196 protein-coding genes, 10 tRNA genes, 6 rRNA genes and 1 riboswitch (2 of these 213 only partly in view) are annotated in these 230,686 nt (G+C 54.7%); of the genes, 63 read left to right on the top strand and 149 right to left on the bottom strand.

Annotated features, from left to right (window positions below; all coding sequences use genetic code 11):
* Positions 1-694: the 5' portion of a 1,4-alpha-glucan branching enzyme gene (glgB, locus tag N1249_RS20905; protein WP_259833017.1), read on the bottom strand. Its footprint begins 1,493 nt before the window's first position; 694 of the gene's 2,187 nt are visible here — the first part of the coding sequence; its start codon is at positions 692-694; the stop codon falls past the left edge of the window.
* Positions 695-928: 234 nt separating this feature from the next.
* On the bottom strand, positions 929-2,032 hold the full coding sequence (gene asd, locus N1249_RS20910; protein WP_259833031.1) for an aspartate-semialdehyde dehydrogenase: 1,104 nt from the start codon (positions 2,030-2,032) through the stop codon (positions 929-931).
* 177 nt (positions 2,033-2,209) lie between these two features.
* On the opposite strand from asd, the gene yhgN reads away from it, so the two are divergent.
* From yhgN to N1249_RS20925, 3 genes are all read left to right on the top strand, one after another.
* Entirely contained in the window at positions 2,210-2,803 is a 594-nt protein-coding gene (gene yhgN / locus N1249_RS20915) for an NAAT family transporter YhgN (protein WP_003861574.1), read from the top strand.
* A 389-nt stretch (positions 2,804-3,192) separates the two neighbouring features.
* Positions 3,193-3,333 carry an ash family protein gene (locus N1249_RS20920; RefSeq protein WP_259833034.1) on the top strand — a complete coding sequence of 47 codons (141 nt, stop codon included), beginning with the start codon at positions 3,193-3,195 and terminating at the stop codon, positions 3,331-3,333.
* Positions 3,330-3,776, top strand: coding sequence for a hypothetical protein (locus tag N1249_RS20925; RefSeq protein WP_259833035.1), 447 nt, complete (start codon positions 3,330-3,332; stop codon positions 3,774-3,776). The genes N1249_RS20920 and N1249_RS20925 overlap by 4 nt, the downstream gene beginning before the upstream one ends.
* 87 nt (positions 3,777-3,863) lie before the next feature.
* On the opposite strand, the gene gntU is transcribed toward N1249_RS20925, so the two are convergent.
* The 5 genes from gntU to N1249_RS20950 form a co-directional block, all read right to left on the bottom strand.
* The gene (gene gntU, locus N1249_RS20930; protein ID WP_259833038.1) at positions 3,864-5,204 is read right to left on the bottom strand and encodes a gluconate transporter; all 1,341 of its coding nucleotides are present in this window, start codon (positions 5,202-5,204) and stop codon (positions 3,864-3,866) included.
* Positions 5,205-5,207: 3 nt separating this feature from the next.
* Positions 5,208-5,735 (bottom strand): gluconokinase, encoded by a 528-nt coding sequence (gene gntK / locus N1249_RS20935; RefSeq protein ID WP_014072145.1) that lies wholly within the window; start codon positions 5,733-5,735, stop codon positions 5,208-5,210.
* 126 nt (positions 5,736-5,861) lie between these two features.
* On the bottom strand, positions 5,862-6,857 hold the full coding sequence (gntR, locus tag N1249_RS20940) for a gluconate operon transcriptional repressor GntR (protein ID WP_152082572.1): 996 nt from the start codon (positions 6,855-6,857) through the stop codon (positions 5,862-5,864).
* Positions 6,858-6,957: 100 nt separating this feature from the next.
* Positions 6,958-7,653: a pirin family protein gene (locus tag N1249_RS20945; protein WP_259833043.1), complete on the bottom strand. Its 696-nt coding sequence runs from the start codon at positions 7,651-7,653 to the stop codon at positions 6,958-6,960.
* Between the two features lie 123 nt (positions 7,654-7,776).
* A complete protein-coding gene (locus N1249_RS20950) occupies positions 7,777-8,814 on the bottom strand; it encodes an oxidoreductase (protein ID WP_259833045.1) in 1,038 nt (345 codons plus the stop codon).
* 255 nt (positions 8,815-9,069) lie between these two features.
* On the opposite strand from N1249_RS20950, the gene yhhY reads away from it, so the two are divergent.
* Entirely contained in the window at positions 9,070-9,558 is a 489-nt protein-coding gene (gene yhhY / locus N1249_RS20955; RefSeq protein WP_259833047.1) for an N-acetyltransferase, read from the top strand.
* A gap of 86 nt (positions 9,559-9,644) precedes the next feature.
* Here the strand turns inward: yhhY and ggt are convergent, their stop codons facing one another.
* The gene (gene ggt / locus N1249_RS20960; protein WP_259833048.1) at positions 9,645-11,387 is read right to left on the bottom strand and encodes a gamma-glutamyltransferase; all 1,743 of its coding nucleotides are present in this window, start codon (positions 11,385-11,387) and stop codon (positions 9,645-9,647) included.
* 126 nt (positions 11,388-11,513) lie between these two features.
* Between ggt and N1249_RS20965 the strand changes: the two genes are divergently transcribed.
* Positions 11,514-11,894 (top strand): DUF2756 family protein, encoded by a 381-nt coding sequence (locus tag N1249_RS20965; protein ID WP_014072151.1) that lies wholly within the window; start codon positions 11,514-11,516, stop codon positions 11,892-11,894.
* On the opposite strand, the gene ugpQ is transcribed toward N1249_RS20965, so the two are convergent.
* The 10 genes from ugpQ to livK all read right to left on the bottom strand — a co-directional run bounded on the left by ugpQ (position 11,875) and on the right by livK (position 21,925).
* Positions 11,875-12,624, bottom strand: coding sequence for a glycerophosphodiester phosphodiesterase (gene ugpQ, locus N1249_RS20970; protein ID WP_259833050.1), 750 nt, complete (start codon positions 12,622-12,624; stop codon positions 11,875-11,877). The two genes, N1249_RS20965 and ugpQ, sit on opposite strands and share 20 nt — an antisense overlap.
* Positions 12,621-13,691: a sn-glycerol-3-phosphate import ATP-binding protein UgpC gene (locus tag N1249_RS20975; RefSeq protein WP_259833052.1), complete on the bottom strand. Its 1,071-nt coding sequence runs from the start codon at positions 13,689-13,691 to the stop codon at positions 12,621-12,623. Before N1249_RS20975 ends, ugpQ begins: the two co-directional genes overlap by 4 nt.
* 1 nt (position 13,692) lies before the next feature.
* Complete coding sequence (gene ugpE / locus N1249_RS20980; RefSeq protein ID WP_259833054.1) at positions 13,693-14,538, bottom strand: sn-glycerol-3-phosphate ABC transporter permease UgpE; 846 nt, start codon at positions 14,536-14,538, stop codon at positions 13,693-13,695.
* Positions 14,535-15,422, bottom strand: coding sequence for a sn-glycerol-3-phosphate ABC transporter permease UgpA (ugpA, locus tag N1249_RS20985; RefSeq protein WP_259833056.1), 888 nt, complete (start codon positions 15,420-15,422; stop codon positions 14,535-14,537). Before ugpA ends, ugpE begins: the two co-directional genes overlap by 4 nt.
* Before the next feature lie 106 nt (positions 15,423-15,528).
* Positions 15,529-16,845, bottom strand: coding sequence for a sn-glycerol-3-phosphate ABC transporter substrate-binding protein UgpB (gene ugpB / locus N1249_RS20990; protein ID WP_014072156.1), 1,317 nt, complete (start codon positions 16,843-16,845; stop codon positions 15,529-15,531).
* Between the two features lie 244 nt (positions 16,846-17,089).
* Positions 17,090-17,803, bottom strand: a complete 714-nt coding sequence (gene livF / locus N1249_RS20995) for a high-affinity branched-chain amino acid ABC transporter ATP-binding protein LivF (protein WP_259833058.1) — start codon at positions 17,801-17,803, stop codon at positions 17,090-17,092.
* Between the two features lies 1 nt (position 17,804).
* Positions 17,805-18,572, bottom strand: coding sequence for a high-affinity branched-chain amino acid ABC transporter ATP-binding protein LivG (livG, locus tag N1249_RS21000; protein WP_259833070.1), 768 nt, complete (start codon positions 18,570-18,572; stop codon positions 17,805-17,807).
* Positions 18,569-19,846, bottom strand: a complete 1,278-nt coding sequence (livM, locus tag N1249_RS21005) for a branched chain amino acid ABC transporter permease LivM (protein ID WP_014072159.1) — start codon at positions 19,844-19,846, stop codon at positions 18,569-18,571. Before livM ends, livG begins: the two co-directional genes overlap by 4 nt.
* Positions 19,843-20,769, bottom strand: a complete 927-nt coding sequence (livH, locus tag N1249_RS21010) for a high-affinity branched-chain amino acid ABC transporter permease LivH (protein WP_014072160.1) — start codon at positions 20,767-20,769, stop codon at positions 19,843-19,845. Before livH ends, livM begins: the two co-directional genes overlap by 4 nt.
* A 46-nt stretch (positions 20,770-20,815) precedes the next feature.
* Entirely contained in the window at positions 20,816-21,925 is a 1,110-nt protein-coding gene (gene livK, locus N1249_RS21015) for a high-affinity branched-chain amino acid ABC transporter substrate-binding protein LivK (RefSeq protein ID WP_014072161.1), read from the bottom strand.
* A gap of 423 nt (positions 21,926-22,348) precedes the next feature.
* Here livK and panM point away from each other — a divergent pair, with 423 nt between their 5' ends.
* Entirely contained in the window at positions 22,349-22,732 is a 384-nt protein-coding gene (gene panM / locus N1249_RS21020) for an aspartate 1-decarboxylase autocleavage activator PanM (RefSeq protein ID WP_259833079.1), read from the top strand.
* Positions 22,733-22,828: 96 nt separating this feature from the next.
* Here panM and livJ read toward each other — a convergent pair whose 3' ends face one another.
* The 6 genes from livJ to ftsY all read right to left on the bottom strand — a co-directional run bounded on the left by livJ (position 22,829) and on the right by ftsY (position 29,889).
* The gene (livJ, locus tag N1249_RS21025; protein ID WP_259833082.1) at positions 22,829-23,929 is read right to left on the bottom strand and encodes a branched chain amino acid ABC transporter substrate-binding protein LivJ; all 1,101 of its coding nucleotides are present in this window, start codon (positions 23,927-23,929) and stop codon (positions 22,829-22,831) included.
* A 229-nt stretch (positions 23,930-24,158) separates the two neighbouring features.
* On the bottom strand, positions 24,159-25,424 hold the full coding sequence (locus N1249_RS21030) for a 4-aminobutyrate--2-oxoglutarate transaminase (RefSeq protein WP_259833085.1): 1,266 nt from the start codon (positions 25,422-25,424) through the stop codon (positions 24,159-24,161).
* A gap of 136 nt (positions 25,425-25,560) precedes the next feature.
* Positions 25,561-26,418 carry an RNA polymerase sigma factor RpoH gene (gene rpoH / locus N1249_RS21035; protein ID WP_259833087.1) on the bottom strand — a complete coding sequence of 286 codons (858 nt, stop codon included), beginning with the start codon at positions 26,416-26,418 and terminating at the stop codon, positions 25,561-25,563.
* Between the two features lie 252 nt (positions 26,419-26,670).
* Positions 26,671-27,726: a permease-like cell division protein FtsX gene (ftsX, locus tag N1249_RS21040; protein WP_259833089.1), complete on the bottom strand. Its 1,056-nt coding sequence runs from the start codon at positions 27,724-27,726 to the stop codon at positions 26,671-26,673.
* Positions 27,719-28,384 (bottom strand): cell division ATP-binding protein FtsE, encoded by a 666-nt coding sequence (gene ftsE, locus N1249_RS21045; protein WP_014072167.1) that lies wholly within the window; start codon positions 28,382-28,384, stop codon positions 27,719-27,721. The genes ftsX and ftsE overlap by 8 nt, the downstream gene beginning before the upstream one ends.
* A gap of 2 nt (positions 28,385-28,386) precedes the next feature.
* Complete coding sequence (gene ftsY, locus N1249_RS21050) at positions 28,387-29,889, bottom strand: signal recognition particle-docking protein FtsY (protein ID WP_259833091.1); 1,503 nt, start codon at positions 29,887-29,889, stop codon at positions 28,387-28,389.
* Between the two features lie 127 nt (positions 29,890-30,016).
* On the opposite strand from ftsY, the gene rsmD reads away from it, so the two are divergent.
* Entirely contained in the window at positions 30,017-30,616 is a 600-nt protein-coding gene (rsmD, locus tag N1249_RS21055) for a 16S rRNA (guanine(966)-N(2))-methyltransferase (protein WP_259833093.1), read from the top strand.
* Positions 30,600-30,881, top strand: coding sequence for a DUF1145 family protein (locus tag N1249_RS21060; protein WP_259833099.1), 282 nt, complete (start codon positions 30,600-30,602; stop codon positions 30,879-30,881). The genes rsmD and N1249_RS21060 overlap by 17 nt, the downstream gene beginning before the upstream one ends.
* A 63-nt stretch (positions 30,882-30,944) precedes the next feature.
* Here the strand turns inward: N1249_RS21060 and N1249_RS21065 are convergent, their stop codons facing one another.
* A complete protein-coding gene (locus N1249_RS21065; protein WP_259833102.1) occupies positions 30,945-31,304 on the bottom strand; it encodes a DUF2500 domain-containing protein in 360 nt (119 codons plus the stop codon).
* A 129-nt stretch (positions 31,305-31,433) separates the two neighbouring features.
* Between N1249_RS21065 and N1249_RS21070 the strand changes: the two genes are divergently transcribed.
* A complete protein-coding gene (locus N1249_RS21070; protein ID WP_259833105.1) occupies positions 31,434-32,060 on the top strand; it encodes a lysoplasmalogenase in 627 nt (208 codons plus the stop codon).
* 76 nt (positions 32,061-32,136) lie between these two features.
* Positions 32,137-34,323 carry a Zn(II)/Cd(II)/Pb(II) translocating P-type ATPase ZntA gene (gene zntA / locus N1249_RS21075; protein ID WP_259833108.1) on the top strand — a complete coding sequence of 729 codons (2,187 nt, stop codon included), beginning with the start codon at positions 32,137-32,139 and terminating at the stop codon, positions 34,321-34,323.
* Positions 34,324-34,507: 184 nt separating this feature from the next.
* Here zntA and N1249_RS21080 read toward each other — a convergent pair whose 3' ends face one another.
* From N1249_RS21080 to tusA, 4 genes are all read right to left on the bottom strand, one after another.
* The gene (locus N1249_RS21080) at positions 34,508-34,732 is read right to left on the bottom strand and encodes a hypothetical protein (protein ID WP_259833111.1); all 225 of its coding nucleotides are present in this window, start codon (positions 34,730-34,732) and stop codon (positions 34,508-34,510) included.
* A gap of 125 nt (positions 34,733-34,857) precedes the next feature.
* Positions 34,858-35,118, bottom strand: a complete 261-nt coding sequence (locus N1249_RS21085) for a hypothetical protein (RefSeq protein WP_259833112.1) — start codon at positions 35,116-35,118, stop codon at positions 34,858-34,860.
* Positions 35,112-36,236, bottom strand: coding sequence for a type VI secretion system tube protein TssD (tssD, locus tag N1249_RS21090; protein ID WP_259833114.1), 1,125 nt, complete (start codon positions 36,234-36,236; stop codon positions 35,112-35,114). The genes N1249_RS21085 and tssD overlap by 7 nt, the downstream gene beginning before the upstream one ends.
* A gap of 160 nt (positions 36,237-36,396) precedes the next feature.
* A complete protein-coding gene (gene tusA / locus N1249_RS21095) occupies positions 36,397-36,639 on the bottom strand; it encodes a sulfurtransferase TusA (RefSeq protein ID WP_008503071.1) in 243 nt (80 codons plus the stop codon).
* A 167-nt stretch (positions 36,640-36,806) separates the two neighbouring features.
* On the opposite strand from tusA, the gene N1249_RS21100 reads away from it, so the two are divergent.
* A complete protein-coding gene (locus N1249_RS21100) occupies positions 36,807-37,472 on the top strand; it encodes a 7-cyano-7-deazaguanine/7-aminomethyl-7-deazaguanine transporter (protein WP_259833116.1) in 666 nt (221 codons plus the stop codon).
* 72 nt (positions 37,473-37,544) lie between these two features.
* Entirely contained in the window at positions 37,545-38,102 is a 558-nt protein-coding gene (locus N1249_RS21105) for a DcrB family lipoprotein (RefSeq protein WP_259833119.1), read from the top strand.
* Between the two features lie 4 nt (positions 38,103-38,106).
* Here the strand turns inward: N1249_RS21105 and N1249_RS21110 are convergent, their stop codons facing one another.
* Entirely contained in the window at positions 38,107-39,324 is a 1,218-nt protein-coding gene (locus N1249_RS21110) for an MFS transporter (RefSeq protein ID WP_259833121.1), read from the bottom strand.
* Between the two features lie 144 nt (positions 39,325-39,468).
* Between N1249_RS21110 and N1249_RS21115 the strand changes: the two genes are divergently transcribed.
* Together N1249_RS21115 and acpT are read left to right on the top strand one after the other, a co-directional pair.
* Positions 39,469-40,518: an AI-2E family transporter gene (locus N1249_RS21115; protein WP_259833122.1), complete on the top strand. Its 1,050-nt coding sequence runs from the start codon at positions 39,469-39,471 to the stop codon at positions 40,516-40,518.
* 103 nt (positions 40,519-40,621) lie between these two features.
* Positions 40,622-41,242 carry a 4'-phosphopantetheinyl transferase AcpT gene (gene acpT / locus N1249_RS21120; RefSeq protein ID WP_259833127.1) on the top strand — a complete coding sequence of 207 codons (621 nt, stop codon included), beginning with the start codon at positions 40,622-40,624 and terminating at the stop codon, positions 41,240-41,242.
* Here acpT and arnF read toward each other — a convergent pair.
* From arnF to N1249_RS21160, 8 genes are all read right to left on the bottom strand, one after another.
* Positions 41,175-41,579 carry a 4-amino-4-deoxy-L-arabinose-phosphoundecaprenol flippase subunit ArnF gene (gene arnF, locus N1249_RS21125; protein ID WP_259833129.1) on the bottom strand — a complete coding sequence of 135 codons (405 nt, stop codon included), beginning with the start codon at positions 41,577-41,579 and terminating at the stop codon, positions 41,175-41,177. The two genes, acpT and arnF, sit on opposite strands and share 68 nt — an antisense overlap.
* Positions 41,576-41,914: a 4-amino-4-deoxy-L-arabinose-phosphoundecaprenol flippase subunit ArnE gene (gene arnE / locus N1249_RS21130; protein WP_217187887.1), complete on the bottom strand. Its 339-nt coding sequence runs from the start codon at positions 41,912-41,914 to the stop codon at positions 41,576-41,578. Before arnE ends, arnF begins: the two co-directional genes overlap by 4 nt.
* Positions 41,911-43,566: a lipid IV(A) 4-amino-4-deoxy-L-arabinosyltransferase gene (gene arnT / locus N1249_RS21135; protein ID WP_259833131.1), complete on the bottom strand. Its 1,656-nt coding sequence runs from the start codon at positions 43,564-43,566 to the stop codon at positions 41,911-41,913. Before arnT ends, arnE begins: the two co-directional genes overlap by 4 nt.
* Entirely contained in the window at positions 43,563-44,465 is a 903-nt protein-coding gene (arnD, locus tag N1249_RS21140; RefSeq protein WP_259833135.1) for a 4-deoxy-4-formamido-L-arabinose-phosphoundecaprenol deformylase, read from the bottom strand. The genes arnT and arnD overlap by 4 nt, the downstream gene beginning before the upstream one ends.
* Positions 44,462-46,444, bottom strand: a complete 1,983-nt coding sequence (gene arnA, locus N1249_RS21145) for a bifunctional UDP-4-amino-4-deoxy-L-arabinose formyltransferase/UDP-glucuronic acid oxidase ArnA (protein WP_259833138.1) — start codon at positions 46,442-46,444, stop codon at positions 44,462-44,464. The genes arnD and arnA overlap by 4 nt, the downstream gene beginning before the upstream one ends.
* Positions 46,441-47,424: an undecaprenyl-phosphate 4-deoxy-4-formamido-L-arabinose transferase gene (gene arnC / locus N1249_RS21150; RefSeq protein WP_259833141.1), complete on the bottom strand. Its 984-nt coding sequence runs from the start codon at positions 47,422-47,424 to the stop codon at positions 46,441-46,443. Before arnC ends, arnA begins: the two co-directional genes overlap by 4 nt.
* Before the next feature lies 1 nt (position 47,425).
* Positions 47,426-48,565 (bottom strand): UDP-4-amino-4-deoxy-L-arabinose aminotransferase, encoded by a 1,140-nt coding sequence (arnB, locus tag N1249_RS21155; RefSeq protein ID WP_259833144.1) that lies wholly within the window; start codon positions 48,563-48,565, stop codon positions 47,426-47,428.
* Between the two features lie 437 nt (positions 48,566-49,002).
* Positions 49,003-49,509, bottom strand: coding sequence for a phenolic acid decarboxylase (locus tag N1249_RS21160; protein ID WP_259833155.1), 507 nt, complete (start codon positions 49,507-49,509; stop codon positions 49,003-49,005).
* A 99-nt stretch (positions 49,510-49,608) separates the two neighbouring features.
* On the opposite strand from N1249_RS21160, the gene N1249_RS21165 reads away from it, so the two are divergent.
* Together N1249_RS21165 and N1249_RS21170 are read left to right on the top strand one after the other, a co-directional pair.
* A complete protein-coding gene (locus tag N1249_RS21165) occupies positions 49,609-50,469 on the top strand; it encodes a LysR family transcriptional regulator (protein WP_259833157.1) in 861 nt (286 codons plus the stop codon).
* Between the two features lie 54 nt (positions 50,470-50,523).
* Positions 50,524-51,318 carry an SDR family NAD(P)-dependent oxidoreductase gene (locus N1249_RS21170; protein ID WP_259833159.1) on the top strand — a complete coding sequence of 265 codons (795 nt, stop codon included), beginning with the start codon at positions 50,524-50,526 and terminating at the stop codon, positions 51,316-51,318.
* A gap of 5 nt (positions 51,319-51,323) precedes the next feature.
* Here N1249_RS21170 and N1249_RS21175 read toward each other — a convergent pair whose 3' ends face one another.
* Positions 51,324-51,851 carry an NlpC/P60 family protein gene (locus N1249_RS21175; RefSeq protein ID WP_259833161.1) on the bottom strand — a complete coding sequence of 176 codons (528 nt, stop codon included), beginning with the start codon at positions 51,849-51,851 and terminating at the stop codon, positions 51,324-51,326.
* 239 nt (positions 51,852-52,090) lie between these two features.
* On the opposite strand from N1249_RS21175, the gene N1249_RS21180 reads away from it, so the two are divergent.
* Positions 52,091-52,753: an HAD family hydrolase gene (locus N1249_RS21180; protein ID WP_014072191.1), complete on the top strand. Its 663-nt coding sequence runs from the start codon at positions 52,091-52,093 to the stop codon at positions 52,751-52,753.
* A gap of 58 nt (positions 52,754-52,811) precedes the next feature.
* Here the strand turns inward: N1249_RS21180 and N1249_RS21185 are convergent, their stop codons facing one another.
* The 3 genes from N1249_RS21185 to N1249_RS21195 all read right to left on the bottom strand — a co-directional run bounded on the left by N1249_RS21185 (position 52,812) and on the right by N1249_RS21195 (position 55,723).
* Positions 52,812-53,837, bottom strand: a complete 1,026-nt coding sequence (locus tag N1249_RS21185) for a TerC/Alx family metal homeostasis membrane protein (RefSeq protein ID WP_259833169.1) — start codon at positions 53,835-53,837, stop codon at positions 52,812-52,814.
* A gap of 165 nt (positions 53,838-54,002) precedes the next feature.
* Positions 54,003-54,401, bottom strand: coding sequence for a potassium channel family protein (locus N1249_RS21190; RefSeq protein ID WP_259833171.1), 399 nt, complete (start codon positions 54,399-54,401; stop codon positions 54,003-54,005).
* A gap of 128 nt (positions 54,402-54,529) precedes the next feature.
* Positions 54,530-55,723, bottom strand: coding sequence for an NAD(P)/FAD-dependent oxidoreductase (locus N1249_RS21195; RefSeq protein WP_259833172.1), 1,194 nt, complete (start codon positions 55,721-55,723; stop codon positions 54,530-54,532).
* Between the two features lie 228 nt (positions 55,724-55,951).
* On the opposite strand from N1249_RS21195, the gene pitA reads away from it, so the two are divergent.
* Positions 55,952-57,451 (top strand): inorganic phosphate transporter PitA, encoded by a 1,500-nt coding sequence (gene pitA / locus N1249_RS21200; protein WP_259833174.1) that lies wholly within the window; start codon positions 55,952-55,954, stop codon positions 57,449-57,451.
* Between the two features lie 54 nt (positions 57,452-57,505).
* Here the strand turns inward: pitA and uspB are convergent, their stop codons facing one another.
* Complete coding sequence (uspB, locus tag N1249_RS21205) at positions 57,506-57,841, bottom strand: universal stress protein UspB (RefSeq protein WP_003861224.1); 336 nt, start codon at positions 57,839-57,841, stop codon at positions 57,506-57,508.
* A 284-nt stretch (positions 57,842-58,125) separates the two neighbouring features.
* Here uspB and uspA point away from each other — a divergent pair, with 284 nt between their 5' ends.
* Entirely contained in the window at positions 58,126-58,563 is a 438-nt protein-coding gene (gene uspA / locus N1249_RS21210; protein ID WP_003861223.1) for a universal stress protein UspA, read from the top strand.
* A gap of 92 nt (positions 58,564-58,655) precedes the next feature.
* Here uspA and rsmJ read toward each other — a convergent pair whose 3' ends face one another.
* From rsmJ to N1249_RS21225, 3 genes are all read right to left on the bottom strand, one after another.
* A complete protein-coding gene (gene rsmJ / locus N1249_RS21215) occupies positions 58,656-59,408 on the bottom strand; it encodes a 16S rRNA (guanine(1516)-N(2))-methyltransferase RsmJ (RefSeq protein WP_259833176.1) in 753 nt (250 codons plus the stop codon).
* Between the two features lie 7 nt (positions 59,409-59,415).
* Positions 59,416-61,458, bottom strand: coding sequence for an oligopeptidase A (gene prlC / locus N1249_RS21220; RefSeq protein ID WP_259833179.1), 2,043 nt, complete (start codon positions 61,456-61,458; stop codon positions 59,416-59,418).
* Between the two features lie 144 nt (positions 61,459-61,602).
* A complete protein-coding gene (locus tag N1249_RS21225) occupies positions 61,603-62,874 on the bottom strand; it encodes a phosphatase PAP2 family protein (protein ID WP_259833182.1) in 1,272 nt (423 codons plus the stop codon).
* A gap of 193 nt (positions 62,875-63,067) precedes the next feature.
* On the opposite strand from N1249_RS21225, the gene N1249_RS21230 reads away from it, so the two are divergent.
* Both N1249_RS21230 and gorA read left to right on the top strand, forming a co-directional pair.
* On the top strand, positions 63,068-63,910 hold the full coding sequence (locus N1249_RS21230; protein ID WP_014072201.1) for a 23S rRNA (adenine(2030)-N(6))-methyltransferase RlmJ: 843 nt from the start codon (positions 63,068-63,070) through the stop codon (positions 63,908-63,910).
* Positions 63,911-63,981: 71 nt separating this feature from the next.
* Positions 63,982-65,334 (top strand): glutathione-disulfide reductase, encoded by a 1,353-nt coding sequence (gene gorA / locus N1249_RS21235; protein ID WP_259833184.1) that lies wholly within the window; start codon positions 63,982-63,984, stop codon positions 65,332-65,334.
* 19 nt (positions 65,335-65,353) lie between these two features.
* On the opposite strand, the gene N1249_RS21240 is transcribed toward gorA, so the two are convergent.
* Positions 65,354-65,752, bottom strand: a complete 399-nt coding sequence (locus N1249_RS21240; RefSeq protein WP_259833186.1) for a pentapeptide repeat-containing protein — start codon at positions 65,750-65,752, stop codon at positions 65,354-65,356.
* A gap of 191 nt (positions 65,753-65,943) precedes the next feature.
* Here N1249_RS21240 and N1249_RS21245 point away from each other — a divergent pair, with 191 nt between their 5' ends.
* Both N1249_RS21245 and N1249_RS21250 read left to right on the top strand, forming a co-directional pair.
* Positions 65,944-66,666: a hypothetical protein gene (locus tag N1249_RS21245; RefSeq protein WP_259833188.1), complete on the top strand. Its 723-nt coding sequence runs from the start codon at positions 65,944-65,946 to the stop codon at positions 66,664-66,666.
* Between the two features lie 243 nt (positions 66,667-66,909).
* Positions 66,910-68,559: an alpha,alpha-trehalase gene (locus tag N1249_RS21250; RefSeq protein WP_259833190.1), complete on the top strand. Its 1,650-nt coding sequence runs from the start codon at positions 66,910-66,912 to the stop codon at positions 68,557-68,559.
* Positions 68,560-68,600: 41 nt separating this feature from the next.
* Here the strand turns inward: N1249_RS21250 and N1249_RS21255 are convergent, their stop codons facing one another.
* The gene (locus N1249_RS21255) at positions 68,601-70,190 is read right to left on the bottom strand and encodes an STY4199 family HEPN domain-containing protein (RefSeq protein WP_259833193.1); all 1,590 of its coding nucleotides are present in this window, start codon (positions 70,188-70,190) and stop codon (positions 68,601-68,603) included.
* 148 nt (positions 70,191-70,338) lie between these two features.
* Here N1249_RS21255 and N1249_RS21260 point away from each other — a divergent pair, with 148 nt between their 5' ends.
* Positions 70,339-70,869 carry a GNAT family N-acetyltransferase gene (locus N1249_RS21260; protein ID WP_259833195.1) on the top strand — a complete coding sequence of 177 codons (531 nt, stop codon included), beginning with the start codon at positions 70,339-70,341 and terminating at the stop codon, positions 70,867-70,869.
* Between the two features lie 80 nt (positions 70,870-70,949).
* Positions 70,950-71,399: a lysozyme gene (locus N1249_RS21265; protein WP_259833197.1), complete on the top strand. Its 450-nt coding sequence runs from the start codon at positions 70,950-70,952 to the stop codon at positions 71,397-71,399.
* Between the two features lie 3 nt (positions 71,400-71,402).
* Here the strand turns inward: N1249_RS21265 and N1249_RS21270 are convergent, their stop codons facing one another.
* A complete protein-coding gene (locus N1249_RS21270; RefSeq protein WP_259833200.1) occupies positions 71,403-72,005 on the bottom strand; it encodes a response regulator transcription factor in 603 nt (200 codons plus the stop codon).
* 232 nt (positions 72,006-72,237) lie between these two features.
* Positions 72,238-72,996 (bottom strand): SDR family NAD(P)-dependent oxidoreductase, encoded by a 759-nt coding sequence (locus tag N1249_RS21275; protein ID WP_259833202.1) that lies wholly within the window; start codon positions 72,994-72,996, stop codon positions 72,238-72,240.
* A 119-nt stretch (positions 72,997-73,115) separates the two neighbouring features.
* Between N1249_RS21275 and N1249_RS21280 the strand changes: the two genes are divergently transcribed.
* The 3 genes from N1249_RS21280 to N1249_RS21290 all read left to right on the top strand — a co-directional run bounded on the left by N1249_RS21280 (position 73,116) and on the right by N1249_RS21290 (position 76,640).
* Positions 73,116-74,015, top strand: a complete 900-nt coding sequence (locus tag N1249_RS21280) for a LysR family transcriptional regulator (RefSeq protein ID WP_259833205.1) — start codon at positions 73,116-73,118, stop codon at positions 74,013-74,015.
* A gap of 51 nt (positions 74,016-74,066) precedes the next feature.
* Positions 74,067-75,044 carry an inner membrane protein YhjD gene (yhjD, locus tag N1249_RS21285; protein ID WP_259833207.1) on the top strand — a complete coding sequence of 326 codons (978 nt, stop codon included), beginning with the start codon at positions 74,067-74,069 and terminating at the stop codon, positions 75,042-75,044.
* A gap of 273 nt (positions 75,045-75,317) precedes the next feature.
* Complete coding sequence (locus N1249_RS21290; protein WP_259833210.1) at positions 75,318-76,640, top strand: MFS transporter; 1,323 nt, start codon at positions 75,318-75,320, stop codon at positions 76,638-76,640.
* Positions 76,641-76,746: 106 nt separating this feature from the next.
* On the opposite strand, the gene N1249_RS21295 is transcribed toward N1249_RS21290, so the two are convergent.
* Together N1249_RS21295 and pdeH are read right to left on the bottom strand one after the other, a co-directional pair.
* Positions 76,747-78,789: an AsmA family protein gene (locus N1249_RS21295; RefSeq protein ID WP_259833213.1), complete on the bottom strand. Its 2,043-nt coding sequence runs from the start codon at positions 78,787-78,789 to the stop codon at positions 76,747-76,749.
* Positions 78,790-78,912: 123 nt separating this feature from the next.
* Positions 78,913-79,686, bottom strand: a complete 774-nt coding sequence (pdeH, locus tag N1249_RS21300; RefSeq protein WP_259833215.1) for a cyclic-guanylate-specific phosphodiesterase — start codon at positions 79,684-79,686, stop codon at positions 78,913-78,915.
* 231 nt (positions 79,687-79,917) lie between these two features.
* Here pdeH and N1249_RS21305 point away from each other — a divergent pair, with 231 nt between their 5' ends.
* Positions 79,918-80,847, top strand: coding sequence for a sugar kinase (locus tag N1249_RS21305; RefSeq protein ID WP_259833218.1), 930 nt, complete (start codon positions 79,918-79,920; stop codon positions 80,845-80,847).
* 46 nt (positions 80,848-80,893) lie between these two features.
* On the opposite strand, the gene N1249_RS21310 is transcribed toward N1249_RS21305, so the two are convergent.
* The 9 genes from N1249_RS21310 to bcsR all read right to left on the bottom strand — a co-directional run bounded on the left by N1249_RS21310 (position 80,894) and on the right by bcsR (position 96,728).
* Positions 80,894-82,387 carry a pitrilysin family protein gene (locus tag N1249_RS21310; RefSeq protein ID WP_259833221.1) on the bottom strand — a complete coding sequence of 498 codons (1,494 nt, stop codon included), beginning with the start codon at positions 82,385-82,387 and terminating at the stop codon, positions 80,894-80,896.
* Between the two features lie 226 nt (positions 82,388-82,613).
* Positions 82,614-83,900, bottom strand: a complete 1,287-nt coding sequence (locus tag N1249_RS21315) for a dicarboxylate/amino acid:cation symporter (protein WP_259833224.1) — start codon at positions 83,898-83,900, stop codon at positions 82,614-82,616.
* Positions 83,901-84,059: 159 nt separating this feature from the next.
* Positions 84,060-86,066: a biofilm formation regulator HmsP gene (gene hmsP / locus N1249_RS21320; protein WP_259833226.1), complete on the bottom strand. Its 2,007-nt coding sequence runs from the start codon at positions 86,064-86,066 to the stop codon at positions 84,060-84,062.
* A 119-nt stretch (positions 86,067-86,185) separates the two neighbouring features.
* A complete protein-coding gene (bcsC, locus tag N1249_RS21325; RefSeq protein WP_259833228.1) occupies positions 86,186-89,683 on the bottom strand; it encodes a cellulose synthase complex outer membrane protein BcsC in 3,498 nt (1,165 codons plus the stop codon).
* Positions 89,665-90,771: a cellulose synthase complex periplasmic endoglucanase BcsZ gene (gene bcsZ, locus N1249_RS21330; RefSeq protein ID WP_259838239.1), complete on the bottom strand. Its 1,107-nt coding sequence runs from the start codon at positions 90,769-90,771 to the stop codon at positions 89,665-89,667. The genes bcsC and bcsZ overlap by 19 nt, the downstream gene beginning before the upstream one ends.
* 6 nt (positions 90,772-90,777) lie before the next feature.
* Positions 90,778-93,153 (bottom strand): cellulose biosynthesis cyclic di-GMP-binding regulatory protein BcsB, encoded by a 2,376-nt coding sequence (bcsB, locus tag N1249_RS21335; protein ID WP_259833235.1) that lies wholly within the window; start codon positions 93,151-93,153, stop codon positions 90,778-90,780.
* Between the two features lie 10 nt (positions 93,154-93,163).
* Entirely contained in the window at positions 93,164-95,779 is a 2,616-nt protein-coding gene (gene bcsA, locus N1249_RS21340) for a UDP-forming cellulose synthase catalytic subunit (protein ID WP_259833238.1), read from the bottom strand.
* Positions 95,776-96,528 carry a cellulose biosynthesis protein BcsQ gene (gene bcsQ, locus N1249_RS21345; RefSeq protein WP_259833240.1) on the bottom strand — a complete coding sequence of 251 codons (753 nt, stop codon included), beginning with the start codon at positions 96,526-96,528 and terminating at the stop codon, positions 95,776-95,778. Before bcsQ (N1249_RS21345) ends, bcsA (N1249_RS21340) begins: the two co-directional genes overlap by 4 nt.
* Before the next feature lie 11 nt (positions 96,529-96,539).
* Complete coding sequence (gene bcsR / locus N1249_RS21350) at positions 96,540-96,728, bottom strand: cellulose biosynthesis protein BcsR (protein ID WP_014072225.1); 189 nt, start codon at positions 96,726-96,728, stop codon at positions 96,540-96,542.
* Between the two features lie 172 nt (positions 96,729-96,900).
* Between bcsR and bcsE the strand changes: the two genes are divergently transcribed.
* The 3 genes from bcsE to bcsG are packed head-to-tail and all read left to right on the top strand — an operon-like array spanning position 96,901 to position 100,326.
* The gene (gene bcsE, locus N1249_RS21355; protein ID WP_259833242.1) at positions 96,901-98,463 is read left to right on the top strand and encodes a cellulose biosynthesis c-di-GMP-binding protein BcsE; all 1,563 of its coding nucleotides are present in this window, start codon (positions 96,901-96,903) and stop codon (positions 98,461-98,463) included.
* A complete protein-coding gene (bcsF, locus tag N1249_RS21360) occupies positions 98,460-98,654 on the top strand; it encodes a cellulose biosynthesis protein BcsF (RefSeq protein WP_259833243.1) in 195 nt (64 codons plus the stop codon). Before bcsE ends, bcsF begins: the two co-directional genes overlap by 4 nt.
* On the top strand, positions 98,647-100,326 hold the full coding sequence (gene bcsG / locus N1249_RS21365) for a cellulose biosynthesis protein BcsG (RefSeq protein WP_259833245.1): 1,680 nt from the start codon (positions 98,647-98,649) through the stop codon (positions 100,324-100,326). The genes bcsF and bcsG overlap by 8 nt, the downstream gene beginning before the upstream one ends.
* A gap of 49 nt (positions 100,327-100,375) precedes the next feature.
* On the opposite strand, the gene N1249_RS21370 is transcribed toward bcsG, so the two are convergent.
* The 18 genes from N1249_RS21370 to pepQ form a co-directional block, all read right to left on the bottom strand.
* Positions 100,376-101,368, bottom strand: a complete 993-nt coding sequence (locus N1249_RS21370; protein ID WP_259833247.1) for a glycosyl hydrolase family 8 — start codon at positions 101,366-101,368, stop codon at positions 100,376-100,378.
* Between the two features lie 7 nt (positions 101,369-101,375).
* Positions 101,376-101,858: a cellulose biosynthesis protein BcsD gene (bcsD, locus tag N1249_RS21375; protein WP_259833248.1), complete on the bottom strand. Its 483-nt coding sequence runs from the start codon at positions 101,856-101,858 to the stop codon at positions 101,376-101,378.
* Positions 101,855-105,880, bottom strand: coding sequence for a cellulose biosynthesis protein BcsC (locus N1249_RS21380; protein WP_259833250.1), 4,026 nt, complete (start codon positions 105,878-105,880; stop codon positions 101,855-101,857). The genes bcsD and N1249_RS21380 overlap by 4 nt, the downstream gene beginning before the upstream one ends.
* Positions 105,877-108,156, bottom strand: coding sequence for a cellulose biosynthesis cyclic di-GMP-binding regulatory protein BcsB (gene bcsB / locus N1249_RS21385; protein ID WP_259833252.1), 2,280 nt, complete (start codon positions 108,154-108,156; stop codon positions 105,877-105,879). The genes N1249_RS21380 and bcsB (N1249_RS21385) overlap by 4 nt, the downstream gene beginning before the upstream one ends.
* Positions 108,153-110,258 (bottom strand): UDP-forming cellulose synthase catalytic subunit, encoded by a 2,106-nt coding sequence (bcsA, locus tag N1249_RS21390; RefSeq protein WP_259833254.1) that lies wholly within the window; start codon positions 110,256-110,258, stop codon positions 108,153-108,155. The genes bcsB (N1249_RS21385) and bcsA (N1249_RS21390) overlap by 4 nt, the downstream gene beginning before the upstream one ends.
* 18 nt (positions 110,259-110,276) lie before the next feature.
* Entirely contained in the window at positions 110,277-111,080 is an 804-nt protein-coding gene (bcsQ, locus tag N1249_RS21395) for a cellulose biosynthesis protein BcsQ (protein WP_014072234.1), read from the bottom strand.
* Positions 111,071-111,577 carry a cellulose biosynthesis protein BcsO gene (bcsO, locus tag N1249_RS21400; protein WP_259833263.1) on the bottom strand — a complete coding sequence of 169 codons (507 nt, stop codon included), beginning with the start codon at positions 111,575-111,577 and terminating at the stop codon, positions 111,071-111,073. Before bcsO ends, bcsQ (N1249_RS21395) begins: the two co-directional genes overlap by 10 nt.
* Before the next feature lie 519 nt (positions 111,578-112,096).
* Positions 112,097-113,059 carry a bifunctional biotin--[acetyl-CoA-carboxylase] ligase/biotin operon repressor BirA gene (gene birA, locus N1249_RS21405; RefSeq protein WP_259833265.1) on the bottom strand — a complete coding sequence of 321 codons (963 nt, stop codon included), beginning with the start codon at positions 113,057-113,059 and terminating at the stop codon, positions 112,097-112,099.
* Complete coding sequence (gene murB, locus N1249_RS21410) at positions 113,056-114,084, bottom strand: UDP-N-acetylmuramate dehydrogenase (protein ID WP_259833266.1); 1,029 nt, start codon at positions 114,082-114,084, stop codon at positions 113,056-113,058. The genes birA and murB overlap by 4 nt, the downstream gene beginning before the upstream one ends.
* Before the next feature lie 134 nt (positions 114,085-114,218).
* A 5S ribosomal RNA gene (gene rrf / locus N1249_RS21415) occupies positions 114,219-114,334 on the bottom strand.
* 72 nt (positions 114,335-114,406) lie between these two features.
* Positions 114,407-117,311 (bottom strand): 23S ribosomal RNA (locus N1249_RS21420).
* Between the two features lie 179 nt (positions 117,312-117,490).
* Positions 117,491-117,566 (bottom strand) — tRNA-Ala (locus tag N1249_RS21425).
* A 38-nt stretch (positions 117,567-117,604) separates the two neighbouring features.
* Positions 117,605-117,681 (bottom strand) — tRNA-Ile (locus N1249_RS21430).
* 69 nt (positions 117,682-117,750) lie between these two features.
* A 16S ribosomal RNA gene (locus N1249_RS21435) occupies positions 117,751-119,290 on the bottom strand.
* The 16S, 23S and 5S rRNA genes sit together here with 2 tRNA genes alongside, the layout of an rRNA operon.
* Before the next feature lie 389 nt (positions 119,291-119,679).
* Positions 119,680-120,225, bottom strand: coding sequence for a menaquinone-dependent protoporphyrinogen IX dehydrogenase (gene hemG / locus N1249_RS21440; RefSeq protein WP_259833268.1), 546 nt, complete (start codon positions 120,223-120,225; stop codon positions 119,680-119,682).
* Between the two features lie 11 nt (positions 120,226-120,236).
* Positions 120,237-121,688 carry a Trk system potassium transporter TrkH gene (gene trkH / locus N1249_RS21445; RefSeq protein ID WP_166718580.1) on the bottom strand — a complete coding sequence of 484 codons (1,452 nt, stop codon included), beginning with the start codon at positions 121,686-121,688 and terminating at the stop codon, positions 120,237-120,239.
* A gap of 40 nt (positions 121,689-121,728) precedes the next feature.
* On the bottom strand, positions 121,729-122,343 hold the full coding sequence (locus N1249_RS21450) for an IMPACT family protein (protein ID WP_259833269.1): 615 nt from the start codon (positions 122,341-122,343) through the stop codon (positions 121,729-121,731).
* Positions 122,343-123,674 carry a Xaa-Pro dipeptidase gene (pepQ, locus tag N1249_RS21455; protein ID WP_259838240.1) on the bottom strand — a complete coding sequence of 444 codons (1,332 nt, stop codon included), beginning with the start codon at positions 123,672-123,674 and terminating at the stop codon, positions 122,343-122,345. The genes N1249_RS21450 and pepQ overlap by 1 nt, the downstream gene beginning before the upstream one ends.
* A gap of 190 nt (positions 123,675-123,864) precedes the next feature.
* On the opposite strand from pepQ, the gene fadB reads away from it, so the two are divergent.
* Together fadB and fadA are read left to right on the top strand one after the other, a co-directional pair.
* Positions 123,865-126,054, top strand: a complete 2,190-nt coding sequence (fadB, locus tag N1249_RS21460; RefSeq protein WP_259833270.1) for a fatty acid oxidation complex subunit alpha FadB — start codon at positions 123,865-123,867, stop codon at positions 126,052-126,054.
* Between the two features lie 9 nt (positions 126,055-126,063).
* Positions 126,064-127,227, top strand: coding sequence for an acetyl-CoA C-acyltransferase FadA (gene fadA, locus N1249_RS21465; protein ID WP_259833271.1), 1,164 nt, complete (start codon positions 126,064-126,066; stop codon positions 127,225-127,227).
* 157 nt (positions 127,228-127,384) lie between these two features.
* On the opposite strand, the gene fre is transcribed toward fadA, so the two are convergent.
* The gene (gene fre / locus N1249_RS21470) at positions 127,385-128,086 is read right to left on the bottom strand and encodes an NAD(P)H-flavin reductase (protein ID WP_014072244.1); all 702 of its coding nucleotides are present in this window, start codon (positions 128,084-128,086) and stop codon (positions 127,385-127,387) included.
* A 30-nt stretch (positions 128,087-128,116) separates the two neighbouring features.
* Positions 128,117-129,622, bottom strand: coding sequence for a 4-hydroxy-3-polyprenylbenzoate decarboxylase (ubiD, locus tag N1249_RS21475; RefSeq protein ID WP_259833272.1), 1,506 nt, complete (start codon positions 129,620-129,622; stop codon positions 128,117-128,119).
* Between the two features lie 170 nt (positions 129,623-129,792).
* Here ubiD and rfaH point away from each other — a divergent pair, with 170 nt between their 5' ends.
* Positions 129,793-130,284: a transcription/translation regulatory transformer protein RfaH gene (gene rfaH / locus N1249_RS21480; protein ID WP_166718577.1), complete on the top strand. Its 492-nt coding sequence runs from the start codon at positions 129,793-129,795 to the stop codon at positions 130,282-130,284.
* On the opposite strand, the gene tatD is transcribed toward rfaH, so the two are convergent.
* The 9 genes from tatD to udp all read right to left on the bottom strand — a co-directional run bounded on the left by tatD (position 130,281) and on the right by udp (position 138,200).
* Positions 130,281-131,063: a 3'-5' ssDNA/RNA exonuclease TatD gene (gene tatD / locus N1249_RS21485; protein WP_259838241.1), complete on the bottom strand. Its 783-nt coding sequence runs from the start codon at positions 131,061-131,063 to the stop codon at positions 130,281-130,283. The genes rfaH and tatD overlap by 4 nt on opposite strands.
* Before the next feature lie 40 nt (positions 131,064-131,103).
* Positions 131,104-131,877: a Sec-independent protein translocase subunit TatC gene (tatC, locus tag N1249_RS21490; RefSeq protein ID WP_014072248.1), complete on the bottom strand. Its 774-nt coding sequence runs from the start codon at positions 131,875-131,877 to the stop codon at positions 131,104-131,106.
* Between the two features lie 2 nt (positions 131,878-131,879).
* Entirely contained in the window at positions 131,880-132,428 is a 549-nt protein-coding gene (gene tatB / locus N1249_RS21495; protein WP_259833290.1) for a Sec-independent protein translocase protein TatB, read from the bottom strand.
* Between the two features lie 3 nt (positions 132,429-132,431).
* The gene (gene tatA, locus N1249_RS21500) at positions 132,432-132,686 is read right to left on the bottom strand and encodes a Sec-independent protein translocase subunit TatA (protein ID WP_014072250.1); all 255 of its coding nucleotides are present in this window, start codon (positions 132,684-132,686) and stop codon (positions 132,432-132,434) included.
* 76 nt (positions 132,687-132,762) lie between these two features.
* Positions 132,763-134,403, bottom strand: coding sequence for a ubiquinone biosynthesis regulatory protein kinase UbiB (ubiB, locus tag N1249_RS21505; protein WP_259833291.1), 1,641 nt, complete (start codon positions 134,401-134,403; stop codon positions 132,763-132,765).
* On the bottom strand, positions 134,400-135,005 hold the full coding sequence (gene ubiJ, locus N1249_RS21510) for a ubiquinone biosynthesis protein UbiJ (protein ID WP_259833292.1): 606 nt from the start codon (positions 135,003-135,005) through the stop codon (positions 134,400-134,402). The genes ubiB and ubiJ overlap by 4 nt, the downstream gene beginning before the upstream one ends.
* Positions 135,006-135,018: 13 nt before the next feature.
* The gene (ubiE, locus tag N1249_RS21515; protein WP_217188725.1) at positions 135,019-135,774 is read right to left on the bottom strand and encodes a bifunctional demethylmenaquinone methyltransferase/2-methoxy-6-polyprenyl-1,4-benzoquinol methylase UbiE; all 756 of its coding nucleotides are present in this window, start codon (positions 135,772-135,774) and stop codon (positions 135,019-135,021) included.
* Between the two features lie 66 nt (positions 135,775-135,840).
* Positions 135,841-137,298, bottom strand: a complete 1,458-nt coding sequence (gene rmuC / locus N1249_RS21520; protein ID WP_259833294.1) for a DNA recombination protein RmuC — start codon at positions 137,296-137,298, stop codon at positions 135,841-135,843.
* 140 nt (positions 137,299-137,438) lie between these two features.
* The gene (gene udp / locus N1249_RS21525; RefSeq protein ID WP_014072255.1) at positions 137,439-138,200 is read right to left on the bottom strand and encodes a uridine phosphorylase; all 762 of its coding nucleotides are present in this window, start codon (positions 138,198-138,200) and stop codon (positions 137,439-137,441) included.
* 259 nt (positions 138,201-138,459) lie between these two features.
* On the opposite strand from udp, the gene N1249_RS21530 reads away from it, so the two are divergent.
* The 4 genes from N1249_RS21530 to N1249_RS21545 all read left to right on the top strand — a co-directional run bounded on the left by N1249_RS21530 (position 138,460) and on the right by N1249_RS21545 (position 143,580).
* Positions 138,460-139,266 (top strand): dienelactone hydrolase family protein, encoded by an 807-nt coding sequence (locus N1249_RS21530; protein ID WP_259833296.1) that lies wholly within the window; start codon positions 138,460-138,462, stop codon positions 139,264-139,266.
* A gap of 179 nt (positions 139,267-139,445) precedes the next feature.
* Positions 139,446-141,257: a beta-glucoside-specific PTS transporter subunit IIABC gene (locus N1249_RS21535; protein ID WP_259833297.1), complete on the top strand. Its 1,812-nt coding sequence runs from the start codon at positions 139,446-139,448 to the stop codon at positions 141,255-141,257.
* Entirely contained in the window at positions 141,257-142,720 is a 1,464-nt protein-coding gene (locus tag N1249_RS21540) for a glycoside hydrolase family 1 protein (protein ID WP_259833298.1), read from the top strand. Before N1249_RS21535 ends, N1249_RS21540 begins: the two co-directional genes overlap by 1 nt.
* 23 nt (positions 142,721-142,743) lie before the next feature.
* Positions 142,744-143,580 (top strand): PRD domain-containing protein, encoded by an 837-nt coding sequence (locus tag N1249_RS21545; protein WP_259833305.1) that lies wholly within the window; start codon positions 142,744-142,746, stop codon positions 143,578-143,580.
* 24 nt (positions 143,581-143,604) lie between these two features.
* On the opposite strand, the gene metE is transcribed toward N1249_RS21545, so the two are convergent.
* On the bottom strand, positions 143,605-145,866 hold the full coding sequence (gene metE / locus N1249_RS21550; RefSeq protein ID WP_259833308.1) for a 5-methyltetrahydropteroyltriglutamate--homocysteine S-methyltransferase: 2,262 nt from the start codon (positions 145,864-145,866) through the stop codon (positions 143,605-143,607).
* Between the two features lie 236 nt (positions 145,867-146,102).
* Here metE and metR point away from each other — a divergent pair, with 236 nt between their 5' ends.
* Positions 146,103-147,056 (top strand): HTH-type transcriptional regulator MetR, encoded by a 954-nt coding sequence (gene metR / locus N1249_RS21555; RefSeq protein ID WP_259833310.1) that lies wholly within the window; start codon positions 146,103-146,105, stop codon positions 147,054-147,056.
* Here the strand turns inward: metR and N1249_RS21560 are convergent.
* The 3 genes from N1249_RS21560 to pldB all read right to left on the bottom strand — a co-directional run bounded on the left by N1249_RS21560 (position 146,944) and on the right by pldB (position 149,744).
* Positions 146,944-147,843, bottom strand: coding sequence for a carboxylate/amino acid/amine transporter (locus tag N1249_RS21560; protein ID WP_259833312.1), 900 nt, complete (start codon positions 147,841-147,843; stop codon positions 146,944-146,946). The genes metR and N1249_RS21560 overlap by 113 nt on opposite strands.
* Positions 147,844-147,925: 82 nt before the next feature.
* Positions 147,926-148,726 (bottom strand): sugar/pyridoxal phosphate phosphatase YigL, encoded by an 801-nt coding sequence (gene yigL, locus N1249_RS21565; RefSeq protein ID WP_259833313.1) that lies wholly within the window; start codon positions 148,724-148,726, stop codon positions 147,926-147,928.
* 25 nt (positions 148,727-148,751) lie between these two features.
* Positions 148,752-149,744, bottom strand: a complete 993-nt coding sequence (gene pldB / locus N1249_RS21570) for a lysophospholipase L2 (protein WP_259833315.1) — start codon at positions 149,742-149,744, stop codon at positions 148,752-148,754.
* 109 nt (positions 149,745-149,853) lie between these two features.
* Between pldB and rhtB the strand changes: the two genes are divergently transcribed.
* Positions 149,854-150,474, top strand: coding sequence for a homoserine/homoserine lactone efflux protein (rhtB, locus tag N1249_RS21575; protein WP_166718565.1), 621 nt, complete (start codon positions 149,854-149,856; stop codon positions 150,472-150,474).
* Here rhtB and rhtC read toward each other — a convergent pair.
* From rhtC to pldA, 3 genes are all read right to left on the bottom strand, one after another.
* Positions 150,471-151,091, bottom strand: a complete 621-nt coding sequence (gene rhtC, locus N1249_RS21580) for a threonine export protein RhtC (RefSeq protein ID WP_259833317.1) — start codon at positions 151,089-151,091, stop codon at positions 150,471-150,473. The two genes, rhtB and rhtC, sit on opposite strands and share 4 nt — an antisense overlap.
* 61 nt (positions 151,092-151,152) lie before the next feature.
* Positions 151,153-152,982 (bottom strand): ATP-dependent DNA helicase RecQ, encoded by a 1,830-nt coding sequence (gene recQ / locus N1249_RS21585; protein WP_259833319.1) that lies wholly within the window; start codon positions 152,980-152,982, stop codon positions 151,153-151,155.
* A 90-nt stretch (positions 152,983-153,072) separates the two neighbouring features.
* Positions 153,073-153,942: a phospholipase A gene (gene pldA / locus N1249_RS21590; RefSeq protein ID WP_259833321.1), complete on the bottom strand. Its 870-nt coding sequence runs from the start codon at positions 153,940-153,942 to the stop codon at positions 153,073-153,075.
* A gap of 162 nt (positions 153,943-154,104) precedes the next feature.
* Here pldA and yigI point away from each other — a divergent pair, with 162 nt between their 5' ends.
* On the top strand, positions 154,105-154,572 hold the full coding sequence (yigI, locus tag N1249_RS21595; protein WP_014072269.1) for an acyl-CoA thioesterase YigI: 468 nt from the start codon (positions 154,105-154,107) through the stop codon (positions 154,570-154,572).
* A 51-nt stretch (positions 154,573-154,623) separates the two neighbouring features.
* Entirely contained in the window at positions 154,624-155,520 is an 897-nt protein-coding gene (rarD, locus tag N1249_RS21600; RefSeq protein WP_259833325.1) for an EamA family transporter RarD, read from the top strand.
* Between the two features lie 82 nt (positions 155,521-155,602).
* Here rarD and corA read toward each other — a convergent pair whose 3' ends face one another.
* The 8 genes from corA to lptM form a co-directional block, all read right to left on the bottom strand.
* Complete coding sequence (gene corA, locus N1249_RS21605; protein ID WP_008501540.1) at positions 155,603-156,553, bottom strand: magnesium/cobalt transporter CorA; 951 nt, start codon at positions 156,551-156,553, stop codon at positions 155,603-155,605.
* A 150-nt stretch (positions 156,554-156,703) separates the two neighbouring features.
* Positions 156,704-156,949 carry a YsgD/CorL family protein gene (gene ysgD, locus N1249_RS23305; protein WP_409193155.1) on the bottom strand — a complete coding sequence of 82 codons (246 nt, stop codon included), beginning with the start codon at positions 156,947-156,949 and terminating at the stop codon, positions 156,704-156,706.
* Positions 156,910-159,072: a DNA helicase II gene (gene uvrD / locus N1249_RS21610; RefSeq protein WP_014072272.1), complete on the bottom strand. Its 2,163-nt coding sequence runs from the start codon at positions 159,070-159,072 to the stop codon at positions 156,910-156,912. The genes ysgD and uvrD overlap by 40 nt, the downstream gene beginning before the upstream one ends.
* A gap of 80 nt (positions 159,073-159,152) precedes the next feature.
* Positions 159,153-159,869 (bottom strand): 5-amino-6-(5-phospho-D-ribitylamino)uracil phosphatase YigB, encoded by a 717-nt coding sequence (gene yigB / locus N1249_RS21615; RefSeq protein ID WP_259833330.1) that lies wholly within the window; start codon positions 159,867-159,869, stop codon positions 159,153-159,155.
* The gene (gene xerC, locus N1249_RS21620) at positions 159,869-160,771 is read right to left on the bottom strand and encodes a tyrosine recombinase XerC (RefSeq protein WP_014072274.1); all 903 of its coding nucleotides are present in this window, start codon (positions 160,769-160,771) and stop codon (positions 159,869-159,871) included. The genes yigB and xerC overlap by 1 nt, the downstream gene beginning before the upstream one ends.
* On the bottom strand, positions 160,768-161,475 hold the full coding sequence (locus tag N1249_RS21625; protein WP_182062940.1) for a DUF484 domain-containing protein: 708 nt from the start codon (positions 161,473-161,475) through the stop codon (positions 160,768-160,770). The genes xerC and N1249_RS21625 overlap by 4 nt, the downstream gene beginning before the upstream one ends.
* Positions 161,472-162,296: a diaminopimelate epimerase gene (dapF, locus tag N1249_RS21630; RefSeq protein ID WP_014072276.1), complete on the bottom strand. Its 825-nt coding sequence runs from the start codon at positions 162,294-162,296 to the stop codon at positions 161,472-161,474. Before dapF ends, N1249_RS21625 begins: the two co-directional genes overlap by 4 nt.
* 35 nt (positions 162,297-162,331) lie before the next feature.
* A complete protein-coding gene (lptM, locus tag N1249_RS21635) occupies positions 162,332-162,535 on the bottom strand; it encodes an LPS translocon maturation chaperone LptM (RefSeq protein WP_259833333.1) in 204 nt (67 codons plus the stop codon).
* A gap of 135 nt (positions 162,536-162,670) precedes the next feature.
* Here lptM and cyaY point away from each other — a divergent pair, with 135 nt between their 5' ends.
* On the top strand, positions 162,671-162,991 hold the full coding sequence (gene cyaY / locus N1249_RS21640; protein WP_166718561.1) for an iron donor protein CyaY: 321 nt from the start codon (positions 162,671-162,673) through the stop codon (positions 162,989-162,991).
* A gap of 95 nt (positions 162,992-163,086) precedes the next feature.
* On the opposite strand, the gene cyaA is transcribed toward cyaY, so the two are convergent.
* Complete coding sequence (gene cyaA, locus N1249_RS21645; protein ID WP_259833335.1) at positions 163,087-165,630, bottom strand: class I adenylate cyclase; 2,544 nt, start codon at positions 165,628-165,630, stop codon at positions 163,087-163,089.
* Between the two features lie 349 nt (positions 165,631-165,979).
* Between cyaA and hemC the strand changes: the two genes are divergently transcribed.
* The 5 genes from hemC (at position 165,980) to N1249_RS21670 (ending at position 171,458) form a co-directional block, all read left to right on the top strand.
* Positions 165,980-166,921: a hydroxymethylbilane synthase gene (gene hemC, locus N1249_RS21650; RefSeq protein WP_259833337.1), complete on the top strand. Its 942-nt coding sequence runs from the start codon at positions 165,980-165,982 to the stop codon at positions 166,919-166,921.
* Positions 166,918-167,658 carry a uroporphyrinogen-III synthase gene (gene hemD, locus N1249_RS21655; RefSeq protein ID WP_259833339.1) on the top strand — a complete coding sequence of 247 codons (741 nt, stop codon included), beginning with the start codon at positions 166,918-166,920 and terminating at the stop codon, positions 167,656-167,658. The genes hemC and hemD overlap by 4 nt, the downstream gene beginning before the upstream one ends.
* 21 nt (positions 167,659-167,679) lie before the next feature.
* Positions 167,680-168,873: a uroporphyrinogen-III C-methyltransferase gene (hemX, locus tag N1249_RS21660; protein WP_166718558.1), complete on the top strand. Its 1,194-nt coding sequence runs from the start codon at positions 167,680-167,682 to the stop codon at positions 168,871-168,873.
* A 2-nt stretch (positions 168,874-168,875) separates the two neighbouring features.
* Entirely contained in the window at positions 168,876-170,075 is a 1,200-nt protein-coding gene (gene hemY, locus N1249_RS21665) for a protoheme IX biogenesis protein HemY (protein ID WP_259833342.1), read from the top strand.
* Positions 170,076-170,246: 171 nt separating this feature from the next.
* Complete coding sequence (locus tag N1249_RS21670; RefSeq protein ID WP_259833345.1) at positions 170,247-171,458, top strand: MFS transporter; 1,212 nt, start codon at positions 170,247-170,249, stop codon at positions 171,456-171,458.
* Positions 171,459-171,961: 503 nt separating this feature from the next.
* On the opposite strand, the gene N1249_RS21675 is transcribed toward N1249_RS21670, so the two are convergent.
* The 17 genes from N1249_RS21675 to trxA all read right to left on the bottom strand — a co-directional run bounded on the left by N1249_RS21675 (position 171,962) and on the right by trxA (position 187,115).
* A tRNA-Pro gene (locus tag N1249_RS21675) sits at positions 171,962-172,038 on the bottom strand.
* A gap of 46 nt (positions 172,039-172,084) precedes the next feature.
* Positions 172,085-172,170, bottom strand: a tRNA-Leu gene (locus tag N1249_RS21680).
* A 21-nt stretch (positions 172,171-172,191) separates the two neighbouring features.
* Positions 172,192-172,267 (bottom strand) — tRNA-His (locus tag N1249_RS21685).
* A gap of 68 nt (positions 172,268-172,335) precedes the next feature.
* Positions 172,336-172,412, bottom strand: a tRNA-Arg gene (locus N1249_RS21690).
* A gap of 102 nt (positions 172,413-172,514) precedes the next feature.
* Positions 172,515-173,900 carry a bifunctional threonine/serine APC transporter ThrP gene (gene thrP, locus N1249_RS21695; protein WP_259833348.1) on the bottom strand — a complete coding sequence of 462 codons (1,386 nt, stop codon included), beginning with the start codon at positions 173,898-173,900 and terminating at the stop codon, positions 172,515-172,517.
* Positions 173,901-174,095: 195 nt separating this feature from the next.
* Positions 174,096-174,836: a lipopolysaccharide N-acetylmannosaminouronosyltransferase gene (wecG, locus tag N1249_RS21700; protein ID WP_014072286.1), complete on the bottom strand. Its 741-nt coding sequence runs from the start codon at positions 174,834-174,836 to the stop codon at positions 174,096-174,098.
* A gap of 11 nt (positions 174,837-174,847) precedes the next feature.
* Entirely contained in the window at positions 174,848-176,200 is a 1,353-nt protein-coding gene (wzyE, locus tag N1249_RS21705; protein WP_259833351.1) for an ECA oligosaccharide polymerase, read from the bottom strand.
* Positions 176,197-177,276, bottom strand: a complete 1,080-nt coding sequence (locus tag N1249_RS21710) for a TDP-N-acetylfucosamine:lipid II N-acetylfucosaminyltransferase (RefSeq protein ID WP_259833354.1) — start codon at positions 177,274-177,276, stop codon at positions 176,197-176,199. The genes wzyE and N1249_RS21710 overlap by 4 nt, the downstream gene beginning before the upstream one ends.
* Positions 177,273-178,523, bottom strand: coding sequence for a lipid III flippase WzxE (gene wzxE / locus N1249_RS21715; RefSeq protein ID WP_166718552.1), 1,251 nt, complete (start codon positions 178,521-178,523; stop codon positions 177,273-177,275). Before wzxE ends, N1249_RS21710 begins: the two co-directional genes overlap by 4 nt.
* 1 nt (position 178,524) lies before the next feature.
* The gene (gene rffA / locus N1249_RS21720; RefSeq protein ID WP_259833356.1) at positions 178,525-179,655 is read right to left on the bottom strand and encodes a dTDP-4-amino-4,6-dideoxygalactose transaminase; all 1,131 of its coding nucleotides are present in this window, start codon (positions 179,653-179,655) and stop codon (positions 178,525-178,527) included.
* 4 nt (positions 179,656-179,659) lie between these two features.
* On the bottom strand, positions 179,660-180,337 hold the full coding sequence (rffC, locus tag N1249_RS21725; RefSeq protein WP_259833359.1) for a dTDP-4-amino-4,6-dideoxy-D-galactose acyltransferase: 678 nt from the start codon (positions 180,335-180,337) through the stop codon (positions 179,660-179,662).
* Positions 180,334-181,596 (bottom strand): UDP-N-acetyl-D-mannosamine dehydrogenase, encoded by a 1,263-nt coding sequence (gene wecC / locus N1249_RS21730; protein ID WP_259833360.1) that lies wholly within the window; start codon positions 181,594-181,596, stop codon positions 180,334-180,336. The genes rffC and wecC overlap by 4 nt, the downstream gene beginning before the upstream one ends.
* Positions 181,593-182,723: a non-hydrolyzing UDP-N-acetylglucosamine 2-epimerase gene (gene wecB, locus N1249_RS21735; RefSeq protein WP_166718549.1), complete on the bottom strand. Its 1,131-nt coding sequence runs from the start codon at positions 182,721-182,723 to the stop codon at positions 181,593-181,595. The genes wecC and wecB overlap by 4 nt, the downstream gene beginning before the upstream one ends.
* Positions 182,724-182,780: 57 nt before the next feature.
* On the bottom strand, positions 182,781-183,827 hold the full coding sequence (gene wzzE / locus N1249_RS21740) for an ECA polysaccharide chain length modulation protein (protein WP_014072294.1): 1,047 nt from the start codon (positions 183,825-183,827) through the stop codon (positions 182,781-182,783).
* Positions 183,828-183,839: 12 nt separating this feature from the next.
* The gene (gene wecA / locus N1249_RS21745; protein ID WP_014072295.1) at positions 183,840-184,943 is read right to left on the bottom strand and encodes a UDP-N-acetylglucosamine--undecaprenyl-phosphate N-acetylglucosaminephosphotransferase; all 1,104 of its coding nucleotides are present in this window, start codon (positions 184,941-184,943) and stop codon (positions 183,840-183,842) included.
* 241 nt (positions 184,944-185,184) lie between these two features.
* Positions 185,185-186,444 (bottom strand): transcription termination factor Rho, encoded by a 1,260-nt coding sequence (rho, locus tag N1249_RS21750; protein ID WP_001054528.1) that lies wholly within the window; start codon positions 186,442-186,444, stop codon positions 185,185-185,187.
* A gap of 341 nt (positions 186,445-186,785) precedes the next feature.
* Positions 186,786-187,115 carry a thioredoxin TrxA gene (gene trxA / locus N1249_RS21755; protein WP_014072297.1) on the bottom strand — a complete coding sequence of 110 codons (330 nt, stop codon included), beginning with the start codon at positions 187,113-187,115 and terminating at the stop codon, positions 186,786-186,788.
* A gap of 144 nt (positions 187,116-187,259) precedes the next feature.
* On the opposite strand from trxA, the gene rhlB reads away from it, so the two are divergent.
* Positions 187,260-188,525 (top strand): ATP-dependent RNA helicase RhlB, encoded by a 1,266-nt coding sequence (gene rhlB, locus N1249_RS21760; protein ID WP_259833363.1) that lies wholly within the window; start codon positions 187,260-187,262, stop codon positions 188,523-188,525.
* A gap of 6 nt (positions 188,526-188,531) precedes the next feature.
* A complete protein-coding gene (gene gppA / locus N1249_RS21765; RefSeq protein ID WP_259833366.1) occupies positions 188,532-190,016 on the top strand; it encodes a guanosine-5'-triphosphate,3'-diphosphate diphosphatase in 1,485 nt (494 codons plus the stop codon).
* A gap of 51 nt (positions 190,017-190,067) precedes the next feature.
* On the opposite strand, the gene rep is transcribed toward gppA, so the two are convergent.
* Complete coding sequence (gene rep / locus N1249_RS21770) at positions 190,068-192,092, bottom strand: DNA helicase Rep (protein WP_259833369.1); 2,025 nt, start codon at positions 192,090-192,092, stop codon at positions 190,068-190,070.
* 111 nt (positions 192,093-192,203) lie between these two features.
* On the opposite strand from rep, the gene ppiC (N1249_RS21775) reads away from it, so the two are divergent.
* Positions 192,204-192,485 (top strand): peptidylprolyl isomerase PpiC, encoded by a 282-nt coding sequence (gene ppiC / locus N1249_RS21775; protein WP_182062961.1) that lies wholly within the window; start codon positions 192,204-192,206, stop codon positions 192,483-192,485.
* A 50-nt stretch (positions 192,486-192,535) separates the two neighbouring features.
* Entirely contained in the window at positions 192,536-192,817 is a 282-nt protein-coding gene (gene ppiC, locus N1249_RS21780; RefSeq protein WP_008501570.1) for a peptidylprolyl isomerase PpiC, read from the top strand.
* Between the two features lie 86 nt (positions 192,818-192,903).
* Here the strand turns inward: ppiC (N1249_RS21780) and ilvC are convergent, their stop codons facing one another.
* Positions 192,904-194,379, bottom strand: coding sequence for a ketol-acid reductoisomerase (gene ilvC / locus N1249_RS21785; protein WP_259833373.1), 1,476 nt, complete (start codon positions 194,377-194,379; stop codon positions 192,904-192,906).
* A gap of 150 nt (positions 194,380-194,529) precedes the next feature.
* On the opposite strand from ilvC, the gene ilvY reads away from it, so the two are divergent.
* Positions 194,530-195,420: an HTH-type transcriptional activator IlvY gene (gene ilvY / locus N1249_RS21790; RefSeq protein WP_166718543.1), complete on the top strand. Its 891-nt coding sequence runs from the start codon at positions 194,530-194,532 to the stop codon at positions 195,418-195,420.
* On the opposite strand, the gene ilvA is transcribed toward ilvY, so the two are convergent.
* The 7 genes from ilvA to ilvL all read right to left on the bottom strand — a co-directional run bounded on the left by ilvA (position 195,417) and on the right by ilvL (position 201,967).
* Complete coding sequence (ilvA, locus tag N1249_RS21795) at positions 195,417-196,961, bottom strand: threonine ammonia-lyase, biosynthetic (RefSeq protein ID WP_088201855.1); 1,545 nt, start codon at positions 196,959-196,961, stop codon at positions 195,417-195,419. The two genes, ilvY and ilvA, sit on opposite strands and share 4 nt — an antisense overlap.
* A gap of 2 nt (positions 196,962-196,963) precedes the next feature.
* Positions 196,964-198,814, bottom strand: a complete 1,851-nt coding sequence (gene ilvD, locus N1249_RS21800) for a dihydroxy-acid dehydratase (protein ID WP_259833376.1) — start codon at positions 198,812-198,814, stop codon at positions 196,964-196,966.
* A gap of 60 nt (positions 198,815-198,874) precedes the next feature.
* A complete protein-coding gene (gene ilvE / locus N1249_RS21805; RefSeq protein WP_259833378.1) occupies positions 198,875-199,804 on the bottom strand; it encodes a branched-chain-amino-acid transaminase in 930 nt (309 codons plus the stop codon).
* A gap of 18 nt (positions 199,805-199,822) precedes the next feature.
* A complete protein-coding gene (ilvM, locus tag N1249_RS21810; protein WP_014072310.1) occupies positions 199,823-200,086 on the bottom strand; it encodes an acetolactate synthase 2 small subunit in 264 nt (87 codons plus the stop codon).
* Entirely contained in the window at positions 200,083-201,729 is a 1,647-nt protein-coding gene (ilvG, locus tag N1249_RS21815; RefSeq protein WP_259833380.1) for an acetolactate synthase 2 catalytic subunit, read from the bottom strand. The genes ilvM and ilvG overlap by 4 nt, the downstream gene beginning before the upstream one ends.
* A 2-nt stretch (positions 201,730-201,731) precedes the next feature.
* Complete coding sequence (gene ilvX, locus N1249_RS21820) at positions 201,732-201,782, bottom strand: peptide IlvX (protein ID WP_166792073.1); 51 nt, start codon at positions 201,780-201,782, stop codon at positions 201,732-201,734.
* Between the two features lie 86 nt (positions 201,783-201,868).
* A complete protein-coding gene (gene ilvL, locus N1249_RS21825) occupies positions 201,869-201,967 on the bottom strand; it encodes an ilv operon leader peptide (protein ID WP_023620831.1) in 99 nt (32 codons plus the stop codon).
* Positions 201,968-202,310: 343 nt separating this feature from the next.
* Between ilvL and N1249_RS21830 the strand changes: the two genes are divergently transcribed.
* The gene (locus N1249_RS21830; protein WP_259833383.1) at positions 202,311-203,831 is read left to right on the top strand and encodes a YifB family Mg chelatase-like AAA ATPase; all 1,521 of its coding nucleotides are present in this window, start codon (positions 202,311-202,313) and stop codon (positions 203,829-203,831) included.
* A 32-nt stretch (positions 203,832-203,863) separates the two neighbouring features.
* Here the strand turns inward: N1249_RS21830 and N1249_RS21835 are convergent, their stop codons facing one another.
* On the bottom strand, positions 203,864-204,202 hold the full coding sequence (locus N1249_RS21835; RefSeq protein ID WP_259833386.1) for a DUF413 domain-containing protein: 339 nt from the start codon (positions 204,200-204,202) through the stop codon (positions 203,864-203,866).
* 118 nt (positions 204,203-204,320) lie between these two features.
* Between N1249_RS21835 and hdfR the strand changes: the two genes are divergently transcribed.
* Positions 204,321-205,142 carry an HTH-type transcriptional regulator HdfR gene (gene hdfR / locus N1249_RS21840; protein WP_259833388.1) on the top strand — a complete coding sequence of 274 codons (822 nt, stop codon included), beginning with the start codon at positions 204,321-204,323 and terminating at the stop codon, positions 205,140-205,142.
* Positions 205,143-205,241: 99 nt separating this feature from the next.
* Here the strand turns inward: hdfR and N1249_RS21845 are convergent.
* The 9 genes from N1249_RS21845 to btuB form a co-directional block, all read right to left on the bottom strand.
* A tRNA-Trp gene (locus N1249_RS21845) sits at positions 205,242-205,317 on the bottom strand.
* A gap of 55 nt (positions 205,318-205,372) precedes the next feature.
* A tRNA-Asp gene (locus N1249_RS21850) sits at positions 205,373-205,449 on the bottom strand.
* A 55-nt stretch (positions 205,450-205,504) separates the two neighbouring features.
* A 5S ribosomal RNA gene (gene rrf, locus N1249_RS21855) occupies positions 205,505-205,620 on the bottom strand.
* Between the two features lie 72 nt (positions 205,621-205,692).
* Positions 205,693-208,597, bottom strand: a 23S ribosomal RNA gene (locus N1249_RS21860).
* Positions 208,598-208,777: 180 nt separating this feature from the next.
* A tRNA-Ala gene (locus N1249_RS21865) sits at positions 208,778-208,853 on the bottom strand.
* A gap of 49 nt (positions 208,854-208,902) precedes the next feature.
* Positions 208,903-208,979: transfer RNA gene (locus N1249_RS21870), tRNA-Ile, on the bottom strand.
* A 69-nt stretch (positions 208,980-209,048) separates the two neighbouring features.
* Positions 209,049-210,588 (bottom strand): 16S ribosomal RNA (locus N1249_RS21875).
* 385 nt (positions 210,589-210,973) lie between these two features.
* Entirely contained in the window at positions 210,974-211,825 is an 852-nt protein-coding gene (murI, locus tag N1249_RS21880; RefSeq protein ID WP_259833389.1) for a glutamate racemase, read from the bottom strand.
* A complete protein-coding gene (btuB, locus tag N1249_RS21885; RefSeq protein WP_259833390.1) occupies positions 211,770-213,623 on the bottom strand; it encodes a TonB-dependent vitamin B12 receptor BtuB in 1,854 nt (617 codons plus the stop codon). Before btuB ends, murI begins: the two co-directional genes overlap by 56 nt.
* A gap of 65 nt (positions 213,624-213,688) precedes the next feature.
* A riboswitch (cobalamin riboswitch) is annotated at positions 213,689-213,865 on the bottom strand.
* 104 nt (positions 213,866-213,969) lie between these two features.
* Between btuB and trmA the strand changes: the two genes are divergently transcribed.
* Complete coding sequence (gene trmA / locus N1249_RS21890) at positions 213,970-215,070, top strand: tRNA (uridine(54)-C5)-methyltransferase TrmA (RefSeq protein ID WP_259833392.1); 1,101 nt, start codon at positions 213,970-213,972, stop codon at positions 215,068-215,070.
* Positions 215,071-215,161: 91 nt separating this feature from the next.
* Here the strand turns inward: trmA and N1249_RS21895 are convergent, their stop codons facing one another.
* Positions 215,162-215,518, bottom strand: coding sequence for a YijD family membrane protein (locus tag N1249_RS21895; RefSeq protein WP_259833394.1), 357 nt, complete (start codon positions 215,516-215,518; stop codon positions 215,162-215,164).
* A 10-nt stretch (positions 215,519-215,528) separates the two neighbouring features.
* The gene (gene fabR / locus N1249_RS21900) at positions 215,529-216,167 is read right to left on the bottom strand and encodes an HTH-type transcriptional repressor FabR (RefSeq protein ID WP_259833396.1); all 639 of its coding nucleotides are present in this window, start codon (positions 216,165-216,167) and stop codon (positions 215,529-215,531) included.
* 196 nt (positions 216,168-216,363) lie between these two features.
* On the opposite strand from fabR, the gene sthA reads away from it, so the two are divergent.
* Positions 216,364-217,764: a Si-specific NAD(P)(+) transhydrogenase gene (gene sthA, locus N1249_RS21905; RefSeq protein ID WP_014072320.1), complete on the top strand. Its 1,401-nt coding sequence runs from the start codon at positions 216,364-216,366 to the stop codon at positions 217,762-217,764.
* Here sthA and oxyR read toward each other — a convergent pair.
* From oxyR to argC, 4 genes are all read right to left on the bottom strand, one after another.
* On the bottom strand, positions 217,738-218,664 hold the full coding sequence (oxyR, locus tag N1249_RS21910) for a DNA-binding transcriptional regulator OxyR (RefSeq protein ID WP_014072321.1): 927 nt from the start codon (positions 218,662-218,664) through the stop codon (positions 217,738-217,740). The two genes, sthA and oxyR, sit on opposite strands and share 27 nt — an antisense overlap.
* A 336-nt stretch (positions 218,665-219,000) precedes the next feature.
* Entirely contained in the window at positions 219,001-220,374 is a 1,374-nt protein-coding gene (gene argH, locus N1249_RS21915; RefSeq protein WP_217188654.1) for an argininosuccinate lyase, read from the bottom strand.
* 77 nt (positions 220,375-220,451) lie between these two features.
* On the bottom strand, positions 220,452-221,228 hold the full coding sequence (gene argB, locus N1249_RS21920) for an acetylglutamate kinase (RefSeq protein WP_259833399.1): 777 nt from the start codon (positions 221,226-221,228) through the stop codon (positions 220,452-220,454).
* A 6-nt stretch (positions 221,229-221,234) separates the two neighbouring features.
* A complete protein-coding gene (argC, locus tag N1249_RS21925; RefSeq protein WP_259833401.1) occupies positions 221,235-222,239 on the bottom strand; it encodes an N-acetyl-gamma-glutamyl-phosphate reductase in 1,005 nt (334 codons plus the stop codon).
* Between the two features lie 88 nt (positions 222,240-222,327).
* On the opposite strand from argC, the gene argE reads away from it, so the two are divergent.
* The 5 genes from argE (at position 222,328) to N1249_RS21950 (ending at position 229,143) form a co-directional block, all read left to right on the top strand.
* On the top strand, positions 222,328-223,479 hold the full coding sequence (argE, locus tag N1249_RS21930; protein ID WP_259833403.1) for an acetylornithine deacetylase: 1,152 nt from the start codon (positions 222,328-222,330) through the stop codon (positions 223,477-223,479).
* Positions 223,480-223,725: 246 nt separating this feature from the next.
* On the top strand, positions 223,726-226,377 hold the full coding sequence (gene ppc, locus N1249_RS21935) for a phosphoenolpyruvate carboxylase (protein WP_259833405.1): 2,652 nt from the start codon (positions 223,726-223,728) through the stop codon (positions 226,375-226,377).
* Between the two features lie 94 nt (positions 226,378-226,471).
* A complete protein-coding gene (locus tag N1249_RS21940) occupies positions 226,472-227,236 on the top strand; it encodes a helix-turn-helix transcriptional regulator (RefSeq protein WP_259833407.1) in 765 nt (254 codons plus the stop codon).
* 128 nt (positions 227,237-227,364) lie between these two features.
* Positions 227,365-228,027, top strand: coding sequence for a fructose-6-phosphate aldolase (fsa, locus tag N1249_RS21945; RefSeq protein WP_259833408.1), 663 nt, complete (start codon positions 227,365-227,367; stop codon positions 228,025-228,027).
* Positions 228,028-228,039: 12 nt separating this feature from the next.
* Positions 228,040-229,143: a glycerol dehydrogenase gene (locus N1249_RS21950; protein WP_259833409.1), complete on the top strand. Its 1,104-nt coding sequence runs from the start codon at positions 228,040-228,042 to the stop codon at positions 229,141-229,143.
* Between the two features lie 82 nt (positions 229,144-229,225).
* Here N1249_RS21950 and katG read toward each other — a convergent pair whose 3' ends face one another.
* Positions 229,226-230,686: the 3' portion of a catalase/peroxidase HPI gene (katG, locus tag N1249_RS21955; RefSeq protein ID WP_259833410.1), read on the bottom strand. It continues 720 nt past the right edge of the window; only the last 1,461 of its 2,181 coding nucleotides appear in the window; its start codon lies off the right edge, out of view; it ends in the stop codon at positions 229,226-229,228.

The raw sequence follows: 230,686 nt of genomic DNA on the forward strand, positions 1-230,686 counted from the left end.
CCTCGCTCTGGGTGACCTTTTCCGGCAGGCCGCAAATCAGCGATGCCGTGTCCGGGCGCATCTGCGCTTCGAAGGCGTACGGGTCGGCTTTAATGCGCAGCTTTCCGTGCGCGTCAATCATCTCGAATTTATAGAGCTGGCCGTTATGCGCGCCGGGGATAAACAGCTCCCAGATGCCGGTTTCACGGCGCAGGCGCATCGGGTGACGACGACCGTCCCAGTAGTTGAACTGGCCGACGACGGACACGCGCCGGGCGTTCGGCGCCCACACGGAAAAACGGGTTCCCGTGATGCCATCCATCGTATCTGCATGTGCGCCCAGCGTTTCGTAAGGGCGCAAATGGGTCCCTTCAGACAGCAGCCACGCGTCCATCTCCTGTAAAAGAGGACCAAAGCTGTAAGGATCATCAATGAGATTTTGCTGGCCGTGCCAGATAACGGCGAGCTGATAACGGAAAGGGTTTTTACGACGAGGCATTACGCCCGAAAAAAAGCCGCGTGAATCAAGGCATTCCAGATTGCCCACTTTACGCCCGGTTTTAGGTTCAATGACCCACACTTCTGTGGCATCCGGTAACAGTGCGCGGACTTCCAGCCCGGCGTCTGTGCGGTGCATTCCCAGAATGGAAAAAGGGTCGGCAAAATGACCCGCAATAAGCGCATTAATCACGTCTCTATCCACACGATCAGACATGGTATTCATCCTGTTTTTTAGTAATCGCCCCTTTTTAAGCGCCCGGGTGCGATTTTTAATGTGACCTGAACGAAGCTCCTCTCTGCTTCGTCCTACCCTCAGGTAAGAAAGACTCTCCCTTAAAGCATAGCCAACGCTCTAAATGACTCCTGATAAAAAATAAGACATACGCGTTTACTCCATGTAGTACGCAAAAAAAGGGGTGACAATGCACCCCTGAGATTTAACAAATTATTACGCCAGCTGGCGAAGCATTCTGCGCAGCGGCTCGGCGGCGCCCCACAGCAGCTGGTCACCCACGGTGAACGCGGACAGGTATTCCGGCCCCATGTTCAGTTTACGCAGACGACCAACCGGGGTAGTCAGCGTACCGGTGACTGCCGCCGGGGTCAGTTCACGCATGGTGATATCACGATCGTTAGGCACCACTTTCGCCCACGGGTTGTGTGCAGCCAGCAGCTCTTCAACGGTCGGAATAGACACATCTTTTTTCAGTTTAATGGTGAAGGCCTGGCTGTGGCAGCGCAGAGCGCCGATACGCACGCACAGACCGTCAACCGGAATTGTGTTCGCAGTCGCGAGGATTTTGTTGGTCTCGGCCTGGCCTTTCCACTCTTCGCGGGTCTGGCCGTTATCCAGCTGTTTGTCGATCCACGGGATCAGACCACCAGCCAGCGGTACGCCGAAGTTATCCACCGGCAGCTCGCCGCTGCGGGTCAGCTGAGTCACTTTACGCTCGATATCGAGAATAGCGGACGCCGGGTTTGCCAGCTCGCTGGCAACGCTCTGGTGCAGCTGGCCCATCTGGGTCAGCAGTTCGCGCATATGGCGCGCGCCGCCACCGGAAGCCGCCTGATAGGTAGCAACAGAAACCCACTCCACCAGATCCTGCGCGAACAGGCCGCCCAGAGACATCAGCATCAGACTGACCGTGCAGTTACCGCCGACAAAGGTTTTCACGCCGTTGTTCAGGCCGTCGGTGATCACGCCCTGGTTAACCGGGTCGAGAATGATGATGGCATCGTCTTTCATACGCAGCGAAGAGGCCGCGTCAATCCAGTAGCCCTGCCAGCCGCTTTCACGCAGCTTTGGATAGATTTCGTTGGTATAATCGCCGCCCTGGCACGTGACAATAATGTCGAGTGCCTTCAGCGCTTCCAGATCGTAAGCATCCTGCAACGTGCCTGTGGTACCACCAAAGGACGGTGCAGCCTGGCCGAGCTGGGAAGTGGAGAAGAAGACCGGGCGGATAGCGTCGAAATCGCGCTCTTCAACCATGCGTTGCATGAGTACAGAGCCGACCATACCGCGCCAACCGATAAAACCAACGTTTTTCATAGCATTTTTTTCCTGGAGAGGTGTGTGCTGTTTGTGCAAACCAGTATTCAACTGGGATATGCTTCACATTACAAAATGCTGCCAAAGTCGCAAGCGAAATTAATCGATGATTGCCCGGCAATCAGAAAAGCAGCTAATTATCAGAATGACCATAAAAAGTATCAGGGATAACTTACGATGAGTGAAATCATTTCCGCAGCGGTTTTATTGATCCTGATTATGGATCCACTCGGAAACTTACCTATCTTCATGTCGGTGCTTAAACACACCGAACCGAAGCGCCGCCGGGCAATCATGATCCGCGAGCTGCTGATTGCGTTGCTGGTGATGTTTATCTTCCTTTTCGCGGGCGAAAAAATCCTCGCGTTCCTGAATTTACGCGCAGAAACGGTCTCTATTTCCGGCGGGATTATCCTGTTCCTGATCGCCATTAAGATGATTTTCCCGAGCGCGGAAGGGAGCAGCAGCGGGCTGCCTGCGGGTGAAGAGCCGTTTATCGTGCCGCTGGCGATCCCTCTGGTCGCCGGGCCGACGATTCTGGCGACGCTGATGTTGCTGTCGCATCAGTATCCGAACCAGATGAGCCATCTGGTGATTGCCCTGCTGATTGCCTGGGGCGGGACCTTTATTATTTTGCTGCAATCGTCGCTGTTTTTACGTCTGCTGGGCGAAAAAGGGGTGAACGCGCTGGAACGCCTTATGGGGCTTATTCTGGTGATGATGGCGACCCAGATGTTCCTGGACGGGATCCGGGCGTGGATGAAAGGCTAGGTAAAAGCAAAACGACAACGAAAGTTGTCGTTTTTAGTGTTTGCTCCCTCTCCCCGTGGGAGAGGGCCGGGGTGAGGGCATCAGGCCGCACCCTCTGCATTGCAATAAAAAAGCCGGGTGGCGCTAGCGCTTACCCGGCCTACGTATCGATGTTTGTAGGTCGGGTAAGGCGAAGCCGCCACCCGACAAAATACGGCCACAGCCGCCTGACTCCCCCGCCATCAATAATAATCCTCCGTTTTGCGAGCCGCCTTCCAGAGGCTCTCTTGCCACCCTTCCAGCAAAGCAGTATCTTCTCGCCACGCCTGCAAAATCAGGCGTCAGGGTTGGTCCCCTGTTATCCTCATCCGTGATAAAGCTCTTTTTATCGCGCAGCCAGTTACACCTCAATGGTGGGCTGGACGGTGGCGCCGCAAGGCGCGCCGGTATCTGATGAGGCCGGTAGGACCAACTCCGTTCAGCCCGCCACCAGTGAGGTTGGTCCCTCCGGTGGTGGTCAATTAAACTACTCATCAGAGGCTGTCTTATGACTACTACCCCTAACTTTTCTCACGCCTTATTCACCACCCCGTTCGATCACACTACCGATTTCACCGAACTGGCAGACAACTGCGCGCGGTTTGTCGACGTGCTGGTTGAATGTGACGATCCAACCCAAAAGATGGCGCTGTGCGGAAGGCTCTCTGCCTGCCTTTCCCTGCTTCAACCAACGTTGCTTGAACCTGTTCCTGAGCATTTAAAAGAGAGCCTGACGGTGGATGACCTGCCGCTGGATGCACCGGTCTTTGCGCCGGAAATGGATCAACTGGGGAGATACTGCCAGCTGCTAACGCAATTGCTATTGGCTCGAACGCTCTCGGCGAGCGATGAAAGAGTGGCGGGAGATTTATTGCAAGACCTTACAGGGTTTTACGGCGATACGCTAAAAGCACCGCGCTGGCTGCGTACCACTGAAGGTGCCGTACAGTTGTAAAAAAGCCGGGTGGCGCTAGCGCTTACCCGGCCTACGAGACTGGAGTTGTTGTAGGTCGGGTAAGGCGAAGCCGCCACCCGACAAATCTTAGCTCAGCAGCGTAAACGCAATCATCCCGACAATCGCACCTGTTGTGCCGAGGATAGTTTCCATCAGCGTCCAGGTTTTCAGGGTTTGTGCTTCGGTCGCGCCGGTGAATTTACCGAACAGCCAGAAGCCTGCGTCATTCACGTGAGACACCACGATAGATCCACCCGCGATACAGATAGATAGTGCGGCCATCTGGGCACCGGAGTAATTCAGCTGTTCAATCACCGGCATCACCAGACCCACGGCGGTTAAACACGCCACGGTCGCAGAGCCCTGAATGATACGCACCGCAGCCGCCAGCACGAAGCAGGTTACCGCAATCGGCAGACCCATACCGGTCAGCGCTTCGCCCAGAGCCGGGCCCACGCCGGAATCTACCAGCACCTGCTTGAACACGCCACCGGCACCGATCACCAGCAGGATGATACCCGCCGGTTGCAGCGCCGCGCCGCAGATCTCCATCACGCGGTCTTTCGCCATTCCCTGACGCATCGCCAGGCCGTAAATCGCGACCAGACACGCCACCAGGATCGCCGTGAACGGATGGCCGATAAACTCAAACCATTCGTAGGCGGAAGACCCGACCGGAACAAAACGCGCAGCGATGGTTTTCAGGCCCACCAGCACCAGCGGCAGCAGGATCAGCGACAGGCTGAAACCGAAGGACGGCATTTTGCCTTCGCCCAGATGCGGTTCAGTGATGTCATCAGGAATGTGCAGTTCAACGTAACGGCTGATGAAATTGCCCCACAGCGGGCCGGCAATAATCATCCCCGGAATTGCCGCGCACAGGCCAATCAGGATCATCCAGCCAAAGTCAGCGTGCATCTGGGACGCCAGCAGCATCGGCGCAGGCCCCGGCAGCAGGAACGCAGCGGCGGCCGCCACGCCCGCAAACAGCGGAATAACCAGCTTCACAAGGTTGGTGCCGGTATGGCGCGCCATTGAGAACGCCACGCTAATCAGCAGTACCACCGCCACTTCGAAGAACAGCGGCAGCGCGCAAATCAGACCGGCCAGACCAATCGCATAATGCGCGCGGCTGTGGCCGAAAGATTTCAGCATTTTGACGGCTATCTGATCGACTGCGCCCGTCTCATGCAAAATCTTGCCAAACATCGCACCCAGTGCCACGACAATCGCCAGGAAGCCCAGCGTGCCGCCCATCCCTTTTTCCATGGTCGCTGCGATTTTGTCGAGCGGCATCCCGGAAAACAGACCTGCACCAATAGAAACCACCATCAAAGCAACGAAAGCGTGCATACGCGCTTTCATCACTAAAAACAGCAGCAGCAAAACAGAACCTACTGCTGTTAAAACAAGCGTTAATGTACTCACAACTTACTGCCTTTTATTAATAACCTCGATGGTGCTGGCAACAACACCTTCCAGTGACTGATCGATATCAACCACTAAGACATCTTTTTCATCTGCGCCCGGCTCCTGCAACGCTTCAAACTGCGTCACCAGCATCTGGGTTTTGAAGAAGTGACCTTTGCGCGCCTTCAGGCGGCTTTCAATCACCTCGAAATCACCTTTCAGGTAGATGAAAGAGAGGTTCGGGTTACCGTCACGCAGCAGGTCGCGGTAGGTTTTTTTCAGCGCGGAGCACACAATCAAAGAGACTTTGTTGGTGCGCTGCATCGCGAACGCAGCGTCGTTCAGCGCCTGCAACCACGGTTTGCGGTCGTCGTCGTTCAGCGGTTCGCCTGCGGCCATTTTGGTGATGTTGCTGCGCGGATGGAGGAAGTCGCCATCAAGAAACGCGGCATGAAGTTGATGCGCCACTTCGCTGGCGACGGCAGATTTACCGCTACCGGAAACGCCCATCAGGACGTAAACGTGGTGATCATGATTAGTCGTGCTCAAAGGGAGTCCCTCAGTCAATTGTTACGGGTAACTGTTATCGGTAACATTGTCCTGCTGGGGCAAAAGAGAAGCAATATCCAAACGTGTGCGAAGTAAATAAGTGTGAGCTACTTCAAATTTGTCAGGTTAAATAGATCCACCCGGTGACAAGGTGAAACCTAAATCTAACATTTTAGGGGTCACAACCTCACCACGAATGCGCGCCAGCAGGCGTTCTGCGCCAATACGACCCATGCGCTCACGCGGCGTCAGGACGCTCGCCAGACGCGGCTCCATCACCTGGCCAATGTCATGGCCGTGGAAACCGGCAATCGCCATATCATCAGGGATTTTCAGCCCCAGACGCTGACATTCGAACGCCGCGCCTACCGCGAGGTCATCGTTGGTGCAGAAAATACCGTCCAGTTGCGGATACTCGCGTCGTGCCTGGCGCATCAGCTCAATACCCGAGGTGTAGGAAGAGGATTGCTCTACCATCACGCTGTACGGGGTTAAGTTTGCGTCGAGCATCGCCTGCTCGTATCCCTTCTGTTTGATGATAGTACGTTCATCAAGACGCGCACCCAGGTAAGCCACATGGCGATGACCGCGGGCGATAATCGCCGCCGTCATTTGCCGCGCCGCTTCGAAGTTATCAAACCCGACGGCGATATCGAGGCATGGCGACTGGCTGTCCATCAACTCCACCACCGGGATGCCGGCTACTTCAATCATTTTCAGCGTGCGCGGGGTGTGAGTACGTTCCGTTAAAATCAGGCCGTCGATGTTCCAGGAAAGCATTGATTCAAGACGTTCCTCTTCCAGTTCCGGCTTGTATCCGTAGTGCGCCAGCATGGTCTGATAACCAAACGCATCGGTCACACTTTCGATACCGCGTAATACTTCGGCGAATACCTGGTTGGTTAAGGAAGGAAGCAGGACACCTACCGCGCGGCTGGTTGCGTTGGAGAGAATATCGGGTGCGCGGTTGGGGATATAACCCAGTTCATCGAGGGCAGCGGCAATCTTGCCACGCAACGCCACGGAAACCTGTTCCGGGTTACGTAAAAAACGGCTGACCGTCATTTTGGTCACGCCAACGCGATCGGCTACATCCTGAAGTACGGGGCGTTTCTTTTTCATCGTCCTGAGAAATCTTAAGTGATAGATTTTCTCAGTTTATCACGGACAAAGCCCATCCTTCCCCTTTCACAGGGAAGGATGGGCAATTATTTATGAATTATTAAACCGGCGGCAGATCGAACAGCAGGATTTCGCTTTCGCTGTCGGCATGAACGGACAGTGCCTGCTCATCCCAGATTGCCAGACCATCAGCCGTGGTGGCTTTGGTACCGTTAATAGTCACGTCACCTTTCACCACCTGGATCCACACGCGGCGGTTGGCGGAAATCTGATGTACAGACTGTTCGTTTTTCGCCAGTGCCCAGCGATACAGTTCCATATCCTGGTTCACTTTCAGAGAACCTTCACGCGCATCCGGGGACAGCACCAGCTGTTTGCCCTGCTCTGCGTCGAAACGACGCTGTTCGTAACGTGGCGTGATGCCGGTTTTTTCTGGAATGATCCAGATTTGATACAGGTGCAGTTTTTCCGTTTTGCTTGGGTTGTACTCAGAGTGACGCACCCCGGTACCCGCGCTCATAATCTGGAACTCGCCCGCCGGAACCTGCTCTTTGTTGCCCATGCTGTCCTGGTGCTCAACCGCCCCTTCCAGCACATAAGTCAGGATTTCCATGTCTTTGTGCGGGTGAGTACCGAAGCCCTGGCCTGCGTCGATCACGTCGTCGTTAATCACGCGCAGTGCCGAGAAGCCCATGAAATTCGGGTCGTAGTAGTCGGCAAACGAGAATGAATGCCATGAGTCCAGCCAGCCATGATTCGCGTGACCACGTTCGTTTGCTTTGCGTAAGTAGATCATTGTTTTCACCCTCAGTTCGTTTCGATGGAGTAAGTGTGGACGCAAACGGCCTGGGATCATAGAGGGTGAAAATTGACTCCTCTGTTCAAAAAATATGAACAAACGCAGAGGAGCCGTTTTTACTTATCTGGCGAGGGTTATTGTGGCAGGAGAAGCCTGTTCAAAGGCCCGCTCAAGGATTTCGAGGTTGGTCAGAACTTCAGTTTCCTTGACGTAATTCGGCGCGCCGTTACTGAGGGTGTCAAACAACGCATCGTACACGCGGCCATAGTCGCCCGTTTCAGGCGCCAGTTCTTCCCTGACCGTTACGCCGTCGTCATTCACGTACTCCAGCACGCCCACGGAATCATCCGCCGCAAAACCGGGGTCGCCCGGCATGATATTGGCCTTCAGGCTGGTTTCCTGCTGGTCAATGCCGTACTTGATAAACGACCCTTTCGTGCCGTGGACGATGAATTTCGGATAGTCGATTTTCACCAGATGGCTGGTTTTGACGATGGCCTTCAGGTCGCCGTAAAACAGCTGCGCTTCAAAGGTATCATCCGGGTTGGCCTTGTTACGCAGGCTGCGGATGTCATAGGCCACGTTCCCCGGGCGGCCAAACAGGGAGATAATTTGGTCCATGGTGTGTACGCCCAGGCCATAGAACGCGCCATCCTGCGGCTGGCCGGGTTTGGTTTCCGCCACCGGGCGGAAGTAATCAAAATGGCTTTCAATCTCAACGATATCGCCGAGCTTGCCGCTCTCAATTGCCTTTTTCGCCGTCAGGAAGCAGCTGTCAAAACGCCGGTTCTGGTATGGCGTGACGGTCAGCCCTTTGCTTTTCGCCAGCGCAAACAGGGTTTTCGCTTCGGCAAGCGTTGGGGTGAACGGTTTTTCCACCAGCACGTTCTTCCCGGCTTCCAGCGCGCGTTTTGCGTAGTCAAAATGGCTGTCAGCATGGGTACAAACGATAACCAATTTGACCTGCGGATCGTTTAAGACCTCATCCAGATCGCTGGTGAAATGAATATGGGAATACTGCGGGGATTGCTCTTCGGGTTTCGCGCTGCGGCGGTAGACGTGGGCAACGTGCCAACGGTCTTTGCGGTTGAGAACATACGGCAGGTGATACCGGGTGGTGCTTTTACCAAATCCAATAAATGCGCAATGTAGGGTCATGGCTCAGTCCTTTTGAAAGGTTACCGGGACTTACCATAACAAAAAAAAAGCCAGCTAGAAGCTGGCTAAAGTAATACTGGAAGCAATGTGAGCAATGTCGTGCTTTCAGGTTCCCGTAGCGGTCTTCCTGAATGCAAAGCAATAATAATCATTCTCATTCGCACTTGTCCAATACTTTTTGCAAAAAATAGCGATTGACTCAAATTTTAAAGTCACTGATGTTAAAGAGGACATTAACCCACAGAGGATGAAGGAATGAGTGAGATAGTGATACGCCACGCTGAACCGAAAGATGCCGAAGCTTTACGCCAGAACTATATGCATCCGGAGGTGTATCACGACACACTACAACTACCTCATCCTTCCCTTGAGCATTGGCAGGAGCGCCTTAATCCTAAGCCTGGCCAGAAACGCCTGGTGGCCTGCATCGACGAGAAAATCGTCGGCGATCTTGCACTTCAGGTGGAAGCAAGCCCGCGCCGCAGCCACGTGGCAACCTTTGGTATCAGCGTTGCCGCGCAGGCTCAGGGGCGCGGAGTCGGCAGCGCGTTAATGCGTGAGATGATCAACCTTTGCGACAACTGGATGCGCATCGACCGTATTGAGCTAACGGTGTTTGCTGATAACCCGCCAGCGCTGGCGTTGTACCGGAAATTTGGTTTTGAAATTGAGGGTACGGGCAAGAAATTCGCGCTGCGCAACGGCGAGTATGTGGATGCGTATTATATGGCGAGAATGAAGTAGCGTGTTGCCGGGTGGCGGCTTCGCCTTACCCGGCCTACGTTAGTGCAGTTGTAGGCCCGGTAAGCGCAGCGCCACCGGGCAATACGTTAATACCCTGCCGTTAAATCATCTACCGAACGTGGATCCGATGCCCCAAACAGCGCACCGTCCGGCCCAACCATAATGCTCTGGGTGCTGCCCATCGCCTCTTTCACTGCCACCTTCTGCCCGCGCTGCTCCAGCAGTTTGATGGTGTCCGGGCTAAAGCCCTTCTCGACGCGCAACTCATCCGGCAGCCACTGATGGTGGAAACGCGGGGCGTTAGTGGCTTCCGCCACGTTCATCCCAAAGTCGATACTGTTCACCACCATTTGCAGCACGGTCGTGATAATGCGGCTGCCACCCGGGCTGCCGGTCACCAGCCATGTTTTACCGTCTTTTACCACGATAGTGGGCGACATGGACGACAGCGGACGTTTCTTCGGCCCGACGGCGTTAGCATCGCCGCCCACCAGGCCGTAGACGTTTGGCACGCCCGGCTTGGCAGAAAAATCATCCATCTCGTTATTCAGCAGAATGCCGCTGTTACCCGCCACAATCCCGGTACCGAAGGTGGTGTTTAGGGTATAGGTCACCGCCACCGCGTTACCGTCTTTATCCACCACCGAGAAATGCGTGGTCTGGTTGCTTTCATACGGGGCCAGCTTGCCGGGGCGGATTTCGCTCGACGGTTTGGCTTTGTTGATATCAATCTCATCGGCAATGGATTTGGCATAGGCTTTGTTGGTCAGCGCCTGCCACGGCACCTTCACAAAGTCCGGGTCACCGAGATATTCCGAACGGTCGGCGTAGGCGCGTTTTTCCGCTTCCGCCATTACCTGCATGGCATCCGCACTGCCGAAGCCAAACTTGTGCATATCGAAGTTTTCAAGAATGTTGAGGATCTGCACGATGTGGATCCCGCCGGAAGACGGTGGCGGCATAGAGAACACCTGATAGCCACGATAGCTGCCGCTAATCGGCTCACGCTCAACCGCTTTGTACTCAGCCAGATCCGCTTTGGTGATTAGCCCGCCGTTCTTTTGCATCTCTTCGGCAATCTGGTCCGCTATCGCCCCTTTGTAGAAAGCATCCGGCCCGTGCTCCGCAATCAGCTCCAGGCTTTTCGCCAGGTTTTTCTGCACCAGCTTGTCGCCCTTTTTCAGCGGCTCGCCGTCTTTCCAGAAGATGGCCTTACTGTTTTCATGATTCGGGATCACTTCGCTGCCGTAGGTTTTCAGATCGTCAGCCAGCGCATCGTTTACCACAAAACCGTCTCGCGCCAGTTTAATAGCAGGCTGTACCACTTTATTGAGTGGCATCGAGCCGTATTTTTCCAGCGCCAGGGAGAAGCCCGCCACCGTACCCGGCGTGCCGGATGCCAGGTGCGACGTCAGCGATTTTTTGCTGTCCGGGTTGCCCTGGTCATCAAGGAACATATCGCGGGATGCCTGATTCGGCGCCATTTCGCGAAAGTCGATGGCCGTGGTTTTGCCATCTTTGGTGCGCAGCATCATAAAGCCGCCGCCGCCCAGGTTACCGGCCTGCGGGTGGGTTACCGCCAGCGCGTAACCCACCGCTACCGCGGCATCTACCGCGTTCCCACCCTGCCTGAGAATATCCACGCCAACTCGCGTGGCCATCGCATCAACCGATGCCACCATACCATGCGTCGCCCGCACGGGATGAAACACATCTTCTTCCACACCGTAGGACACTGGCGGAGCGGCTGGCGGGTTCGCCGCCACGCTAAATGTGCCGCCTGCCATTAACGCCGCGATTGCAATCCAGCGCAAATACGTTGGTTTCATATTTATTGTTCTCCAGGTGATGGGATCCATATTCCCGGGTTAAGCCTGGTTCACAACTCCTAAAAAATCATTGTTATGCTGGATCCGAGGTAAACTTAAGAAAAGCCTCAGAGGGAGGAAACAACCATGAAACGATTAATGATCCTGGCCGCATTATTACCTTTTGCCGCACTTGCACAGCCACTCAACACCATGAATAACCCGAACCAGCCGGGCTATGTCATTCCAAGCCAGCAGCGTATGCAAACCGAGATGATGGGCCAACAGCAGCAGCAAAAAGGGATGCTCAACCAGCAGCTGAAAACGCAAACCCAGATCCAACAGCAGAGCCTGCAAAATCAAATGAATGCCAATACCCAGCGCATTCAGCAGGGTCAGGTACGTGAACAGCCGCTGCCCAATCAAAACGGCGGCATGTTAGGCGGGGGAACAACGCAGAGTAGCGGACAGCAGCATATGCTGCCGTCGCAGTCGAATGGCAGTATGCTTAATAATCCGCAGAATTAAAATCCGGGCCAATCAGGTCAATGGCGTCGGTACAGATGCTATCCACACCCCAGCGCAGCAGTTCGGCTGCACGCTGGGGTTTGTTGACGGTGTAGACCAGAATATGTAGCCCCGCCGCTTTCAGCATCTTCACCCGCGCCTCATCCAGCAGCTTGTGGTTCAGGTGAATCGACACACAGGCTAGACGCGTGGTCAGCTCGTGCCAGTCATCACGCCATTCATCCAGTAGTAACCCGCGCGGCAGTTCCGGTACGGCAGCCTGAGCCGCTTCCAGGGCGTCAATTTCAAACGACGAGAGCAACGGCGCGGTCATCCCTTCCCACAGTTCGCGTGCGGCCAGGGCAATCACTTTGCCCGTCAGCGGCCCGGTGCCGGTGGTGGGTTTGATCTCGATATTGGCCATCATGCCGTGCTGGCGACAGCGATCGGCCACTTCCGCCAGCAACGGCAGCGGTTCGCCTTTAAATTCGCCGCTGTACCAGCTTCCGGCATCCACTTTCAGCAGGTCGCGCCACGGCAGCTCCCCCGCCACGCCCCAGCCGTTGCTGGTGCGTTCGAGGTTATCATCGTGCAGCAGGAAAATTTCACCGTCTTTCGACAGCTTGGCGTCGAACTCGATCATCGTGTGACCGTAACGCGCGCCAACGTCGATGGCCGCCAGGGTGTTTTCCGGCGCCAGTTTACCGCCGCCACGGTGGGCGACGATGTGGGGATAAGGCCAGTTACTCATATACGTTGTCCTGTTTCACCGTCAAATAAGTGCAGGTGATTTTCCGGCAGGTGCAGCCACAGCGTGCTGCCTGCTTTCGGGCGTTCCTGATGTGCCAGACGCACCACTATTTTTTGCTCACCCCAGCGTCCGTGCGCCAGGTTGTCTGCCCCCAGCATCTCCAGCGTGTCCATCACCAGCGGCACGCCGCCTTCCGCCTGAGAGGTTAAGCCAATATGCTCCGGGCGGATCCCGAGCGTCATTTTACGCCCGGCATAGCCACGATAGTACCAGTTGACGGGCAATGCCATACCGCTTTCCAGTTCAAAATGGGTACCCGCGCTGCTGATACGCCCTTCCAGCAGGTTCATTGCCGGACTGCCGATAAAGCTCGCCACAAAGCGGGTGGCCGGTTTTTCGTACACTTCAACCGGGGTGCCAATCTGCTCGGCGATGCCTTTGTTCATCACCATCACGCGCTGGGCAAGCGTCATCGCTTCGACCTGGTCGTGGGTCACGTACAGGGACGTCGTTTTAAGACGACGGTGCAGCTGCTGCAGCTCAAGACGCATCTGCACGCGCAGCTTGGCATCCAGGTTTGAGAGCGGTTCGTCGAACAGGAATACCGCCGGATCGCGCACGATGGCGCGGCCCATTGCCACACGCTGACGCTGGCCGCCGGACAGCTCGCGCGGGCGGCGTTTGAGAAGGCCGTCCAGCTCCAGAATACGGGCCGCTTCTTTGACGCGCTCGTCGATATGGCTTTTACCCATCCCGCGAATTTTCAGCCCCCAGGCCATGTTCTCTTCCACGCTCATGTGTGGATAAAGCGCATAGTTCTGGAACACCATCGCGATACCGCGGTCTTTTGGCTCCATTTCGGTGACGCGCTGGCGGTCAATCCAGATATCGCCGGATGTCACGCGCTCAAGCCCCGCCACCATGCGCAGCAGCGTCGATTTGCCGCAGCCGGACGGGCCGACCATCACGATAAATTCTCCGTCCGCTACGTCGAGCGTTAATGGCTGAATGACCTGGGTTTTGCCGTCCCAGCTTTTGGTTACTGCCTGAAGTTTGAGTCCTGCCATCTTATTTCTCACTGTCCACTAAACCACGCACAAACGCACGCTGCATGGCTAAAACGATAACGACCGGGGGGATAAGGGTGAGCAGCATCGCCGCCATCACCTGGTTCCAGAGGGTGGTGCCTTCGCCGGTGGCGATCATGCCTTTGATGCCCGCTACGGCGGTGCCGAGGTTGACGTCCTGGATAATCAGCAGCGGCCACAGGTACTGGTTCCAGCCGTAGATAAAGGTGATCACAAACAGCGCCGCGAGGTTGGTTTTCGACAGCGGCAGCACGATGTCGCGGAAGAAGCGCATCGGTGAAGCGCCGTCGATACGCGCGGCTTCAATCAGTTCGTCCGGCAGGGTCATAAAGAACTGGCGGAACAGGAAGGTGGCGGTCGCCGAGGCCATCAGCGGCAGGGTTAAGCCCGCGTAGCTGTCCAGCATCTTGAGGTTGGCGATCACTTCCACCGTCGGGAAAATACGCACTTCCACCGGCAGCATCAGGGTGATGAAGATCATCCAGAAGAACAGGTTACGCAGCGGAAAGCGGAACCAGACGATGGCAAAGGCCGAGAGCATCGACACCGTGATTTTGCCCACCGTGATGCCGAACGCCATGATGAAGCTGTTGAGCATCATCAGCCAGAACGGTGCGCTGTTGGCGCCCACGCCCTGAGTCCAGATGGTTCTCATGTTCTCGAACAGATGCCCGCCCGGGATCAGCGTCATGGGGGTGTCGAACACCGCTTTGGTATCAAGCGTAGCGGCAACAAAAGCCACGTACAGCGGGAACAGAATGACGATGATGCCTAAAATCAGCATGGTATGGCTGAAAATCGTCAGCCCGCGACGGTTCTCAATCATTGGTAGCGCACCTTACTTTCGACATAACGGAACTGCACCACCGTAAGGATGATGACAAGGAACATCAGCACGACGGACTGCGCAGCAGAGGCCGAGAGATCCAGACCCGCAAACCCTTCGCGGTAGATCTTATAGATAAGCGTGGTCGTCGCCTGCACCGGGCCACCGGCGGTGGCGGCATCGATCACCGGGAAGGTGTCGAAGAAGGCGTACACCAGGTTGACCACCAGCAGGAAGAAACTCACCGGGGCAATCAGCGGCAACGCCAGCTTAAAGAAGCGACGGATCGGGCCTGCGCCATCAATCGCGGCCGCTTCAACCAGCGAGCGCGGAATGGATTGCAGCGCGGCAAAGAAGAACAGGAAGTTATAGCTAATCTGCTTCCACACGGAGGCGAACACCACCAGGAACATCGCCTGGCCGCTGTTCTGCGCATGGTTCCAGTCATAGCCAAACTCCGCCAGGAAATGTGTAATCAGCCCGCGCCCCGGGTTAAACAGGAAGATCCACAATACGGCGGCGACAGCGGGAGCCACGGCGTATGGCAGCAGCATTAACGTCTGATAAATACGGCTGCCGCGCACCACGTAATCTACCAGCGCGGCGAAGAACAGCGAGGCGACAAGACCGCTCACGGTCACCAGGGTGCTGAATTTGATCGTCGTCCAGAAGGCGTCGATATAGTAGCTGTCGTGCCACAGGGCAGCGAAGTTATCCAGGCCAACGAACTGGCTGGAAAGGCCAAATGGATCAACGCTTTGTACCGAGTACCACAGCGCTTCACCCGCAGGCCAGATAAAGAAGATGACGGTGATGGCCAGTTGCGGCGCGACCAGCAGATACGGCAGCCAGCGCGAACGGAACACCGGACGGGATGATGACATTGAGATTTGCTTCCTGAACAATGCCGGGTGGCGGTTACGCCTTACCCGGCCTGGATGTGGCACATCGTAGGCCCGGTAAGCGCAGCGCCACCGGGCAAGTTACAGATTACGATTTGGTCGACTGCTCAAAGCGGCGCAGCAGCTGGTTACCACGCTCTACCGCTGAATCCAGCGCCTGCTGTGGCGTTTTCTTGCCGGTCCACACGCTTTCCAGCTCTTCATCGACGATGGTACGGATCTGCGGCATGTTGCCCAGACGCAGACCTTTCGTGAACGGCAACGGCGGCTTGTTCAGCATCTGACGCGTGGCGATATCCGCCCCCGGGTTCTTGTCATAGAAGCCCTGCTGACGAGTTAGCTCATACGCGGCTTTGGTGATCGGCAGGTAGCCGGTCTTCTGGTGCCATTCGGCAGCGTTTTCCGGCTTCGCCAGGAAGTCGAGGAATTCGGCTACGCCTTTGTAAGTCCCGTTGTCTTTGCCCTGCATCACCCACAGGCTTGCCCCGCCGATGATGGCGTTCTGCGGCGCGCCTTTCACGTCAGCGTCGTAGGGCATCATGCCCACGCCGTAGTTGAATTTGGCGTAATGACGGATATCCGCCAGCGAGCCGGAAGAGGCGGTGGTAATGGCGCAATCACCGTTGTAGAACTTCTCGGTGGATTCGTCTTTACGGCCGAAGTAGCTGAAATCGCCCTTCTTGTTCAGATCGGCAAGCAGCGCGATGTGTTTCACCTGCTCTGGTTTGTTGAACTCCAGTACCGCGTCAGTGCCGTCGAAACCGTTGTTTTTGGTGGCAACCGGCAGGCCGTGCCAGGCGCTGAAGTTCTCAATCTGGATCCAGCCCTGCCAGCCGCTCGCGTAGCCGCACTTCATGCCCGCAGCTTTCAGCTTCGCGGTGTACTCAGCCAGATCCTGCCAGGTTTTTGGCGGCTGCTCTGGATCTAAACCGGCTTTCTTAAAGGCATCTTTGTTGTAGTACAGCACCGGGGTGGAGCTGTTAAACGGCTGAGACAGCAGGTGGCCGGTTTTGGAATCGGTGTAGTAACCGGAAACGGTCGGCACGAACTGTGATTCGTCAAAGTTGATACCCGCGTCTTTGAACACTTCATACACCGGTTTAATGGCTTTAGAGGCCATCATGGTGGCGGTGCCCACTTCATAAACCTGTAACAGTGCAGGCGCGTTACCGGTACGGAAGGCAGCGATGCCCGCGCTCAGGCTCTGCTCGTAGTTACCTTTGTACACCGGCACAATTTTGTAATCCGGGTGGGTGTCGTTGAAACGCTGCGCCAGGGAGTCAACTTCTTTACCCAACTCCCCTTCCATGGAATGCCAGAACGGAATGGTGGTGACAGCCATTGCGTTCGTCGCAAAAGCCAGACCAATTGCCAGACCCAAAGCTGTGTGTCGTAACGATGTCATTGTCATCTCTCTTATTGTGCCGGATGCGCGATATCACGCGTTTTATGCTCGCGAGGTAACATGACATGCTCGAATGACAGAAAAATAACTTTTTATTTACAGAATGATGACAACAAAGCGTCAGGGGGATGATGGTTGTGTGAAGGGGGTTATGTGAAAAAGCCGGGTGGCGGCTTCGCCTTACCCGGCCTACGGTATCGAGTAGGCCCGATAAGCGTAAGCGCCACCGGGCAATACAGACGACTCAGCCGCCCAGGTACGCACTCCGCACCGCTTCGTTGGCCAGCAGCGCATCGCCGGTATCGGATAGCACGACGTGGCCGTTCTCCAGCACGTAGCCGCGATCGGCGAGCTTCAGCGCCTGGTTGGCGTTCTGCTCAACAAGGAAGATGGTCATCCCTTCTTTACGCAGCTGTTCGATGGTGTCGAAAATCTGCTGGATGATGATCGGCGCAAGACCGAGCGACGGTTCATCAAGCAGCAACAAACGCGGCTGGCTCATCAGCGCACGGCCAATCGCCAGCATCTGCTGTTCACCGCCGGACATGGTGCCCGCACGCTGAATACGGCGCTCCCACAGGCGTGGGAAGAGTTCGTACACCCACTTAATGCGGGTCTGGTATTCCTCGCGGTGAGCAAAGAAGCCGCCCATCGCCAGGTTCTCTTCCACCGTCATGCGGGAAAACACGCGACGCCCTTCCGGGACAATCGCCACCGCTTCGCGCATGATTTTAGCGGTCTGCCAGTCGGTAATATCTTTGCCATCAAACACAATCCGCCCGCTGGTGGCGCGCGGGTCGCCGCACAGAGTGCCGAGCAGGGTGGTTTTACCTGCGCCGTTGGCGCCAATCAGGGTAACGATTTCGCCCTGATTGATATGCAGGCTGACATCATGCAGCGCCTGAATCTTGCCGTAGTGGGCACTTACCTTGTCAAACGTTAACATCGCTTTTTCCATCTTATGCCTCACCAAGGTATGCGCGGATCACGTCCGGGTTATTGCGGATCTCTTCCGGCGTCCCGTTTGCCAGCGGCGTGCCCTGGTTTACCACGTAGATACGATCGGAAATGCCCATCACCAGCTTCATATCATGCTCAATCAGCAGGATGGTGGTGTCGTGATGGTCGCGCAGCTCGGCAATCAGCTCGTCCAGCTCTTTGGTCTCTTTCGGGTTCAGACCGGCCGCCGGTTCGTCGAGCATCAGGATTTCCGGCTGGGTCACCATGCAGCGCACGATTTCAAGACGACGCTGGTCACCGTAGGCCAGGTTGCTCGCCTGGCGGTTAGCGTGCTGAAGCAGGCCGATACGATCAAGCCAGGTGGCTGCTCTGTCGAGGGCTTCGCTCTGCGCGCGACGGAAGGCTGGCGTTTTCAGCAACCCGGAGAAAAGACCGGTTTTCAGCTGCTGATGTTGCGCCACCAGCAGGTTTTCAATCACCGTCATTTCGCGGAACAGACGCACGTGCTGGAAGGTACGCACTACACCCATACGCGCAATCTGCTGGCCCGGCAGCCCTTCAAGGTGCTGGTCGCGCAGCATAATGGTGCCGCCCGTTGGTTTATAAAAACCGGTCAGGCAGTTGAACACCGTGGTTTTCCCCGCGCCGTTCGGGCCAATCAGGGAGACAATCTCTTTCTTGTGCAGATCCAGAGAGACGTTGTTGACCGCCAGCAGGCCGCCAAAACGCATCATCAGACCGTTAACGGATAATAATGGCTGACTCATGCCTGCTCTCCTTTCGCTTGCCCGTTTTTCAGCTTCAACTGTGGACGGGTCATCGGCAGCAAGCCCTGCGGACGCCAGATCATCATCAGCACCATCAAACCACCCAGCATCAACATGCTGTACTCGTTAAAGTCACGCATCAGCTCACGCGACACCACCAGCAGGATGGCTGCAAGGATAACGGCGAACTGCGAGCCCATCCCGCCAAGCACCACAATCGCCAGCACGAAGGCGGATTCGGCAAAGGTGAAGGATTCCGGGCTGACAAAGCCCTGACGCGCGGCAAACAGCGTTCCGGCGAAACCGGCAAACGCGGCGCTGATGGTAAATGCCGTCAGCTTGATGCGGGTCGGGTTCAGGCCCAGAGAACGGCAGGCAATCTCATCTTCACGCAACGCTTCCCACGCGCGGCCCAGCGGCATCCGCAGCAGACGGTTAATCACGAACAGGGTAATGACCACCAGCAGCAGCGCTACCAGATAGAGCCAGATGACACGGTCAGACGGATCGTATTTCACACCGAAGAAGTTGCTGAAGGTATCCCAGCCGCCTTCGCGGGCAGAACGGCTGAATTCCAGGCCAAAGAAGGTCGGTTTCGGGATCTGGCTGATACCGTTCGGGCCACCGGTCACTTCGGTGTTGTTGAGCAGCAGGATACGGACGATTTCACCGAAGCCTAAGGTCACAATCGCCAGGTAGTCACCGCGCAGGCGCAGTACCGGGAAGCCGAGGAGGAAACCTGCAGCAGCAGAAACCAGCCCCGCCAGTGGCAGACAGGTCCAGAAGCCCAGGCCGTAATAGTGGTTCAGCAACGCAAAGGTGTAGGCACCGATGGCATAGAAACCGCCGTAACCCAGTACCAGCAGGCCAGACAAACCTACAACCACGTTCAGACCCAGACCGAGGATCACGTAGATCATGGTCAGAGTGGCGATGTCTACCGTACCGCGCGATACCACAAACGGCCACGCCACAGCCGCCACCAGCAGCGCCACGAGGAACAGCTTCTGCTTAACGGTTGAGCCGTCGATAGCCGGCAGAACGAATTTCGGGCCAGAGACGTTTTTCAGCGTCTTCTGGAACACCGGACGCAGCAGCTGGAACAGGAACACTACCGCAGTGCCGATAAATACCCACTGCCAGCGAATGTCGGCGGCGGTATCCACCACCAGCTTAGTGCCATCCAGCTCTAACTGAACGCCCATAAAGACGCCCGCCAGCACGAAGAACATGGCGGCAGAGAGCAGCGCCATTGCAAAATGCATCGGTTTCATACTTTCTCTACCTCCGGACGACCCAGAATACCGGTAGGCATTACCAGCAGAACCAGAATCAGCAGGGCAAACGACACCACATCTTTATATTCAGTGCTCAGATACGCCGAGGAGAGTGCTTCAGCCACGCCAAGGATCAGGCCGCCAATCATCGCACCAGGAATACTGCCGATACCGCCCAGTACCGCTGCGGTGAAGGCTTTCATCCCGGCCATAAAGCCGATGTACGGGTTGATAACCCCGTAGAACTGGCCGAGCAGTACACCTGCGACCGCCGCCATCGCCGCACCAATCACGAAGGTCAGTGCAATCACGCGGTCAGTGTTGATGCCAAGCAGGCTCGCCATTTTCAGGTCTTCCGCGCAGGCACGGCAGGCGCGCCCCATGCGGGAATAACGAATGAACAAGGTCAGCGCCAGCATCGCAACAAAGGTGACGATCCAGATAACCAGCTGCATGGTGGTAATCGACGCAGAGAAGTTGTCGCTTGCTCCGACAATCCACTGGCCGTTAAACAGGCTTGGCAGCGCCACGTCGCGCGAACCTTCGGTCAGGCTGACGTAGTTTTGCAGGAAGATGGACATACCGATGGCAGAGATCAGCGCAATCAGACGCTTGGAGCTACGCACTGGCCGGTAGGCCACCCGCTCGATGCTCCAGCCGTAGGCGCTGGCAATCACAATCGCCCCCACGAACCCGGCAGCGACCAGCAGCCAGCTGCTGTCGATACCCATCATCATCAGCGCGGCGATAATCATAAAGGAGACATAACTACCGATCATGTACACCTCGCCGTGGGCGAAGTTGATCATGCCGATAATGCCGTAAACCATCGTATAACCGATGGCGATCAGCGCGTAGGTGCTTCCCAGCGTGACGCCGTTAAACATCTGCTGCAAGAAATAGAGAAACTGCTCGGACATATGCAAACCTTTTTATACCCGCCCGGACGCCCGGGCGGTGGGATAATTATTTGGCGACCGAAGACGAACCGTCGGCGTGCCACTTAAAGACACCAAATTCAAATCCCTTCAGATCGCCTTTCTCATCCCAGTTCAGCGGCCCAATCACGGTGTTCGCCCCGTGCGCTTTTAAATCTTTCACTAAATCCAGCGGCTCTTTGCTGCCGGTACGTTCCAGTGCGGTTGCCAGAGACTGCACGGCAGCATAGGTGATCCACACATACGGACCGCTCGGATCCTTCTTCTGCGCTTTGAGCGCATCTACGATAGTCTTATTCGCCGGATCCTGGTCATAGCGTTTTGGCATCGTCACCAGCATCCCTTCCGCCGCATCACCTGCGATGTTAGAGAGTGACGCGTTACCTACCCCTTCAGGGCCCATAAACTGGGTTTTCAGACCGGTGCCGCGCGCCTGGCGTAACATCTGGCCCATTTCCGGGTAGTAGCCACCGTAATAGACGAAGTCGATATTTTCTTTTTGCAGGCGGGCAATCAGCGCGGAGAAGTCTTTCTCGCCTGCGGTAATGCCATCAAAGAACACAATGTTCGCGCCGCCTTTTTTCAGGCCATCCTGTACTGAACGTGCCAGGCCTTCGCCGTATTGCTGCTTGTCATGAATAATGGCAATGCGCTTTGGCTTGACGTTTTCGAGGATAAATTTGGCGGCCGTCGGCCCCTGAGAGGAGTCCAGACCTGCGGTACGCATGATGTGCTGGTAACCGCGCTGAGTCAGTTCCGGGTTCGTCGCACCAGGGGTAATCATCAGAATACCTTCGTCTTCATAGATATCAGACGCAGGTTGTGTGGATGAGGAGCAAAGATGGCCGATGACGTACTGGATACCGTCGTTAACGATTTTGTTGGCGACCGCGACAGCTTGTTTCGGATCGCAGGCATCGTCATATTCCACCCCGACCAGTTTATCGCCCTTGATACCGCCTTTGGCATTGATGTCTTTAATCGCCTGGCGCGCGCCGTTGAACTCCATATCGCCCCACTGAGCAACCGGACCGGACATTGCGCCTACCACAGCAACTTTAATATCTTCCGCCATAGCTGCATGTGAAATCGCCAGTGCAACTATCCCCGCGATTAACGTCTTCGCGTTCCTTTTCATCTCTGAATCCCCATTCGTGATGTTATGTATATATATTGTTTTATTATGGTTAAAAAGCATTCTGTACTTTTAATGAACAACGCTATTTTTACCAGTGCCTTTAATGGTTTAGCGCAGTTTTTTGTCAAAAACCAGACTAAAATCTCTATTTTTCAGGCTATTAAGCAAAGATAATATTCTGAAATCAGGCAGAGATAAACAAATAAAAGTACGGTTTGCAGCATAAAATAACGGTACAAAGCGCCGAATAAATCACTGCTATTTAGGTTAAAATTCTGCTTGTTTTTCGATCCATGCGTTTTCGAACTGCACATTGTGACGCCGAAAAACTAATCGCCTGGTAAATGGTTTAAAAAGAGGAAGCCGCTGGCTGAATAAATTGAGTACACTGCCCGTACTCTTTTTGATTTGGACAAGCAGCTAATGAAACTGACTATCATCCGTCTGGTGACCTTTAGCGATCAGGATCATATCGACCTGGGCAAGATCTGGCCGGAATATTCCCCCTCTTCATTGACCGTTGACGAGACGCACCGTATTTATGGCGCACGTTTTAATGAGCGTCTGCTGGCGGCCGTGCGCGTGACGCTGAGCGGGACAGAAGGTGCGCTCGATTCACTGCGCGTGCGTGACGTCACCCGCCGTCGCGGTGTGGGGCAGTATTTGATTGAAGAAGTGATCCGCGAAAACCCGAGCGTGACCTCCTGGTGGATGGCCGACGTGGGCGTAGAAGACCGCAGCGTGATGGCCGCGTTTATGCAGGCGTTAGGGTTTACGGCGCAGGAAAATGGGTGGGAGAAGCGCTAAGTTTGGTTTGTGCGGCCTGATGCCCTCACCCCAGCCCTCTCCCACGGGGAGAGGGGGCAAACACTAAAATGGCAACCTTAAGGTTGCCATTTGCGTTTATTTGGCGTCAGTAGCAGTCCCGTTGGCATGCCAGTCAAACACGCCGAACTCGAAGCCTTTCAGATCGCCCTTCTCATCCCATGACAGCGGTCCCATAACGGTATTTACGGTATTCGCTTTCAGGTATTTCGCGATCTCAGCCGGATCGGCTGACTGGTTCAGGCCCGCCTGCAATGATTGCAGTGCCGCGTAGGTGGTCCAGACGAACGCACCACTTGGATCCTGTTTCTTCGCTTTGATGGCATCTACGATAGGTTTGTTCGCAGGAACCTGGTCGTAGTTCTTCGGTTTGGTCACCAGCAGGCCTTCAGCAGACTCACCGGCGATGTTAGACAGAGACACGTTCGCCACACCTTCTGGACCCATGAACTGAGTTTTCAGGCCGGCAGCACGTGCCTGGCGCAGGATCTGGCCCATTTCCGGGTGGTAGCCACCGTAGTAAACGAAGTCGATATTCTCTTTCTTCAGACGCGCAACCAGCGTGGAGAAGTCTTTCTCACCGGCAGTGATACCGTCGAAGAACACCACGTTAGCGTTCGCTTTCTTCAGGTTGTCCTGTACGGCACGCGCCAGGCCTTCACCGTATTGCTGTTTATCGTGAACGATCGCGATACGCTGCGGCTTCACTTTTTCCAGAATGTATTTCGCTGCGGTTGGGCCCTGGTCCGAGTCCAGACCGGTGGTACGCAGGGTCAGCTTATAGCCACGCGCGGTCAGCTCCGGTGCGGTTGCCGCCGGGGTGATCATCAGAATACCTTCGTCTTCGTAGATATCAGACGCTGGCTGAGTGGAAGAGGAGCACAGGTGGCCGATAACGTATTTAATCCCGTCGTTTACCACTTTGTTCGCAACAGCTACCGCTTGTTTCGGATCGCAGGCATCGTCATATTTTACGATTTGCAGTTTTTCGCCTTTGATACCGCCCCTGGCATTAATGTCTGCAACCGCTTGTTCTGCGCCAGTAAACTCCTGGTCGCCGTATTGTGCTACCGGACCGGACATTGCGCCGACAACAGCCACTTTAATATCTGCATGAGCCATCGTGCTGAATGCCAACGCGATACATCCTGCCAGTAACGCTTTACCCTTCTTGTTCATCCTGAGAATCCCCATTGTTATGGTTTTTGCAATTGTTGTGATGTTGTTGTGCGGTACATTATTTTTCTTATAGGCATAAGAAAAGCATATGATAGTTATGTTTTCGGTCACTGCCCGTACCAAAGCAGCATACTCTGCTAAAACATACCCCATTTTTATGAATTTGGAATAGCTAATTTGAAATGTATATATGCTAAGCCCGGCAACGTTTCGCTGCCGGGCAGTGGCTTTATCGTGTCAGCGAGGCAAAGATAATATCCAGCGCTTTACGGAACTGTACTTCGGGGATGGTCAGCGGATAAAGGAAGCGAATAACGTTGCCATACACACCACAGCTCAGCAGCAACAGACCTTCCTGCAATGCGCGCTCCTGAACCTGACGGGTAAAGTCCGGTGAAGGTTGCCCGGTTTGCGGATCGTTAAATTCCACCGCCACCATCGACCCCTGCGCCCGGATATCAGCAATAAACGGACAATCCGCCTTCGCTTTATTGAGCACTTCCACCAGATGATGACCAAGATGCGCCGCACGCGTGCAGAGATCTTCTTCGTCAATCACGTCCAGCACGGCATGTGCCGCGGCTATCGCCAGTGGGTTACCCGCATAGGTACCGCCCAGCCCGCCCGGTGCTGGCGCATCCATAACCTCTGCCCGGCCAGACACCGCCGAGAGCGGCATCCCGCCTGCCAGGCTTTTCGCCATGGTGATCATGTCAGGCTTCACGCAGTGGTGTTCCATCGAGAAGAGTTTGCCGGTACGGGCAAACCCGGTTTGCACTTCGTCGGCGATCAGCAAAATACCGTGGGTATCGCATAGCGCGCGCAGCGACTGCATGAAATCGGCAGGCGCGACGTTAAAACCGCCCTCTCCCTGCACCGGCTCAAGAATAATGGCGGCAACCTGGTCCGGGGCAATATCCGCTTTGAAGATACGCTCGACGCTTTTTAATGCTTCCTGGCTGCTCACGCCGTGAAGTGCATTGGGATATTGTGCGTGGTAAATCGAGCCAGGGAAGGGACCAAAACCGATTTTGTAAGGCGCGACCTTGCCGGTCAACGCCATGGTCATATAGGTGCGTCCATGGAAACCGCCACCAAAGGTGATAACGCCAGGACGTTTGGTGTAGGCGCGGGCAATTTTCACCGCGTTTTCGACGGCTTCTGCGCCCGTTGAGAAGAAGGCCGTTTTTGCCGGACCGTCAATTGGCACCCGTTCGTTAATTCGCTCTGCCAGCGCCACGTAGCCTTCGTACGGTACAATCTGATAGGCAGTATGGGTAAAGGCGTGGAGCTGTTTTTCTATCGCCGCAATCACTTTTGGATGGCGATGCCCGGTATTCAGCACGGCGATCCCGGCGGCGAAGTCGATAACTTCGTTTCCTTCCACATCCCACAGCGTGGCGTTCTCCGCTTTATCGGCATAAAAGTTACACATCACGCCGATACCGCGCGGCGTCGCCTGCAAACGCCGGTCATTCAGTTCTTTATTTTTCACCCTGTCCCCCTGAGAAAATCGCCTGCTTAGCGCATCAGTAAGTGTTTGCCAGGGGGGAGGAATTCGCCAGAGGAGGCGCTAAAAAAACAAAACCCCCGAATTTACATTCGAGGGTTCTCGTCATACTTCGCGGGAATTACGCTTCGATAGCGGCGCGAAGTTTTTTCATGGCGTTCTTTTCAAGCTGACGAACACGTTCAGCGGAGACACCGTAGCGGTCGGCCAGTTCCTGCAAGGTGGTCTTGTTGTCTTCGTCCAGCCAGCGGGCACGGATGATATCCTGGCTGCGCTCATCGAGGCCTTCCATCGCATGAGTCAGTTTGTTTGCGGCCTGGTCTTCCCAGTTGTCCTCTTCAATGCCATCAGCAAAGTTGGAGGATTTGTCCTGAAGATACAGAACCGGCGCCATCGGCTGGCTGTCAGATGCATCATCGTCAGAAGACATGTCAAAGGTCATGTCCTGAGCCGCCATGCGAGACTCCATCTCACGCACATCTTTGCTGGACACACCCAGCTCACGCGCCACCATTTCAACTTCATCCTGATTGAACCAGCCCAGACGCTGCTTGGTTTTACGCAGGTTGAAGAACAGTTTGCGTTGCGCTTTTGTCGTGGCGACTTTCACGATACGCCAGTTACGCAGGACGTATTCGTGAATTTCAGCTTTGATCCAGTGTACGGCGAAGGAGACGAGTCGCACACCCACTTCAGGGTTAAAGCGTCGTACTGCCTTCATCAGACCGATGTTACCTTCCTGAATCAAGTCCGCCTGCGGCAGGCCGTAGCCCGCATAATTACGAGCAACGTGAACAACAAAGCGCAGGTGAGACAGGATCAGCGTCTTAGCTGCTTCCAGATCGCCCTGGTAATGCAGCTTTTCAGCAAGCTCCTTTTCTTCCTCGGCCGTCAACATCGGCCAGGTGTTTGCAGCCCGGATGTAAGATTCCAGGTTACCAACAGGGGCTAAAGCTAAAGTTTGCATTTCTTTGGTCATTCATTCCTCTCAATGTTTCTTCTGGTCCAGGTTATCCCCATCAGGCAACAACCATGCCAAAGCGTTTGAGCAACGAGATTAGCATTCACTCTTTTATCAGACAGTGATTTTATCCACAAGTTCCTGGTGCAACGGTGAATAAATTACGCACAAAATGTGACATGGAGATGATAATGCGGGGGAAGAGAAAACAGGGACTCTTTCCCTGCAAGCGAACAACTCGGTGCAGGGAAAGATTATATCACGCTTTTATTATTCGGGAGTAAAGTGGCGTAAATGTTGAACCGTCGCCAGCCATGCCGCTACCCAGCCGATCATAGAGCAAACCAGCAGTAACAACAGGCACTCATCGAACCCTAAACCACTGATATTAAACTTGGTTCCGAAAACCTGCGCCACTTCGGTCACGGCAGATGAAAGCCGCATCACCAAAATTTCTGACAATATCAATGAAAGAAATGCGCCAGAAAAGCCCAGTAATGCGCCGCCGTACAGGAACGGACGAAGGATAAATCCATCCGTGGCACCAATCAGTTTTTGCACGTTGATGGTGTCCCGGCGGGCAAAGATGCTCAGGCGCACGCTGTTACCGATGACGAGGAAGACCGCAGCCACCATCAGCACGCCGATCATCGCCGACACACGGCCAACCAGCCCCGTCAGAGCTGACAACCGCGCAAACCAGCTGTCGTCCATCCGCACTTCATCAATCCCCTTAATGCGCGAAATACGGTCACGCAGGGTATTCAGGGCGTCGGTTCCCTGGAAGTCGAGCTTCGGGTTCACCACGGCCACGGCAGGCAGCGGATTCTCTTCGAGCATATCCAGCGCACCGCCAAACCCGGACCAGTTACGGAACTCACCCAGCGCCTCTTCGCGCGAAAGGTAGTTCACCTTATCAACGCCCTGCTCAGCCTGGATCTGCCCCACCACCTGCGCTGCCGCATTATCGTCGAGCGCTTTATCCAGATACACCGTGATTTGCGGTGAAGGGTAGTACTGCGAAGCCGCCTGATTCACGTTCTTGTAGACCATGTAGCAGACGCTTGGCAGCGTCAGGGAGATGGCGATAACCATCACCGTCAGGAATGTGGCCAGTGGTTTGCTTTTCAGATCCTGCAACGCACCGTGGAAGGCGTAGCGTACCTGCTCGTTGAAAACGTTGGTTTTACGCGAGTTCGGTTTTGGCGCAGCTTTCGCACGCTTTGGCGTATTGCGGTTGTTATCCCCGCCGCCCTGCGGTTTGCGGAACCGGTCAAAGCGGTTCCCGAACTGCCGAATCTGGTTTATTGCGTCACGCTTATTCACCGAGGCCTCCGTGCAAATGACCGTCGCTCAGGGTCAGCATCCGGTACGAACGACGGGAGATAAGCCCGATGTCGTGCGTTGCCATCAATACTGTCACCCCGACGCGGTTAAATTCCTCAAACAGACGCAAGATCCCTTCCGACAGGGCATCGTCCAGGTTACCAGTAGGTTCATCCGCCAGCAGCACGGCAGGTTTGTTCACCACCGCGCGGGCGATACCCACACGCTGCTGTTCACCGCCGGAGAGCTGGATCGGGAAGTTCTTCGCTTTGTCCAGCAGCCCGACTTTATCCAGCGCCGCCGATACACGACGACGAATATCATCATAGCTGGCACCGGCAATGATCAGTGGGATCGCCACGTTATCAAATACGGTGCGATCCATCAGCAGGTGGTGATCCTGGAAAATCATCCCGATCTGGCGACGCAGGAACGGCACCTCACGGTTTTTCAGGCGGCTAATATCATGACCGCTGAAATAGATTTTCCCGGCGCTTGGCCGTTCGATCCCACAGATAAGCTTGAGCAGGGTACTTTTCCCCGCGCCGGAATGGCCGGTCAGAAAGGCCATCTCGCCCGGTTGCAGGTGGAATGTTACCCCCTGCAACGCTTGTCTCCCACCGAGATAGGCCTTGCTGACGTGTTCAAAGCGAATCATTGTTAATCCTCTCGGGCAAATAATGCCTCAATAAAGTCGTCCGCTTTAAACGGACGTAAATCCTCAATACGCTCGCCCACACCGATATAACGGATAGGAATGCCGAACTGATCTGCCACGGAGAAGATCACCCCGCCTTTGGCTGTACCGTCCAGTTTGGTCAGCGTAATCCCTGTCAGCCCTACCGCCTCATGGAACAGTTTCGCCTGACTGATGGCGTTCTGCCCGGTGCTGGCATCGATAGTCAGCATAATTTCATGCGGTGCTTCTTCGTCCAGCTTCTTCATGACGCGAACGATTTTTTTCAGTTCTTCCATCAGGTGCGATTTGTTCTGCAAACGCCCTGCGGTATCGGCAATCAGCACATCCACATTACGCGCTTTGGCCGCCTGAATGGCGTCAAAGATAACGGACGCAGAATCTGCACCCGTGTGCTGCGCAATGACCGGGATGTTGTTGCGCTGACCCCAGACCTGCAACTGCTCCACCGCTGCCGCACGGAAGGTGTCACCCGCCGCCAGCATCACCGATTTACCCTGCTGCTCGAACTGACGCGCCAGCTTTCCGATAGTGGTGGTTTTACCCACGCCGTTAACGCCAACCATCAGAATAACAAACGGTGTTTTGCCTTCAATATTAAGCGGTTCATCAACTTTTGCGAGAATTTCGCCCATCTCGTCTTTCAGCAGACCGTAGAGGGCTTCGGCGTCGCGCAGCTGCTTGCGGCTCGCGCCTTCCGTCAGGCTGGTGATGATTTTACGGGTGGTTTCTACGCCTACGTCCGCAATCAGCAGTTGCTCTTCCAGCTCTTCAAACAGATCATCGTCGATCTTTTTGCCGCGGAAAAGACTGATAAATCCGGAACCTAAGTTTTCTTTGGTTTTTAACAGGCTGCGTTTCAGACGCGCGAAGAAACCTTCTTTGGTCGGTTTTTCCTGCTCCTGAGCCACGTCGTCTTCTGCCTGTTCTTCCACCGGCACGACGATAACCGCTTCTTCTGCGGCTTCTGCTGCCAGTGCCTGAGCTTCCAGCTCTTCATCGGTGAGTTCTGGCTCGAACTCTGCTTCTTCTTCCACCGCCTCAACAATTTCAACGGTTTCGGCTTCAGCCTGCCACTCTTCAGCGGCGATCTCTTCGGCTTTCACCTCTTCCGGCAGCGGCAACTCTTCATGCTCAACAACCGTCTGAGGCGCTTCTTCAATGATTTCTTCGCGCTCAGCGTCAACCTGAAGGGCTGCAGGAGCCTCTTCCAGCGCTACGGGCTCTGGCTTCTCGCTTTCCTGAACCTGTTCGGTGACGTCAACAATCTCTTCAGCAAAGGCTTCGGTCTCTTCTTTGCTGTGGGTATGTTCTTCCGCTTCTACAACTGCGGCGGTTTCGACAGGCGTTTCAGCCGACGAATGCTCTTCAACCACCTGTTGTTCTTCGATTTTCTGTTCTGTTTCTTGCTCTTTTTCACCGAAGCCCAGCCAGGAAAAGAAGCCACGTTTTTTTTGTTTTGCCATCTGCGACTACACTCCTCGCGGCGCTATATACATGGAAGCTAAAAAAATGATGAAATAGTCTATCACTTAACTTAATTAACATCATCGCCTGCAATCGCAGGCCAATTGTTAGCAGAGCTTTCCTGAAATGAAGAAAACTACCCGCCAGGCCGGGCAAATTCGTATTATCGGCGGTCAGTGGCGAGGCCGGAAATTACCGGTGCCGGACAGCCCCGGTTTGCGCCCAACGACTGACCGCGTAAGAGAAACCCTGTTCAACTGGCTGGCGCCTTCAATGGTGGATGCCCGCTGCCTTGACTGCTTCGCCGGGAGCGGCGCCTTAGGTCTTGAAGCGCTGTCGCGCTATGCCGCCAGCGCCACGCTGCTCGAAATGGAACGCGGCGTTGCTCAGCTACTTCAGCAAAATCTGGCGACGTTGAAAGCCGCTAATGCCAAAGTGGTGAACACCAATACCCTTTCCTTCCTGTCACAGCCGGGAACGCCGCATGATGTGGTGTTTGTGGATCCACCGTTCCGTAAGGGGCTGCTGGAAGAGACGCTCGCCCTGCTGGAAAACAACGGCTGGCTGGCTGACGGCGCACTAATTTACGTAGAAAGCGAAGTCGAAAACGGTTTACCGCCAGTGCCTGTTTACTGGGATCTGCACCGTGAAAAGGTGGCAGGCCAGGTGGCCTATCGTCTGTATCACCGACAAGTACAAGGAGAACCCGATGCCGGTACTGATTAATCTGGGACGTTTACTGATGCTGGGCGTATGGGCATTTCTGATCCTGAACCTGGTGCATCCATTCCCGCGACCGATGAATATTTTCGTCAACGTGGCGCTGATCTTTACCTCATTTATGCACGCGTTGCAGATGGTGATGCTGAAAAACGGCCTGCCGAAAGATGGCCCACAAATGACCGGCTGGGAGCAGCTGCGGGTGTTTATTTTTGGCGTGTTTGAACTGCTGGTGTGGATGAAGAAGTTTAAGGCGCAGGTGAAGAAGTAAGTGGCTTTTGCCCGGTGGCGCGATGCTTACCGGGCCTACCAAACCCCGCAGTGCCGCCCGGCATTACTGCTTCGGTTCAAACCCCTCAAACCGCGAGCCTTTGTAGCTCAACGTCCCTTTCTCCCCCACCGTCAGCTGATGATACTGCTGCGCCTCCAGGCGGAAGGTCATCTCCAGGCCGCCCGTTTCCGGCTTAAAGCTCGCTTCATAGCGCATAGCTGTGCCCGCAGGCGTCACCTGCTGCTGGCGCGAACGGCGGTCGTTGAGGGGTTTCTCGCGCTTATTGCTGACAACCACGCGTTTTTGCAGTAACGGCGCGGCATCGTTGTTGGCCTTCTCGCGGCGCTGCTGCACAAAACGGAACGACGCGGCGATAACAATTATGGCCACCACGATAACGAAAAACAGCGGCATCTTGCTCATTGATTTATCCCATCAGATTATGCGGAAATCAGGATACCCTGCCTTATCCGACATTGCCAAACGCCTGCCCACGTCACTACACTGAATCAGAAACTGATTATTCAGTCATAACAGATACAGGGAGTTAATATGCTTTGGTCATTTATCGCTGTCTGTTTGTCTGGCTGGCTCTTCGTCGATGCATCTTATCGCGGTCCTGCCTGGCAGCGTTGGTTGTTTAAACCCGTTACCCTACTTCTCCTGCTGCTGCTCGCCTGGCAGGCTCCAATGTTCAATGCCGTCAGCTACCTGGTGCTCGCAGGCCTGTGCGCCTCACTGGTTGGCGATGCCTTAACGCTTCTACCGCGTCAGCGTTTGCTGTATGCCGTAGGGGCATTCTTCCTGTCGCACCTGCTTTACACCATCTATTTTGCCAGCCAGATGACGCTTTCCTTCTTCTGGCCGTTGCCGCTGGTATTGCTGGTGATTGGCGCACTGCTGGTCGCGGTGATCTGGACACGCCTCGAAGAGATGCGTTGGCCAATCTGCACCTTTATCGCTATGACATTGGTGATGGTGTGGCTGGCGGGTGAGCTGTGGTTCTTCCGTCCAACGTCGGCTGCAATGTCGGCATTCTTCGGCGCCACGCTGCTGCTTATTGGCAATATTGTCTGGCTGGGCAGCCATTATCGCGGCCGTTTCCGCGCGGATAACGCGATTGCCGCCGCCTGCTACTTTGCCGGGCACTTCCTGATTGTACGATCGCTGTACATCTAAATAACCCTTGACTCTGGAGTCGACTCCAGAGTGTATGCTGCGGCTAATGAGAAAATTATCATTACCGGAGAATGCCATGTCGACTCCAGAGACAAACAAAAAAGTGCCACAATTTTCGGCACTTAAGCTTAACCCCCTGCCTGCAAAAGACGATTGCTGCTGCGAAGGCTCCTGCACGACTCAGCCTGAACAGGCATTACCCAATAACGGAAACCGTTACAGTTGGGTGGTGAATGGTATGGATTGCGCCGCCTGCGCACGTAAAGTCGAAAATGCCGTCCGACAGGTGAAAGGCGTCGACCATGTTCAGGTACTGTTCGCCACTGAAAAACTGTTGGTCAGTGCTGCCACGGATATCAGCGCCCAGGTTGAAGCCGCCGTTGCCAGCGCCGGATATTCCCTGCGCAGCGAAAATGCCCCGGACGAAAAAGTCAGCCCGCTGCGCGAGAATCTCCCGTTGATAACGCTGATTATCATGATGGCGTTGAGCTGGGCACTGGAGCAGTTCAACCATCCTTTCGGTAATCTGGCCTTTATCGCCACAACGCTGGTCGGGCTGTACCCTATTGCCCGCCAGGCGCTGCGTCTGATGAAAACCGGAAGCTGGTTTGCCATCGAAACCCTGATGAGCGTTGCCGCCATTGGCGCGTTGTTCATTGGCGCAACGGCAGAAGCGGCAATGGTGCTGCTGCTGTTTTTAATTGGCGAGCGTCTTGAAGGCTGGGCTGCAAGCCGGGCGCGTAAAGGTGTCAGTGCCTTAATGGCGCTGAAACCCGAAACCGCAACTCAACTGGTCAACGGTGAACGTAAAACCGTGGCCATCAGTGCACTGCGCCCCGGTGATGTTATCGAAGTGGCCGCAGGCGGCCGACTCCCTGCCGATGGTGCGTTACTCTCCGCGACGGCCAGTTTCGATGAAAGCGCCCTGACCGGCGAGTCGATTCCCGTGGAGCGTGAAGCAGGTGAAAAAGTGCCTGCCGGAGCCACCAGCGTCGACCGACTGGTGCAATTGACCGTACTCTCCGAGCCGGGCGACAGCGCTATCGACCGCATTCTGAAGCTCATTGAAGAAGCCGAAGAGCGCCGCGCGCCGGTGGAACGCTTTATCGATCGCTTTAGCCGCATTTACACTCCTGCCATCATGCTGGTTGCCCTGCTGGTCACCATTATCCCGCCATTGCTGCTTGGCGCGCCGTGGGAAGGATGGATCTACAAGGGGCTGACGCTGCTGCTGATTGGTTGCCCGTGTGCGCTGGTTATCTCCACACCCGCCGCGATTACATCCGGTCTTGCCGCCGCAGCACGCCGCGGTGCGTTGATTAAAGGCGGTGCGGCACTGGAGCAGCTGAGCCAGGTTCAGCATATCGCGTTTGATAAAACCGGCACGCTGACGGTGGGTAAACCGCAGGTGACGGGTGTTTATCCCCAGAACATCAGTGAAGACGACCTGCTGGCCCTGGCGGCCGCCGTTGAACAAGGTTCTACACACCCGCTGGCTCAGGCGATTGTGCGTGAAGCGCGGTCCCGTGGGCTGACGATACCGGCCGCCACTGCCCAGCGCGCGCTGGTGGGTTCAGGGATTGAAGCTCACGTTGGGGACAAAAAAGTGCTTATCAGTGCGGCGGATAAATTCCCTGCGGCCGGATTAGCACCCCGCGTACACGAGCTGGAGCAGGCCGGGCAGACGGTCATTATTGTTGTACAGGATGGCACGACACTGGGGCTGCTGGCACTGCGCGATACCTTGCGTGAAGATGCAAAAGCCGCCATGGCCGACCTGCATCAGATTGGCGTTCAGGGCGTGATCCTGACCGGGGATAACCCACGCGCCGCCGCAAGCATTGCCGCAGAGTTAGGCATGGAATTTCAGGCCGGGCTGCTGCCTGCCGACAAAGTAAAAGCGGTCACCCAACTGAATGGCAGTGCGCCGCTGGCGATGGTGGGCGATGGGATCAACGATGCTCCGGCAATGAAAGCCTCAACCATTGGCATTGCGATGGGTAGCGGCACCGATGTGGCGCTGGAAACTGCAGATGCCGCGCTCACGCATAACCGCCTGACAGGGCTTGCGCAGATGATCCGTCTCGCGCGCGCCACTCGCGCTAACATTCGTCAGAACATCACGATTGCGTTAGGTCTGAAAGGGATTTTCCTGGTGACCACGCTGCTTGGGATTACCGGACTGTGGCTGGCGGTGCTGGCAGATACCGGGGCAACCGTGCTGGTAACGGCGAACGCGCTGCGGTTGTTGCGTCGGGGATAAAAATGCCCGGTGGCGGCGACGTCTTAGCGGGTTTTAAAAACCGACTGGCGCTAGCCTGAACTTAAATCCCGAAGCAGTTTGAAACCCTTTTCTGATACACGATAGCGAGGCATTGATGGATGCCCGCTATCAAAATTTTTTCATCTTCACGTTTCACGTCATAAATTCCAAAACGATGAGTTTTTTATTTTTCTCCAGCCAGTTTTATCCTCGCTTCCTGAAGTGCTTTTTGAAGCCATTCCAGATTGCACGAAATTGACCTTCCAGGAAATTCAACTTGTAAGTTATCTAAACCGTTTTCCTGATGTATTAGAGCTATATATTCACCATCGCAATATATTTCAGCAATCAAGTATTCATAATCAACATCACTGACTATAATGATTTTTAACTGGTTTGCTTTAGTCATACTTACGGCTCCAAAAATCCTCTAAAGTTACCATCTTGATCAAAACGAGACCCTTCACCGTCAGATGCTATGATATCGAAGCCACCGAAATGGTTTACCCTCTTCTACAATGAGCACGAGGAAACCTACTGGTGCGATTTAGAATTCAGATCATCAAGAAATTTGAGACCTTTTTCTGATACACGATACGTTGGCATCGCAGGAACATTAGAAGGAATGAAATCCACTAATCCGTGCTCGGCAAGTTTTTGCACAAGCCTGGCAACATTACCAATGCCGTTCATGTTCCTCATAGACATAGCACGATCAAGATTATACCAATTCCACTTCACATCATCTCTTGAAGCTAAGAGTTTCAGGATATTGAGTTCAGTTTCAGTTACCATGTTGGAGCATCCTTGTGATAAAGGTCATCGCCAGTGATTCTGTAATCTTCGAGAGTCGCCGTATGAGCATTATTCCACAACCGATGTGACTCATCATAATCAATTGGCTGGCCTGTCTCCCACCCAAGATTGCAGTATCGTTGATACTCCCTACATTCATGCGTGTAATAGTTTAAATCAACCTGTTCAGCAGGAAGTTTACCATTAGCAATTTTCTTTAATCGATTGATCATAAATATATTACCTGGATCCTCACCGAACCTGGACACATGCTTCTCGACAATTTGTATCCCCTCATAAGTTACCTCAACACCTTCGGTTGTTAAATACTCAATAGGCCCACCGGCGTGCTCAATTTCAAACGGCCGCGATGTGATGGCCCCTTTCGCCCCATAAATTTCAAATTCATCGAGTTCAGGAAAACGCATCCTCCCCATCGTTAACCCAGCTACCACAGAAGCACCCGCAATCAGCAATCCCTTGTTGTCCATTACCTGATCGTAACCCGCTGGCGCATCGCCACCGAGCTGCTCAGCAGTCTTATGAAATCCCTCTGTATTCCCATTATAAATTCCACCCGCAGCAAGTAATCGGCCAACAGATTTGCTATTCAGTGTTTTGAGGTCAGTTTGGGGAGGGACAAACAGGCGGTTGTAACTAGCAGACATCGCCAGATGACTGTATTCCGTCTTGGCGATAAGGTGCTTGCAAAGGATGTATTCATAATCCACAGCAATAGTTTCTGTATGCAGACAGTTCTGTCTACAATCAGCATAAATACTCCATATGAAAGCGCCCCGTAGCTGGATGTAATAATACTTTTCCCACTGCCCAAACCGACTTATGCGGTAAAAATAAAACTCCATATATAACTGCTCATTATTATTAATCGCATTAGCCAGCAATGGAGAGCATTTATCAATCAACTTACAGAAACGTAAACCATGAAGGTGGGAACCTTTCCCCGTACTGGTTATACTATTAACGAGCGCAAAAACGAAAATTTCGTCTTCGTGTCCAGCCTGACGACGGTTTCCTGTTGAGGCATATGTTCCGCACCCATCAGAAATAGCGCCCTGTTGTTGCCCTGATATTTTCAGGTAAACAATGTCACTCATTTCATTGTTGTCCTTTTATTCCCTTCTGTTTTTTTTACGCTTTTCGGCGAAAGCCGTATACAGCAGAAATAAAAACTTTCAACTTAATGAAATATTTTGAGGATTATCTAATAAGCAGGAAGGTTAGGGTGAGCGCATCATGCTGCACACCCTAAAAAACTTAACCTTTACGAATCAAATACCGGTACGGCAGCGCTTCTGTCTGCTGTGCGACCAGTTCGTGTTCCATAAAGGTACAAAAACCGGGAATGTCGCGGGTGGTTGCCGGATCGTCGGCAATGATTAAAAGCGTTTCGCCGGTCTGCATGTTACGCACGGTTTTGCGCACCATCATAACCGGTTCCGGGCAGCGAAGGCCCTGGGCATCAAGCGTATGGTCTGGGCTGGAAAACAGGTCGGTCATTTTCGTCTCGTTCACATAAAAACGGCTGTAGTTTACGCCCCGTCGCCGCCAATGCAAACCAGGTTAACGATTGCGTGAAAATTAGCCATTGCAAAGGTGAATGAAAGCAGTATCATGCAGCGGTTTTTATTGGGTTCCCTCACCCCAACGTTCAAAAAGGTCACAATATGACGCAGTTCTCTCAACCGCAGCGCGTAAAAGCGTTGTTCTGGCTTTCTCTTTTTCATCTGATGGTGATCACCTCCAGCAACTATCTGGTGCAGCTGCCGATCGCCATTTTTGGTTTTCATACCACCTGGGGCGCGTTCAGTTTCCCGTTTATCTTCCTCGCGACCGATTTAACCGTGCGTATCTTTGGCGCACCGCTGGCGCGTCGGATTATCTTTGCGGTGATGCTTCCGGCACTGTTCATCTCCTACGTGATTTCTTCCCTGTTCTATATGGGAAGCTGGCAGGGCTTTGAGGCGCTGACGCACTTCAACCTGTTTGTGGCGCGTATCGCCACCGCCAGCTTTATGGCCTATGCCCTGGGGCAAATCCTCGACGTCCACGTGTTTAACCGCCTGCGGCAAAATCATCGCTGGTGGATGGCGCCAACAGCCTCCACGCTGTTTGGTAACGTAAGCGATACGCTGGCCTTCTTCTTTATCGCTTTCTGGCGTAGCCCGGATGCGTTTATGGCTGCACACTGGATGGAAATCGCGCTGGTGGACTACTGCTTCAAGGTGCTTATCAGCATTGTGTTCTTCCTGCCGATGTACGGCGTATTGCTGAATATGCTGCTGAAAAGGCTGGCAGATAAATCTGAAATCTCTGCATTGCAGGCAGGTTAAGGGTTCGCTTTAACAGTTGTGATAAGATGCTCGAATGAGCCGTTATGGCCGTTTATCGAAAGGAAGAAGTCAATGCGCAATCTGGTTAAATATGTCGGGATTGGCCTGCTGGTTGTGGGCCTTGCCGCCTGTGATAACAGCGATACGAAAGCACCTGCTCAAGGCGCGTCAGCAGAAAGTAATGCGGCCGGGCAGCCGGTAAGTCTTCTGGATGGCAAGCTGAGTTTCTCTCTGCCAGCAGATATGACCGATCAGAGCGGTAAGCTGGGTACGCAGGCGAACAATATGCACGTCTATTCCGATGCGACCGGGCAGAAAGCCGTGATTGTGATTGTGGGCGATGACACCAGCGAAGATCTGGGTGTTCTGTCCAAACGTCTGGAAGACCAGCAGCGCAGCCGTGACCCGCAGTTGCAGGTTGTGACCAACAAGTCCATCGAGCTGAAAGGCCACACCATGCAACAGCTGGACAGCATCATCTCTGCGAAAGGCCAGACCGCTTACTCTTCTGTGGTGCTTGGCAAGGTCGACAACAAACTGCTGACCCTGCAAATCACCCTGCCAGCAGACGATCAGCAGAAAGCGCAGACCGCAGCTGAAAACATCATTAACACCATCGTGATTCAGTAACTCCTCACGATGATGACGTGGCCTCCGGGGTTTGCTCCGGGGGCCATTTTTTTAGCCTCCACGTCAGCAACAACGCCACCGCCACCAGTCCCGCCGCCGCAAGGTAGATAACCGGCACGCCTGCCCACGCCATCACCAGCCCCGCCAGTGGCCCGGTAATGCCTAACGACATATCCATAAACACCGTATAGGTCGCCAGTGCCGCCCCCTGGTTTTGCTGTGGTACGGCCTTCACCGCCACCACACCCAGCGCCGGGAACACCAGCGAGAAGCCTGCACCCGCCAGGAATACGCCAATTTTTGCCATCCACGGCGCCGCGGCAATCCCGGTCAGCAGCAGCCCGACAATCTCCACGCTAAAACAGATCATCGCCACATTCAGCCCGCCCAGGCGGTTGATGCCGTTCGGGAACAGCAGGCGCGTCCCCACAAATGCGCAGCTAAACAGGGTTAACGCAAACGCGGCCCCGTCCCACCCTTTTGCGTCGTAGAACAAAGTAATAAAGGTCGCGATGACGCCAAAACCCGCCGAGGCAAGCGAAAGCGCCATGCCATAAGGCCACACGCGGCCAAGCACCGCACGAAACGGCATCGGTTTGCCTTTGCTGGCTTTTACTTTCGGGCGCGGCAGGGCAAACAAAATCGCCAGCAGTGCGACCGCCATAATCGTCAGCGCCAGCCCGTTTAACCCCGCGAATGAAAAGCAGACCACGCCCAGGGGCGCGCCAATTGCCATCGCCCCGTAGGTGACAATGCCATTCCAGGAAATCACTCGCCCAATGTGAGGGGCACCCACAACGCCCACGCCCCACAGCGTTGAGCCTGTTCCGGCCAGGCTTTGCCCGATACCGAGGATCACGCGCCCCAGGCACAGCAGCACCAGGCTCACTATCGGCCAGCCGCTGCTCAACCCGGCCATCAGGTAACTCAACCCGCTGAGGAAGCAGCCGCACAGCCCTAAGACAACAATGCTTTTTGGCCCGAACAGATCGGCATAACGGCCCGCATGAGGGCGACTGAGCAGCGTCGCGAAGTATTGCAGGCTAATCACTAGCCCCGCCCAGAACGCGCTAAATCCCATGACATCATGGACATAGCCCGGCAAGACCGCCAACGGCAGGCCAATGGTCAGGTAACTGGCAAAGTTAAAAATGACGACAGAAACAATACGCAGATTAAGGCGTAATCCGCTGAGTGCCGGTTCGGCGGCAGGTTCGGGCATGGGGTTCTACCTGGATTTTTACAACAGTGTTTCACTATTACCACGATGGGTTAAGAAAAGCAGCAGTGACTTTCAGATTAACGGCGTCAGACGAAGCGTAACTCGCGCACTACACTTAACAGGCTCCCGGCAGAAGGAATCCGTATGACATCCACCCAGCCCGACAAGACAGGTCTGCATATTTTGTTAAAGCTCGCCAGCCTGGTGGTTATCCTTGCGGGTATCCATGCGGCGGCAGACATCATCGTTCAGCTCCTGCTGGCCCTCTTTTTTGCCATCGTGCTGAATCCGCTGGTGACCTGGTTTATCCGCCGCGGCGTGTCGCGACCCGTGGCGATAACGATTGTGGTTATCGTCATGCTGATTGTGCTTACCGCGCTGATTGGCGTGCTTGCCGCCTCGGTGAATGAATTTTCCACCCTGCTGCCAAAATACAACAAAGAGCTCACCCGCAAGGTCCTGCAACTACAGGATTCACTCCCGTTCCTGCACATCCACATGTCCCCGGAGCGGATGCTGCAACGGATGGATTCAGAAAAACTCATGGCCTGGGCCACAACCCTGATGACGCAGCTTTCCGGCGCGATGGCCAGCGTGTTGCTGCTGGTGATGACGGTGGTTTTCATGCTCTTTGAGGTGCGTCATGTGCCTTATAAGCTGCGTTTTGCGCTGAATAACCCGCAAATCCATATTGCCGGCCTTCATCGCGCGCTCAAAGGTGTGTCTCACTATCTGGCGCTGAAAACCTTGCTGAGCCTGTGGACCGGGGTGATTGTCTGGCTCGGGCTGGTGCTGCTGGACATCCAGTTCGCGCTAATGTGGGGTGTGCTGGCTTTCCTGCTGAATTATGTGCCGAACATTGGGGCCGTAATTTCCGCCGTACCACCAATGATTCAGGCATTTTTATTTAATGGCCTGTACGAATGCATGTTGGTGGGCGCGCTGTTTCTGGTAGTGCATATGCTTATCGGCAATATTGTCGAGCCACGCATGATGGGGCACCGGCTCGGGATGTCGACACTGGTGGTCTTTTTATCGTTACTCATCTGGGGATGGCTGCTCGGCCCGGTGGGAATGCTGCTTTCAGTCCCGCTCACCAGCGTGTGTAAAATCTGGATGGAGACAACCAAAGGTGGCAGCAAGCTGGCAATTTTGCTTGGGCCGGGGCGCCCCAAAAGCCGATTACCGGGGTAATTCCGTATCCCGGTTAGCTATTATCAGGAGCATTGGATTATAGTATTGGTTTCGCCGCGCAACTTTGCGGTTATCTCTGTTTCGACTTAAGGCCCGACTTCATATGTACCAGGTTTTTCTGGGAAAGATCTCCTCGCTGAGCACCGACCGCTGGGCACAAGCTCTTGCCCTGCACGCCCCTACGGGCGTACAGCGCGACCGCTGGCTCGCCGGCCGCGGGTTGCTTTCCCGCCTGTTTGCGCCACACCCCTTGCCGGAAATTGTCTATAGCGAACAGGGAAAACCAGGCTTTGCTAACGACTATCCGCTGTGGTTTAGCATCAGCCACTGTGATAACGATATCGCCCTGATTGTCAGTGATGAAGGTGATGTGGGTTGTTCACTGGAACAGATACGTCCGCAGGATAACTGGCGTACGCTGGCAAATGCGGTCTTCAGCAATGCCGAACATGAAGAAATGGAAAACGAGAAACCAGAGAGTCAGCTTGCCGTGTTCTGGCGTATCTGGACGCGTAAAGGCGCCATCATCAAACAGCGTGGCGCGCACTCCTGGCAAATAGTCAGTATCGACAGTGCGGCCAGCACTCTCCATACGGTAAGCCACTGCCAGGTCGGCTCCCTGAGCCTTGCCGTGTGCACGGCCACACCATTTGGGCTTACGACGGCTCTGATCCATTCGGTCGACGACGCGTCGGCAGAAAAATGGTCAGCACTCCCAGAATAATAAATCCGACCCCCGCCAGCCCGTGCCAGGAGAAGGTTTCTCCCCAGCCGGGCAGCAGAATGGCTGCGCCCCACACCAGGATGTAGCTGAGACTCAGCAAGGCATAGGCTTTGCTGAGCGCCAGACGATGCAGCGCCAGATACCAGCATCCCATTGACGCCACGTAACCCATCAGCCCGAGCATCAGCGACCCGGTACCCGGCGCAAAATGCCACAGCGCGATGATAAACGAAAAATCCTCGCCTACTGGCGGGAGTGTGACCATGGCGTACCGCAACAACAGCTGTGCGATGCTGACTAACGCCACGCTGCACAACGCCCAGAATGCACCTTTCACAGGCTCCCTCCCAACAGGATGATCCCGACCATGATGAAGCCTACACCGAGCCAGTGGTGCGCCGCGACGTTCTCACGCCAGAACGTTTTCGCCGCCAGCGTCACCCAGACAAAGTTCAGGCTCAGCATCGGGTAAGCAATCCCTACAGGAAGGCGTTGCAGTACCACCAGCCAGACCAGCATTCCGAAGCCCAGCGCCAGCAGCGCCAGGCCGAGCCAGAGGACGATATGCGCGCCGCGCCGCCCGGATTTCGCCGGGCGGGTGGCCTGTTTCTGGCACAGCTGTCCTGCACAGCTCAGCAGGCTAGCCAGTACCAGCCAGAACCAGGTCATCATTGTGGCAGATACTGCAAGTAAGCCAGACGCCCCTGAATATACAGGCTGTCCGGTTTTGGCAGTTTCAGGCGCTCAAGATCGTCATTTTTCGACAACAGGATCACCACCGAGATCCGCCCCTGCTGGCGATGTGCGTCCAGCCATTGCGGGAAATCTTCTTTGCCGACAAACCTGTCTTTCACATCCGGATAATCCAGCCCGTAACGTACTTCACCACTCTGACCATACAGAACGATGTCATTACGCTTTAACTCCCAGGCCAGGCCAGACGCAATGCCCACGTTATTCGCCAGAACGAAACGGCTCTCCTGAAGCGGTTCACGTACGGTGTCCACCAGCGACTGCGGCTGTTTTGAATCCACCACCCGATTCGGGATAGCAAAGCCAATCAGCAGCGTCAAACCAAGCGGACACAGTGCCGCCAGCCACCAGCGCTGCTGGCTCTGGCGCAGCGTAAACCAGCCCACTGCGGCCCAGATCAGGAAAGCCACAACCGCGCAGAAGACTTTGTACAGCTCAACGGAGGTCCAGACCGGGTGTTTTGACAGCCCCCACGGGGAAACCACCAGCGCCGCCACCACACCGATCGCACCAAACGCCAGGTTGATCCATCCGTTGATGCGCAGCACTTTGCCGCTCTTTTCCGCCACGGTGCAGGCATAGTGCGCCATCAGCATCGCCAGCGGGGCAAAGCACGGCAGGATATAGGTCGGCAGCTTACCTTTGGCGATACTGAAGAACACCAGCGGCATAACTACCCAACCAAGCAGATACAGTCCACCGCCTTCGCCCTGTCGCTCACGCCAGCCCTGACGCAGCGCACCAGGCAGTAAGGCCAGCCACGGCAGGCTTCCGGCAATCAGGAATGGAATGTAATACCAGAATGGCGCTTTGTGCTGGGCATCGCTCTGCGCAAAACGCTGAATATGCTCAACCCAGAAGAAGTAACGCCAGAAATCCGGTTCACGATGGGCAATCGCCAGCCCCCAGGGCAGAACAATAAGCACACAGCTGAGGATAGCCAGCCAGCCAAACAGCAGCACCTCTTTCCAGCGCTTCTGGGCAATCACCCACGGCAGCACGCCAATCACCGGCACGGCAAGCGCCAGGAACCCTTTGGTCATCACCCCCATGCCGCAGGCCAGCCCAAGCAGCACATAGCCACCTGCTTTTCCGGCGAAGGTTTTCGCCTGGGCTGCCAGCCAGAAGCTGCACATCGCAGACACCAGCCAGAGTGTGATAATCGGGTCCAGCACCGCATACGTACCGATGCCATACACCAGGAAGAGGGTTAAGAAGATAACGCCCGAAAGCAAGGCGACGCGTTTATCACGCCAGATGCGCCATGCCAGCCAGATCACCAGCAGCGCCGCCAGCCCGGTGGAGAATATCGCTCCCGCGCGCACGGCAAAGTTGGTATGGCCAAACAGCATCTGCCCGATACTGTTAACCCAGTATCCTGCTATCGGTTTTTCAAAGTAGCGAAGCCCCAGGAAGTGCGGGACGACCCAGTCCCCTGATGCCAGCATTTCACGGCTAATTTCCGCGTAGCGCGTCTCATCAGGCTGCCATAACAGGCGGATATCGACGGGAATAAGGTAGTAAATGACAAACAGTGCGAAAAGCGCAAAGCCATAACGGGCTGCTTTCATGATACCGGGCTCACGGTTTGTTGATAGCCAAGCCAGCCTTCCCGGCCAGCCATTTCTTTACGAACAATTTTGCCTACAGGCAATGTACTGAGGTCGTCAGGCAGCAGTTCGCTGAGTGGGCAAAACTGAATACCTTCCTCTGCGGCCATCGTCAGCAGCGCATCAAAATCATGCTGATACGCAATCCCTTCCACTTCGGCGTGGATGGTATACACCGGCGTACCGGTATCACGATGAATGCAGTCCAGAATGTAACGGTTAAAGCCCTCGGCAGTCACCTCGCGCCCCACCACTTCATCCCAGGTCGGAAGCGTAACCGGGATCTGCACGGTGCCGAACGTGTTTTCACCCAGCTGCGGTAAAAACGGTCCGCTGCCGCGACAGTCGCTGTTATAGCGAAACGCGAAAGGCTCTTTCGCTTTCACCACGCGCTGATCCGCCCGCCAGCCTGCCACCGCCGAACACTGCACCGGTTTACAGGTAATGGCTTCCAGCTCCATCATGCCGCGTTCAACCTCACGGCCCAGACGGGAGATATCCCACACCCCGGCCCAGGCCTGCCACGCATGGTGATCCCAGGCATGTAGCCCCACCTCATGCAAACGCGATGCTTCGCGGATAATGTCTTCATTACCCGCGCCGATGCGCCTGCCAGGCCAGGCCGTTCCGGCCAGCAAAATATCCCAGCCGTAGAGCGATGCTGCGCGTGAGCGCAGCATTTTGAACAGGAACGCCGGTTTTATCAGACGCCATAAATGGCGTCCCATGTTATCCGGCCCCACGCTGAAGAAAATACTGGAGCGCACATCATGCTTGCCCAGTAACTCCAGCAGTTTGGGCACGCCGTCACGCGTGCCCCGGAAGGTGTCGACGTCTATACGTAAGCCGACTTTTTTCATGATGTCTGTTCCGACAGCTCCACAGTGCGCAGGAAGAAATCGAGCGTTTCATCGATGGTCTGTTCCATCTTCACTTCCGGCGTCCAGTTCAGGCAGCGCTTCGCGTTACGGATGCTTGGCTTACGGTGCTCAACGTCCTGATAACCTTTACCGTAGTAGCTGCTGCTTTCCACTTCACGGAAGCCCGCAAACGGCGGGAACTGGTCACGCAGTGGATGACGCTCGAAGCTTGCCAGTAGCATCTCGGCCAGTTCACGAATGCTGGCTTCGTTATCCGGGTTACCGATGTTGATGATTTCACCGTTGCAGCGGCCGTCTTTGTTTTCGATGATGCGGAACAGCGCTTCGATACCGTCAGAGATGTCAGTAAAGCAACGCTTCTGTTTGCCGCCTTCAATCAGCTTGATTGGAGAACCTTCAACCAGGTTCAGGATCAGCTGAGTGATCGCACGCGAGCTACCAATACGCGCGGCATTCAGGTTATCCAGACGTGGCCCCATCCAGTTGAACGGACGGAACAGGGTAAAGCGCAGGCCTTCTTTCTCGCCGTATGCCCAAATCACGCGGTCCAGCAGCTGTTTGGACACAGAGTAGATCCAGCGTTGTTTGTTGATTGGGCCGACCACCAGGTTAGAGGTGTCTTCGTCGAAGTTTTTGTCCGTACACATGCCATACACTTCAGACGTGGACGGGAAGATGATGCGCTTATCGTATTTCACGCAGTCGCGGATAATCTTCAGGTTCTCTTCGAAGTCCAGCTCGAACACGCGCAACGGGTTACGGGTGTATTCAATCGGGGTCGCGATCGCCACCAGTGGCAGCACCACATCACATTTCTTGATGTGATATTCGATCCATTCGGAGTGGATGCTGATATCCCCTTCAACGAAGTGGAAACGCGGGTTGGTCAGGAAGCGGCTGATGGCATCAGAACCGATATCCAGGCCATAGATTTCGTAGTTGTCGTCTTTCAGCAGACGTTCGGTCAGGTGGTTACCGATAAAGCCGTTCACACCGAGGATCAGTACGCGAGTGCGGCGTTTGATGGCTACAACCGGTGCGCTGGTGATAAGCGCACCCGCAACCAGACCCAGGGATTGCGCCAGCTGCGCGCCCTGAACGTATACGCCGTTGTCAGTTTGACCAGTCAGAATTTCCAGCGCCTGCTCGCCGCAGCTCACTACCAGCGGGGAAACAGAAACAACCGTACCCGGTTTTGCTGCCGGAATGTCATCACGTACGCGAGATTTCCAGACAATAAATTTGCTTACGCCCGCGAAGCTGTAAGCGCCCGGCCACGGATCGGTTACTGCACGCACCAGGTTGTGCAGCTGACGCGCAGGTTTCGTCCAGTCCAGACGACCATCTTCCGGGTTGCGGCGGCCAAAGCAGCTTGCTTTGCTCTCATCCTGCGCGGTCTCTTTAAAAGAGCCCTGCTTGATGGAAGACAGTGCATCGCGCAGCAGGTTTTGCGCAGCGCCACACAGTTTGTGATGCAGTTGCAGCGCGGTTTCATCGGCTTCAATCGCCACTTTCTGCTGGGCCACGATATCGCCCGCATCAGCGCGACGCACCATGCGATGCAGGGTCACGCCGGTTTCCGTTTCACCGTTCACCAGCACCCAGTTCAGCGGCGCGCGGCCACGGTATGCTGGCAGCAGGGAGCCGTGCAGGTTAAACGCGCCTTTTGGCGCCAGGCTTAAGATGTCGTTGCTCAGCAGATTGCGATAATAGAAAGAGAAAATCACATCAGGAGAAAGCGCACGAATGCGGTCAACCCACAGCGGGTGGTTTACATCATCAGGGGCATACACCGGGATGCCGCGCTCTGCGGCAATACGCGCCACGGAACCAAAGAAGTTATTTTCTCCGGCAGCGTCCGGGTGAGTGAAGATTGCAGCAATGTCATAACCCGCTTCCAGCAGGGCCAGCGTGCCCGTACACCCCATATCGTGATAGGCAAATACAACAGCTTTCATGGGTGAATTTCCTCTTGAGATGCTTTGTGTTCCTGACGGACAACACGTTGAATAAAGTAGCGCGGACGTGCGCGAACATCGTTATAAATACGGCCGATGTACTCACCGAGTAAGCCCATCCCAACAAACTGGGCGCCGATGAACATGAACAGTACGGCAAACAGCATAAAGACCCCTTCCGCCGCCCACTGCGGGCCGAAGATCAGTCGCAACGCGACCAGCAGAACGGAAATCGCAAACCCGGCCAGCGCGATAACGCTGCCGAAAACGCTTAACAAACGCAGCGGCGTGGTGGTCAGGCAGGTGATCAGGTCATACATTAGGTTAATCAGGCGCATAAAGCTGTACTTCGATTCCCCGTGCTCGCGCTCTGCGTGCAGGACCGGAATTTCAGTCGCTCTGCGGGCAAAAGTATTAGCGAGAATAGGAATGAACGTACTGCGCTCGTGGCAGTGCAGCATGGCGTCGACAATGTGGCGACGGTAGGCACGTAACATGCAGCCGTAATCGCCCATGGCTTTACCGGTCGTGCGCTGGATAAGACGGTTAATGGTGCGCGATGCCAGCTTGCGGAACAGGCTGTCCTGGCGGTTCTGACGAACCGTGCCGACCACGTCATAGCCTTCATCAGCTTTCGCCACCAGGCGCGGGATCTCTTCCGGCGGGTTTTGCAGATCGGCATCCAGGGTGATGATCAGGTCGCCCGTCACGTGGCTAAAGCCAGCCATAATGGCGGAGTGCTGACCGTAGTTACGGTTGAGCAGCACGGCAACGATGTGGCTTCCTTCAACCTCAGCGGCATCGGTGAGCATCTGGGCAGAATCGTCGCTGCTGCCATCATCTACCAGCAGAATTTCGTAAGCCTTGCCCATGGTTTCACAGGCAGCCGTGGTACGGCGGATAAGTTCAGGCAGGCTCTCCTGCTCGTTGTAAACCGGGATAACAACTGAAACTTTTTGTACAGGTGGTGCGCTGAACATATCAATTTCCTGCTAGCTGATGGAGCGCGGTAATGACGCGGGTTGCGTCGTCATGCGTCATGTCCGGGAAAAGAGGGAGTGAACAAATACGCGCGCTGTTCCATTCGGAGTTCGGGAGCGATACCTCAGAGAAGCGCTCGCGATAGTATTTTTGCGTATGGGCAGCACGGAAATGCAGGCCAGTACCAATGCCTTTTGCTTTCAGCGCGTCCATTAACGCGTCACGTGAAATCCCACAGCGGGCTTCATCAACGCGAATGATAAACAGATGCCATGCATGGACATGCGGCCAGGCCGGAATACGCAGCGGCTCGAAAGGCGTATCCGCCAGCTCGGTCAGATAACGTTCAGCGATTTCGCGACGACGCGCGTTGGCTTCGCTCAATTTACCCAGCTGGACCAGCGCCAGCGCGGCGTTGATATCCGCGAGGTTGTATTTATAACCCGGGGAGATAACTTCTGCCTGTGGCGCACGGCCGTGAGTCTGGCGGTCATAGGCATCAACTCCAAGCCCGTGGAACTTGAGGCTGCGAATGCGTTGCGCCAGCTGTTCGTCGTCCGTCACCACTAATCCGCCTTCCGCGCAGGTCATGTTCTTGATCGCGTGGAAAGAGAAGATAGCGGTACCTTGCCAGCCAACATGGCGATTTTTGTAGTAAGTGCCTGCTGCGTGGGCAGCATCTTCAATAACAGGGATACCGTGACGCTCGCTGATCGCGCGAACCGCATCGATATCAAAAGGCGCGCCGGCGTAATGCACGGGGATGATGGCTTTGGTACGTGGGGTAATCGCAGCTTCGATGGCTTCAGGCGTTACCATCAGCGTGTCTTTGTCGACATCGATCATCACGGGTGTTGCGCCCAGCAGCACAATCATATTGAGGGTCGACACCCAGGTTAAAGAAGGGGTAATGACTTCATCACCGGGGCCAATGCCCATCGCCATCAGCGTGACGTGCATCCCGGCGGTTGCAGAGCAGACAGCAATCGCATGGCGATTCCGCGTCAGCTTACAAAATGCCTCTTCAAGCTCCTGATTTTTCGGCCCTGTGGTGATCCAGCCCGACATCAAAACGTCCTGAAGCGCCGCAATTTCCTCAGCGCCCATCGACGGTCGCGAAAAAGGCAGAAAATCACTCATTATTAATTTCCTTGCTGTATTAAAGGCGTCATCTTTTACTGCGCTGTCGTAATGGGCAGCTCAATGGGATCATGCAAGATGGATTTTAAATAAAGACCAAATAAAATTTAGTCGTTACGTCACTTATGTCAACAAACCATCAACTAAGGCAAAGTAGTCTTCTTTTCTTAGGAAAAAATTAAGACACAGCGAAATTACAATGAGAAGAGCAAGAAGAGGAAGTGAAAAAACCGTTTATCAACAGCAAGATAGATAGATTCTCTGCTTTTTTGATTTTTTTGTGATTATGCTCACGACAAATTACGGTTTTATTTCACTTGATTGCAGTAAAAATAATAAGAAAAGTAAATGAAATCTCAACCAAAATAAAAATCCCGGATATTTCGCCTGAAAGACGTAATCACCCGGGAACTTTTTAAATAAGTGAATTGTCGCGCTTAGTTAAGATTAGCAGGAAAATCATCCGGCAATTCACTGGCAGCACAGGCAATCACGGAATCATTGTTCGCACCACAGTCCCGTACAAAGGTTATGGTCGCAAACTCATCAATCACTTCAGTAGGATACGCCGGACCCTGGTCACGGTACGCATTCATCAGGGGGATATGATCATTCTGGAAACAGACCGTTTTTTCCGGGTTATTCATCACCCAGCGCGGGAAGAAAATTGTCCCATGGAAGAGTTTGTCGCCCAGATTCACAATCAGGCTAACATCCGTGCCGGTAGGTTCAGTCCAGGAGATTTTATAAATACTCTCACCCACCCTTACGATATACGCCTGCTGGTCTTTGACCCAACGGTTTGCCACGATGCCGCTGTGAATGCGGTAATCAAGCGTGGTGTCATTTTTCACGTAGATCTCATAGTTCCAGCCATTGTCGTAGGTGTAGACCAGGTGTTTACCCACAAAGCCGCTCAAATCATGTTTGTCGAAGGTGCTCATAATGTGTCTCCTCTGTTTTGATGAGACGATCGTACCCCTTCAAAAAATGAATGAATAACGCTATGTTTGAATCAAATTCATTCAAATTTTAGATACGTTATGCACAAGACAACGCTGGAACAGTGGTCGCTACTGGAGAAGGTGGTGGAGCTTGGCAGCTTTGCCAGGGCGGCAGAAGAGACAGCCCGTAGCCAGTCCTCCGTGAGTTATAACCTCTCTTTATTGCAGGAGCGGCTGGGCGTAGCGCTGCTGGCACCGGAAGGCCGACGCGCGGTATTAACTCCTGCCGGAGAATTGCTTCTCAACCAGGTAAAACCCCTGCTCAAGGCCTTTTCGTATGTCGAAACGCGGGCGGCAACGCTGCGCAACGGGGTGCGCACGCGGCTGGACCTGGTCGTGGACAACATCTTTCCGCGTCGCCGCCTGTTCGCTATTTTGCGCCAGTTCCAGCAAATGTACCCGCAGACGCAGGTACGGCTGACGGAAGTGCTGGAAAATACCAGCTCAGATATCGTCAATAATGAAGCCGATGTCATGGTGTTAACCCGCCGTCAGGACATCACCGGGCTTGGCGAATGGTTGATGAACATTGATTTTGTTGCCGTTGCCCATCGGGATCATCCCTTATTTGCGCTCAATACGCCGCTAAATGACGAGATGCTGCGCCCGTGGCCATTAATTCATATTGCCGATAACCAGCCTGCCGCCAGCGCTGCCGGAGAGTCGTGGACATTTTCAACTATCGATGCCGCGATTGAGGCCGTGATGTATCAGGTGGGCTATGGCTGGCTGCCGGAAGAACGCATTCAGACCCAGCTTGAACAGGGCGTGCTTAAAATGCTGCCTCTGAGCCACGGCACACGCCGTGCCACACCTCTGCACCTGATCGTGAAGCGCGCCCTGACGCCGCTGGACGAACAGGTTGAAACGCTACTGCGCCTTTTTCGCCAAACCCGGTAACCCCCAACTGCTACGCTTTAAGGTCTGAACTTTGAAAACCACAAGGAGCAGACAATGAAAATTGATTTTACGGGGAAAGTTGCGCTGGTCACGGCCTCCACGGGCGGCATTGGTTTTGCCATTGCCAAAGGGCTGGCCGAAGGTGGCGCAGAAGTGATCGTCAACGGGCGTAGCACCGAATCGGTTAATAACGGCATTCAGCAATTACAGCAGGCAGTGCCGGGTGTCCAGATACGGGCTGCCATTGCCGACCTCAGCGCCCCTGAAGGGGTTGAATCGCTACTGAAAGTCGCATCCAGTGTCGATATTCTGGTTAACAACGCCGGGATTTACGGCCCGCTGGATTTTTACGACACCGACGATGCCACCTGGGAGCGCTACTGGCAAACCAACGTGATGTCGGGTGTACGCCTCTCCCGCGCCCTGCTGCCGGGAATGGTGCAAAAAGGCTGGGGTCGCGTGGTCTTCATTTCATCGGAATCGGCCTGCAATATTCCGGCCGATATGATCCACTACGGCGTGACCAAAACCGCGCAACTCTCGCTGGCGCGTGGCCTGGCGAAATTCGTGGCGGGAAGTGGCGTGACGGTAAACAGCGTGCTGCCGGGGCCAACGATCTCCGATGGTTTCGCCGAAATGATGAAAGACGAAATAGAAAGAACCGGCAAATCGCTGGAACAGCTGGCGAAAGAATTTGTGATGGCCAACCGCCCCAGCTCGGTTATCCAGCGCGCCGCATCGGTTGAAGAGGTGGCCAATATGGTGGTGTATGTCTGTTCAACTCAGGCTTCCGCCACCTCCGGCGCGGCATTACGCGTGGATGGCGGCGTGGTGGACGATATTATCTGACCTGCTCAGACCGAACTGCCTGCTACCCGGCGGGCAGTAATAAAGTGCTCTTGCCAGTAGTTGTCGGTCAAGGTTGAAACCGTGACGCCCTGGCTGCTCGATGCATGAATGAACTGGCTATCGCCAATGTACACCCCCACGTGGCGACGGTTTGGCCCGGTCTGGAAGAACACCAAATCCCCGGCTTTTAAGCGATATTGCGCCACCTGCACGCCGCGATGGATCTGCTCGCCCGTCGTGCGCGGCAGGTTGAGGTGCGCCGCATCGCTGAACAGATGCTGCATCAGCGCCGAGCAATCCACCCCGTGATGCGTGGTGCCGCCCCACTGATAGTGAGTCCCTTTCCACTTCTGGTATTGATCAAGAATACGTGAGCGCAGCGGACCCGTTTCCTGATGTACCAGCGCAGCTTTCGCCGGAGAGGCCGCCAGCTCGCTGTTCATGGATAACATCGACGCGGGCAGTTGAAAACTAAAGGCAGAAAATGAAGCAAAACTTAACGAGAGTATTGAAATAAGCGATCTAAGAGTCATATCAAGAAAGAAACAGTGAGTGAATTTTTCCTTACGCGTGGGGGCCAATGTTCCCCCGAAATATCTTTCGATGTGGCGATAATATCGACAGCTCACTTTTCACCCAATCTTTATCGGGGCCAAAATTGGACTCACTTTCAGGTCGCAAGATTGATAAAAAAATGCACGTTACAGAAGGACTGACGGGGTAAAGCAGGTAAACTAATGAACAGAATGTGTATTTCAGCTAAGACGTATTTATGACCAATATGATTGCCGACGAGGCAGTGGCCAAGTCCAACGTGCTCTCTGTCTTTGATTTCGATGGAACATTGACGCACCACGACAGCTTTATCCCTTTCCTGCGTTTTGCCTTTGGTAAACGTTACTTTGCGGGACGCCTGGTGCGTATGGCGCTACCGACGCTCCACTGCGTGCGCCGCAAGCTGACGCGCGATGAGCTGAAAGAAGTGCTGATCAAAACCTTCCTGACCGGCGTAGATGAACACTGGCTGCGCCAGCAGGCTGAAGCGTTTTGCGAGAAATACTGGACGAAGCTGATGCGCCCGGCGGGTGTGCTGGCAGTTGCCGCAGAGGTCAATTCCGGTGCAGAGGTGACTATCTGTTCAGCTTCTCCGGCGCTGGTATTGCAGCCGTGGGCCGATAAGCTCGGCATTAAGCTTATCGGGACACAGCTTGAAGTGAAAAACGGCAAGCTGACCGGACGGATCACCGGTAACAACTGCCGCTGTGCGCAGAAGGTCGCCAGACTGGAAAAAGTGTATGGCAATCTGAACGATTACCATCTGCGCGCCTGGGGTGACACGCGTGGTGACCACGAACTGCTGGCGGCGGCGCAGGATCCGCACTGGCGGCACTTCCACCATCCGCGTAAGCGCCGGAATTCACCGATTAAGGGTTAGTGCGCTCTGGTGCCCTCACCCCGGCCCTCTCCCACAGGGAGAGGGAGAAAACAGGACATCAGGCCGCACGTTTCCCGGGGAACATCACGCTCGCAATAATCCCCAACGCTAATACCCCTAACACCACAAACAGGCTGGCGGTTGCGCCAATGCTGTAACCGTGGTGCCAGAAGTGATCGGTGGCATTAAGACCCAGCTTAAACGCGACAAAGAACAGCAGCAGGACCACCGCCTTTTCCAGATGCACCAGGTACTGTTTCAGCGCTTCCAGCACAAAATAGAGCGTACGCAGGCCGAGGATAGCGAACATCATCGCGCTGTAGATGATGAGTGGTTCACGGCTAACGGCGATAATCGCCGGGACCGAGTCAAACGCGAACATCACATCAGACAGCTCCACAACCGCCACGCACAGCAGCAGCGGTGTTGCGTAACGCTTCGCCTTCTTCACGCGCCCGACCATGACATCCTGGTTTTCCGGCTTTTCCAGCTCGGCATCCACCTCTTTCTGGGTCAGGATAAACGCATTGCTGCTGATTTTCGGCCAGACCGGATAAAAGCGTTTCACCAGACGGTAGGCCAGATGGCCGGAGTAATCTTCAACCTCGTCACTCTCTTCATTACGTCTGAGCATCATCAGTGCCGTCCAGCCAACGACCAGCGCGAAAATGACCTCAACGTAGGGCCCCAGACTCAGCAGGCTGGTCCCAATGGCGACGAAAATACCGCGGAAGACAATCGCCCCCAGCACACCCCAGTAAAGCACGCGGTGGCGGTACTTATCCGGCACGCCGAACCAGGCAAAAATCGCCATCATGACAAACAAGTTATCGACCGACAGCACCTCTTCCAGCGCATAACCGGTCAGGAACAGGCTCGCCATCTCCGCGCCATGATGCACATAGAGGAACCCGGCGAACGCCATCGCCATCAGGACCCAGAAAATAGACCACATGGCGGCGCTTTTCAGCGAGACAGGTTTATCGTGACGGTGCATGAAGAGGTCGATAAACATCGCCCCTACAGCCATCACCACAAAGACAACAACGGTTTCAGTCGGGAAACCGAGATGAGCAGAAGACATACACAACCCTTTTTGAAGACAAAACACTAACCATGCAGACTGGTTAAAACCAGAAGTAGAAAAGGATGGGCTGTTTATCAGCCTTTCACCCTCAAAGCCGCAGCCTTATCGGCCGCGCAAGGAAACGTACTTTACCTTACTACAAGGGGTAGGCGCATCTTTCGATTAGGCGCTCATGCCACGGAGCCGCTGGAGCACGGCCACCAGTACCGCCACTGACCAGCCCACCATCAGGGCCCCCACCAGCCCTTCCAGCCCACCAATCAGCCGCCAGTGTTGCGGCAGCGTCACATCGCCATATCCCACCGTGGCGTAGCTCACCAAAGAAAAATAGAAGCTGGTGTTCCAGTCGTTAAAGGCCTCTATCACAAAGTAGAACGCAGCAAATAACCCGGCTTCGAGAAGATGGGCGAAGATCATAGAAATCACAATGCCGACATTGCGCAGCACAACACGTACCGCGGAATCGACCTCCAGATTTATGAATTTTAAAACGCAAAACATCCACAGCGAATGGATAACCACGGTAAGCGTGAGCAAAATAATGATGCTGAGTAGCTGCATGAAAGGGGCTCTGACTGAGAAAGAGAAGATTGCCCCGCTGAACGCAGCGGGGCACCTGAAATTGCTTTTCTGAGTCGAAGCTTAGTGGAAAGCCGGGGAAATGTTGGTGCAATAATTGCGTAGGGTGATTATTTCTCTGCCAGAGCCTGTGCGCACGCCCATGCGCTCGCCCACGCCCACTGGAAGTTATACCCGCCAAGCCAGCCGGTGACGTCCATCACTTCACCAATAAAATAGAGACCCGGTACGTTACGCGCTTCCATGGTACGCGAGGAGAGCCCATCGGTATCGACGCCGCCAAGCGTCACCTCTGCGGTACGGTAGCCTTCGGTACCATTGGGTTGCACACGCCAGTTTGTCAGAGTATCGACCAGCGCCTGCTGATCGCGGCTGTTAAGCTGCTTAAGGGACACATCCGGCACCTGCCCTAACACCTGCAAACACTCAACCAGACGTTTCGGCAACTGCATCGCCAGCGTATTTTTCAGGCTTTGATTTGGATGCGCATTGCGCTGCTCGTTCAGGAAGCTTTCCAGATCGCAATCAGGCACCAGATTGACCGTCACAAACTCGCCCGGCTGCCAGTAGCTGGAGATCTGCAACACCGCCGGACCGGAAAGCCCGCGATGGGTGAAGAGCAGGTTTTCACGAAATACCGTGCCATCTTCGGCAGTAATAACGGAGGGAACAGAGACGCCAGAGAGCGTCTGAAGTTGTTCAAGTAACGGCTTATGCAGCGTAAACGGCACCAGCCCGGCACGTGTAGGCAGCACCTTCAGGCCAAACTGTTCTGCAATCTTGTAGCCAAACGGTGATGCCCCCAGCCCCGGCATCGACAGCCCACCGCTGGCAATCACCAGGTTATCCGCGCTGACGGTTTCACCGTTCAGTTGCAGCGTATAGCCTTGCTCATCGCGCGATACTTCCAGCACTTCCGTGCGCAGGCGCGTCACCACACCGCCTTTTTCACACTCGGCCACCAGCATATCGACAATCTGCTGGGCGGAGTCATCGCAAAACAGCTGACCCAGCGTTTTTTCGTGCCAGGCGATGCCGTGTTTACCCACCAGATCGATAAAATCCCACTGGGTATAGCGCGCCAGCGCAGATTTGCAAAAATGACGGTTTTGACTCAAATACGCCGCGGGTTCGACATACAAATTGGTAAAGTTGCAGCGGCCCCCGCCAGACATCAGGATCTTGCGTCCAGGTTTTTTACCATTATCCAGCAGCAGTACCCGACGGCCCGCTTGCCCGGCCATTGCCGCACAAAACATACCCGCCGCACCGGCCCCAATCACAACGGCATCAAACCTTTCCACGTCAAAACCCTCTTCGTTAACTGCGCGGATTGTAAAGTTTCCGCTGTGGTCGCACCAGCGCAAATAAGCCAGATATCAGTCATATATTTGAAATATAAAATATATTTCTTTACCTAAGCCCAACAAAGCCGAAGGAATATCAAAAAAAAGCTATATTTCACTTTGCCCGTTGCGCATTTGTCCTGGATAATGCGCCGCGTTCATGTCCTCAAAATGGCGTAACGTCCTATGCTACATTTGTTTGCTGGCCTGGATTTACATACCGGGCTTTTATTATTGCTTGCACTGGTTTTTGTTCTGTTTTACGAAGCAATCAACGGCTTCCACGACACTGCAAACGCAGTAGCAACGGTTATCTACACTCGCGCAATGCAATCGCAACTTGCGGTTGTTATGGCGGCGGTATTTAACTTTTTTGGTGTCCTCCTGGGCGGACTGAGCGTTGCGTATGCCATCGTGCATATGTTGCCAACGGATCTGCTGCTTAACGTTAGTTCTGGCCATGGCCTTGCTATGGTGTTCTCAATGCTGCTTGCTGCAATTATCTGGAACCTCGGTACCTGGTATTTCGGCCTGCCTGCATCCAGTTCTCACACCCTCATCGGCGCGATTATCGGTATTGGGTTAACGAACGCCCTGATGACCGGTACATCGGTTGTTGATGCGCTGAACATCCCGAAAGTGATTGGGATTTTTGCCTCACTTATCGTCTCACCTATCGTGGGTCTGGTGGTAGCAGGTGGATTGATTTTCATCCTGCGTCGTTACTGGAGCAATACTAAAAAACGCTCCCGTATTCACCTGACACCGGCAGAGCGTGAGAAGAAAGACGGCAAGAAAAAACCACCATTCTGGACGCGTATTGCCCTGATCCTTTCCGCTATCGGCGTGGCCTTCTCACACGGCGCGAACGATGGTCAGAAAGGTATTGGTCTGGTGATGCTGGTACTGATTGGTGTTGCTCCGGCAGGCTTTGTGGTCAACATGAATGCTTCCGGTTACGAAATCACGCGTACTCGTGATGCCGTGAACAACGTCGAAATTTACTTCCAGCAGCACCCTGAGCTGCTGAAGCAAGCGACCGGTGTTGACCAGCTGATCCCTTCACCTGAGGCGGGCGCAACCACCGCACCTGGCGAATTCCATTGCCATCCGGCGAATGCGATTAACGCGCTGGAACGTGCGAAAGGTATGCTGGGCGATATCGAAAGCTACGACAAACTCACCGTTGAGCAGCGCGGTCAGCTGCGTCGCATTATGCTTTGCATCTCTGATGTGACGGATAAAGTGGCGAAACAGCCAGGCGCAAGCGCTGACGACCAGCGACTGCTGAAGAAACTGAAAGGCGATATGCTCAATACCATTGAGTACGCGCCAATCTGGATCATCATGGCGGTAGCGCTGGCACTGGGTATCGGTACGATGATTGGCTGGCGCCGTGTGGCAACCACCATCGGCGAGAAGATTGGTAAGAAAGGCATGACGTATGCGCAGGGTATGTCCGCGCAGATGACGGCGGCAGTTTCTATCGGTCTGGCGAGCTACACCGGGATGCCAGTGTCCACGACACACGTACTCTCTTCCTCCGTGGCGGGTACCATGATTGTTGACGGTGGCGGTCTGCAACGCAAAACCGTGACCAACATTCTGATGGCCTGGGTGTTCACACTCCCGGCATCCATCCTGCTGTCTGGTGGTTTGTACTGGATTGCGCTGAAGCTGATTTAATTCGTTAAGCGCAACAAAAAAGCGGGCCAGGAAACTGGCCCGCTTTTTTTATGCTCAGTGCCAAATCATCAACGCAATCATACTGACCACGACCAGGCCGCACAGGGCGCTGGTTAAAATGAACTGACGACGCAGGCGCTCACAGCGACGGATAAACTCTTCATCGTGATGATCGCGGTAGCGCTGGTAATAGATATACCCCACCAGACGCATCTGCTTGCTGGGCTGTCCATGCGAGGTGAAGAACCCTCCACCGTCCACATACTGATAAAGCAACGGATCGCAACCACGAAGTACCACTAACAGCGCACGTAACGATGAGAAATAGCGCGCCATATTCACTATGCAAACTACGCATAACGCCCAAAACAATGCGACGGTGCTAATCATACATCCTCCCCGGCGTCCGCCCACGAAGCAAGGCTCCTGAGCTACCGCACCCCAATGCCCTGACAGACAGTTCAGTGAAAGAATGACTCAAAAGTCGATCCGGTTCGCGTTTTAATATCCGAACGGCTCATTAAATAGTGTAGGAGATCCGTTAATTTTTTTGCCACAAGGTTAATCGTTATCAACGCGAAGGCTTGAAAAATTTGTTGAACTGGGCCGTAATGAAAGCATCAGACGACGGCTTTCTCTTTTAGTCATCGATAACTTAAGGAAGGAGTAACACTATGGCTTACAAACACATTCTCATCGCGGTAGACCTCTCCCCGGAGAGCAAAGTGCTGGTTGATAAAGCGGTATCCATGGCGCGTCCCTATAACGCGAAAGTTTCTTTGATTCACGTTGATGTGAACTACTCCGATCTCTATACCGGTCTGATCGATGTGAATCTGGGCGATATGCAAAAGCGTATCTCCGAAGAGACTCACCATGCGCTGAGCGAGCTGTCTACCAACGCGGGCTACCCTATCACCGAAACCTTAAGCGGTAGCGGCGATCTGGGTCAGGTACTGGTTGATGCAATCAAGAAATACGATATGGATCTGGTGGTTTGCGGCCATCACCAGGACTTCTGGAGCAAGCTGATGTCTTCGGCACGTCAGCTGATCAACACCGTTCACGTGGATATGCTGATTGTTCCACTGCGTGACGAAGAAGACGAGTAAATACAAAAAAGCCCGGTGGCGCTAACGCTTACCGGGCCTAAAAATGGCACTGAACGTAGGCCGGGTAAGGCGAAGCCGCCACCCGGCTTTTTTTATTCCGCTGTCCCCGAATAAATATCAAACCGGTGCCCTTTGGTGGTCACCGCATTGGTTGTAGCAACATCCGCCAGCGGTGGCGCATAGTCCGGGCGCTTCACCACCACACGCTTTGTCGCGAGCAGGCGGGCAGGCTCCAGCAGGCCATCGGCATCTAAATCCGGCCCCACCAGCGACTGAAACACACGCATCTCTTTTTTCACCAGCGCGCTTTTCTGCTTATGCGGGAACATCGGGTCAAGATAGACCACCTGCGGGCGCGGGGTGATGTCCGTCAGCGCCGTCAGGCTGGAGGCGTGAATAAGCTGCAAACGCGCCTGCAACCACGGGCCGATTTCCGGGTCCGCGTAGCCACGCGCAAGCCCGTCGTCCAGCAACGCCGCCACAACCGGATTGCGCTCCAGCATCCGCACGCGGCAGCCAACAGACGCCAGCACAAAGGCATCGCGCCCCAGCCCCGCCGTGGCATCCACCACATCCGGCAGATAACTGCCTTTGATCCCGACCGCTTTCGCTACCGCTTCACCGCGTCCACCGCCGAACTTACGCCGGTGCGCCATGGCACCGCCCACGAAGTCGACAAAGATGCCGCCAAGCTTCGGCTCGTCGCGTTTACGTAGTTCCAGATGTTCTGGCGTCATTACCAGCGCCATCAGATTTTCGTCATCGTGTTCCAGCCCCCAGCGGGCCGCCAGAACAGATAAGGCGCCGTCTCCGGCGCCTGATTCATCTACTAAGCAGATCTTCACGTAACAATCAGCCTTTGATCCCGTAATGCTCAAGCATCGCATCCAGCTGCGGCTCACGGCCACGGAAGCGTTTGAACAGCACCATTGGCTCTTCAGAGCCGCCACGCGTCAGGATGTTATCCAGGAACGACTGGCCGGTTTCACGGTTGAAGATCCCCTCTTCTTCGAAACGAGAGAAGGCATCTGCCGCCAGCACATCGGCCCACAGGTAGCTGTAGTAACCTGCCGCGTAACCGCCCGCGAAGATATGGCTGAACGCGTGCGGGAAACGACCCCAGGTTGGCCCAGGAATAACGGCGACCTGTTTTTTAATCTCGGCCAGAGTTTCGAGGATTTTCGCCCCTTGTTCCGGGCTGAACTCCGCGTGCAGACGGAAGTCGAACAGGCCGAACTCCAGCTGACGCAGGATAAACATCGCCGCCTGGTAGTTCTTCGCCGCCAGCATTTTATCCAGCAGCTCTTTCGGCAGCGGTTCGCCGGTTTCAAAGTGACCAGAGATGAACGCCAGCGCATCCGGCTCCCAGCACCAGTTTTCCATAAACTGGCTTGGCAGCTCGACCGCATCCCACGGCACACCGCTGATACCGGCAACGCCTGCGGTTTCAATGCGGGTCAGCATATGGTGCAGACCGTGACCAAACTCATGGAACAGGGTGATCACTTCGTCGTGGGTAAACAGCGCAGGTTTGCCATTCACCGGACGGTTAAAGTTACAGGTCAGGTAAGCGACCGGTTTTTGCAGCGAACCATCGGCTTTACGCATCTGGCCCACGCAGTCGTCCATCCATGCCCCGCCGCGTTTGTTTTCACGCGCATAGAGATCCAGATAGAAGCTGCCGCGCAGTTCGTTCTTCTCGTCGTACAGCTCGAAGAAACGCACGTCCGGGTGCCAGACGTCGATATCAGTACGCTCTTTGGCGGTAATACCGTAGATACGTTTCACCACTTCGAACAGGCCGTTAACTGCTTTGTTTTCCGGGAAGTACGGGCGCAGTTGCTCATCGCTGATGCTGTAGAGATGCTGTTTCTGTTTTTCGCTGTAGTAAGCGATATCCCACGGCTGTAGCTCATCCACGCCGAATTCCGCTTTCGCGAAGGCGCGCAGCTGGGCCAGCTCTTTCTCGCCCTGTGGACGAGCGCGTTTCGCCAGGTCGGTTAAGAAATCCAGCACCTGCTGTGGGTTTTCCGCCATTTTGGTGGCGAGGGATTTGAAGGCATAGCTTTCAAAGCCCAGCAGTTGCGCCAGCTCGTGACGCAGGGCGAGGATTTCAGCCATCACCGGGCTGTTGTCCCATTTGCCCGCATTCGGGCCCTGATCTGACGCGCGGGTGCTGTACGCACGGTACATCTCTTCACGCAGCGCCTGATTGTCGCAATAGGTCATTACCGGCAGGTAGCTTGGGATATCCAGCGTTAACAGGAAACCGTCCAGCGCTTTCGCTTCGGCCTGTGCTTTCGCTGCCGCCAGCGCGCTTTCCGGCATCCCGGTCAGCTCCGCTTCGTCGGTGACTTGTTTCGTCCAGCCCATCGTGGCATCCAGCACGTTGTTGCTGTACTGGTTGCCCAGCTCAGACAGGCGCGCGGCAATTTCGCCATAGCGAGTCTGTTTCTCTTTCGGCAGACCAATACCGGACAGCTCAAAATCACGCAGCGCGTTATCCACAGATTTCTTCTGCGCAGTATTCAGTGACGCATAGTGATCGCCATCGCGCAGGTCGCGGTAGGCTTTGTACAGCCCTTCATGTTGACCCACCCAGGTGCTGTACTCAGAGAGCAGCGGCAGGGTTTGCTCATAGGCTTCGCGCAGCTCCTGGCTGTTTTTCACCGAGTTCAGGTGACTCACTGGGGAGAAGATACGGCCCAGCACGTCATCCACTTCCGCCAGCGGCTGACACAGAGTTTCCCAGGTGTACGGCGCGCCCTGCGCCACCACGCTTTCTACCGCCGCACGGCAATTATCCAGCGACTGCGTAACGGCTGGAACCACATGCTCAGGGAGGATTTTAGAAAACGGTGGCAACGAAAAAGGCGTCAGTAATGGATTGGTCATAAGCGCTGTCCTGTTGAAGAAGATGAATGAAGCGCGCGTCCGGCGCTGTGCATATTGGTTCAGTAATGGGGTTAAGTGTAGAGGATTTCAATGGCGGAAGCGGGGAATTACGCCCGACAGCGTAACGCTATCGGGCGCGGGGGCTTAGTGTACGTTATGCCCAAGCGCATAGGCGGCAGGCAGGTTCAGACGCTGCCAGAACTGCTGATCCGGCGTTGTCCCGGAGAGCGGATACCCCGCAGGCAGCGCCGTTTTCACCATCAGCGCCTGGCGCTGGGCCGTGCTGAGGTTTGGCAGCGCCGCTTCCAGCAGCACGTCTGCCCCTTCAGGCACTTTCAGACTCTGCTGTTCGCCTTTTTGCTGCGGCAGATCGTAGGTCATGGTGAAACGATAGAACGTCTGCATGGCCGGGTCACGATACGGATCGTTCTTGCCGTCGGTCTTTGCGCACTCAGCCAGCGATGTCCCACACTCTTTTTCCAGCGCAGTGCGCAGCTGGTCGCGGGCCTCGTTAAACAGCGCGCGATATTTGGCGTCATTCAGATAATGGGCCACATTACGCTGCGCCACCATTCGCGAGCCCATCACATCCAGCGGATAGTGCACGCCGAGGACAATACGGGAATAACCATAGCGTGCCCCCCGCGTCACCAGCGCATCAAAACGCTCCGGGATCATCTCTGCCATCAGCAGCGCGTCGGTGTAACCGGTGTTGGTGTGCCCGCTCGGGAACGAACCGCCGTCAGCGGTATAGGGATGATTGTCTTTCACCACCACATCATCAGGCACCAGATGAATGGTATTGCCCTGAATCAGGAACGGGCGCGGGTTATTAAAGTGCTTTTTCGCCTCGCCCGTGCTGACTTCTGAAGCCTTAATCAGCGCGGCGGCTTTGCCGAGTTCCCCTTTGTCGTAGGCATCAAGAAATGCCTTGCCCAGACGCGGCCCCAGCGCGTCGCTCAGGAAATAGAGATAGCTAATCCCTTCGGCATCCGCCAGTGCCTGGTGGCGAGTGAGTTGCGAAGCATCGCGGTTAATGGCGGTCACGGTTTTGAGATTTTCGTTGATAATGGTCTCTGGCAGTTTGCTGAATGCCGACAGCAGCTCGATACCCGCCTGCTGGTTCTCTTTTACCCGGAAGTCATAGCCGCTGGCCTTGAGCCAGGCTTTATCGGCCTGGGTTTTATTCTGCTTCGCCTTTTCGAGCTGGTCACGCGTGAGCGTGGCGGCATCACCTTTCAGCGCGGCACGCAGTTGGGTCAGCGCCTGGGATTCAAGAGCATCAAACGACGGGCTGGCAGATGCTGGCGTAACGCTGCTGGCGATGTCGGCCGCCAGGCTGAGCGGAACCTCTTTTGCCAGTACCGGCAGCGCGAGGAGGAGTGCTGATGTGAGCAGTGTGAATTGCAGCTTCATTATTTTTCCTTTTATTCAAAGAATTACCTTGCCTGCCTGCGACGCTATCCCTGCTGGTTGACACTTTTATGACACCGATATGTTTTGCAACGCTTTTGCCGGAATTGAAACAGCACGGTGCTTTAGCGGTAATCCAGGCAGATCTACGGTAAACTAGCGCTTAACTTGTTTACTTCCCGGAATCTCTGCATCCATGCTCAGTTATCGCCACAGCTTTCACGCAGGCAACCACGCCGACGTCCTTAAACACACCGTTCAGAGCCTGATCATCGAATCGCTCAAAGAGAAAGATAAACCTTTTCTCTACCTGGACACGCACGCTGGCGCGGGCCGTTATCAGCTGAGCGGCGAGCACGCCGAGCGTACCGGTGAATACCTTGAAGGCATCGCCCGCATCTGGCAGCAGGATGACCTGCCGGCAGAGCTGGAGCCTTATATCGGTGTGGTTGAGCATTTCAACCGTAGCGGCCAGCTGCGTTACTACCCGGGCTCTCCGCTGATTGCTCGCCAGCTGCTGCGCGAGCAGGACAGCCTTCAGCTGACCGAACTGCACCCGAGCGATTTCCCGCTGCTGCGTTCCGAATTCCAGAAAGACAACCGCGCACGCGTGGAAAAAGCCGATGGCTACCAGCAGCTGAAAGCCAAACTGCCGCCGGTTTCCCGCCGTGGCCTGGTGTTGATTGACCCGCCATACGAAATCAAAACCGACTACCAGGCCGTGGTGACAGGCATCAACGAAGGCTACAAACGTTTTGCAACCGGCACCTATGCACTGTGGTATCCGGTGGTACTGCGTGCACAAATCAAGCGCATGATCAAAGACCTGGAAGCTACCGGCATCCGCAAAATCCTGCAAATTGAGCTGGCCGTGCGCCCGGACAGCGACCAGCGCGGCATGACCGCCTCCGGCATGATTGTGATCAACCCGCCGTGGAAGCTCGAAGCGCAAATGAACAACGTGCTGCCGTGGCTGCACAAAACGCTGGTGCCAGCCGGTACCGGCCATGCGACAGTGAGCTGGATCGTGCCTGAGTAATCGCAGTCATTGGTGGAACCTATTGATTTCAGGTATACAATCGCGGCAATTCACGATTAAGGACAAAAGCTATGACGAAGCATTATGACTACATCGCAATCGGCGGCGGCAGCGGCGGTATCGCCTCTATCAACCGTGCAGCCATGTACGGCCAGAAGTGTGCGCTGATTGAAGCCAAAGAGCTTGGCGGCACCTGCGTGAACGTGGGTTGTGTACCGAAAAAAGTGATGTGGCACGCGGCGCAAATCCGTGAAGCTATCCATATGTATGGCCCGGATTACGGCTTTGACACCACCATCAATAACTTTGACTGGGACAAGCTGATTGCCAGCCGTACGGCTTACATCGACCGTATCCATACCTCGTATGACAACGTACTGGGCAAAAACAACGTTGATGTGATCCGGGGTTTTGCACGCTTTGTTGATGCCAAAACGATCGAAGTCAACGGTGAGACGATCACCGCCGATCATATTCTGATCGCCACCGGTGGCCGCCCGAGCCACCCGGACATTCCTGGTGTGGAATACGGTATCGACTCCGACGGTTTCTTCGAACTGCCTGCCCTGCCAAAACGCGTTGCGGTTGTTGGCGCAGGTTACATCGCGGTTGAGCTGGCAGGTGTGATTAACGGCCTGGGTGCCGAAGCGCACCTGTTTGTACGTAAACACGCGCCACTGCGCAGCTTTGACCCGCTGATCGTCGACACCCTGGTCGAAGTGATGAACGCCGAAGGCCCGACCCTGCACACCCACGCTGTACCAAAAGCAGTCGTGAAAAATGCAGACGGCAGCCTGACCCTGGAGCTGGAAGATGGCCGCAGCCAGACCGTTGATTGCCTGATCTGGGCCATTGGCCGTGAACCGGCAAACGACAACTTCAACCTGGCCGTTACGGGCGTGAAAACCAACGATAAAGGCTATATCGTCGTCGATAAATTCCAGAACACCAGCGTGCCTGGCATTTATGCGGTGGGTGATAACACCGGTGCCGTTGAACTGACTCCGGTTGCGGTGGCCGCTGGCCGTCGTCTCTCTGAGCGTCTGTTCAACAACAAGCCGGACGAGCATCTGGACTACAGCAACATCCCGACCGTGGTGTTCAGCCACCCGCCAATCGGCACCGTGGGCTTAACTGAGCCCCAGGCGCGCGAGCAGTATGGCGATGACCAGGTGAAAGTGTACAAGTCGGCATTTACCGCGATGTATACCGCCGTCACCTCTCACCGTCAGCCATGCCGCATGAAGCTGGTATGCGTTGGCCCGGACGAGAAAATTGTCGGTATTCACGGTATTGGCTTTGGTATGGATGAGATCCTGCAAGGCTTTGCTGTGGCACTGAAAATGGGCGCAACCAAGAAAGACTTCGATAACACCGTGGCTATTCACCCAACTGCGGCGGAAGAGTTTGTGACCATGCGTTAATCTCGCATTGCCTCTGGCGTCAGGCGATTAATATTTGCCCGACGCCAGAACATTCTTCGAAAACAAACATCCTCCTGTGCATATGCATCAAACGCATTCCCGCCACCTGGCAACCTCGAAAGACAATAGGCTTTGTCACCATTGAATGTGAAAAACAGACATTGCGCATATCGCAGTTTTCAAAGGTAATATTTTCCAGACAACAACGATTGAGCGTTAAGTTAGAAAAACAAATATCGTAGAACGAAATTTCACTTAAATTACTGCGATAAATGATTGCGCTTATTTTCTCCCCCCGGATATTCCAACCTACCAATTGTCGGTTTTCTATTAAGCCATTTAAGTCTGATATAGTGTTTTGCTGCGTATTCTGTAAAGACAAAGGCATAGCGCCCTGACGCTTCGCGTTAAGGTTCATAGAGGTTCCATTTTGAGTGTTGTCATCTGAAAGGATGACGAGTGAGTGGATCCCTTTAATGCCTTACAGCGCTATGCCAAAACAACAGCGATTTTGTCCATTTATTTGCAGAGTTGGTCTGCAAAATAAAAGCGTTTAAATAAACAATTCCAAATCACATAACGTAATAATTTTATTTAAGTGAGTTTTTAATGCCAAAACACACAAGCAGTAATTGTATTCTGGTGATTGAGTCCCCGTGGGAGTTAGATGGGCAAGATTCTAACCGTTCTTCGGTTGTACCGTTTATCGAGGGCATCGCAAAGTTACACGGGGACACCGATGTCTATTTTCTGAATTTTTACGACAAAAGTAGTTTTAAGACCGCGCTTGATTGCCTGTGTAAGCAAACTTTTGCAAATACCATCGTCTATGTTGCCGCCCATGGCAGCTCAACACACATAGCAAAAGTGCCGTTGAAGGAAATCCTCAGCGCCGTTAGTGAGAAATCCGCAAAATTCAACATCAGAGGCCTGATGCTGGGGTCATGTTTCGCCGGCGGAAAAACACAGTTATTGCAGAATTTCACCCAGGGTAGTGGACTGCGCTGGTGTGCGGGATATGCCTCTTCCTGTTACTGGCTGACGGGCACGATGATTGATTGCGCCATTATCAGTAGTGCACTGGGGATGCATAAAGAGCATTACCAGGATCGTGATTCAATGAACCATGCATTTGCGAATGCCCTCGTCCCGTTTGCGCCAAATGCCATTATTGGCAACGGTAAAAAACACGATGACGTTCCTCTTTGTGAGTCTCTGCAATTTGTGATCCAGCCTGAAGGCAAAGGTCATCGCCCTCTTCTCGCGGCTGAAGAAATTTTCGCGCAGGCACATTCACTGCGTGTCGAAGTAGAAACAGAAGAAGCCTACTAGTTCCCTGGTTAATACATACTCTGTTGCAAAGTGAATGCTCTGAATTTTAAGGTGTTCAGGGATGGGGGTTAGCAGGTTTATGGTTTAAATATCATGAACCTGTGTAACCTTTTACCTTTTGCGCCCCCAGTAAAACGTGATCTACCGCACATTTAACTCCCCACGCATCGAAGCGAATGTCTACGCTTATGAGACACCCGGAAAAACCTGTCATTGTGAACACAACCGGAGGTCCCTATCACTATGTTCAGCCAGAAACTACACGCCGCCGATATCGTCGAGTTCAGGATTGAGGAAGAACTTCGCTACGAGGCCGATCCCTGCGAGTTGAAACTGGATGAAATGATTGAAGCGGAGCCGGAACCCGAAATGATCGAGGGGCTGCCCGCATCCGATGCCCTCACCCCTGCCGATCGTTACCTTGAACTGTTTGAGCACGTGCAGTCATCACGGCTGTTTGCAGACAGCAAAACCTTCCCCGATTGCGCGCCGAAAATGGATCCGCTGGATATTCTTATCCGCTACCGCAAGGTAAAACGTCACCGGGATTTCGATTTGCGCCAGTTCGTTGAGAACCACTTCTGGATGCCGGAAGTGCTCTCCAGCGAATATATTTCTGACCCGAATCATTCCCTGAAAGAACATATCGATAATCTGTGGCCGGTGCTAACGCGCGAACCGCAGGACCATATTCCCTGGTCGTCACTGCTGGCGCTGCCGCAGGCGTACATCGTGCCCGGCGGGCGTTTCAGCGAAACCTACTACTGGGATTCGTATTTCACTATGCTGGGGCTGGCGGAAAGCGGGCGTCACGACATGCTGAAGTGCATGGCGGACAACTTCGCGTGGATGATTGAGCGCTACGGCCATATTCCCAACGGCAACCGCACCTACTACCTGAGCCGCTCGCAACCGCCTGTATTTGCCCTGATGGTCGAACTGTTCGAGGAAGATGGCGTGCGCGGTGCCCGGCGCTATCTGGACCATCTGTTACTGGAATACGCCTTCTGGATGGACGGCGCGGAATCGCTGCTGCTGAACCAGGCCTACCGTCACGTGGTACGAATGCCGGACGGCTCCATGCTTAACCGCTACTGGGACGACCGTGACACGCCGCGCGATGAATCATGGATTGAGGATGTAGAAACCGCGAAACACTCCGGCCGCCCGCCGAACGAGGTCTATCGCGACCTGCGGGCGGGTGCGGCTTCGGGCTGGGATTACTCCTCCCGCTGGCTGCGTGATGCCGGACGGCTTGCCAGCATTCGCACCACGCAATTTATTCCCATCGATTTAAATGCCTTCCTGTACAAACTGGAAAGCACCATCGCCAATCTTTCCGGCCGGAAAGGCGACAAAGTGGCCGAAGCCCATTTCCGCCAGAAGGCCAGCGATCGCCGGGCTGCGGTAAACCGCTATCTGTGGGATGACGAGAACGGCTGTTACCGTGATTATGACTGGCGACGCGAAGAGATGGCGTTGTTCTCCGCCGCCAGCATTGTGCCGCTGTATGTCGACATGGCGACCCACGAGCAGGCCGACCGGCTGGCCGATGCCGTTAACGCCCGTCTGTTGACGCCGGGTGGTATTTTAGCAACCGAGCATGAAACCGGCGAACAGTGGGATAAACCTAACGGCTGGGCACCGTTGCAGTGGATGGCCATTCAGGGGTTTAAACGCTATGGCAACGACTCGCTGGGGGATGAGATTGCCCACAGCTGGCTGCAAACGGTGAATCATTTCTATAAGAAACACCACAAGCTGATTGAGAAATACCATATTGCCAGCAGTACACCGCGTGAAGGTGGCGGTGGTGAATATCCGTTGCAGGATGGGTTTGGCTGGACGAACGGTGTGGTGCGGCGTTTGATTGGTTTGTATGGGGAACCGTAAATTACCGGGGTGGTGAGTCACCCCGGCACTCTCCCGCAAGCTTACCGAATCACATCATAAATAGCGGTCTGAATAGACTGCCATTTTTTCGTGCTGTCGTCCGGCTGGGCTTTGGCACGACGCGTCGCCATATCTGCATCATGCTGCTGGCGTTTCACCACCGCGGGTACTGTGCAAAACGCCTTAAGATACTGCTTACGCAGCGAGGTTAAGGCTTCACCATTCGACATGGCGTGGCTCAGGGTGTTGATAAACCGGCGGCACGGTTTTTCTTCCACCATTTGCGACCGATAACGCAGCATCAACTCCAGCACGCCGTCGTGCTCCGCGGCCATCGCCTCTTCAGTCCAGGAAAGCTTCCAGTCCATCCCGCCCTGGAGGAACAGCTGCGCCACGCGGGTGTCGTTACGGTTGATGGCCGAACGGAAATTGTTTTCATCCCAGGTCACGCCCATGCGCGTTAATGTTTCACGGGAAGTGGGCGCTTCGCGCATCTCCTGAGCCGGTGAGGCTTCCTCTGCGTTTGCGGTTGCAGGTGGCGGCTTACCGCTGGTAACGAGCCAGAATCCCCCCATCACAATGGCAATCACCATCACCCCAACCGCAGCCCATAGCAGGCCAGAAATCAACTGGTCGCGCTGTTCCTGCGTGCGTGGCGCGCGCTGGGTCGGCTTTTCAATGGTGTCGCGCACCTCGAAGAGATCGCCCCCGGTGATGCGGTCCATTTTTTGCGCGTTTTCCCAGAAGCTATGCAGCTCGCTGGCATCCACCGACATCAATCCCGCCGGGTTGATGCGCGTGCGCCCTTCTTCAAACGCCCGCTGAACGGGGCGGGTAATTTGCGTGTAGTAGTTATCCAGCAGCAAAATTTGTGCGGAGCTTAAACGCTGGTTAACGGCAATGCTGTTGCGGATCTGGCGGATATCATCCAGAAAGGTTTGCAGGGTTTTTCGCGGCTCAACCATCAGCGTCAGCATCAGCGGGTCGCTAAACAACGGGGAGTAGTAACGGCTAAATTCCCGTTTATCCACCAGCATCTGCGCCAGCTCGCTAAACATCATACCGCTGAGGATATCGTTGATTTCACCCAGCTTCAGCCAGCGCCGGACGCGGTCGGCGTTAAATAACGTTTTGAGGTGATTATTGAGCCGTACCGGATCGGGCCACGCCTGCTGGATAAGCCCTTTAATCATCAGCTCAATTGCCCGAACCTGCTTTTGCGCCTGCTGTTGTTGGATCTCGTTGCCTGCCGCAAGCTCGGTACTGTAGGTTAAAAGCGTCTGTTGCAGACGCACGTGTTCCAGAGCAGTCACAAAACGCATGGCCGCAATCAGCTGGTTTTCACTGACATCCTGCCCGCTTTCGTACTGCGGGACTCGCTGCTGCAACAGGCGCAGTTGCAGCGTAAAGTCCGACATTTCAGCATCATTCAGGTTGAGTTTTTTTGCCACAGCGCCCCAGCCACCGAGTGCGAGGCGGGCGCTATCCAGTTGTTCAAGGAACCAGCGAGGATCTTTGCCTTCTGAAACATGGACATTCAGGAGAAGCAGCATTTCGACAGAGGCCTGACGAATGACCGCCAGGCAGTGCTCAAACTGCTCGCGGATATGGTGTGATGTGCTGAGAGTCATTGTTTTCCTTCAGGGACAACGAATACATCATGGCAGACCTGACAAGGTCATTTTTCTTTTTATTTATACGTGGTTAAACCATACCTGAGTTTCTGTTGAAATACAGTGACAGCCCTATAATCATTTACAAATGCTCCGGAGGATCCGAATGCCTGCCCTCACCACCGCACGTCTGACCTGCTCGCCGCTGCAAGAGTCCGACTGGCCCTTCTTTCTTGCATTACAGCAGCACCCCGACGTCATGCGCTTTGTCGCAGAAAACCGTTCCGTTGCAGACATCCGCGAAGCCTTTGATTCGCGCCTTGCTCCGTGGGCGCCAGGCAGCGCGCAATGGTTATGCCTGGTGGTGCGTGATACCGCCAGCCAGACACCGCTGGGGGTCACGGGTTATATCCACCGGGAAGACGATTGCGCCGAAGTCGGTTTTCTTTTCGCGCCATCCGCTCAGGGTAAGGGCTATGGATTTGAGTCATTGCAGGCACTCTGTGATTTTGCGTTTAACCGGGGCGGTATCCGGCGGCTGACGGCTACCGTCACGGCGGGCAATATCGCCTCACGGGCTTTACTGGAAAAAACAGGGTTCAGGCTTGAAGGCGAACTGCGCGAAAGCTATTTCCTTTCCGGGCGCTGGCAAAACGACTGGCTGTTCGGTTTGCTGAAACATGAGTTTCAGGCTTAAAAACACAACATAACGGCCATTTGGCGGATATTTATCACCCACCGTTTCCTCTACAGTCATGCCAGAGAGAGGAAACGAATATGACATGCCGATCGCTAAAGATATCGTCATCTGGAATTGAATTAATTAAACAATATCAGGGTCTATCCCTTGAAAAATATTGTGATGAAAGTGGTTTATGGATTATTGGATTTGGCCATGTGATCGGCCCGAAAGAGACAACTTCAGCGTTAATTACTCCGGCTCAGGCCGAACAATTGCTCTACGACGATATACAGAAATGTGAAGACGTTCTGCGGGAAAATATCGCCCTCCCGCTGACACAAGAAAAACATGACGCCCTTGTTTCACTGATATTCAGCTGCGGGATTAAAGACTGTCTGGACACCGGCATTATTCAGGAGGTTGCACGCGGTAATAACGCCCAGGCAACATCGCTCTGGCGCAATGCCATTATGCTTAATGGTAAAAAAATCAACAGCCTGGCGCGGCAACGCCAGGCTGAATGTGCACTTTTCGACAGCGAATGAACCTCAGGCTGCCCGGGTATAAAACAGGGCTGCCTGCGTGCGATTTTTGACATCCAGGCGGCGAAAAAGCGCTTCCAGATGGGCTTTTACCGTTCCAGTACTGATATTCAGCGTGCGGCTAATTTCTTTGTTCGACTCACCCGCAGCCAGCAGTTTTAGCACTTCGCGCTGGCGCTCACTCAATGAAGAGAGCTCCTGCTGCGGCCGGGAAGGTTGTTTAACCCAGTCGCACGGGAAACAGACCATCCCCTTCGATACCGACTTCAGCATGGCAGAGATCATTTCCGGGTGTGCATTGCGGGGAATAATGGCCGTGACATTATTCTGCATAAGCTGCTCCACCCATCTGACATCGTGTTTTGCCAGCACCATAACCACGCGCAGTGCCGGAAAGCGCAGCATGATCTCTTCCAGCATCGCCATGCCATCATCCTGAATAAAGCGGCCGTCAATCATGACGATAGATGTTGGCGAGGCGGATAAAAGCGCCCATAGCTCATCAGTCTGACTGGTCCCCGATATATTTATTTCTGGAATTAATTCTTGCAGACGGCTGATCGCTCCATGAATAAATATTGACTGCCTGTCAAACATGATTACTCGCATTATTTTTACTCCCACTGAAAACTCCGTGCCACGAAGTATCGTCATGGATAGATAATAAGAACTTAATAATTCGAGGGGGATTCTACAGAGGGTCTGTATGAGAACAAACTCAACGACGGGAAGCGTTACAAAATGCCCAGCTTGATTAAATTTCGCCAGATTTTGACATATTTGCTTTGAGGAACATCTTAAACATCGACAATACGGGGATCCCTCCCCGCAGATCATTTCATTACAGGAACATACCGCCTGAAACTTCAATACGCTGCGCGTTCATCCAGCCCAGTTTATCGCTCAGCAGCGCGGCGATCGCATCGCCAATATCGTCCGGTAGGCCCACGCGACCCAGCGCGGTTTGAGACGCCAGCAACTGATTCAGCTGTGCGTTGTCTCGCACCCGTCCACCGCCAAAATCGGTTTCAATCGCACCCGGGGCAATAATGTTGACCGAGATCCCCCGCGCACCCAGCTCTTTTGCCTGGTAGCGGGTCAGCACTTCCATTGCCCCTTTCATTGAGGCGTAAGCGCCGGAGCCCGGCTGGGTAAAACGCGCCAGCCCGCTGGACACATTCAGGATGCGGCCGCCGTCTTTAATGACGGGCAGCAGGTGCTGGGTCAGGAAAAAGGGGCCTTTGAAATGGATATTCATCGCCTCATCAAACTGCGCTTCTGTCGTCTCGGCAAAAGGCGCATATAAACCTGTACCTGCGTTGTTCAATAAATAATCAAAGGTATCACGCTGCCAGATGTTTTTGAGCGTTTCCTGAACTTGTCGGGTGAAATCCTCAAAGCTGGAAACATTGCCGACATTAAGCTGTAATGCAGCGGCTTTAACGCCTTTTCCTTCAATTTCACGCACAACGTCAAGCGCTTCTTTCTCGCTGCTGTTGTAGGTCAGGATAATTCCCGTACCTGCATCAGCCAGCTTCAATACCGCGTTTTTCCCCAGGCCACGGCTACCACCTGTTACTAATGCAATACGTTCAGACATAAGAAACCTCGTTCCGGCTGTTATGAAGATTGAGAAAGAGCTTATTAGGTGATAGAAGATCAATAAAGACGGTAAGAAACGCTTCACTGTTTCATTACGAACAACAATGAGCCACGCCTATGGATAAAATTCACGCAATGCAGCTCTTCATCCGCGTCGCGGAACTGGAAAGTTTTTCCCGTGCGGCGGATACCTTAGGCCTGCCGAAAGGGAGTGTTTCGCGGCAAATTCAGGCGCTGGAAAATCTGCTGGGAACGCAGCTTTTGCATCGCACCACGCGCCGCGTCAGCCTGACGCAGGACGGAATGGTCTATTACGAACGCGCAAAAGATCTGTTAACCAACCTCGACGAACTGGACGGAATGTTCCAGCTTGATCCCTCCAGCATCAGCGGACGGCTGCGTGTCGATATGCCCGTGGGCGTTGCTCGAAATTTAGTCATCCCGAAACTCCCGGCATTTTTACAGCAATATCCCGGAATCGAACTGGAACTCAGCAGCAGCGACCGGCTGGTCGATGTGATCCGCGAAGGGTTTGACTGCGTGGTGCGTGTTGGCACGCTGAAGGACTCCGGGCTGATTGCCCGTCCGCTGGGTAAGCTGTCAGTGATTAACTGCGCCAGCCCGGAATATCTGGAGCGTTTTGGTTATCCGGATAGTCTGGACGATTTGGCTTCACATGCGGTCATTCACTATGCCACCAGCCTGGGCACTCGCCCGCAGGGCTTCGAGTACTACAACGGCAACGCGACACAGTGGATAAAAACGGGCGGGGTCCTGACCGTAAACAGCACGGAAACCTACCACGCGGCCTGTATCGCCGGGCTGGGGATAATCCAGGTGCCCCGCGTTGGCGTGCGTGATTCGCTGCGCGCCAAAAAACTGCTCGAGATCCTGCCGCAATACCGCGCAGAGCCGATGCCTGTATCGTTAATTTATCCGCACCGGCGTAACCTCTCCCGCCGGGTCCATCTGTTTATGGAGTGGCTTACCGTATTAATGAAAGCCTATGTTGATTAAGCACAGGCTATAATTTCAATTACATCCCGCCAAACGAATAAGGAAAAGCGTGTGACGCCGGAAAACAACCAGCAACGTCCCCCACAGGAAAATACCCCAGGAAAAGCCGTCCAGGCGCTGAAAACCGTCACCAGCACGGCACAGAAGATCCAGCGTCGGCCTTTGATTGCGCATCTGATACGCGCGACTGAGCGCTTCAACGACCGTATGGGGAATCAGTTTGGCGCCGCCATCACCTATTTCTCATTTCTGTCGATGATCCCCATCCTGATGGTGTCGTTTGCTGCCGCAGGTTTTATCCTTGCCTGGCATCCCACGCTGCTTCAGGACATCTTCGACAAGATCCTGATGAACGTCAGCGACCCCACGCTCGCTGGCACCCTCAAAAGCACCATCAATACCGCCGTGCAACAGCGTACAGCTGTTGGTCTGGTCGGTTTGCTCATTGCGCTCTATTCCGGCATTAACTGGATGGGAAACCTGCGTGAAGCCATTCGCGCCCAGTCCCGCGACGTGTGGGAACGCACGCCGCAGGATCAGGAGAAAATCTGGATTAAGTACTTCCGTGATTTTGTTTCGCTGATTGGCCTGCTTGTAGCCCTGATAGTGACGCTTTCCATCACCTCTGTTGCCGGTTCAGCGCAGCAGATGATTATTTCAGCGCTCTATCTCGACAGCATCGAATGGCTTAAACCTGCATGGCGCGGCATTGGGCTGGCCATTTCTGTCTTTGCCAACTACCTGCTGTTCTTCTGGATATTCTGGCGGTTGCCGCGCCACCGGCCACGTAAAAAGGCGCTGATCCGCGGCACACTGATTGCGGCAATTGGTTTTGAGATCATCAAAATCGTGATGACCTACACCCTGCCCGCGCTGGTGAAATCCCCGTCGGGCGCGGCATTTGGCTCGGTACTGGGGTTGATGGCGTTCTTCTACTTCTTCGCCCGCCTGACGCTGTTCTGCGCCGCATGGATAGCCACCGCGCAATACAAAGATGACCCGAGGATGCCGGGTAAAACCCACACCTGATGGAATCTCCGGGCTGAATAAGAATGCAAAAATTCAGCCCGTTCTATAATTTCAGAATATAAATCCAGCCCGTAACTTTTATTTAACCGAAAACCAGTTTTATTCGCTGATATTTAAAAACTGTGAAGCATTTCATAGAAGGTATTTTGCTGGTCTGAATATTATCCGCTTTTTGCTGCTTTTATCGCCATTTCTCCGGTTTGTTACAGATTGAAATGTCGCTTTTGCTGTGCGTAATATGGCCGTTCGTTCGTCAAAATATAAGAATATTTTATGCAAGCAACCGCCACAACACTCGACACTGAACCGGAAAGCACGCCGGTTAACTCACGTAATAAAGTTGTCGTCGCCTCGCTGATTGGCACCGCCATTGAGTTCTTCGACTTTTATATTTATGCCACAGCTGCGGTTATCGTTTTCCCGCATATCTTCTTCCCGCAGGGGGACCCAACGGCCGCCACGCTACAGTCTCTGGCGACTTTCGCCATCGCCTTCGTCGCACGCCCGATTGGCTCTGCGCTGTTTGGGCACTTTGGTGACCGCATTGGCCGTAAAGTCACGCTGGTGGCATCACTGCTGACCATGGGGATTTCCACCGTGGCGATTGGCCTGCTGCCCACTTACGAAACCATCGGCATTCTGGCGCCGGTTCTGCTGGCGCTGGCGCGCTTTGGTCAGGGTCTGGGGCTGGGTGGTGAATGGGGAGGTGCGGCGCTGCTGGCAACCGAAAACGCCCCTGCCCGTAAGCGTGCGCTTTATGGCTCATTCCCGCAGCTGGGCGCACCGATTGGCTTCTTCTTTGCCAACGGCACTTTCCTGCTGCTCTCCTGGCTGCTGACGGATGAGCAGTTCATGAACTGGGGCTGGCGTATTCCGTTTATCTTCTCCGCCGTGCTGGTTCTGATTGGCCTGTACGTGCGAGTTTCTCTGCATGAAACGCCCGTGTTCGCCAAAGTTGCGGCGGCGAAAAAGCAGGTTAAAGTGCCGCTGGGTACACTGCTGACCAAACACATTCGCGTGACCGTGCTGGGCACGTTCATCATGCTGGCGACCTATACGCTGTTCTACATCATGACCGTCTACTCAATGACGTTCAGCACCGCTGCCGCGCCTGTTGGCCTGGGGCTGCCGCGCAATGAAGTGCTGTGGATGCTGATGATGGCGGTTGTTGGTTTTGGCGTGATGGTGCCGATTGCAGGCCTGCTGGCAGACAAATTTGGCCGTCGTGCAAGCATGATTGTGATCACCTCGCTGATTATCCTGTTTGCGCTGTTTGTCTTCCCGCCGCTGCTGGGTTCAGGTAGCCCTGCGCTGGTGATGGCTTATCTGCTGATTGGCCTGAGCCTGATGGGACTGACCTTCGGCCCGATGGGTGCGCTGTTGCCGGAGCTGTTCCCGACCGAAGTGCGTTATACCGGGGCGTCTTTCTCCTATAACGTCTCTTCTATCCTGGGGGCGTCTGTTGCGCCGTATATCGCCACCTGGTTACAGGCGAACTACGGTCTGTTCTATGTGGGTGTGTATCTGGCGGCGATGGCGGCACTGACGCTGATTGCGTTGCTGCTGACCCACGAAACGAAAGATCACTCTCTGTAAGTGGGTTGTGCCGGGTGGCGGCTTCGCCTTACCCGGCCTACAAACAGACCCGCAACCCCGTAGGCCGGGTAAGCGCAGCGCCACCCGGCACAAACAGACCGCTCCGTCACTTCTTCATTTGCGCCAGAATCGTCCGGCACTGATTCGCATCCCCTTCTGACGGTGATATCAACGCCAGCAGTGCTGCCGCTGGCGTGACCAGCGTAGCCAGCGCCGCCGCAACCGCACCACGTGCAATCAGCGGCCCGGCTTTCACGCCCGCCTGCGGATCCTTGAATGAACCACGCACGTACAGCGGTGAACGCAGGGTGATGATACGAATGCCCTTACTCTCAGGATCGATAGTCAAATCCAGCTGTTCAGAGGCCATACTGGCCGTCCCGGTGACATTGATGACCGCATTTTCCGTATCGAAGGCAAAAATCTGCGGGCGCGCCACGCCATTGACCAGGTCCAGGTTGGCCGCTGCGCAGTTCACCCGAATTTCATCGTCACCAAAAATCTGCCCGATAATGTAGTTCCCGACGTTAAGCCCGAGGATCTCCATCAAATTCCGGCTCACCAGTCCGTCATTCATCAGGAGCTTCAGGTTGCCGTTACTGCTGCCCAGCAGCGCCGCCACCGAGTTACCGACACCGCGAATATCCGCATCGCCATTCATCTCACCGAGGGTTTTCTGCATCAGCTCAACATCCGGCATCAGTTGCTTCAGCTTCAGCCGCCGCGCCTGAATATCCGCCTGCCCGTGCATCGGTTTTTTATCCCCTTCAAGGTGAATATTGGATGAGATAGTCCCGCCCGCCAGGCCAAATTTCAGCGGCTGTAAGCGCAGGTCGGCATTTTTAAGGATCAGGTGCGTGGAAAGGTCGCTGATGGGCAAAGTGCTACCGTGCTCGATTTTGCGTCCTTTAAAACGCACATCGGCATCCATGACGTTCCACTTGTCGGTTTCAAAGCGTTCATAAGGCAGGACTTTGCCCGCCGGTTGGGGATCCTTTTTGACCTCTTTGGTCTTCGTGCCTTTACCAGAATCGATACCAATCAGCGGCCCCAGATCGGCCAGGCGTAACTGGCGAGACTCCATATCGCCTTCCAGTTTCGGGCGCGGTTTTCCGGTAGTATACGTCAGCGAACCGTGGATATCGCTATCGCCAATCCGGCCGTAAAAATCGCGGTAATTGAAGACTGATGCGGTTTGCATGTCGATTTTCGCTGTTAAATGCCCGTCGGTTTCAAAAGGCGGCGTATCGGGCAGCAGTACCCCGGTCAGGTCATACAGCGCGCCAAGTGAATCCCCGGCGAATTTCAGACGCAGATCAACACCGCCCATTTTCATTGGATCGTTAACCGTGCCCACGAATGCCACGCGGGTATTCCCCGAACGAAAATCGGCCTGTACCGGGAAAGGTGTCCCTTCGCTGCGTAGCGCCAGCATCCCGCCGATTTTACCCGTGCCGCTCAGGGGCTGGCCGTTGTAGCGTCCTTTTGCCGTCAGGCCAAACACGTAATCGCCTGCTTTGCTGTTATCGCCTTTTTCTTTGCTGCCCGTCACCTCGCTAAACGGCAGTGGTTTCCCCAGCGGATCGACCATGATCTCCACATCCGCTTTAGTCACCTTGTCTTCAATGAGGATCCGCCCACGATCGAACAGGATGTTATCCAGACGAAAAGACCAGGACGACGGCTGAGCATCCGGCGCGCTGTTGCCGCTGCTGGCAAGATTGAACGTCCAGTTGTTATTTTTTTCAGATAAGCGGATCAGGCGCGCATCGGGCTGCTGGAGTTTGATCCACGGCAGGTAGACCGTTTTGGTCAGTAGCGCGAGAGGGGCCAGCGTGGCTTCAACACGCGGCAGGTGCACCATCGTGATGTCGGGGATATCCGGCGGGTTGCCAAGAATGATGTCATCGGCGTGAACATGTGGCCAGGGCACCCAGCTTCGCCAGCCGGTTTCTTCTTTCTGCCGCTCCCAGACCACGCCCAGATCGCCGCGAATGGCAAACGGCCGGTTCAGTTCGGCAGAGACTTTCTTGTTGATGGTCGGTTTAAGGCGGTTCCAGTCAAACGTCGCGAGAATGATGATTGCCACCGCAATCAACAACAAGAAAATCCCACATACCCAGGTGACAATCCTGGTTGTTTTCGTCATTGTTTCCCCCTTACCAGATGGCCTTACCTTTCATGAATATAGCTCATGACACAGGTAAGCGGGGGCCACTGCGTCCGGTAATAATGCGTAAGTGCGACGCACTATTACGGGAAACAGATTACTTTACAACGTAATAACGACGTTACTCAGGGTATCCATCGGGACAGGACGAGAGAGGAAATAACCTTGCGCGGCTGCCGCAGGTGAGTTTTGCACATCACGCCACTCTTCCAGCGTTTCAACACCTTCAACAATAACACCCTGGCAGTAACGGTTCATCAGTTGCAGGAGCAACGTGAACAGATTTCGGCCTTCCGGCGTCTGGCGCAGCATGATAAACAGGTCACGAGCCACTTTGATGTAGTCATAGCGTACTTCACTGAGCGCAGAGAAGTTCGCCATGCCGGTGCCAAAGTCATCCAGCCACAGCGGGCCAAACTCACACATGGTGGCAAATGACGAATCCTGCGGCAGGCTGACGTGCTCCACCAGCTCGAAACGCATCCACGGCAGCGTGGCGATCAGCTCCTGCAACTTTGCGTTCTGGCGCAATGCGATCAGGGTCGGGCCATCCACATTCACCGATGCAAGAATGTTGTGCTGAGTGAAAAACTCATGTTTCGTGGACAGCATTTTCAGCTGCTCTTCCAGCACATCGATACGCTGACGAACGGACACTTCAGCAAAATAGCGGTCCGGTGGGATACGCTGCGTAGGATTCGACGGATGCGTAACGACCGTTAAAATCTCAATGGCCATCAACCGGCCGTCAGTACGGTAGATCGGTTGATAGGTATAGGCACGCTCACATTGCAGCCAGTAGCGATGCTCCTGCAAGTTCTCAATACTTGCCTCAGGCGTAGTGCTTAGCCGCTGGATAACCTGCTCTGACTTCATTTCAGATGTCCTGTTTTATGGGGATGACCTTTCTGGACTCGTCAAAGGGTTATCGGCGGGACAATTGAGAACTTTATGTCCAGTTCGCGGGGAAAATGAAATTAAGATGACAGAAATTACCAGGAATACGCGCTGGCTCAAAAAAAATATTGGAACGTCGTTTTAATATAGTTGACCACATAATCCACACAGCGCACACTGCTTCTAATTTATCTGTTCAGGTTCACGACTATGTCTAAAAAAATTGCCGTGATTGGCGAATGCATGATTGAGCTGTCACAAAAAGGCGCGGAAGTTAGCCGCGGTTTTGGTGGCGATACATTGAACACATCGGTTTACATTGCCCGTCAGGTTGCTCCCGACGCACTCGCCGTGAACTACGTTACCGCACTGGGTACGGACAGTTTCAGCCAGCAGATGCTGGAGTCCTGGCAAAGTGAAAATGTACAAACTTCCCTGATTCAGCAGATGGAAAACCGCCTGCCGGGTCTGTATTACATTGAAACCGACAGCACCGGCGAGCGCACGTTCTACTACTGGCGTAACGAAGCCGCGGCCAAGTTCTGGCTGGAAAGCGACGCCGCAGCTGCCATCTGTGAAGAGCTGGCGACCTTTGACTATCTCTACCTGAGCGGGATCAGCCTGGCGATTTTAAGCCCGTCCAGCCGCGAAAAGCTGCTGTCATTGCTGCGCGAATGCCGCGCCAACGGCGGCAAGGTAATTTTCGATAACAACTACCGCCCTCGTCTGTGGGCCAGCCGCGAAGAGACGCAGCAGGTTTATCAGCAGATGCTGCAATGCACCGACATCGCGTTCTTAACGCTGGATGACGAAGATGCCCTGTGGGGCGAGAAACCGGTCGATGAGGTTATCGCCCGTACTCAGGCTGCTGGCGTGAGTGAAGTCGTGATTAAGCGCGGCGCGGATTCATGCCTGGTGGCAATTGCAGGTGAAACCGTTGTGGAAGTCCCGGCAGTGAAGTTAGCCAAAGAGAAAGTGATTGATACCACCGCTGCGGGTGATTCCTTCAGTGCGGGTTATCTGGCGGTACGTCTGACGGGCGGTACGCCAGAAGCGGCGGCACAGCGCGGACACCTGACCGCCAGTACGGTGATTCAGTATCGCGGGGCGATTATTCCGCGTGAGGCAATGCCTGCGTAAATCAGGTGGGGGCTGATGCCCCCACCCTAAGCCTCTCCCACCGGCATTACTGCCCCTGCGGAATATCCGTTGCGTCCTGGTGTAAATCATCTGCCGTTGTCGTCTGCGCAGCCTGCGGCGCAGTGGCCATAATCGAATCCCAGGTCGACTGAAGTTCTTTCATGTCATATTCCGGCTCGCCCTTCGGCTGCAACAGAATCAACGCCATATCCTGCGACAGCTGCTGACGCAAATCCTGATTCAACATATCGACCGTCAGACCGCTCAGGAAGTCCTGACGCAGTTTCTGATATTGTTCCGGCGCAATATCTACAACCTGGTTTTGCAGCGAACGAATACGCTGGCTAATCAGGATATCGGTATCAGCACGGGCATAGGTCGCGAACAGTTTTTGCAGTTCGAGTTTTTTCTGCGCCACCAGCGCATTAAATTCCTCTTCTGACAGCCCTTCTTTACGTACTTTCGCCAGCTCTTTCGCCACCAGGCCCAGGTTCGCATTCAGCTTATCACCCGGTGATTCCACATTGATGGCGCACTGGGCGCGCTGGAACAGCACACGGCAGTCAAAGCCCAGGCCGATGTCCTTCATGTTATTTTTGCTCAGCGTCTGCTGAACGTGCCAGAACAGCGCCTCACGGGCGAGATCCGCACGCCAGTAGCGCAGCAGCGCGGCGGATTCACGAATAGGCTGCCAGGAGGTGTCCCACATCATAGAGAGCTTATCCTGACGCACCGTGTCCGTCATAATACTGACTGGCTCTGCGCGCAACGGCGAAAGCGTAGGGACAGGGGCTGGCGTTTCACGTTTGCCTTTCAGCTCGCCAAAGGCCTTGTTGATTTGTTCAACCACCGCACGGCTATCAACATTACCCACCACAATCAGGGTCATTGCATCCGGGGTGTACCATTTCTGGTAGAAGGATTTGACCTGTTCCGTATCGACGGGCTGTTTCAGCGGCTCTGCCGGGTCATGCCCCAGCAGCGTGGAGCCTTTCAGGCGGTAACGCCACCAGCCCTCTTTCGTATCTGCAGGCCAGGTTGCCACCATGTCGCTGTTGCTCAGCGCATAATTCACGGTGTCTGGGGTGATGGACAGCTTACCTGTGGCATCAGACAGATAGATAAGGGCTTCTTTCAGGAGATCGTTACGGTTGTTCGGCAAGCTCAGGTTAAACATGGTGTAGTCATAAGAGACCACTGCCGGAGGAAGTGGGCGTTTCGGATCAATGGCCTGTTGCCAGAGAGAACGCACCTGAACTGCCTGCAGACTGCCGCTCTGGGTGAGCGCCAGTCGGGGAATAAAGTGGCTTAAACCGGTCTGCTGGGTGCTTTCTGTCAGAGAGCCTGTATTCACAGACAGACGGATTTCAATACGGTCGCTCGGGCGCTGCGGGGTGGCTAAAACTTGCCACTGAAAACCGTTCGCCAGAGTCCCTTGTTGCCAGGCCGGGTCTGGCTGGAGCGCATCTGCCTGCACATAACTGGCTGCTGCCATCATCAGCAAACCGCCGGTTAAGAGTCGAATTTTTGTGCCCTGCATGTGAACCCCTGATCAACATTCCTGGTTAAAAAGAGTGTCTCGTGACGTGGAGCACTCCAAAAGATGACGATGAAAACACTCCGATTAGACCGCGTGTAATGCAAAACGTCACGGACGGAAGTGAAATATACCTTAAAAAAATCTTGTCGAATTATGACAGGTATGAACAGTTATTATGCGCAGGAGCCCGCATCCCGACAAGGGATAGCGGGCATTTGTGACGATATTAGGAGGATATACCCTGAGTTTTGCTGTCAGAGTTGCGGTTATTCAGCGTGTCATCGAGCTTTTTGTGATCCAGCTCTTTCACCCATTTCGCCACCACAACCGTAGCCACGCCGTTACCCACCAGGTTGGTTAACGCACGGGCTTCAGACATGAAACGGTCGATACCGAGAATCAACGCCAGGCCCGCCACCGGCAGATGTCCTACCGCAGAAATGGTCGCCGCCAGAACGATAAACCCACTGCCCGTAACGCCCGCAGCACCTTTCGATGAGAGCAGCAACACCACCAGCAGGGTTATCTGATGGAAAATGTCCATATGGCTGTTGGTCGCCTGAGCGATAAACACCGCGGCCATCGTCAGGTATATCGAGGTGCCGTCGAGGTTAAAAGAGTAACCCGTCGGGATAACCAGCCCCACCACCGACTTGCGGCAGCCCAGTTTTTCCATCTTATCGAGCATACGCGGCAGCGCAGACTCTGAAGATGACGTGCCCAGCACAATCAGCAGCTCTTCGCGGATATAGCGGATAAATTTGAAGATGTTGAAGCCTGCCGCGCGGGCAATCGAACCCAGAACCACCACCACGAACAGAATACAGGTGATGTAGAAGCAGACAATCAGCTGGCCCAACTGCACCAGCGTGCCTACGCCGTATTTCCCGATGGTAAAGGCCATTGCCCCGAATGCGCCGATCGGTGCCAGACGCATGATCATGTTGATGATACCGAAGATGACCTGCGAGAAGCTCTCAATCACGTTGAAGATCAGCTGACCTTTGCTGCCAAGACGGTGCAGCGCAAAACCAAACAGCACAGCAAACAGCAGCACCTGCAAAATGTTGCCGCTGGCGAAGGCGCCGATGACGCTACCCGGAATAACGTCCAGCAGGAAGGCCACAACCCCCTGGTCTTTCGCCTGCTCGGCGTACACCGCGACGGCTTTGGCATCCAGCGTCGAGGGATCAACGTTCATCCCCGCGCCTGGCTGCACCACGTTAACGATAATCAGGCCAATGATCAGCGCGATGGTACTAACCACTTCGAAATACAACAGTGCGACTGCCCCGGTACGACCGACGGCCTTCATGCTTTCCATGCCAGCGATGCCGGTCACCACCGTACAGAAGATAATCGGGGCGATGATCATTTTGATGAGCTTAACGAACGCATCGCCAAGCGGTTTCATTTGCGCACCTAATTCAGGATAGAAGTGACCAAGCAGAATACCGATTGCGATGGCTGTCAGGACCTGAAAGTAGAGGCTTTTGAAGAGTGAGGTTTTCATAGGGTGTCCTTGGAAAGAAAAACCACAGGCTTTGTAAGGTTTTGGTTAACCTGCGGCTTTAAAATAACACCCGTAAAACATGACAGAAATAAACTTACATCAACTTTGAAACACAAATGTTAAGAAATTTGAGCTGACTCGCGCAAGCCAGCAACAAATTTACGCTTTTGCATTATTGCCTTCATTCGCCAGATAGCGTTGCTCGAACACATCCGACGGGACTGCGCGGGCAAACAGGAAGCCCTGTCCGCTCTCCACGCCGGCAGCTGCCAGCCAGTCGCGCTGCGCTTCGGTTTCAATGCCTTCTGCAATCACATGCAGGTTCAGGCTACGCGCCATCTGGATAATGGCCTGCACCATGCTGCTGTCATCCGGCAGCCCGTCAACGAAGGTTTTATCGATTTTCAGCACATCCACCGGCAGGGTTTTCATGTGATGGAGCTGACGCAACCCGGCATACCCCATGCCAAAATCGTCCAGCGCAATGCGGATCCCGGCATTACGCAGCGGTTTAAGAATGGTGACCGCTTCGTTAGGGTCGTCGATACGGCGGCTTTCTGTCACTTCCAGAATCAGCGTGTCAGGTTTGATCCGATAGCGGTGGATAAGCTCCAGCATCTCCGAAACCATGGTCGGATGCATCAGCTGTAGGGCAGACAAATTCACCGACAGTGGCAACGTGACGCCCCGCTCCTGCCAGGCCGCAAGCTGGCGGCAGGACTCTTCAAGCACCCAGTAACCCACGGTGACCATCAGGCCGCAGGATTCAATGCGCTCAATCAGCCCTTCTGGCAGCTCCCACGAGCCATCAGGCTGCTGTACCCGCAGTAACGCTTCTGCGCTTTTGACTTCACCCGTCAGCAAGTTCACCTGCGGCTGGAGCCAGATGGCAAACTGGCGGTTATCCAGCGCGGTCAGAATGTCGCTCTCTTCAGTCAGACGCTGCTGCGCCTTTTCCATCTGCTCCGGGTCGAAGAACTGGATCTGGTTTTTCCCTTTACGACGGGCAGTGAAGGCAGCAGAAAACGCGCGGCGATACAGTTGCTCTGCCGTCAGGTCACCGTAGAACATGGCGATCCCGATGCTGGCGCTTGGACGTAGCTGAATACCCTGAATGGGCAGCCGCTCATTAATGACAGTGAGTACTTGCTGACCTAATGTAATCGCGTGCCACGGCTCTTTCACGCCATGGGCAATGATCACCAGGTCATATCCGCTGACCTGGGTCAGCACCATGCGCGGTGCCAGGACAGATTTCACCTTTTCCACCAGCGTCAGCAGCAGCACTTCGCGCTGGCTCTCTTTGAGAACACCCGCCGTGTCCTGCAAGGTTTCACAGGCGACAACCATCAGCGCGGTCGTCTGCTGGCGCGCCACGGTCTGCTCCAGCATGGCCATCAAAAAGGCTTTGTTGGGGAGTTCTGAAACCGGAAAACGGGTCGCGCTGCTGTTCAGATCGTCCTGCTGGCGTGAAATACGCTGCTGGTTGAGGTTATAACTGCGCACCAGCATCCCGATTTCATCGTCATGGTGCAGATGCGGAACTTCCAGCTGATGCCCCACTTGTTCCTGCGGCGAGAGGTTATTCAGCTCGCGGGCAATGCGGCGTACAGGGTGCACAATCAACCGGTTAATACACCAGGTCAGGGCCACGCTGAGGATCAGCGCCAAAAGTAAGTAAGTGGTTACTAACGTAATAACCCAACTCATCACAAATTTATACAGGCGATATGAGTCGGCCTGAAGCACCAGATAGGCTAACGGCTGCGGGTTCGCCGGGCGTTCAAGGGAATAGACAGGCAGGGAAATTTGTACCGGCAGCTCAAACAATCGCATGATCATGACCGGAACCGGACGTTCAGGGATAAAACTCATCCGCAGCGCCTGGAACTGGTTAGGCAGAACCACATCCGCACGGCTGACAATCCCGGCGGGCTGGATGCGTTTTAAGATCGTTTCCGCCTCAGGAATATCCCCTTTCAGGATAGAGGCAGAAAGTGGCCCGCGTACCGAGCGGGCAATACTTTCGAGTTGTGAAGCCGTGTTATAGCGATTCTGCTGTACGGAATGAAACAGCAAAATGACGCAGAAGATGAAAACAAACAGCATCGTGACGGCAGAAACCATCGCCATCTGTTTGATAGTTAAAGAACGGCTGACACGCAAAATGACTCTCCACAAAACTCAAAGCGCAAGGCGCACCAGGGCGTTAACCTGGTGCGCCTGAGTATACCCGATTGCTGCGTTTATTAGAGAGACTTACAATTGGATTAAGGTAAATCTGATTACCAGTCCGCGTACGGAATAAGCGGCTGCGGTGGCAGATCCATGTCTCCTTGCCAGCCCGCCGCAGAATAACGTACGTAGATCAGCGCATGGCTCGGGGTATAATCTTTCGCTTGCTGAATATCTACGCCGAGACCCACAAACCAGTTGGACGTCACGCGGCGCTCAATAATAGCCCTTGCGGTATAACCAGTACCCGACGAACTGCTGCCCGTCTCAGGCTCATGTTTATCGGTATACATGTCGTTACCATCAGCATCGACTTCGTTATCAGGAATCAGGCCCTGTAGCGGATAACGCATCCCGTCTTTGGTTTTGGAATGCGACCAGGAGACTGAGCCGCCCAGTTCCCAGGACCAGTTTTCAGTGCGTTTACGCCAGGTCACCGGCAAGGCGAAGGAGACATACTCCTGCGGGCTGTAATAACCGCCCTGTCCCAGCGTATACCCGCTCAGATCCTTGTCGTAATGCCACAACATGTTGGACACGCCAACCGTCAGGCGCTCATTGTTTTTGTTAATGAGCTTGTAGTAGTAACCGGTCATCCAGCGGACGCGCCAGTTATCTTCCACATTTTTCCCTGTCAGGCTGTCGGCGCTCAGGCTTGACCAGACGCCGTTCGCCTCACCTTTGTCATAGCTCAGACTCACGCCACCACCGGTGGCACGCACGCCGCCCCATGTGGTGTCGGTGTTGGCATCATGCTGCCCGGCAAACGCCAGAAGCGAGCTGGAAATCGGGCGACGGTGAGCATTCACGGTATAGCCAATTGGTCCTAAATCGTTGCTGTAGCTCAGGCCACCGACCACATCCACCACGTCGAAGCCCATCGGCGTGGTGCCGATGTCCATCGCCCAGGTTTTATTCTGCCAGCCCACGGCAACACTCGCGCCGTTCGCAGACTGGTTGGTGTTGCCATGACAAGGTGTTGCAGCACAGGTGCCCCATTTTGGATCGTACGTCCCGTCTTTGGTGGCAAATGTCCCGGCATCCATATTGACCAGATCGCTACGGAAGAACATACGGCCATCTGCCAGCGGTGCGTCCGCCTGCAACATGGTAGTGTGAGCTTTCAGGTCGGAATACCCGCCCGTGCCGCTTGAGCCCCAGTAGTCGTGTTGCAGAGTGACGTTAACGTCCTGCTGACGGTATAAATCACCAGCGTCGCTACGCACGCCGCGCTTCAGCCAGTCATCGTTCTCATCGTTACGCGTCAGACGGGTAAAACTGTCGTTATCCGTCGGGCGCGTGGTGGTGATGCCAGAAGACACCATCGCGTCTTTGTAAGTGTCCAGCGCCTGCTGAGGTTGGCCGTTTTGCGCCTGAAAACGCGAGGCGTCACGCAATACCAGCGCATTCTCCATCGACGCAGGCTGTGATTTCACCTGGGGGATCAGCTTGTTGAAAGTTTGTTCCGCCGCGGCGTTATCGCCAAGCCCGGCCTGCGCCATCGCAACGCGCCGCTGCATGTTCAGCGACTGCGGTTGGCCAGTTTTCGCATCCGGGAGTTTTGCCAGTTCAGCACGCGCGGCGTCTTTATTCCCTTCCGCGATATAGACTTCCGTCAGCCCAAGGATGGCGTCTTCGTTTTGCGGTTCGCGCTGCAATACAGTGTTATATGCGGCTTTCGCCCCAGTGCGGTCGCCACGCTGCTGCGCCCAGTCTGCCAGGGTTAAATCGATACGTGTTGACGAAGGTTGCTGGTGGAGCAGGTTTTCAGCTTCTTGCTCTTTACCGCTGTCACGCAGGCGGTTTGCCGTTTCCAGCACCTGATTACTTTGCAGACGGTCGGCCAGCTCCTGGATATTGCCATTCCACTGGCTGCGCGGCAGGGTGTTCAGGTGCGCCAGAGCGGCTCTGTCCTGGTCGTTACCGGAAAGGTAAAGCCCGCTGGCGTAAACCTGATCGGGATCGGTCGGTTTTTGGTTTGCCAGCTGGCGCATCAGGGTGTCTGCCTGGCTGCGCTGGCCCGCACTGTAGAGATCGCGGGAAAGACGATAGGTTATCCACACATCACCTGGCGACAACGCCAGACGACGACGCTGAATTTCCGCCGCCTGGGCATATTTACCCTCGTTTTCCAGCTGCTCAGCCTGTTGGGACAACTGTTCGTTCGTCAGGCTACGTTCAATATCATCAATGCTGCGGCGCTGGCTGGCGGAAAGTGACTGGATAAACTGCGAGGCTTTTTCCGGTGACTGGGCACGATAGATATTCGCCAGTCCGCGCACGGCGTTGCTGTTACCGCTGTCCATACGCAGCGCCTGGCGATAGTAACGCTCTGCAGCGTCATTATCTTTGCGCGCTGCCGCCACATCCCCAAGACCAAGCACGGCATAGCTATCGGTGTTGTCGATATTTCGCGCCTGCTGGTAATAGCGTTCCGCCTGCGCGGTGTTATTGGCTTTAAGCGCGGTATCACCTTGCTGGATCAGCAGCCAGTAGCGGTTAACCTTCAACAGGCTATCCCATTTGCCTCGGTTATCGCTCTGCGGATCAAGGGCAATGGCTTTTTCAAACTGTGCCACCGCGCGGGCGCGATCGCCTTTTTGCGAATACGCCTGGCCCAGCGCGCCAACGGCTTCGCTGTCAGCATGGTTAGCGCTAACTGCTTTTTGCAGTTCCGTGACCGCTTTACCACCCTGCCCCGAATCCACCGCCGCTAAGCCTTCTGCTTTGGCACGGAACGCCGGGTCGGCGAGCTGTTTTTGCTGTGCTTCAAGCTGGGAACGCGCCGCTGTCACGCTATCACCACTGCTGAAGACCGTCAGGTATTTTTGCAGCGCACTCACGCTGGCGCTGCTGGCAGGCAGGTCTTTAATCTGCTGATACCACATGTCAGACGCCTGGTCGCGGCCGTTATTGGTTTTGGCCATGTCCTGCAATACCGCGAACCCTTCATCACGGCGTCCGTTCTGGAACATCAGCTGCGCCAGCGTGGCCTGTAACTGTACATTGCCAGGATTACTGGCGTTGATTTTCTTAAGCTGGTTAATGGCGCTGGAACGTCGGGCAGGATCTTTGGCTACGACATTCCAGTACTCGGTTGCTAAATCGCCAGCCGGTGGATTTCCGGCAAAGAGTTTGTCGTATGCGGCAATCGCTTCCTGAGTATGGCCTGTTGTGGCTAACAGACGCGCCTGCTGCAACGCCTGGCGGCCATCCGGCGTTGAAAGCAGCATGGTATTACGGGAAGACTGATACGCAGCCGAACCCGGAGCGATCCCCTTCAGGCGATCCAGCTCTTTTTGCGCGCCGGCGGTGTCGCCCTGGCGCAGCAAATAACGGAAACGTGCCGCAATCACGTCCGGGTTGTTTGGATCGATAAGCTCAAGACGATAAAGCGACTGGCGAACCAAATCCTCACGCTGCGTTGATTCGCCCAGACGAACCTGCTCAAGCAGCTGTTTCTGCTGGGGGGAGTTGGCAGCCTGCGCCATCGGCATCAGTGCCAGGCCAAGCGATAAACTGAGTAGATTTAATGTGAACTTGCGCATTCCTGGCCCCAATCCGGTATTAATTCACCTTTTTCGGTGAAGCGAAAACGATGCTGATCCCATCCTTGTCCAAAGAGAGTCAGTACGTAGCTGTAATAGGCGTTGTTATCGGGAAAGTTATCAGCGACTCGCTGGCGCTGAACGGCTTGCGCGTCACGGGATTGTAAAAAGGGCAGCAGAGAAGCCGAAAATCCCACCGGGCCGTGACCCGTTCGTTTCCCGCTCGCCACATCCACTTTCTCCGGCGGTAAACCCTGTTTTTTTGTCACCGCGGCCATCGGCTGGAAACGCGCCAGCAGTCGGGCTTTTTGGGTGTCTTTGTCGTTCATCATCCCCACCCAGAGATAAACCCGGATGGCATCGTAGCTGCCGACCAGGGTTTTATCCTGCTTCAGTTGCCAGCCTTTATTTTTCTGGTATTGCACCCAGTCCGGGGAAAAACCTTTCGGCGCCGTCTCCAGCAACAGGCGCAGGTTAGTCTCGCGGAGCGTTTTCCAGGGCGCGCCAAAGCGGGTGAAATAGCTCGCAAGCTGAGGAGGAAGATAGCTGGGGTTGAAGCGCCAGGCATTCTCTTCTGCAAAGCCGATTTTGCCCGGCAGCAGCATTGAGCCAAGGCCCGGTACTTTCACCACTTCCTCGCTGGCAATACGTTTGAGCAATGCCTTCCCGGCGCGGGTGTAGTCCGGATCTTTCCATAACCGACCGGCTTCGAGCAGAGACCAGGCGATCCAAATATCGGCATCCGACGCGGAGTTGGAATCGATGACCGCCCAGGTTTCTTTGTCTTTCTGCCCCCACAGCCAGGCGGGCAGACGATCGTGTAAATTCCCTCCGGCGAGGTTATCACGCGTCCACGTCAGCAGCTGGTCAAACACCTTGCGGTCATTCGCCGCAAGGGCAAAGAACAGGGCGTAGCTTTGCCCTTCTGAGGTGGTAATTTTGCGCGTGTCACTGGGGTCAATGACACGCCCACTCTCGCTAATGTAATCCTTTTTAAACTGCTCCCAGGCAGGCCAGGTGCAGGCGGCACGAAGATTCGTCGCCGCCAGCATCAACGCTGCTAACGCACACCAGCGAAAGGCTTTCATCACTTCTTACTCATGATCCGGGTTAAGCCGACGACGGCTGATGATACGCAGCAGACGCCACAGCACCCAAGCCAGCAGAACGACACTCACTGCCGCCAGGATTGCGAGCAGAACCGGGTGGTTAGACAGCGCATACCACAGGCGTTCGAACCACGGCAGATGGCCGACGTAGTACACATCACCCACGCGCAGGCTATCCACACCAGACTCACGGATCACGGCAACGGAGCCAAACATAGCGGCACGTTTACCGCTGTCGTTCATCGCGTTGTTGAGCAGCTCATAGCCGCGCGGGCTATCGGCCAGCAGTGCGACGACGCTACGCTGATCGTTAAACGGAGACTGGAAGCCGACAATGGCCGCCATCGAACCAGAAGACGATACTTCGGTCTGAACGCTGGCCTGACGATCGTTGGAATCCGGCATAATGCTTGGGAACTCGGTCTGACGCAGCGGCGTGTTCACCCAGGACTGGGTGGCCTTCACCAGCAAATCAATACGCTTATCATCCTTCAGCTTATCCGGGATGGAGCCAATCAGCATGATGTCGGCGTCTTTGTTCTGGATCTGGCTGCCGTCATCCGTCAGCGTCACATTAATCGCCGGTAAGCCTGTCTGTGCGCCCACGGAAGCCATGGTGTCCAGCAGGGTTGTCACCTGACCTTCAGTTGGCGCTTTTGGCATCACCACGATGGATTCAGAGAGATCCGCCATACGGCTGAACGGGAAGCTGGCGTTCGCGAATGCGCGCAGATCCGGCATCGCCAGGAAGTGATAATACCGGGAGAAGTCGATAGTCGATTCATCACCAATAACCACATGGTTCTGCACCGGCTGGAAGGTAATACAGTTATCCACCGAACCGCCCGGCATTGGGTTCATGTACTGGAAGTTAAAGCGCAGCTGGTTGACCGCCCCCAGTTTCAGCGCCGGGATAGAGACATCCGTTTTACCATCCAGCAGCCCTTGCAGCACCGGCAGACGAAGCATGAGCTGGTTAGTGTCCTGGGTACTGGTCAGGCTAAAGGATTGCAGGAACTGGTTGTTCAGGCTGATATCCATGCGCGAGCTGTCTTTGGTTGCCGGCGCGGTGTAACGGTATTTCAGGTTGATATCAATCCCGTTGGTACGCATCAGATACAGATCAGGCGGCAGGTTCAGCGAAAGGCTGATTGGCGATGGCTCAAGCCCGGTCGACTGAAGCTGTTCTTCATAGGTTTTCAGCTCACCGAAGGTAATTGCGCGGTCGGTACGCACCCAGTTCGGCGCATCGTAAGGTTTACGCGCCAGCAGGGGTTTCACGTTGTCGACAGTCACGCTATTGCCACGGAACAGGACGTTACCCTGGGCAATGCCTTTCGCCGCCTGGATCAGGTCTTTGTCATCACGCCCGAACACCACCAGGAGCTTCACATACGGGTTATCCGGGTGGCTCATGATTTCAACCGTCGGTGCTTTCACGTCCGGGTGGTCACGCAGGAACGACGGGCGTTTGTCATTGGTTGCAAACACAATGGCATTGCGGTCCGGCAGCTTATCGTACATCACCGGGAAGCTCTGGCCGCGCCAGGCCGAACGTGAACCAAACCATGAAGCCACAATCGTCGCAGCCAGCTGCTGATTCACATCCGGAGAAGCCGCAAAGACCACCGGCAGCGTAAGCTGGCGGTTATCACGCGGATCAAAGAACGGCACCGGGAATGCCGAGAGATCGTTTTTCAGCGCCAGCGACTGATAGGTCATTTGCAGCGATGTGTTACGCCCGACATCCATCCACAGCGTGCTGCTAGCCGGGTTTTCGCACACATCGCGATAGTGCCCGACAAACTCCAGACGAACGCGGTTGAAATCGGTGATAAACAGCGGGTTGATAGGCACCTGTGCCAGCGTCTTTTTGCCGAGCTGTTCTTTGGTGACCGGCAACACGTCCATCAACTCGTCGTTGAGATAGACCTTAAGCTGGGACTGAACCGGCAGCAGTGAAGGCGACGGCGTGTATTCCAGGTTCAGCATCGCCTTCGACACCACTTCATCGCTGCGCATTCCAAACTCAACGCCGCCGTTCGGGTTAATGCCGCGCAGGACCATGCTGCCCGGAGGTGGGGCAATCTGGGCAAAGGTCAGCTTCACGTCCCTGGACGGAGCATTATCCGCCACGACAGGCGAGTTCGCACCACGCACGCCAGGCAAGACGCTGCCGATAGGTTGAGCCGTTCCGTCAGCCGGTTGATCGGGCTCAGCGGTATCGGTCGCGGTGACGGTCGGATCGGTTTCCTGCACCACAGGCGCAGCCGTAGTTTCAGGGGCTGCATTCGCCATCATAGAGGGAAGAGCACTCATCCCCATTGCCACTGCACATAACCAGGAAAGTTTTGTTTTCATCGCGTTATCATCATTGTTGAGCCATAACCGGGTCCGATTGCTTCGCCTCTTCCCGCTCAGGTCGGCGTGGAATAAACGACACGACCCAGGAAACCAGCGAGGTAAGTGACCGGAAAATTAATTTCACAGACGACGGGGCAAATTCTGCAAGGTGACGATAGCCACGGAACCCCAGCTTAAGAATATCCAGCAGGCTTTCCAGAGGTTTATCTTCCGGGAAGCTGTCCTGCCAGAGAGCCCACGTATCCGCGCGGGCAAACGTACACTGCACAAAATCGATATGCTGCTTTTTGGTCAGCGGCATCAGCTGCAAACCCACTTCATTGCCAAACACACGCACAACCTGTGTCGGGAAGACATATTCCTGCTGGCCGCGTTTAAGCAGTAAGTTGACCTTCTGCCCTTCCAGCACCTTCGCCTGGCCGTTGATCTTGATACCCAGACCACCGTCAGAGAAGTCATGCACGGTACAGGAGAAGAGATGACCGTCTTCACGGGCGATTGCCGCAGGCATACTGATTTCAACGCGATGCGCACGGCGCACCTGTTTACTCTCTACCGATACCGCTACCGCGCCGCCAAGAATAATCAGGTTGTAGAACACCCACGCCATACTCACGAACACGGTCAGCACTTCGTTTTCCGGGCCGTAGAAGTAGCGCCAGATACCGGCGATAACGCCCACGATATTCAGCAGCACCAGGAAGATATACGGACGGGAGATCACCCAGTCGACATACTCTTCTTCCACCAGGCCACCCTTCGCGGTGACGTTAAACTTGCCTTTGTGCGGGTTAATCAGCGCCACCATCGTTGGCGGGGCGATATACCAGGCGAGCACCGTTTCGTAGATTTCACTCCAGAATGAATGGCGGTATTTACCCTGAATCTTCGAGTTCGTCAGGCTCGCGTGGATCATGTGCGGCAGAACAAACAGCGCAATCATCAGCGCTGGCGCGTAGATGATGTAAGCGTGAAGCAGCAGGAACGCCAGCGGCGCAGTCAGGAAGATAAGCCGTGGAATACCCGACAAGAAGTGGAACATGGCGTTGACGTAGCACAGACGCTGCGCCAGTTTTAACCCTTTACCCACCAGCGGGTTATCAAGACGGAAGATCTGCACCATGCCGCGCGCCCAGCGAATACGCTGGCCGATATGGGCTGACAGCGACTCCGTTGCCAGGCCCGCCGCCTGCGGAATACGCATGTAGGCAGAGGTATAGCCGCGACGGTGTAAACGCAGTGAGGTATGGGCATCTTCGGTGACCGTTTCTACGGCAATGCCGCCAATCTCATCCAGCGGTTTACGGCGGATAACCGCACAAGAGCCGCAGAAGAAGGTGGCATCCCACATATCGTTGCCATCCTGCACCAGCCCATAGAACAGAGTCCCTTCGTTCGGCGTTTTACGAAAACGCCCGAGGTTACGTTCAAACGGGTCCGGCGAGAAGAAGTGGTGTGGCGTCTGCATCATCGCCAGCTGCTTCTCTTTCAGGAACCAGCCCATCGTCATTTGCAGGAACGAGCGGGTCGGTACGTGGTCGCAGTCAAAGATGGAGACAAACTCCCCTTTGGCATATTTCAGCGCGTTGTTGATGTTCCCGGCTTTCGCATGTTCGTGGGTGGTACGCGCGATATACTCCACGCCCACTTCATCGGCGAACTGGCGGAACTCCGCGCGGCCACCGTCATCCAGGATCCAGATTTTGAGTTTATCTTTTGGCCAGTCGATACCCAGCGCGGCATAGATGGTGTTTTTAACCACGCTCAGGTCTTCGTTGTAGGTCGGCACGAAGAGATCGACGGTCGGCCACTGCGTGGTGTCTTTCGGCAGCGGAACAGGCTGGCGATTGAGCGGCCAGATAACCTGGAAGTAACCCAGAACCAGCACAATCCATGCATAGGTTTCCGCAAACAGCAGAATCAAACCGCACACCAGGCTGACCGGATCATCCCAGTTCAGCGTTGAGGTATAACGCCACCAGATATAACGGCAGGAGACGGTCAGCGACAGCACAATCAGCATCAGGGCCGAGAAGCGCCCCGGAATACGCCGGACCAGCAGCGCCACGCCCCACAGCAGGATCAGGAAGGTAAACTGCGCCAACGGGTTAAAGGGCTGGGTGATACAAATCACCGCCAGAATGAGCGAGAAGACGACAATCACGCCGAGGATAAAACGGCGCAAGCCCGGATGCAGATGCCCGAGCTCTTTGTGGTTATCCAGATGGCTGGTTTTATCACTCACGCTATCGGGCAGTCTGTCCAGCCATTGATGGTAGCGTTCACGTAAGTTCGCCACCCGGTCGAAGCTGCGCCAGCGCGGGGTTTTATGTTCCTGCCTGGGCATGGTAGCCACCAGCCAGACTGCCTGAATAAGATAACGGGCCGGATCCAGCGGCCGCGGCCGGTCGGAATTAATGTGCGGATAAAGCTCGCTGTGGCGCGCACGAATACGCTGCCAGCGCGGGTGCTCAAGCGGTATAAACATCCATGCCAGGATCATCCAGAAACAGCCAAGCGCGGCGCTTAACACCGATGCGCCGTGCCGACGATAATGCCGGTAGCGTTCGCTTAAGCGCGCGCTGACCGGTGGGATGAGTAACCAGGTGGACACACGGCTCATACAGCACTCCTGGCCGACTCTGGACGACGAGTGAAGTGCAACAGACACCAGTTCGCCAGCGTAAGGATCTCTTCTGCCGCCAGTGAATCGCCACGGTATTCACCGAGTGGCTGCTTGGAGGCAAGACATTCCGCCATCCCCTCGTCACGATGGATCACCATAGGCAACAGGCGGCGCTGAGTTTGCAGCCAAATCTGGTACAGATCGTCCTGAATCTGGCTGCTGATGCGTAAATCGTTAATCAGAATATGAGCATCTGCGGGCAACGCTTGCTGATGCAGGCGGATATGGCAGTTTGCATCCACATTCACAATCGACAGAATGTGGTCGCAGTGGCTGATGAGCTGGCGCGTCAGCGGCGTATAACCGTGCGGCAGATCCAGCAAAATCCAGTGGTAATGGCTCTGTTCCTTCAGGCGCTCCAGCGCGTAAGTGAATTGCTCCAGGGTTTGCTGGTTTAAGTGGTCGTTCTCACGTTCTTTTGCAGTCAGATGCCCAAAGGGGAGCAGATCGAGCTGAGAGGTGTAGCGCAGTCCTGCATCCTGCCAGTCTTTACCGTCAAGCAGCGCGCGCGCCCAGCCATTGTGGTGGTCAAAATCAACGTTGAAAGACATGCGCAGCAAATTATCGGGGCAGGCATCAATAACCAGCACCGATTCACCTAATAACTGTAATGACCACGCCAGCGCCGCGGTAATGGATGTTGTACCCACTCCACCACGGACGCCCTGTAATCCTAGTATGGCCATCAATGGCTCCCTTATTGTTGTTGGGCAAATTCAGCCAATAAAGGCCAGCGTTTAATAGCCGCCGCCAACTGTTCCCGCTGGGAAATATCGGTGTAATCAATTTCAGGCAATGAAAACGCCTGGGTCAGGGCCAGAAAATCGTTTTGGAATGTGTACCCCAGACTCGAGTCGACGGGTGTTCCGGGTTCGTTATTATGCATTTTTATCTCATCCCATTGAGTAAAATCTTGCGATTTGATGTATCGAGGCATCCTGCCAGGAATTTTCGTTTACATGCTAAATCTGATGTTCTTTAATTTCAATGTTAGGTTTATTTCTACGCTTTCGCTAGTAAACTGAGATACAGATAAATTAGATGAAAAGAGGGACACCGTGGACTCCATATTTTCTATTGGCATCCAGTCATTATGGGACGAATTGCGCCACATGCCAGTCGGAGGAGTGTGGTGGATTAATACGGATCGCAATGAGGACGCTGTAAGCCTGGTGAATCAAACCATCGCCGCGCAAACGAAGGATGCGCGCGTCGCCGTCATCACCATGGGCGAAGACCCGAAGAAAATCATCAGGCTTGAGGATGACCGTGGGCCACAAACGGTACAATTATTTTCCATGTCAACCGAGGCAGATAGTCTATACTTTTTGACCCGCGATATTCAGTGCACTATTGATCCCGATCACTATTTAGTGATGCTTAAATGTGCAAAAAATACCCTGCAAAATATACCGACCGAAAAACTTCTGCACTGGCTCGAAAAAATCAACAAATGGGCGAAAAATCAAAACTGCACGGTATTGGTCATTAACCCTGGCAGTAATAATGACAAGCTGTTCTCGCTTTTAATGGGGGAATATCGTTCTCTTTTCGGTCTTGCAAGTATTCGTGACCAGACCGACAGTTTTCTTTACGATATTGCTTTCTGGTGTAATGAAAAAGGCGTAAGTGCGCGACAACAACTTGATCTCAAACTTATCGAAGGCAATTGGCATGTCGCGCAACAAGAAGAAACCGTGGTGCAACCGCGTAGCGATGAAAAACGCATTCTCAGCCAGATTGCGGTATTAGAAGGCGCACCGGCCCTTTCTGAAAATTGGTCACTGTTTGAAACAAACGAAGCGCTATTTAATGAAGCCCGTACTACTCAGGCCGCCACTATTGTTTTCTCTTTGATGCAAAATAACCAAATCGAAACGCTGGCGAGACAGATCCATACCTTACGCCGCCAGCGCGGCAGCGCGTTAAAAATCGTGGTTCGCGAAAATAACACCAGCCTGCGCGCAACGGATGAACGCTTGTTGCTGGGCTGCGGTGCGAACATGGTCGTTCCCTGGAATGCCCCGCTTTCACGCTGCCTGACGCTGATTGAGAGCATTCAGGGCCAGCAGTTTAATCGCCACGTGCCGGAAGACATCTCCACGCTGTTGTCCATGACCCAGCCGATGAAACTGCGCGGCTATCAAAAATGGGACACCTTCTGTGATGCCGTAAGCAACATGATGAACAACACGCTGCTTCCGGCAGACGGAAAAGGGGTGATGGTTGCCCTGCGTCCTGTACCGGGTATTCGCGTTGAGCAGGCGCTCACGCTGTGCCGCCCGAACCGTTCCGGGGATATCATGACGATTGGCGACAACCGTCTGGTGCTGTTTTTATCTTTCTGTAGGGTGAACGATCTCGACACCGCCCTGAACCATATTTTCCCGTTGCCAACGGGGGACATCTTCTCTAACCGCATGATCTGGTTCGAAGACAGCCTGATCAGCGCCGAGCTGGTGCAAATGCGAACCCTGACACCTGAGCAGTGGGTAAAACCGTTGCCGATGACGGCCGACACCAAACCCATTCTCAATGCCAAACATGACGGACATGTCTGGCGTCGGGTGCCTGAACCACTTCGCTTGTTATCCGGGAATGAGGAGCGCGCATCATCATGAATATCAGCGATATTATTCAACTGGTCGTACTCTGTGCGCTCATTTTTTTCCCGCTCGGCTACTATGCACGCCATTCGATGGGCCGTATTCGTAATACCGCCAGGGTGTTGTTTGTAAAACCTCGCTACGTTAAACCAGCCGGAACACTGACACGGGCTCCGCACGTCAAGGCAAACCGAAAACATGACTAACTCTACCTACACCCATTCGGCGCCATCGCCGCTCTGGCAATACTGGCGCGGCCTTTCCGGCTGGAACTTCTATTTTCTGGTGAAGTTTGGTCTGCTGTGGGCAGGCTACCTGAATTTCCACCCCCTGCTTAACCTGGTGTTTATGGCCTTCCTGTTGATGCCAATCCCTAACATCAGATTGCACCGTTTACGCCACTTGATTGCGATTCCAGTCGGCTTTGCACTGTTCTGGCATGACACCTGGCTACCAGGCCCGGATAGCATTATGAGTCAGGGCTCGCAGGTGGCGGGCTTTAGCGCTGACTACATTCTCGATCTGACCGAGCGGTTTATTAACTGGCAGATGATTGGGGCAGTCTTTGTGCTGCTGGTTGCCTGGCTGTTCCTCTCTCAGTGGGTGCGCGTAACGGTGTTTGTGGTGGCCATCCTGATATGGCTTAACGTACTGACCCTGTCGGGGCCAGGCTTCTCTTTATGGCCGGCAGGCCAGCCGACCACGACGGTCACCACCACCGGTGGCACCGCCGCCGCAACGGTAGCCACCGCAGGGGATAACCCGGTCGTTGGGGATATTCCAACGCAGACATCACCACCGACCTCCACTAACCTGAATGCCTGGCTTTCAAGCTTCTATACCGCAGAAGACAAACGCCAGACCAAATTCCCGGATGCACTACCTGCGGACGCTCAGCCGTTCGAGCTGCTGGTGATTAACATCTGTTCCCTGTCGTGGGCCGATGTGGATGCAGCCGGTTTAAGCTCGCACCCGCTGTGGTCGCACTTTGATATTCAGTTTAAAGATTTCAACTCGGCCACCTCTTACAGCGGCCCGGCGGCGATTCGTCTGCTGCGCGCCAGCTGTGGTCAGTCATCGCATAAAAATCTCTATCAGCCCGCGGGTAACCAGTGTTATCTGTTTGATAACCTGGCGAAACTGGGCTTTACGCAGCACCTGATGCTGGGCCATAACGGCCAGTTCGGTAACTTCCTGAAAGAAGTGCGTGAAGAAGGCGGAATGCAAGCCCCACTGATGGATCAGACCGGCCTGCCGGTATCGCTGCTGGGCTTTGACGGCTCACCGGTTTATGACGATACCGCCGTGCTCCAGCGCTGGCTGCAAACCATTGAGAAAGATGCCAACCCACGCAGCGCCACGTTCTATAACACGCTGCCGCTGCATGACGGTAACCACTTCCCGGGCGTCAGCAAAACGGCTGATTACAAAGTTCGTGCGCAGAAGCTGTTTGATGAACTGGATGCGTTCTTTACCGAGCTGGAAAAATCGGGCCGCAAAGTGATGGTTGTGGTGGTGCCGGAACACGGTGGTGCGCTGAAAGGTGACAGAATGCAGGTGTCTGGCCTGCGTGATATCCCAAGCCCGTCCATTACCAACGTACCTGCCGGGATTAAATTCTTTGGTATGAAGGCTCCGCATCAGGGTGCGCCAATTGAGATCACCCAGCCAAGCAGCTATCTGGCGATCTCTGAACTGGTGGCTCGTGCGGTAGACGGTAAGCTGTTTGTGGAAGATAGCGTGAACTGGAACCAGCTCACCAGCGGCCTGCCGCAGACTGCTGAGGTATCGGAGAATGCCAACGCTGTTGTTATCCAGTACCAGAACAAACCGTACGTTCGTCTGAATGGCGGCGACTGGGTACCTTATCCGCAGTAATCAAGATTCCCTCTCCCCACAAAGGAGAGGGAACCCTCCGGTGCCAACATTATTGCCCTGCGAGCCACACCAGCATTTTGAGGCTCGCGGAGTAATAATCATCTTTGCTGGTGATTTCCGGTTCGCCAGGTGCCTGCCCCATCGTTAAATCACGCACTGCCAGCAACCCACCTTCCATCATGTACGGCGCGTACTCATTGGTTGTGACATTCACCCACGCCGGAGTTTGCTCGCGGCTGAACTTCCCAAACCAGCTGCGCCACGGCGTCAGTAACGCGCTTTGTTTATCAAACCAGGCGATATAAAGCGGAATACGAATAGCGTCGTAGCTCATCCGCGGAGCCCAGGCTTTAGCCGGAACCAGCTTGCCGCCCGCTTCCAGAGACTCCCAGTCTGCTGGCAGATTAGCTTTACCCGACCCCATTTTCCCAAGCAGTCGCTGTCCGTCCTGAATCAGCTCCCGCCAGACCTGCAAATGGCTGCGATCGGCAAACGCCTGCCAGGCGGGGAACACGAAGTAAGAAGGGTTAAGCACCACTTCACTGTTCAGGTTAAATCCCTGAACGCCTGGCAGCATTACCCGGTATCCCGCATAGCGGATCACATTGTGCGCAATCAGCGCTTTGGTGATGCTATCCGATGCCGTGCTGTAGCGTTTGTCAGGCCAGCGGGTGTCGGCTTTCAGCAACGCCCACGCGATCAGGACATCGCCGTCCGATGCATTGTTTTTATCGGCGACCGGGTTGGCTTCCACCGGGTTATACCGCCAGTAAAACAGCCCATTGTCTTTGTTTTTCAGCGTGCTGTCTGTCCACTGCCAGAGCTTATCGAAAGTGGCTTTATCGTCGTTTGCCACGGCCATCAGCATGGCAAAACCTTGCCCTTCCGTATGAGAAACATTGCCATTGCCGGTATCAACAATCCGGCCATCCGGCATAAAGAATCGCGCCTTATACTGCTCCCAGGCCTGGCCGGCATGGGAGAACGGAGAAACCAACACACTCATCATGACCACCAGCGCGGCACATGCGGGCTTTCGCATAATTATCTCATTGTGGATTGTGATAGCGGAACTGAACGTCCGAAATGGAAAAGAGACGATCGCGACTCACTGTCACGTGCGCTTTTCCGCCCTGCCCCTGCATCCAGTGGGCATATAATCCCTCCAGTATTGCACAGAAGGCATGACACCAGCGGTTTTGCTGTTCCACAATCCGGCTCACCGGCAGCCCCTGATGGCGAAGGGTCAGATCGGTATCGCGGGTAGCGATATCCACACAACCCCAGCCAAAACGGGCCAGTTGCATGTTGATATTCGCCTCCAGCTCGCCCACGGTTTCCGAGGGCTGAAGCGGGAACTGCTCCGCCAGTGCGTGCCCCATCTGGCGCAGGAACGGCTGGCTTTCATGTTCACCGACGTTACTCACCATGCCTTCGACCATCAGGGCCAGTAAATCAAACCAGCCTTCTGGCGTTTGCTGTCCGCGAAACCAGCTCATCAGCGCAGGATTGTCCATATTCTGTGTCATCACTTATCTCCCAGCATGTAGCGGAAATAGAGCCCCGCCGTACTTTCGTTATAGCTGCCAAAGGTGTCATATCCGACGTTGCCGCCAATGGTCATATCTTTGTTAACGTTGTAATCCACCCCAGCGCGAACCGTGTAGCCAATCCCGTTTTCCGAGCTGCTCTTATAGCGGGCCTCTTTGGCGAAACCACTGGCAACCGCCCCTTCGAGCAGATCCTGCCAGGCGTCTTTCGTCGGGAAGTAGTCGCTGCTGTCCTGGCTATACGATTGATACCCCACGGAGCCACCCAGTTTCAGCTTCCAGTTATCGATTTTCTGGGTGTAATCCACCGGCAACGCCACGCTGACGTAGTTTTGCGGGCTGAAGTAACCGCCCTGGCCGAAGGTGAACTGGCTCAGGTTTTTCGAGAAATCCATCCAGCTCATGCTCAGCCCGGCCTGTACCTGACGGAGATCGTCATGATATGGCCGTAAATAGACCCCGGCACCGGCGTTCACGCTGGTGTTGCTCGCCACATTCTCGCCAAGATAGCTGTAGCCACCGCCGCCAACGTAGAACCCGGCATCGCCATCGTCATAGCTGAGCTGCAGATTGCCGCCGTTTTTAGTGACACGCCCCCAGCTCTTGCCGGAGTACTTGTCTTCCAGGCCAACATAAGAGAGCAGGCTGTCGGTCACGGCGCGACGTTCACCAGTCAGGATAAGCGAGAGGTAATTGGTGAGTTTCGGTGACCATTTCACCCCGCCGACCAGCGTACTCAGGTCCTGGCCTAGCGGCGTACTGCCGATATCCATGCGGTAATCCTTACCGCTCAGCGCCATGCTCAGTTCGACGCCGTTCGCTTTTTGCGAATCGGTCGACACATCGCCTGGCTGGCTGACGTTTGGCTTGCGGCTGGAGGCTTCAAGGTACTCACCCACAGCCCCACCGTCGTAAGCGCCAAGCTTCGCCAGATTGAGCTGCCCGTCGGTGCTGGTCAGGTTAAAGTCGCTCGCATTAAGCGTGCCGAGAGAGTCAATCGTCGCCATTTCAGGATGGCTGGCGAGATACGTTGCCCTGTCGGTATCACTCATCGCCGCCAGGGATTTCTGCTCGTTGGTGACGGTCGAAATCACGTTCGAAGCCGCATTAGCCAGCGGGTTTGAGCCAAAGCGGCGCCATGCATCACCGCTGGCGCTACCAGAGCTGAGCGTGACCGGGGTTGCGGTAAATTCAAAGCGCGACTCGCCAAACGGCGAGCTGGACCAGGTAAGCGGCGCTTTCGCTTCCGTCAGCTTGCTGGTTCCCGATTCACCGTCACGACCACGAATTTGTACGCCGCCCTGCAACCAGGTGCCGGTTTGATCCTGCATCTGTAGCATCATGTCATCCACCTGACGTAAGGTACGGCTCTGAACCGTCTCTTGCGGCAGGTCTGTCCGGGTGGTGCCTGGCAGCGTAGACCCCGGCTCGCGTGCGGTTTGCGCCAGTTGCCACGGCAGCGCGCTTTCGCTGGACACTGTTGCCCCCACCGCCTGAGTGGTACGGCTGGTGCTGACAAAGGGGTTGTCTGCCAGCAGCAGGCCACCCATCGTCGGCGTGGCGGCGCTGTTGGTGGACTCCAGTCCCACCAGCTTGCCGCGTGCGCTACGCAGATAGGTCATCGCCTGCTGGTGATTACCCTGCGCCTCTTCCAGACGCGCCAGTAACAGCAAACGCTGCGGCGAGTTGTTGGTTTGCAGTCCATTTGCCAGCTGCTTCGCCTTCACGACATTGTCTTGTGCCAGCGCAACATCGATTGCACCCACGCGCGCATCCTGATCCGGCGTATCGCGCGTCATCAGGTAGTCATAAACCACACCCGCTTCATTGTTCATTTTGCCGGTCTGGTAAAGACGCGCCATCGCAAACATCAGATCGGTATTCTGCGGATCGCTTTGCAGCGCGCGGATCAGTTTGTCGTAGGCTGCCGCGTAGTTACCCTGTTCGCGAAGCTGATCCGCTTCGTTGATCACATAGCCATTACGCACACCTGCCAGCTGGGTTGGCGTACTGCGTGAGAGCAGTTCCGGGTTGGCCAGGAAACGCTGAGCTTCGCCGTTCAGCCCGGCCTGGTTCAGTACGGCAACCTGATCGGCGTAGTCGCCGGCATTGCCTTTCACCCCGTCGTTCATGTTGTTGCGAACTATCGCTACCGCACCCGTGAGGTCGCCGCTTTGCGCCAACATTCTGGCCAGCTTGCCTGCATCTGCCGGGCTTTCCGGTGGACGCGATGACAACGTTTTCAGCGTGTTAGCCGCCGCAACCCCATTGCCCTGCGCCAGATAGCGCTCAGCGGTAGCCATTTGCAGGTTGTAATTCACCCGCTGCGAGAGCTCACGCATTTGCGGTGTCTGGCTGGCGGGAGAAACCCGTGACAACAAGGTTTGCGCCTGTTGCCAGGCATCGTTTTCGCTGGCAAACAGAGCGGATGCATACAGCGCACTGGCTCCGGCTCCCGGGCGTGACACAGGTTGCATCACCGACGCCGCTTCACCATCCGCACCCGATTTTTGCAGCAGACGCGCCAGATCAAGACGCAACCACGGATCGTCCGGCAAACGGGTAACGCCCTGACGCAGGATCGCGATCGCCTGTTGCGTATTCCCGCTATCGACAGCCTGTTGCGCCTGACGACGAACAGGATCCCCCGGTAAACCGGTCACCACGCGCGGCTGAAGCTTCGCCTGAAGCGAGGCCGGTAAGGTGCGTAATATGGCCTGCGCGTCATCCGTCTTGTTTTGCTCTTTCAGGACGTAATAGAGGTTTTCGCGCGCCGCGCCGTTTTGCGGCTGGTTGTTCACCATTTCACGCAGGATCTGTTCCGCCTGCGGGTAGTCTTTGTTATGCCGCAGCACATCGGCACGGAACAGTCTGGCAGCCGTCCCCCGTTCACCTGTCTGCTGGGCCAGAGGTGCCGAGAGCGCAAGCGCCTGGCTGATATTGCCCTCTTTCAGCGCCTGCTGAGCCTGGGCAAGCTGGCCGTAAAATGCCGCATCATCCGCCTGAGCTTGTCGCTGTGCAGAGGCGTCACCGCCCTGACTTGCCGCACGCCCCAGATACTGCGCCGCTGCCTGATAATCTCCTTTGCGCTGTGCGATATACCCCATTCCGGCCAGGGCATCGGCATCCTGCGGGTTGGTTTGCAGCACCTGCTCAAACTGGCGCTTTGCGGCATCGGTATTGCCGCTATTCAGGGCGGTAAACCCTTCCCCTTTTGCTGCGCCACCCACGTTTTTACGGTAGTACGCCTGCACTTCGCTGTCCTGCGGATGGCGTTGCAACCAGGTATCATAGAACTGTTCGTCACCCGGTTTTGGCCCCAGCCATAACAGCGCCTGACGCAGCCCGGCATCGGCATCTTTGCTGCCGCTGGCCATCTCCTGTAACTGCATCATCCCGTCACGGCGCGTCTCTTCCCGCCAGGTGAGCATTTTCCCCAGCGCCACACGCGCCGCGTTATCCTGCGGGTTCTGTGCCGAGAAGCGCTGTAGTTCTGCCAGCGCCTGAGGATAGAGCGCCTTGTCGCTGCCCATCGTCTGATAATATTCCGGCGCGAGGCTTGCCGGCGGGGTATCACCATTAAACAGCGTTTTCCAGGTGTCGAGTGCCGCGGGAATATTGCCGCTACGCGCCTGCTGACGCGCCAGAGTTAACGTCCCCTGCGGCACCTGAGTCATCTGCCTGGCGTTGTCCAGCGCCTGTAATCCGGCATCGCCCGGCGAGACTTTTGCCAGCCGTGCGCGCCACTGGGCCGCGGTTTGTAAATCGCCGTTTTGCTGCGCCCACAATGCCATCAGATAGAGGGCCTGAGTGTTGTTGGCATCCACCATCAACACTTTTTTCAGCGACTCACTGGCCAGGTCGTCATGGGATTTTTCATGCCAGTAATTTGCCTGGTCGAACAGCGCTTTCAACGCCGCATCATTTTGCGCAGCAAATGCCGTGGTACCAAACGTCAGCACACCGGAAAGGCAGATAGCCGATTTAATTGTTATTTTTTTCACTTTCCTGTCTCCGGGTTCAGGCGCTTATGCGCACGCTTTTTCAGGAAGGCATAAAGCGCCAGCCCGGTCAGCGAACTGATAATCAGCCCAAGAATGGCCAGCAGCGCCGAATGCTGGTTGGCATACCAGACAATCATCATTTGTATCGGCATTTGCCCGCTCGGGAACTGCGACCCGACGCGGAAACTGCGCACACCGTTTTCGTTGGTGATAATCGCCGCATCGCCACGAATACCGGCGTTGATACGTGCTGAGGTTAAATCCTCATGCAGGCGTGAAAGCTGATCGTCATTGCTGCCCAGCGCCATCACCACCAGCCGGTCGCTGTTCCACGGCGAGCGGAAGCTCACAAACCCGCGCCAGGCTTCGTTGGAAGAGAAGTAGCGGTCAGCGTCTACGCCATCGGATGTCCAGTCCCCGGCGAGCCAGCGTTGCAGCCTCTGCCAGGTTGTCGGCTCGCGCACGCCCAGGGTGTTGTCGTGTGAGGTAAACGGCGAACTGCTGAGCAGCGCCTGGTTGAAGTCATGCTGAGCCATCCCGCTAACGGCAAGCACATCGCGGGTACGCAGCAGCTCCAGGTTGCCGCCAGCCGTAGGCACGCCCATCACCACGCGGTTGTTGTACAGCGCAGCACCGGTGGCGTTCCCGGAGCGTGCCGCCATGTCCAGCAGCGTCGCGACCTGGGTATCCGTCGGGTGTTCCGGCAACAGCAACACCGTTTCCGAGTAATCCGCCATACGGGTGAACGGGAACGACGCACCAACAAAGTAAGAGAGGTTTGGCATCAGCGCGAAGTGACGCGTATGGCTCAGATCTATCCACGAATCCTCATCAATACGGCTCTTGATGTTGTTGTTCAGCAGCACGCTGCACGGCGCGTTCTCTTTTGCCGTAATGTTGAAATAGAGCGAAAGCTGGTTGTCGCCGTAAATCATGTACGGCTCCAGCGGCATATCGAATTTCTCCTGCCGCGCATCGCCGCCCACCTTGTGCCAGAGGGTTTCCAGCGCACCTTGCTTGTTCACCGGCAGGTTATGCAGGAAGGTGTCGTTGAGCGTCATGCTGAGCCAGGACTTGTTTTCGTCTATCCAGTTTTCGGTCGGGAAACGGTAGCCAATGTGCAGCGGGATTGTTTCGCCATCCCACAGGAACAGATCCGGAGCTGCACGGAAGGCCACGCGCAGCGGCGGATGCCAGATCCCGGTGACGGTCAGGCTTTGATCTTTACGGATCAACTCTGAAAGCTTCACCGGACGATCCGTTGGGATCCAGCGCGGAGCATCATAAGGTTTGCTGACCGGGATCTTTTGCACCGGCAGCGAGAGGCTGGCAGTTTGCAGCGCAAAGTTACCGCGTGTCAGCCGCCAGGCCGCCGTGCGCAGCGCCGCTTCATCCTTACCCACAACCAGCAGCAGCTTATAAACCGGGTTTGCCGGATTATCGACGATTTGCACCATCGGCTGAGTAGTTTGCGGCAAGGTTATTCCGCCAATCTTCTCGCCAGGATGGCCAATCAGAATGCCGTTTTTCTCGGGCAGCGTGTCATTCAGCGCGGCAAAAGAGACACCGCGATAATCTGCCTGAATTCCCAGCCAGGAAGAGATCAGTGCCGCCGCGCTGAGCGTATCGCTGCCAAGACTTGCCCCAAATGCAAAGGCGATGGTGGCGGGCGTCATCTGCATACTGTCAAAGAACGGACGCGGGAAGTGGCTTAAATCCGCGCCAATATCCAGCTGCTGCCCTTCCAGTTCAAAACGGGAATCAGGCAGAACCGTCACGCGATATTTATCCGTCAGGTCACGCTGGCACTGCATCGCATCGCCGTCGTTAATCTTAAAGCTCAGGCTGTTGCTGGAGACCAGCAGCGCAGAGGGGATATCCAGCTGGAATCGTGATACATCGCTCTCTTCCGCGCCCAGCGGCACTGTGCCAAGCGGCTGCCCGTTAAGCATCAGCTGCATAGTGGCATTGCGCGTGGCCATCGCCGGAGAAACTTTAAGATTGAGTAAGAGCTGGGCGTTAGTGACGACCTGATCGACCGGCAGGGTAAAACGCGTACCGCCCTGCAACTGGCCGCCGCTCAGCACAATCCCCTGCGGTTGCCCCATTTGCGCCACGCTGATGGTGTTCACCGAAGTGGGGGCAAAGGATGCGGCAGGCGCGGCGGGTGCGGGCATTTCAACCGGCAATAACGACGCTACTGTGGTTTCCTCACTGTGCAGCGGCAGCGCAAACAACGACGCCGCCAGCAGGGTGAGTCTTGTCAGACGTTTCATGTGTTGCCATCCTCCTGAACCTGCACTTTTACCTGCGCGCGGCGATTTGTGCGGCGGGTTTTCCAGGTCATCCAGAACAGATCGAACACACAGCGGACAATGGTCGCCAGCGAGCGGAATGGATTGTCCTGCGGTTTTGGCGGCTGGATCCACGCATCGGCGCGCGCCAGCACCACACGCACCAGTTCGCGGCGTCGTGACAGCGGAATATCGACGAACATCAGGCGGATATAGCGTTCATCCGTCGTGACCACTTTCACCGGAATGCTGATCGCCCCTGATTGCAGCAGCAGCTCAATTTCTTCAATCTCATCGGTCAGATGACGATCGTCTGGGAGCTCAATACGGCAGCCACCCATTGACAGATCGGCTGTCTGGCTACGGGAAGAGATACCGCTGGCGTAGTGGATAAGTACCGGAATGGTGACATCAATACGAATCGTTTTGCGTGTCTGACGCGTTTCACGCGCCACCGCAATGGCGGCCAGCAGGAAGATCAGGCTGTAGAGTCCCCAGCCCACGTTAAGTGCGATAACGCGCGGGTCAACACCGTAGTAGTCATGCGCGAAGGCGCGGACAATCCCCGCAATCACGCCGATACCCAACAGAATGGCAATCACCAGATGCGGGCGAACGACCCGGAAATCAAAATAGCCGACGTCCAGCAGAGCACCCTTGTCGGTCACGTTAAACTTGCCGCGTTTCGGGAAGAACATGGTGACAACCGTTGGCAGCACCAGATGGAACGCCAGCACCAGATCGTAAATTTCACCCCAGAAGCTGTAACGGTAGCGCCCGTTCATGCGCGAGTTGATGTATATCGCCAGGAACAGATGCGGCAATGCGTAGGCAAAGACCAGGCTCGCCGAAGAGTGAATGATATTGAGGTTGAACAGCAGATACGCCAGCGGCGCGGTTAAAAACGCGATGCGCGGTAAGGCAAACTGGTAATAGAGCATCGCACTCAGGTAACACAGACGCTGCTGTATCGTCAGACCACGGCCGAACAACGGGTTATCCAGACGAAAAATCTGCGTCATCCCGCGTGCCCAGCGGGTACGTTGGATCACATGCAATACCAGACGCTCGGTGGCAAGACCGGCAGCCAGCGGAATATCCAGGAACGCCGATTTCCAGCCCAGACGCTGCATCTTCAGCGCGGTATGGGCATCTTCGGTGACGGTTTCCACAGCAAAACCGCCGATCTCTTCCAGTGCGCTACGGCGAATAACCGCACAAGAGCCGCAGAAGAAAGTCGCGTTCCAGTTATCGTTACCCTGCTGGATAGGGCCATAGAACAGCGTGCCTTCGTTCGGGATATTGCGCCCGACAGAGAGGTTACGTTCAAACGGGTCTGGCGAGTAGAAGTAATGAGGCGTCTGTACCAGCGCCAGTTTTGGATCTTTAAGAAACCCACCGACCGTGGCTTGCAGGAAGATGCGCGTGGCGACGTGGTCGCAGTCGAATACGGTTATCAGCTCTCCCTGGGTCAGCTTCATCGCATGGTTGAGGTTGCCCGCCTTGGCATGGGAGTTATCGTTACGCGTGATGTAACCCACGCCAACATCCGCCGCAAACACCGCAAACTCCCGGCGTTTCCCGTCATCAAGCAGATAGATCTTCATTTTGTCGCGCGGATAATCGATACACTGCGCCGCCAGCACGGTGTCGCGCACCACATCCAGCGATTCATTGTAGGTAGGAATATAGACATCAACCGTTGGCCACAACGACATGTCATCCGGCAAAGGCACAATTTCGCGTTTCAGCGGCCAGATAGTCTGCAAATAATTCAGCAGTAACAATACCCAGACGTAGACCTCTGCCAGAAATAACCCCATGCCAAGGATGGTTTCAATCTCTGAATTAAAATGCAGCGTTTGCGTCAGGCGAAAATACATATAGCGGGTGGACATCAATAATGACATCACCACCATAATCACTGAAATGCTTCGCTTTTTACTGAATCCCATTAAAAACAGCAGGCCGATGCTGATCAGGCCAAATATATACTGCTTTTGGCTATCCATCGGGGTAATGACAACCAGCAAGGCGACAGGAACCATTGCCAGTACCAGCAAAATTAAGAGTAACTTTTTCATAGGAAACCCTGCGTGGAATTAGAACCCCGACATACGCGGAAGGGTATGAACCGTACCATCGCCTACTTTCACCCCAAGGATGCCTGCGACTTTTTTGGCAATAAGCTCAATATCGAAAGCCGCTGCGGATGCCGGGCTAAAATCAAAAACGGATTGCTGGGAGGCGTTAGCTTCACCCACGCTTTCATCCCGGTGAACGACGCCAAGCAGTTTTTCGCCCAGCTTGTTCTCGACAAAGGCCGTCACATCGCGGCTGATTTGGCGGCGGTTATCGCTCTGGTTAAGCACGAAGTAATGGCCTGCTTTCTGATTGAGTACCCCGCCGGTCAGGCGCTGGTTTTCAATCTGCGGCAGCAACGATAACGACGCCGTATCGGCCAGTAACGTCACCAGATGGAGATCGGCCAGGCGGGACATCGCTTTCAGCGCAGGCGTTGGGCCAGGAGGAAAATCAGCGATGATAATCAGCCCTGGGTAGTTCAACAGCGTACTCAGCCCACGGGTCAGGAAGTGCTCGTCATGCGTAAGGCGCTCTTCAAATGCCAGACGCTGCGGCTCGGTCGCATCGCCATAAGGCAGGACAAAGATGTTACCCCCTGCGGTCAGCACAAACTGGCTCCAGTCCGAAGATTCAGCCGCCCTGGCAACGTAGCCACGGCTATCGGAAAGGGGAACCCCAAAGTGCAGGCGTAGTGCGTTTTGCACATCAAAATCCAGAGCCAGAACTTTGCTCCCCGCGCGTGCGAGTGCATACGCCAGATTGGCGGTCATGGTGGTTTTACCCACGCCACCTTTCGGTGAACAAACGCAAACTAACGGCATGTGGCAATCCTTTCCAGCAGTGAATTTAATGGCTGGTTTTTCTCAGCCGCAGGGGCAGGTTTTGTGGTCGCAGGGGCAAACAGACGAGTAAAGTCCACAGGCCCTTGTTCCGGTTCAGTGACGGGATGTGATACCTGAACCCGGGCAGGTGTAGGTGTCGGTACGGCAGATGCCTGCCGGGATGTTGACGCCAGTTGCTCATCCACCCCTTGCAGGATCGAGGACACCGGCACGGGTGCAGGCTCGACGACCAGAGCCTGTGGCACTGGAGTGAGTTCGCTCACCGCAAATGTCTCTTCCGTGACCGGCTGAGGAGCTGACAGTGAAACATGTCCGCCAACGGCAAGTGAATTAACTTCAGTGGCAGGAAGAAGCTGGTTGATAATCGCCCAGTTTCCCTGTTCCTGCGCATGGCTCTGAGCTGAGAAATCCTTAAAATCAAGCGCCTGGCTACGCGTTTTATCCTTAAATCGCTGCAAATCATCATAATGATTCATAGTTATACTCATGATTTACAAAACAATAATGCACCTGCCACGGTTTGACTTCAGTGGTCATGTACGATCAATGGATGTATTTATTCAGGTGTAGGTGCACAGTAACGTTACGGTTATACCGTACGCATATTATTGGCGTGTATAAATTACGGCTTTACTTCCACGCGGCTTATTATCGGCAATAGCATTAACAGCAACAGTGCACATGCTATCTGTTTTTTAAGGTAAAAAATACGGAGTGGTTTTGACTTCATATTGCCGTCAGGATGGAGCTTACAATCAAATAGATACCATTAAGCAGCGAATTAAATCAATAAAAAGAGATATAATGGCATTAAAATCCAATTAAGATGATTCTTAGTTTAATAAATTGTTACCCAGAGAAATATTTAGAAATACTTTTTCAGCGTTAGTTTTTAATAATTTAGCTTAACTCTTTCTTCTGACTGAAATTATCTCCTGCCTACTATTTTCTGGAGGGGGAGAGGCGATAAAAAGGGAGCCAGCGGCTCCCGGGTTTTATTCGGCGCTGCGTAGCGAGATTTCCCCACCAACCCAGGGCTTAATCATGCCATCCTGCTCAAGAAGCAATGCGCCCTGCGCATCAATTCCGCGAGAGATACCGTAGATCTCCTTCTCGCCAATCAGCAGTTTTACCGGTCGGTTGATAAAGTTATCCAGTTTTTCCCAGCGAGAGAGGAACGGTGCCAGCCCTTCCTGCTCAAACAGCGATAACGAGTCGCGAAGCTCTTTAATCAGCCTTACCGCAAGCGTGTTGCGATCGATGGTGATCCCCGCTTCCTGAAGGTTCGTCCAGGCCTGGTTCACCACATCGGTCTGCACATTACGCATCACCAGGTTTACTCCCGCGCCAATTACGATCTGTGCAGCATCGCCGGTTTTACCCGTTAATTCGACCAAAATCCCGGCGAGTTTACGATCTTCAAGATAGAGATCGTTTGGCCATTTAACCCGGACTTTATCCGCGCCCAGATCATGCAGAACTTCGGCCATCACGATCCCGATGACCAGACTCAGGCCAATCGCAGCGGCGGGCCCCTGCTCAAGACGCCAGTACATAGAGAGATACAGGTTGGCCCCAAAGGGTGAGAACCACTTACGGCCACGGCGGCCACGACCAGCCTGCTGATATTCCGCTACGCAGGCATCACCCGACTGTAACTCGCCCAGGCGATCCAGAAGATACTGGTTGGTAGAGTCGATGACGGGCAGCACGGCAACCTTTCCATGCTCAATCTGGCTGCCGATCAGCTCTTCATTCAGGAGTTGAATAGGCTCCGGCAGGCTGTAGCCTTTTCCCGGAACCGTAAAGACATCAACACCCCAGTCGCGGAGAGTCTGAATGTGCTTGTTGATAGCAGCACGGCTCATCCCCAGGCGCTCACCCAGCTGCTCGCCAGAATGAAATTCACCATCTGCCAGGATGCCGATCAGGGTTAATGGGATGGTATTGTCCTTCACGCAATGGCCTCCACGGCATTCACTTCACCGGAGCGGCCAATGAAGCGGACTTCTGGTTCGAGCCAGACGTTGAATTTTTCACCTACACACTGACGTACATGGTGTGCCAGCTGCACAACATCGCTGCCGGTCGCATTGCCCTGGTTAATCAGAACCAGTGCCTGCTGGCGATGCACTGCGGCACCACCCACCGTGGTACCTTTTAACTGGCACTGATCGATGAGCCAGCCCGCAGCCAGCTTAACGCTACCATCTACCTGCGGATAATGTGGTGCCGTTGGCCAGCCCGCGAGAAACGCTTTTGCATTTTCGCCGCTGATTACCGGGTTTTTGAAGAAACTACCCGCGTTTCCGTTCACTTTTGGATCGGGAAGTTTGGTCATTCGCATGTGGCAAACAGACTCAAACACCTCACGTGCGGTGACAGTGGCCGGGTCAAGACGCGTTAAATCGCCATAGGTCAGAATCGGGGTCCAGCTTTTCGCCAGGCGCAGGCCAACGGCCACAATCACATAGCGATCCTGGTATTCATGCTTGAATATACTGTCGCGATAACCAAAACGACACTGTTCAGCGGTCAAACGCAGAGCGTTCCCTGTTGCCAGCTCGATGCAGTCGACATATTCACAAACATGTTTAAGTTCAATGCCATAGGCACCGATGTTTTGAATGGGTGAGGATCCAGCGCAGCCCGGTATCAACGCAAGGTTTTCCAGGCCTGGCATCCCTTTTTCCAGGGTGTATTGCACCAGATGATGCCAGTTTTCTCCGGCACCTACGTGCAGATGCCAGCTATCGGTGCTTTCTTCGACATCAATACCCATGATGCGGTTGACGATCACGGTGCCCGCAAAATCGTCGAGAAACAGGACATTACTTCCTTCGCCCAGAATCAGTACAGGTTCACTGTTTTCTGTTGCGTTTTGCCATGCAGCCAGCAGTTGCTGGGCATTTGCGGCACGTACAATTTCGTTAGCATTCCGCTGAATACCAAAGGTATTCCAGGGCTTAAGGGAGTGATTCATAGACGCTATCCTGATGCAAAAACCGGGATAGTTTACCGTATATAGGGAAGGATGGGTGATTAGTTTATGGATGCCGGGAAGGGATAAAAACGCAAAAAGGCCATCCTTTCGGATGGCCTCTCTACTTATTTGATGCCTGGCAGTTCCCTACTCTCACATGGGGAGACCCCACACTACCATCGGCGCTACGGCGTTTCACTTCTGAGTTCGGCATGGGGTCAGGTGGGACCACCGCGCTAAAGCCGCCAGGCAAATTCTGTTAAATCTGTATCAAAGCTGAAAATCTTCTGTCTCTCGTCCGCCGAAACAGCTTCGGCGTTGTAAGGTTAAGCCTCACGGTTCATTAGTATCGGTTAGCTCAACGTATCGCTACGCTTACACACCCGACCTATCAACGTCGTCGTCTTCAACGTTCCTTCAGGACCCTTAAAGGGTCAGGGAGAACTCATCTCGGGGCAAGTTTCGTGCTTAGATGCTTTCAGCACTTATCTTTTCCGCATTTAGCTACCGGGCAATGCCATTGGCATGACAACCCGAACACCAGTGATGCGTCCACTCCGGTCCTCTCGTACTAGGAGCAGCCCCCCTCAATTCTCCAGCGCCCACGGCAGATAGGGACCGAACTGTCTCACGACGTTCTAAACCCAGCTCGCGTACCACTTTAAACGGCGAACAGCCGTACCCTTGGGACCTACTTCAGCCCCAGGATGTGATGAGCCGACATCGAGGTGCCAAACACCGCCGTCGATATGAACTCTTGGGCGGTATCAGCCTGTTATCCCCGGAGTACCTTTTATCCGTTGAGCGATGGCCCTTCCATTCAGAACCACCGGATCACTATGACCTGCTTTCGCACCTGCTCGAGCCGTCACTCTCGCAGTCAAGCTAGCTTATGCCATTGCACTAACCTCCTGATGTCCGACCAGGATTAGCTAACCTTCGTGCTCCTCCGTTACTCTTTGGGAGGAGACCGCCCCAGTCAAACTACCCACCAGACACTGTCCGCAACCCGGATTACGGGTCTACGTTAGAACACCAGCCATTAAAGGGTGGTATTTCAAGGATGGCTCCATGCAGACTGGCGTCCACACTTCAAAGCCTCCCACCTATCCTACACATCAAGGACCAGTGTTCAGTGTCAAGCTATAGTAAAGGTTCACGGGGTCTTTCCGTCTTGCCGCGGGTACACTGCATCTTCACAGCGAGTTCAATTTCACTGAGTCTCGGGTGGAGACAGCCTGGCCATCATTACGCCATTCGTGCAGGTCGGAACTTACCCGACAAGGAATTTCGCTACCTTAGGACCGTTATAGTTACGGCCGCCGTTTACCGGGGCTTCGATCAAGAGCTTCGCGTTGCCGCTAACCCCATCAATTAACCTTCCGGCACCGGGCAGGCGTCACACCGTATACGTCCACTTTCGTGTTTGCACAGTGCTGTGTTTTTAATAAACAGTTGCAGCCAGCTGGTATCTTCGACTGATTTCAGCTCCACCCGCAGGGGCTTCACCTACATATCAGCGTGCCTTCTCCCGAAGTTACGGCACCATTTTGCCTAGTTCCTTCACCCGAGTTCTCTCAAGCGCCTTGGTATTCTCTACCTGACCACCTGTGTCGGTTTGGGGTACGATTTGATGTTACCTGATGCTTAGAGGCTTTTCCTGGAAGCAGGGCATTTGTTACTTCAGCACCGTAGTGCCTCGTCATCACACCTCAGCGTTAAAAAGAGTCCGGATTTACCTAAACTCTCCGCCTACATGCTTAAACCGGGACAACCGTCGCCCGGCTAACATAGCCTTCTCCGTCCCCCCTTCGCAGTAACACCAAGTACAGGAATATTAACCTGTTTCCCATCGACTACGCCTTTCGGCCTCGCCTTAGGGGTCGACTCACCCTGCCCCGATTAACGTTGGACAGGAACCCTTGGTCTTCCGGCGTGCGGGCTTTTCACCCGCATTATCGTTACTTATGTCAGCATTCGCACTTCTGATACCTCCAGCAACCCTCACAGGCCACCTTCAACGGCTTACAGAACGCTCCCCTACCCAACAACACATAGTGTCGCTGCCGCAGCTTCGGTGCATGGTTTAGCCCCGTTACATCTTCCGCGCAGGCCGACTCGACCAGTGAGCTATTACGCTTTCTTTAAATGATGGCTGCTTCTAAGCCAACATCCTGGCTGTCTGTGCCTTCCCACATCGTTTCCCACTTAACCATGACTTTGGGACCTTAGCTGGCGGTCTGGGTTGTTTCCCTCTTCACGACGGACGTTAGCACCCGCCGTGTGTCTCCCGTGATAACATTCTTCGGTATTCGTAGTTTGCATCGGGTTGGTAAGCCGGGATGGCCCCCTAGCCGAAACAGTGCTCTACCCCCGAAGATGAGTTCACGAGGCGCTACCTAAATAGCTTTCGGGGAGAACCAGCTATCTCCCGGTTTGATTGGCCTTTCACCCCCAGCCACAAGTCATCCGCTAATTTTTCAACATTAGTCGGTTCGGTCCTCCAGTTAGTGTTACCCAACCTTCAACCTGCCCATGGCTAGATCACCGGGTTTCGGGTCTATACCCTGCAACTTAACGCCCAGTTAAGACTCGGTTTCCCTTCGGCTCCCCTATACGGTTAACCTTGCTACAGAATATAAGTCGCTGACCCATTATACAAAAGGTACGCAGTCACACCACGAAGGTGCTCCCACTGCTTGTACGTACACGGTTTCAGGTTCTTTTTCACTCCCCTCGCCGGGGTTCTTTTCGCCTTTCCCTCACGGTACTGGTTCACTATCGGTCAGTCAGGAGTATTTAGCCTTGGAGGATGGTCCCCCCATATTCAGACAGGATACCACGTGTCCCGCCCTACTCTTCGAGTTCACAGCAAGTGTGCTTTCGTGTACGGGGCTATCACCCTGTATCGCCGGACTTTCCAGACCGTTCCACTAACACACAAGCTGATTCAGACTCTGGGCTGCTCCCCGTTCGCTCGCCGCTACTGGGGGAATCTCGGTTGATTTCTTTTCCTCGGGGTACTTAGATGTTTCAGTTCCCCCGGTTCGCCTCGTTAACCTATGTATTCAGTTAACGATAGTGTGTCGGAACACACTGGGTTTCCCCATTCGGACATCGCCGGGTCAAAGGTTCATATCACCTCGCCGGCGCTTTTCGCAGATTAGCACGTCCTTCATCGCCTCTGACTGCCAGGGCATCCACCGTGTACGCTTAGTCGCTTAACCTCACAACCCGAAGATGTTTCTTTCGATTCATCATCAAATTGCGAAAATTTGAGAGACTCGAACACACCATTAAGATGTGTCGTTTCAATTTTCAGCTTGATCCAGATTTTTAAAGAGCAAAACTTCGCAGTGAACCTTTTCAGGTACACTCTGAAGTTTTCTTGTTTTCGCAGTAAAGATGGTGGAGCTATGCGGGATCGAACCGCAGACCTCCTGCGTGCAAGGCAGGCGCTCTCCCAGCTGAGCTATAGCCCCATCGTATTTTCAACCTCTTCAAATTTGCTAAGCAAATTTGGTAGGCCTGAGTGGACTTGAACCACCGACCTCACCCTTATCAGGGGTGCGCTCTAACCACCTGAGCTACAAGCCTGCAGAGATTTTTACTGCTATTTTTCATCAGACAATCTGTGTGAGCACTACAAAGGCAGGTTCTTTAAGGTAAGGAGGTGATCCAACCGCAGGTTCCCCTACGGTTACCTTGTTACGACTTCACCCCAGTCATGAATCACAAAGTGGTAAGCGCCCTCCCGAAGGTTAAGCTACCTACTTCTTTTGCAACCCACTCCCATGGTGTGACGGGCGGTGTGTACAAGGCCCGGGAACGTATTCACCGTAGCATTCTGATCTACGATTACTAGCGATTCCGACTTCATGGAGTCGAGTTGCAGACTCCAATCCGGACTACGACATACTTTATGAGGTCCGCTTGCTCTCGCGAGGTCGCTTCTCTTTGTATATGCCATTGTAGCACGTGTGTAGCCCTACTCGTAAGGGCCATGATGACTTGACGTCATCCCCACCTTCCTCCAGTTTATCACTGGCAGTCTCCTTTGAGTTCCCGGCCGGACCGCTGGCAACAAAGGATAAGGGTTGCGCTCGTTGCGGGACTTAACCCAACATTTCACAACACGAGCTGACGACAGCCATGCAGCACCTGTCTCAGAGTTCCCGAAGGCACCAATCCATCTCTGGAAAGTTCTCTGGATGTCAAGAGTAGGTAAGGTTCTTCGCGTTGCATCGAATTAAACCACATGCTCCACCGCTTGTGCGGGCCCCCGTCAATTCATTTGAGTTTTAACCTTGCGGCCGTACTCCCCAGGCGGTCGATTTAACGCGTTAGCTCCGGAAGCCACTCCTCAAGGGAACAACCTCCAAATCGACATCGTTTACGGCGTGGACTACCAGGGTATCTAATCCTGTTTGCTCCCCACGCTTTCGCACCTGAGCGTCAGTCTTTGTCCAGGGGGCCGCCTTCGCCACCGGTATTCCTCCAGATCTCTACGCATTTCACCGCTACACCTGGAATTCTACCCCCCTCTACAAGACTCTAGCCTGCCAGTTTCGAATGCAGTTCCCAGGTTGAGCCCGGGGATTTCACATCCGACTTGACAGACCGCCTGCGTGCGCTTTACGCCCAGTAATTCCGATTAACGCTTGCACCCTCCGTATTACCGCGGCTGCTGGCACGGAGTTAGCCGGTGCTTCTTCTGCGAGTAACGTCAATCACCAAGGTTATTAACCTTAATGCCTTCCTCCTCGCTGAAAGTACTTTACAACCCGAAGGCCTTCTTCATACACGCGGCATGGCTGCATCAGGCTTGCGCCCATTGTGCAATATTCCCCACTGCTGCCTCCCGTAGGAGTCTGGACCGTGTCTCAGTTCCAGTGTGGCTGGTCATCCTCTCAGACCAGCTAGGGATCGTCGCCTAGGTGAGCCATTACCCCACCTACTAGCTAATCCCATCTGGGCACATCTGATGGCAAGAGGCCCGAAGGTCCCCCTCTTTGGTCTTGCGACATTATGCGGTATTAGCTACCGTTTCCAGTAGTTATCCCCCTCCATCAGGCAGTTTCCCAGACATTACTCACCCGTCCGCCGCTCGTCACCCAGGAGCAAGCTCCCTGTGTTACCGCTCGACTTGCATGTGTTAGGCCTGCCGCCAGCGTTCAATCTGAGCCATGATCAAACTCTTCAATTTAAAAGTTTGATGCTCAATGAATTAAACTTCGTAATGAATTACGTGTTCACTCGTTGAGACTTGGTATTCATTTATTGTCCGAAGACATTAAGAATCCATGTCACTTTGAGTGCCCACACAGATTGTCTGATAAATTGTTAAAGAGCAGTGCCGCTTCGTTTTCGCTGCGGCGCGGGGTGTGCATATTACGCTTTCCCGCTACAGAGTCAAGCTTTTATTTTCGCTTTTCTCCGGGATTCTTCAGCGGCTTTCGCCGGAGAACCCTGCTGACCCGGCGGCTTGCTTGCCGTTGTTCCGTGTCAGTGGAGGCGCATTATAGGGAGTTATTCTGAAGTGACAAGCATAAAATTCAAAAAACTTTTCGTTCGCTCACTTTTCAAACTTTGCGTTTATTTTACCTTCGAATCGGCCGTTAATTGTGCGATTTCACGCGCAAAACTGGCGACCTGCGCCCAGTCGGTATAGACCACTTCTTTACGGGTATCCGTTTCGCCGCCGGTCATCTTCATAATAAGACGGATCATAAAGCGGTCGAACCAACGATAACGTGGGTAACGCAGCGCGCCCGCAAATACGGCACACAGATCTGGCTGCCACGGAGAGCCCAGCAAAAACTTACGCGTGTAGCTGTTCGTTTGCGGTGTGCGTTTCTCTGCTTTACGCGCAACCAGATTTACGGAATAGAAAGCGCCAGGCAATGCATTCAGCACCGCCGTATGCTTTTTCACAAAGCTATCCAGCGCAGGATGGAAATGCCCGTAACGAATAGACGCCCCAATGACCACGCGATCGTAGTCCTGCCAGCTAATCTCTTCTGTACGGTTCAGGTTCACGACATCCGCGTAAACCCCCAGCTCTTTTAATTCAGATGCCAGATAAGAGGCAATCTCACGGGTTTGCCCGTCACGTGTAGAGAATAGAATAAGTGTTTTCAACAATGACTCCCTTACTCGCGCCAGAATGTTGGGGTAAACAACACCAGCAGCGTAAAGACCTCAAGACGCCCGAACAGCATGTTGGCAATTAAGATCCATTTCGCCACCGGGTTCATACTGGCAAAGTTATCCGCCACCACGCCCAGCCCTGGCCCCAGGTTATTAAGCGTTGCCACCACGGACGCGAAAGCAGAGAAATCATCCACCCCGGTGGCAATAATGGCGAGCATACTGACGATAAAGACCAGCGCATAGGCAGAGAAGAATCCCCACACCGCTTCGAGGATACGTTCCGGCAGCGCACGATTCCCCAGTTTGATGCTGTAAACCGCGTTCGGGTGGACCAGGCGTTTCAGCTCACGGTTCCCCTGCTTAAACAGGAGCAGGATACGAATCACCTTCAGACCACCGCCCGTAGACCCGGCACAGCCGCCAATAAAAGCAGAACAGAGCAACAGCACAGGCAGGAACAACGGCCAGCGCGCAATGCTGTCGGTTGTGAAGCCCGCCGTTGTCGCCATCGACACAACCTGGAAGAAAGCCTGATTAAGCGTCGTGATTGCCGAGTTATAAACATCGTGAAGCCACAACACCAGAGTACAGATGACGACCAGAGTAAGCTGGACGCCAATAAACATGCGGAATTCCGGGTCGCGCCAGTAGACCTTCAGGCTACGCCCGCTCAGTAAAGAGAAGTGCAAACCATAGTTACAGCCGGAGATCAGCAGGAAGATAGCAATAATGGTATTGATTGTCGGGCTGTCGAAATAGCCCACGCTGGCATCATGCGTAGAGAAGCCACCAATAGCGATCGTGGCGAAGCTATGGCCGATGGCATCAAAGGCAGGCATCCCGGCAAACCACAGCGCCAGCGCGCAGGCAACCGTCAGTAAGACGTATATAAGCCACAGCGTTTTCGCCGTTTCGGCAATACGCGGGCGCATCTTGTTATCTTTCAGCGGGCCGGGCATTTCGGCGCGATACAGCTGCATCCCCCCGACGCCCAGAATCGGCAGAATGGCCACGGCCAGGACAATGATCCCCATACCGCCGAACCATTGCAGCATTTGCCGGTAGAAGAGGATCGCGTGGGGTAATGAATCCAGCCCCACCAGCGTGGTTGCCCCGGTGGTGGTTAAACCTGAAAACGATTCAAAGAAAGCGTCCGTAATGGTCAGATTCGGTTGCTCAGCAAAGATGAAAGGCAGCGCACCCACGCTCCCCAGCACCGTCCAGAACAAGACGACAATCAAAAACCCTTCGCGGGATTTCAGTTCACCTTTCTCACGACGGTTTGGCCACCACAGCATCGAACCGATCATCAGCGCGACAAAGAACGTCTGGGTAAACGCACGCCCCGCGCCGTCCCGGTAGATAAGTGCCACCAGTCCAGGGAGAATCATCGTCCCGGAAAAGAGTATGACCAGCAGTCCAACGATTCGGGTAATGGCACGAAAATGCATCTCTGCCGCTTCCTTTGGTATTCAAAAAGTAAGGTGGGGATTATTCTTCAATCGGCAGCAATTGCAACGAACCACGACTAAAATCAGCCAGTTTTGCTGAAAAAGCATCCAGCTCTGCCTGAGGAAGCGCCACATGCAACTGTACTGTCGCCTGGTAATCACTGTGCGCAATCACGCCATTAAATTGCTTTAGCAGGGTTTCGATACCCGATAACTGTGCGTAATCGCACAACAAAGTATATTCGGTAAGTGGCGTTTTGCGGGTTGTGATCAGCAGATTAAGTGCCTGCTGAACGCCGCCACCATAGGCTTTAACCAGCCCACCCGTTCCGAGCAAAATGCCGCCATAATAGCGAACCACTACAGCGGTTATCTCTCCCACACCGCTTCCCATTAGCTGAGAAAGCATGGGTTTACCGGCCGTGCCAGCCGGTTCACCATCATCAGAAAATCCCAGTTGCTGTGAGTCATCCGGCGGCCCAGCCACCCACGCGACACAGTGGTGACGCGCATCAGGATGTTGCGCGCGGACGGACTCCACAAACGCCTTTGCCGCCTCTACGCCATCGGTGTGCGCCAGCAGCGTTATAAAGCGGCTTTTCTTGATTTCCTCAACAAAGGTGACCGGTTCCGCCGGTATCAGCCAGCTTTCCATCAGGCCAGTTTCAGATCTCGCGTCATGTTCTCAACACCGTTTTCATGGATAACCACGTTATCTTCGATACGAATACCGCCAAACGGCTTCAGCGCTTCAATTTTTTCCCAGTTGAAGTGCTTGCTGAACTGGCCTTCACGCCACGGCGCCAGCAGGGATTCGATAAAGTAGATACCCGGTTCAATAGTCAACACCATACGCGGCTCGATAATACGCGTGCAGCGCAGGTACGGATATTTAGACGGTGCCGCCAGATGCGTGCCCGTATCATCCTGCATAAAGCCCGCGACATCATGAACCTGAAGACCCAGCGGGTGACCAATACCGTGCGGCATGAACGGCCCGGTCAGGTTGTTTTCCACCATCGCTTCTTCGCTCATATCCTTCACAATCTGGTGCTTACGCAGCAGTTTTGCGATGCGCTGATGGAACTGGATGTGGTAATCCACATAGCTGGTTCCCGCTTTCATGGTGCTGATAAGCGCCAGCTGCTCGTCATTCACATCTTTGATCAGATGTGCAAAATCGGTGTCACCCTGGGCCGCCCAGGTACGGGTCAGGTCAGCGGCATAGCCGTTGTACTCGGCACCCGCATCCAGCAGGAAGCTACGCATCTCGGACGGAACATGGTGATCCAGTTTGGTGTAGTGCAGAACAGACGCGTGCTCATTCAGCGCCACGATGTTGCTGTACGGCACATCGGTATCACGGTGACCGGTTGCCGTCAGGTATGCCTGGTTGATATCGAACTCGCTCATGCCAGACAGGAACGCTTCATGCGCGGCACGGTGACCCGTCACCGCCGTCTTCTGCGCTTCACGCATGCAGTAAAGTTCGTAGTCGGTTTTATACGCGCGGTAGTAGTGCAGATAATCCAGCACCCCTTTCGGATTCAGTTTGTCAGCCGGAATATCCAGACCCAGCGCACGCTCTGGCACAGGACCAATATAGGCAATATTACCGCGCGCAGCAGGCAACTGGCTGCCAATCCCGTCGGCTTTCGGCAGCGCGATCACGTCCACCTCTTCGGTCCAGAAGGTCGTTGGCAGCGGTTCAACGTTGTGCCAGTAATCCACCGGCAGATAGAACCACAGCTTCGGCTTGTTCACGCCATCGACCAACAACCAGCAATTTGGAACCTGTGTCACCGGCACCCAGGCTTTAAACTGCGGGTTGACCTTAAACGGGTAAGCATGGTCATCAAGGAAGGTATTCATCAGCTCGCCGGAGTGGATAAGCAGGGCATCCAGCTTAAAACGAGCCAGTACATCGCGGGTACGTTCCTGTAGGGTAACGATATGATTTTTATAGAGCGCAGCCAGTGAGTCCATCATTTATCCTTTCGTTTTTTCGACCTCAAGTCTTCGCATCTTAGCACACCTGCCCTCACCTGCGTGATTTCCACCGAGCGTGATCAATGCAGCAATTTCTTAATGAGTGATTTGCATTTTATTAACATAAATTCCACACTCCGTTTCATCTGGTATGACCAGATCCAATTGCTGGATTCAGGAGACTGACATGCTCTACAAAGGCGACACCCTGTACCTCAACTGGCTGGAAGATGGCATTGCCGAACTGGTGTTCGATGCCCCCGGCTCAGTAAACAAGCTCGATACCGCGACGGTGGCCAGTCTTGGCCAGGCGCTGGATGTACTTGAAAAGCAATCTGATTTAAAAGGGCTGCTGCTGCGCTCTAACAAAGCGGCCTTTATTGTCGGTGCCGATATCACCGAATTCTTGTCTCTGTTCCTGGTGCCGGAAGAACAGCTGAGCCAGTGGCTGCATTTTGCTAACAGCGTCTTTAACCGCCTGGAAGATTTACCTGTCCCGACGCTCTCCGCCGTTAACGGCTACGCACTGGGCGGTGGCTGCGAATGTGTGCTGGCTACGGATTATCGTCTGGCGACACCAGACCTGCGCATCGGCCTTCCGGAAACCAAACTGGGCATCATGCCGGGCTTTGGTGGCTCTGTGCGTATGCCACGTATGTTGGGTGCCGATAGCGCCCTGGAAATTATTGCCGCGGGTAAAGATGTCGGCGCGGATCAAGCGCAGAAAATTGGCCTGGTGGATGGCGTCGTTAAGCCAGAGAAACTGGTTGAAGGTGCTATCGCCATTCTGCGTCAGGCGATTAATGGCGATCTCGACTGGAAAGCGAAACGCCAGCCGAAGCTTGAACCCTTAAAGCTCAGTAAAATTGAAGCGGCCATGAGTTTCACCATTGCCAAAGGCATGGTGATGCAGACCGCAGGTAAACACTACCCGGCCCCTATCACGGCGGTAAAAACCATTGAAGCCGCTGCCCGCTTTGGCCGGGAAGAGGCGCTTAAATTAGAAAATCAGAGTTTCGTTCCGCTGGCGCACACCAACGAAGCGCGCGCTCTGGTGGGTATCTTCCTGAACGATCAGTTCGTTAAAGGCAAAGCCAAACAGCTGACCAAAAACGTGGAGACCCCAAAACACGCAGCGGTTCTGGGTGCAGGCATTATGGGTGGCGGTATCGCTTACCAGTCCGCCTGGAAAGGCGTGCCGGTAGTAATGAAAGACATTAACGAAAAATCCCTGACGCTGGGCATGACCGAAGCGGCCAAGCTGCTGAATAAACAGCTGGAGCGCGGCAAGATTGATGGCCTGAAACTCGCGGGTGTGATCTCCACTATCCAGCCGACCCTGGAATACAGCGGTTTCGATCGCGTTGACGTGGTTGTCGAAGCCGTGGTTGAAAACCCAAAAGTTAAAAAAGCGGTCCTGGCAGAAACCGAAGACAAGGTTCGCCCGGATACGGTGCTGGCATCGAACACCTCCACCATCCCGATTAGCGAACTGGCAAGCGTACTGAAGCGCCCGGAAAACTTCTGCGGGATGCACTTCTTTAACCCGGTTCACCGGATGCCGCTGGTTGAAGTCATTCGCGGGGAAAAAACCTCTGATGACACCATCGCTAAAGTGGTGGCGTGGGCCAGCAAAATGGGCAAAACACCGATCGTGGTGAACGACTGCCCTGGGTTCTTTGTGAACCGCGTGCTGTTCCCTTACTTTGCCGGCTTTAGCCAGCTACTGCGCGACGGTGCAGATTTCCGCAAAGTCGACAAAGTGATGGAAAAACAGTTCGGCTGGCCGATGGGCCCGGCATATCTGCTGGATGTGGTCGGTATCGACACGGCGCATCACGCGCAGGCCGTCATGGCCGCGGGCTTCCCGCAGCGTATGAGCAAAGATTATCGCGATGCCATCGACGCCATGTTCGATGCCAACCGTTTTGGTCAGAAAAACGGTCTGGGCTTCTGGCGTTATAAAGAAGACAGCAAAGGCAAGCCGAAGAAAGAAGAAGATGCGGCGGTGGATAGCCTGCTGGCGGACGTCAGTGCGCCGAAACGTGACTTCACCGACGAGGAGATTATCGCTCGCATGATGATCCCAATGGTTAACGAAGTGGTGCGTTGCCTGGAAGAAGGCATCATCGCAAGCCCGGCAGAAGCGGATATGGCGCTGGTCTATGGCCTCGGTTTCCCTCCGTTCCACGGCGGCGCGTTCCGCTGGCTGGATACGCTTGGCAGCGCGAAGTACCTCGATATGGCCCTGCAGTATCAGCACCTCGGCCCGCTCTATGCCGTGCCGGAAGGTCTGCGTAATAAAGCGCGCCATAACGAACCCTACTATCCAGCAGTTGAGCCTGCCCGTCCGGTTGGCGAGCTGAAAACGGCTTAAGGAGTCACAATGGAAAAGGTTGTCATTGTCGATGCAATTCGCACCCCGATGGGCCGTTCAAAGGGCGGCGCATTCCGTAACGTTCGCGCGGAAGATCTCTCCGCGCACCTGATGCGCAGCCTGCTGGCGCGTAACCCGGCGCTGGATCCCACCGCGCTGGACGATATCTACTGGGGCTGCGTGCAGCAGACTCTGGAGCAAGGTTTTAACATCGCCCGTAACGCAGCATTGCTGGCTGAAATCCCGCACTCCGTACCAGCGGTGACCGTTAACCGCCTGTGCGGCTCGTCAATGCAGGCACTGCACGATGCTGCCCGTATGATCATGACTGGCGATGCGCAGGCCTGCATGATTGGCGGCGTGGAGCATATGGGTCACGTGCCGATGAGCCACGGGGTCGATTTCCACCCTGGCATGAGCCGTAATGTGGCGAAAGCGGCGGGTATGATGGGGCTGACTGCCGAGATGCTCTCGCGAATGCACGGCATTAGTCGTGAAATGCAGGATGCCTTCGCTGCGCGCTCTCACGCCCGCGCCTGGGCTGCCACACAGTCTGGCGCATTTAAAAGCGAGATTATCCCAACCGGCGGGCATGACGCTGACGGTGTACTAAAGCAGTTCAGCTACGACGAAGTGATCCGCCCGGAAACCACGGTCGAAGCACTTTCCAAACTGCGCCCGGCATTTGATCCAGTCACAGGTACGGTAACCGCCGGCACATCTTCTGCCCTTTCCGACGGTGCCGCCGCGATGCTGGTGATGAGCGAAAGCCGCGCCCGCGAATTAGGCCTGACGCCGCGCGCCCGTATTCGTTCGATGGCGGTGGTCGGCTGTGATCCGTCGATTATGGGTTACGGCCCGGTTCCGGCGTCGAAACTGGCGCTGAAAAAAGCGGGATTAACCGCCAGCGATATCGACCTGTTTGAGATGAACGAAGCCTTTGCCGCACAGATCCTGCCGTGCATTAAAGATCTGGGGCTGATGGACAAGATCGACGAGAAGATTAACCTCAACGGCGGCGCGATCGCACTCGGTCACCCGCTGGGTTGTTCCGGTGCACGCATCAGCACCACCCTGATTAACCTGATGGAACGCAAGGATGCCCAGTTTGGTCTGGCAACCATGTGTATAGGGTTGGGTCAGGGGATCGCGACGGTGTTTGAGAGGGTGTAAATCAAGAAAAGTATCGTAGGCCCGATAAGCATCGCGCTATCGGGCTGTTGCCGGGAGGTGCTGCGCTTTCCCGGCCGACGAAAAGCATCTCGCCGTATTCACGAAGAGAGACAGTTTAGTTGCCGTTCTTCCCGCCTGTCAGGGGCGGGTTTTTTATTTAGATAAACGCAAACGCATCGCCGAACAGGCGGTCTTCACGCGCACCACGTTCGTTACAGAACAGGTCGCGGGCAATTTTCGCCATCTCAAAACGACCCGCAATATAGATATCGTGCTCCGCCAGCGTGCCGTAATCCTGCAATACCGCCGTCAGTACCGTGCCGCTGCGCCCACGCCAGCCTTCTTCCGGCTGCTCAACAACCGGCTCAATACGCAGGTTCGGATGGTTAATGCTCAGTGCTTCCAGCTCGGACAGATCGTAGAGATGTTTCTCTTCGCGGCCACCCCAGTAGATGGTGATATCACGGTCTGGATTGCGCGCCAGTGCGGTCAACAGAATAGAACGGGCGTAAGAGAAGCCGGTACCGCCAGCAATCAGGATCAGCGGACGGTCTTCGTCTTCACGCAGCCAGGCGTCACCGTGAGGAATATCCACCAGGATTTCGCGCTCTTTCAGAATGCGATCCATCACAGCCATCGCATACAGGTTAAGCTCTGACGCACCAATATGAAGCTCGATGAATTCCTGCTCTGCTGGCGTAGAGGCCATAGAGAAAGGACGCTTATCTCGTTCATCCATCACGACCATCAAGTACTGACCAGCGCGGAAAGAGAATGCCGCTTCTGGCACTAAACGGACGCGATATACGGTGTCGGTGATAGCATCTACCGAGGTCACTTTACAGCTTAAGGTTGTCATTCGCTCTCTCTGTCGGGAAGTCTATAGGGCTTAACGGTCAGATTCGGGTTTACCGTTATTCATTATGGCCAGTTCGTCCCAGATCGTGTCAATTCGCGCGGTCACGGCAGGATCTTTTTTGATCGGGCGACCCCATTCACGGTCGGTTTCGCCAGGCCATTTGTTTGTGGCATCCAGTCCCATTTTTGAGCCAAGACCGGAAACCGGCGAGGCAAAATCCAGATAATCAATCGGTGTGTTTTCCACTAACACCGTGTCACGTGCCGGGTCCATCCGCGTGGTGATGGCCCAGATAACGTCATTCCAGTCGCGGGCATTGACGTCATCATCACAGACAATAACAAACTTGGTATACATAAACTGGCGCAGGAACGACCATACGCCCATCATCACGCGTTTGGCGTGCCCCGCATACTGCTTCTTCATTGTTACCACAGCCAGGCGATAAGAGCATCCTTCCGGCGGCAGATAGAAATCAACAATTTCCGGGAACTGCTTTTGCAGAATAGGCACGAACACTTCGTTCAGCGCCACGCCCAGAACGGCCGGTTCATCCGGTGGACGGCCGGTATAGGTCGAGTGATAAATGGCATCTTCACGCTGGGTGATGTGGGTAACGGTAAACACCGGGAAGTTATCGACTTCATTGTAATAACCCGTGTGATCGCCATATGGCCCTTCCGGTGCCATTTCACCCTGCTCAATGTAACCCTCCAGCACGATTTCCGCACTAGCCGGTACCTCCAGATCATTGGAAATACACTTCACCACTTCGGTTTTGGTGCCGCGCAGCAAGCCTGCGAACGCGTATTCAGAAAGCGTATCAGGGACTGGCGTAACCGCACCCAGGATGGTTGCCGGATCGGCGCCCAGCGCCACGGAAACCGGGAAACGCTCGCCTGGGTGTTCAGCACACCACTCCTGGAAATCCAGCGCGCCGCCGCGATGCGACAGCCAGCGCATAATCAGCTTGTTTTTACCAATCAGCTGCTGGCGATAAATACCGAGGTTTTGCCGCTCTTTGTGCGGACCACGCGTAACGGTCAGTCCCCAGGTGATAAGCGGTGCAGCATCTTCCGGCCAGCACTGCATAATGGGGATTTTCGTCAGATCAACGGCATCACCTTCCAGCACTTTTTGCTGGCACGGTGCACCACGCAGGCGTTTGGTTGGCATGTTCAACACCTGCTTAAATTGCGGCAGTTTGTCGAACAGATCGCGGAAGCCTTTTGGTGGCTCCGGCTCTTTCAGAAAGGCCAGCAGTTTGCCCACTTCACGTAACGCAGTCACATCCTCTTGCCCCATGCCCAACGCCACGCGACGTGGTGTGCCAAACAGGTTGCAGAGCACCGGCATGGAGTAACCTTTTGGATTTTCGAATAACAGCGCAGGGCCACCGGCACGCAGGGTGCGGTCAGCAATTTCTGTCATTTCCAGATAAGGATCAACAGGAAGCGTAATCCGTTTGAGTTCGCCCTGCTTTTCCAGCAGCGCCAGGAAGTCGCGTAGATCGTGGTATTTCATGCAGTTAGTCATGGCCTCTCTGTAAGCGCTTCATTATACGGCGTAAGACTGCGTGATGCTGTAATTTTGTTAAATTAGCGTGAACTTCCGCGTCTTACTCCACTTTCGGCCATTATAATCAACTTAGCGATCCCGCCAGGGTTTTGATATGCTTGCGCCCCGAACTAAGGGAAAGAGTGATTATGCAGGCCTGGTATTTACTGTATTGCAAACGCGGGCAACTTCAGCGCGCGCAGGAACATCTTGAACGTCAGTCAGTGCATTGCCTGACGCCGGTGATCACGCTTGAAAAAATGCAGCGCGGAAAACGTGCGATGGTCAGCGAACCTCTGTTCCCGAACTATCTGTTCGTCGAGTTCGACCCGGAAGTGATCCACACCACCACCATCAGTGCCACGCGCGGCGTCAGCCACTTTGTGCGTTTTGGCGCGCACCCGGCAACAGTACCTTCAACGGTCATTCACCAGCTTTCGGTCTACCAGCAACCTGAAGATATCACCGATCCAGAAACGCCTTACACCGGCGATGACGTGGTGATCACCGAAGGCGCATTTGAAGGGTTACAGGCCATTTTCTCTGAACCGGACGGCGAAGCACGCTCCATGCTGTTGCTCAATCTGTTGAACAAGCAGGTGCTTCAGAGCGTCAAAAACACCGATTTCCGCAAACTTTAAAACTGCACACCGAACAGGCGGCGCACGTTATCATCCGTTTGTGCCGCCAGCCACTGTGGATCTTCACCACGCCAGCGCGCCACGCTTTCCACAATATGCCCCAGGAATGCCGGTTCGTTTCGTCGTGAAGAGGGTTTTGGCGAGAGGTCACGCGGCAGAAGATAAGGCGCGTCCGTTTCCACCAACAGCCGTTCGGCAGGAATAACAGGCAACAACTCTCGCAGCTCCAGTCCACGCCGTTCATCACAGACCCAGCCCGTGATCCCCAGATATAACCCCCTGTTCAGGCAATCAAGCGCTTCCTGTCGGGAGCCGGTAAAGCAGTGCAGTACCGCACCAGGCAGCTTATCCAGCCAGGGTTCGAGCAGCGCCAGAAAACGTTCGTGAGCATCACGGCAGTGCATAAACACCGGCATCCCCAGGTCGGCCGCCAGCGCAAGCTGAGCGGTAAAGGCGCGCTCTTGTTCAGCGGGAGTGGAAAAGTTGCGGTTGAAATCCAGCCCGCATTCGCCAATCGCCACCACCTCAGGCATGTTTGCCAGCGCATGAAGGGTTTCGGCGCTCGCTGCATTCCAGGTGCTGCTGTCATGTGGATGCACGCCCGCAGTTGACCAGCAGTGTGGATAATGCCGGGCAAGCTGCTGCGCCTGTTCGCTTTCATGCAGACTGGTTCCCGTCAGCAGCAGGCCTTTCACCCCCGCGGAGAAGGCGCGTGCGACAACGTCATCGCGATCTTTGGCAAACTGAGAGCTGGTGAGATTAAGGCCGATATCAAACATGCGGTTTCCCATGTAAAAACCGCCCTGACGGGCGGCTGGTTTATTCTTCAGTGGTCTTGTCTGACTCATCGTCTTCTTCGCCTTCCTGCGGGCGTCGTTTGCCGACGTAGAACCGCGAGAAGAACACACCGACTTCGAACAGACAGTACATCGGTATGGCCAGTAGCGTTTGCGAGAACACATCCGGCGGCGTCAGCAACATGCCAACCACGAATGCCCCGACCAGGATATATGGGCGTTTCTTACGCAGGTCTTCCGGCGTGGTCACGCCGACCCAGCACAGCAGCACAATCGCCACCGGGACTTCAAACGCCACGCCAAACGCCATAAACAGCGCCATGACAAAGCTGAGATAGCTGGCGATATCGGTCGATACCTGCACCCCTTCCGGCGCCGTATGCGTCAGGAAGCCAAAGGCCAGAGGGAAGACAACGAAATAAGCGAACGCCATACCGATATAGAACAGCATCGAGCTGGACACCAGCAGCGGGATCACCAGCTTGCGTTCATGCTTATAGAGCGCCGGGGCCACAAATGCCCAGACCTGGTACAAAATGACTGGCGCAGACGCAATCAGCGATACCCAGAAGGTCAGCTTGATCGGGGTAAAGAACGGTGAAGCAACGTCCGTTGCGATCATCGTTGCACCCAGCGGCATTTGCTTAATCAGCGGCGCAGAAACCACCTGGTAGATATCGTTGGCGAAATAGACCAACCCTAAGAAAATGATGCAAACCGCAATAATGCAGTTCAGCAGGCGCTTGCGCAGCTCAATAAGGTGCGCAATAAGCGGTTGAGTATCATCTACTGCCATGTTTACGCTTTATCACTCGACGAGGGGGATGATTCGGAAACAGACGCAGCGGCTTTAGCTTCGGTCGCCACAGCGTTAACAACGGGCTCTTCCGGCTGCACTTGTTTTTTCACTTCGGATTCCTGCGGCGTCTGTTCAGGTGCTGCGGCCTGATGCTCTGCGCTGGCAGGGGTCACGCCCTCTCGCTGCGCTTCGCTCTCTTTTACCACCGGGTTATGGATGGTATTTGCTTCATCGCTCGCTTTTTCAGGATCGTTGACGCTGTAAGAGCGTTTCATGGATTCTGCGGCTTCGCGCAGTTCATCCATCGAGGCCTTGAGCTCTGGCGTCAGGTTATCCATGCTCGCCTTCTCAACCTTTTTCAGGCTGTCCTGAAACTCCTGCAGCTTAAGCTCCTGCGCCAGTTCGTTCTGTACCGTGGTGGCCAGCGATCGAAGCGCACGCACCCAACCCGCAACGGTTTTTACCGCAACGGGTAAACGCTGCGGGCCCAGCACAATCAGGCCAATCACAAAGACCAGCAGCAGTTCACCAAAACCAATGTCGAACACGAATTACACCTGCTCTTTATCGTGGCGTTTAGCGTCTTCCTTTTTGGCTTCATCTTGCTTGTCGGCAATGGATTTAGCAGTAAAATCAGCGTCCTGGCTGGATTTTTCCTGCTTATTTTCATCATCACTCATCGCTTTCTTGAAGCCTTTGATGGACGCGCCGAGGTCGGAACCGATGGAACCGAGCTTTTTGGTGCCAAACAGCAGCACGACGATGACGGCAATGATCAACAATTGCCAGATACTGATACCACCCATACATGTTCCTCAGTGATAGATGATTAATTAATCAGGTCGCATTATACGTATGCGACCCGGCGATAGCGACGCAAATTCAGCGCGTTTTTCTCCAGCCCGCAAACCAGACAACCACACCGCCGGCCATCAGCCAGGCAGGCATCATCTGCCAGTCCGGGCGATTGATCAGCAGCAGAGTACCGCTCAGCAGAAGTGTCGCACCAATCCCAAAGAGATAACGGGACTGTCCCTGACGAACGCGATTGGACTGAAGCTCGCGGGCGATTTTATCCATGCTGTGCTGAAGGTTCTTGCTCTGACGCAAACTGTCGTAAACCAGTTCAGGTAATTCCGGCATTTTTTCAATCCAGAACGGGGCTTTCTCTTTGAAAGCACGCACCAGTGCCGGAATGCCGACCTGATCCTTAATCCAGGATTCGAGGAAAGGTTTCGCTGTTTTCCACAAGTCTAACTGAGGATAGAGCTGGCGGCCTACGCCCTCAACGTAAAGTAATGTTTTCTGAAGTAAAACTAACTGCGGCTGAACTTCCATATTAAAGCGGCGCGCGGTGTTAAACAGGTTCAGCAAAACATGACCGAATGAGATTTCTGCCAGCGGTTTTTCGAAAATCGGCTCACACACGGTACGGATAGCGAATTCGAACTCTTCAACGTTAGTATCCGGCGGAACCCAGCCAGAATCCACGTGCAGCTCGGCAACCTTACGGTAGTCGCGGTTGAAGAATGCGATAAAGTTTTCCGCGAGGTAGCGCTTATCTTCTTTGTTCAGCGAGCCCACAATGCCGCAGTCGATTCCGATGTATTTCGGGTTTTCCGGATGCTCATAGCTGACGAAAATATTGCCCGGGTGCATATCCGCATGGAAGAAGCTGTCGCGAAACACCTGGGTGAAGAACACCTGCACACCGCGTTCGGCCAGCAGCTTCATGTTGGTTCCCTGGTTTTCGAGAGCCACCACGTCTGATACCGGAATACCGTAGATACGCTCCATGACCAGCATATTCTGGCTACAGTAGTCAGAGTAAACCTCAGGAACATACAGCATCGGACTGTCTTCAAAGTTACGGCGCAGCTGGATGGCGTTTGCCGCTTCACGCAGCAGGTTGAGCTCATCGATCAGCGTTTTTTCGTACTCGCGCACAACTTCCATTGGACGCAAGCGTCGGCCGTCCGGCAGCAGGCGCGGAACCCAGCGAGCAAGGCGGTAGATAAGCTTCATGTCCGCCTTGATAACTGGCAGGATATCCGGGCGGATCACCTTAATAACGATCTCTTTGCCGTTCTCTTTCAGGCGCGCCGTATGCACCTGAGCAATCGAGGCCGATGCCAGCGGCTGGATTTCAAAATCGTCAAACCAGGTTTCGACGGGAATATTTCCCATCGCTTCTTCGATTTGCTGCTTTGCCCGCGCACCGTCAAAAGGCGCGACGCGATCCTGCAATAAAGCCAGCTGGTCGGCGATGGTTGGCGGGAAGAGATCCCGGCGGGTAGAGAGCATCTGCCCAAACTTGATCCATACCGGACCAAGTTCCTGCAATGCCAGACGCAGGCGTTCACCCAGCGGCTGATCCTTATGGCGATTTGGCATCCAGAACAACATCCGCCGCCAGATTCGAAGCGGCAGAGTGATACGCATTTTGGGGATAAGCTCGTCGAGCCCGTAACTCAAAAAGGTGTGGACGATAAAATAGAGGCGCCGAATTTCACCAGGCGTCATTTGCCCTCCAGTTTTTCCAGCCGTTTGGTTAGCGCGTCAACCGCACGTTCGACAGCAGCAGTTTCTTCCGCAAACCATGCCACTTCAAGCGGCCCCGGAGCCATGCGCCACTCTTCGGTCAACACTTCTGCCGCGTAGCGCTGCTGGCGCTGAACGGTTTTACGCAAAAATGCCGAGCCACCGTGAATGACTTTGCTGATCCCTTCGGCGGCGATGTCGCCAATATAAGGTGCAAGCAGCTCTGCCGGGTCGAACTCGGCAAGATCGCTTAACGCAACGAAGTTCTGCACGACCTGAATGTCGCCTTCGACTTCCAGCTCGCCGCTACGGATAAGCGCAGTCAGCTGCTGGCGGTCGCGCAGTTTTGGCAACACGCTCATGTGCGTGATGACCGAGCAGTCGGCCTCACCTTCCCACTCACCCAGGACATCAAGCTGGCGCTCGCTGAACACCAGCACCAGCGGCGCAGAGAACTCTTTTAAAACAATGCGCAACACCTTTCCGTTGAGCCGCTGACGCGCATTTTTTAGCGCCGGAGCACGGTACAGAAAGGCATTCAGTGCATTCTCGATGCCTGCGGTGACTAAGGGTTTAAAAGGCACGGGATACCTCCACTCAGAACTTGTAACCGCGATGCAGCGCGACGACACCCGCCGTCATGTTGAAGTACTCAACGTTTTCAAATGCAGCATCCTGCATCATCGCTTTTAAGGTGTCCTGATCCGGGTGCATACGGATAGATTCCGCCAGATAGCGATAGCTTTCCGCATCGTTTGCCACCAGCTCACCAATGCGCGGCAGCACGTGGAACGAATAGGCATCGTAAGCTTTGCTCAGCGGCTCGATAATCGGTTTGGAGAATTCGAGCACCAGCAGGCGTCCACCCGGCTTCAGCACGCGGTACATGGAACGCAGCGCTTTGTCTTTATCGGTGACGTTACGCAGGCCAAACGAGATGGTGATGCAGTCAAAGGTGTTGTCCGGGAACGGCAGCGCTTCGGCGTTTGCCTGTACATACTCAACGTTACCCACAACGCCGATGTTACGCAGCTTCTCACGTCCCATTTTCAGCATGGAGTCGTTAATATCAGCCAGCACCACGCGACCGGTTTCGCCAACCAGACGTGAAAACTTCGCCGTCAGATCGCCTGTACCGCCCGCCAAATCGAGCACCGTTTGCCCACGACGCACACCGCTACAGTCAATGGTGAAGCGCTTCCACAAGCGATGAATGCCGAATGACATCAAGTCATTCATCACATCGTACTTCGCCGCCACGGAATGAAATACGTGGGCCACCATGTCAGCCTTCTGCGCTTTAGCAACAGTCTGAAAGCCAAAGTGCGTCGTGTCTTGTGAATCGTCAACCATCTCAGAGCCTGCTTATCAGTCAAATGTCCGTGAAGTGTAACAGATTGGGCGCGTTTGCCCTACGGTTCAACCACCGTGAAAGAAACGATTCGGCGGTTCAGAAGGTGATAAATCCGCGGCTAAATCGTTGTCTTCGCTGTCTGTATTTTGCTCACCTGCCTCTTCCCGCAGGCGGTATTCCTCATCCTGAGCGGTCGCCTGTTCAACCATTTCAGGATTAATCTCGCGTTTAACCTCGACTCCCAGGCTACGGAACGCCTCTGCTTGCGCCAGCAGGTTGCCGCGCCCGGAAGAGAGCTTTTTCATCGCCTGGCGGTAGTTATCCTGCGCGCGGTCGAGGCTTTGCCCAACGGAGGACATATCGTCCACAAACAGGCGCATTTTGTCGTACAGCTTGCTGGCGCGATCGGCAATCTGCTGTGCATTACGGCTTTGGTGCTCGTAACGCCAGAGGTTTGCAATCGTCCGGAGCGCCACCAGCAGCGTCGTGGGGCTCACCAGCATAATGTTATTTTTCAGTGCTTCGGTTATCAGTTCGGGCTGTCTGTCGAGCGCCAGCAGAAATGCGGGCTCAACCGGAATAAACATCAGCACGTAATCCAGTGAGCGTAAACCCGGTAGCTGTTGATAGTCTTTGCGGCCCAGCAGACGAATGTGGTTACGGACAGAGGCGATATGCTCTTGTAATGCAGACTCGCGGATGTAATCGTCCTCAGCATTGAAGTAGCGTTCGTACGCCACCAGCGTCATTTTGGCGTCGATAACGACGTCTTTACCCTGCGGCAGGCGCACAATGACATCAGGCTGCATCCGCGAGCGGGCATCGTTTTCGATGCTGACCTGGGTTTCATACTCGTACCCTTCGCGCAGGCCAGAGGCCTCCAGCACGCGGGTCAGTACCACTTCACCCCAGTTGCCCTGCGCTTTGTTGTCGCCTTTAAGCGCGCGCGTCAGGTTAACCGCCTCTTGCGCCATCTGCGCGTTCAGCTGCTGGAGATTACGAATTTCATGCGCCAGGGTGTGACGTTCGCGCGCCTCCTGGCCAAAGCTGTCCTGCACCTGGCGACGAAAACCGTCCAGCTGTTCGCGCAGCGGCGTCAGCAGGCTGTTCAGGCTCTGTCGGTTTTGTTCGTCAACGCGGCGGTTGCTGTGCTCAAAAATTCGGTTGGCGAGGTTCTCAAACTGTTCGCTGAGGCGCTGCTCGCTGTTGATCATCTGGCGGATTTTGTCTTCCGCATGGAGTTGGGTCGATTCAAGACGGGTGGTCACTTCGCGGAGATCGGCCTCCAGCGAGGTGTTGATATCACGCAGGTTGCGCAGTTCGTTATTGAGTAGCTCACACTCGTCGCGCCAGTGTCCGCTCTGGGTAAGCTGTTGTTTCGCGGCACTGAGCTCAGCAACCATCTCTTCGCGTTCTGCCAGCTGGTCGGCCTTATGCTGCGCGTGCTGATAGCTGGAGATAAGCCAGCCTATTCCCACGCCCACCAGCGCAATCACCGCATAAATCAGGATTGAGATATCCACAATGCCCCCTGCATCAACGTTTTACCCGCACAAAATAGAATTGTGCTGTATAAACGTCCAGTTTGAAAGGGTTTTCCTGCGAGGCGCTACGCAAAAAAGAAAAGGCCGAACGAGTCGGCCTTTTATCGAAGAAGAGAGGACTAGATCAGGCGGCGAGCCGCTTCAACCACAATCTTCACCGCATGGCTTTCGGTCTGCTTCATGGTTTCGGCGTTCGGGATCTCCTGCTGAGTACGGTTAACGATAACACCCGCCACCATACCGGCACGCAGACCCTGGCTTGCGCACATGGTCAGCAGCGTTGCAGATTCCATTTCGTAGTTCATCACACCCATAGACTGCCACTCTTCCATGGAGCCTTTGAAGCGGCTCACTACGCGACCAGAGAAGGTGTCGTAACGCTCCTGGCCCGGGTAGAAGGTATCGGAAGAGGCGGTAACGCCGATGTGTGTTGTTGCGCCCACAGATTTCGCGGCTTCAACCAGCGCAGTGGTGCATTCGAAATCCGCCACTGCCGGGAATTCCATTGGCGCAAAGTGCAGGCTTGCACCGTCCAGACGCACAGACGCGGTCGTGACCAGCACGTCACCCACATTGATATGCGGCTGAATGGCGCCGGTGGTGCCGATACGCAGGAAAGTACGGATACCCAGCTGCGCCAGCTCTTCAACGGCAATAGAAGTAGACGGGCCACCGATACCGGTTGAACACACGATCACCGCTTTACCATCCAGCTCTGCGCGCCAGGTGGTGAATTCACGATGGGATGCCAGCTTAACCGGCTTATCCATCAGCGCGGCGATCTTTTCCACACGCTCTGGATCGCCAGGGACGATAGCGAGCGTAGCCCCTTGTAAATCGTTTTTAGTGAGGCCGAGATGAAAAACATCAGACTTAGACATAGGTGACTCCTCTGTGGGTCGGTTTGTCAGAAGAAGTAAAACGGTACTTTACAGAAGCAGCGTGCGTAATTTCGTGACGAACCTCACCATGAATGAAAATGATTGCAGTTAATTTCCATAAATAAGTGATCAACATCACATTAACAATGTTATACCGTGGTGTGTTGCACAAAAGATAGACCGTTTAAGGCACTGTGGGTTGTTAACCTTGTGACTATATTTACCTTTGCGCTAACTCAACATTGGTACGGAGAATGCCATGACTGAAAAAACCGGTTTTGCACCTGCTGCTGCCCCTCATGCTTCAACCATCGTCACCACGCCAGAAGAAGCCATTAGTGCAGGAGAGACATCCATTCCCTCACAGGGGGATAACATGCCGGCTTACCATGCGCGCCCGAAATCGGCCGATGGCGCTCTGCCGGTTGTGATTGTGATACAAGAAATTTTCGGCGTACATGAGCATATTCGCGATGTATGCCGTCGACTGGCGCTGGAAGGTTATCTGGCCATCGCGCCAGAGCTCTATTTCCGCCAGGGCGATCCGAATGACTACAGCGATATCCCGACGCTGTTCACTAATCTGGTCAGCAAAGTCCCTGATGCACAAGTGCTGGCGGACCTGGACCATGTCGCCAGCTGGGCGGCACGTAACGGCGGCGACCCGCATCGGTTGATGGTGACCGGTTTCTGCTGGGGCGGTCGCATCAGCTGGCTGTACGCCGCGCATAATCCGCAGCTCAAGGCTGCCGTGGCGTGGTACGGCAAGCTGGTCGGCGAAAAAACGCTGAACTCACCTAAGCAGCCTCTGGATATCGCCGTGGATCTTAACGCCCCGGTGCTGGGTTTGTACGGCGGCCAGGATACCGGTATCCCGCTCGATACCGTAGAAACCATGCGCCACGCGCTGCGGGCGGCAAATGCGAAGGCGGAAATCGTGGTTTATCCCGATGCAGGACATGCCTTTAACGCGGATTATCGGCCGAGCTATCACGAAGAATCCGCCAAAGATGGCTGGCAACGAATGCTGGCCTGGTTCCGGCAATACGGCGCTAAAAAGAGTTAAGCGGCTCACAAATTGGTGCATGAAGCGCCGGTGTTGTTTGACTTTTAAGCACAATCTGGCCGATATACAAAGCACAGGCGTGTAACTACGAGCCGTAGGCAAGACCTGAAGCCCCTCTCCTCTTTCGAGTGGAGAGGGGCTTCAGGTCTTTTTTTTGCTCTGGAGACAGGGGCCAGAACATGAACCACTTGCAAACTGCGCTGGACATCATCGCCCGGGTTGGCGGTGCTGAGAATATCGAACATATCGAACATTGCTCCACCCGCTTGCGGTTGAGCCTGTATGACAACAGCAAGGTCAACGAAACGGCGCTGACAAACATCGACGGTGTGCTGGGTGTTCGCGTCAATGTGCAATGCCAGGTGATCATCGGTCACGAGGTGGTCCAGGTGTTTGACGCGGTGCGTTCTCTGGTGGGTTCGCCACAGGCCGGTGGGCAGCACACACCTGCCAGGGTCAATCGCGGGGCGCAGATTGTCGATTTTGTCATTAGCGTTTTCCAGCCGCTGGTACCGGCGATTGCTGGCGGTGGGGTACTGAAATCCCTGCTGCTGTTGCTGGATGTGATGGGCTGGCTGAGCCGCGACAGTTCAACCTACAAGGTTCTGGATAACATCGGTTCTGCGCCGCTCTATTTCCTGCCGATTCTGGTAGCGATCACCACCGCCATGAAGCTCAAAGTGAACGTGCTGGTTGCGGTGTCCGCCGTGTCGGTCATGGTGTTGCCTGCCATGACCAAACAGCTTGCCGAAGGAACGGCATTTATGTCGTTTGACCTGCGCAACGTGGCGTATGCCTCACAGGTGTTTCCGGCCATCCTGTGCGTGCTTTTTTACGCCCAGACCGAAAAGCTGTTTAACCGTTACTCACCCGGCGCGCTGCGCATTTTCCTCGCGCCGATGCTTTCTCTGCTGGCCACCGTTCCTGTCACCCTGCTGATCCTGGGGCCACTGGGTTATGAGCTGGGTGCCGGGCTGGCAACGATCATTTTGTGGCTGTACGGAAAACTGGGCTTTGTGGCAACCGGGCTGCTTGCCGCCGCCCTGCCCTTTATGGTCGCCGCCGGGATGCACAAGCCGATGCTGCCGTACTCCGTTGCCTCTATGAGTCAGTTCGGGCGTGAGATGCTCTACCTGCCTGCATCGCTGGCGCACAACATTGCCGAATCCGGCGCGTGCCTGGCGATTGCACTCAAAAGCAAAGATAAAGCGCTGAAGTCCACCGCGTTCTCAGCCGGGATCTCCGCGCTGTTCGGCATTACTGAACCGGCGCTGTATGGCGTGACACTGCTGAATAAAAAAGCGCTCTACAGCGTGATCCTCGGTGGCGTGGTGGGCGGTGCGTTTATTGGCTGGATGGGTATTCAGGCTTTCGCGCTGGTGGGCCCCGGCCTTGCCAGCATCTCGATGTTTGTCTCGCCAGATAATGCGATGAACATCGTCTGGGCCTTTGCCGGCGCGGGACTGTCGTTTGCCGTGGCATTTATCAGCGCATTACTGCTCTGGCGCGACAAGGTGGCGGAAAAAACCGATACCCTGACGTTCACTCGCCCGGTAGAAGGGCAAATCATCCCGCTGGAGAACGTTAATGACGATGTTTTCTCACGCAAAATCATGGGTGACGGGATAGCGATTGTGCCTTCTCAGGGCGTATTGCGCGCCCCGGCAGACGGCACTGTGGTGAATGTATTTGAAAGTGGTCATGCGCTAAGCCTGCTCACCGATGCCGGTGTCGAGCTGATATTCCATATCGGGATCGACACTATCAGGCTGCAAGGCGAGGGCTTCTCAGCAAAAGTGGCCGAAGGCCAGCACGTAAAGCGCGACGACACGCTGATTGAATTCTCACTGGACACCATTACCGCCGCCGGGCTCGATCCGGTGGTGATGATGGTAGTCACTAACGGCGAACGCTTTTCGCTGACACCAGGTAATACCGACGATAAGAATCCAAATCCTCATATCATCATGACGCTTAAGGAGTCCGTGTAATGGAGAAATCCCTCCCGTTTCCGCAAGGTTTTTTATGGGGCGGCGCGATTGCCGCAAATCAGGCCGAAGGAGCATGGAATGTGGACGGTAAAGGGCCGTCTGTGGCTGATGCCATCACCTGGAAGCCTAATCTGTCCGTGAAGGATTACAGCGGCCATATGGCCCTGACCGATGAAAACATCCGCGACGCGTTCGAAGGTAAGAATGACGCGCTGTACCCGAAACGCCGCGGCATTGATTTCTATCACCACTATAAGGACGACATCGCGCTGTTTGCCGAGATGGGCTACACCGTGCTGCGCGTGTCAATTGCCTGGTCGCGTATTTTCCCGACTGGCGAAGATGCTGCGCCAAACGAGGCAGGTCTGCAATTTTACGAGGAGATGTTCCGCGAGCTTCGCCGCCATAACATTGAGCCGCTGGTGACCCTCTCCCACTACGAAATGCCGCTGGCGCTGAGCGAAAAATACAACGGCTGGGTACACCGCAATGTGGTGGATGCCTTCGTGCGTTTCAGTAATGTCTGTTTCGACCGCTACAAAGACCTGGTGCGCTACTGGCTGACGTTTAATGAGATAGACAGTATCCATCGCCACCCGTTTACCACGGCAGGTATCCGCGAAGAGAAAAGTCTGCCGGGCAAAGCGAAACAGGATATCTACCAGGGGCTACATCACCAGTTTGTTGCCTCTGCGCTGGTGACGCGCGACTGCCACGCCAAAATCCCGGGCAGCCAGGTCGGGTGTATGCTCACCAAACTCACCACCTACCCGCACAGCTGCCGCCCGGAAGATGTGGAAGCCACGCTGAAGAAAAATCTCGAGAACTACTTCTATGCGGATGTTCAGGTGTTTGGCGAATACCCGCCACTGATCCTCCGCGATCTGGCGAGCCGGGACATTCAGATAGAGATGCAGGCTGACGATCAGCGTATTCTGAAGGATCATACCGTCGATTTCGTCTCCTTTAGCTACTACATGTCGATGACCGAATCAACGCAGCCGGACGTCGAGCGCATCCCGGGTAACACGGTTCTCGGGGTGAAAAACCCGTATCTGCCGGCCTCTGAATGGGGCTGGCAGATTGACCCGGTCGGGCTGAAGATCTCCCTGCTTGAGCTATACGACCGTTACCAGAAGCCGCTGTTTATCGTGGAGAACGGCCTTGGTGCGAAAGATGTGGTCGAAAACGGCGAGATCCACGACAGCTACCGTATCGACTATTTCCGTGCCCACTTCGAGCAAACGTTGGCAGCTATTAATGAAGGGGTGGATGTGATGGGATTCACCACCTGGGGATGCATCGACATTATCAGCGCAGGTACGTCACAGATGTCCAAGCGCTACGGCTTTATCTATGTTGACCAGGACGATGAAGGCAACGGCACGTTAAAGCGCCTGAAGAAAGACTCTTTCTGGTGGTACAAAAAAGTGATTGCCAGCAATGGCGCTGACATGAGCTAACCGACCCGGCCGCAGGAATAACCGTGATAACGATAAAAAAATCGCTTAATAACAGTATGCTGCTGGTCGACAACGACCAGCGGGAGATGATCCTGTTCGGCAAAGGGATCGGCTTTGGCGCAAAACCCGGCACCAACATCGATCTCGCGCAGGTAGAGAAAGTTTTCCTGCCGCTGAGCGACCTCAAATCCCGCCATTTTTTATCGTTGACGGACACCATTCCTGCGGCGTTCTTTGATATCAGCCACGACATTCTTACCCTGGCACGCAGCCAGTGCGGGGACAGGCTCAATTCGGTGCTGCTCTTTACGCTCGCAGAACATCTGCACTTTGCCGTGGAGCGCAGCCGCAGCGGGCAACTCATCCACAATAAGCTCAGTTGGGAAGTGAAGCGCTACTACCCGCAGGAGTACGGCGTGGGGTTGCTGGCACGTGCGCAGGTGAACGATAAGTTTGACGTTAAGTTACCGGAAGACGAAGCGGTGAATATCGCCTTTCACCTGATCAACGCCAGCAGTCAGGATGACGACAACAGCGCCCACCAGCAGGTTGAGCTGGTGAACCGCATCGCCGAAATTGTGCGCTATAAACTTGGCAAGGCCATTGATACGCAGTCGGTGAACTATATGCGCTTTATTACTCATCTGCGTTACTTTGCAGAGCGGGTTCTGGCGGGGAAGATTGCGCTGAGCGAAACCGAGGATTTTTATCAGGAGCTGATGCGCCATCGCCCGGATGCAATGACCGTGGCGTGGGTGATCCGCGACTATGTGCAGGATAAATATCAGCTCACCTTACCGAAAGATGAGCTGACATGGTTAAGCATTCATATTAGCCGGTTGATGGATGGGGTGGCGTAGCCGCCCGGCAATCGTGCGCCGGAGTTAACCCTGACGCAGATTCTGCGCCGCCTTCACCATATTCGCCAGCGCGGCGCGAGTTTCTGGCCAGCCGCGGGTTTTGAGGCCGCAGTCCGGGTTTACCCACAGACGCTCTGCCGGGATACGCTGCGCCGCTTTCTGCAACAGCGCCTCAATCCATTCCACGCTCGGTACGTTCGGGGAGTGAATGTCGTATACGCCCGGTCCGATTTCGTTCGGGTATTCGAACTCTTCGAAGGACTCCAGCAGCTCCATGTCTGAACGTGACGTCTCAATGGTGATCACATCGGCGTCCAGTGCGGCGATGGAATCCATGATGTCGTTAAATTCGCAGTAACACATGTGTGTGTGGATCTGAGTGTCGTCCTTTGCGACGGCGGCGTTAATGCGAAACGCCTCTACGCCCCACGCCAGATAAGCATCCCAGTCGCTGCGACGTAGTGGTAAACCTTCACGCAGAGCCGGCTCGTCAATCTGGATAATGCCGATGCCTGCCGCTTCCAGGTCCGCTACTTCATCACGCAGTGCCAGCGCAATCTGCTTCGCGATAGTTTCACGGGTCACGTCTTCGCGCGGGAAAGACCAGCAGAGGATCGTCACCGGGCCGGTCAACATGCCTTTGACAGGTTTGTCGGTCAGGGACTGGGCGTACTTCGCCCACTCAACGGTGATCGCTTCCGGGCGGCTGACATCGCCGATCACCACCGGTGGTTTCACGCAGCGGGAGCCGTAGCTCTGCACCCAGCCGTTCTGGGTAAAGACGAAACCGTCCAGGTGCTCGCCAAAGTATTCCACCATGTCGTTGCGCTCGGCTTCACCATGTACCAGCACGTCCAGACCTAAGCGCTCTTGCTCCACAATCGCCTGCTTGATGTGCCCGGCGATGCCGGTGCGATAGTTGTTCGCATCCAGGTTGCCCTTTTTGAAATCCAGACGCAGGCCGCGGATTTCAGTGGTCTGCGGGAATGAACCGATGGTGGTTGTCGGCCAGGCTGGCAGGTTAAAACGAGCACGCTGGGCTTCGGCGCGTACTTCATAGGCGCTCTGGCGCTGGCTGTCCTGAGCGGTGATGGCCGCCAGACGTTTTTCCACTGCCGCGTTATGCACGCGAGTCGAGTGGCGACGCGCCTGAATCGGTGCGCTCCATTCGGCAATGGCGGCCGTGTCACCGCTGTTCAGGGCATCACGCAGTAGCGCCAGCTCTTCACATTTTTGCAGGGCGAACGCAAACCAGCTCTTCACTTCAGCATCCAGACGCGTTTCAACACTCAGGTCGATTGGGCTGTGCAGCAGTGAACAGGAAGAGGCCACCCACAGATCACGTTTACCCGCAATCGCGTTAATCCGGGCATATTTTTCCGTCAAATCGGCACGCCAGACGTTACGGCCATTCACCAGGCCCGCCGAGAGCAGCCAGTCAGCAGGCAGGCGTTTGTGCAGCTCCGCTACATCATCTTTCCCGTGGACCAGGTCAACATGCAGGCCCTGTACCGGCAGCGCGGTGATGGTATTGAGGTTAGGAGTGACACCTTCAAAATAGGTGGTCAGCAGCAACTTCACCTGGCCGGTGAGCGCGTTATACGCGGGTTTGAAGGCGTTCAGCCATTCTTGCGGCAGCTCCAGTACCAGCGCAGGTTCGTCGATTTGCACCCACTCGATACCGCGTTTTGCCAGCTCCGCCAGCACCTGCTGGTAGACCGGCAGGATATCGTTCAGCAGGCTCAGACGGTCAAACTGTTCGCCCTTCACTTTACCCAGCCACAGATAGGTTACCGGGCCAAGCAGCACTGGCTTCACCTTGTGACCCAGCGCCAGCGCTTCATCCACTTCATCCAGCAGCTGTGTCCAGGTCAGTTTGAACTGCTGGCCTTTGACAAATTCCGGCACCATGTAGTGATAGTTGGTGTTAAACCACTTGGTCATTTCCGCTGCTGCCGCTGGCTCACCGCCTGGCGCACGGCCACGGCCGATACGGAACAGGGTGTCGAGATCGACCGATCCATCGTTGTTCTGATGACGAGCCGGCACGTTGCCAAGCAGCAGGCTGGTAGTCAGAACATGGTCGTACCAGGCGAAATCGCCCACCGGCAGCAGGTCAATGCCCGCTTGCTTTTGCTGATCCCAGTGACGGGCGCGCAGTTCACGGCCCACGGCCAGCAGCTCTTCACGGGTGGAGTTACCTGCCCAGTAACTTTCTTGCGCTTTTTTCAGTTCGCGACGCAAACCAACGCGAGGGAAACCGAGTGTGTGATTGCGGATTGTCATGTTTTCTTCCTCTAATTAATTGTAAATCCTTTGGATTTTGAATTTAGGGAAGGCGGCAAGTTTGCTCATCCCCGGGAGCTTACAGGAGTAAGTGACCGGGGTGAGTAAACGCAGCCAACGCACCATAAATTTAAAAGACGAAGGATTTTAGCCGTCCAGATGTTTACACATCCATAATTGGCAGTTACTGTATATTCCTCAAGCGCAAAATGTTCATGCCGAAGTGAAGGACTTTCATGATCGAGATAAAACACCTGAAAACGCTACAAGCGTTGCGGAACTGCGGTTCTCTCGCAGCGGCTGCGGCCACGCTGCACCAGACTCAGTCCGCCCTTTCACACCAGTTCAGCGATCTGGAACAACGCCTCGGCTTCCGTCTTTTTGTGCGTAAGAGCCAGCCGCTGCGCTTTACCCCGCAGGGTGAGATTTTGCTGCAGCTGGCGAATCAGGTGCTGCCGCAAATTGCCAGCGCGTTGCAGTCCTGTAACGAACCGCAGCAGACGAAATTGCGCATCGCGATTGAGTGTCATAGCTGTATTCAGTGGCTGACCCCCGCGCTTGAGAACTTCCGCCAGAAGTGGCCGCAGGTGGAGATGGACTTTAAATCCGGTGTGACGTTTGACCCACAGCCCTCGCTCCAGCAGGGCGAGCTGGATCTGGTCATGACTTCGGACATCCTGCCGCGCAGCGGACTGCACTACTCGCCAATGTTTGATTATGAAGTGCGCCTGGTGCTGGCACCGGATCATCCACTGGCCGCTAAAACGCGCGTCACGCCGGAAGATCTGGCCACGGAAACGCTGCTGATTTACCCGGTACAACGCAGTCGCCTGGATATCTGGCGTCACTTCCTGCAACCGGCAGGCATCAGCCCACAGCTGAAAAGCGTGGATAACACCTTGCTGTTAATTCAGATGGTTGCCGCCAGAATGGGCATCGCGGCACTGCCGCACTGGGTGGTGGAGAGTTTTGAACGCCAGGGCCTGGTGGTGACCAAAACCCTGGGTGAAGGACTGTGGAGCCGGCTGTACGCTGCCGTGCGCGATGGCGAGCAGCGTCAACCAATTACAGAAGCGTTTATTCGCTCAGCGCGGAACCACGCGTGCGACCATCTTCCGTTTGTGCGGAGCGCGGAGCGACCCAACGGCGATGTACCCACAACGAAGCCAGGATCACCGTTCCCCCAATAATAAAGCTCGGCCAGTGCGGTTGCTCCTGCCAGATAGCCAGGTTAACCAGCAGACCCGCAGGCACATGCACGTTGTTCATGATCCCCAGCGTACCGGCGTCTACCTGTGTAGCGCCGTAGTTCCACATGAAGTATCCCAGCCCGGACGCCACCACGCCCAGCCAGACCAGAATGCCCCACTGCACTGAAGTGGTCGGCAGTTTTTGCGGGTTGCCGAGCATAAACCACGCCGCCACGGCAACAATAGCCGCCCCCATATAGAACCAGGCAAAGGCGTTATGCTGCGGCATCGGGCGGGTTTCCATCAGGCGTTTGTAGCCCACCATGCCAATGGCGAAGCTGATGTTGGCCAACTGCACAAACATCAGACCGGTCCAGAAGTGGTCGCTCACTTTGTCGTAGCGAATGATCGCCGCACCGACAACCGCCAGCAGCGCGCTCAGCGCATAGCCCCAACGCAGACGACGCTTACTCAGCAGATCGTAAATCAGCGTGATATAGAGCGGTGTGAGCACGGTAAACAGCAAAAATTCGGATACCGACAGGTACACGTAAGCGCGGAAGCTGAACAAATACATGATGCCGAGCTGCATTGCCCCCACCAGCATGTACAGCAGAATGGTTTTCAGCGTTTGCCCACGCGTACGCAGAAACGGCAGGAATACCAGTGCCGCCAGCCCCACGCGCATCAGCACTGAGAAGTAGCTGTCCACCGAACCCGCAAGGTATTCGCCAATCAGGCTAAAGGAGAAGGCCCACAGAATAGTGGTGATAATGAGTAGCGCCACAATGCTTGTCTCTCTGAAAGAAGGACAGGCATTGTAGCGAACTCTTTAGTTGACAACTGAGCAATAAATAACCAAGTGAAGATTATTCAAGGAACAGCTTGCGCAGATATTTCGGCACGGCGTTGTCGGCATTAGAGCCGATCACTTCCAGTTCCGGATGCAGATCCTTCAGACGCTGGTGCGCATTCTCCATGATGCAACCTTTGCCCGCCATCGAGAGCATTTCCGCGTCGTTCATGCCGTCGCCGAAGGCGATGCAGTCTTTCAGTTCAAAGCCCATACGTTGTGCCACCGCTTCAAGCGCATGACCTTTCGACACGCCACCGGCCATCACTTCCAGGCAGGTCAGCGTAGAGAAGCTAACGTTAACACGGTCACCCCAGCGGGCGTTGATCGCCTGCTCCAGCGGCAGTAACTCTTCGTGGCTTTCACAGGTGAAGAACACCTTGCTGATCCCTTCCGGCTCCAGCAGACCTGGTTCATACAGGGTGTAGTTGAATACCGCCTCTTTGAAGAAACGCATTTCGTCCGGGCGATGGCGGTTCATAAACCACTCATCATCGCGATACACGTTGGTCACGATGTCCGGGTTATTGTGCACCACGCCGAACAGATCGGTGGCGATATCCCGGTCAAGGTTATGCGTGAAAATCAGGTTGCCATCGGTGTCGTGTACGCGCGCACCGTTGGAGGTGATCATGTAGGCTTTGATGTCCAGGTTATCGCGGATCTGCCCCACGTCCACGTGGTGGCGACCGGTGGCAAACACGAAGTTCACGCCATGGGCAGTCAGGAGCTTCAGGGTTTCTTTCGCATAAGGCGATAAGGTGTGATCGGGGGAAAGCAGCGTGCCATCTAAATCAGATGCAACAACCTGGTACATAGGGAAATTTAACCTCAATAGAAAATCAGTTATGCCTGTCGAAAAATTCGACAATGGCGTTGAGCGCGACTGAGCGCATGGTGTCCTTTTCGAAAAGGATCTCATGGTACGCACCATTTATGACCAGCGGTTTACCCCCTTCACAAGGGTGACCGGCGGCGGCACGCAGTTCACAAAAGCGGTCGTGCATACGGTTATCAACCACACGTTCTTCTTCGGCCTGAAGCAGTAATGTCGGCGTGCTGTCATCACCGGCACCTGCCAGCGCCTGCTCACCGGCAAGAATGCCTTCCCGTACCCAGTGATAGGTGGGGCCGCCAACGCGTAAACGCGGCTCATCGGCATAAAAACGCAGGTTACGACGGTATCGCTGTCGGCTGTGAGTCAGCACGTTCATGGTATACGGCAGCGCGCGCCAGCGACCTGTTCCGATAGCATAACCTTCCCGAATACGCTGATGGCCCTCAGCCCAGTCGAGAATATGGCGTACCATCCAGTCAGGAAAACGCATCACGATGCCAAACATGGGCGCGCTGAGCGCAATGGCATCACATTGATGCGAATGGCGCTGCAAGAACAGAGTGGCAATGGCCCCGCCCATTGAATGCGCGAGAATATAGCGTTTTCGCCAGGGGCCGGGCTGCACTTCCTGCAGCCAGAATGCCGCAAGGTCGTCGACATAATCGCTGAAATTATCCACGTGGCCACGGTGGGTGTCCGACAGCATTCGCCCGGAAAGCCCCTGCCCGCGATGGTCAATAATCAGCACGTCAAAGCCTATATGGAACAGGTCATACGCCAGCTCGGCATATTTGACGTAACTCTCTATGCGCCCCGGGCAAACCACAATGACACGATCGTTTTTTTCAGCCCGAAAACGGACAAAGCGTACAGGAACATTGCCCACTCCGGTAAATCCGGCCTCTTCACGCTGACGCCAGAACTCGGTAAGCGGGCCCATAGAGAAAGCAGCAAATGCGTTTTCTCGTGTTTCCCAATCCTTTTTCTGCTGAAACATCGGGTTTCCACCCCTGTAAGCCAAGGAATATCGTTTTTTCGTGACAGGTCACAAAATGACTCAACAATAGCGTATTGTGGCATAAAAACAGACGATTCGGGAGTTTCAAATGACCTTCGAGTGGTGGTTCGCTTACCTGCTGACATCCATCATCCTCAGCCTTTCACCGGGCTCTGGCGCGATTAACACCATGACCACCTCCATCAACCACGGCTATCGTGGTGCGGCGGCATCCATTGCCGGTTTGCAGACCGGGCTGGGCATTCACATCGTGCTGGTCGGTATCGGCCTGGGGACACTGTTCTCCCGCTCGGTGCTGGCGTTCGAAGTGCTGAAATGGGCCGGTGCGGCGTACCTGATTTGGCTCGGTATTCAGCAGTGGCGTGCGGCAGGCTCCATCAACCTGAACACCCTTGCGCAGGCGCAAACGCGTGGCCGTCTGTTTAAACGTGCCGTGTTTGTGAACCTGACTAACCCGAAAAGTATCGTCTTCCTTGCAGCCCTGTTCCCGCAGTTTATCGTGCCGCACCAGCCACAGGTGATGCAGTACGTGGTGCTCGGGGCGACCACCATCATTGTCGATATCATTGTGATGATTGGTTATGCGACGCTGGCGCAGCGGATTGCGGCGTGGATTAAAGGGCCTAAACAGATGAAGGCCCTGAATAAAGTGTTTGGTTCGCTGTTTATGCTGGTTGGTGCGCTGTTGGCGTCAGCGCGTCATGCTTAGCGAGAAATGATGAGATGAATGCCGAAGCCGGTGAACAACGCACCGGCAAAGCCGTCAATCCACTTCGCAACGCGCTGATACCCACGGCGCATCGCCGGTAAGGCGAACAGACTCGCCACGATAGTAAACCAGGCGAATGTTTCAACGACGATCAGCAGGAAGATACCCCAACGTGCACCTGCGCCCACGCTATCGCCCACAAACAGCGAGAACACCGAGCCGAAATAGATAATCGCTTTCGGGTTTGCCAGGTTTGTCAGCAGCCCTTTCACAAAGCTGCGGCCACCGGTTGCCAGCTCGACTTTTGGCTCTTCCGTCTTTTTCTCTTCTTTCTTCAGTGCCCCGCGCAGCATCTGGTAACCCATCCAGCACAGATACAGGCCACCACCGACCATAATGATGTTATGCAGCCAGGCCATCTTCGCGAGGATCAGGTTCAGGCCCAGCAGCGCTACTGCCGCCCAGACCATAACGCCCATGGTGATACCGAGCACGCCCATCATCGCCTCTTTGCGGGAGCGGCTGACGGCGGTTTGTGACACGAAGAAAAAGTCAGGGCCCGGGCTCATCAGGGCAACGATGTGCACCAACGCCACGGTGAGAAATAGCATTAACATAATTAACTCGCGGGGAAATAATTTAGTGAGTCACCATCCTGGCACTTTTTAGCCCGGCTGACTACTCCTCATCATCACCGTCGGCGTGAGAGCGAATGAGTGCCATAAACTCCTTCCCAAAGCGCTCAAGCTTACGCGTGCCAACGCCGTTGACGCTGAGCATCTCGCTGGCGCTGAGCGGCATTTGTTCGGCCATCTCAATCAACGTCGCGTCGTTAAAGACCACGTACGGCGGGATATTCTCTTCATCCGCGATGGCTTTACGCAGCTTGCGCAGTTTGGCGAACAGCTTGCGGTCGTAGTTGCCGCCGTAGGATTTTTGCATCACACGCGGCTTGAGCGCGATAACGCGCGGAACGGCGAGCTTGAGTTCGATATCACCGCGCAGCACCGGGCGCGCCGCTTCGGTAAGCTGAAGCGCAGAGTGCTGGGCAATATTCTGGGTGGCAAACCCCAGATGAATAAGCTGGCGGATAATACTGACCCAGTGCTCGTGGCTCTGGTCTTTGCCGATCCCGTAAACGGGCAACTTGTCGTGTCCCATATCGCGGATACGCTGGTTGTTCGCGCCACGCAGCACTTCCACCACGTAGCCCATCCCGAAGCGCTGATTAACGCGATAGATTGTCGAGAGCGCCTTACGCGCATCCATCAGGCCATCGTACTGTTTTGGCGGGTCAAGGCAGATATCGCAGTTGCCGCAGGACTCCTGTCGCCCTTCACCAAAGTAGTTGAGCAGCACCAGACGACGACAGGTTTGTGCTTCAGCAAAAGCACCCATCGCGTTGAGCTTGTGGCGTTCGATATCCTGCAACTGACCCTGCGGTTTCTCTTCCAGGCAGCGGCGCAGCCAGGCCATATCCGCCGGATCGTAGAACAGCATGGCTTCTGCAGGCAGGCCATCACGCCCGGCACGGCCGGTTTCCTGGTAGTAGGATTCAATATTACGCGGGATGTCGAAGTGCACCACAAAGCGCACGTTGGGTTTATTAATCCCCATCCCGAACGCCACCGTGGCGACCACGATTTGCAGGTCATCGCGCTGGAATTTCTCCTGCACGTCGGCGCGGATGTGATTTTCTAACCCGGCATGATACGCCGCGGCGCTAAAGCCACGGTTTTGCAGGCGCGCGGCGGTGTCTTCCACCTTCGCACGGCTGTTGCAGTAGATGATGCCGGACTTGCCGCGCTGCTCCTGCACATAGCGCAAGAGCTGATCCAGCGGCTTGAATTTTTCCATCAGCATGTAGCGGATGTTCGGGCGGTCGAAGCTGCTGACCTGAATGTAGGGGTCGTTCAGCCCGAGCAGACGAACGATATCCAGGCGTGTAGTATCATCCGCCGTGGCGGTAAGCGCCATAAACGGCAGCTCGGGGAAGCGCTGACGCAGCTGGCCGAGGGCGGCATATTCCGGGCGGAAATCGTGTCCCCACTGGGAGATACAGTGCGCTTCATCCACCGCCAGCAGCACCGGGTTCCAGTGCGCGAGATGGTCGAGGAAGTTATCCAGCATCAGGCGTTCCGGCGCGATATACAGCAATCGGATCTGCCCGGTACGGCAGCCCGCCATAACCTCAAGCTGCTTCTCACGGGTTTGCGTGGAGTTAAGACAGGCCGCCGCGACGCCGTTGGCAAGCAGCTGATCCACCTGGTCTTTCATCAGTGAGATAAGCGGTGAAACCACGACCGTCAGGCCGTTCAGCACCAGCGCAGGAACCTGATAACAGAGCGATTTCCCGCCGCCGGTCGGCATCACCACCAGGCAGTCGCGACCGCCCAGTACGGTGTCGATGATGGTTTCCTGGCCAGGGCGGAACTGCTGGTAGCCAAAGGTTTCGTGCAGAACCTGTTTAGCCAGCGATTCCTGATTCAATACTTCCGCCTGCGCCACGTTAACCCCATTTGCCAGAAATAAAACAGGCGCTATTTTCAGCGCCTGAGAGAGAAACTTCAACGTTTAACGCAAAAACATTCGAGCGGCCTAGAAAATATCATTCAGCATCACGCCCACACCGACGCGGGTTTGATTGAAGTTGTAATCGATAAGCGACTCGCCGTAACCACTGTACACCTGGGTGTAAAGACGCACATGCTTGCTCACCGGATAGCTCAGGCCCACTTCCGCGCCGCCGTAGCCGGTATTCCAGTTGTACTGCCCTTTCGCGCTCAGTACCGCATCACCTAACTGGTAGCCAATTTTGAGCTGGTAGTAACCCATGTATTTAGTGATATCCGGGTTATCGTCCGTGGCACCCACCACGTACCACGGCTTAACTTCCACCATCCAGTTACCATTTTGCGCCATCAGGCGGGTATAAAGACGGTTCCAGCTGCGCGAAGTGGGGTCAGCGCGGCCGTTGGAGTCGTGGTTAAAGCCCATCTCCACATCACGCAGCGTCCAGCCAGCAAATTCGTAATCCGTTGCGAAACCGAGGAACAGCTGCGGTTCATAGTTGGTTTCACGAAACGGCGAGGACTCGCCGCTGTTGGAAAGCTGCCACCAGGATTTTTGCGTGTAGGAGGCACCCAGCACCGAGTTTGGCCCTAAGATACCGCGCCAGAACGGGAATGCCAGGCTGAGCTGGTACTTCACTTCATCTTTGCGCGCATTATCAGACCAGCTGTAAGACTTAATCGCCTCTTTGTTGATATCGCTGGTCCAGGTATAAAGCAAATAGTTGGTGTCATACGGGTAGAGCGTGAACGGATTGTCATGCTCCTGAAGTAAGTTCGCGATAATGCTGCCGCGAACGGCTGGCGTATCGTGTACTTCATTCACTGTCGCTTCCTGCGCATATGCTGTGAGGGGCAGCGCAACCGCCGCCAGTAACCAACCCAGATACGTCCGCATCGGTGGTGTTCTCCTGCAAATATTGAGATTTCATGAATAGTTTTATGGCGGACATTCTACAGACTTCCGCACTAACTTCCGCCTCCTCGTTTCTGAAAGTGGAATTCCTTATTGTTGAGGCATAACATCAACATTTTATTAACAATAAGGACGTCATTTCTCATGTCAGCCACGCTAACCGCTGAAGAAGCTTTAAAACTCGTGGGCGAGATTTTTGTTTACCACATGCCGTTTAACCGCGCGCTGGGGCTGGAACTGGAACGCTACGAGAAAGACTTTGCCCAGCTCAGCTTCAATAATCAGCCGATGATGGTGGGCAACTGGGCGCAAAGCATTTTGCATGGCGGAGTGATTGCTTCTGCACTGGACGTAGCGGCAGGGCTGGTCTGCGTGGGCAGTACGTTGACGCGTCACGACACCATCAACGAAGACGAATTGCGCCAGCGTTTATCGCGCATGGGTACCATCGATTTACGTGTTGATTATCTGCGCCCTGGCCGGGGAAATCGCTTCACCTGTACCAGCAGCCTGTTGCGCGCAGGCAACAAAGTCGCTGTCGCCCGTGTCGAACTGCATAACGAAGAACAGGTGTATATCGCCAGTGCAACCGCCACTTATATGGTGGGTTGATGCCGCAAAATCGGGTAAAGTTAGTTCACTTTTTTGTAACGGATTTTCCCGATGGATGCTAAACAGACGCGGCAGGGCGTGTTACTCGCTCTGGCCGCTTATTTTATTTGGGGTGTTGCTCCGGCGTACTTCAAGCTTATCGCTTATGTACCGGCTGACGAGATCCTCACTCACCGCGTAATCTGGTCCTTCTTCTTTATGATTGCCCTGATGAGCATCAGCCGTCAGTGGTCAGGCGTCAAAACGCTGCTAAAAACCCCGAAGAAGGTCTTCCTGCTCGCGCTCTCTGCGGTGCTGATTGGCGGCAACTGGTTGCTGTTCATCTGGGCGGTGAATAACCATCATATGCTCGAAGCGAGCCTCGGGTATTTTATTAACCCGCTGGTGAATATTGTGCTGGGGATGATTTTCCTCGGCGAGCGCTTCCGCCGTATGCAGTGGCTGGCGGTAATTCTGGCGTTCTGCGGCGTGCTGGTGCAGCTGTGGACCTTTGGCTCACTGCCGGTTATCGCCCTGGGGCTGGCGTTCAGCTTTGCGTTCTACGGGCTGGTACGTAAGAAAATCGCCGTTGAAGCGCAAACCGGCATGTTGTTCGAAACCCTGTGGCTGCTGCCCGTGGCCGCGATTTATCTGTTTGGCATTGCCGACAGCGCCACCAGCCATATGGGCAGCAATCCGTGGTCACTGAATCTGATGCTGATGGCCGCTGGTGTGGTGACAACCATTCCGCTGCTGTGCTTTACCGGTGCGGCAACGCGCCTGCGTCTCTCTACGCTGGGCTTCTTCCAGTACATTGGCCCAACGCTGATGTTCCTGCTGGCAGTGGTGTTTTACGGCGAAGTGCCGGGCGCGGATAAGATGGTAACCTTCGCGTTTATCTGGGTGGCGTTAGCAATTTTTGTTGCAGATGCGATTTATACCCAGCGCAGGGTGCACAAAGGGTTGTAATGTTGCCCTCACCCCAACCCTCTCCCACAGGAGAGGGAGTTCGATCGTAGGGCGGGTAAGCGCAGCGCCACCCGCCAGGTTTTTACAGCCAGTTCCGACGCTTGAAATAGAGATACGGCGCAAGCCCGGCGAGGATCATAAAGATAATCGCCCCAGGATAACCAAAGCTCCACTTCAGCTCAGGCATAAACTCAAAGTTCATCCCGTAGCTTGATGCCACAAGCGTAGGCGGCAGGAATACCACAGATACCACCGAGAAGATCTTGATGATGCGGTTCTGCTCGATATTGATAAAGCCCATCGCCGCCTGCATCAGGAAGTTGACCTTCTGGAACAGGGATTCGTTGTGCGGCAGCAGGGATTCGATATCGCGCAGGATCTCACGCGCCTGCTCCAGCTGACCACCCGGCAGACGCGCTTTACGCACCAGGAAGTTCAGCGCACGCTGGGTATCCATCAGACACAAACGTACCTTCCAGCCGATATCTTCCAGCTCCGCCAGCGTGGAAAGGGCTTCGTCATACTCATCACCCTGATGGCCTTCCATGATCACGCGGCTCAGTTTTTCCAGATCGCTGTAGATGTTTTCAATCTCATCCGCCAGCTGTTCGATTTTGGTTTCAAACAGATCGAGCAGCAGCTCGTAGGCGTTTCCGTCAACCATTGCCTGGCTACGGGCGCGCATTCGGTAGAGACGAAACGCAGGCAGCTCACGCTCGCGCAGGGTAAAAAGGCGACCATCGCGGATAGTAAATGCCACGGTGGAGTTACCGGCGTGATCTTCGGCATCTTCAAAGAAGAAGAAGGAGTGAATGTGCAGGCCGTCTTCGTCTTCAAAAAAACGGGCCGATGCTTCGATGTCTTCCAGTTCTGGACGGGTTGCCAGGCTTTGCCCCAGCTCAGATTGTACGCGAAGGCGTTCATCGTCGTCCGGCTCGACCAGATCCACCCATACTGCATCAATGAGGGGCTGCGACTCTTCGGCTTCAAGCCGAGTCAGTCGGTTATTTTCGAGTTGAAATGCGCTCAACATGACCGGGACTCCCAATGCAAAAAATATCGGACAGTTCGGTGGGCACACAGAAACAAATTGGGTTTCAGACCATTAAACAGCCTGACTCAGCGCGACGGGAATAATGCAGTCGCTGACAACCACTAAGGCCATCAGCAAGAGGAGATAGCCTTAGGAGTTGTTCCTGGTTGACAGGGAATTGAGCCAGTATCTACTGGGTGTGTCCAAGGCGAATGTCCTCTTAGCGTAATCGTGCGCGCATGTTACGCCAGCAGTAACAGTGGCGTCAACACGCAACGAAACGCTGAAGGGCATTAATTGACCTTCAACGTATAAGGCTAGCAGATTATTACAAAATAATGATATTTTTCTGAAAGTTACACGGTTTCCAGTCGGGCATAGGCGGCCACCAGCCATTTGATCCCCTGCCCCTGGAATGCCACCTGCAACCGGCTGTGCTCCCCGCTGCCTTCAAGGTTCACAATGGTGCCTTCACCAAATTTCGCATGACGCACGCGCTGGCCCAGCTTGTAACCGGTGTCGTTTTCCGACATCGGCGTACCCATGCGCTGATGGCTGACAGGACGGCTGACACTGGCGCGCAGACGTACCTCTTCCACGCACTCTTCCGGCAGTTCGCCGATAAAGCGCGATGGACGGTGATAGACCTCTTTGCCATACAGACGGCGGGTTTCGGCGTAGGTCAGCGTCAGCTTTTGCATCGCACGGGTCACGCCCACGTAGGCCAGGCGACGCTCTTCTTCCAGACGCCCGCCTTCATCCAGCGACATCTGGCTCGGGAACATCCCCTCTTCCATCCCGACAATAAACACCTGCGGGAACTCCAGCCCTTTGGCGGAGTGCAGGGTCATCAGCTGCACCGCATCCTGCCAGGTATCAGCCTGCCCTTCACCGGCTTCCAGCGCAGCGTGGGAGAGGAATGCCTGAAGCGGCATCAGATCTTCGTCTTCTTCGTTGTAGCTGAACTGGCGCGTTGCCGTGACCAGTTCCTCTAAGTTCTCAATACGGGTCTGGCCCTTCTCACCTTTTTCCTGCTCGTACATCATCCACAGGCCGGAGTCTTTGATAACCCGGTCGGTCTGCACATGCAGTGGCATATCTGCCGTTTCCTGCGCGAGGGCGTCAATCAGCTCAAGGAAGCGCTGCAACGCGCTGGCCGCACGTCCGGCGAGGGCTTTTTCCTGCAACAGCTCACGACAGGCCTGCCAAAGCGTGAGCTGGCGATCGCGCGATGCCTGACGCACCACGTCCAGCGTTCTGTCACCAATGCCGCGCGTTGGGGTATTCACCACACGCTCGAAGGCCGCATCATCATTGCGGTTGGCCATAAGACGCAGATACGAGAGCGCGTCTTTAATTTCCTGGCGTTCGAAGAAGCGCATCCCGCCATAAATTCGGTACGGCATACTCACCTGCAACAACGCCTCTTCCAGCACACGCGACTGGGCGTTGCTGCGATAAAGAATGGCACACTGCTCCAGCGCGCCGCCGTTGTCCTGCCAGGTTTTGATGCGGTTAACCACAAAGCGCGCTTCATCGAGTTCGTTAAAGGCGCAGTAGAGGGAGATCGGCTCGCCATCGACGCCATCGGTCCACAGCTTTTTGCCCAGACGCCCGTTGTTGTTTTCAATCAGGGCGTTCGCCGCGCTCAGAATGTTGCTGGTCGAACGGTAGTTCTGTTCCAGACGAATGGTTTCTGCGCCCGGGAAGTCGTTGAGGAAGCGCTGGATGTTTTCCACCTGAGCGCCACGCCAGCCGTAGATAGACTGGTCATCATCGCCGACGATCATCACCTTGCCGGTATCGCCCGCCAGCATCCTGATCCAGGCATACTGAATGTTGTTGGTATCCTGGAATTCGTCCACCAGGATATTGGTAAAACGTTCGCGGTAGTGCTGAAGAATATGCGGTTTGTTCAGCCACAGCTCGTGGGCGCGCAGCAGCAGTTCGGCAAAGTCCACCAGACCGGCGCGATCGCAGGCTTCCTGGTAGGCCTTATACACGTTCTGCCAGGTCTGCTCTACCGGGTTGCCAAAGCTCTGAATATGGTGCGGGCGCAGCCCTTCATCTTTTTGACCGTTGATGTACCACATGGCCTGACGCGGCGGCCACTGTTTCTCATCGAGGTTCATCGCCTTGATCAGGCGTTTCAGCAAACGGAGCTGGTCTTCACTGTCGAGGATCTGGAAGTCCTGCGGCAGGTTGGCGTCCATATGGTGCGCGCGCAGCAAGCGGTGTGCCAGACCGTGGAAGGTTCCAACCCACATGCCGCCCTGGCTTGTGCCCATCAGCTGCGCGATACGGTGGCGCATCTCTGCCGCCGCTTTGTTGGTGAACGTCACCGCCATAATGGAATACGGTGAGCAGTTTTCTACGCTTTGCAGCCACGCGATACGGTGCACCAGAACGCGCGTCTTACCACTGCCCGCCCCAGCCAGAACCAGCAGGTTAGTACGCGATGCGGCAACCGCGTCACGCTGTTTGTCATTAAGGCTGTCGAGAAGGTAGGAAACGTCCATTGGCACCGCCAGGTAATGTCGGGCAGGCGAACGTCACGCATTCGCCAAAACCCTGGTAATTTATACAATATTACTGGTGATTATATCAGCGTGGTGAGGGATGCCAACCGCGAAATTTCTATGTGTGGCAGCAGCCGGCTGTCCTGGGTCTGCATCAGATCGGCCTTTTCTGGCTTGATCCAGCAGGCCTGCATCCCGCAGCGGATCGCCCCGGCAACGTCCGTGGTCAGATCATCGCCCACGTGCAGGATTTTGCCTGTCGGCAGGTCGAGTTTTTCCGCCGCCCGGTGGTACATATCGTTGAACGGCTTAGCGCGCCCGTGCGGGCCTGCACGCAGTACGAATTCAAAATAGTCGCCAAGACCAAAGAGTTCAGGCTGTGCGTTGCCGTTGGTGATCGCCACCAGCGGCCACTTTTCAGCCAGCGCTTTCAGGGTGTCGTGGGTTTCCTGCGGTACATCGATGCGGCTACGCCATTTTGCGAAGTTTTCCATCGCCGCTTCGGCGCCGATGGCCGCATCGTGCGCGCTCATGCCGACATTTAGCATCGCCTGCTCCACCGCACGGCGACGCCACTCGGTGACATCGTGATAAATATCCGGCTCGGTTTCCCGCAGCGCCTGACGCAGACGCTGGAAATCTTTGTTCTGCATCTCTTTCAGGGCCGGATGGTAGTTCTGTACAAACGCCAGGGACTCTTGCTCAGTGCGCAAGATAACCGGGTGGTTGTCATAAAGGGTGTCATCAAGATCAAACGTCAGGGCTGAAATCTGACCTAATGGGCGGTAAAAACGCATTATTTCCCCCGTTTGGCGCGTGGATGCGCCGCATCGTACACCGAGGCAAGGTGTTGAAAATCAAGGTGGGTATAGATTTGTGTGGTCGATAAATTGGCGTGGCCTAACAGCTCCTGCACGCCGCGTAAATCACCGCTCGATTCAAGCATGTGGGTGGCAAAGGAGTGGCGCAGTTTGTGCGGGTGAACATGGCTGTTCAGCCCCTGCTTGATGCCCCACTCCGCAAAGCGTTTCTGCACGTTTCGCGCCGAAATGCGCTTGCCGAGCTTCGACAAAAACAGGGCATTTTCCTCTGCGCCAAACAGCCCGCGCAGATCCAGCCAGTGCTCAATCCAGGACACCGCATTGCGGCCAATCGGTAAGCGGCGCTCTTTGCTGCCTTTACCCATCACCCACACTTCACCGGTATCAAGATCAAGATGTTTTAAATCGAGGTTCACCAGCTCAGAAAGACGCAGCCCGGCACCGTACATCACTTCCAGCATGGCGCGATCGCGCACGGCCAGCGGATCGTTAAGATCGATATCCAGCAGGCGGTTTACATCATCCACATCGATATTCTTAGGCAGATGACGCGGGGCTTTTGGCGTGGCGATCCCTTTTGCCGGATTGGCTTTCAGACCGCCCTGGCTGACCAGCCAGTCGAAGAAACTGCGCAGCGCAGAAAGCCTGAGCGCCAGACTCGCCGGGCTTAGCCCCTTGCGGCGGCTACGCACCACAAAGGCTCGCACGGTAGCAGCGTCACATTGTTGCCAGCTTTTCAGGCCGATTTCTTCGGCAATCTGCATGATGGCATCAAGCTGACGCTGATAGTTGAGCAGCGTAATCGGGCTTAGCTGACGCTCAACGCCCAGATAACGCAGAAAGCGCGTGACGTCAGTCGAGAGCAGTACGTCCGTCATACCCGTTCAATCCAGCGCTCCAGTAGCTCAGGCAACATGAGCGCCAGCTCCTGCAACAGGTGTGTTCCCTGCCCTTGCTCATAGTGGTGCGCATCACGGCTGGTGAACAACATCACGCCTAAATCGCCATCGCGCCCCATCAGCGACATCGCCACCGAACCAATGGCTTTGGCCTCTGGCAACACCACCAGCAGCTCAGGTCCGTTCAGCGGCCCAAGATAGTGATTCTCGTGGCCAAGACGCTGAATGCGCAGCGGTTCAAACGCCTGACGGTTTAGCGCCAGATGGGTAAAACCGGACGGCGCGCCAATGCGCCAGCGGTCCGGGAAGAGGCGGATCGTTGCGCCTGCCAGCCCCAGCTCGCGCGCCCAGCGATGGAAGCGGCTGAGAAACTCGTCAAGGCTGTGCGCCGAAGCCAGACGCGCCTGCAGATGCAGCAAGCGATAGAACAGGCTTTCGTTGTTACTTGCCTGTTCCATTAACAGCGTCATGTTCTCTTCGAGCTGATTGATATGGTTACGCGAGCGCGCCATGTGCCATTCGACCAGCGACACCGATTCACGCACCGGATGGGGCACGCGCATCTGTTCGACAACGCGTGCATTACGGATAAAAAACTCAGGATTGCGCAGCAGGTAATCAATAACAGCTCTGTCGTCCAGTTCCGTTTCTGATGCCTGAAGTTCTTCCCCTGGTTGTTTCATAGATGGATAAACCCGTCATAGACATGTGCCGCCGGGCCAGTCATATACAGTGGATGACCCGGTCCTTTCCAGGCGATATCAAGGCGACCACCTGGTAACTCCACGCGAACCTCTTCCGCCAGTAACCCCTGAGAGATACCGACCGCAACTGCCGCACAGGCACCGCTTCCACAGGCCTGGGTTTCACCCGCACCGCGCTCATAAACACGCAGACGGATGTGTTCGCGTTTGACCACCTGCATAAAGCCGATATTCGCACGCTCCGGGAAACGCTCGTGGCTTTCCAGCACCGGACCCAGCGTTTCTACTGCGGCGGTATCAACATTATCGACCTGAATCACGCAGTGTGGGTTGCCCATAGAGACAACGCCGCACAATACTGTCTGCTCGGCCGCACGCATAATATAGGTCTTTTCCGCTTTGTTAGCGCGAAACGGCACCGCGGATGGCTCAAAGTTTGGCTCGCCCATATTCACGCGCACCAGTTCATCGTCGGTTACGCTCAGGATCATGCGTCCGTTTGCCGTGCTCACGCGAATATCACGCTTGTTGGTCAGCCCTTTCAGGCGAACAAAGCGGGCAAAACAGCGCGCGCCGTTACCACACTGCGACACTTCGCTACCGTCGGCGTTAAAAATGCGGTAGTGAAAATCGAGGTCAGGATCGTAGGGTGGCTCAACCACCAGCAGCTGATCAAACCCCACGCCCAGATGCCGGTCCGCCAGACGGCGGATCAGCTCTGGTGAGAAAAAGACATTCTGCGTTACCGCGTCGACGACCATAAAATCGTTGCCAAGGCCATGCATTTTAGAGAACTGCATCATTTGCTCCATTGCGCGGGTACAGAACGTAATTATCAGAGATTAACCTGAGTCGGGCCGCCATTATCACCGCGATCGTTAGTCGTCGGAGAAGAGGACTCGATGGTGCTTTGTACCGGTTTCGTCGGCGGTGGCGCGGTTTTATCCGCTGGCGGGAAGTACAGTGGTCCCTTCAGCCCGCAGCCAGTCAGGCTAAACAGCGTGATGAGAACGGCAAGCGTTCGGAAAACGTTTTTCATTATAAAGTTGCCCGTAAGTTCAAATCTGTTTCTATCATCGCAGGAGAAGACACAAAAGCAAGAGTTTGCCGCTTTCCTGCAACGGGAATTATTTAGCGTTATACTGCCGCCATCACGAAAAACAGGAACAAAACCATGAACGACAGTGAATTTCATCGCCTTGCCGACAACCTGTGGATGACCATCGAAGAGCGTCTTGACGACTGGGAGGGCGACAGCGATATCGATTGTGAAATCAACGGTGGTATCCTGACCCTAAGCTTCGAAAACGGCAGCAAAATTATTATTAACCGTCAGGAGCCGCTTCACCAGGTCTGGCTGGCAGCCAAGCAGGGCGGCTACCATTTCGATCTCAAAGAGGGCGAATGGGTTTGCGACCGTAGCGGTGAAACGTTCTGGGATCTGCTGGAACAGGCAGCGACCGCGCAGGCGGGTGAGGAAGTGAGTTTCAGGTAGTTTTGTTGCCGGGTGGCGCTGCGCTTACCCGGCCTACGGATTCGAGCTATTTTAGGCCCGGTAAGGCGTAGCCGCCACCGGGCGAGCGAAAAGTATCAGGAGAAATACTGCTGCAACAGCGGCGCGGTGTCCTGATTTGCAGGCGTTACAGGCGCAATGGCCTGCGTACGGAACGGGATCACCTGCGCGCGGCCATCAACATTCACAATCTGGTAGAACTGCGGCAGGTTGAAGTTGATAAAACTTGAGCCGTAGGTGAAGCGATCGTGAGATGACGAATAGAAACGGCTGACATCGCGCACCAGCTCTTCTTTGCTGCCTTCACAGTGGTGATAAACCTCGGCGCGGTTGGTTTCATCCAGAATGTAGATGTTGAAACCGGCGTCATCCCCCGACTCTTCGAAGAAGAACTGAATAATCCCTTCGCTGGCAAAACCATCCACCACCTGCGGCAGTTTGACGTGGTTGGTTTCCACCTGCACGGACAGGCCATGCAGCTTGTTGTGCGAAATTGCACCGTAGAATTCGATGGCGTTTTCCAGTTTCTGTACCGACACGTTCAGGCGTTCAAAGAACAAGCCCCAGGTCTGGCCGGAGACGCGCAGCGCTTTAAAGCGCCCGGTTTCCTGACGGGTACTGGAAAGACGCAGCTCAATACACTCAGAAACCAGCTGCTGTACGCGGGTACGAATTAAACCACGCAGATGCTGGCTGTAGCAGAACACTTCCACGCTGTCTGGCGGCGCGGCGTCCTGGTGCATTTTGCCGAGAATGGTTTTCAGCGCTTCGATCATCGCCTGCTCGCCGTTGAAGTGCAGGGTACGCACTTCGTTCCACGAGTTGCGATACAGCAGGTCAACGCTGCCCACCAGGCAGTTTTGCTGCTCGCCAAAGCTAAAGACGTCCAGCTTGCGGAAGTCAAAATGGACCACCTGATTGCGGAAGGCCGCCGTCGGGTCGTATTCCAGGTTGACGATAATCGCCAGATGACGAATTTCACACGGGCTGTAGAGCGCTTTCGGCGTTGGCGCAGGCAAGCGCAGCGGGAAGTGGTGCGAAACGTCAGCCACCATCTCCTGCAACTTCGCTAAATCGACGACCTCGTTACCTTTAATAAACAACCGGGTACGCGAGGTCAGCAGGCCATTAAACCAGGCCCAGGCCACCAGCTTGTTCAGGTAGCGGTTATATTCCAGCGGCTGATGGCTGATGATCGAATCCATGCTTGGCGCACGGTTGTACAGATACCATCCGGTGCGGTTCGCGCGGCCCGGCGGCACATAGATAAAGGTCAGATTCGGTTCAGACAGGTCAGGTGAAATCTGCGGGTTAACCAGCGTGACTTTACCCGGCAGCGCTTCAAATGCGGCGTACAGTTTACGGGTTAACACCCCGATATCCTGCGGGCTGGCCGATACGCTGAGGTTATTACGGCGCGCAAAGCGGATCAGGTTACGGTAGCTTTGCATCATCGCATCGAGCAGTTCGTTGTGCGCTTCACGCACCTGATCGATTTTCCAGTTGGCGCGGTTGTCGAGCATAGACAGACGTTCTTCGTCCCATCCCCACTCTTTGACTAACTGACTGACCACTTCACGACGCCAGCCAACGCAGGCGCGTTCGCGGCTCAGTTTTTCACAAACTTTGAGATAGAAACATCTACGCACCAGGTCAAGACGCGTGTGGTCATCAATGGCTTTCAGGTATTCGGTGACGCGTTCCAGCATCATGCAGTAGGCATCAAGCCCGAAGGAGACAATCTCCCCATCGTGCAGACGCTGTTTGATATCTTTCGCCAGCAGGCGCGGCGTTGGGTATTCCCAGGAATAGGCTTCAAGCAGCAGCGTTTTCAGCACCGCTTTGTACGGGGAATCGATACTTTTATACAGCTGCCACAGGCTCGCGCCAAAGTACTCCTCGGCTGACAGGGAGCTCAGGCCACCCAGATCCAGCCATTCGTTTGGCGTCAGTACGCCCTGCGCATACAGCGACATGACGTAATCGTCGTAATGCTCTTCTTCTTCGCACGGCACCATATTCCACAGAATACGCTTACCGGCCAGACGAACGGCAGTACGGTAAAATTCATCCAGCAACAAAATGTGCTGCGTCGAGCCGCAGTCTTCACCACCCAGACTGCCGCTTTCGTTATGGCGGAAACGGTTTTCATCAATCAGGAAGAAGCTCACTTCTACGCCGAGCGATGCCGCCCAGCTTTCCAGCAGGCTGCATTTACGCTGCAACAGCTGGCGCTCTTCGTTATCGAGCCATGATTGATGGCAGACCCAGATATCCAGATCTGAGGAACAGCTTTGCCCTACCGATGAGGTACTTCCCATGGAGTAAACGCCGGTGATCGGCAGCTCACCTTTCGGTGATTCCTGGGGCGGCATCCCACGATAGAGTTCCAGCTCGTTCAGATAGTGCTGTTGGGTTTCATCAGGCGTGAAAAGGCAAATGCCCTGGGGAACGTTACCGTCGAGGTAACCCGGCATCAGCGGATGGTGATAGTGCAATAATGTCGGCAGCAGACTGTAAACCTGTTGGAAAGCAGGTCCCATGGCAGCAAGCGCGCGATCCACACGCAGTTGATTTATGGCATCCAGTCTCTGTTTCAGAGTCTCAATATAGAGGTACAAGACGTATCGCCTGATGTTTCCGGGTGTCGCAAACCATTCATAAATCGAACAATGGCGAACCCGCAGTATTTCAAAAAGATAACCGTTACCCTTTTTCGCCCTTATCTTTATGGTAGTAGCGACGAAAAAATGGTCTAAAACGTGATCAATTTAACACCTTGCCGATTGACCGTAAAGAAAGTTGCGCTACATACAAAGTGTAGCATCAATCTGTACGTGTAAATTCCTGAATACGGCTGCGGGTGACGATAACGCCGCCCTGTCCCTCTCTGCATCATCTACCGTAAAACTGCCATCACAGAGACAACAATGTTAGGATGGTCAACGGTTGATAATGACGGTAACAAGCATGTTAGACAATGTTTTGAGAATTGCCACACGCCAAAGCCCCCTTGCGCTCTGGCAGGCACAATATGTTAAGCAGCGCCTTGAAGCCTGCCATTCTGGTTTGCGCGTCGAGCTGGTACCAATGGTAACGCGCGGTGACATCATTCTTGATACGCCGCTGGCAAAGGTGGGCGGAAAAGGCTTGTTTGTCAAAGAGCTGGAACTGGCATTGCTTGATAACCGCGCCGATATCGCCGTACATTCGATGAAAGATGTGCCCGTTGAGTTCCCGGAAGGTTTAGGGCTGGTGACCATCTGCGAGCGCGAAGATCCGCGCGATGCATTTGTTTCAAACCACTACGACTCGCTCGATGCGTTGCCACAGGGCGGCGTGGTTGGCACGTCAAGTTTACGCCGCCAGTGTCAGCTGGCAGAACGCCGCCCGGATCTGGTGATTCGCTCGCTTCGCGGCAACGTGGGCACCCGCCTGAGTAAGCTGGATAACGGCGAATACGATGCGATTATCCTCGCCGTGGCAGGGCTGAAGCGTCTGGGTCTGGAGTCACGCGTCCGCGTTGCACTGCCGCCAGAACTGTCGCTGCCGGCAGTCGGTCAGGGTGCAGTCGGTATTGAGTGCCGTCTTGACGATGCGCGTACCCGCGAGCTGCTCGCGCCGCTGAATCATGACGACACCGTAGTTCGTGTCAAAGCCGAGCGCGCCATGAACACCCGTCTTGAAGGCGGCTGTCAGGTGCCAATTGGCAGTTATGCTGAATTAACCGATGGCGAGCTGTGGCTGCGCGCGCTGGTTGGCGCACCGGATGGCTCACAGATGGTTCGCGGCGAACGTCGCGGTAAGCCGCAAGATGCCGAACAGCTTGGCGTTTCGCTGGCGGAAGAGTTGCTCAATAACGGCGCCCGTGAAATTCTGGCTGACGTATACAACGGAGAACCCCCTGCATGAGTATTCTAGTCACCCGCCCTTCTCCCGCAGGAGAACAATTAGTGAGCCGTCTGCGCACACTGGGGCAGGTGGCCTGGAGTTTTCCGTTGATTGAATTCTCCCCCGGTCGGGAGCTACCTGCGCTCGCCGACCAGATGAATCTCTTGCAGGAAGGCGATCTGCTTTTTGCTCTGTCGCAACATGCCGTGGAGTTTGCCCATGCCCGGCTGCAACAGGCCGGATCGCACTGGCCCGCTGCACCACGCTATTTCGCGATTGGGCGCACCACCGCACTGGCCCTGCATACCGTAAGTGGAATAGATGTTCGCTATCCGTTAGATCGGGAAATTAGCGAAGTCTTGCTACAATTACCTGAATTACAAACTATTGCCGGAAAGCGCGCGCTCATTTTACGCGGTAACGGCGGGCGTGAATTGCTTGGCGAGACCTTAAGTGAACGCGGTGCTGACGTCACGTTCTGCGAATGCTATCAGCGCAATGCAAAAAATTATGATGGCGCGGAAGAAGCGATGCGCTGGCACATGCGCGGCGTCGATACCCTGGTGGTCACCAGCGGTGAGATGCTGCAACAGCTCTGGTCGTTGATTCCGCTTTGGTATCGTGAAAACTGGTTACTCCGCTGTCGGCTTCTGGTCGTCAGTGAGCGTCTGGCGAACCACGCCCGGGAACTGGGCTGGCAAGATATTCGGATCGCTGATAACGCCGACAACGATGCGCTGCTGCGCGCATTACAATAACTCTCATAATGGGAAGCCATAATGACGGAACACGAAAAATCCTCCGCCGTGGTTGAAGAGACCAGGGAGACTGTGGATACCACACCACAGTCAGAAACGACTGAGAAAACCGTTGAGAAGAAAAACGGCAGCAACAAAACCAGCCTGGTGCTAAGCGCGATCGCCATCGCCATTGCCCTGGCAGCCGGTGTGGGCCTGTATGGTCTGGTGAAACAACAAGGCACCAACCAGACAGCCACCAGCGATGCGCTGGTTAATCAGCTCACCGCCCTGCAAAAAGCACAGGAAACACAAAAAGATGAGCTGGAAAGCTTTATCAAACAGCAGGCTACCGCACTTTCCGAGGCAAACAGCAAGCAGGAAGAGCTGACCAAACAGCTGAGTGAAGTGCAGCAAAAAGTCGCCACCATTTCCGGTACTGATGCCAAAACCTGGCTGCTCTCGCAGGCCGATTTCCTGGTGAAACTGGCCGGACGTAAGCTCTGGAGCGATCAGGATGTCACTACGGCCGCCGCGCTGCTGAAAAGCGCCGATGCCAGCCTTGCCGACATGAATGACCCGAGCCTTATCACCGCGCGTCGTGCGATTACCGAAGATATCGCCAGCCTGTCTGCTGTTTCGCAGGTCGACTACGACGGCATTATCCTCAAGGTCAATCAGCTCTCCAACCAGATTGATAACCTGCAACTGGCAGATAACAACGACGACGACTCCCCGATGGATTCCGACGGTACCGAGCTTTCCAGCTCGCTGGGCGAATGGCGCGTGAACCTGCAAAAAAGCTGGCAGAACTTTATGGACAGCTTTATTACCATCCGTCGTCGCGATGAAACCGCCGTACCGCTGTTAGCGCCGAACCAGGACGTCTATTTGCGCGAGAACATTCGCTCTCGTCTGCTGGTTGCCGCACAGGCGGTTCCGCGTCATCAGGAAGAGACGTACAAACAGGCACTGGATAATGTCTCTACCTGGGTGCGCGCTTACTACAACACCGATGACGCCACCACTCAGGCTTTCCTCGAAGATATCGACAAGCTGAGCCAGCAGAACATCACCATGAACGTTCCGGACAAGCTGGCCAGCCAGCCGATTCTGGAAAAGCTGATGCAGACGCGTGTGCGTAACTTGCTGGCACAGCCGGGCGTTCCGGCAGAGCCTAACGCCGAAGCTCCTGCCGCCGCGCCAGCGCCTGAAAACGCACCACAGGGAGAGTAATCATGTTGAAAGTGTTATTACTCTTCTTACTGTTGATCGCCGGGATCGTCCTGGGGCCGATGCTTGCAGGGCATCAGGGTTATGTCCTGATCCAGACCGATAACTACAACATCGAAACCAGCGTGACCGGTCTGGTGATCATTCTGATCCTCGCCGTGGTGGTGTTGTTTGCCGTTGAATGGGTTCTGCGCCGCATTTTCCGTACCGGCGCGCATACCCGTGGCTGGTTTGTCGGTCGTAAACGCCGTCGTGCCCGCAAGCAGACTGAACAGGCGCTGCTTAAACTCGCCGAAGGTGACTATCAGCAGGTTGAAAAGCTGATGTCGAAAAATGCCGATCACGCAGAGCAGCCGGTGGTGAACTACCTGCTGGCGGCAGAAGCGGCGCAACAGCGTGGTGATGAAGCCCGTGCGAATCAGCATCTTGAACGCGCTTCCGAGCTGGCTTCAAACGATCAGATCCCGGTTGAAATCACCCGCGTGCGTCTGCAACTTGCGCGTAATGAAAATCACGCAGCACGTCATGGTATCGACCGTCTGCTGGAAATCACCCCGCGTCACCCGGAAGTGCTGCGTCTTGCTGAGCAGGCGTATATTCGTACCGGTGCATGGGGCTCGCTGCTGGATATCATCCCATCGATGGCGAAAGCAGAGGTGGGCGATGATGAACACCGTGACGAACTTCAGCGCCTGGCATGGATTGGGCTGATGGATCAGGCGCGTGCCGATCTGGGCAGCGATGGTCTGAAAACCTGGTGGAAGAACCAGAGCCGTAAAACACGCCAGCAGGTCCCACTGCAAGTGGCGATGGCTGAACATCTGATTGAGTGTGACGATCATGACACGGCCCAGGAGATCCTCCTCGACGGTCTGAAACGCCAGTATGACGACCGTCTGGTGATGGTGATCCCACGCCTGAAAACCAACAACCCGGAGCAGCTGGAAAAAGTGTTGCGCCAGCAGATCAAAACCGTGGGTGACCGCCCGCTGTTATGGAGCACGCTGGGTCAATCGCTGATGAAGCACGGCGAATGGCAGGAGGCGAGCCTCGCTTTCCGTGCTGCGCTGAAACAGCGTCCTGACGCGTTTGACTACGCCTGGCTTGCCGATACGCTGGACAAGCTCCACAAGCCGGAAGAGGCGGCAGCCATGCGCCGTGACGGGCTTCTGCTAACCTTGCAAAATAATGCGAATCAGCAGTAACAGAACAGGAGGCCAGTCGGCCTCCTTTTTTTATCGCTCATCTCCTGCTACATTCAATCCAACATCACCCGGAAATGAACCCGCCAATGTAACGACATCTTTTCATTAACCTTTTTTCATACACGCGCTGATTGCCGCGTGGACTAAATCGTTTTTGAAAGGAATGTCTTCATGAACTCGCTTTTGTATGCGCTTGTTGAAGCGCTGCGCAGCCATCGCTGGCTTCGCTTACTGGCCTGCGCCTTTATCTTTACCTCACTGGGCAACGGATTAACTCAGGTTGTGGTGTTTGGCCTGCTGTTACAGTGGCAGGCACCCGCCGCCCTGTTAACTCTCGCCTATTTCTTTGCCACCGTACCCGGCTTTATCGGCAGCCTGATCGGCGAAAGATTATGCCTGCGCTTTTCACCGATCGGTTTGCTGGTGCTGACGGAACTGCTGGGGTTAATCGCCCTGATCTTCCCTTTGCTTGGCGTGCATTACCACAGCATTCCGGCGTTACTTGCCGTGCAATCCGCGGAAGCACTCCTGAGTGGAATGAGCTGGCCGGCACTGTCCTTATTGTTCAAACGTGGGCTGACGGAACATGAACTCCCCGCGGCTACATGCCTTGAGAATGTGATTTTTGCCTCTCAGGTACTGTTAGGGACCGGGCTGGGTGTAGTGCTGTTTCAGCGGATCCCGGTGCAGCCGTTACTGGCAATAGATGCAGCGAGCTTTGTGGGTTCGATGCTGATGCTGTTTCTGGCAGGAAAGGCGTTTATCTTCCGGGCAACGCCGAAACCTGCTGATGAGCAGCCACCTGTCACGTTACGCTGGCAGCATCTCACGGTACGGCAAAAGCGTAGCCTGCTGCTGTTGCCCGCGCTGGCGGCCGTAGGCTCGCCTGCTATGGCGCTGCTCCCGGCCCTGGTGCAGCAAATCCAACCTGCTGATGCGGCCAGCCTCGCCCTGCCCCTGCTCTTCGCCAGAAGCATGGGCCAGCTGTGTGGCCCTGTGCTGCTAAAGAAAGACAGCCTGGCGCGATACGCGGCGAAAAACCGCCTGCTGCTGATCTGCATGAGCGTATTTCTGCTGGCATATGGCGTGATACCGTTTGTCCCAGGGGGCGCGGTGGTGGCTCTGGGGATGGTTTTTATCGCCCATCTGGCATCAAACATTGTCTTTGCGGCGGGAACGTTTGGGGTGCTGAGTAGCTTTCATGCCATGCAGATCGCTTCAGCCAGCGGTAAAGCCTGGCGATGGCAGACGATCAGCGCCTCACTCTTTACCGGTATTGCCGCTCTGGCAACGATATCGCTTGGCGCAATTCAGACGCTGTATGTGGTCTCTGCCAGCGCGCTGTTGCTGGTTGCCCTCATCATGGCGCGTTTCCGGGAATAAGGCATAAAAAAACGCCTGCTAAAAAGCAGGCGTTAAAACAGGTCTGTAAGACAACATATTGGTGCTTCACTCAACGTTGTGTCCATGGTGTTTGATGAGGCCGAAGCGACATCTGTCTGTGGACGATAAGCACCGTAAACGGCTCTGCATCATTCCGGGGTTTATGAGGCACTAAGGCGAACATAAGAGATGGAATGAGCATCTACCCGTATATTATTGCACGTTACATGCCAGAGTTGCACCAGAGAGTGTTATCCCGCGCAACATTTTAAGATAAAAGGCTTTTTCGTTATTCTGGCAACGGTTGTGCGCCAGAAAGCACCGGTAAAGCAATCAAAGTGTTGCCTGGAAGCGACAGCAATATCGCAAGAAAGCTAAATGCTTATTTTTCAGTTGATTAGGTGTCGCTGAATCACGACAAAGAAACTGAACGTTGTCGGGGAATGACAACAGCAGTGAGAACGGCAGAAAACAAAAAACCCCGCCGAAGCGGGGTTCAAAATTGGTCGGCGAGAGAGGATTCGAACCTCCGACCCACTGGTCCCAAACCAGTTGCGCTACCAAGCTGCGCTACTCGCCGATGTACTGCTTTTTTGAATTTTTAGTTCAATTCATTTTAAAAGTCGTGGTGCGAGGGGGGGGACTCGAACCCCCACATCCTAAGGACACTAACACCTGAAGCTAGCGCGTCTACCAATTCCGCCACCTTCGCAATTCACAACTCTTCAAATAATGGGGTGGCTAATGGGATTCGAACCCACGACAACTGGAATCACAATCCAGGGCTCTACCAACTGAGCTATAGCCACCACTGATAATACTTTCACGCGGTACTGACTACTTCTCAGACCACCGCAGCTCTAGCGCCGGGACAAAATGGCGCGCCCGACAGGATTCGAACCTGAGACCTCTGCCTCCGGAGGGCAGCGCTCTATCCAGCTGAGCTACGGGCGCTTAGCGCCGTTGCGGGGCTGGATATTACGTACCTCCGTCCCCGCTGTCTAGTGCTTTTTTGAAAAAAATGCGCGTTTGGTTATGGTTTGCACATTTTGCCGCTTATTCCTCCACTTTCTGCGTGGTGGCACGGCGACCCAGGCCAAAAAGCTTATAAGCAGCCGTCACGGCCGCCAGGAAGATCATCCCGACAAACAGCGACATGCGGGTATCTTCATTAAAGTACATCCCAATTAATACGCAAATCAGGAACGCCATCGTCAAATAGTTCGCATAAGGGAACAGAATTGAGCGGAACGGATGGCTTTCAATCGCCTTTTTGTGCGCATGGCGGAAACGCAGCTGGCTAATCAGGATCACAAACCACGGGATCATCCCCGGCAGCACGCTGGCGCTATATACATAGACAAACACGCGCTGTGGATTCGGGATGATGTAGTTCAGGCAAGAGCCGATCAGTAGTATCGCAATGGAAACCGCGACACCGGCAACCGGAACACCCGCACGGGACACTTTCCCCATTGCCGCTGGCAGCTGGTTGTTTTTGGAAAGCGCATACAACATACGGCCACAGCTGTACATTCCGCTGTTACAACCGGACAGCGCAGCCGTCAGGACCACAAAGTTGATGATCCCCGCCGCCGCCGTGATACCAATCTTCGCAAAGGTTAAAACAAACGGGCTACCGGTCGTACCGATTTCATTCCACGGGAAGATGGTTACGATAACGAAGATCGCGCCCACATAGAAAATCAGGATGCGCCACAGCACCTTGCCTACCGCACTGCGCAGCGTAACCTGCGGGTTTTTCGCTTCACCGGCGGTGATACCAATCAGCTCAACCCCCTGATAAGAGGCCACGACGATACACAGCGCGGTCAGGAAGCCCTTCCAGCCACCGGCGAAGAAGCCGCCGTTCTCGGTCAGGTTACCAAAACCAATGGCGTGTCCACCGTTGCCGATACCGAAGAAGATAACGCCCAGGCCGACCACAATCATCACAATGATGGTGGTGACTTTGATCATCGCGAACCAGAATTCAATCTCACCGTACAGACGCACGGCGGCAAGGTTAGCCAGCGCCACCAGCCCCACGGCGATAAGCGCGGGTATCCACTGGACCATATCCGGGAACCAGAACTGCACGTAGACCCCGATCGCGGTGATTTCCGAGATGCCAACGGCCATCCACATAAACCAGTACGACCATGCAGTCAGATAGCCAAAAAACGGGCTCATATAGCGGTGCGCGTAAACGGCGAATGAGCCGGTCACCGGCTCCAGGAAGAGCATTTCGCCCATCGAGCGCATGATGAAGAAGACGAACAGCCCGGCGATGATATACGCCAGTAATACAGACGGGCCTGCCCATTTGAGCGTACTTGCGGAGCCCATAAACAGGCCAACGCCGATAGTGCCGCCCAGCGCTATCAATTCGATATGTCGAGCCTCCAGCCCACGCTGAAGCTCAGGTTTTTTCTCTGCCATAAATCCTCGGTTGTGTTTGCTGTTTCCCGGCTTTTACCGGTTTTATTTTTTGGGGTACTGAAATATGCGTGGGAATGGTTTCTTAAATTCTGCTAAATGGCAAACGATGCATTAAAAAAATGAATGTATTGCACAGATACGCAGCAGTTTTGCAGGGGAGTTGCAGCGCGAATAGCATATCGCGCTACATTTTGATTACATTTTTCCGGTGTAGTGCCAGGTGAGATAGCGCAGCAAACGGATCTGCCGTTTGATACGCGTAGGCTGAGATAAAAGACGATACAGCCATTCCAGTCCCAGGCGCTGCCACACTTTCGGCGCACGTTTAACATGGCCGGTAAAGACATCGTAAGTGCCGCCCACGCCCATGTAGAGCGCATTCGGGCACACCAGACGGCAATCACGCATCAGGATCTCCTGGCGCGGAGATCCCATTGCCACCGTCACTATCTTCGCGCCGCTGTCGCGCACACGCTCAAACAGCGCCTGCCGGTCTTCCGGTTTGAAATATCCGTCCTGGCTGCCAACGATATTCACATTCCACTGGCCACGCAGTTTCTGTTCCGTCTGTGCCAGCACGTCCGGCTTACCGCCTATCAGGAATACGGGCGTGCCCTCAGCCCCTGCGCGCGCCATCAGGGCTTCCCACAGGTCTGCGCCTGCGACACGAGAAACCTGCGCACCCGGGTATTTTTTACGGACAGAACGCACCACGCTGATGCCGTCGGCGTATTTAAACTCTGCGGCTTCTATCAGGCTTTTCACTTCAGCGTTATCTTCTATCGCCAGCATCTTTTCTGCGTTGATGGCCACCAGCGTGCCCGATTTCATCTGCCCTTCAGAAAACAGATAATCCAGCGCGTGTTGCATATCACGCCAGCCAATAAGCTGTATGCCGCGCAACGCGTAAAGCGGCGCGGAAGTCGTGTCAGTCATAACATCCTTACTCAGACTTGCGAAAGCGTTCTGCTGCCCCGTGGCTCGCGCTTATGCACAAGCCCCGCGCTGTCAAACAACCAGTACAACAGTTTTGCCAGCAGCAGGCAGACGCCGAAAATTACCATGAAGAAAACCACGCGCGACACGAACGAATCCAGACCTTCGCGCGCCAGAACGATCATATTGAAAATGGCCCCAAAACAGAAACTGTGCAATATCGCTGCCTTGTAGCGGTTAGTCTCTTCATTGCCGCGCTGATAAAGCCAGTCAAACCACTTAATGATTAACCCAACCACAACCGCGCCCGGCAGGATAAACCATGTCCCGCCCATCACCACCAGCGAGCCAATCAGCGTAGGTGATATCGCCAGCCCTGAGTGGTTGTTGAGGACCTCCCAGGTGAAGTAGTTCGCCGTATTCAGCACAATACCAGGGCGGTCCGGCCACAGCCACGTCGGAATAAAGACGTAGAAATCACGCACAATCGGCGCCAGGCCCTGGAAATCAATCTTGTCGTAGTTTTGCAGTAACAGCGCCAGGTTCTCCCACGGCGAGAAGGTGTCGCGCGTGAGGTACAGGAAGGTGTAAAACGCCTCATCGCCGGCCACGTTCATCCCGTAGCGCTTGAGCGCCAGCCAGAACATCCCCACGATGCCGAACACCCCTGCCGCCGCCAGCATCCACAAAGAGATCCAACCGCGGATGATACCGATAAACAGGAAGATGGCGAACGCGATGATGATGTTGGCACGCGTACCGCCAACAATCATGTAGGTCAGCACGCCAAACGCGACAGTACTGACCAGGAAAAACAGCCAGGCTTTGCTGTCCTGACGCAGGAAAAAGACCACCAGCATCGCCGGGATGAAGAAGTAGAAGAAGCGCTTAAGTGCCACGCCTGAGACTTCTGCGGAAAATATCTGGCTGTAGGACTGCAACTTAAACAGCAGAAAACCGTTATGCATAAAGAAGATGCCCACGCTCACCAGAGCAATGGTCATCAGCATCACCCATGTCAGATGCGTCTCTACCCGGTTCATGGTAAAGAGCGCGCGGCGAGGTGCAGTCTCTTTTGCTGAACGCAGGCGGGTCTTATAAGTGACGTAGTAAACCGCGTAGAAACAGGTTGCCGACAGTAATGCCTGCATCAGGATCTCCGGCGGGGCGACGCTCACGTCAAAGCGGAAAACCAAAATACTGGTCAGCGGGAAACCAAAGTAAAAGGTCAGGAGGAACAGTAGCGAGAAAAAGACGTTGAAGTTAAAGCGCACGCGCCGGAATTCAAACCAGGTCAGCGTGGCGATAAATAAGGTGCTCAGAAGCCAAATCACCAACAAGCCGCTAAATTGCAACTGGCTCATGCATTGTCTCCTGAAGCGATACGCAGTGCGCGATGCCACGGCGTGAGGTAATTCGGGCTGAAAAAGTCGATGGCATTTTTGTCCACCAGCGCCAGCTGACGCTGCGCTTCACGCACCACATCCACGGTCAGCGTGTCTGTGGTAAACAACACCGGCAGATGCTGCGCGGCCATATCCTGCCAGAACGGGTTTTCACGATTAAGCACGCACGGAATACCAGCCTGAATAAGCAGACACAACGTGCCGATCCCCTGCTGGCGGGCAAAGATAAAATACCCCAGGTCGCACCGGCGCAACAGCGCGAGGTAGTCATCAAATTCCAGCTTATCACTGAGAATTTGTACGTTCTGCGCACTAAACAGTGCCAGCCCCTGCTGACGTACTTCGTCGATATACGCGTGGTTATTCGCCGGATAGCCCATCGGCACAATGACATTCACCGTATCGCCAAACTGGCGATGTATCGCCTTCAGGGCCGAGACATGTTCGTTACTGCGATCGCCGGAGTTACCCACCAGAATAGTCAGTTTGCCTTCCCGCGCGACATCATTGGCCATGTTGTTCAGCGCCGGGTTCATCCGGGTCGGGAAATAGAGCAGCTCCCCGCGCACGTTCGGATGCAGTCGGGCAAAGTAACTGAGGTCGCCTCGGGTGGCGAAAACACAGCCCATACGCCCCTGCGCCATCCGCCGCAGCGGATAGAAGAGACGGAATTTCCAGCCGCGGGACACTTCATACAGATCCGCGCCCCAGATATGCCAGCTGCACTGGGAAGGTTTGATCCCACCGCTTAACAGCGCCAGCCACAGGCCGGTGTTGAACTGCCCGTGGAAAAAGAACCGCTGTTCACGGTTGGCTTTTGCTCTGGCCACGACCGCTTTCGCCAGCGCGGCCTTATCCGGCCAGAAGGTCACGTTTAGCGCCGGGAATGCCGCGCTCAGGCCATTCTCCTCGCCTGCAACCATAAACTCGCGCGCATCCGGACTATCGGATGCCAGCTCATCATTGAAAAACCGCAGAACGGTCTGGTTATGGTGTGGGATGTCCGATCCCAGAATGTGAATCAGTGCAGTCATGCGCGTTTACGCCAAAGTAAAAATACGCCGCAACAGGCAGCGAAATAAACAATGTAAGTTGCCATATAGGCCTGTGCCGCCCCCAGAGCGCCGTGCGCAGGGATCAGCCAGTGAGAGAACGCAGTGAGTAGCGTAAACTGGCTAATCTCCGCCAGGATATACAACCGCAGCGAGGCTTTTGCTATCACCAGATAGCCAAAAACGTAAGCACCTACTTTCAATACATCGCCCACCAGCTGCCAGGCAAACAGGTCGCGCATGGCGGTGAACTTCGCTGAGAACAGCAGCCAGATGGCAACATCACGCAACAGCCAGACGGTAAAACTGGCAACCGCGACAGCAGGAAGTACAAAACGCAGAGAGCGGATAATCTCACGGGTGATCGCTTTTCTTTCGGTCAGGCGCGATAAGGTTGGCAGCAACCAGACGCTAAAGGAAGCCGTTATAAATTGGAGGTAGGCATCAGAAATGCTGCTCACGCCCTGCCAAATCCCCACTTCATCCCAGCTGTAATGCGCGGCAAGCAGGTTTCGCATCATCACGTAAGCCACTGGAATGGTTACCGAGGTGATGAGCGCCATCAGAGTAAATTTCCCGAGCTGCCCCGCCAGCGCCTTGTCCCACTGCGGCTTGAGGTAGTGCAGCGGAATAGTCCCCCGACGCATCAGCATAAACGCTGCCGGCACCACAACCAGCGCCGGAACCAGCGCCAGGCCTAACAACGCCCCTTCGTAACCGCCCAGGAGAAAACAAAAGTAGTAGGCAATCACCCCAATGATGCTGCCGAGGATCAGCGCCAGCGCGTTGCCGGCGGCATCGCGAAAACCTTTCATCAGCGCCAGCAGCAGGTTTGCCCAGGCAATCCCCATCTGTACCAGCGCAACCAGTCGCACCAGCCCCTGATAGTCAGCGTGGCCAAACAGCCCCTGGCTGATGGGCGCTGAAGCCAGCAGGAAGACAACGGCAAGCAGCGTAGAAAAGCCCAGCACCATCGCTGATGAGGTTCCCACCACTGAACGCAGTTTTTCCGCATCATCATGATGCTGCGCGACAAATTTGGTCACGCCGTTGAAAATTCCGGCACCGGCCAGAACGCCAAGTACCGTTACCAGCTGGCGGAAATTCCCCGCCAGCCCAACACCTGAAGGGCCAAATGACACGGCCAGCAGCTTGACGACCAGTAACCCGGCGCCAATTTTTACAAGTGTGGACGCGGCGGTCCACACCGATGCTTTTGCCAGAGACATATCAGCCGAAATAACTCAGAAGGGTATTGATCACCGTACGCTGGTTAACCGGCGCGAGGTTGTAGAACAGTGGCAGGCGAAGCAAACGCTCACTTTCCTGCGTGGTATAACGGTCTTCACCGGCAAACACCCCGAAGGCTTCACCGGCCGGGCTGCTGTGCAGTGGGATGTAATGGAATACCGCCATAATGTCAGCTTCTTTGAGCCACGCAATCAGCTGGCCGCGGTCTTCGTTATCGCGCAGCTTGATGTAGAACATATGGGCGTTGTGAACGCAGTCGGCCGGAATGGTCGGCAGCTCGATACGTCCGGCTTTTGCCAGTGGCTCCAGCGCATCATAGTAGGTTTGCCACAGCGTCAGACGCTGCTGGTTAATGCGCTCTGCAGCTTCCAGTTGCGCCCACAGGTATGCTGCCTGTAGGTCCGCCATCAGGTAGCTGGAACCAATATCGCGCCAGGTGTATTTGTCCACCTGACCACGGAAGAACTGGCTACGGTTAGTACCTTTTTCGCGGATAACCTCAGCACGCTCGACCAGCGCGCGGTCGTTAATCAGCGTCGCGCCGCCTTCACCGCCCGCGGTGTAGTTCTTGGTTTCGTGGAAGCTAAAGCAGCCGATATGGCCAATCGTCCCGAGTGCACGGCCTTTGTAGGTGGACATCACGCCCTGCGCGGCATCTTCCACCACGAACAGGTTATGCTTTTTGGCGATCGCCATGATGGTGTCCATTTCACAGGCCACGCCCGCATAGTGAACCGGAACAATCGCCCGCGTTTTGTCGGTGATCGCCGCTTCAATCAGCGTTTCGTCGATGTTCATGGTATCCGGACGGATATCCACAAACACGATTTTGGCTCCGCGCAGCACAAACGCGTTGGCCGTGGAAACAAAGGTGTAGCTTGGCATGATCACTTCATCGCCAGGCTGGATATCCAGTAGCAGTGCGGCCATTTCCAGCGAAGCGGTACAGGAGGGGGTCAGCAGGACTTTAGCACTGTGAAAACGTTGTTCCATCCACTGCTGGCAGCGACGGGTAAAACCACCATCACCGCAAAGTTTGCCGCTGCCCATAGCAGACTGCATATAGTCGAGTTCGGTTCCCACAACGGGAGGCGCGTTAAATGGAATCATCTTGTCACCTGTATAACCAGTAAGCGGTTGCGTCGACGTTGGCGCCACTCGCGATATAACGTTTAAGCGCGGCGGTGTTGCCCATCTGGGTCGCCACCCGCAAAGTCGAAAGTTGATGTTGCTGCGCCCAGTGCAGCGCTGCCTGCATGAGTTTGTCGCCCATGCCCCGCCCGGCTAATAAACCGATGCGTGCGTCATGTTCACTGAGCTTACGCAGCGAGACAAATCCCTGGATTTTCCCGTCCGGCGCACGAAACACCAGGCAAACATGGTCAAACGTGCCCTTCACCGCATTCTCTATCCACTGGGCATAAAACCGGCCGCTGTCCTCGGGAGCATACCAGGGGGCGCGAAAGCGGCTCTGGGCAAAAGCCAGCGCAGCCATCTGACGCAGCACCGGGATATCCTCTGCCGTTGCGGTATCGGCACCAGCCGGGGCGTATTGCGCCACGGCGATAGAAAGGTCAACCTCACCCTCTACCAGCTGAAACCCGTGCTGCTGGAGTGCATCCAGCAGGTCGCTGCGTCCCGCCGGGATTTTGGCCTGCACGCGCTGCCACGCAGCAAAGTCTGCTTCTGCGAGCGCAGGCGCATCATCGCGCAGGCGCACAATGGCTGAAGGCAGGCCGAAGAAGGTGCTTTCCCACTGAAGGGACTCAAGCACCCCGTTGAGGTCACTCAACGCCACACGCCTTTCGTATCAACAATATATTGCTGAAGTACGGCATCACCGGAGATGGCTTTAAACGCTTTGTGATCCACCAGTAATACCAGCACATCCGCCGTTGCCAGCGCGTCATCTAACGCCGTAAGCGTGCAATGGCCCGCCAGTTTTGCCGGAAGCTCATGAATGTTCGGCTCAACCACCAGCGTTTCACCGCTGTGCCATTCGGCGATCATCTCAGCAATTTCCATTGCCGGGCTTTCGCGCAGATCGTCGATGTTAGGTTTGAATGCCAGACCAAAGCAGGCGATTTTGAGTTCATTGGCCCGTTTGCCGCTGTCTGCCAGACAATCGGCGACCGTGGCTTTAACCTGGTTTAACACCCAGTGTGGCTTGCTGTCGTTCACTTCACGAGCGGTACGGATCAGACGCGCCTGTGCAGGGTTTTGCGCCACGATGAACCACGGGTCGACGGCGATACAGTGCCCACCCACGCCAGGACCTGGCTGAAGGATATTCACACGCGGATGGCGATTCGCCAGGCTAATCAGCTCCCAGACGTTAATCCCCTGATCGGCACAAATCAGCGACAGTTCGTTCGCAAAGGCGATGTTAACGTCGCGGAAGCTGTTTTCCGTCAGCTTGCACATTTCGGCGGTGCGGGAATTCGTCACCACACATTCGCCTTCGAGGAAAATCTTGTACAGCGCGCTGGCGCGTTCAGAGCAGACCGGCGTCATCCCGCCAATCACACGGTCGTTTTTAATCAGCTCGACCATCACCTGCCCTGGCAGCACACGCTCCGGGCAGTAGGCGATATTGACATCTGCCTGCTCGCCCGCCTGCTGCGGGAAGCTTAAATCCGGGCGGGCTTCTGCCAGCCACTGTGCCATCTGTTCCGTTGCGCCCACCGGAGAGGTCGACTCCAGGATCACCAGTGCGCCTTTTTTCAGCACCGGGGCAATGGATTTTGCTGCCGCCTCAACGTAGACCATGTCAGGTTCATGATCGCCTTTGAACGGCGTTGGCACCGCAATCAGGAAGGCATCTGCCTCCACCGGCGTGGTGCTGGCTTTCAGGAATCCACCCTCAACGGCGGCCTTAACCACGCGGTCGAGATCCGGCTCCACAATATGAATTTCGCCACGGTTAATGGTTTCCACCGCGCGTGCGTTGATGTCCACGCCTACAACCTGTTTTTGACGAGAGGCAAAGGCCGCCGCAGTGGGCAGCCCAATGTAGCCAAGACCAATGACAGAGATGGTAGTAAAACTCATAGCGATACCCGATTGTGTTTAAGTGCGTGCAAAATACGACCACAAGCCTGCCCATCGCCATACGGGTTATGGGCCCGACTCATCGCCTGATACTCTTCTTCGTCGTGCAGCAAGCGCGTGACTTGTTCGACGATATGACGGGTGTCCGTGCCCACCAGACGTACCGTGCCGGCTTTCACCGCTTCGGGGCGTTCTGTGGTTTCACGCATCACCAGCACCGGCTTGCCAAGCGAAGGCGCTTCTTCCTGAATACCGCCGGAATCCGTCAGGATCAGCCAGGCATGGTTCATCAGCCAGACAAACGGCATGTAATCCTGCGGCTCGATCAGGAACACGTTCTCAACGTGACCCAGAATACGGTTCACCGGCTCGCTGACGTTAGGGTTGAGATGCACCGGATAAACAATCTGTACGTCTTTGTTTTCTGCGGCGATCTCGGCCAGCGCATGGCAAATTTGCTCAAAACCCCGGCCGAAGCTTTCACGACGGTGGCCGGTGACCAGAATGGTCTTTTTATTGTTGCTCAGGAACGGATAGCGCGCTGTCAGCTCGCTTTGCAGGCTGTCATTCGTCAGCACGCGATCGCGCACCCAAATCAGCGCATCAATCACGGTATTTCCGGTGACGAAAATTTTCTTATCCGCGATATTTTCGCGCAGCAAATTCTGACGGGAGTTTTCCGTTGGCGCGAAGTGGTACATCGCCAGGTGTCCGGTCAGCGTGCGGTTGGCTTCTTCCGGCCACGGCGAGTAGAGATTACCGGTACGCAGCCCTGCTTCAACATGGCCAACGGGAATACGCTGATAAAACGCCGCCAGGCTGGTCGCAACTGTCGTTGTGGTGTCGCCATGCACAAGCACGACGTCAGGCTTAAACGACTCCAGAATAGGTTTCAGCCCTTCCAGAATACGGCAGGTAATCTCCGTCAGCCCTTGCCCCGGTTTCATGATATTCAGATCGTAATCCGGGACGATGGAAAAGAGCGTTAACACCTGATCGAGCATCTCCCGGTGCTGGGCAGTGACACACACTCTCGCTTCAAAATCAGGGTCCCTGGCCAGCGCATGAACCAGAGGTGCCATCTTAATGGCCTCCGGCCGGGTGCCAAATACGGTTAGTACTTTCACATCGATTCTCTTCGATTAGCCGATGAAGGCAGTCCGCCTTCATCGTAGACGGCCTTCTTAATTTCTGCGGCGACGTGATAACGCCACGCCCGCGCCAGTCAGAGCGCCAACAATTCCCCACATAATCATCAGGAACGCACGACGCGGACTATCGCGTTTTACAGGTTCTTCAGGCGTACGCAAATAACGATAGGTCTGAAAACGTGGGTCCAGAGTCGGACCAACATTCAGGGTGTTCAACATCGCGCGATTTTGATCGTAGTCGAGGTCAAAATCAGGCCCGACAGCCTGCAGGTTTTCCAGACGCGCCTGCAACATTGGACGTCCAAGCAGGAACATTTCGGAATCAGGCAGTTCATCAGCCGGTACGTCCGTTTCGCTGCGCGAGATGTTGCGTTGTTCTGCAATCTTCAGCGCCTGCTCAATATTGTGTACCCGACGGGCGAAGATCGCTTTTGCCACTTCTTCCTGACGCTTAACCTGCGCTTTCATCTGGATAGTACGCGCGGCCCATGCGCCTTTAAGCTCATCATTCAGATGGCTAGCCGCACGCTGGCTGGCAAAGGCCACATACTGACGCAGCAGGTTATTGGCATCCGGCGCCGTTTCGGCCACCAGCTTCACGTTGTCGTTCAGGTTACGCAGCGCATCTCCTGGCGTGAACTGGATGTTGTTAATCATGTCATCCAGCAGCCCGGCATCGACTTTACTGTTGCCGACCATGCGCTGCTTGTAATAATCGGTCTGGGACCAGAAATCACGACGGGTATCCCAGGACGCCAGCTGCATCACGAACTCTTTATAGGCCTCATCCATCACGGAAGCCTGGTCTGGCGTGGCCAGATTCGCTTTGATATCCAGATTACGCAGGAACTGCTGCTGCGAGTAGAACCCGCCGAGCATGTTGACCGTTGGTCTGTCTGTAATGGCGGTTGCGCTCCACTCCTGTTTTGCAAAGAAGGTGTAGGCGAGCGCGATTAACGCGAACCCTAACGCAACGCCTGCAATCCACAGTTTGCCCGCCCATAAAACGCGGAACAAGCCACGTATATCCAGCTCATTCTCGGTCATCTCTGATTTAGCTCCCGCCAACGGTTGAGTCATCACGATCCCAGTTCATTTAGTTAAAGTTGGATTATTGCCACTATTTCGACGCATCCTGCGCTTTATACGCTTAATAAAACGCGCGACTTTCCATGCGCGTTTAATGCAGTAGCCATACAGAGAAAACGCTAGCAAGAACAATACCAACATCACCCATTCAGGGATAAAGTGGGCATATTCCGACGCAACACCAATCCCCGCAAGAATAGCAGCCGCCAGGGTTATCAGCACAAATGCCTGACGGGAAGTGAAGCCTGCACGCATGATCAAATGATGAATATGCTGACGGTCGGCGGAAAAAGGACTCATCCCCTTTCGCAGACGGCGATACATAATCGCCACCATATCCATCAACGGAATGGCGATTATCCACAGCGCCGTGACCGGGCTAATCGGGTGAACTTTACCCTGCGTGGTTTCCAGCAAAATCCAGATAATCGTGAAACCAATCAACGTACTGCCCGCATCGCCCATAAAGACTTTATAGCGACGGCCCAGAACGCCAAGGTTGAGCAAAATATACGGCAGGATGGCGGCAATCATGGCGAAACACCACATGGCGAGGCTGTACTGACCATCAAACCACAAAATAATGCCGACAGCAGCGAAGGAGACGGAGGAAAGCCCGCCCAGCAGGCCATCAATGCCGTCCACCATATTGAAGGCATTAATCGCCACCCAGACGGCGAAGAGCGTCAGGAAATAGCCGAACGGCCCCAGAACCATCTCCCAGGGCCCGAAAATATAACCGAGACTGCTTAAGTGAAGTTTGGCCGCCACCATCATGGCAATACCGACCGCAGCCTGAACGAAGGCGCGGATTTTCACGCTAATGTCATAGCGATCGTCGAGCGCGCCCACCACAACCAGAACGGTGGCGCAGATCAGGTAGAGCCTGGCATGAGGAATATAGTAATCAGCAATCGCGAAGGTGAAGCAGATACCGGCAAAAACGGAAATACCACCGACCAGCGGGATCATGCCTTGATGGCGTTTACGGAAGTTGGGTTTATCCACTAACCCCAGATATTTTGCCACCTTGCGCGCAAGAAACAAAAAGCAGGTGGTAAACAAAAAAATACTGGTTAGCTCAGTAAACGTATCGAGTAGGTTCACAATGGATGTTCTCAACAAATGTCAGTCAAGGAAGTATAACCATGAAGGCGCCGGGCCAGAAGGCATAAAGCAAACCTCTTGCAACTCCATTTGTTTATTATTCAATCTATTAATGTTTTTGCTGTGCGAATAATCCTATTGTCGCACCGACAGGTCAAAATTGGGAGTCTGCGGTAATAGCGTATAGGCCATAAACGAAAAACGCCACGTAAAAACGTGGCGTTTGCTGGCTTTATTTGCGTTACGAGCGCTTCATCATGTCGAAGAAATCGTCGTTTGTTTTGGTCATCGCCAGTTTGTTAATGAGGAATTCCATTGCGTCGATTTCGCCCATTGGGTGAATGATTTTGCGCAGAATCCACATTTTTTGCAGCTCTTCCTGAGTGGTGAGCAGCTCTTCCTTACGCGTACCGGAACGGTTGTAGTCGATAGCAGGGAAGACACGTTTTTCAGCAATCTTACGGGAGAGGTGCAGTTCCATGTTACCTGTACCTTTAAACTCTTCGTAGATAACCTCATCCATCTTGGAGCCGGTGTCGATCAGCGCGGTTGCAATGATGGTCAGGCTGCCGCCCTCTTCTACGTTACGCGCAGCACCGAAGAAACGCTTCGGACGGTGCAGGGCGTTCGCATCCACACCACCGGTCAACACTTTACCGGAAGCCGGAACCACGGTGTTGTACGCACGCGCCAGACGGGTGATGGAGTCGAGCAGGATGATAACGTCTTTCTTGTGTTCAACCAGACGTTTGGCCTTCTCGATAACCATTTCAGCAACCTGAACGTGGCGAGATGCCGGTTCGTCGAAGGTAGAAGCCACAACTTCACCTTTCACCAGACGCTGCATCTCGGTCACTTCTTCAGGACGTTCGTCGATCAGCAGTACCATCAGCACACAGTCTGGGTGGTTGTAAGCAATGCTCTGTGCGATGTTTTGCAGCAGCATGGTTTTACCCGCTTTTGGCGGTGCCACAATCAGACCACGTTGACCACGACCAATCGGAGAAGCCAGATCCAGAACGCGAGCGGTTAAGTCTTCGGTAGAACCGTTACCACGCTCCATGCGCAGGCGAGAGTTCGCGTGCAGCGGCGTTAAGTTTTCAAACAGGATCTTATTGCGCGAGTTTTCTGGTTTGTCGTAGTTAACTTCGTTAACTTTCAACAGCGCAAAGTAGCGTTCACCCTCTTTAGGAGGACGAATCTTACCTGAAATGGTGTCACCAGTGCGGAGGTTGAAACGGCGGATTTGGCTAGGGGATACGTAGATGTCGTCAGGACCGGCGAGGTAGGAGCTATCTGCTGAGCGGAGGAAACCAAATCCGTCCTGCAATATCTCCAGCACACCGTCGCCAAAGATATCTTCGCCACTCTTAGCGTGCTGCTTCAGGATGGCGAAAATGATGTCCTGCTTGCGCATACGAGCCTGGTTTTCCAGCCCCATATTTTCGCCGAGAGTGATCAGCTCAGAAACCGGCGTATTCTTTAATTCGGTAAGATTCATAATGGTGTGGGTTCTTAAACTCGGGGTGATTCTCGAACTTAATGTTGTGAATGGTATGGCAGGGTCATCCATGCCTGTTTAGCGGCCATCACCTCATGTCTGTTCGCTGTCTGGTCACAGGGAAAGAACGCAGAACTGAAACGACAAGACGGATTGAGTGACAAGCCCGGAATTTAGCAACTTCACGCACTGTGGATATCAACAACGGGAAGTTTCGGGTAAAGCAAGATTCAAACAACAAGATATGTTTAAAACGAAGTCATAGCTAACTTAGCACGACTAAAGCCGGGCGTCCAGAGATCCACATCATTTAGGTGCTCTGGACGCTCAGCCGAGAAACCTTACGCCAGGTTAGCGTCCAGGAACTCTTTCAGTTGACCTTTGGACAGTGCGCCCACTTTGGTCGCCGCCACTTCACCGCCTTTAAACAGCAGCAGCGTCGGGATACCACGGATACCGTATTTTGGCGCGGTGCCCGGGTTCTGGTCGATGTTCAGCTTGGCAACGGTCAGTTTGCCCTGATATTCGTCAGCGATCTCATCCAGAATCGGGGCGATCATTTTGCAAGGACCACACCATTCAGCCCAGAAATCGACGAGGATCAGCCCGTCAGCTTTAAGTACGTCCGTGTCAAAACTGTCGTCAGTCAGGTGAATAATTTTATCGCTCATATATAACTCCACAGGAATAAGCCTGGTGCGTTGGTTTCGCATCAATCAACGACGTGTTGATGTAGCATTAACCAACTAAAGGTTGACTTTATTTCACCGGATACGCTTTCGTAAAGCAATAGTAAGCTGATATTCTACCACACTATGAGCAAAACACATTTAACAGAACAGAAGTTTTCCGACTTCGCCCTGCACCCAAAGGTTATCGAAGCCCTTGAAAATAAAGGGTTTCATAACTGCACGCCCATTCAGGCCCTCGCACTGCCGCTGACGCTGGCAGGCCGCGATGTTGCAGGGCAGGCGCAAACCGGTACTGGCAAAACGATGGCGTTTTTAACGTCAACGTTTCATTATTTACTTTCTCATCCAGCGATTGCTGACCGCAAAGTTAACCAGCCGCGCGCGCTAATTATGGCCCCGACGCGAGAACTGGCGGTACAGATCCATGCAGACGCTGAACCGCTGGCTCAGGCAACGGGTCTAAAGCTCGGCCTGGCCTATGGCGGCGACGGTTACGATAAACAGCTGAAAGTGCTGGAAAGCGGTGTGGATATCCTGATTGGGACCACGGGCCGTCTTATCGACTACGCAAAACAGAACCACATCAACCTCGGCGCGATTCAGGTTGTGGTGCTGGATGAAGCCGACCGTATGTACGATCTGGGTTTCATTAAAGATATCCGCTGGCTATTCCGTCGGATGCCTGCGGCAAACCAGCGTCTGAACATGCTGTTCTCCGCAACCCTCTCTTATCGCGTTCGTGAACTGGCGTTCGAACAGATGAACAACGCCGAATATGTCGAAGTGGAACCCGAGCAGAAAACCGGTCACCGCATTAAAGAAGAGCTTTTCTATCCATCCAATGAAGAGAAAATGCGTCTTCTGCAAACGCTTATCGAAGAAGAGTGGCCAGATCGCGCCATTATCTTTGCGAACACCAAGCACCGCTGCGAAGACATCTGGGGTCATCTGGCCGCTGATGGACACCGCGTTGGCCTGCTGACAGGTGATGTGGCGCAGAAAAAACGCCTGCGTATTCTCGACGAATTCACCCGTGGCGACCTGGATATCCTGGTTGCAACCGACGTTGCCGCGCGCGGCCTGCATATTCCAGCCGTAACGCACGTCTTCAACTACGATCTGCCGGATGACTGTGAAGATTACGTACACCGTATCGGCCGTACCGGTCGTGCTGGTGCAAGTGGTCATTCCATCAGCCTTGCGTGTGAAGAGTATGCGCTGAATCTTCCAGCCATTGAGACTTACATCGGTCACTCTATTCCGCAGAGCAAATACAATCCGGAAGCGCTGTTAAACGAACTGCCACCACCGAAGCGCCTTACCCGCGCCCGTTCCGGCAATGGTCCGCGTCGTTCCGGCGCACCGCGTAATCGTCGTCGTTCAGGTTAAGAAAATATGCTCAGTTCCACCTCGCTTTATGCGGCAATTGATCTCGGTTCCAATAGTTTTCATATGCTGGTTGTGCGCGAGGTGGCGGGAAGTATACAAACGCTGACGCGTATTAAGCGCAAGGTCCGCCTGGCGGCGGGCCTGAGCAGCGACAATCACCTCTCCCCTGAAGCCATGGAACGTGGCTGGCAATGTTTGCGTCTTTTTGCCGAACGTCTGCAAGATATCCCGCATAATCAAATCCGCGTTGTCGCAACGGCCACTCTGCGTCTGGCGGTTAATGCCGTTGATTTCATTGCCAAAGCGCAGGAAATACTGGGCTGCCCGGTGCAGGTCATCAGCGGTGAAGAAGAAGCGCGTTTGATTTATCAGGGCGTTGCGCACACAACCGGTGGCGACGATCGCCGTCTGGTGGTGGATATCGGTGGTGCCAGTACCGAACTCGTTACCGGCACCGGGGCGCAAGCCACCTCGCTGTTCAGCCTGTCGATGGGTTGTGTGACCTGGCTTGAGCGCTATTTTACCGACCGTAATCTTGGCAAAGAGAACTTCGACGAGGCCGAAAATGCCGCGCGCGAAGTGCTGCGCCCGGTGATGGATGAATTGCGCTATCACGGCTGGAAGGTCTGCGTTGGCGCATCGGGAACCGTGCAGGCTTTGCAGGAAATCATGATGGCGCAGGGGATGGACGAGCGGATCACGCTTGCCAAACTCCAGCAGCTGAAACAGCGCGCCATTCAGTGTGGCCGTCTGGAAGAGCTGGAAATTGAAGGCCTGACTCTGGAACGAGCGCTGGTTTTCCCAAGCGGGCTTGCCATTCTGATCGCCATTTTCACCGAACTGAACATCCAGTGCATGACCCTTGCTGGTGGTGCGCTGCGTGAAGGTCTGGTTTACGGGATGCTGCATCTGTCGGTTGATCAGGATATTCGCAGCCGCACGCTGCGTAACGTTCAGCGCCGCTTTATGGTGGATACCGATCAGGCGCAGCGTGTTGCGCAACTGGCATCGCTCTTTGCCGACCAGGTCGGCGGGGAGTGGAGCCTAGAGCCACTCAGTCGCGATCTGCTGCTGAGCGCGTGTGCGCTACACGAAGTGGGTTTAAGCATCGACTTCAAACAAGCGCCTGCCCATGCCGCCTATCTGGTGCGCAATCTTGATTTACCGGGTTATACGCCTGCGCAGAAAAAGCTGCTGGCCACCCTGCTGCTGAATCAGACCAGCGCGGTCGACCTCTCTTCCCTGCACCAGCAAAACGCCGTACCGCCACGCGTTGCCGAGCATCTCTGTCGGTTGCTGCGCCTGGCCATTCTGTTTGCCTGCCGCCGCCGTGACGATCTGTTACCGGCCATCACGTTGGTTGCAGCAAATGAAAAGCTGACGCTGACGTTGCCGGAAAACTGGCTGGATGATCATCCGCTGGGTGCGGAGATGATCGAACAGGAATGCCAGTGGCAGAGTTACGTGCACTGGGCGCTTGAAGTGAAGTAATACCCTGAACATTGCCGGGTAGCGGCTTCGCCTTACCCGGCCTACAAATAATTATCCTTTCTCTTTGGCTTTCGCCAGCATAGCGCGAATATTCGCCACGTTAGCCTGCCCCTTGTGCATCCGCTCTTCCGGGGTAATCACTTTACGCTCCTGTTCCCAGATGAGATCGTCTTGCGGTAATTCCAGCAAAAACCGGCTCGGCTCCGGGCGCACCAGCTCGCCATACTGCCGGCGCTCTTTGCACAGCGTGAAGATCAGCTCTTTTTGCGCACGGGTAATGCCCACGTAGGCCAGCCGACGTTCTTCATCGACATTATCTTCATCGATGCTGCTCTGATGCGGCAGCAGTCCCTCTTCCATGCCCACCAGATAGACATACGGGAACTCCAGCCCTTTAGAGGCGTGCAGGGTCATCAGTTGTACCTGGTCCGACTCTTCTTCGCTTTCGCCGCGCTCCATCATATCGCGCAGCGTAAAACGCGTGACCACCTGCGTCAGGGTCATTGGCTCGTCAATTTCTGAGCCCTCCAGCATTTCGGTCATCCAGCTGAACAGCTGGTTGACGTTTTTCATGCGCATTTCTGCTGCTTTTGGGCTGGCAGAGGTTTCGTACAGCCAGGATTCGTAATCGATGCCGTGGATCAGGTCACGCACGGCCGCTACAGGCTCGCGTTCAGCCAGGCGCTGCACTTCGCCAAGCCAGTGGGTGAAACGGGTTAAGGAATCATACCCTCGCCCGGTCAGCGTCTGACTCAGCCCCATATCGAAGCTGGCGGTAAACAGGCTTTTGTTGCGGGTCATCGCCCATTCGCCCAGTTTTTGCAGCGTGGCCGGGCCAATCTCACGTTTCGGGGTATTCACGATACGCAGGAAAGCGCTGTCATCATCCGGGTTGGTGAGCACACGCAGATACGCCAGCAAGTCTTTGATTTCAGGTCGCGAGAAGAACGACGTACCGCCCGAAATTTTGTACGGAATGCGGTTTTGCATCAGCATTTTTTCAAAGACGCGGGACTGGTGGTTACCGCGATACAGGATCGCGTAGTCTTTGTATTCGGTTTTATTGACGAAGTGATGCGCAATCAACTCGCCGGTGACACGTTCCGCTTCGTGCTCTTCGTTATTCGCGCTGAGGACCTTCAGCTCAGTACCGTAGCCCAGTTCAGAGAACAGACGTTTTTCAAACACGTGCGGGTTATTGGCGATCAGGATATTCGCCGCTTTCAGGATGCGCCCGGACGAGCGGTAGTTTTGCTCGAGCTTGATGACCTGAAGCGCCGGAAAATCTTTGCTTAACAGCACCAGGTTTTGTGGACGCGCACCGCGCCAGGAGTAAATAGACTGATCGTCATCCCCCACAACGGTGAAACGCGCACGTTGCCCCACCAGCAACTTCACCAGTTCGTACTGGCTGGTGTTGGTGTCCTGATATTCATCCACCAGCAGGTAGCGAATCTTGTTCTGCCAGCGCTCGCGCACCTCTTCATTACGCTGAAGCAACAGCGTTGGCAGTAGGATCAGATCGTCGAAATCCAGTACGTTGCACGCTTTCATGTGCGCGTCGTACAGGCTATAGCAGTGGGCGAAGATCCTGTCCCGTTCGCCTTTCGCACTCGCTGCCGCCTGAGCAGGCGTCATCAGATCGTTTTTCCAGTTGGAGATCGTCGAGATCAGCTGTTGGAGCAGAACTTTGTCATCTTCGATCAGCCCTTCGGTCAGCTCTTTAAGCAGCGCCACCTGGTCGGTGTCATCGAAAAGCGAGAAGTTAGACTTCATGCCCAGCGCAGCGTATTCACGCTTGATGATATCCAGCCCCAGGGTATGGAAGGTAGAGATCATCAGCCCGCGCGCCTCTTTGCGCCCCAGCGTCTGGCCAACACGCTCTTTCATCTCGCGTGCTGCTTTGTTGGTAAATGTCACCGCCGCGATGTGGCGGGCCTGATACCCGCATCCACGGATCAAATGGGCGATTTTGTTGGTGATCACGCGGGTTTTACCGGAACCGGCCCCTGCCAGCACCAGGCATGGTCCAGTAACGAATTCGACCGCTTGTTGTTGTCCAGGGTTTAAACGCATGGGATATTGCTCAATCTTCGAACGGGGTGTGGATTGTAGCAGAAAGCCGGGCGCAGATTTACCGGCTAATGATAAAGTGAAGAAAACGCGATTAACCCCGAGAACAGAACCATGGTAAAGACCGCAGCAGCCCTGCACATTCTGGTAAAAGAAGAGAAGCTGGCGCAGGAAATCCTCGCCAAACTGGAACGTGGCATTAGCTTTGATCATCTGGCAAAGCGCTACTCTAAATGTCCGTCCGGGCGTAATGGCGGCGATTTAGGTGAATTTAAACAGGGAGCGATGGTGGGGCCATTCGATCAGGCGGTGTTTAGTTGCCCGCTTCTGAAGCCCTTTGGCCCGGTGAAAACCAAATTTGGCTACCATATCATTAAGGTGCTGTATCGCCGCTAACGCGTGCTATATTGCGCCCCAATTTATCTCAACCTATTTAAGGCACGATCATGGCAAAGACAGCAGCAGCACTGCATATTCTGGTGAAAGAAGAGAAACTGGCTCTGGATCTTCTGGAGCAGATTAAGAACGGTGCCGACTTCGGCAAACTGGCGAAGAAGCACTCTATTTGTCCATCAGGCAAACGCGGCGGTGACCTGGGTGAATTCCGTCAGGGCCAGATGGTTCCGGCGTTTGATAAAGTGGTGTTCTCTTGCCCGGTACTGGAGCCAACCGGCCCACTGCATACCCAGTTCGGTTACCACGTGATTAAAGTGCTGTATCGCAAATAAAAAAGCCGGGTGGCGGCTGCGCCTTACCCGGCCTACATCTTACGGTTTTGTAGGTCGGGTAAGCGAAGCGCCACCCGACAATCTCATTAACCCGCTACAGCAATACGCTTCATGTCGGTCATATAGCCACGCAGTTTCTGGCCAATTTTCTCGATTTCATGGCTGCGGATTGCGTCGTTCACGTCACGCAGCTGCGCATTGTCTACGGCACCTTCAGCAACCGCTTTGCCCAGGTCACCCGCCTGCAGGGTGGTCATGAACTCTTTCAGCAGCGGTACACATGCGTAAGAGAACAGGTAGTTACCGTACTCAGCGGTATCGGAGATAACCACGTTCATTTCGTACAGACGCTTACGGGCGATGGTGTTCGCGATCAGCGGCAGCTCGTGCAGTGATTCGTAGTAAGCAGACTCTTCGATGATGCCGGAATCCACCATGGTTTCGAACGCCAGCTCAACGCCTGCTTTCACCATGGCGATCATCAGTACGCCTTTATCGAAGTACTCCTGCTCGCTGATTTTGCCATCATACTGTGCAGCCGTTTCGAACGCGGTTTTACCGGTCTCTTCACGCCAGGTCAGCAGGTTTTTATCGTCATTAGCCCAGTCAGCCATCATACCGGAAGAGAACTCGCCGGAGATGATGTCGTCCATGTGTTTCTGGAACAGCGGAGCCATGATGGTTTTCAGCTGCTCGGACAGCGCGAATGCACGCAGTTTAGCCGGGTTGGACAGACGGTCCATCATCAGCGTGATGCCACCCTGTTTCAGGGCTTCGGTGATGGTTTCCCAGCCGAACTGAATCAGTTTTTCTGCGTATGCTGCGTCAGTACCCTCTTCCACCAGCTTGTCGAAGCACAGCAGAGAGCCGGCCTGCAACATACCGCACAGAATAGTCTGCTCACCCATCAGGTCAGATTTCACTTCTGCAACGAAGGAAGACTCCAGAACGCCCGCACGATGGCCGCCGGTTGCGGCTGCCCATGCTTTCGCAATCGCCATGCCTTCACCTTTAGGATCGTTTTCCGGGTGAACAGCAATCAGGGTTGGCACGCCGAAGCCACGTTTGTACTCTTCGCGAACTTCAGTACCTGGGCACTTCGGTGCCACCATCACAACGGTGATGTCTTTACGGATCTGCTCGCCCACTTCAACGATGTTGAAGCCGTGGGAGTAACCCAGCGCTGCGCCGTCTTTCATCAGCGGCTGCACGGAACGCACAACGTCAGAGTGCTGTTTGTCTGGCGTCAGGTTAACAACCAGGTCTGCCTGTGGGATCAGCTCTTCGTAGGTGCCTACTTTGAAGCCGTTTTCGGTCGCTTTACGCCAGGAAGCGCGCTTCTCAGCAATCGCTTCTTTACGCAGTGCGTAAGAGATATCCAGACCGGAGTCGCGCATGTTCAGACCCTGGTTCAGGCCCTGTGCGCCACAGCCGACGATGACCACTTTCTTACCCTGAAGGTAGCTTGCGCCATCAGCAAATTCATCGCGCGCCATGAAGCGGCATTTGCCCAGCTGTGCCAGCTGCTGGCGCAGATTCAGTGTGTTGAAGTAGTTAGCCATGGTGATACCTCGTGATGTTGTACTGTCTTATTGTTCGGTTCGCATATGCGAGAATGAACTTACTATATGACAGGAAATTTATTGCGGAAATTGATATATTCACAACGTCACATTGCAATTTCTGCAATGTAAAAAGAGGGAGTGGAATCAGTGGATTTACGCGATCTGAAAATGTTCCTGCATCTGGCGGAAAGCCGTCACTTCGGGCGCAGCGCACGCGCCATGCACGTCAGTCCCTCCACGCTTTCGCGCCAGATCCAGCGCCTTGAGGAAGACCTCGGCCAGCCGCTCTTTGTGCGTGACAACCGCACCGTGACGCTCACGGAAGCAGGGGAAGAGCTACGCGTCTTTGCCCAGCAAACGCTGTTGCAGTATCAGCAGCTACGCCACACCATCGACCAGCAAGGGCCGTCGCTCTCCGGCGAACTCCATATTTTTTGTTCCGTGACGGCGGCCTATAGCCACCTGCCGCCGATCCTCGACAGATTCCGCGCGGAGCACCCGTCGGTCGAAATCAAGCTCACGACCGGTGATGCCGCCGATGCCATGGAAAAAGTGGTGACGGGAGAAGCCGATCTCGCTATTGCCGGGAAACCGGAAATGTTGCCTGGCGCCGTTGCATTCTCAATGCTGGAAAATCTGGCGGTAGTGCTGATCGCCCCTGCGCTGCCCTGCCCGGTGCGAAATCAGGTGTCGGTGGAAAAGCCAGACTGGTCAACGGTGCCGTTTATCATGGCAGATCAGGGCCCAGTGCGCCGCCGCATTGAGCTGTGGTTCCGCCGTCAGAAAATCAGTAACCCGTCGATTTACGCCACGGTCGGTGGCCATGAGGCGATGGTGTCGATGGTGGCGCTGGGTTGCGGCGTGGCGCTGCTGCCGGAAGTGGTGCTGGAAAACAGTCCGGAACCGGTGCGTAATCGCGTGATGATTTTAGAGCGCAGCGATGAGAAAACGCCGTTTGAGCTTGGCGTGTGCGCACAAAAAAAGCGGCTGCATGAGCCGCTTATTGATGCATTCTGGAATATATTGCCGAACCACTAGCCAGCCAGGAAGAACCTGAACGCCGGGTTATGGGTTTCGTCGTGACAATCGTAACCCAGTTCGTTCAGCCGCGTTTCGAAATCAGGTTCATGTTCGCCCAGTTCGAATGCCGCCAGCACGCGACCGTAGTCAGTGCCGTGACTGCGGTAGTGGAACAGGGAGATGTTCCAGTGCGTACCCAGCGTATGCAGGAACTTGAGCAACGCCCCAGGCGATTCCGGGAACTCGAAACTGTACAGACGTTCCTGGAGCGGCTTCGACGGACGCCCGCCCACCATGTAGCGAACGTGCAGCTTCGCCATTTCATCGTCGGACAGATCCACAACGCTGTAGCCACCTTCGTGCAGCATGTTGAGGATCTCTTTACGTTCTTCCAGGCCACGACTCAGGCGCACGCCAACAAAAATGCAGGCATCTTTGGCGTCAGCAAAGCGGTAGTTAAATTCCGTCACTGAACGGCCGCCAAGCAGCTGGCAGAACTTCAGGAAGCTACCCTTCTCTTCCGGGATGGTCACCGCCAGCAGGGCTTCGCGCTGTTCACCCAGCTCGCAACGCTCGGACACATAGCGCAGACCGTGGAAGTTGACGTTAGCACCGGAAAGCACATGCGCCAGACGCTCGCCGCGAATGTTGTGCTGCGCGATGTATTTTTTCATCCCTGCCAGCGCCAGTGCGCCAGAAGGTTCCGCAACCGCGCGAACATCCTCGAACAAGTCTTTCATCGCCGCGCAGATAGCATCGCTATCAACGGTGACGATATCATCGAGATACTCCTGACACAGGCGGAAAGTTTCATCGCCAATGCGTTTAACAGCCACGCCTTCAGCAAACAATCCGACTCGCGGCAGATCCACCGGATGCCCGGCATCCAGCGCCGCTTTCAGGCAGGCTGAGTCTTCCGCTTCAACGGCAATCACTTTGATTTGCGGCATCAGCTGTTTGATAAGCACTGCCACACCGGCCGCCAGGCCGCCACCGCCAACCGGCACGAAGACGCGGTCAAGATGAGCATCCTGTTGCAGCAGTTCCAGCGCCAGCGTGCCTTGTCCGGCAATCACCATGGGGTGATCAAATGGCGGCACCCAGGTAAAACCCTGCTGTTGCGCCAGTTCAATCGCTTTGGCTTTTGCTTCGTCAAAGTTTGCGCCGTGTAGCAGCACTTCGCCGCCAAAACCACGCACCGCATCCACTTTGATATCTGCCGTGGCAACCGGCATCACAATCAGCGCTTTCAGCCCCAGGCGGGCAGATGAGAACGCCACACCCTGAGCGTGGTTGCCCGCAGAGGCAGTGATCACGCCGCGCGCTTTTTGCTCGTCGCTCAACCCGGCCATCATCGCGTAAGCACCGCGCAGCTTAAAGCTGTGTACTGGCTGGCGATCTTCGCGTTTAACCAGAATCACGTTGTCGAGGCGCGAAGAGAGCTTTTCCATTTTTTGCAGTGGAGTGACCTGCACTGCTTCATAGACCGGCGCGCGTAGCACCGCCCGAAGATATTCCGCCCCCTCAGGGGCGGCGGATAAGGGTTGTGATTCGGCCATCATTAGCCCCCAAGTTTCGATTTATCGCGCACCGCGCCTTTATCTGCACTGGTGGCAAGGCTTGCGTAAGCACGCAGAGCGAAGGAAACCTCACGCTGACGATCTTTCGGCGTCCAGGCTTTATCGCCACGCGCTTCCTGTGCTTCACGACGCGCCGCGATTTCCTGGTCGCTCAGTTTCAGCTGAATACCGCGATTTGGGATGTCGATTTCGATCAGGTCACCATCTTCGATGATGGCGATATTGCCGCCGCTCGCCGCTTCAGGGGAAACGTGGCCGATAGACAAACCGGATGTACCGCCAGAGAAACGACCGTCGGTGATCAGCGCACAGGCTTTACCGAGGCCCATGGATTTCAGGAAGGTGGTTGGGTAGAGCATCTCCTGCATCCCCGGTCCGCCTTTCGGACCTTCGTAGCGGATCACCACCACATCGCCTTCCACAACTTTGCCGCCGAGGATCGCGTCTACCGCCTCATCCTGGCTTTCATACACTTTGGCCGGACCGGTGAATTTCAGGATGCTGTCGTCCACGCCCGCGGTTTTTACGATACAGCCGTTTTCAGCGAAGTTGCCGTACAGCACGGCCAGACCGCCGTCTTTGCTGTACGCGTGCTCAAGCGATCGGATGCAACCTTCAGCACGATCGTCATCCAGAGTGTCCCAGCGGCAATCCTGCGAGAATGCCTGGGTGGTACGAATACCGGCCGGGCCTGCGCGGAACATGTTTTTCACCGCTTCGTCTTTGGTCAGCATCACGTCGTACTTGTCCAGTGATTCTGGCAGCGTCAGACCCAGCACGTTTTTCACTTCACGATTCAGCAGCCCGGCGCGATCCAGCTCGCCGAGGATACCGATAACGCCACCGGCACGGTGCACGTCTTCCATGTGGTACTTCTGGGTACTCGGCGCGACTTTACACAGCTGCGGCACTTTGCGGGACAGCTTGTCGATATCGCTCATGGTGAAGTCGATTTCGGCTTCCTGCGCGGCCGCCAGCAGGTGCAGAACGGTGTTGGTGGAACCGCCCATGGCGATATCCAGCGTCATGGCATTCTCAAACGCGGCTTTGCTGGCGATGTTGCGCGGCAGCGCGCTGGCATCGTCCTGCTCATAGTAGCGTTTAGTCAATTCAACGATGCGCTTACCAGCGTTAAGGAACAGCTGTTTACGATCGGCGTGGGTCGCCAGCAGCGAGCCGTTGCCCGGCTGGGACAGGCCCAGCGCTTCGGTCAGGCAGTTCATGGAGTTTGCGGTGAACATGCCGGAACAGGATCCACAGGTCGGGCACGCGGAGCGTTCAACCTGATCGCTTTGCTCATCAGAGACTTTCGGGTCCGCGCCCTGAATCATCGCATCGACCAGGTCGAGCTTGATGATTTTGTCGGAAAGCTTGGTTTTACCCGCTTCCATTGGGCCGCCGGAAACGAAGATCACCGGAATGTTCAGACGCAGGGAAGCCATCAGCATCCCCGGGGTGATTTTGTCGCAGTTGGAGATACAGACCATCGCATCGGCACAGTGGGCGTTTACCATGTACTCGACCGAGTCGGCGATAAGCTCGCGCGACGGCAGTGAATAAAGCATCCCCCCGTGGCCCATTGCGATACCATCATCAACAGCAATGGTGTTGAACTCTTTCGCCACACCGCCAGAGGCTTCGATTTGCTCGGCAACCAGTTTACCCAGATCGCGCAGGTGCACGTGGCCCGGTACGAACTGCGTAAAGGAGTTAACCACAGCGATAATTGGCTTACCGAAATCGGCGTCGGTCATCCCGGTGGCGCGCCACAGCGCGCGGGCCCCCGCCATGTTACGGCCGTGGGTGGTGGTGGCGGAACGATACTTAGGCATGCTTTATTTACTCCCGTCTGACTATTAAATGGGACGGTGCGTGCCGTCCCATATTTATACTTAGTTGTTAACTTGATCCAACCAGCCGTATTTATCTTCCGTTTCACCGGTGAAGAGGCCAAAGAATGCCTGCTGAATACGTTTAGTTACCGGGCCACAACGGCCTTCACCCACCTGGATACCATCTACGCTGCGAACTGGGGTAATCTCGGCGGCGGTACCGGACATGAATACTTCGTCGGCCAGATACAGGGATTCACGAGACAGGACCTGCTCGCGCACTTCGATATCCAGATCTTTAGCCAGTTTGATAATGGCATCACGGGTGATACCCGGCAGCGCGGAAGAGGTGAACGGCGGGGTGAACAGGATACCGTCTTTCACTTCAAACAAGTTTTCGCCTGCACCTTCAGAGATATAGCCATTCACATCCAGAGCGATACCTTCCTGATAACCATGACGACGTGCTTCGCTGCCAACCAGCAGAGAAGAAAGGTAGTTACCGCCCGCTTTTGCAGCAGTCGGGATAGTGTTTGGTGCCACGCGGTTCCAGGAAGAAACCATTGCGTCGATCCCCTGGTCCAGTGCTTCGGCACCCAGATAGGCGCCCCACGGGAACGCGGCAATGATCACATCGGTGGTGTAGCCAGCTGGCGGGTTAACGCCCATACCTACATCGCCAACAAACACTAACGGACGAATATACGCGCTGGTCAGATTGTTTTTACGGATGACATTGCGGCAGGCTTCCATCAGCTCATCAACGGTCTGAGAAACCGGGAAACGATAGATTTTGGCTGAATCATGCAGACGCTGCATGTGTTCGCGATGGCGGAACACCACTGGCCCTTTGTGAGAATCGTAGCAACGGATGCCTTCGAACACGGACGTACCGTAGTGCAGCGCATGGGACATCACGTGGACTTTTGCATCCTCCCAACGAACCATCTCACCATTGAACCAAATGTAATCAGCTTTTTTCGTCGTCATTTTTTCTTCCTGTCACGCTTAAGCGCGGATTTGTTGTGATGTGGTTGTGCTCTGGCAGATGGCAACATGGGCAACGTCTACCAGCTTTGTTAACTGACTAAACAGTAAGTCGACCGACCGCGCGCTGGCAACGGTTAATTCGATACTGATGTTCTGTGCGTCTGTGGCCGTCTCCATATTCATAGAGCAAATTTGAAAACCACGATGACGGACCACACGCAAAACACGTTCTAATGTTTCCGGGTTGAAGCGAGCCTGCACGGCGACCTGATGTTGCATCATGATAATTTCTCCAGCATTTGTGAATTACTGGCACCTGGCGGTACCAACGGCCAGACATTCTCAAGCTCGTCGATTGAGACATGAAGCAGGTAAGGCCCTTCGCTTGACAGCATAGTGTCGAGTGCCGCTTCAACCTGGTCTTTACGGGTGATGTGCTGGCCGGGGATACCAAAAGCACTGGCCAGCATGAGGAAATCGGGGTTATCGGTCAGGGTAGTTTCGCTGTAACGCTCCTGGAAGAACAGCTGCTGCCACTGGCGAACCATGCCTAAGCGCTGGTTATCGAGCAAGACGATTTTCAGCGGTAACTGCTTACGCTTAACGGTGCCCAGTTCCTGAACGTTCATCATGAATGAGCCGTCACCGGAGATACAGATGACGGTATCGTTCGGGCGGGCAACCTGTGCGCCTACCGCAGCTGGCAGGCCAAAGCCCATCGTGCCTAACCCGCTGGAAGTGATGAAGTTTTCCGGGCGAGTGTAGGTCATGTGCTGCGCGGACCACATCTGATGCTGGCCCACGTCGGTTGTCACCACGCTGTCTGCCGGTTTACGGTCAGACAACTGCTTCAGCAGCAACGGCGCGTAGATAGCATCGCCAGGATGGTCGTAACGCCAGGCGTGTTCAGCACGCATATCTGCCGCGTGTTGACGCCATTCATTGATGTTGAGTGGCTGCTGTAAAGCAGGCAACAACGCGTTGAAATCGCCCTGAAGGGCCACGTGCACCTGACGCAGCTTATTCATTTCCGCAGGGTCGATATCCATGTGGATCACTTTCGCATTCGGCGCGAAGGTATTCAGCTTGCCGGTTACGCGGTCATCAAAACGGGCGCCTACGGCAATCAGCAGGTCGCATTCCTGAACCGCCAGGTTGGCGGCTTTGGTGCCGTGCATCCCCAACATGCCCAGATAGAATGGGTAATCTGCCTCTACCGCCCCCAGGCCTTTCAGTGTACAGGTGGCTGGCATTTGGGTGGCGGCGATAAAGTCCCGCAAGGCAGGTACGGCCTGCGCCATGCCCACACCACCACCGACATACAGCATCGGCTTTTGCGCTTCCGCTATCATCTGACGCGCCGCGTCCACTTCGGAATGCGGGAAAGCATCGTCGTTCTCAACGGTGGAGAAATGCGGCTCCAGCTCACCCAGAGCAACCTGGATATCTTTCGGGATATCAACCAGAACCGGGCCAGGGCGGCCAGAGTTGGCAACATAAAACGCTTCCGCCATTACGCGCGGCAGCTCTTCCAGAGACTGAACGAGGAAACTGTGCTTGGTGCAGGCCAGTGACAGGCCCAGTACGTCAACTTCCTGGAAAGCATCGGTACCGATGAACGGAGAGGCCACCTGGCCGGTGATGGCAACAACAGGAACGGAATCAAGCAGTGCATCTGCCAGGCCGGTGATCAGGTTGGTTGCGCCCGGGCCAGATGTTGCCATGCAGACGCCGGTTTTACCTGTAGAGCGCGCATAGCCAATGGCCGCCATTGCAGCACCCTGCTCGTGTCGGCACAACAGGTGTTCCACGCCGCCGTCATACAGTGCATCGTAAATCGGCATAATTGCGCCTCCCGGATAACCGAAAACTGTTTCGACTCCCTGTGCGCGCAACGCATGTACTACCCACTGTGCACCATTCATAGTTAGTTCCCCGTCATAAATCGGGAGAAACAGAATTTTGTGCTAGTCGTCATTCTCTGCTCCTCGTTTAAGTTTTTTAGTCATAAAAAAACCCCCGGACCTTTCGGTGCGGGGGTCTTAGTTCGTTAAGGCTTGATTTCTATGCCTTTCCTCGTCCAAGTGCAGCCCCGCACGGTGGGATAATAATCACCACCACGCTAATCACGACCAGGCTAATCACTAGTAGAAGGGCTGTCATTTTCAGTTCTTTTGGCATCTTGTTCGAAGGAATACCTAAAGAGTTATCACAGATTCCGAATCCAACACAAGATTTATTTATGACGCATTTGTTTAGCACGCGAATGATTTTTCTAAAAATCTTTGTTTTATATGAGGAAAATAGAAAATGAATTTTTTTCATTTTTTTACGTTCCCGCCAGCGCTCAAAACAGGGAGTTGTCCCTCTTTGCGGTGCCGATTCCATTCTGATGCAACAATTACACTTTGTCGCTAAAAGTGGTGAGTGAGCCTCGTAAAGTCGCGAATATGTGGTCAAAAACAAAAATACAAACTGGCATAGTTGCCCGACAAGGAGGGTTTCTATGTCACTGTCGGTTGTTTATACACGCGCCGCTATTGGTGTGAAGGCACCACTGATTTCTGTTGAAGTACATCTGAGTAATGGCCTGCCAGGGCTCACTCTCGTTGGGCTACCAGAAACCACCGTAAAAGAGGCCAGGGATCGTGTGCGTAGCGCCATCATCAATAGCGGTTATACCTTCCCTGCCAGGAAAATCACCATCAACCTGGCACCTGCTGACTTACCCAAAGAGGGGGGGCGATATGATTTACCTATCGCTATTGCGCTTCTCGCCGCTTCTGAGCAACTGAATACCACCAGGCTAGGCTCGTATGAGTTCATCGGCGAACTTGCTCTTACAGGCTCATTAAGAGGCGTTCCTGGAGCGATATCAGGAGCCCTGGAAGCGATAAGCGCAGGCCGACAAATCATTGTGGCCAATGAAAATTCTCCTGAAGTGAGCCTGATTGCAGAAAAAGGGTGTCTGATAGCCAGCCATCTACAGGAGGTTTGTGCGTACCTGGAAGGGCGGCATGAACTTGCTGAACCACGGGAGGCCGAAGATATCCTGCCGGATAACCGGGACGATCTCCGCGATATTATTGGGCAGGAACAGGGCAAGCGAGCCCTGGAGATTACCGCCGCAGGTGGCCATAACCTCTTATTGATTGGCCCGCCAGGAACGGGCAAAACAATGCTGGCAAGCCGCCTGAATGGCTTACTGCCGCCATTAAACAATCGCGAGGCGCTTGAAAGCGCCGCCATATTTAGCCTCGTTAGCTCAACATCACTGCAAAAGCAGTGGCGGCAGCGCCCCTTTCGCTCACCGCACCACAGTGCTTCTTTGACAGCAATGGTGGGTGGGGGCTCTATCCCGGGGCCTGGCGAAATCTCGCTGGCGCACAATGGCATCCTGTTTCTTGATGAACTGCCTGAATTTGAACGACGGGTTCTGGACGCGCTACGTGAACCGATTGAGTCGGGACAAATACACATCTCCCGGACACGAGCCAAAATCAGTTACCCTGCGCGGTTCCAGCTGGTTGCTGCGATGAACCCCAGCCCAACAGGGCACTACCAGGGGAACCATAACCGGTGCACGCCTGAGCAGACGCTTCGCTATCTTGGAAAGCTATCCGGTCCTTTCCTCGACCGGTTCGACTTATCGCTGGAGATCCCTCTTCCGCCTCCCGGGCTGCTCAGCAAGAACAACGGAAAGGGAATAACTTCAGCGGAAGTACGTGAAAGAGTCATCACTGCCCAGGCGAAGCAATATGCCCGTCAGTGCAAACTCAATGCCTATCTTGATAATGCGGAGATTCGGCGATTCTGCCATCTGGCGCCAGAAGATGCGCTTTGGCTGGAGGATACCCTGGTACGGTTTGGGCTTTCCATTCGTGCCTGGCAGCGTTTATTGAAAGTCGCCAGGACTATCGCTGATGTTGAAGGGTGTATTGAAATCCAGAGGCAGCATCTGCAAGAAGCATTGAGCTATCGTGCAATCGACCGTTTGCTACTGCATCTGCAAAAAATGCTGGCGTAAAAAAAGGGGCCATCGCCCCTTTTCTTGTCACATTAGTCGTCAGACTCGGTGTAATCTTCAGCACCTTCCATCTGCGGCTTACCGCCAGACAGCGTGTGGAAACGCTTAGGACGCTTGATACGCGCCATATACTTCACCCATACGCGTTCTGCTTCTGATACCGGCTCACGCTCGCCACGGCAAACGGCAACAAACTGTTTTTCGTCTTCCGTTTCTGGTTCACGTTTCCCCAGATCCAACTCGTTAAAGGCATAACCATGACGCTCAAGCAGTTGTGCCTCTTTAATGGTGAAGTCACCATGGCGAGAGAACCCGCGCGGATAATTTTTATTGTCGAAAAAACGATTCGTTGTCGTAAAGCTTTCCGCCATCCTACACGCTCCTAATTCTTTGGCCGAGCTATTTATGGCGCGGAGTATTAGTTACGCTTGACAGAGTGTAAAACAAAACATTTAAATCATAACGACAAATAATTTTGCGGAGAAAGATGTGGATACGGAATTGCTAAAAACTTTCCTCGAAGTGAGCAGAACGCGTCACTTCGGGCGAGCAGCGGAAGCCCTTTATCTGACGCAGTCAGCGGTCAGTTTTCGTATTCGTCAGCTGGAGAATCAGCTGGGTGTGAATCTTTTTACTCGCCACCGCAACAACATCCGTTTGACGCCTGCCGGTGAAAAACTATTGCCCTATGCAGAAACGCTGATGAATACCTGGCAAGCGGCGCGCAAGGAGGTTGCGCATACCTCACGGCATAACGAATTCTCTATTGGGGCCAGCGCATCGCTATGGGAATGTATGCTCAGTAAATGGCTTTCCCGGCTATATCGTTCCCATAACCACCTACAGTTTGAAGCAAGAATTGCGCAACGTCAGTCGCTGGTTAAGCAATTGCACGAACGCCAGCTGGATCTCCTGATCACGACAGAAGCCCCCAAAATGGACGAATTTAGCAGCCAGATTATTGGGCAATTTAGCCTTTCACTGTATGCCTCTGAACCCTCTATGATGAAAGCTGATCTTAACTATTTACGCCTGGAATGGGGGCCGGATTTTCAACAACATGAGGCTGGATTGATCGCAAGTGATGACGTGCCTCAGCTCACCACAAGCTCGGCTGAAATCGCCTGTCAGCAGCTTTCTTTGCTCAAAGGTTGCACCTGGTTACCCACACTCTGGGCAGACAATAAGCCGGAATTGCATACTGTGGCGGATTCCACAACGCTCTCAAGACCGCTCTATGCCATCTGGTTGCAGAACAGTGACAAACAATCTCAGATAAAAGATCTATTGAAAATCAACATAATGGAATGATGCTAATCACCTGCATGGACGCAGGTAGCATTTTCAGAGGCGAGATTTTACTATTTTAAAGGCAAAAAAAAATCCTTTGCCTAAGCAAAGGATTATATATGGCAGGGGCGGAGAGACTCGAACTCGCGACACCCGGTTTTGGAGACCGGTGCTCTACCAACTGAGCTACGCCCCTAAATTTTCTTACCATTAAGCCTGCTAAGATATAGCAGGCTTAATGTCTTAATAAGTGGCGGAACGGACGGGACTCGAACCCGCGACCCCCTGCGTGACAGGCAGGTATTCTAACCGACTGAACTACCGCTCCACCGAAGACTTCTGTAACCACCGGATTTATGCACCGGCTTACTACTTAATTTGATGCCTGGCAGTTCCCTACTCTCACATGGGGAGACCCCACACTACCATCGGCGCTACGGCGTTTCACTTCTGAGTTCGGCATGGGGTCAGGTGGGACCACCGCGCTAAAGCCGCCAGGCAAATTCTGTTAAATCTGTATCAAAGCTGAAAATCTTCTGTCTCTCGTCCGCCGAAACAGCTTCGGCGTTGTAAGGTTAAGCCTCACGGTTCATTAGTATCGGTTAGCTCAACGTATCGCTACGCTTACACACCCGACCTATCAACGTCGTCGTCTTCAACGTTCCTTCAGGACCCTTAAAGGGTCAGGGAGAACTCATCTCGGGGCAAGTTTCGTGCTTAGATGCTTTCAGCACTTATCTTTTCCGCATTTAGCTACCGGGCAATGCCATTGGCATGACAACCCGAACACCAGTGATGCGTCCACTCCGGTCCTCTCGTACTAGGAGCAGCCCCCCTCAATTCTCCAGCGCCCACGGCAGATAGGGACCGAACTGTCTCACGACGTTCTAAACCCAGCTCGCGTACCACTTTAAACGGCGAACAGCCGTACCCTTGGGACCTACTTCAGCCCCAGGATGTGATGAGCCGACATCGAGGTGCCAAACACCGCCGTCGATATGAACTCTTGGGCGGTATCAGCCTGTTATCCCCGGAGTACCTTTTATCCGTTGAGCGATGGCCCTTCCATTCAGAACCACCGGATCACTATGACCTGCTTTCGCACCTGCTCGAGCCGTCACTCTCGCAGTCAAGCTAGCTTATGCCATTGCACTAACCTCCTGATGTCCGACCAGGATTAGCTAACCTTCGTGCTCCTCCGTTACTCTTTGGGAGGAGACCGCCCCAGTCAAACTACCCACCAGACACTGTCCGCAACCCGGATTACGGGTCTACGTTAGAACACCAGCCATTAAAGGGTGGTATTTCAAGGATGGCTCCATGCAGACTGGCGTCCACACTTCAAAGCCTCCCACCTATCCTACACATCAAGGACCAGTGTTCAGTGTCAAGCTATAGTAAAGGTTCACGGGGTCTTTCCGTCTTGCCGCGGGTACACTGCATCTTCACAGCGAGTTCAATTTCACTGAGTCTCGGGTGGAGACAGCCTGGCCATCATTACGCCATTCGTGCAGGTCGGAACTTACCCGACAAGGAATTTCGCTACCTTAGGACCGTTATAGTTACGGCCGCCGTTTACCGGGGCTTCGATCAAGAGCTTCGCGTTGCCGCTAACCCCATCAATTAACCTTCCGGCACCGGGCAGGCGTCACACCGTATACGTCCACTTTCGTGTTTGCACAGTGCTGTGTTTTTAATAAACAGTTGCAGCCAGCTGGTATCTTCGACTGATTTCAGCTCCACCCGCAGGGGCTTCACCTACATATCAGCGTGCCTTCTCCCGAAGTTACGGCACCATTTTGCCTAGTTCCTTCACCCGAGTTCTCTCAAGCGCCTTGGTATTCTCTACCTGACCACCTGTGTCGGTTTGGGGTACGATTTGATGTTACCTGATGCTTAGAGGCTTTTCCTGGAAGCAGGGCATTTGTTACTTCAGCACCGTAGTGCCTCGTCATCACACCTCAGCGTTAAAAAGAGTCCGGATTTACCTAAACTCTCCGCCTACATGCTTAAACCGGGACAACCGTCGCCCGGCTAACATAGCCTTCTCCGTCCCCCCTTCGCAGTAACACCAAGTACAGGAATATTAACCTGTTTCCCATCGACTACGCCTTTCGGCCTCGCCTTAGGGGTCGACTCACCCTGCCCCGATTAACGTTGGACAGGAACCCTTGGTCTTCCGGCGTGCGGGCTTTTCACCCGCATTATCGTTACTTATGTCAGCATTCGCACTTCTGATACCTCCAGCAACCCTCACAGGCCACCTTCAACGGCTTACAGAACGCTCCCCTACCCAACAACACATAGTGTCGCTGCCGCAGCTTCGGTGCATGGTTTAGCCCCGTTACATCTTCCGCGCAGGCCGACTCGACCAGTGAGCTATTACGCTTTCTTTAAATGATGGCTGCTTCTAAGCCAACATCCTGGCTGTCTGTGCCTTCCCACATCGTTTCCCACTTAACCATGACTTTGGGACCTTAGCTGGCGGTCTGGGTTGTTTCCCTCTTCACGACGGACGTTAGCACCCGCCGTGTGTCTCCCGTGATAACATTCTTCGGTATTCGTAGTTTGCATCGGGTTGGTAAGCCGGGATGGCCCCCTAGCCGAAACAGTGCTCTACCCCCGAAGATGAGTTCACGAGGCGCTACCTAAATAGCTTTCGGGGAGAACCAGCTATCTCCCGGTTTGATTGGCCTTTCACCCCCAGCCACAAGTCATCCGCTAATTTTTCAACATTAGTCGGTTCGGTCCTCCAGTTAGTGTTACCCAACCTTCAACCTGCCCATGGCTAGATCACCGGGTTTCGGGTCTATACCCTGCAACTTAACGCCCAGTTAAGACTCGGTTTCCCTTCGGCTCCCCTATACGGTTAACCTTGCTACAGAATATAAGTCGCTGACCCATTATACAAAAGGTACGCAGTCACACCACGAAGGTGCTCCCACTGCTTGTACGTACACGGTTTCAGGTTCTTTTTCACTCCCCTCGCCGGGGTTCTTTTCGCCTTTCCCTCACGGTACTGGTTCACTATCGGTCAGTCAGGAGTATTTAGCCTTGGAGGATGGTCCCCCCATATTCAGACAGGATACCACGTGTCCCGCCCTACTCTTCGAGTTCACAGCAAGTGTGCTTTCGTGTACGGGGCTATCACCCTGTATCGCCGGACTTTCCAGACCGTTCCACTAACACACAAGCTGATTCAGACTCTGGGCTGCTCCCCGTTCGCTCGCCGCTACTGGGGGAATCTCGGTTGATTTCTTTTCCTCGGGGTACTTAGATGTTTCAGTTCCCCCGGTTCGCCTCGTTAACCTATGTATTCAGTTAACGATAGTGTGTCGGAACACACTGGGTTTCCCCATTCGGACATCGCCGGGTCAAAGGTTCATATCACCTCGCCGGCGCTTTTCGCAGATTAGCACGTCCTTCATCGCCTCTGACTGCCAGGGCATCCACCGTGTACGCTTAGTCGCTTAACCTCACAACCCGAAGATGTTTCTTTCGATTCATCATCAAATTGCGAAAATTTGAGAGACTCGAACACACCATTTAAGATGTGTCGTTTCAATTTTCAGCTTGATCCAGATTTTTAAAGAGCAAAACTTCGCAGTGAACCTTTTCAGGTACACTCTGAAGTTTTCTTGTTTTCGCAGTAAAGATGGTGGAGCTATGCGGGATCGAACCGCAGACCTCCTGCGTGCAAGGCAGGCGCTCTCCCAGCTGAGCTATAACCCCATCGCAAAATGCTAATCTCTGTACCGCTCATCCTTTAACATAAGGATTTTGGTAGGCCTGAGTGGACTTGAACCACCGACCTCACCCTTATCAGGGGTGCGCTCTAACCACCTGAGCTACAAGCCTGCAGAGATTTTTACTGCTATTTTTCATCAGACAATCTGTGTGAGCACTACAAAGGCAGGTTCTTTAAGGTAAGGAGGTGATCCAACCGCAGGTTCCCCTACGGTTACCTTGTTACGACTTCACCCCAGTCATGAATCACAAAGTGGTAAGCGCCCTCCCGAAGGTTAAGCTACCTACTTCTTTTGCAACCCACTCCCATGGTGTGACGGGCGGTGTGTACAAGGCCCGGGAACGTATTCACCGTAGCATTCTGATCTACGATTACTAGCGATTCCGACTTCATGGAGTCGAGTTGCAGACTCCAATCCGGACTACGACATACTTTATGAGGTCCGCTTGCTCTCGCGAGGTCGCTTCTCTTTGTATATGCCATTGTAGCACGTGTGTAGCCCTACTCGTAAGGGCCATGATGACTTGACGTCATCCCCACCTTCCTCCAGTTTATCACTGGCAGTCTCCTTTGAGTTCCCGGCCGGACCGCTGGCAACAAAGGATAAGGGTTGCGCTCGTTGCGGGACTTAACCCAACATTTCACAACACGAGCTGACGACAGCCATGCAGCACCTGTCTCAGAGTTCCCGAAGGCACCAATCCATCTCTGGAAAGTTCTCTGGATGTCAAGAGTAGGTAAGGTTCTTCGCGTTGCATCGAATTAAACCACATGCTCCACCGCTTGTGCGGGCCCCCGTCAATTCATTTGAGTTTTAACCTTGCGGCCGTACTCCCCAGGCGGTCGATTTAACGCGTTAGCTCCGGAAGCCACTCCTCAAGGGAACAACCTCCAAATCGACATCGTTTACGGCGTGGACTACCAGGGTATCTAATCCTGTTTGCTCCCCACGCTTTCGCACCTGAGCGTCAGTCTTTGTCCAGGGGGCCGCCTTCGCCACCGGTATTCCTCCAGATCTCTACGCATTTCACCGCTACACCTGGAATTCTACCCCCCTCTACAAGACTCTAGCCTGCCAGTTTCGAATGCAGTTCCCAGGTTGAGCCCGGGGATTTCACATCCGACTTGACAGACCGCCTGCGTGCGCTTTACGCCCAGTAATTCCGATTAACGCTTGCACCCTCCGTATTACCGCGGCTGCTGGCACGGAGTTAGCCGGTGCTTCTTCTGCGAGTAACGTCAATCACCAAGGTTATTAACCTTAATGCCTTCCTCCTCGCTGAAAGTACTTTACAACCCGAAGGCCTTCTTCATACACGCGGCATGGCTGCATCAGGCTTGCGCCCATTGTGCAATATTCCCCACTGCTGCCTCCCGTAGGAGTCTGGACCGTGTCTCAGTTCCAGTGTGGCTGGTCATCCTCTCAGACCAGCTAGGGATCGTCGCCTAGGTGAGCCATTACCCCACCTACTAGCTAATCCCATCTGGGCACATCTGATGGCAAGAGGCCCGAAGGTCCCCCTCTTTGGTCTTGCGACATTATGCGGTATTAGCTACCGTTTCCAGTAGTTATCCCCCTCCATCAGGCAGTTTCCCAGACATTACTCACCCGTCCGCCGCTCGTCACCCAGGAGCAAGCTCCCTGTGTTACCGCTCGACTTGCATGTGTTAGGCCTGCCGCCAGCGTTCAATCTGAGCCATGATCAAACTCTTCAATTTAAAAGTTTGATGCTCAATGAATTAAACTTCGTAATGAATTACGTGTTCACTCGTTGAGACTTGGTATTCATTTATCGTCCGGGGACGTTAAGAATCCATGTCACTTTGAGTGCCCACACAGATTGTCTGATAAATTGTTAAAGAGCAGTGCAACGCGGCTTTCAGCTCACCGTTGCGAGGTCCCGTATATTACGTTTTCCTCATTCAGAGTCAAGCGTTTATTTTCACTTTTCTCTGCTGGCGTTCATCTCTGAACCCCGCTAACCCGGCGGCTTGTAAGCCGTTGTTCCGTGTCAGTGGAGGCGCATTATAGGGAGTTCTCAGACGTTGACAACCCCTCTTTTGAAAAAAACTTTCAACCGTCTCTTTTTTGCTCAAAACCGTGCTACAACGCTAGTTTTTCGAGCGTTTCAAAGCCGTAACGATGTAAAACGGGTAAAAGTTGTTCAGTCTCTTTTGTTATTGCCATACAAAAAGCGATATTGGCATCGGTAGATTTTGCATCTGGCGCTTCATGTTCAAGCAGCCAGGCGGTACGACGCGCGATTGCCGCACCGGAATCCACCAGCCGGGTCCCCTCTGGCAGAACTGCCAGAAGCTCTTCCTGTAAAAGAGGGAAATGAGTGCATCCCAGAACAACGGTGTCCGGTGGCTCCGGCAGCCGCAGCCACGGACGCAAAATGCGGCGTAGCTCTTCCAGCGGAACCTCGTGTCCATGCAACTTCGCTTCCGCCATTTCGACAAGCTCCGCAGAGCCGAGCATCGCAATCTGGCATTCATTAGCAAAGCGGTCGATCAGCTCACGTGTATAAGGACGCTTCACCGTGCCGCGCGTAGCCAGCAACCCGACAATCCCATTCGCCGTCAGACGAGCGGCCGGTTTAATCGCAGGCACTACGCCCACAACCGGGAACGGGAATTTTTCGCGTAATGCGGGAAGGGATACCGTACTCGCCGTATTGCAGGCGATCACGGCCAGCGCCAGAGGATAGCGCTTTTGCACGGCAGTCACGATTTCAAGGACACGCTCAACAATGAACTCTTCGCTCTTTTCACCATAAGGGAAAGCGACGTTATCGAAAGCATAGATGTAATGGAGATTCGGCAGGAGATGCCGAATCTCATCATAGACCGAAAGCCCACCGACGCCGGAATCAAACACCAGCACGGTGGGACGCGGATCAGAAGGTGTAGCTGCCAGACAAGGTGTATTCCCGTCCTGCAGTTTGGTAGCCATAAACTGTCTCGTAATCTTTATCGAACAGGTTGGCTATTTTACCACGAACTGTAAGGTGAGAGGTGACAGGATATGAAACTGCGACATCCCACAGACTTACACCGCCCATTTTCACACGTTCTGACGCATAGGTATTTGGATCGATAGCAACGTCATAGCGGGTTCCCAGATAACGGTACGCAACGTTCCAGTCGAGGTCCCACACCTGCCAGTCCAGCTGATACTTAACCTGCTGCTTAGAGCGGCGAGCCAGTACTTCGTTGGTTTTCGCATTACGCGGATCAACATAATCGTAAGAAATCTGATGACCTACCGGGCCGGTGTCGAACTGCGCCGTGGCTTCCACACCTTTAATGCGCGCTTCGTCAACGTTGTAGTAACGATACGTATGCGGATCGCTGCTAATCAGATTATCAATGTCATTACGATAACCGGTAACGCGCCAGTTTACCGGCCCCGTCAGGCCTTCAAAGCCACCTTCCCACTGCTTACTCTCCTCCGGTTTAAGGTCCGGATTTCCGTAAGAAGCACTGTGGATCTGACTCATGGTCGGTGCTTTAAATGCTGTGCCGTAAGAGGCAATCACGCGATAACCATCCACAAACTCCCACGCAGCGCTGGTTTGCCATGTTCCGTGGTTGCCAAAGTTGGAGTTATCATCATTACGTGCTGCGGCTTCAAGCGTCACGCTATTGAACTGCTGCATCGCAGACAAGAACACGCCGGTATTGCGCTGCTCGTAGCCTTTATCCAGATAGCCCGTGCCCGCCTGGGTTTTCTGCTTCTGCCAGTCCAGACCCGCGCCGATATTCCCGTGACCCACTTCAACGGTGTTCAGCCACTGCGTCGTGTACTGCTTCACGTCGTCCATGGTTGCGGAATCAGCGTAACGCCCTTTTTTCGGGTCATAGTTCTGATCTTTACTGCGGCCGTAACCTGCCACCAGCTGCGACTGGAAAATCCCCTGGTTATAGCGCAGGCCAGTATCCCAGTTTTGGCTGTAGAGTTGGCGGGTATCCGGGCGACCGTCAACCATAAAGTTTGCGTCGTAGTGATCGTAGCCGTCATACGCCGTACGGTTGTCATAACCAAAACCACGGAAGAAACCGCTTACGCTGTCGGTAATTTGCTGCTCCACAGAGCCGTACAATGACTTACTCATAAAGCCGTCACGATCCGGCTGGCGCGGAGCATCTTTTGCACCGATATCAAAACCGCGGGTATAGGTATAGTTACCCGCCATGGTGATTTTGGTTTTATCCAGCACCTGCTGGAAGGAGCCATCGTAGGATTGATAGCCCTTAGAGCCCACACTCGCGGAGATTTCCGCGCCCGGCTTATCGCGCCCGGTGATGATGTTGATTACACCGCCAATCGCGTCGGAGCCATACAGCGCCGAACGTGGGCCACGAATGTATTCAATACGCTGAATCAGGGAAGTCGGGATCTGGCTGAGGTCAGGAACGTTGCTGATACCAGCATTGTTTAGCGGAATACCGTCAATCAGGACCAGCACGTGGCGAGATTCAGTACCACGAATAAAGGTAGAAGAGGTCGCGCCCATACCACCGCTTTGCGCGATGTCCACGCCTGGCAAACGTGACATGATTTCCACAACACTTTTTGCCTGCCAGCGTTCAATATCTTCACGCGTCACAACAGATGTCGGAGCCAGAACGGTTTTTGCCGGTTGCTCAAAACGGTTTGCAGTCACCACCAACGAGTCTGCGCTATCCTGCGCCCAGCCCGAAAATGCCGTGACGGAAAGCGCCGTCAACAGCGATACTTTTTTAATCATTGTAAAAGCATCCACAATATAAGAAGGATGCCGCAGGCCTCATCTATAGCACGCGATGATGAAACCAAATGCGACGTGATCCCGGCAGGTCTTCGGGCTAGGTGGCGTTTAATGGATGAAGACTTCCCGTTCTCACAGTGTCTACAACTTTCATCCCGCCAGTCTTTACCGCTGCGCGTCAGCTCCAGATTTACACTGGATTCCCTTTTCACTCTCAGGAGACCGGAAACAGAATGCTACAATTAGACACGTATAGATGTCCAGATAGCTATTAGCCATTAAATCTGGACATCCCCTGAACAATGCCTACAATCCCCGCGTAATTCTTTATCACTCAGGACGCATCATGACCCCCGAACACCTCCCGACAGAACAGTATGACGCGCAGCTGGCAGAGAAAGTTGTCCGCCTGCAAAGTATGATGACGCCTTTCAACGCGCCCGTTCCCGAGGTGTTCCGCTCGCCAGTCAGCCACTACCGTATGCGTGCGGAGTTCCGCATCTGGCATGATGGGGACGACCTGTACCACATCATTTTTGATCAGCAGACAAAATCCCGTATCCGTGTAGACAGTTTTCCGGCGGCAAGCGAGCTGATTAACCAGCTGATGACCCTCATTATGGATGGCGTGCGCAGCAACCCGGTGCTTCGCAACAAGCTGTTCCAGATTGACTACCTGACCACGCAAAGCAACCAGGCGATTGTCTCCCTGCTGTATCACAAAGCACTGAACGACGAGTGGCGCGAGCAGGCAGAAGCCCTGCGCGATGCGCTGCGCGCGCAGAACATCAACGTTCACCTGATTGGCCGCGCGACCAAAACTAAAATCATGCTCGACCAGGACTACATCGACGAGCGCCTGCCGGTAGCGGGTAAGGAGATGGTGTATCGTCAGGTCGAGAACAGCTTCACCCAGCCGAACGCCGCAATGAACGTGCAGATGCTGGAATGGGCGCTGAAAGCGACGGAAGGGTCTAAGGGCGATCTGCTGGAACTGTACTGCGGTAACGGCAACTTCTCGCTGGCGCTGGCGCGTAACTTCGATCGCGTGCTGGCAACGGAAATCGCCAAGCCGTCGGTTGCCGCCGCGCAGTACAACATTGCCGCTAACCATATCGACAACGTGCAGATCATTCGTATGGCGGCAGAAGAGTTCACGCAGGCGATGAACGGCGTACGCCAGTTTAACCGCCTGGAAGGGATCGATCTGAAAAGCTACCAGTGTGAGACGATTTTTGTCGACCCGCCGCGCAGTGGCCTGGACAGCGAAACCGAAAAGATGGTGCAGGCGTACCCGCGCATTTTGTATATCTCCTGCAACCCGGAAACCCTGTGCAAGAACCTTGAAACATTAAGCCAGACGCACAAGGTTGAACGCCTGGCGCTGTTCGATCAGTTCCCGTATACGCACCACATGGAGTGCGGTGTTTTACTTACCGCCCGGTGATCGATAGGCCGGATAAGCGTAGCGCCATCCGGCATTTTTGGCAGGTGGCGCTTCGCTTACCTGCCCTACAAGACTACAAAACGCTTCCCTACTACGGCAACTGGCTCTTGCGGTGACGCATCCGCGAGCCAATCCAGAATACCAGCGCCACAGACAGCACCGCCGGCAGGAAGTTTGAGCCGATATCCGGGTACTCTGCGCGTACCACAGTGCTATACAACAACACGCCTAAAATAAAGCAGGCAGCGGCAAGACCCGGCAACCCCACAGGCATCGTGCGGTTCAGATAGCGTTGATGCAGACAGTACACCGTCAGCACCAGTGCAATTAGCGGGAAAATTGAGAATGGTACGATAGAGCTGAAAACAGCCGAAAACGTGCCATTAATTGATAAGCCAGCGATCAATGCCAGCAACAACGTACCTTTATCCTGACCTGACTGTTTCATTACTCACCCTTCACTCATCGGTTTGATGTGCCAACTTCTCTTGTTCACGGCGATACCAGTAGTACGCACCTTTCGAAATCATGCGCAGCTGCAATACCAGTCGCTCTTCGAGCTGCTTGCGTTGTTCAATGCTGACATCCAGTGCTTCGGCACCCGCACTGAAGACAATTGTCACCATCGCCTCGGCCTGCGCTTCAGTGAATGCACGCGGCATATGGTTTTCGAGTTCAAGATAGTCGGCAAGTTCCGCGATGAAATGCTGAATTTCACGCGCGACCGCAGCACGAAATGCGGCCGATGTCCCGGAACGTTCACGCAACAGCAGGCGAAACGCGTTGGGGTTATTGCCGATAAATTCCATAAAGGTCGATACGGACGTGCGGATCACGCTGCCGCCTTTTGCGATACGCTGACGTGCCTGGCGCATCAGCTGGCGCAGCATCAGACCACTCTCATCGACCATGGTCAGGCCCAGTTCATCCACATCACGGAAATGACGATAGAAGGACGTTGGCGCAATCCCGGCCTCGCGTGCGACTTCGCGCAGGCTCAAACTGGCAAAACTTCGCTCAGCACTCAGTTGACTGAATGCGGCTTCCACCAGCGAACGCCGGGTTTTCTCTTTTTGTTGTGCTCTTACGCCCATCACGATAGTTGAATCCTTCCAAAGGCCTGATGGCACTATACCAGAGAATAAAATTAATCTGTTTGCCTGGCTTTGTGAATGATTGTTTACGCGCGGTTTGTGCTCCACTGCCCGAAAAAAGCACAACGATAATTGGGTTACTCTGGCAATGATGTTATGATTCTGTTGCTTTTATGTATAAGAACAGGTAAGCCTTGCCATGCCACACACCTACGATTACGACGCAATAGTTATTGGTTCCGGCCCCGGCGGCGAAGGCGCTGCTATGGGGCTGGTGAAACAGGGAGCCAGAGTAGCGGTCATAGAGCGCTACCATAATGTTGGCGGCGGTTGCACCCACTGGGGCACCATCCCTTCCAAAGCCCTCCGCCATGCCGTTAGCCGTATTATTGAATTTAACCAGAACCCTCTTTACAGCGATCACTCCCGACTTCTTCGTTCTTCCTTTGCCGACATCCTGAATCATGCGGATACCGTCATTAACCAGCAGACACGTATGCGTCAGGGGTTTTATGAGCGTAACCACTGCGAAATTTTGCAGGGCAACGCGCATTTTGTCGATGAGCACACCCTGGCGCTCGAATGCCACGACGGTTCGGTTGAAACCATCACCGCTGAAAAATTTGTGATTGCCTGCGGTTCGCGCCCGTACCATCCGGCCGATGTCGACTTCTCACACCCACGCATCTACGACAGCGACTCCATTCTCAGCCTGCACCACGAACCACGCCATGTGATTATCTATGGCGCAGGGGTGATTGGCTGCGAATATGCGTCGATCTTCCGGGGTATGGAGGTCAAAGTTGACCTGATCAACACCCGCGATCGCCTGCTGGCCTTCCTCGACCAGGAGATGTCGGATTCCCTCTCGTACCACTTCTGGAACAGCGGTGTGGTGATTCGCCACAACGAAGAGTACGAGAAAATCGAAGGCTGCGATGACGGTGTGATCATGCATCTGAAATCCGGCAAGAAGCTGAAAGCCGACTGCCTGCTGTATGCCAACGGCCGTACCGGTAACACCGATTCGCTGGCGCTGGAAAACATCGGGCTTGAAACCGACAGCCGTGGCCAGCTGAAGGTCAACAGCATGTACCAGACTGCGCTGCCGCACGTTTACGCGGTGGGTGACGTGATTGGTTATCCAAGTCTCGCGTCAGCGGCCTACGACCAGGGGCGCATTGCGGCTCAGGCGCTGGTGAAAGGCGAAGCAACGGCGCACCTGATTGAAGATATTCCAACAGGGATTTACACCATCCCGGAAATTAGCTCAGTCGGGAAAACCGAACAGCAACTGACGGCCATGAAAGTGCCTTACGAGGTGGGTCGTGCGCAGTTTAAACATCTGGCGCGCGCGCAAATCGTGGGGATGAGTGTGGGAACACTGAAGATTTTGTTCCATCGAGAGACGAAAGAGATCCTCGGTATTCACTGCTTTGGTGAACGCGCGGCGGAGATCATTCATATCGGCCAGGCGATAATGGAGCAAAAAGGTGGTGGTAACACCATCGAGTACTTCGTTAACACCACCTTTAACTACCCGACCATGGCGGAAGCCTATCGGGTAGCAGCACTAAACGGTCTGAACCGTCTGTTTTAACGCGCTGTCAAAATGGCCATCCATAGAACCACGGATGGCCTCAGCCAGCTGCTCATAGCGGCTGCGCAGCGGCGACCCCGGACGATAAACCAGGCCAATCGTACGACGCGGCTCTGGTTTAATGCACGGCAGATAGACCACACCATCACGTTTACGCTCGCGCGGAACAGCCAGCGCAGGCAGCAGTGTGATACCACTTCCCGCCGCCACCATATTGCGCAGCGTTTCCAGACTGGTTGCGCGGAAATGAGTATCTTCATCCGCACCCGCTTCGAAGCAGAAGCCCATCGCCTGATCGCGCAGGCAGTGTCCATCTTCCAGCATCAGCAGCTTTTCACCGGCCAGATCGGCCATCGGCACGCGATCGCGGTTCGCCCACGGGTGATCTTCATAGATCGCCAGCATCATCGGCTCATCGAACAGCGGCACTTCTATAAAGGCTTCACTCTCTTTTACCAGCGCCAGAATAGCGCAGTCGAGCTTGCCGCTGTCCAGCTGCGCCAGCAACTGATGCGTTTGCGCTTCATGCAGATACATTTCGAGTTTCGGGAACGTCTGGTGCAGCATCGGAATGATGTGCGGCAACAGGTACGGGCCAACGGTTGGGATCAGGCCAATATGCAGCGGGCCGGACATCGCCTCCCCCTGCTGGCTTGCCATTTCCTTGAGCACTTTGACCTCGCGCAGCACGGTGCGCGCCTGATCCACCAGCAGAAGACCTGCCTGTGTGAACAGAACCTTACGACTGGTGCGCTCCAGCAGCATGACGCCCAGCTCATCCTCCAGCTTGCGGATCTGACCGCTCAGCGTGGGCTGGCTGACGTGGCAGGAATCTGCCGCGCGGCGAAAGTGACGGTGCTCGGCTAACGCTACCAGGTATTCAAGATCACGAATATTCATTATTCATCCTCCGTCGCCACGATAGTTCATGGCGATAGATAGCATAGCAACGAACGATTATCCCTATCAAGCATTCTGTTGAATAATACGCCACATAGACGAGGCGGCACGTGTTTGACCCTTGACGTCCCCGCACCGTCAGCGAGTTTCTCTCAAAACTCGAACAACTAAAGCCAACGTGAACTTTTGCGGACCCCGTGGTCCGCTTTTTTTTGCGTAAAAAAGCCCGGGGATAAAAGCAAAATGGCAACCGAAGTTGCCATTTTTATTGTTTGCTCCCTCTCCCCGTGGGAGAGGGCAGGGGTGAGGGCACCAGCCCGCACTGTTCAAACCAAATCAAACCAACCGGTTTTTCGCATCAGCAATCGCCTGTGCGACCTGCTTAGGCGACACGCCGCCTTTCGCCGCACGCTTATCCAGGCAAGACTGCAACGCCAGAATCGGATAGACATCATCCCCGATAACCGCGCTGAATTTTTGCAGGTCGGTAAGCGTCAGATCTTCCAGCGGTTTACCCTGACGAATCGCCTCCACTACCGCCTCACCCACAATATGGTGCGCTTCACGGAACGGAACACCTTTCGCTACCAGGTAGTCCGCCAGTTCGGTGGAGTTAGCGTAACCCTGCTGTGCAGCTTCCTGGCAACGCGGGCGTTTCACCTGAATACCATCCAGCACCAGTGCGCCCATATGCAGGCAGTCCAGCCAGGTGTCGAGCGCGTCGAAGAGCCCTTCTTTGTCTTCCTGCATATCTTTGTTATACGCCAGCGGCAGCCCTTTCAGGGTCATCATCATGCCGGTCAGCGCACCCTGCACACGACCACACTTACCGCGGATAAGCTCCAGCGCATCCGGGTTTTTCTTCTGTGGCATCAGGGAAGAGCCAGAAGTCACACGGTCAGACAGCTCAACAAAGCCAGCTTCACCGGAGTTGAAGAAGATCAGATCTTCTGCGAAACGCGACAGGTGAACCATGCCGATAGAGGCATTGGAGAGCAGCTCCAGCACGTGATCGCGGTCAGAGACGCTGTCCAGGCTGTTACGGGTGGCAGAAGCAAAGCCCAGCCAGCCTGCCAGCTGTTCACGGTCGATTTCATACGCTGTACCCGCCAGCGCACCACTGCCCAGCGGGCTCACGTCCAGACGTTTCAGGGTATCCTGAAGACGGCTTTCATCACGTGCCAGCATTTCTACATAGGCCAGGGACCAGTGCGCAAACGTCACTGGCTGGGCACGTTGCAGGTGGGTGTAACCCGGCATGACCGCATCCTGGTTGTTCTGCGCGGTTTCCACCAGTGCAGCCTGTAACTGACGGTTTGCCGCCAGCAGTTCCACTACGGTGTCTTTGCACCACAGCTTCAGATCGGTGGCGACCTGGTCGTTACGGCTACGGCCGGTGTGCAGCTTTTTACCCAGTTGACCAACTTTATCGATAAGCTTACCTTCCACCCAGCTATGGATATCTTCGGCATCGCTTTTCAGGATCTGCTGCGGGTCCAGACGCACCTCTTCCAGCAGGTTATTCAGCGCTTCTTCCAGCTGCTGTTGCTCATCTGCGGTCAGCACGCCTACGGTAACCAGTGCTTTGGACCAGGCCACAGAGCCGACGATATCTTGTTCGGCCAGGCGGTAGTCGAAGCGCAAAGAGTCGTTAAACTGTTTGAACCGTTGATCCGCTGCCTGTGTAAAACGCCCACCCCAAAGTGCCATAACATGCTTCCTTAATATCTTTGATTTTCATTGCCCGGTGGCGCTGCGCTTACCGGGCCTACAAAACAATAAATCGATTACGCCAGAATACGCGTGCCAATCGGCGTGCCGTTAAACAGCGCCGGGAGTTGCTCCGCGTGGCGCCAGGAGGCGATATCCACCGGGCGACCGAGCGTGCGGGCAGCATCCAGCGCGGCGTTCACTTTCACGATCATGCCGTCGGTAATAATGCCCTGCGCAATCAGCTGTTCGGCTTTCGCCGCCGTCATTTCCGCAATACGCTGGCCTTTACCGTCCAGAATACCGCTCACGTCGGAGAGCAGGATCAGGTTCGCACCCAGCGTTGCCGCCAGTGCCGTCGCCGCCTGGTCAGCGTTGACGTTCATCAGCTCGCCCTCTTCGGTCACACCGATAGAGCTCACTACCGGCAGGAAACCCCCTTCCAGCAGCGTATTAATCAGCTTAGGCGAACCCGGCTGTGCCAGTCCAACGTGGCCGAGTTCTTCGTCGAGCTGGGTCACTTTTACGCTGTCGCCATCGCCCAGATAGAGGCCAACGGAGGCGATATGGTGTTTCTTCGCCCATGCCAGTAGCGTTTTGTTCGCCGTACCTGCCAGCGCACCGGTAATGATGTCAATCTGATCGGCAGGCGTGACGCGCAGGCCGTTCTTCTTTTTCACCGGCAGGTTGAGCCCTTTCATCAGCTCATCTACCACGCAGCCGCCGCCGTGGACAATCACCAGCGGACGTTGGTGTGATTCACGATAGTTAACCAGTGCGGTAAAAAGACGCTCCAGCGCTTCTTCGCTGTCCAGCAGTACACCACCGAGCTTGATAATTAATGGGTTCATCATCACACCTTAAATAAGAGACTGCGTTTCAGCGAAGCCAAAACGAATGTTTGCACACTGCATTGCCTGTGCGGCAGCGCCTTTGAGTAAGTTATCTTCTGCGGCGACCACAATCAGGTGTTCGCCCTGCACGGCAAAGCCGATGTCGCAGAACGGCAGACCGACCACGTTTTTCAGCGCCGGCACGCCTTTTTCATACAGGCGCACCAGCGGTTTGTCAGCGTATGCCTGAGTAAAGACCTCGCCCACCTGTTCTTTGGTCACACCCGGTTTCAGGCGGCAGGTAATGGTTTCGAGGATCCCACGCGGGAAGCTGCCCAGGTGCGGGGTAAAAATGACATCCGCGCCCAGATGGGTGGTGATTTCAGGATGATGACGGTGATTAAACACACCGTACGGCTGGAGGCTCACTTCGCAGAAGCTATTGGAAATTGCCGCCTTGCGTCCTGCACCGCTCACGCCACTGGTGGCGTTGATCACCGGCCACTGGTTCAGATCCAGCAGACCTGCGTCGATCAAGGGCTTCAGCGAAAGCTGCGCCGCCGTTGGGTAGCAACCCGGCACGGCAATCAAATCTGCTTCTTTCAGTTTGTCTGCGCTCCACTCCGCCAGGCCATAGACCGCTTTTTCAAGCAGATCCGGGTGCTGATGGGTGAAACCGTAATATTTTTCGTAGAACGCGCCATCGTTAACACGGAACGCGCCGGAGAGGTCGAACACCACACAACCGGCCGCCAGGAATTGCGGCGCCAGGTCGTGGCTGACTTCGTGCGCCGTGGCTAAAAACACCACGTCGACGCCGTCGGTGAACTCGCTGATGTCAGACATCGGCTGTAAAGGCATATCGACAATGCCTTTAAGCTGCGGATGTAAATCGGAAATTAACTTTCCTGCATCATTGCTTTGCGCTGACACGGTCAAAGCGGTTATGGTCATATGTGGATGGCGATTCACGTAGCTTACAAGCTCTGCGCCCGCATAACCGCTAGCGCCTACAATCAGCGTATTCAACATCGGGTTCCTTTATGCTCAACGTTAATGTATTTTTATTCACATTTATTGCATGAATATTGATACTATCACGACCTAAGGTGTGTCAACAATGAAAATGAACTTACCGCCATTTATCGAGATTTACCGCGCCCTGATCGCCACACCGTCCATCAGTGCAACCGAAGAAGCGCTGGATCAGAGCAATGAGTCTTTAATCAATCTGCTGGCGGGTTGGTTTAGCGATCTTGGGTTTAACGTTGAGGTTCAGCCTGTCCCCGGAACACGTCATAAATTTAACCTGCTGGCCAGCACCGGACACGGCGCGGGTGGGCTGCTACTGGCGGGCCATACCGACACCGTTCCGTTTGACGACGGCCGCTGGACGCGCGACCCGTTCACCCTGACCGAACACGACAACAAGCTCTACGGTCTGGGCACTGCCGACATGAAAGGTTTCTTCGCTTTTATCCTCGACGCGCTGCGTGACGTGGACGTGACAAAACTGAAAAAACCGCTCTATATCCTGGCGACCGCCGATGAAGAAACCAGCATGGCGGGCGCACGTTATTTCTCTGAAAACACCTCTATTCGCCCGGATTGCGCCATCATCGGCGAGCCAACGTCTCTGCAACCCATTCGCGCGCATAAAGGTCATATTTCCACGGCGGTACGCGTACTGGGCCAGTCCGGCCACTCCAGCGATCCGGCGCGCGGCGTGAACGCCATTGAGCTGATGCATGACGCCATCGGCCGTATCATGACCCTGCGCGATGACCTGAAAGAGCGTTACCACTACGACGCGTTCACCGTGCCATATCCGACGCTGAACCTCGGCAGCCTGCACGGCGGGGATGCCTCCAACCGCATCTGCGCCTGTTGCGAACTGCATATGGATATCCGCCCGCTGCCGGGTATGACGCTGAGCGACCTGAATGGTTTACTGACAGAAGCCCTGGCGCCGGTGAGCGAACGCTGGCCTGGCCGCCTGACGGTTTCCGATCTGCATCCACCCATTCCGGGTTACGAGTGCCCGCCGGACCACCAGCTGGTCGAAGTGGTGGAAAAACTGCTCGGCGAAAAAACCGACGTGGTGAACTACTGTACCGAAGCGCCGTTTATTCAAACCCTGTGCCCAACGCTGGTTCTTGGCCCTGGCTCCATCAACCAGGCCCACCAGCCGGATGAGTATCTGGAAACCCGCTTTATCAAACCTACCCGCGAACTGATTACCCAGGTTGTGCATCACTTCTGCTGGCATTAATGACCTTTCCCCTCTCGAATGAGAGGGGAAAATCCCGCGATCTTCGTCACATTCCCATAAGCATCACTTATCTGACGCGAAGCGAATTAAATTTCGTAAATTACCCACATTTATTCGTTTGCTGAACCGTTTTCGCAGCAATTGACGACAGGGGTTTTACGTGGCTTTATAAAGGGAGATGACAAAATATTGTCCAAAAGATTTTCGATTGGGCATAAACAAAAATGATGGGGTGACTGGGTTTTTATGAACGAACAATATTCCGCGTTGCGTAGTAATGTCAGTATGCTCGGCAAAGTGCTTGGAGATACCATCAAAGATGCGTTAGGGGAAAATATCCTCGACCGCGTTGAAACCATCCGCAAGCTGTCCAAATCTTCCCGTGCAGGTAACGAGGCCAATCGTCAGGAGCTGCTCACCACCTTGCAGAACCTGTCTAACGATGAGCTGCTGCCTGTTGCACGCGCATTCAGCCAGTTCCTGAACCTGGCGAACACCGCTGAGCAATACCACAGCATTTCGCCAATGGGCGAAGCTGCCAGCAACCCGGAAGTTATTGCCCGTACACTCCGTAAACTGAAAGACCAGCCAGACCTCAACGAAGCGACCATCAAAAAAGCGGTGGAGTCGCTCTCTCTGGAGCTGGTACTGACCGCTCACCCAACCGAGATCACCCGTCGTACGCTTATCCACAAAATGGTGGAAGTGAACAACTGCCTGAAGCAGCTGGATAACAAAGACATCGCTGACTACGAACGTAACCAGCTGATGCGCCGTCTGCGCCAGCTGATTGCCCAGTCGTGGCACACTGACGAAATTCGTAAGAACCGCCCAAGCCCGGTCGATGAGGCCAAATGGGGCTTTGCAGTGGTGGAAAACAGCCTGTGGGAAGGTGTTCCTAACTACCTGCGCGAGCTGAACGAACAGCTGGAAGAGAACCTGGGCTACCGCCTGCCGGTGGATTTTGTGCCGGTGCGTTTCACCTCCTGGATGGGCGGCGACCGCGACGGTAACCCGAACGTGACCGCAGAGATCACCCGCCACGTGTTGCTGTTAAGCCGCTGGAAAGCGACCGATCTGTTCCTGAAAGATATTCAGGTACTGATCTCCGAGCTGTCGATGGTTGAAGCGACACCAGAACTGCGCGAACTGGCCGGTGAAGAAGGTGCCAGCGAGCCGTATCGCTATCTGATGAAAAAGCTGCGTGGTCAGCTGATGGCAACTCAGGCCTGGCTGGAAGCGCGCCTCAAAGGCCAGCGCCTGCCGAAGCCGGAAGGCCTGCTGAGCCAGAACGAACAGCTCTGGGACCCGCTGTACGCCTGTTATAAATCCCTGCAAGCGTGCGGTATGGGCATCATCGCCAACGGTGAATTGCTCGATACCTTGCGCCGCGTGAAGTGTTTCGGCGTGCCGCTGGTGCGTATCGATGTTCGTCAGGAAAGTACCCGTCACACCGAAGCGCTGGGTGAACTGACCCGCTACCTGGGTATCGGCGACTACGAAAGCTGGTCCGAAGCCGACAAACAAGCCTTCCTGATCCGCGAACTGAATTCCAAACGTCCTCTGTTGCCGCGCAACTGGGAACCCAGCAACGAAACCCGCGAAGTGCTCAACACCTGTAAAGCGATCGTTGATGCACCGAAAGGATCGGTGGCGGCCTATGTGATCTCGATGGCGAAAACCCCGTCCGATGTGCTGGGTGTTCACCTCCTGCTGAAAGAAGCCGGTATCGACTACGCCCTGCCGGTAGCACCGCTGTTTGAAACCCTGGATGACCTGAATAACGCCAACGATGTGATGACGCAACTGCTGAACATCGACTGGTATCGCGGCTTTATTCAGGGCAAACAGATGGTGATGATTGGCTATTCCGACTCCGCAAAAGACGCGGGCGTGATGGCAGCATCCTGGGCTCAGTACCAGGCGCAAGACGCACTGATCAAGACCTGCGAAAAAGCCGGTATCGAACTGACCCTGTTCCACGGTCGTGGTGGTTCCATCGGCCGTGGCGGTGCGCCAGCTCATGCGGCACTGCTTTCTCAACCGCCGGGCAGCCTGAAGGGTGGCCTGCGTGTCACCGAACAGGGCGAGATGATCCGCTTCAAGTACGGTCTGCCGGAAGTCACCATCAGCAGCCTGTCGCTCTATACCAGCGCCATTCTGGAAGCCAACCTGCTGCCACCGCCAGAGCCGAAAGAGTCCTGGTGTCATATCATGGACGAGCTGTCAGATATCTCCTGCGATCTGTACCGCGGTTACGTTCGTGAAAACAAAGACTTCGTGCCTTACTTCCGTTCAGCGACGCCTGAGCAGGAGCTGGGTAAACTGCCACTGGGTTCACGCCCGGCCAAACGTCGTCCGACCGGTGGCGTAGAGTCTCTGCGTGCTATCCCGTGGATCTTCGCCTGGACGCAAAACCGTCTGATGCTGCCAGCCTGGCTGGGTGCCGGCGCTGCACTGCAAAAAGTGGTGGAAGATGGTAAACAGAGCGAGCTGGAAGCCATGTGCCGCGACTGGCCGTTCTTCTCCACGCGTCTTGGGATGCTGGAAATGGTCTTCTCTAAAGCCGACCTGTGGCTGGCGGAATACTACGATCAGCGTCTGGTGAAACCTGAGCTGTGGGCGCTGGGCAAAGAGCTTCGTGAACTACTGGAAGGCGACATCAAAGTGGTTCTGGATATCGCCAACGATTCGCACCTGATGGCAGACCTGCCGTGGATTGCCGAGTCTATCCAGCTGCGTAATATCTACACTGACCCGCTGAACGTTCTCCAGGCTGAACTGCTGCACCGTTCCCGCCAGGCCGAAGAGGAAGGTAAAGAGCCTGATCCTCGCGTTGAGCAGGCGTTAATGGTAACCATTGCAGGCGTTGCGGCAGGGATGCGTAACACTGGCTAATGCTTGATACCCGGCGGCGCTGCGCTTGCACGGGCCTACGATATGTAGGCCGGGTAAGCGCAGCGCCACCCGGCAATATCTCGGTATCCACACCATGCACCACGACATTAGCCTGATCCTGACTGACCTGATTAACGGTACATTACCGCTGGGTCAGGTGCATTTCCCCACTTCGACTATACCGAATCCCCGTACATCACCTTGTCTCATACTTATCGTTGATACAGCCTGCGAGGCGTTATTTTTTTCATCCGGAAATATTCCGCTTCAACCCGCCATGTCGCTCACCATCACCTTCGGCAAGCAGCAACTGACTCTTCAGCTCCAGCGCGAAAACTCGCTTTTGCAACAGCTACAGATTGCAAGACGTGGGCCGCGGGTGGGCGCATTCCTTTTGCAGACGCTCGCTGAGTTGCAAATGCAGCCAGATGATCAGGAAACGGCCAGACTGGTGGTATTAAGTTTGCTCAGCCACTGCCGCGATCTGCTGGGCAGCGATATTCACACGGCCAGCCGCAGCCGTGCATTATTTGAAGCTATTCGTCACTACATCGAAGAACATCATGCCTCTGCACTGACCCGTGAATCGGTCGCGAAGGCGTTTTATATTTCACCAAACTACCTTTCTCATCTTTTTCAAAAAACAGGCAACGTGGGGTTCAACGAATATCTGACGCAAACACGCCTGGAGCACGCACGTCAGTTGCTCAAGGGATATGATCTCAAAATCAAAGACATTGCAGCCAGTTGTGGATTTATCGACAGCAACTATTTCTGCCGCCTCTTTCGCAAACACACCGAACGCTCTCCCTCTGAATATCGCCGTCAGTATCACAGCCAGCTGACTGCCAAAAACTAGCATTGTGATCGCCATCTCACTTCACTAAGTGCATTACATTTGTCCAGTATTTGGCAAATTTGACCTGTATCGCCCGTCGACATCCCCGCCTTATCCTTTATTTAACCTTTCTGACTTAAGGAAAAATAATGGAACTGTATCTGGATACCGCCAACGTGGCGGAAGTTGAACGCCTGGCACGCATCTTCCCGATTGCGGGTGTGACAACCAACCCAAGTATTGTGGCTGCCAGCCGTGAATCCATCTGGGACGTGCTGCCACGTCTGCAAAAAGCTATTGGGCCGGAAGGTACGCTGTTCGCCCAGACCATGAGCCGTGATGCAGAGGGCATGGTGGCGGAGGCCAAACGCCTGAGTAACGCCATACCGGACATCGTGGTGAAAATCCCGGTTACCGCTCAGGGACTTATCGCGATCAAAGCGCTGAAAAAAGAGGGAATTACCACGCTGGGTACCGCTGTTTACAGTGCCGCACAGGGCTTACTGGCCGCACTCGCAGGGGCAAAATATGTCGCGCCGTACGTCAACCGCGTTGATGCACAGGGCGGGGACGGCATTCGCATGGTCCAGGAGCTGCAGACCCTGCTGGAGCTACACGCGCCAGACAGCATGGTGCTGGCCGCCAGCTTTAAAACACCACGACAGGCGTTGGACTGCCTGCTTGCCGGATGTGAAGCAATCACACTTCCCTTAGATGTAGCGCAACAAATGCTCGGCACTCCGGCGGTAGAGTCAGCCATAGAGAAGTTCGAGCAAGACTGGAAAAACGCGTTTGGTAACCTCAACCTCTAAGGGAGAAATGTTATGGACCGTATCATTCAATCGCCGGGGAAATACATCCAGGGCGCTGATGTTCTCACCCGTCTGGGCGACTATCTGAAACCGCTGGCAAAACGCTGGCTGGTGGTTGGCGATAAATTTGTGCTGGGTTTTGCCGAAGAGACCCTGCGTGAAAGCTTCAAAAAAGCGGAACTGCACGTCGAAATTGCACCGTTTGGCGGCGAATGTTCGCAAAATGAAATCGACCGTCTCAAAAAGCTGGCCGACAGCGCCGACTGCATGGCGGTACTGGGTATCGGCGGCGGTAAAACGCTGGATACCGCTAAAGCGCTGGCTCACTTTATGGACGTGCCGGTTGCTATCGCCCCAACCATTGCCTCCACTGATGCCCCTTGCAGCGCCCTTTCCGTTATTTATACCGACAGCGGTGAGTTCGATCGCTACCTGATGCTGCCACACAACCCGAACATGGTGATTGTCGACACCAAAGTGGTGGCGGGTGCACCGGCGCGCCTGCTGGCAGCGGGTATTGGCGATGCACTGGCCACCTGGTTTGAAGCACGCGCCTGTTCCCGCAGCGGTGCAACCACTATGGCGGGCGGCAAATGTACCCAGGCGGCTTTAGCGCTGGCGGAGCTGTGCTACAACACGCTGGTTGAAGAGGGTGAAAAAGCGATGCTGGCAGCGGATCAGCACGTTGTGACTCCTGCGCTGGAGCGCATCATCGAAGCCAACACCTATCTCAGCGGCGTCGGTTTTGAAAGCGGCGGCCTGGCAGCAGCACACGCCATTCATAACGGGATGACGGCAGTGCCGGAAGCCCACCACTTCTATCACGGTGAAAAAGTGGCGTTCGGTACACTCACCCAGCTGGTTCTGGAAAACGCGCCGGTTGAAGAGATAGAAACCGTTGCCGCACTTTGCCACAGCGTAGGGCTGCCAATCACCCTGGCGCAACTGGATATCAAAGAGAATATTCCGGCGAAAATGCGTCTGATCGCTGAGGCGGCCTGTGCAGAAGGTGAAACCATTCACAACATGCCGGGTGGTGTATCGCCGGATCAGGTTTACGCCGCGCTGCTGGTTGCAGACCAGTATGGGCAGCGTTTCCTGCAGGAGTGGGAGTAAATAGCACGAATAAAAATCCCCGCATCAGCGGGGATTTTTTGCCCGTAGGCCGGGTAAGCGTTAGCGCCATCCGGCACAAGGGTTACTGCAGGTCAAACCGATCCAGATCCATCACCTTCGCCCATGCCGCAACGAAGTCGCGAACGAACTTCTCGCTGGCATCGCTGCTGGCGTAAACTTCAGCCAGTGCGCGCAGGACAGCGTTAGAACCGAATACCAGGTCGGCGCGGGTTGCGGTGTATTTCACGTCACCGCTGGTGCGATCGCTACCGGCAAACAGCTCATTTGACTCATCCGTCGCTTTCCACTGGGTATTCATATCCAGCAGATTCACGAAGAAGTCATTGCTCAGCACACCTTCGCGGTCAGTGAACACGCCGTTTTTGCTGCCATCGAAGTTAGCCCCCAACACACGCAGGCCACCCACCAGCACCGTCAGTTCAGGCGCGGTCAGCGTCAGCTGCTGGGCTTTATCAATCAGCAGCGATTCTGTTGTCGCAGCGTCAACCTGCGCACGGTAGTTGCGGAAGCCGTCAGCAATCGGTTCAAGCAGGGTAAACATCTCGATATCCGTCTGGTCCTGACGCGCATCAACGCGGCCCGGCGTAAACGGAACGGTCACGTAAACCCCTGCGGCTTTCGCCGCCTGCTCAACACCTACCACGCCCGCCAGCACGATGATATCGGCCAGTGAGGCTTTATTGGTGGTGCGCTGAATAGCTTCCAGCGCTGGCAGGGCACGAACAGCAGCGGCGTTAACATCCCAGTCGCGCTGTGGTGCCAGCGCCAGACGTGCACCGTTGGCACCGCCACGCTTATCACCACCACGGAAGGTCGATGCAGACGCCCAGGCAACAGAAACCAGTTCACTGATGGACAGCCCTGATGCCGCGATTTCCGCTTTCAGGCTCTCAATGTCTTCTTTGGAAGGATTGAACACCGCCTGCGGCAGTGGATCCTGCCAAATCAGATCTTCTTTCGGTACTTCCGGGCCAATGTACCGTGCTTTTGGCCCCATATCGCGGTGGGTCAGCTTGAACCACGCACGCGCAAAGGCTTCATTGAAGGCCTGCGGATCGTTGAGGAAGCGACGCGAAATCTTCTCGAATTCCGGGTCAAAACGCAGGGTCAGGTCGGTGACCAGCATGGTTGGCTTGCGTTTTTTCGACGGGTCGAACGGGTCAGGCATGATGTCTGGCGCGTTAACGGCTTCAAACTGAATCGCCCCCGCCGGGCTGCGGGTCTGAACCCACTCGTATTTGAACAGGTTCTCGAAGAAGTAATTGCTCCACTGGGTCGGAGTTTGCGACCAGATAACTTCCAGGCCGGAGGTGATGGCGTCAGCGCCAACCCCGGTGCCGTGCGTACTGGCCCAGCCCAGCCCCTGTGCTTCAATCGGTGAGGCTTCCGGGTCAGTGCCTACGTGCGTTGCTTCGCCGGCACCGTGTGTTTTACCCAGCGTATGGCCGCCGGCAATCAGGGCGACAGTCTCTTCGTCGTCCATTCCCATGTTGCCGAAGGTTGCGCGAATAGCCGCAGCCGC

This window comes from Enterobacter sp. CP102 (assembly GCF_025152625.1).
In the GTDB taxonomy this organism is placed as follows: domain Bacteria; phylum Pseudomonadota; class Gammaproteobacteria; order Enterobacterales; family Enterobacteriaceae; genus Enterobacter; species Enterobacter soli.

What these genes read in the sequence shown, in the direction of transcription:
- N1249_RS20975 (WP_259833052.1), bottom strand. Translation starts at nt 13,691, where the DNA reads ATGGCAGGACTCAAACTTCAGGCAGTAACCAAAAGCTGGGACGGCAAA.
- bcsA (WP_259833254.1), bottom strand. Translation starts at nt 110,258, where the DNA reads ATGAAAAAGTTACTCTTAATTTTGCTGGTACTGGCAATGGTTCCTGTC.
- wzzE (WP_014072294.1), bottom strand. Translation starts at nt 183,827, where the DNA reads ATGACTCAACCGTTGGCGGGAGCTAAATCAGAGATGACCGAGAATGAG.
- N1249_RS21275 (WP_259833202.1), bottom strand. Translation starts at nt 72,996, where the DNA reads ATGTCTGAACGTATTGCATTAGTAACAGGTGGTAGCCGTGGCCTGGGG.
- bcsQ (WP_259833240.1), bottom strand. Translation starts at nt 96,528, where the DNA reads ATGGCCATACTAGGATTACAGGGCGTCCGTGGTGGAGTGGGTACAACA.
- N1249_RS21240 (WP_259833186.1), bottom strand. Translation starts at nt 65,752, where the DNA reads ATGAACCTTAACGCGAAGCGTCAGGGCGCTATGCCTTTGTCTTTACAG.
- hemY (WP_259833342.1), top strand. Translation starts at nt 168,876, where the DNA reads ATGTTGAAAGTGTTATTACTCTTCTTACTGTTGATCGCCGGGATCGTC.
- N1249_RS21315 (WP_259833224.1), bottom strand. Translation starts at nt 83,900, where the DNA reads ATGAAAACCTCACTCTTCAAAAGCCTCTACTTTCAGGTCCTGACAGCC.
- N1249_RS20925 (WP_259833035.1), top strand. Translation starts at nt 3,330, where the DNA reads ATGACTACTACCCCTAACTTTTCTCACGCCTTATTCACCACCCCGTTC.
- N1249_RS21065 (WP_259833102.1), bottom strand. Translation starts at nt 31,304, where the DNA reads ATGAGCAAGATGCCGCTGTTTTTCGTTATCGTGGTGGCCATAATTGTT.
- N1249_RS21895 (WP_259833394.1), bottom strand. Translation starts at nt 215,518, where the DNA reads ATGAAACAGTCAGGTCAGGATAAAGGTACGTTGTTGCTGGCATTGATC.
- N1249_RS21105 (WP_259833119.1), top strand. Translation starts at nt 37,545, where the DNA reads ATGCGCAATCTGGTTAAATATGTCGGGATTGGCCTGCTGGTTGTGGGC.
- yigI (WP_014072269.1), top strand. Translation starts at nt 154,105, where the DNA reads ATGTCAGCCACGCTAACCGCTGAAGAAGCTTTAAAACTCGTGGGCGAG.
- N1249_RS21270 (WP_259833200.1), bottom strand. Translation starts at nt 72,005, where the DNA reads ATGCGAGTAATCATGTTTGACAGGCAGTCAATATTTATTCATGGAGCG.
- arnB (WP_259833144.1), bottom strand. Translation starts at nt 48,565, where the DNA reads ATGAGTGATTTTCTGCCTTTTTCGCGACCGTCGATGGGCGCTGAGGAA.
- trmA (WP_259833392.1), top strand. Translation starts at nt 213,970, where the DNA reads ATGACCCCCGAACACCTCCCGACAGAACAGTATGACGCGCAGCTGGCA.
- ftsY (WP_259833091.1), bottom strand. Translation starts at nt 29,889, where the DNA reads ATGGCAAAACAAAAAAAACGTGGCTTCTTTTCCTGGCTGGGCTTCGGT.
- bcsQ (WP_014072234.1), bottom strand. Translation starts at nt 111,080, where the DNA reads ATGCCGTTAGTTTGCGTTTGTTCACCGAAAGGTGGCGTGGGTAAAACC.
- uvrD (WP_014072272.1), bottom strand. Translation starts at nt 159,072, where the DNA reads ATGGACGTTTCCTACCTTCTCGACAGCCTTAATGACAAACAGCGTGAC.
- N1249_RS21835 (WP_259833386.1), bottom strand. Translation starts at nt 204,202, where the DNA reads ATGGCGGAAAGCTTTACGACAACGAATCGTTTTTTCGACAATAAAAAT.
- rpoH (WP_259833087.1), bottom strand. Translation starts at nt 26,418, where the DNA reads ATGACCAAAGAAATGCAAACTTTAGCTTTAGCCCCTGTTGGTAACCTG.
- N1249_RS21830 (WP_259833383.1), top strand. Translation starts at nt 202,311, where the DNA reads ATGTCACTGTCGGTTGTTTATACACGCGCCGCTATTGGTGTGAAGGCA.
- zntA (WP_259833108.1), top strand. Translation starts at nt 32,137, where the DNA reads ATGTCGACTCCAGAGACAAACAAAAAAGTGCCACAATTTTCGGCACTT.
- ppc (WP_259833405.1), top strand. Translation starts at nt 223,726, where the DNA reads ATGAACGAACAATATTCCGCGTTGCGTAGTAATGTCAGTATGCTCGGC.
- N1249_RS20945 (WP_259833043.1), bottom strand. Translation starts at nt 7,653, where the DNA reads ATGATCTACTTACGCAAAGCAAACGAACGTGGTCACGCGAATCATGGC.
- ysgD (WP_409193155.1), bottom strand. Translation starts at nt 156,949, where the DNA reads ATGGCTGGTGGCCGCCTATGCCCGACTGGAAACCGTGTAACTTTCAGA.
- N1249_RS21085 (WP_259833112.1), bottom strand. Translation starts at nt 35,118, where the DNA reads ATGGTAACTGAAACTGAACTCAATATCCTGAAACTCTTAGCTTCAAGA.
- bcsR (WP_014072225.1), bottom strand. Translation starts at nt 96,728, where the DNA reads ATGCATAATAACGAACCCGGAACACCCGTCGACTCGAGTCTGGGGTAC.
- N1249_RS21295 (WP_259833213.1), bottom strand. Translation starts at nt 78,789, where the DNA reads ATGACGAAAACAACCAGGATTGTCACCTGGGTATGTGGGATTTTCTTG.
- N1249_RS21280 (WP_259833205.1), top strand. Translation starts at nt 73,116, where the DNA reads ATGGATAAAATTCACGCAATGCAGCTCTTCATCCGCGTCGCGGAACTG.
- prlC (WP_259833179.1), bottom strand. Translation starts at nt 61,458, where the DNA reads ATGACCAATCCATTACTGACGCCTTTTTCGTTGCCACCGTTTTCTAAA.
- tusA (WP_008503071.1), bottom strand. Translation starts at nt 36,639, where the DNA reads ATGACCGACCTGTTTTCCAGCCCAGACCATACGCTTGATGCCCAGGGC.
- bcsC (WP_259833228.1), bottom strand. Translation starts at nt 89,683, where the DNA reads ATGCGCAAGTTCACATTAAATCTACTCAGTTTATCGCTTGGCCTGGCA.
- wecC (WP_259833360.1), bottom strand. Translation starts at nt 181,596, where the DNA reads ATGAGTTTTACTACCATCTCTGTCATTGGTCTTGGCTACATTGGGCTG.
- argE (WP_259833403.1), top strand. Translation starts at nt 222,328, where the DNA reads ATGAAAATGAACTTACCGCCATTTATCGAGATTTACCGCGCCCTGATC.
- pdeH (WP_259833215.1), bottom strand. Translation starts at nt 79,686, where the DNA reads ATGAAGTCAGAGCAGGTTATCCAGCGGCTAAGCACTACGCCTGAGGCA.
- N1249_RS21080 (WP_259833111.1), bottom strand. Translation starts at nt 34,732, where the DNA reads ATGACTAAAGCAAACCAGTTAAAAATCATTATAGTCAGTGATGTTGAT.
- ubiB (WP_259833291.1), bottom strand. Translation starts at nt 134,403, where the DNA reads ATGACGCCTGGTGAAATTCGGCGCCTCTATTTTATCGTCCACACCTTT.
- fre (WP_014072244.1), bottom strand. Translation starts at nt 128,086, where the DNA reads ATGACAACCTTAAGCTGTAAAGTGACCTCGGTAGATGCTATCACCGAC.
- N1249_RS21950 (WP_259833409.1), top strand. Translation starts at nt 228,040, where the DNA reads ATGGACCGTATCATTCAATCGCCGGGGAAATACATCCAGGGCGCTGAT.
- metR (WP_259833310.1), top strand. Translation starts at nt 146,103, where the DNA reads ATGATCGAGATAAAACACCTGAAAACGCTACAAGCGTTGCGGAACTGC.
- ugpB (WP_014072156.1), bottom strand. Translation starts at nt 16,845, where the DNA reads ATGACATCGTTACGACACACAGCTTTGGGTCTGGCAATTGGTCTGGCT.
- N1249_RS21710 (WP_259833354.1), bottom strand. Translation starts at nt 177,276, where the DNA reads ATGACTGCACTGATTCACATTCTGGGATCGGACATCCCACACCATAAC.
- N1249_RS21170 (WP_259833159.1), top strand. Translation starts at nt 50,524, where the DNA reads ATGAAAATTGATTTTACGGGGAAAGTTGCGCTGGTCACGGCCTCCACG.
- wzyE (WP_259833351.1), bottom strand. Translation starts at nt 176,200, where the DNA reads ATGAGCCAGTTGCAATTTAGCGGCTTGTTGGTGATTTGGCTTCTGAGC.
- trkH (WP_166718580.1), bottom strand. Translation starts at nt 121,688, where the DNA reads ATGCATTTTCGTGCCATTACCCGAATCGTTGGACTGCTGGTCATACTC.
- N1249_RS21180 (WP_014072191.1), top strand. Translation starts at nt 52,091, where the DNA reads ATGACCAATATGATTGCCGACGAGGCAGTGGCCAAGTCCAACGTGCTC.
- N1249_RS21175 (WP_259833161.1), bottom strand. Translation starts at nt 51,851, where the DNA reads ATGACTCTTAGATCGCTTATTTCAATACTCTCGTTAAGTTTTGCTTCA.
- tatA (WP_014072250.1), bottom strand. Translation starts at nt 132,686, where the DNA reads ATGGGTGGTATCAGTATCTGGCAATTGTTGATCATTGCCGTCATCGTC.
- N1249_RS21110 (WP_259833121.1), bottom strand. Translation starts at nt 39,324, where the DNA reads ATGCCCGAACCTGCCGCCGAACCGGCACTCAGCGGATTACGCCTTAAT.
- wzxE (WP_166718552.1), bottom strand. Translation starts at nt 178,523, where the DNA reads ATGTCTCTGGCAAAAGCATCGGTGTGGACCGCCGCGTCCACACTTGTA.
- ppiC (WP_182062961.1), top strand. Translation starts at nt 192,204, where the DNA reads ATGGTAAAGACCGCAGCAGCCCTGCACATTCTGGTAAAAGAAGAGAAG.
- rffA (WP_259833356.1), bottom strand. Translation starts at nt 179,655, where the DNA reads ATGATTCCATTTAACGCGCCTCCCGTTGTGGGAACCGAACTCGACTAT.
- livK (WP_014072161.1), bottom strand. Translation starts at nt 21,925, where the DNA reads ATGAAAAGGAACGCGAAGACGTTAATCGCGGGGATAGTTGCACTGGCG.
- rhlB (WP_259833363.1), top strand. Translation starts at nt 187,260, where the DNA reads ATGAGCAAAACACATTTAACAGAACAGAAGTTTTCCGACTTCGCCCTG.
- N1249_RS21165 (WP_259833157.1), top strand. Translation starts at nt 49,609, where the DNA reads ATGCACAAGACAACGCTGGAACAGTGGTCGCTACTGGAGAAGGTGGTG.
- fsa (WP_259833408.1), top strand. Translation starts at nt 227,365, where the DNA reads ATGGAACTGTATCTGGATACCGCCAACGTGGCGGAAGTTGAACGCCTG.
- rhtB (WP_166718565.1), top strand. Translation starts at nt 149,854, where the DNA reads ATGACCTTCGAGTGGTGGTTCGCTTACCTGCTGACATCCATCATCCTC.
- ubiE (WP_217188725.1), bottom strand. Translation starts at nt 135,774, where the DNA reads ATGGTTGACGATTCACAAGACACGACGCACTTTGGCTTTCAGACTGTT.
- ugpA (WP_259833056.1), bottom strand. Translation starts at nt 15,422, where the DNA reads ATGTCATCATCCCGTCCGGTGTTCCGTTCGCGCTGGCTGCCGTATCTG.
- N1249_RS21115 (WP_259833122.1), top strand. Translation starts at nt 39,469, where the DNA reads ATGACATCCACCCAGCCCGACAAGACAGGTCTGCATATTTTGTTAAAG.
- rhtC (WP_259833317.1), bottom strand. Translation starts at nt 151,091, where the DNA reads ATGTTAATGCTATTTCTCACCGTGGCGTTGGTGCACATCGTTGCCCTG.
- dapF (WP_014072276.1), bottom strand. Translation starts at nt 162,296, where the DNA reads ATGCAGTTCTCTAAAATGCATGGCCTTGGCAACGATTTTATGGTCGTC.
- rsmD (WP_259833093.1), top strand. Translation starts at nt 30,017, where the DNA reads ATGAAGAAAACTACCCGCCAGGCCGGGCAAATTCGTATTATCGGCGGT.
- N1249_RS21160 (WP_259833155.1), bottom strand. Translation starts at nt 49,509, where the DNA reads ATGAGCACCTTCGACAAACATGATTTGAGCGGCTTTGTGGGTAAACAC.
- ftsE (WP_014072167.1), bottom strand. Translation starts at nt 28,384, where the DNA reads ATGATTCGCTTTGAACACGTCAGCAAGGCCTATCTCGGTGGGAGACAA.
- corA (WP_008501540.1), bottom strand. Translation starts at nt 156,553, where the DNA reads ATGTTGAGCGCATTTCAACTCGAAAATAACCGACTGACTCGGCTTGAA.
- asd (WP_259833031.1), bottom strand. Translation starts at nt 2,032, where the DNA reads ATGAAAAACGTTGGTTTTATCGGTTGGCGCGGTATGGTCGGCTCTGTA.
- sthA (WP_014072320.1), top strand. Translation starts at nt 216,364, where the DNA reads ATGCCACACACCTACGATTACGACGCAATAGTTATTGGTTCCGGCCCC.
- N1249_RS21225 (WP_259833182.1), bottom strand. Translation starts at nt 62,874, where the DNA reads ATGAAGCTGCAATTCACACTGCTCACATCAGCACTCCTCCTCGCGCTG.
- livG (WP_259833070.1), bottom strand. Translation starts at nt 18,572, where the DNA reads ATGAGTCAGCCATTATTATCCGTTAACGGTCTGATGATGCGTTTTGGC.
- fadA (WP_259833271.1), top strand. Translation starts at nt 126,064, where the DNA reads ATGGAAAAGGTTGTCATTGTCGATGCAATTCGCACCCCGATGGGCCGT.
- wecG (WP_014072286.1), bottom strand. Translation starts at nt 174,836, where the DNA reads ATGACTGACACGACTTCCGCGCCGCTTTACGCGTTGCGCGGCATACAG.
- bcsO (WP_259833263.1), bottom strand. Translation starts at nt 111,577, where the DNA reads ATGAATCATTATGATGATTTGCAGCGATTTAAGGATAAAACGCGTAGC.
- yigL (WP_259833313.1), bottom strand. Translation starts at nt 148,726, where the DNA reads ATGTACCAGGTTGTTGCATCTGATTTAGATGGCACGCTGCTTTCCCCC.
- livJ (WP_259833082.1), bottom strand. Translation starts at nt 23,929, where the DNA reads ATGAACAAGAAGGGTAAAGCGTTACTGGCAGGATGTATCGCGTTGGCA.
- bcsB (WP_259833235.1), bottom strand. Translation starts at nt 93,153, where the DNA reads ATGAAAACAAAACTTTCCTGGTTATGTGCAGTGGCAATGGGGATGAGT.
- arnA (WP_259833138.1), bottom strand. Translation starts at nt 46,444, where the DNA reads ATGAAAGCTGTTGTATTTGCCTATCACGATATGGGGTGTACGGGCACG.
- gntR (WP_152082572.1), bottom strand. Translation starts at nt 6,857, where the DNA reads ATGAAAAAGAAACGCCCCGTACTTCAGGATGTAGCCGATCGCGTTGGC.
- livF (WP_259833058.1), bottom strand. Translation starts at nt 17,803, where the DNA reads ATGGAAAAAGCGATGTTAACGTTTGACAAGGTAAGTGCCCACTACGGC.
- xerC (WP_014072274.1), bottom strand. Translation starts at nt 160,771, where the DNA reads ATGACGGACGTACTGCTCTCGACTGACGTCACGCGCTTTCTGCGTTAT.
- N1249_RS21230 (WP_014072201.1), top strand. Translation starts at nt 63,068, where the DNA reads ATGCTCAGTTATCGCCACAGCTTTCACGCAGGCAACCACGCCGACGTC.
- N1249_RS21265 (WP_259833197.1), top strand. Translation starts at nt 70,950, where the DNA reads ATGACATGCCGATCGCTAAAGATATCGTCATCTGGAATTGAATTAATT.
- uspA (WP_003861223.1), top strand. Translation starts at nt 58,126, where the DNA reads ATGGCTTACAAACACATTCTCATCGCGGTAGACCTCTCCCCGGAGAGC.
- gorA (WP_259833184.1), top strand. Translation starts at nt 63,982, where the DNA reads ATGACGAAGCATTATGACTACATCGCAATCGGCGGCGGCAGCGGCGGT.
- cyaY (WP_166718561.1), top strand. Translation starts at nt 162,671, where the DNA reads ATGAACGACAGTGAATTTCATCGCCTTGCCGACAACCTGTGGATGACC.
- ilvM (WP_014072310.1), bottom strand. Translation starts at nt 200,086, where the DNA reads ATGATGCAACATCAGGTCGCCGTGCAGGCTCGCTTCAACCCGGAAACA.
- ilvD (WP_259833376.1), bottom strand. Translation starts at nt 198,814, where the DNA reads ATGCCTAAGTATCGTTCCGCCACCACCACCCACGGCCGTAACATGGCG.
- panM (WP_259833079.1), top strand. Translation starts at nt 22,349, where the DNA reads ATGAAACTGACTATCATCCGTCTGGTGACCTTTAGCGATCAGGATCAT.
- murI (WP_259833389.1), bottom strand. Translation starts at nt 211,825, where the DNA reads ATGGCTACCAAACTGCAGGACGGGAATACACCTTGTCTGGCAGCTACA.
- ilvE (WP_259833378.1), bottom strand. Translation starts at nt 199,804, where the DNA reads ATGACGACGAAAAAAGCTGATTACATTTGGTTCAATGGTGAGATGGTT.
- thrP (WP_259833348.1), bottom strand. Translation starts at nt 173,900, where the DNA reads ATGGCAGAGAAAAAACCTGAGCTTCAGCGTGGGCTGGAGGCTCGACAT.
- ggt (WP_259833048.1), bottom strand. Translation starts at nt 11,387, where the DNA reads ATGAAACCAACGTATTTGCGCTGGATTGCAATCGCGGCGTTAATGGCA.
- N1249_RS21100 (WP_259833116.1), top strand. Translation starts at nt 36,807, where the DNA reads ATGACGCAGTTCTCTCAACCGCAGCGCGTAAAAGCGTTGTTCTGGCTT.
- arnD (WP_259833135.1), bottom strand. Translation starts at nt 44,465, where the DNA reads ATGAAAAAAGTCGGCTTACGTATAGACGTCGACACCTTCCGGGGCACG.
- livH (WP_014072160.1), bottom strand. Translation starts at nt 20,769, where the DNA reads ATGTCCGAGCAGTTTCTCTATTTCTTGCAGCAGATGTTTAACGGCGTC.
- N1249_RS21940 (WP_259833407.1), top strand. Translation starts at nt 226,472, where the DNA reads ATGCACCACGACATTAGCCTGATCCTGACTGACCTGATTAACGGTACA.
- murB (WP_259833266.1), bottom strand. Translation starts at nt 114,084, where the DNA reads ATGAATCACTCCCTTAAGCCCTGGAATACCTTTGGTATTCAGCGGAAT.
- ilvL (WP_023620831.1), bottom strand. Translation starts at nt 201,967, where the DNA reads ATGACAGCCCTTCTACTAGTGATTAGCCTGGTCGTGATTAGCGTGGTG.
- N1249_RS21305 (WP_259833218.1), top strand. Translation starts at nt 79,918, where the DNA reads ATGTCTAAAAAAATTGCCGTGATTGGCGAATGCATGATTGAGCTGTCA.
- bcsZ (WP_259838239.1), bottom strand. Translation starts at nt 90,771, where the DNA reads ATGAAAGCCTTTCGCTGGTGTGCGTTAGCAGCGTTGATGCTGGCGGCG.
- N1249_RS20920 (WP_259833034.1), top strand. Translation starts at nt 3,193, where the DNA reads ATGGTGGGCTGGACGGTGGCGCCGCAAGGCGCGCCGGTATCTGATGAG.
- ilvG (WP_259833380.1), bottom strand. Translation starts at nt 201,729, where the DNA reads ATGAATGGTGCACAGTGGGTAGTACATGCGTTGCGCGCACAGGGAGTC.
- gppA (WP_259833366.1), top strand. Translation starts at nt 188,532, where the DNA reads ATGCTCAGTTCCACCTCGCTTTATGCGGCAATTGATCTCGGTTCCAAT.
- pldB (WP_259833315.1), bottom strand. Translation starts at nt 149,744, where the DNA reads ATGTTTCAGCAGAAAAAGGATTGGGAAACACGAGAAAACGCATTTGCT.
- ugpE (WP_259833054.1), bottom strand. Translation starts at nt 14,538, where the DNA reads ATGATTGAGAACCGTCGCGGGCTGACGATTTTCAGCCATACCATGCTG.
- argB (WP_259833399.1), bottom strand. Translation starts at nt 221,228, where the DNA reads ATGATGAACCCATTAATTATCAAGCTCGGTGGTGTACTGCTGGACAGC.
- N1249_RS21255 (WP_259833193.1), bottom strand. Translation starts at nt 70,190, where the DNA reads ATGACTCTCAGCACATCACACCATATCCGCGAGCAGTTTGAGCACTGC.
- rarD (WP_259833325.1), top strand. Translation starts at nt 154,624, where the DNA reads ATGGATGCTAAACAGACGCGGCAGGGCGTGTTACTCGCTCTGGCCGCT.
- udp (WP_014072255.1), bottom strand. Translation starts at nt 138,200, where the DNA reads ATGTCTAAGTCTGATGTTTTTCATCTCGGCCTCACTAAAAACGATTTA.
- rfaH (WP_166718577.1), top strand. Translation starts at nt 129,793, where the DNA reads ATGCAGGCCTGGTATTTACTGTATTGCAAACGCGGGCAACTTCAGCGC.
- rho (WP_001054528.1), bottom strand. Translation starts at nt 186,444, where the DNA reads ATGAATCTTACCGAATTAAAGAATACGCCGGTTTCTGAGCTGATCACT.
- tatD (WP_259838241.1), bottom strand. Translation starts at nt 131,063, where the DNA reads ATGTTTGATATCGGCCTTAATCTCACCAGCTCTCAGTTTGCCAAAGAT.
- btuB (WP_259833390.1), bottom strand. Translation starts at nt 213,623, where the DNA reads ATGATTAAAAAAGTATCGCTGTTGACGGCGCTTTCCGTCACGGCATTT.
- hemD (WP_259833339.1), top strand. Translation starts at nt 166,918, where the DNA reads ATGAGTATTCTAGTCACCCGCCCTTCTCCCGCAGGAGAACAATTAGTG.
- rep (WP_259833369.1), bottom strand. Translation starts at nt 192,092, where the DNA reads ATGCGTTTAAACCCTGGACAACAACAAGCGGTCGAATTCGTTACTGGA.
- pitA (WP_259833174.1), top strand. Translation starts at nt 55,952, where the DNA reads ATGCTACATTTGTTTGCTGGCCTGGATTTACATACCGGGCTTTTATTA.
- pldA (WP_259833321.1), bottom strand. Translation starts at nt 153,942, where the DNA reads ATGCGGACGTATCTGGGTTGGTTACTGGCGGCGGTTGCGCTGCCCCTC.
- bcsB (WP_259833252.1), bottom strand. Translation starts at nt 108,156, where the DNA reads ATGAAACGTCTGACAAGACTCACCCTGCTGGCGGCGTCGTTGTTTGCG.
- yhgN (WP_003861574.1), top strand. Translation starts at nt 2,210, where the DNA reads ATGAGTGAAATCATTTCCGCAGCGGTTTTATTGATCCTGATTATGGAT.
- arnT (WP_259833131.1), bottom strand. Translation starts at nt 43,566, where the DNA reads ATGAAAGCAGCCCGTTATGGCTTTGCGCTTTTCGCACTGTTTGTCATT.
- arnC (WP_259833141.1), bottom strand. Translation starts at nt 47,424, where the DNA reads ATGTTCAGCGCACCACCTGTACAAAAAGTTTCAGTTGTTATCCCGGTT.
- fadB (WP_259833270.1), top strand. Translation starts at nt 123,865, where the DNA reads ATGCTCTACAAAGGCGACACCCTGTACCTCAACTGGCTGGAAGATGGC.
- livM (WP_014072159.1), bottom strand. Translation starts at nt 19,846, where the DNA reads ATGAAACCGATGCATTTTGCAATGGCGCTGCTCTCTGCCGCCATGTTC.
- N1249_RS21530 (WP_259833296.1), top strand. Translation starts at nt 138,460, where the DNA reads ATGACTGAAAAAACCGGTTTTGCACCTGCTGCTGCCCCTCATGCTTCA.
- N1249_RS21290 (WP_259833210.1), top strand. Translation starts at nt 75,318, where the DNA reads ATGCAAGCAACCGCCACAACACTCGACACTGAACCGGAAAGCACGCCG.
- N1249_RS21070 (WP_259833105.1), top strand. Translation starts at nt 31,434, where the DNA reads ATGCTTTGGTCATTTATCGCTGTCTGTTTGTCTGGCTGGCTCTTCGTC.
- N1249_RS21190 (WP_259833171.1), bottom strand. Translation starts at nt 54,401, where the DNA reads ATGCAGCTACTCAGCATCATTATTTTGCTCACGCTTACCGTGGTTATC.
- N1249_RS20950 (WP_259833045.1), bottom strand. Translation starts at nt 8,814, where the DNA reads ATGACCCTACATTGCGCATTTATTGGATTTGGTAAAAGCACCACCCGG.
- tssD (WP_259833114.1), bottom strand. Translation starts at nt 36,236, where the DNA reads ATGAGTGACATTGTTTACCTGAAAATATCAGGGCAACAACAGGGCGCT.
- acpT (WP_259833127.1), top strand. Translation starts at nt 40,622, where the DNA reads ATGTACCAGGTTTTTCTGGGAAAGATCTCCTCGCTGAGCACCGACCGC.
- oxyR (WP_014072321.1), bottom strand. Translation starts at nt 218,664, where the DNA reads ATGAATATTCGTGATCTTGAATACCTGGTAGCGTTAGCCGAGCACCGT.
- N1249_RS21450 (WP_259833269.1), bottom strand. Translation starts at nt 122,343, where the DNA reads ATGGAAAGCTGGCTGATACCGGCGGAACCGGTCACCTTTGTTGAGGAA.
- arnE (WP_217187887.1), bottom strand. Translation starts at nt 41,914, where the DNA reads ATGATGACCTGGTTCTGGCTGGTACTGGCTAGCCTGCTGAGCTGTGCA.
- trxA (WP_014072297.1), bottom strand. Translation starts at nt 187,115, where the DNA reads ATGAGCGATAAAATTATTCACCTGACTGACGACAGTTTTGACACGGAC.
- yhhY (WP_259833047.1), top strand. Translation starts at nt 9,070, where the DNA reads ATGAGTGAGATAGTGATACGCCACGCTGAACCGAAAGATGCCGAAGCT.
- N1249_RS21625 (WP_182062940.1), bottom strand. Translation starts at nt 161,475, where the DNA reads ATGAAACAACCAGGGGAAGAACTTCAGGCATCAGAAACGGAACTGGAC.
- N1249_RS21535 (WP_259833297.1), top strand. Translation starts at nt 139,446, where the DNA reads ATGAACCACTTGCAAACTGCGCTGGACATCATCGCCCGGGTTGGCGGT.
- N1249_RS21670 (WP_259833345.1), top strand. Translation starts at nt 170,247, where the DNA reads ATGAACTCGCTTTTGTATGCGCTTGTTGAAGCGCTGCGCAGCCATCGC.
- ubiD (WP_259833272.1), bottom strand. Translation starts at nt 129,622, where the DNA reads ATGACTAACTGCATGAAATACCACGATCTACGCGACTTCCTGGCGCTG.
- N1249_RS21245 (WP_259833188.1), top strand. Translation starts at nt 65,944, where the DNA reads ATGCCAAAACACACAAGCAGTAATTGTATTCTGGTGATTGAGTCCCCG.
- bcsG (WP_259833245.1), top strand. Translation starts at nt 98,647, where the DNA reads ATGACTAACTCTACCTACACCCATTCGGCGCCATCGCCGCTCTGGCAA.
- hemX (WP_166718558.1), top strand. Translation starts at nt 167,680, where the DNA reads ATGACGGAACACGAAAAATCCTCCGCCGTGGTTGAAGAGACCAGGGAG.
- hemC (WP_259833337.1), top strand. Translation starts at nt 165,980, where the DNA reads ATGTTAGACAATGTTTTGAGAATTGCCACACGCCAAAGCCCCCTTGCG.
- pepQ (WP_259838240.1), bottom strand. Translation starts at nt 123,674, where the DNA reads ATGGACTCACTGGCTGCGCTCTATAAAAATCATATCGTTACCCTACAG.
- argH (WP_217188654.1), bottom strand. Translation starts at nt 220,374, where the DNA reads ATGGCACTTTGGGGTGGGCGTTTTACACAGGCAGCGGATCAACGGTTC.
- uspB (WP_003861224.1), bottom strand. Translation starts at nt 57,841, where the DNA reads ATGATTAGCACCGTCGCATTGTTTTGGGCGTTATGCGTAGTTTGCATA.
- argC (WP_259833401.1), bottom strand. Translation starts at nt 222,239, where the DNA reads ATGTTGAATACGCTGATTGTAGGCGCTAGCGGTTATGCGGGCGCAGAG.
- N1249_RS21185 (WP_259833169.1), bottom strand. Translation starts at nt 53,837, where the DNA reads ATGTCTTCTGCTCATCTCGGTTTCCCGACTGAAACCGTTGTTGTCTTT.
- lptM (WP_259833333.1), bottom strand. Translation starts at nt 162,535, where the DNA reads ATGAAAAACGTTTTCCGAACGCTTGCCGTTCTCATCACGCTGTTTAGC.
- N1249_RS21060 (WP_259833099.1), top strand. Translation starts at nt 30,600, where the DNA reads ATGCCGGTACTGATTAATCTGGGACGTTTACTGATGCTGGGCGTATGG.
- yigB (WP_259833330.1), bottom strand. Translation starts at nt 159,869, where the DNA reads ATGCGTTTTTACCGCCCATTAGGTCAGATTTCAGCCCTGACGTTTGAT.
- tatC (WP_014072248.1), bottom strand. Translation starts at nt 131,877, where the DNA reads ATGGCAGTAGATGATACTCAACCGCTTATTGCGCACCTTATTGAGCTG.
- N1249_RS21250 (WP_259833190.1), top strand. Translation starts at nt 66,910, where the DNA reads ATGTTCAGCCAGAAACTACACGCCGCCGATATCGTCGAGTTCAGGATT.
- ilvA (WP_088201855.1), bottom strand. Translation starts at nt 196,961, where the DNA reads ATGGCCGAATCACAACCCTTATCCGCCGCCCCTGAGGGGGCGGAATAT.
- bcsF (WP_259833243.1), top strand. Translation starts at nt 98,460, where the DNA reads ATGAATATCAGCGATATTATTCAACTGGTCGTACTCTGTGCGCTCATT.
- N1249_RS21370 (WP_259833247.1), bottom strand. Translation starts at nt 101,368, where the DNA reads ATGCGAAAGCCCGCATGTGCCGCGCTGGTGGTCATGATGAGTGTGTTG.
- N1249_RS21540 (WP_259833298.1), top strand. Translation starts at nt 141,257, where the DNA reads ATGGAGAAATCCCTCCCGTTTCCGCAAGGTTTTTTATGGGGCGGCGCG.
- ilvC (WP_259833373.1), bottom strand. Translation starts at nt 194,379, where the DNA reads ATGGCTAACTACTTCAACACACTGAATCTGCGCCAGCAGCTGGCACAG.
- N1249_RS21310 (WP_259833221.1), bottom strand. Translation starts at nt 82,387, where the DNA reads ATGCAGGGCACAAAAATTCGACTCTTAACCGGCGGTTTGCTGATGATG.
- N1249_RS20965 (WP_014072151.1), top strand. Translation starts at nt 11,514, where the DNA reads ATGAAACGATTAATGATCCTGGCCGCATTATTACCTTTTGCCGCACTT.
- metE (WP_259833308.1), bottom strand. Translation starts at nt 145,866, where the DNA reads ATGACAATCCGCAATCACACACTCGGTTTCCCTCGCGTTGGTTTGCGT.
- ugpQ (WP_259833050.1), bottom strand. Translation starts at nt 12,624, where the DNA reads ATGAGTAACTGGCCTTATCCCCACATCGTCGCCCACCGTGGCGGCGGT.
- N1249_RS21260 (WP_259833195.1), top strand. Translation starts at nt 70,339, where the DNA reads ATGCCTGCCCTCACCACCGCACGTCTGACCTGCTCGCCGCTGCAAGAG.
- bcsA (WP_259833238.1), bottom strand. Translation starts at nt 95,779, where the DNA reads ATGAGCCGTGTGTCCACCTGGTTACTCATCCCACCGGTCAGCGCGCGC.
- ppiC (WP_008501570.1), top strand. Translation starts at nt 192,536, where the DNA reads ATGGCAAAGACAGCAGCAGCACTGCATATTCTGGTGAAAGAAGAGAAA.